The following is a 196664-nucleotide window of genomic DNA, read 5'->3' on the forward strand; positions in this document are numbered from 1 at the left end:
TCGCGGGCAAGCCCGCTCCCACAGGGATCTGCGCCAGGCGCTGATGTTGTGGGCACTACCTAACCAGTGTGGGAGCTGGCTTGCCTGCGATGGCGGTGGTTCAGTTAAACATCCAGTGACTGGCACACCGCTTTCGCGGGCAAGCCCGCTCCCACAGGGATCTGCGCCAGGCGCTGATGTTGTGGGCAATGCCTAACCAGTGTGGGGGCTGGCTTTGTTTCACATGAGGCGTGTCAGAAGCTGTAGGTACCGGTGACCACCAGGCTTCGCGGCTCCCCCGGTTGAATCTGCGCCGCACTGGTCGCCGAGGCGTAGTAGTTTTTGTCGGCGATATTGTTCAGCGCTGCCCGCACGTCCCATTCTTTCTGACGGAACCCGGCCAGCGCGTCCCAACGGCCATAACCCGGCAACACCACAGTGTTGAGGTTGTCGGCATAACGATCACCCACCAGGGTCAAACCGGTTTCCGCGTACCAGCCCATCTGGGGTTTCCAGGTGATGAACAGGCTGGCGTTGCGCTTGGCCACGTCGCTGATACGTTTGCCCTCAAAGCCATTGTTGTCCTTCTCGACCTTGGCGTCCTGCAGGCCCACGCCGCCGCGCACATACCAGTTGTCGACGATCTTGCCGGTGGCGGTCAGCTCCACGCCGCGTGAGCGTTGCTCGCCGGTGAGCAGGGTAATGGTGCGGTCCAGCGGGTCGGTGGTGCGGCGGTTGTAGAGTTCCAGTTCGTACACGGCCAGGGTGGTGCTCAGGCGCTCGTCGAACCAGTCGCTCTTCACGCCGATTTCCTTTTGCTTGGTTAGCTCCGGGCTCAGGTCGTTGGCGTTGCCGGTGGCGTTCGGCGTGATGCCGATCAGGCCGCCGCCGGCTGGCGAGAAGGTCTTGCTCCACGAGGCATAGAACGAGTGGTGCTCCAGAGGCGTCCACACCAGGCCGACGCGCGGGCTGGTGCTGTGGCTTTTCACGTTCTGTTGGATGTCGAGCAGCTTGTTGGTGGTGTCCACTTCGAAACGGTCGTAACGCAGCCCGCCCAGCAGTTGCCACTGGTCGTTCAAGCGCAGTTGGTCCTGCACATACAGGGCGCGGCTTTCGACTTCAGTGTGGTTGTTACTCGACAGTCGCATGCTGCCGGTGTGGCTCAGGCGGCGATTAGGCTGGTTGAGGTCCAGGCTCGGCACTGTCCTGCCATCCCGAGCGGAGTACAGCTTCGGATCGCGGCGCTGGCTGCCCAGCTCAATGCCGGTGAGCAAGCGGTGCTCCAGGCCAAAGGTGTCGAAACCGCCTTCCAGCTCCAGGTTGTTGAACACGTTGCGGGTGGTCAGGTCCTGCTGCCAGTGTTGGCGGGTGACGCTGTTGGTTTTCGGCTCGTAACCGGTCTGGTAGGTATTGTCGAAATCACTGTCGAGCTTGAACACGCCGAGGGTATGGCGCAGTTGCCAGTCGGCATTGAGCTCGTAGGCGAGTTTGGAACGCAGGGACTGGGACTTATCGTCGATGTAATCGCCGTGATCAAAGTAAGTGGTGCTGCGGCTCACATCCGCCGGGCGCCCGTTGACGCCCGGAATGCCACGGTCTGGGGTGCGGTTGTAGCGGCTGTATTCGTATTGCACCAGCCAGTTCAGCTCTGGAGTGAGCTGCCAGCTCATCGATGGCGCGAACAACTGGCGGTTGCCGCTGACGCCATCGCGAAAGCTGTTGTTGTCCTGGTTGCCCATGTTCAGGCGCAGGCTGATGTTGTCGGTGGGGTCGGTGCTCAGGTCGGCATACAGGCTGCGCAAATCGTTGCTGCCGCCTTGGGCTTCGATACTGGACTTTTGCCCTGGGGTTGGCATTTTGCTCACCCGGTTGACGATGCCGCCCTGGCCGCCTCGCCCGTAAAGCACCGCAGCCGGCCCCTTGAGTACTTCGATACGCTCGATGTTATGCAGGTCGCGCACGTACTGGCTGTCGTCGCGAATGCCATCCAGATAGAAGTCATTGCTGGCGTCGAAACCACGTATGCGCAGGCTGTCGAAGCGTGTATCGGCGCCGCTGCTGACGTTGGGGATACCGCTCAACGCCTGGCCCAGCTCGTTGGTGCCATAGGAGCGCAGGCTTTCGGTTTTGACTGAGTCGATCGCCTGGGGCACATAGCGAACAGCCGTCGCGGTGCGTGTGGCGGTGCTGGTCTCCTTGACCCGTGGGTCGTCTTCGTCTGCTTCCACACTGATCGAGGTTTCAGGCAAGACCGTGGCCGCACCGGCAAAACCGGCAGACAGCAGAACAGAGAGCCCAAGGGAGAGGGGCGTCAGGCGAGGGGCAGGCATGGGAGCGTATCCAAATGACGTGGCAGGAAAATTGTGCGCGAATGGTAATGCTTTGCATTTGCGCGTGTTATCTATTCCCTAACGTCCGCTCTGTCGGATTTGTTACTTAATGTGTTTCGAGGGGGATTCAAGGCGCTTTTCAGGCTTTCATCCCTGCGCCTCCGCTCGCCGCTTAGACGAATATCGCCTAAATACAGACGATTCACGAAATTGACACATAGTTCAACGCCCGCATAGGATTGCGCCCAACGCCTGTGGCTAACCACCATGACTAATCCAATAAAAAAAGGCCCGCGGCAGTTCAGTCGTCCGCGGGCCTTCTTTTTGCCGGCAAAGTCGACACCAGAAAAAGCAATAGGAGCCTGGTGTCACAGCGCGTACTCAACCCGTAATAAGGAATATAAGAAAATGTTGAAGCAACGGATGAGTCTGATCGCTCTGGGGATTTTGAGCGCATCGACAGCAATGGCAAACGACCAGGAGCAATCCAAGGGTTTCGTTGAAGACAGCCACCTGAACATCGCAGCACGTAACGCCTACATCAGCCGTGACAAAAAAAATGGCGAGAAGGACAAGGCTGAATGGGGCCAAGGCTTCATCGGCAAGTTCGAGTCCGGCTTCACCCAAGGCACCGTGGGTGTGGGTGTGGATGTGATTGGCCAATACGCTATCCGCCTGGACGGTGGTAAAGGTCGCGCTGGCGCCGGCGGCATCGACTTCTTCAAGCAGGGCAACGGCACTGTTGATGACAACGGCCAGCGAAACCCAGGCTCGGCACCACACGACCTGGCCAAAGGCGGCGCTGCCGTGAAGTTCCGCGTTTCCAACACTGTACTCAAGTACGGTGATCAGTTCCCGGCTGTGCCTGTGCTGCAGTACGACAACTCTCGCCTGTTGTCGGAAACCTACACCGGTACTTCGATCGTCTCTAAAGAGATCGCCGGTCTGCAACTGGACGCGGGTCATTTCACCAAAGAAGCGCGCAAGAGCATGGAAGGCACCGACAGCGGCCGCCTGAAAAGCATCGACTACATTGGTGGTAGCTACAAATTCACCGAAAGCCTGTCGGCTGCCCTGTACGCCTCCGACATGCAGGACGTGCTGAAGAAGCAGTACGTCAACGTCAACTACGTGCTGGCCCTGCCAGAGAAGCAGTCGCTGACGTTTGACTTCAACGGCTACAAAACCAAGCTGGACCGCAGCTTCGCCCTGGAAAACCAAGGTGATGCGGACGCTCGCGACAACAAGATCTGGAGCCTGGGCGCTACTTGGGCCGTTGGCGCGCACAGCTTCACCCTCGCTCACCAGCGCAGCACCGGTGACACCGGCTACCTGTACGGTGGCTACCGCAACGCTGGCGGCATTGGCGACGGCGGCAATACCATCTTGCTGGCCAACTCCTACTGGTCCGACTTCAACGGCAAGGACGAGCGCTCCTGGCAAGCAGGTTATGGCATCGACTTCGCCACCTTCGGCGTACCGGGCCTGACCTATAACATTGCCTACGTGCGCGGCACCAACATCGACGACGGCACTGGCCGTGGCGATGGCACCGAGCGTGAAATCTGGAACCAGTTCAAGTACGTGGTACAGAGCGGCCCAGCCAAAGACCTGAGCCTACGTGCTCGCGCCTCGTGGTTGCGCGTTTCCAACAACGCCAGCAACTACAACACAGGCGGTAACGAAATCCGTCTGTTCGCCGACTACCCGATCAACGTTTTCTAATTGATCGAATGTCGTGCCTGATGCCAGGCAATAAAAACCCCGACTGGTTCGGGGTTTTTTATTGCGCGCCGGCTAAGCGGGTGACCTGGAGGTGCACATACGCCACCCGCTTATTATTCGTTCAAGGCGCTGTTAAATAGCTGACTGTGCATAAAGTCTATGAAGACTCGCAGCCTCAGTGAAAGGTGTTTGCTGGAAGGCCATACAAGCCGAAAGACTCCGGTATGAACCGTATAGTCCGTCAGCACTTGCACCAATTCGCCGTTCTTGATGGATTGGGTCGTCATGAAATCAGGCAGGCAGGCAACGCCCAAACCTGAACGAGCCACATCGACAATCACTTCAGTCGTGTTGCACACCATTGTTTGAGGCAGCTCGAAATCCGGCTCTCCAGCCGCAACGCGTAAAGGCCAAGGTTCCACTTTTCCCGTCGAAGGAAACTTGTGCAGCAGGCATGAATGCATGGCCAGATCCGCTGGGCGTTTGGGTACTCCATACGCTGCGAGATAGGCTGCAGACGCCACAATCTGCAGCTGGAAGCCCCCCAGCCGTTTAGAAATCAGCCGCGAATCAGTGGGCTCGCCTGTGCGTAACACGGCGTCAAAACCTTCCTCGATAACGTCGACCATGCGATCAGAAAAGTCGATGTCGAGTTCTATTTCCGGGTAGGTGCGCATGAACTGAATGATTGCCGGCATGACGAGGCCGCTGACGAGAGGCAGGCTGATTCGCAATTTGCCCCTCGGTTTTTCACGTGCGTTGCTCAGCTCCATTTCTGCAGCTTCAAGCTCTGAAAGTATTCGTCGACAGCGTTCAAGAAACAGTGAGCCTTCCAGCGTCAGGGCGATGCTTCGCGTGTTGCGCTGGAAAAGACGTACCCCGAGCCTGTCCTCCAGCCGACCGATACTTTTACCGACGCCCGACGAAGAGATGCCCAATCGTTTCCCTGCCTGGGTAAAGCTTCGAGTCTCAGCCACCAATACAAATAATGAAATGCTGCCAAGCGACTCCAACGGATGGCCCTCACTGCGGACACAAGAGTCCGATATGTTCGGATTATAGGCCTGTTTTTGTTTGGAGACGCAAGCCCTAACCTTTGGATGGGCCGATCACCGCAGACAACTGTGCGCGAAGGACCGACACCTGCGCATATCAATGAAGGAACCATTCAGATGAACTCAACACACAGCGCTCAGACGGCTCCCCCGTTATTGAAGTGGCTGCAGCTTTTCGCAGCTTGCCTCACAGGCGTACTCATTCCGCTTTGCTTTACCGGGCCAGCCGTAGTGCTCTCTTCCATCAGTGCTGCCATGGGTGGATCTGCTGTAGAGCTCAGTTGGGTGGTCAACGCTTATATCCTTACTTATGGCAGCGCCATGATGGCGGCGGGGAGCCTGACGGATATCTATGGACGCAAGCGGGTATGGCTGATTGGCCTGGTCATCTTCGTGTTGTCTACCGTCGCTATTCCCTTTTCTTCGACTGTTTTGCAGATCGACATCCTGCGCCTTGTGCAGGGGTTGGGCGGAGCAGCGGCGTTCGCTGGCGCCATGTCGTCATTGGCCCAGGTGTTCCACGGCGCAGAGCGCACCAAAGTATTCAGTCTGCTCGGTACGACGTTCGGCATTGGGCTAGCCTTCGGCCCGCTGGCCGCGGGAGTATTAGTCGATTCGGCAGGTTGGAAGTGGACGTTCCATGCTACTGCATTGATAGGCATCGCGGGCTTCGTGCTCGTGTGCGTGAGTGCGACGGACTCTAAAGATCCGGCTAACAACGGTATGGATTGGCCGGGAGCTCTGAGCTTTACGGCCGCATTGACGTTGTTTACCTATGGCGTCCTTCTCGCGCCAGAGGATGGTTGGGCCAGTCCCATCGTGTTGGGCTGTGTCGCTGGCGCGATCGTTCTGTTCATGATCTTCGTGGCGATTGAGCGTCGTGTCAGTAGCCCGATGCTCGACCTTTCATTGTTCAAACAAGCCAAATTCGTAGGCGTGCAGATTCTTGCAGCCAGCCCGGCGTTCTTTTTTGTCGTGCTCATTATCATGCTGCCGGCACGATTTATCGGGGTCGATGGACTCAGTGCCCTGCAAACCGGAAAAATGATGATTGCGTTGGCTGCACCGTTGTTGTTTGTACCGTTTCTAGCGGCCCAGCTCGCGCGTCACTACACCTCAGGGATGCTCTCGGCAGTCGGGCTGGTGTTGGTGGCTGCCGGGCTGTTCTGGCTGGGTGTTGTGCTGGATAGCGGTGCCAGCAATGCAGTGATGCCCATGGCGCTGATCGGTATCGGCATTGGCCTGCCTTGGGGGTTGATGGATGGGATGGCCGTCAGCGTGGTGGAGAAAGAACGTGCGGGAATGGCGACTGGCATTTTCAACGCTGTTCGTGTGTCCGCCGACGGAATAGCGATCGCCATCGCTGGTGCGTTGCTGGCGACGTTTATTCAATGGGGGCTGTTCGACGCCGCTACCCATTTTGCTGTGGATCAGATTATGGGGGCCTCCAGCCGGGCAGCGCTCGGCGATCTGCACAGCGCAGGTAATCAGCTGCCAGGGCAGTCGGAGCTGTTGCGCCTCGAGTATGCGAAAGGGTTTCGGCACCTGCTGTTCATCCTTGGGGCTGGTAGCGTGCTGACGGCCATTGCTGTGTACGCAACACTGGGTCGAGTCAGCGCGCATGATCATCAACCGGCGGAAGCAGTCCGCCCGGTGATCGTGGGTGACGGCGAATGATTGGCCAGATGCAAACGAGCGACGATTCCAATCGAACTCACCCTGCGTTTTCACGTGTGTTTGCGCCTGGCCATCTTACGTTTGGGCTGATCGCGCCGCTGGAAGGGTATCCCGATCGCATGGCACCCACCATGCAGGATCATGTCGATCTGGCGCGCCAAGCCGACATCGCGGGTTTCTCCGCGATATGGCTGCGCGACGTGCCCTTGCTGGACCCGGAGTTCGGGGACGCGGGGCAGATGTTCGATCCGCTGGTGTACGCCGCTCACTTAGGCGTGGTTACTCAACGTATCTGCATCGGCACTGCCGGCGTGGTGTTGACGTTGCGCGATCCCTTGATGGTTGCCAAGCAAGCCGCGACCCTTGATGTGTTACTGCAGGGGCGCTTTCTGCTTGGGCTCTCAACGGGTGATCGGCCCAGCGAATACCCAGCGTTCAGCCGGGAGTTCGACAATCGTGCAGAGCGTTTCAGGGAGGGTTGCGAAGTGCTGCGTATAGCGACCCAACAGGCGTTTCCCACGTACGAGTTTTGCCACTATGGCAGGCTCGACGGCACCCTGGATTTGCTTCCAAAGCCCTGGTCTACGGCAATGCCGATGCTTGCCGTTGGCCGTTGTGGTCAAGACATGAAGTGGTTGGCGTCGAATATGGATGGATGGCTCTGGCACCAGAGTGACTTTGGCAGCCTGCCCAATTTGATTGAGCAGTGGAGGTCTTGTTCTGCGCCAGGAACGTTCAAGCCATATGGTTATGCGACATTCTTCAATCTGGAAGAAAATCCCGACGCTCCGTTGAAGGTGGGGCGAGGCATAAGCACCGGACGCAATGCGCTTATTGATTTGTGGGAGCGACAACAAGCGCAAGGTGTTTCACATGTCGCATTGAACCTGAAGCCGTTACGTCGCCCTGCCAAAGATGTCTTACAGGAGCTAGCAGAATATGTGCTGCCGCATTTTCCAGCCCAGGGAGCAAACCTTGTCTGAACAAAACGCGCCGTCAGCTCAGGACTTGTTGAATCAAAGCATGGTTGTCCCACGCAGTCCGCTACGTATGTGGCTGGCAGGTTGGATGGTGGTGTCGGTGTTTATTCTGTCCAATACCGCGACCCCGCTCTATGTCGTGTGGCAGGGGCAACTCGGGTTTGCATCTTCGACCCTCACGTTAATATTCGCGGCCTATATTCTGGGGCTATTGCTCAGTTTGCTGGTTGCCGGGCAAGTCTCTGACCGCTACGGGCGCAGGGTGGTACTCCTGCCGGGCCTGGTCTGCGCGATGTCGGCTGCATGGTTATTCAAGTCCGCCGAATCGGTGGAGAGTTTGCTGTTCGCAAGGCTGCTTACAGGTATTGCCGTAGGGATCATTGTCTCGGCGGGGATGGCAAGTGTGGTGGATCAAGGAGGTCTACCGCGGCGAAGGTTATCTTCGCTAGTGGCCTCGATGTCAATGGTGCTGGGAGCAGGTCTCGGGCCCTTGCTGGCTGGCAGCTTTGCCACGTTTGCAAGTCAGCCGATCGAAAAGGTGTTTACCTTGGAGCTAGGGATACTTGCACTCGCTTTCCTGATCGCCTGGACGATGCCAGACGAAGCCAATAAGGCCCTGCCACGAGGCCATGCGAAATGGAGGTTCCCTTCGGTCGAGCGACATCATCGCCTTCACATACTGTTAGGAATCGCGCTGTTCGGTCCTGGCATTACAGCGACCTCATTTGTCTTGTCGTTAGGGCCATCGCTATTGGCAAGTCTGCTTAACATCAAGACGCCGCTGATGGCAGGAGCCACTGCGTTTCTAATGTTCATCTCGGCTTTCGTCGTCCAGATGGCGCTGCGCCGACGCACTGTGGAACATATCTTCTATTTCAGTGCCACTGCGACCTTCTTCTCGATGCTGGGTATCTGCACTGCGATAGCAATTTCCTCTCCCGTCGTCCTGATTATCGCCGCCTTGCTAGCGGGTGCGGGTCAGGGGCTGGGGCAGTTGGGAGGATTGACGTTAATCGCGTTAAGGATATCGGACAACAAGCGAGCGCAGGCTAACGCATTGCTCAATATGGGGGGCTATGTCCCTGCAGGTCTGCTGCCTGTAGCAACAGGTTTCCTGATCGATCGAACTGACTTGGCCTTCGGCGCTTATACGCTGGCGGGTCTGCTCGCTAGCTGTGCCCTGCTCGCCGCCTGGTTTGTTGCGAGAAATAAGCAAGAAGTTCACCACTACTGACGACCTGGGAGGTCATCATGCGCACGACAAAGTCCACCCCTGTAAAACCTAATCCAATGCGTGTCAGTCGTAACAAGATGCAACTAGGGGTATTTTCTACGAACACCGAGGGCGGCTGTACGGTGACGAATGCGCCCGAGCGGATTCGCGGGGATGACTGGGCGGGCAATCTGGAAATTGCAAAAGACGCGGACCGGGCAGGGTTTGAAGCGTTCATTCCGGTAGGCCGTTGGAAAGGCTTTGGTGGTGCCAACAACACCGGTGGCGTGTGTTACGAAACTTACACTTGGGCGGCGGGCATTGCCGCATTGACCGATCAGATCGCAGTGTTCACCACCTCGCACTTACCCACTGTGCACCCTCTGTTTGCCGCCAAACAGGCGGTTACGATTGACCACATCAGCGGCGGACGATTTGGCCTGAATATTTTGTGTGGCTGGTACGGCGCTGAGATGAGGATGTTCAGCGGTCACATGATGGAACACGACAAGCGATATGACTACGCTGAGGAATGGTTGCACATCGCGCAGAACGCCTGGCAGCAGCAGACGCCTTTTGATTTCAAAGGTGAGTACTTCACGATCTGCGACGCGATCTCTCAGCCACAGCCACTCAACAAGCCTTACCTTATCAACGCTGGCGGCTCCCCACGTGGAAAAAGGTTTTGTGCAGAACATTGTGATGCGGCGTTCTTGATCATCAAGCATTTGGATGGCGAAGCGGCGGTGCGTGAACAGATCGCGTCCTACAAGGATCTGGCCAAAAATGAGTTCGGCAGAGACCTCAAGATCTGGTGCTATGGCTACGTTGTTCAAAAAGACACTCAGGAAGAAGCTGAGGCGTACCTGGATTATTACGCCAACCAAATGGGCGACGATGAAGGATGTGACATCATCACGACCGAGTTGGGCATTCAGACCGGGATTTTCACTCCCGAGGATGCGGTTCGGTTCCGTTTCCACTTCAAGGCCGGTTTTGCCGGCGTACCGTTAGTGGGCACGCCAGAACAGATTGTAGAGCTCTTCAAGAAATATTCAGACTGGGGCATTGATGGCATCGCTCTCACCTGGTTGGACTACCACCAAGGCATCAAGGACTTCGTAGCGGGCGTTCAACCGCTCATGGAAGCGGCAGGTTTGCGCGAGCCGTTCCTCAGTGATGCATCGCCCGTGCTCAACGAGGCGCGCGAAGCTGTGGAAATGGTGTGATCGCTGGCCCCCAGGCGAATGCACCTGGGGGCCCAACTCCCCTTTAGAGCTCCAACATTTTCTGCGGATTGGCAAGGGTCACTTGCACGCGGCGAGCGTTATCCAGCTCAAACGTGTCAAACCACCGCTGGCTTTGTTCGAGCCAGTCGTTGACGTCCATCTGGCTCGTTTGGCCCAAATCTGAGCTGTAGACAACATTGGGGACGGTCGATAGCACCTCGCGAAAGTCGTCTTCTTGTTGATAGCCTAAAAGATAGGTGAGTGCGGTCTGCTCAATGAATACGTTAGGAGCCGTGGCGATCTCCAAAAGCTCGTCAGCCTTCAAATCAGTCAATGGATTGGCCGGCTGGTTGAGCATCAGGCGCGGCACGCCCAATCGAACAGATTCATCTACCAGAGCACGTACCTCGCGAGCGTCAGCGTGGCCGGTAGAAATGACCAGGGGGTAATCACACGCCATCTTGAGTATGTCCAGGGCCTGGGGCGTCAAGCGCCCGGCGTCTGTTGTGACGCGCAGAGGCTTGATGGGTTTACTTACCAACAATGGATGGCTGACATTTCGCGCGAGGGTACTGGTGTGCTTTCGTCCTGTCACCGTTGGGAAGTGCACAATGAAGCGTCCCGGTTCGTCGCCGCGCATGCACAGGCTACGCTCCACCACCCTGAAGTCGACACCGCCTGCAATCTCATTCAAAACCAAGGAACCACTGACAGGGAAACCCTGTGAGCGCGCTTCCCAGGCCTGCGCGGCAGTGCAGCCCAAGTGGTTTTTCAATACCACCCGGCCGTTGGCCGCTGCGTACAGTTTTCCGGCATCTATTGCGCCATGGCGGCGAACGAACGCGTCCGGGTTCGCGTGGTAGTGCAGGTCGATAAAGTTCAGGGAATGGCTGGTGTCTTTGAGCGCGTTCATGCCGCGTGTTCCGAGCGAGGTATAAGAAAAGTGTCGATAGCGTTCACAACCGAATCGAGATCGTCAGCCAACGGCCGCATGCCTCCCGCTCTTATGCACAGTGTGCGTTGGTGGGGTCCAGAGGTGCGTACCACGTGCGGTTGGTTGACAAGTTGGGAGCGCTCGCCAAAAACGCTCAGAACCCTTCCTTGGTATGCCAGTAGACTGTGACTGAGATCGATACCGGCTAACATCCCAAAACCACCTGAGAGGCGCTGCCCCTGTATTTCAAGATCAACACTGTTTTGGGTTTCTGGACTTTGCTGGGGGTGTTTGCCTTCGGGTAGGACGAGTGCATCCAGCAGACGCTTGGCCTCTTCAACGTGGCCAAGCTGTGCAAGTTCCGCCATTCTTCCAAGCCTGGCATCCAATATAGCGTCGGCTTTGGCTGGGGAAGAGAGCAGCAACAGAGCCGCCGTTGACGCAAGCGAGGAGGTACGGACCAGTTCCAGCGCCAGCGCGCCGCCCAAGGCGACACCGACAAGCACGTCGGGTATGCCCCAGGGTTGCAGCAACTCAGCCCAACGCTCACTGAAAGTGTTCAGCGTCTCATCGCAGGCAACGGGTATCGAGAGCGAATCAAACACCACCACCCGATAGCCTGCGCTGAGAAAATGACCTGTCAGCGGCGCCATAAAGGCGCCCTCGTCCCATGTGGGCATGACGGGGGAAAGTACAAAAACGCACTGTTTTCCTTGCCCATACACTTTGAATTGCACGTCCTGGTTCATTGTTTCGCTCCTGCAGAAATAACAAAGCCTACTTTTACAAGCAGGCCGGTTGTGCCCCGTGAGTCCGTTTAGAGGGTGCGTCCAAGCTTGGCGACAGTATCGGCATAGCCCTTGAGGGTGGCCTCGACTATCGAGCGCGCCGGCTGTACGTCCTTGATCAGATCGGCCACCTCGCCTGCCCAGATCGCTTTAGTCCCTACGTCGTCTGTTGCCAGTGCCCGTTCGTACTGGGGCCGCAACTCATCAAGGGCCAGCGAGAACGCCTGCTCGTTACCAACCCACGACTCGGAAAACTGGTTCGCGATCGCCCGACCGCTGTACTCTGCGGGCCAAGATATTCCGCGCACATCATCAAAGATGCGAGTTCTGACGGTGTCGCTTGCGACGGCGTGGAGCAGCCTGTTTTTCACACGCTCAGAGGGAAGCGCTTCGTCGCAGGCCAGGAATCGCGTTCCCATCATTACCCCGTCCATTCCGAGTGCCATGGCGGCGGCCATTCCTCGGCCATCAGCTATCCCACCTGTTCCGATCAGGATTACGCTCTCGCCCACGGCATCGCGAACTGCCGGGAACAAAGGCATGGAGGATCTGCGCAAGCTGTGCCCCCCAGCTTCTGCACCCTGCACGATCAATGCATCGGCACCGGCGTCGAGAGCGTATAACGCCTGGTCAACGTCATGTACTTGCACGATGACTTTGGCGTTCGCTTGATGAATGGGCTCGATAAATGGACGAGCGTCACCAAAGGACAGCGCTACAACCTGCGGGCCGAACTCCAGTGCCAAATGCAGTAGCTCGAAACGTTTCGCCACCGTGAACATGACCAGCCCGACGCCCCAGGGCTTGTTCAAATCCTGCATGAGCGACAACTGTTGAACCATCCAGTCAGGATCTCCGTAGCTTGCTCCCACCAGGCCTAGCCCCCCTGCGTTTGAAACGGCGGCTGCCAGGTGTCCTCCTGATGCACCTCCCATCGGTGCGAGGACCAGTGGGTGCTGGATGCCCAAGAAGGTTGTCAATGCTGAACGGATTGCGGCCATAACTTCTTCCTTGATCGAATATTGAATAGGCTTGGGTATTGCGCAGCGCCAAGCGCTGCGCATGCGATTGCAGTTAGCCGACAGTTTCGCGGGCGGTGGCAGGGGTGATGTAGGTGGCGACGGTGTACAAGTGATATTCCCAGGTACCGGTTTCTTTCAAGCGCGAATAACGTGATAAAAACTCTTCGTCGATGAAAAGCGATTCGAACTGCCCACGATCGCTCCACTGAGCCTGGTTGATGACCGTCTTGCCGTCTGTGCTCTTCATCAAACGGCTCCACTGAAAGGCACTGTACGTTCGCGCAACATAGTTGACCGTGTCCTCCAGTATTTCCACTGCGAGGTCCTGCGCGCCTTCTTCAACATGCACCACATTCACGAGATAAATCGCGGTGTCATCGGAAACAGATTGAGGATCAAACAATTCCATTTTCATGATTATCTTCCAATAGTGAAAAACGCGTGTTCAAGGCATTACAGGTATGGAACCTGTGGGTTTCCCGTCCTGCCAGAGCAGTGGAGTGATGTCTTGCGCCACGACAAGGTCGTCGACGTGACCGATGATTATTTCGTGGGTTCCATGGCTCATGCGTTGGGCAACGGTGCAGAAAAGAGAAGCCTGGGCACTTGGCAGATACGGTAGGCCGTTGGAGTGTTGCCAGTCGGCTGTCTCGAACCGGGCAGGGCCGGTGACTGCGCCACCAAAAACCCTCACCAAGTCCTCTTGGCCAACCCGAAGCAAGTTCACCGAAAACCTTCCATGACCAATCAGAGGCCTGTACATGCTTGCCCCGTGATTAATGCAGACAAGGATGGAGGAAGGGTCTGTACACACCGACGTTACGGCGGTTGCAGCCATCCCAAAAGGTGCGCCCTCATGTTCAGTCGCAATAAGAGTGACCGTGGAGGTCAGGCGACGCATCGCTTTCTTGAACTCTTGAGTGACTGAACCCTTGTCTGTGAAGCAGTGCGGTTTCAACGGCGTGCTCAAGACCCTGGCGCTGGCGGATAGCTCATGCGAAAGGCTCATTGGGCTAACTCCGCTTCTACCTTCTGAGCAGCACCCAACCAAGGCTGGTCGTAGCGGTAGGTCTTGCGAGCCTCCTCTAATGAGGCCCCCGCGGTTATCGCTCCGATAATCTGGCGTTCGGTGTGTTCTACGGCACGCGCACGGCGAATAACTTCGGCCGCTATATGCTGCGCAATGACAAGGCAGCCGCTGCCATCGCAGACCAGCAGGTCTCCAGGATTGACGGTGACGCCACCGATCTCAAGCGAGACCTGCACCGCTTTGAGCTGAGTCCGGTTTTTTGCGGACTGCATGAACCGTCCGCGGCTGAACAGGGGATACCCCAGCTTGACGACGGTATCGATGTCCCTGGCCACTCCATCAATTACAGTGCCTTTTATGCCTCTGGCCACGGCGAAGTGCGTCATGATATCGCCCCATACCGTGCAGTCTTGGCGCCCCGCATTGGAGCTGACGATCACGGCTCCAGGCGGGACCTGATCAATATAATTGGCCGCATTTTTGAACCCATGAGAATCTCCGACCGGCTCATACTGCACGGTAAAAGCAATGCCCACGCAGCGACTACCAGGAACTTGGGTGGTGATGCCCAGAAGGCCGCCAGAAACGCCAAGGCTGTCCAGGGCATCGGACAGTGACGCGGTATCCAATTGTTCGCATTCGTCCAGCAATGCTTGAGAGAGTTGGACCGATTCAAAGAGCTTGGGCATGTGTTGCTCCCTGGGGTGAGGTTGGAACGCAAGGTTGGGCCCAGTTCAGCGCGGCCATGGAAACGCATTCTCCAATAATGGCTTCGCCAACCTGCGCGGTGGAGTGCGACCCCCCCATGTCATAGGTGCGCACGCTTGAACGCGCCACCCGGCTGACCGCCGCCGTCACGTATTGTGCTTCCTGCGGATAACCCAGATGCTCGAGCATCAGAGCGATGGTCATGAACATCGCGCTGGGATTGGCTTTGTTGAGCCCTGCATGGGCCGGAGCGCTGCCGTGGACCGGCTCGAAATATGCGCCCAGCTTTCCGAAGTTCCCACTCGGGGCGAAACCCAGGCCACCCATGACGCCTGCGCCGAGATCAGAAAGGATATCGCCGAACATATTCTCAGCCACTACAACGGAGAAACGCTCCGGGCGTTGCACCATCCAAAGCGCTACTGCGTCCACGTTCTCGATTACGCCCTCAATGCCAGGGTATCCCTGGGCGACACTTTCAAATACACCTCGAGTGAAAGCGCTGCTGTGACGAAGTACCATGGGTTTGTCTACGAAGGTGACCCGGTCGAATCCATGCCGGGACGCATAGTCAAATGCGTATTCGAAGATGCGCTCAAGCCCGCTGCGCGTTTGTAGGCGCACGGAAATGGTCGCGTCCTCCTGCCCTTCACGACGCCATGGCGCGCCCAATGCTTCCCGCTCTTGCAGCAAGGGCAGGAATTGATCAGGTATCCGTCCATAATCCAGACCGGCGTACAGCCCTTCAGTGTTTTCCCGGATGACGACAAAACGGAATCGATTTTCGCCCGTGATGTCAGTGACCGGCCGCACGTTTGCGTAAAGATCCAGGTTTTGCCTTAGCTGGATCACCGGGCTTACATAGCGGCGGTTCTGCCCCTGAAGATGAGGGGGCAGCTCTGCTTCTGTTTCGGCAAGGGGTTTGCTAGTGATGGCGCCTAACAAGGTGGCGTCGCACTGATTGATCTTTTCCCAGGTTTCATCCGGAACGGTATTGCCCTCCCGCTTCCAGCATTCCCAACCGATGTCCCCGAACTCGAGATCGAACGGCAGGTTCAAGGCCTTAAGGACTGGCAGTGCGGCCTCCATGACTTCGATGCCAATACCGTCACCGGGAAGCACACAAATACGCTTGCGTGTGAGGTAGTCGCTCATCCAGCTATCTCCTGTGCGGTCATGGTGTCGCGCCCGTAAACATTCGCGATGGCTCTGGGTGCAAGGCGTGCGACCTGATCCTGTTGATGCATGATTTCAAGAGCACGATACTCGGACGTCAGTTGAAAGCGCTCGACGGTTTCTCGCATGCGTTTTGTACTGTCGAACGGGAAGTTATACGCCCCCATAATGATGTCCAGCAGAGGGCTTGGGATGTTGTTGAATGGGATAGACGCCGCGGTCAGGTTCGAAAGTTCAAGAACCTTGACGAGGTCAAATCCATGATTAGTGCCAATGCGCTCGAGATAGGCGACGAGCATGCTCAAGTGCAAGTTGCCGGCCCCTTTCCCCATCCCACAGATGGACGTGTCGATGTACTCGGCGCCCGATTCGATGGCAGCGGCTGCGTTAGCCAGAGCCATTGAAAGATTGTTATGGGCGTGGAAGCCCAATGGCACTGCCAGTCGGTTGGAGAGACGACTGATCAGTCGATCAACATCGCTGGGGAGCATGTGCCCATTAGAGTCTGCGAAACAGATGATGTCTGCGCCAGCGCCCTCAGCGCGCACCGAGGTGTCAATGACGGCACTGAGCGTTTGTGCCGTCACATGGGTGACATTGGCACTAACGCTGAAACCGTAATCGCGAGCGAGTGAAAGAGTGGCAAGCCCTTCGGTCAACTGCTCTCGGCGTAAGCAGACTCGGATCATCGAGACGCCCTGCTCCTTGAGCATGGCGAAATCCTCGTTACCCACGTTTTTAGGGTGGACCATCACCGCAAGCTCGATTCGGCCACCGCCAGCCTGGCGAACGCGCTCGATAAATTCAGCATTTATATTGCTTGTCAGTCCATGCTCAACTTTGGGCGCGAACGACCCCCTGCAATAACCAACCTCACATACATTAATCCCGGCCTCTGCCAAGCTTGATGTTATTACCAGGGCCTGTTCGTCCGTGAAGTTGAAATTATTGCGATATCCTCCGTCACGCAGCGTGACGTCCACAACTTTTACTTTCCCCATGATAATTTCTCCTGCGGTTGATGGCAGTTAAGAGGTGGGCACACATTTGACCGAAGATAGTTAATCCCCCCTTTATTTTTTTTGTAGGGGGTGACCTTCGTTGGGTATATAGAGCCAGCCGAAACTCATTGCAGTTCGGTCTTGCAAGCACCTGTTGAGGTGTTCGGTATTGATCCTCGTCAATACGTGTAGTTTTGTAAACGTGCGTTAATCACCGGTGCCTGTGAATTTTTTCCCATACTGGATCAACGCCGACTGACACAGGGCGCTTGATCAGCTTGTTGCCTTTAATCATTGTCGTAGAAGCAGGCCTCAACGTAATTCATGGCGGCCTGGATTGAGGGGATCGCACGGAAGTCTTCGTGCACCCCTAGCCAGACGTCCACCATCAACGGGTCTGCGAGCTCAAGCCGGCAAAGCTGTGAGCTATGTTGCACTGCGAAGCTGGGCAGCAGCGCAATACCCACGCCGGCCTCGGCTGCCCGGACCTGCAGCTCGACCGTTTTCGCTTTGAGGACGCATGGACGATCCCCGACAATTTTTTTTAGCCAGTCATTTTGAGGAAGTGTCATGGCTTCGGCTTCGTAGCCGATGAACTCATATTGCTCGGGGGAGCGGTCTTGGAGATAGGTCTTGGCGCCATAGAATGAAAAGGAGGCCGAACCTATCCGCCGCGCGACAATGCCAATTTGGCGCGGCTTGGCGAAGCGAATGCACAGATGTGTCTGGCACTTGGACAGAGACGAATACTGGCTATCGCCTAGAAGACGCAAAACTATGTTCGGATGCGTTGACCGGAAACGTCCTAGGTTGGGGATCAGTTTCTCGGAGGTAACGGAAGGCGGGGCGCTGACCGTCACCTCGACAACTTGCTGGGTTTGCGCGGCCGCGACAGCCAGGCGTTCAATCGCCTCCGTTTGAGTCTCGATCTGTTTTCCTAGGTCTGCGAGTTTGCGCCCGACCGTTGTAAGTTCGTACAGGCGCTTTCTACGATCAACTAATTTTACGCTGAGTGATTTTTCTAGCGCCGCGATACGTCGAGACACGGTAGCATGCTCGACGCCCAAGACACGCGCCGCTCCACTCAAGGAGTTCACTTGGGAGAACGCCACGAAGTAACGAAGGTCTTCCCAGTTTAAATGTGCTGTTTGACAGGATATAGCTGGCTCTGCATTCGACGCGATTCTATTCCTGGATGCTATATTCATTTAATATTTCCTTATATCAATAGCAACGGTAAAAAAATGTCGGGCACAACCGACGGCGTAGTAATTATCCAGTCAGGCTCAATGCTGGATAAGTCCTATTTGGATCCAATGTTGAAACTGAATCGCATCGATGTTATGTGTTTGCGCAGGGTCTATGTGCGTCGCAAATGTCAGATCACAAAGGACAAAACTGTCCGATATTTTGGTGACTCGCGTTGTGTTTTTTTGGTAGGGAGAGGGCGATGCAATTGGCAGATGTGGAGCGGCGATAGGAGGTTACCGCGTCATCGGGGTGCGCTGAAGTGTAGTGCTTAATTTCCAAACCGCAGAAACCACAAAGCCCCGCATTGCGGGGCTTCTAGATATGGTGGCACCAGGAATCGAACGATTTTATAAGTTATTGAATTAGCTAATTAATACTCGAAGGCCTGTGCGATTCTACCTCTAAAACTACCTCAGGGTCCTCTTCTTGCTTGACGTGACTAACGGCGAAGGGCCGGAGTTGCCCTCACAGCGGCCGGTCATTCGTCTATCAGAGTTGGGCCGTTGATGCGTCAACTGTTAACCACGGTAGAGTTAGAGTAGGTCCATGGTGGCCATGGAGTCAGCCATGCGGTAGCCCATCGCTTTGTAACCCGCCTGGCGCTTATCCCACATCCTCATCAGCGCGACATTACCCTCGTCAACGAAGTCGATCACTCGCACGTCGGCCTTATCGGCATGTGATCGATGCAACCGCCCCGCATATTGCTGAAGGATTCCCTTCCATGAGATGGGCATTGCCAGCACCAGCGTGTCCAACGGCGGATGATCGAAGCCTTCACCTACTAGTTTTCCTGTTGCCAAAAGCACTCGTGGAGCATCAGGGGGAAGGGACTCAAGCTCATGCATACGGGAAATTCGCTGTTTCTTAGGCACTCGCCCATGAAGCGTGAAAAGGTTATGCACGCGCTGCTTCAATTCTAATTCAAGGGCATCTACATGTTCCGTCCGCTCCGTTAGCACTAGAATTTTTCTACCCTCGTTGTACGCCAGCTCAATCTCCGAGACGATTTTGGCTGTCCGCTCAGAGTCGTCGGCTAGACGCCGAAAAACGTCCTGAATCCCAAAGCTGTCGGGGACCACTATTGGTTTGGGCAGCAATCGAGGCACGACAGAGAGGTCATGGGGCGCACTCGCTGGTCGAGCAGCAGAATGTCGGATCGGTCCGCATTGCATAAAAATAATGGGCTGCTGTCCATCTCGGCGCACTGGGGTTGCTGTGAGTCCCAATACGTACCGTGCGGTCGCGCTCCTTAGTAGTGCCTCGAATGACACTGCTGATAGGTGATGACACTCATCAACGATGATCTGGCCGTAGTTTTTTACCTGATCGCTGATCTCGCCTTTTCGCGATAGCGACTGCATGACGGCAATGTCGATGATGCCTGTAAGCTTCGCTTTTCCGCCCCCAAGAGTACCAACGACACCATTCCCGACTCCCAAGAACGCCTGCAAGCGCTCTTGCCACTGCCTTAACAGTTCCGTCCGATGCACAAGCACCAACGTGTTAATGCCACGTGCGGCAATCAACGCAGCGGCACTCACCGTTTTACCGAAAGCTGTCGGTGCGCAGAGGATACCGGTGTCATGACTTAGCATTGCGCTGATAGCAGCTTCTTGGTCAGAACGCAGGGTCCCGAGAAAGCTCACGTCGATGGGGTCGCCCGCGAAGCGTTCGTCTTTAAGAATAGGGGTAACCCCGTTTTCCTCTAAAAGCTCCAGCGCAGCATCCAAACAGCCACGTGGTAACGCAATATGTTTGGGGAAGTTCTGGGCACAACCGATAATCCTTGGCTTGTTCCACACTGACATGCGCATTGCCTGAGCTTTGTAGAACTCAGGATTTTGAAAGGCAGCGAGCCGGACAAGCTGGTTTGCCAATGGCTGTGGCAATTCCGACTTTTCAAAGTAAATTAAGTTAGCCTGCGTGATGTTGACAGCAGCAGGCAACGGGCATGTCAATTTACGTGATCTCGATTCACGATTTTTCCAAGGTTCTGCATCACCTTCGTCATCGACATAGGCGACCCCTAAAGGGTCCAGATTACCCATCGCCTGGATAATAACGGGCTGGATATCTTCTGGACTCATGCGCTGAATCGATGCCAGGAAGGCCCATTGATCAGGATGAGGCTCAAGCGAATCGTCTACAAAAACGCTATTGTTTTGGGCCCTAGCCCGCTTTTGTAAAGGGAGCGCGATGAGATTTCCAAAGCCGCCTTTGGGCATATAGTCCTGGTTTGGAAACAGTCGATCATAGGAGCTGAGCGCCAACTGCCGGGTGCGCTCACAGGCATGACTGATGATTGCGGCACCGAGGCGGCGCGCATCGCAGGCAGGAACATTACGCTCAAAGAAAACCCAGGCATGAGCTCCTTGGCCTGAGCGCGATATTTCCAGCGCCATCGGCACGTTCAGCTCATGACATGACTGCGCAAAAGCCTTGGAATCATCACGCCATTCGGCCTCATCGAAGTCGACCGCCAAAAAATAACAAGTGTCATCAAAGAGTAGGGGGTAGATACCAACGACCACTTCGCCCGCCAGATGGCGATAGACCACCTCATCGGTCAGCGGAAGCAGCTGGCGGTTACCGCAGTCGCCACATTTAATTCGGGGCTTCTCACAAACGCCAGGCCTCCATTCGTTTGCGCAAGCGGGTGCGTATCCTGATTTGCCTGCCTTGCTTTCCCAGCGGATGGGATAAACGTCCGTCCTACCACGAAACAAGCTTCGGAATAGGGCAAGCTTTCCATCAGTATCGAGTTGCTGTGATTGTTCTGCTTGGACAATCGCTATCTTGACTGGCTCAGCAGGCGGGCGCCATTCGATGCCATGAGCATCCAGCAAGGCTACCAATCTTGCATTCTCAGCCTTTAGCTTCGCCACCAGACTAGTGTCTATCACCGCCTTCAGCCTCTACGTCTCAGGTGAAGCCTGTAGCCTAGAGCTACAACCCTCGGTCCATCAGTAAAACATAGAGGTTATCAAACAACAGAGGTTAGGTTCAGGGGCTCAAGAGGTCCGCCCTAATCCCAATCAAATTGTTGGCTGGATCAATCTGCCAGTTAGGGATACAGAGCGCGCAGTTGCTGGCATTCGGCTAACGTTGAAAATTCCAGGATTTTCCTAGGCGCAGAGTGATCAGGCTTGTGGTCAGCAGGTAGTAGTAGCGCGTCGATTTCGAGTTTGAGTTCATGTGGTGGTTGGGTGATCTGCTCATAGCGTTCGCACGCATAAGCCGCACGCAGTTCGTGGAAGCCTTTGAGGTTGTGCGTATGGAGGAGATCTCGGGCGGATCGGACGATCTGCCTTTGGAAGACGAGGTAGATTTCGTTCGGTGCCAGCAGGTTGCTGCTGCCGTCGGGCGAGACCTGTTCGGCGTACCTACCTGGCTTGCTGTCAACGACAGCGCTTCCCCTGATCTTTCCCAAACCTATCTGATCACTCAACCCCGCAGCTTCAGTTCCCTCACCCGTTTGATCACAAACTGTTCAAACAAATGGTGCTTGGTGACCACATCGTACATTTCATATTTTTTGAATGCTCGGATGACGGCTCCGCAGATTTCTGCCTCGTCGAGCGCTTTGTTTTTGCCATAAGCAGCAGCGAGAATGCCGTTCATATTCTGCAAATATCCCTGCATGCCAGTGTCATTCAGGATGTGGGTGAAGACTTCCCGCCACGGCCTTGTGTCTACTTCCCGTATGTCGCGGCCGATGAAGGTCCAGGTCATGTAAAACTGGCCGTCTATTTCAAAGCTTTCGAAACGGCAGTCTGTCTGAAAGGTTTCGCTGCCGACTTCGGCATTTCGTTCTGGAGGATACGGTGCCGTTTGGGATCTTCGACTGCTGAGAACTCTGGATGCGCTGTCCACTTGCACGCAAATCACTGGCTGAATAAGCGGGCGCAATATTTTATTGAATGTTGCTTCTTTGGATGCCCCGGCGAGGGTAAGGACTGAGCGCAAGTACTGCTCCACACTGGAGGCGGCTTTGAATGTTTCACGCAGCCATTCAGATGGCATCAACAGCTCTGCGGCGAAGCGATTGGCTTCGGTCTCCATTTGGTTGTAGGCAGCATCAACTTCGCGGTTCTCCAAGTGGGAGACGATTGTGCCTGTATGCCATGGGATAACTACGTGCCCGATTTCATGGGCCAGTGTAAATTTTCGACGGGTAGCAGGAGCACTCGAGTTGATCAGGATGCGAGGCTTGGTAGCAGCACCAATGCCAATGGTGATTCCGTCCACGCCGAACGGCAGTTCAAGGTACTCAAGCTCCCCATAGGTAGAGGCTAGCTGCTCTAGATCGTACGGCGGTGTCAGCTTGCGGATGGCCAGGACGCGACTGGCCATTTTCTCTTCTGGGGTCACTAGATCTTGCCCACGCTACGTAGCCAGGCTTCGACTTTGGTCGCTTCAGCGACCGATCGCGCGCGCGCAGCAATCGCAAATTTGTCTTGATCGAGTTGGTCCTTAAGAGAGGTGCCGTACTTGTGGGCAGTCAATACAAAAGGTAAGACCGACGGGGTGGTTGACCACAGTTGGTACTCTTCCCACTTCATGCCCAGATATTCATGCAATTGCATGTCGGCACCTTGACGACCCTCGTGCCAGTCCTCGACGAATTGGTCGATCTCTTCTTCCAGCACATCGCCTTTAAGGCAAAGCTCTACAAAATTCATATGAACCTCTCAGTTCGGTTTGATCCTTCGTCCGCGGACGGCAGGTTTCAAAGCAAGCCCGGTTTCAGGGCAGACCGAACCCAGGTGAAAGCCACGTCGGTCGAAGACTTCAAACTCGCCGTGAAGCGAATCCCATGAGTAGTAACGTTGCTCTACGGCATCAAAGTAATACTTACGGCCACCCTCTACATACGCGACTCTGAAACCGCTGACAATAGAAGGATCAGGCCTCGGTTTGCCGCCCATCCGACGTTCCCTTAATCCTGAAAACTGGTCTTGGCATCTTCGCCAAGGAGGGGCGGGACTATACCGTAGCTGGATTGGCATGGGCGGCAGGCTGGAGCGCGGATTCGTTTCAAGAAATCGCAAGCTGCAGGTCAGGGGGGGCAGGCGAAACGCCAAAACGAAAAAACCCGCCAGAAGGCGGGTTTTTCGCGGGTTCCAGAGATTTTGAAAGCTTTCTCTGGAACCTTGTATGGTGCCGGCACCAGGAGTCGAACCCGGGACCTACTGATTACAAGTCAGTTGCTCTACCAACTGAGCTATACCGGCGTGTTAGGGCGACGATTATAGCGATTGGAAAGGTTCTGTAAACCCCTGAATTCTGACTATTTTTGCAAAATCGAAGGTTTCTCGCGATTAGCGCGTTTCCCCCGTGTCTTCACAGGTTGAAAAGCACACGCAAAGTTCGGCTCCAGCTCGCGCAGCAGATCAAGACCAATAGGTTCCAGACCCCCTCGTAACCAGATGCCCAACGCGCTTTACCCCCTTGCCGAACACGCCAAAACAGCCCGCATAAAGCGCCCGTTATGCGCCTGGCACCAGATGCTTATGCACAATCGGTTGGTAACAGCTGTCACGAAACAGCCATTTTGTGCAGCAGTTCTCAACACGCTGCAACTGCCTGTTTTGTGTGCAGTTTATTTTGTGAACAAAAAATGACCAGATTGGCTTTTGGTGTGAAGGGCCGGTATCTACGGCCTCTGTAAAGAATTCATCAACAGAGTTATCCACAGGTCGTGTGTAGGATTTTTTGCCCTTTATTGGCGCTCGGCCAGCACCATCAAGTTGCGCGGGGTCAACGACGATTCGCAGAAGCTGCCGACCTCGACGTTGTAGCCCTGTTCCACCATAAACAGTGCCCGATCCAGCACCAACCACAGTTCCAATGGGCGTCGAAACAAGCCTCTCACGAGTTCCAGGTTGCGCACCTCGGCCAGGCGCTGCCAGCCGTGGGCCTCAAGTGCCGGCCAATCCTGTTCGCCTGTGGATAAGCCTTTGAGGCTTGCCAATTCCTGGCAATAGTCGGCAAAGGGTTTGTTCAGCCAACTGGCGGGCAGGGAGGGTGTTGGCAGGTAGTCGTCGCAGCCCCGCAGTTGCCGTTGCAGTTGGTCAAAGCCCAAGCGCCGGGCCATGGAGGTGTCTCGTTGTTGGCGTACGCGGTTGCCGGCGGTGACGGTTTCGCTCAGGGGCAGGCCCAGGTCATCAATCGACAGCTGTAGCAATGAGGCGCGCCCGGCGGCGGAAAGGGCCTGATAACTGTCGGCGGTGATGCGGTTGTAGCAGCAGGGCGCTAATGCCAGTTGTTTGCAGCCGGCGGCGCTGGCCAGTTGCAGCAGGCGCATGTGCAGGTCGCCGCAGGCGTGCAGGGCGACGGGTGTGTGTTCGGGCTGGATCGCGACATCCGCCATTACGTCTTGCAGATGATGGGTTGCGGGCAGGCCGTGGCGATCACTCAAGGCTTGGCCGGAGGCGATCAGGGCGGGGTCGTATTCCAGGCAGGTCAGATGTTGGCCGGGTTGCAGCAGGCGACGGCCTAGGTGGCCTTTGCCGGCGCACCAGTCCAGCCAGTGGGCGGGCGTTTGGGAAAAGGTCAGCGCGGCGCCGAAGGCTTCGATCTGTTGCCATTTGCGCCCGGGCACGTCGACATTCAGGCGATGGCGAGCGGGTTCAAGGGCGTGTGTGGGCAACTTATCCACAGTGCCGAGGCGCAGCGCGTCAGCGGCCAGTTGTGGAAAAGGCGCGGGCGCGGGCAGGTCGTGGGGGTGGTTGTGACTGGCTTCGGCCTCGGCCAGCGAGCGCTGGCGCAGCCATTGGGATAAGGCTGGGTGCACGGTTTCCCAGGGCAATTGCAGCTGGGTAAAGGGCCGTGGTCGCCACAGCCCTTGGTGTTCGGTCAGGAATGCATCCAGTGCCTGGAAGCGTGCCTCAACGTCCTTGGCACGCATCGACGCGCAGCCATTTTTCCAGCAGTTTGAAGCCGCGTACCAGTACGTAGGCCATCAGCAGGTAGAACAGCCCGGCGGCGAAGAAGATCTCGACCGGCAGGTAGGTGCGGGCAATGATGGTGCGCGCCATGCCGGTCAGTTCCAGCAGAGTCACGGTGCTGGCCAGGGCGCTGGCCTTGAGCATCAGGATCACTTCGTTGCTGTAGGCCGGCAGGCCGATGCGCGAGGCGCGGGGCAGGATGATGTAGAACAGCGTCTTGGGCTTGGACATGCCCAGGGCGCGCGCCGCTTCGATTTCGCCAGGCGGAATGGCCTGGATCGCACCGCGCAGGATCTCGGCAATATAGGCGGCGGTGTGCAGGGTCATGGTGGCGGTGGCGCACCAGAACGGGTCTCGCAGGTACGGCCACATGAAGCTGTTGCGCACGGCGTCGAACTGCGCCAAGCCGTAATACACCAGGAACAACTGCACCAGCAGCGGCGTGCCACGAAAGAAGAAAATGTAGCCGTAGGGCAGGGCGCTCACGTACCAGCGGCGCGAAGAGCGGGCGATGCCGAGTGGGATCGCCAGCAGCAGGCCGGCGATCACGGCGATTGCCACCAGCTCCAGGGTCAGTGTGGCGCCCTGGGCCAACTTCGGCAGCCACTTGATGATCACGGCCCAGTTCAGGCCCAGGTCAAAGTGCGATAGCCAGCTGTAGTCGCCGCTCATTGGGTGCTCCTTGCAAAGCCGCGGGCGGCGCGTTTTTCCAGGAAGTGCATGCTGGTCATCGCCAGTACGGTCAGGCCCAGGTACATGAACGCCGCGACCATGAAGAAAGTGAATGGCTGCTTGGTCACGGTCACGCCGATTTGCGCGTGGCGCATGATTTCTTCCAGGCCGATCACCGACACCAGTGCGGTGTCTTTCATCAGGATCATGAACAGGTTGCCCAGGCCCGGCAGGGCGATACGCCACATCTGCGGCATGATCAGCCGGGTGAAAATCCGAAACTTCGACAGCCCCAATGCCACACCGGCTTCGCGGTGGCCCTTGGGAATGGCGAGAATCGCGCCGCGAAACACTTCCGTTGCGTAGGCGCCGAAGCACAGGCCCAGGGCGATGACGCCGGCGGCGAAGGCACTCAGCGACAGGTCGGGGTTGCCAAAAAACTCACCCAGGGCGCGCATCAGGTTGACGGTGCCGAAGTAAATCAACAGCACCCACAGCAGCTCGGGAATACCGCGCACGATGGTCGAATAAGCGCCGCCCAGCCATTGCAGTGGCTTGTACGGGGAAGTCTTGGCCAAGGCGCCGGCAAGGCCGAGCACCAGCCCCAGGCACAGGGCCGTGAGCGCCAGTTTGACGGTCATCAGCGCGCCGGCGGCGAGGGCCGGGCCGAATCCGTAGAGATCGAAATTCATGGTGTTTTCATATCGCGGCAGGCATTGCTAAAAGCCAGCACGCTCACCAGGAGCGCGCCGGGCAGGCCGTTTCAGATCATTCGATGCTGAACGGGAAGTACTTGTCGTTGATCTTCTTGTAGGTGCCGTCTGCCTTGATCTCTGCCAGGGCTTTGTTCAGGCGCTCGCGCAGCGGGTCGCCTTTGCGTACGGCGATACCGATCTTGTCGCTTTCTACTACCGGGTCGCCTTTGAATTCATAGGCCGAACCGTCTTTGCTCTTGAGCCATTCGTACTGCACGTACTTGTCAGCCAGGATGCCGTCTAGGCGACCGGAGGTCAGGTCGAGGTAGGCGTTTTCCTGAGTGTCGTAGAGCTTGGCTTCGGTGTCCGGCAGCTTGTCTTCCAGGTAGGTACCGGCCAGCGTTGCGCGCTGTGCACCGATCACCTTGCCTTTCAGGTAAGTGGCGTCGGTCTTGAAGTCTGCCGTGGCTTTGGGCGCAATGAACTGCAGCTTGTTGGAGTAGTACGGGTCGGTGAAGTCCACTGCCTGCTTGCGCTCGTCGGTGATCGACAGCGAGGACACCAGGAAGTCGAACTTCTTGGCGTTCAGGGCCGGGATGATGCCGTCCCAGTCGGACACATACACTTCGCACTTCTCGACTTTCATCTTGGCGCACAGGGCGTCGCCGATGTCCTTGTCGAAGCCGACGACATTGCCGCTGGCGTCTTTATTGTTGAACGGCGGGTAAGCCGCTTCGATCCCCATCTTCAAGGTTTCTGCCATGGCCGTGGCGCTGAACGCCATCGAGACGGCCGCGGCCAGAAGGAATTTTTTATAGTTCTGCATGCATGTTGCTCCGTTAGCGGTTGCTGGACATGAATTGTTTGCAGCGCGCCGAAAGCGGGTTTTCAAACACCTGCTGTGGCGATCCTTGCTCTTCGACCAGGCCCTGGTGCAAAAACACCACTTCGCTGGATACCTGACGAGCAAAGCCCATTTCGTGGGTGACCAGCAGCATGGTGCGGCCTTCTTCGGCCAGTGCGCGGATCACATTAAGTACTTCCTGGACCATTTCCGGGTCAAGCGCAGAAGTCGGCTCGTCGAACAGAATGACTTTAGGCTGCATCGCCAAGGTACGCGCAATCGCCGCGCGTTGTTGTTGGCCGCCAGAGAGTTGCGCGGGGTAGGCGTGACGCTTGTCGGCAATACCGACCTTGGCCAGCAAGGCCTCGGCCACTTCTATGGCTTCAGCCTTGCTTTGGCCGAGCACGCGCCGAGGGGCCTCGATGATGTTGTCGAGGATGCTCATGTGCGGCCACAGGTTAAAGTTTTGAAACACAAACCCGATTTCGCTGCGCAGGCGGTTGATCTGCTTGCCGTCGGCGGCCATCAGTTCGCCGTTTTTCGCGGCCTTGAGCTTGAGTTCTTCGCCGGCCACCAGAATCTGGCCCTGGTGCGGGTTCTCCAGCAGGTTGATACAGCGCAGGAAGGTGGACTTGCCGGAACCTGAGGAACCCAGGATCGAGATCACATCGCCGTCGCGAGCGGTCAGCGAGATACCTTTGAGTACCTCAAGCTCACCATAGCGTTTATGCAAGTTGCGGATTTCAAGCGCGGGCGTGGCCTGGGCCATGTGCGGTCCTCATTGTGTTCGTTGCGATCTTCGCTGTTGGGCCGCCTTCCTGGCGAGGCGCCAAGCTAGCATAGCGTTTGGATGACAGCCAACAGCGCTGCGGACGGTTAACCGATGGTCTGCGGCAGGGTGTCGCATCGGCGCAGCAGTGTGTCGCGCCATCAACAACCTACAGACGTTTGACCCGGAAAGATCCACAGGCTTCGCGTAAAAAAGGGCGCGATGGTGCCAGCTTTGGCCGGGTGTTGGAAGGGTTAACCGGGCAAACGGTCCATATCAGCCCGCTTATGGGGCGTCACGTACTTTTTGTGTGTGTTTTTGGTGCGTCGGTACGTCGTGAATGTGGGTCGCACGGTAACGCTATAGCGGAATGCCATTGTTCTCAATGACTTGCGATAGGTTGCGAATTGTCCTACAGCCCCCGTCAACTGTGGCTATGAAATATTTTGGCGCAAATCTTGCGTAAAAAATAAAGAACGCCCTGTTGGATTCTTTTCACGAGAAAGGCTGCAAGCCGGGCGAACCGTTTTCGCAATTCCTCGCAAAGGTGTGTCAATGAGTAGTACGCAAAGCTCCAATGACCTCGAACAGGGGCTCAAACCGCGTCACGTCACCATGCTGTCGATTGCCGGTGTCATCGGCGCCGGTTTGTTTGTCGGCTCCGGCCATGCGATCGCTGCTGCCGGCCCGGCTGTACTGTTGGCCTATGCAGCCGCCGGCACGCTGGTGGTCTTGGTGATGCGCATGCTGGCCGAGATGGCCGTTGCGTCACCGGATACCGGTTCGTTCTCTACCTATGCCGACCGGGCCATCGGCCACTGGGCCGGTTTCACCATCGGCTGGCTGTACTGGTGGTTCTGGGTGCTGGTGATTCCGCTGGAAGCCAACGCGGCGGCGACGATCCTGCACGCCTGGTTCCCCGACGTGGCGATCTGGGTGTTCACCCTGGTGATTACCTTGTTGCTCACCGCAACCAACCTGTTCAGCGTGAAAAACTACGGTGAATTCGAGTTCTGGTTCGCGTTGATCAAGGTCGTGGCCATCGTCGGCTTTGTGATCCTCGGCCTGGCCGCGATCTTCGGCTTCTTGCCTACCAGCCAGGTCAGCGGTGTTTCGCACCTGTTCGATACCCAAGGTTTCATGCCCAACGGCATGGGCGCGGTATTGGCGGCGATCCTGACCACGATGTTCTCGTTCATGGGCACCGAGATTGTCACCATCGCCGCCGCCGAATCGAAGAACCCGGGCCAGCAAATCACCAAGGCCACCAATTCGGTGATCTGGCGGATTGGTTTGTTCTACCTGTTGTCGATCTTCATTGTGGTGTCCCTGGTGCCTTGGAACGATCCGACCCTGGCGGCCGTAGGTTCCTACCAGACCGTGCTGGAACGCATGGGCATTCCGAACGCCAAGCTGATTGTCGACCTGGTGGTGCTGGTTGCCGTGACCAGCTGCCTCAACTCGGCGCTGTACACCGCCTCGCGCATGCTGTTCTCCCTGGGCCGTCGAGGTGACGCACCGGCCGTGGCCAAGCGTACCAACAAGAGCGGCACGCCTTACTGGGCGGTGTTGCTGTCTACCGGTGCTGCGTTCCTGGCGGTATTCGCTAACTATGTCGCCCCGGCGGCGGTGTTCGAATTCCTGCTGGCCAGCTCTGGCGCCATCGCGTTGTTGGTGTACCTGGTGATTGCCGTGTCGCAGCTGCGCATGCGCCAGAAGCGTACGGCGGCGGGCGAGAAGATCGTCTTCAAGATGTGGCTGTTCCCAGGCCTGACGTACGCGGTAATGGTGTTTATCGTCGGTACGTTGACCATCATGCTGTTCCAGGAAGCGCACCGTGTCGAGATCATCGCCACCGGGGTTCTGAGCTTGCTGGTGGTATTGGCGGGGTTGGTGGTGGCGAGCCGTCGCAAGGCCCAAAGAGTGGGGGCTGCGGCGCTTAACTGACGAGATACGGTGAATAGGGCGCCACAAAACAATGTGGGAGCCGGGCTTGCCCGCGATGACGGACTGCCAGTCGATGTATTCGTCGCCTGACACTCCGCCATCGCGGGCAAGCCCGCTCCCACATTTTTATTTTGTGTCAGTCGGGGGCGTTGGCCAGGGCCTGGGACGCCGCCACGTAATCGGCCTGGAACTGCGGCGACTCAATCCACGCCAGCGCGGCGGCCTCATCATCGCTGTCCGTCGCCCACTGCCGATACTCGATCAGCGCCGCCAGGATAAAGTCGGTCGCTTCCTCTTCGCCTTCCTGCTCCAGCACCAGCGCCAGCAACGGGTGCGCCAGGAATACCGCACACAGCGCCTGCTGGCTGATCTCCCCGGCGGCACGCATTTGGACGAACAGCTCAGTCAAATCCACCGACTCAAGGTCGATGCGGCTGTCGTCGCCCGCGAAAGCATCTGGCTTGGGCGCCACGGCGCGCTGGGTGCGGTTTTGCTTGGCCTTGGCTTTTGCCCGATGGGCGCGTTTTTGCTGCTTGTTTGGCGAGGCCATGGGCTCGACGTCCTTGGGGTTTGGGTCTAGAGGGTGTATTGAAGCGCAGGTTGGGGCAAATCCCAAGGGTTTCTCGGGCGGCACGGATTGCTGTAATGCTCGACCTTCTCTGCGCGAGTACTTAGGCTGACAGTCTATTGATCCATCAGAGCCCGCCCATGACCCGCGACACCCTGGAACACCATCAAGTCCCGATCTACTTCGTTGCCGTCTTTTTGGCCGTCACGTTTGGCCTGCTCTGGCCCTTGTCGGCGCAGGGCCTCAGCCTTTGGGTGACACCTGCCATCGCCGTGCTGATGTATGCGATGTTTTTGCAAATTCCCTTTCTTGAGCTGCGCCAAGCCGTGGGCAATAAGCGTTTCATGGCGGCCTTGCTGTTGGCCAATTTCATCCTGGTGCCCTTGCTGGTGTGGGGGTTGACCCGTGGCCTGGTGGAGCGCCCGGCGTTGCTGGTGGGCGCTCTGCTGGTGTTGCTGACGCCCTGTATCGACTATGTGGTGGTGTTTACCCATATCGGCAAGGGCGATTCGCGGTCGATGCTGGCGGCAACACCGCTGCTGCTGTTGCTGCAACTGCTGTTGTTGCCGGTCTACCTGGGGCTGATGTTGGGCGAGCAATCCAGCGGGGTGGTGGCGGCGGGGCCGTTTGTAGAAGCGTTCGTGGGGCTGATTGTGGTGCCGATGCTTCTGGCGGTTGTGACCAGCGCTTTCGCGCGGCGGTCGAGCGCCATTAGCCTTTGGAACAGCGCCTGGGCCTGGTTGCCGGTGCCAGCGATGGCCTTGGTGTTGTTTGTAGTGCTGGCTTCGCACATCACGGCAGTGGTGCGGGATATCAATGTGTTACTGCCAGTCATTCCGGTCTACGTGGCCTTTGTGTTGCTGGCGCCGCTGATGGGCATTGTGGCTGCGCGGCTGTTCGCATTGCCAGCGTTGACGGCGCGGGCGGTGACCTTCAGTGCGTCGACCCGTAACTCGCTGGTGGTTTTGCCATTGGCGCTGGCCCTGCCGGAGGATGTGCGCGGCTTGGCCGCAACGGTGGTGATCCTGCAAACCCTGATCGAGTTGGTTGCCGAATTGCTCTACGTTCGCCTGATTCCGGCAGTGGTGTGGCCCACCAGTCGGTAACCGCGTGAATGTTCAGATCTGTTCAGGCGCCATTCAGGGGCGCGTTCGGCACCATACGCCAGCGCTTCCCACCTGACAGGTCACCCGATGGATCACCGCAACCGTTTTCGCCTGGAGTCACTGGGTATTTTCCTGGTCGCTCTCTTGTTATTCACAGTGGGCATTTGGGATCAGCAGCCTCAGGGTTTTGACGGGCGTTGGGCGCTGTTCATGCAGGAAATGTATCGCCATGGTGCGAGCCTTTTCCCCACCACCTACGGCCAGCCCTATGCGGATTACCCCGGCACCGCGACCTTCTTCAGTTATCTATTCGCCCGTTTGTTTGACGCGCCGAACCACTTGGCGAATGTGCTGCCCACGGCGCTCGCCTCGGCGGGGGTGATCGCGCTGATGTACCGCCTGCTGGCACCCTACAGCCGTGCCTGGGCGCTGCTGACGGTGCTGCTCACACTGCTCACCGCTCAGTTGCTCGAAAAGTCGCGCTCGGTGTGCCTGGATCAGATGGTCGCGTTGTTATGCGTGGGCAGTTTCTACCTGCTGCACACCGGCGAACGCCTCGGGTCACGGCTGAGGCCACTGGCGGTGTTCCCGTTGTTCATCCTCGGGTTTGCGATACGTGGGCCGCTGGGGTTGATTGAGGTCTGCGCGGTGGTATGTGTGTATTGGGCGTTGGGCAAGCCGGGGGAGCGTGTCCGACAGGTGCTGACCCACGGCGTTATCGGCTTGGTGCTGCTCGCCGCGTGCTGGTGGCTACTGATGAAGCTTGCGCGGTTCAGCGGTGGTGATGCCTTTGCCGATGAAGTGTTCAAGATGCAAGTCGGTGGGCGTCTGGATGAGTCGGGTGAGCCGTTCTACTTCTATTTTCAACTGAGCTTGTACCGTTACTTTCCGGTGGTGCCGCTGGCGTTTGCGACCCTGTTTGCGTTGCGCCATCGCTGGCCCGAGCGCTGGGCCAATGAGCACCTGCAATTGCTGGTGCGCCTTGGGGGCTGCGGCTTGATCATTCTGTTCGGCCTGTCGGTACCGCATTTCAAGCGTGCTTATTACATTCTGCCCATGGTGCCGATGTTCGCGGCGGTCGCTGCCTATGGGCTGCTGCATGCGCAAGGCTGGCTGGTGAGCGTGCGCCGTGGCTATGAATGGCTGGTCGCGGCGCTGCCGGCGTTGTGTGTGGTTGTGGTGTTTGTGTGTCGATACGCCTGGCACAAGCAGGGCTACTGGCCGCAGATTTCCTTGCCGTTGATGATCGGCGCGTTGGTGATGCTGCAAGTTGCGGCGTTGCTGGCCTGGCGGCGAGCGTGGCGGTTGGTGTGGCTCAGCCTGATCGCCCTGGCAGCACAATGGCTGTTGCTGGTGACGGTGATAGAGCCGGCCAAGGACCTGCAATTCGATACCCGGCGGTTTGTCAGCCAGGTGGAGGCGTTGCGCCAGGCGCAACCGGGCCCTTTGGTGTTTGTCGACCTGGCGCGAGATACCTGGGCGGTGCGCTACATGATGAACCTGGATCACGATGAACAGCCGCTGTTTGTCGGGCGTCACGAGCTTGAGAAACTGGCGGCGCTGCCCCGGCCCTCCTGGGTGATTGTGTCGCGCAAGGAGACTGCGCTGTTGAAGGGCTCGCCGGTGGAGCACTTGGCGCCGAGCTATCAGGGGCGCTTGAATGACAACCCGTTGATGGTGTTTTTGCTCAAGTAAAGAGGCCCTTTAGCGAAGGGCCTGTCGAGCAGATGATTATTTGCAGCGGAAGCTTTCAGGCATCGTGACCGTATAGTTGCGCTGCACACGGTCCTGGAAATTCAGGTTCTGCAAACCCTGCTGTACCAGAAAGGCTTCGACTTTGGCGGCTTGGCAATCGTCGTTATAGGACGACGCCCGTAGCAGGTAGACCGCACGCCTGCTCGCTTCATCGCGAGCGGTGACCCGGAAGGTGGTGAGCGTGGTGTAGCCGGTGCGCTCCGAGGTCCCTACCGGGCCGTAGGAAGTGTTTGGGGTGCTGGTGCAGGTCAGTTGGTCGGTCTTTTTCTTGTTCTTCTTGCATTGGGTGGTGGTGCTGTTTGCCACTTGCCCGTATTCGGTGGCGGTGTAGCGATACGTCACCTGCTTGCTGTCGACATCCAGGGTGACGGTCATTTTGATCGGTGCATGGTTCTTGGGCAGTGTGGTGTCGGTATAGACGTTGCGAAAGCCCTGGTCCTGCATGGCGCGAACCATGTCGCGCAGGTAGTAGCGGGCATTGAGCGAGTTTTCATCACTGCCGCCAGTGGAGGTCACCAGCACGGTTGCCTGGCGGTCAAAGTGATAGTCGGGATCAGGCGTTGCGTTGATTGCTACGTCCAACTGCGTGGCACACCCACTGAGCAGGGCGGTCAGTATTAATAGGGTGCAAAGCAAGAAGCGGGTCATGAAAAAACCTTACAACTGAGATTTGGGTAAAGGCTGAACGATTGAACCCAGAGGAAAATAACCTGCTGGGGTGATAAAAGCCTGATGGCTTCCCTCTGCCAATCGCAGGCACTAGGCCACTAAGGATACAGGGCAGCGGTCTTGGTCGTCATGGCACCCGTGGTTATTCAGCCTTCTGCGGGGCTGGCAACCATCCACCACCGTCTTCGAATTTCTCGATCAGGAAGTCCACAAAGACCCGCAACTTGGGCACGGCAAACTTGCTCGGCAAGAAAATCGCATGGATGCTGTCGCCGAAAGTGCCCTCTGCAATGTACTTGGGCAAAATCACGCTAAGGCTGCCCTTGCGCAAATCGTCGGCGATGGAGAACGTGGGCAGCAAGCCTATGCCCACACCTTCCATCACGGCCTGCCTCACAGACTCACTGCTGTTGACACAGAAACGCCCTGATACGCGCACTTCGGTCACTTCGCCGTCGCGAAGAAAACGCCAGGATGCTTCCCGCGCCAGGCCATTGATCAAGCAGTTATGTGCGGCCAAATCACCGAGAGTGGCGATGGGGGAGTGGCTGCTTAAATAACCGGGTGTTGCACATAACACGTAGTCGAGTTTGGCTAAGCGTCGGGCTATAAAACTGTCAACGGGCGTACTGGTCAGACGTATCGCAATATCGAACCCCTCTTCGACAATATCCACATAGCGGTCGCTCAAAGAGAGCGTGACGCTGATATCGGGGTAGGCGTTGAGGAATTGCCCAACCAGGTTGCTCAAGTGGAGATTGCCAAAGGCAACCGATGTGGTGACCCGAAGGTGGCCTCGGGGTGCTGATTGCAGGCTTTCGACAGAGTTGAGTAATGCGCTGGTTTCCTCGGTAATCCGAACACCGTGCTGATAGGCAAGTTCTCCCGCTTCTGTGAGCGCGAGGCTTCGCGTGGTGCGGTTTAACAACTTGGCCCCGAGCGTTTCCTCAAGCCTGCGCATTTGTTTGCTGACGGTTGAGGTGGTCGAACCGAAGAAACGGGCCGCTTTGGAGAAACTTTTCAGTTCGACAACTTTAACGAAAACAAAGACATCCGAAATATTATCTGAGAAAGATTCCATTGTTTCTCCAGAGGACACAGGCTTGTTCTTTTTGGCCGTATTGTGCGCAGCGGGTGGGTTAAATACTTTGAATTCTCTAGCGGTTAAACCTTGGAGGATTCATGAAAGCCCTGACCAGAAGTTTCAATATTGCCCTGCCCGCCACTCTACTGCCTTTGCTCTTCATCGTCATGTGGAGTTCCGGTTATGTCGTTGGCAAAGTGGCACTCCCCTTTGTCGGGCCCTACACCCTGATCTTCATTCGCTTTGCCAGTGCGGCGCTGATCCTGCTGGGCGTGGCGCTTGCGACTAAAGCCCCGTGGCCGAAAACCCGCGCTCAGTTCGGCCATCTGGTGGTGGTGGGCATCCTGATCCAGGCGCTTCAGTTTGCTGGCTTGTACATGGGGCTGGATCTGGGCGTGTCGGCTGCTGTGGCCGCGCTGATTGTCGGTACGATGCCGGTGTTTACCGCGTTGGGCGCCACCCGGTTTCTTAACGAAAAAGTCAGTCGTGTCGAGTGGCTCGGCTTGGTTGGCGGATTGTTCGGTGTGGCCCTGGTGGTCTATGAACAGCTCGGTGTAACTGCAACGGCGAGCCTGACAGGTTACTTGTGCGTAGTGCTGGCACTGGTTGGCATCACGGCCGGCAGCCTGTATCAGAAAAAATACTGCACCGGCATGGACTTGCGCACCGGCGGTTTTATCCAGTTGGCCACGGCCTCTTTCGTGATGTTCTTTCTCGCCGACCACTTTGAAAACCTCGCGGTTCAGTGGACCCCAACAATGATCTTCGCGTCCGGTTGGTTGTCACTGGTCAACTCTATTGGCGCTATCAGCATCCTCTACATCCTCATGCGCAAAGGTGAGGCGAGCAAAGTAGCAGGCCTGTTCCATCTTATTCCCGCAGTGACAGCCTTAATGGGCTTTGTATTCCTCGGTGAATCGTTCAGTGCAATTAACGCTGTAGGTTTTGCGATTACCGCACTGGCTGTTTATGCGTGCACCCATGTCAAGAAGTGAGCTCAACGTTTAACCACCCCTATCTAACGCCTCTTTATCCAGCGAACAAGGAAGTATCATGCATACCGGACAAATCCTTAAAGATGTACTCAACGCAGTACGCAGCAAAGAAGCCTTGCCGTGGGTGCCTTATACCGCCAATGGCCGAACCAAGACCGACATCGTGCATTTGTACCAAGGCCCGGAAGTGGATGGCCCATCAGCGGCCCTGGTACGTTATCAGCCGGGTGCCCGTACCCAACGCCACCTTCATCCTGGCTACGAACTGATTTTCGTGCTCGATGGCGTGCTGCATAACGATGCCGGTGCACACCCAGCCGGCACGCTTGAAGTCTGCCCGCCTGACAGTGAGCATGCGCTGTGGAGCGATGAGGGCTGCACCTTCCTGGTGGTGTGGGAAAAGCCCGTGCAGACCGTTTCCCTGGCGCAGGCGCAGGCATGATGGGCGCCCTCAATAGCGGCTTCAACGTCCAGGCGGCCCCGGGAGCTGCGCTCGCAGCGGCCTCGTTCGGCAGTGATTACGTAATGGAGCCAAAGCGCGTCATTACCGCCAGCCAGGCGGCCGCCCTGGTACCCGATAACTGCACGATTACCACTGGGGGGTTCGGCAGTTGCGGGCACCCTGACCTGCTCACCGAAGCACTGGCGGCGCGCTTTGCCGCTACCGCACAGCCATCTGACCTGACCCTGGTTTTTGCGGCCGGGCAGGGTGACAAGGCCAGCCGTGGGCTTAATCAACTGGCTGTCAAAGGCCTGCTGAAAAAGGTGATCGGAGGCTACTGGGCGCTTGCACCGTCGATAGGCCAGATGGCACTGCGTGGTGAAATCCAAGCGCACAACTGGCCTCAGGGCGTGATAAGCCACCTGTTCCGCTCAATCGCCGGGGGCAAAAGTGGGGTGCTCTCAGGGATTGGCTTGCACACCTTTATCGACCCCAGGCAGGAGGGGGGCAAAGTCGGCCCGGCTACGACTGAAGAGCTGATCTCAGTGGTAAACGTTGGGGGGCGTGAAGAACTTTTCTATCCGTCGATGCCCATCAATGTCGCCTTTTTGCGCGGAAGTCGGGCGGATGTCGACGGCAATATCAGCATGGAGGACGAAGCCAACTTTCAGGACAGCCTCGCCCAGGCGCAGGCCGTTCACAATTGCGGCGGTATCGTCATCGTGCAAGTGATGGAGTTGGTCGACCGTAACTCGCTCGATCCTCAGGCGATCCGTATTCCGGGGATCTTTGTTGATTATCTAGTTTTATCCACACCAGACACACATTGGCAAACCTACGGTGAGGTCAGAAACAACACCTATACCGGGCGGTCGCGCTCCGATACCGCAGTCACGCCGTTACCCCTGTGTGCCAAAAAAATCGTCGCGCGCCGAGCCTTGTATGAAATAGCCCGGTACAACGCGCCGATCGTTAACCTGGGCATTGGCACTCCAGAGTTCATTGCAAGGGTGGCGAGCGAGGAGCGCTGCTCCGCCCATGTGCTTACTGTCGAGTCAGGGGTTATCGGTGGCACGCCTGCTCGCGGGCTGTCATTCGGCGCTTCGAGCAACCCTCAAGCGATTCTCGATCAAGCCAGCCAGTTCGACTTCTATGACGGTGGCGGAATCGATCTGGCCTTCCTCGGATTTGGTCAGGCCGACAGCCGTGGCAATGTCAACATCAGTCGATTCGGCGGGCGGCTCAACGGTGTCGGTGGTTTTATCAACATTTCGCAAAGCGCCAAGCGCGTGGTGTTTTGCGGAACCTTCACGGCCGGTGGTTTGGAACTGGGGTTTGAAGCCGGGCAATTAATCATTGAGCGTGAAGGGGATATCACCAAGTTTATTCAAGCCGTTGAGCACATGAGCTTCAATGCCGCCCATGCGCAATCACGCAACTGCCCGATTTTGTTCATCACTGAACGGGCTGTGCTCGTATTGAAGGACGGCCGCTTGATACTCAAGGAAGTTGCGCCGGGTATCGACATCGAGCGCGATATTCTCGCTCGCAGTACGGCCGATATCATCGTGGCTGACCACGTGGAGTTGATGCCCGCGTCGATTTTTCTCCATCAGCCGCTCTCTGTCACGGACAAGTACTGGCGTTCGCGTGACTAACTCATCATTTCATTGATGGCTCTTCATTCTTCGCACTACGCGTTTTGGAAAACACCATGAAAAAAATAACAATTGCCATAGTGGGCGGTGGTTCTGTCGGCGTTGCATATTTTACGCAACTCATTGATGAAGCTGTTCGTCAGGGGCTGAGTCATCATTTGGATGTGCTGATCTTTGAGTCACAGAAAACACCTGGGCCGGGTTATGCGTACCAGGACGACTTTGAGTGCAACTTGCTCAACACGCGAGCCGACGCCATGTCTGCGGTGGCAGGCGACAAGCGGCATTTTATTCGCTGGCTGGAACAGCATGGCGCAGATCAGGCGGTAGATTTTCCACAAACAGTCATCGACGATCACGCCTTCCTGCCGCGCAGCCTGTTCGGCAGATACCTGGCACATCAGTATGAGCAGACGATGGCCTTGGCCCGCGCCCATGGCATTAAAGTCACGGCAGTGACTTCAACGGTCACAGACCTGATATCGCTCTCCGACCAGCGCCCTTGCATTGATACCGAGAGCGGCGTGGCCTACGTGGCGGATCGGGTTGTCCTCAGCATGGGAAACCTGCCATCGACGCGGTTTACTCAGCTCAATGACGTGGCTGGCTTCGTGCGCACGCCATACCCAACCCGGGACATGGTGCGCAACATACCGGCCAACGCTTCGGTGTGTGTGCTAGGGACCGGGCTGTCGGCCATTGACACTGTGCTCTCACTGACAGAAGCCGGGCACCAGGGGAAAATTGTCATGGCATCGCGCACCGGCCGTCTGCCCAGTGTGCGCGGTACCTTTAATCGGCCTCATACACTGACTCATCTGACCCGGGCCCACATCGATAACTTCTGTGATGCAAATGGTGGTCAGCTCAAGCTGCATGACGTCTTTACGATGTTGCTGCGTGAGATCGAGGAGGTTACCGGTGACGCCTTGGACTTGAAGCGCATCTTGAATTCGGGCGCCGGTGTGTTGGACTACATAACGTCTGAGATCATGCAGGCAGACAATGCCGAGCGCCTGTGGCAGTCGGTCATTTACTCGACCAACTCCATTATCGACTACGTCTGGCACCGTCTGTCCCGCGACGACAAGCAGGTATTCCAGACGACATTCGGCAGTCTCTGGTCTTCTTACCGCGTCTCGGTGCCGGTCAAAAACGCCCATAAGTTGCAGGCGTTGCTGAAGGCTGACCGCATACTGGTGCTCGGCGGCGTCAGCCAGGTCACTTACAACGAGGCTTCAAAGGTCTTTGAGACGCGCATTGACGACCGTGGCAGTGCATTTCGTACCGTCATCGAAAGTGAATATGTCATTAACGCCACCGGGTACTCCGTTCAGGTGGAACACTCTGACGTGCCGCTCGTGGTGAATTTGCTCCGTCGCAAGTTGGCCAAGCCCAATGAGTTCGGCGGCTTTGAGTTGGACTTCGAGACAGGAAGGTTGGTGGGTGCAGCCGGTGAGGCCTGGCCGCATGTCTCGGTACTTGGCAGCCTGGCCACCGGCACGTACTTCTGGACGAATGCGATGGACGTCAATGTCAGGTTGGCCCGGCGTCAGGTTGAAGATGCGCTCAGCGTATTGTCAGGCAGCATCTCTCACACGGCGTTGCCTTCGGCGCGAGTACCTCGTCGTCGCTCTGTCACTCGAAGAGGTCGCACGGCCTCCGCTTCGGCGAGCACCAGGCAGAGTAGACGCTACGGCCTGAAGGCTGCTCAGGGGAGCGCAAGCGTGCTTGGGGTACCCGTGCGAGGGGAGCTGGCATCGCCGACGACTCAGCTGGTCTGAGGGCGCTTTGAGCTTGGCCATTTAAATCAAGCCCGCGCAGATCGTTTCGGCTGCGGGACCTGAAGCCGGTTGAATCGCAGGCAATAAAAAACCCCAAGGAACTGCTTCCTTGGGGTTTTTCGGTATTTTGGTGCCCAGAGACGGAATCGAACCGCCGACACGGGGATTTTCAATCCCCTGCTCTACCGACTGAGCTATCTGGGCAACGGGGCGCATTAAACGGGTTTTTCAGGGGGTCGTCAAGCAAGTTTTCAAAAAATATTTAATTATTACCGTCGCTTACGTGCCAACCCCGGTTTTTGATCAATTATTGAGCAGGTGGGACGTAGCCTTCGGCCTGGGCGTATTCCTCGCCGGAAAAGAACTTGTCCATTTCGCCGGCCAGGTATTTACGGTCTTCGGCATTCATCATGTTCAAACGCTTTTCGTTGATCAGCAGGGTCTGGTGTTTCAACCAGTCGCCCCAGGCTTTGGCGGAGACGTGGTCGTAGATGTCCTGGCCCTTGGCACCTGGGTACGGAGGGCGTTCCAGGGCTGGCAGTTCTTCTTTGTACTTGCGGCACATGATGGTGCGGGTCATGACGAAACTCCTGCGTTCAATACATCGGCCGCGCGCTTCAGCAGTTTTTTCACCGGGGCAGCAAGGCCCAGGCGCGGCGGGGTGGCGAGGTTATACCAGAGCCAGTCGGCCTCGGCCACGTGATGGGCGGTTTCCTCGACCTGGACCAGCCAGGGTTCGATGGCCAGCTGGAAGTGGCTGAAGGTGTGGATCAGCCCCGGCAGTTCCTGATGCTTGCCCAGCGCCAGCGCGTGCTGGTTGGCGAGGTGATCCAGGTCTTGCAGGTCGTCCAGCTCCGGCAAGCTCCACAAGCCGCCCCACAAGCCCGTAGACGGGCGACGGTAAAGCAGGATGGCGCCTTCGGCGTTGGCCAGCATCGGCATCAGCGTGCGCTTTTGCGGGATGGTCTTGCGCGGCTTGGGGATCGGATAGCGCGTCTCCAGCCCGAGCATGTGGGCTTCGCAGCCTTTTTCCAGCGGACACAACAGGCAACTCGGTTTGCTGCGGGTGCACAGGGTGGCGCCCATGTCCATCATGGCCTGGGTGTAGGCGTTGACGCGGGTATGGGGCGTAAAGCGCTCTGCAGTGGCCCACAGCTGCTTGGCCACCTTGGGCTCGCCCGGGTAACCCTCTTGCGCGGTAAAGCGCGCCAGCACGCGTTTGACGTTGCCGTCGAGGATCGGTGCGCGCAGGCCCATGCTCAGGCTGGCAATCGCGCCAGCGGTGGACAGGCCGATGCCCGGCAGCTCGGTGAGCTTTTCCACGTCGCGGGGGAATTCGCCGCCGTATTCGGCCACCACGATCTTCGCGGTCTTTTGCAGGTTGCGCGCCCGGGTGTAGTAGCCCAGGCCCGTCCACAGGTGCAGCACTTCATCTTCCGGTGCGGCGGCCAGGGCTTCGACCGTCGGCAAGGACGCCATGAAGCGGTCGAAGTAGTTGAGCACGGTGCTGACCTGGGTCTGTTGCAGCATGATCTCCGACACCCACACCCGGTAAGGGGTGATGCCCTGTTGCCAAGGCAGGTCGTGGCGGCCATGGCGGTCGTACCAGTCCAGTACCGCTTGTGAAAACTGCTCGTTTCTCATCGGTTGAACAGGCCTTTCAATGCGTCTTTGAGCTTGGGGTTAACCTTGTCGAGCTTCTCTTCCAGCTTCTCGTTAAGGCGATTGCCGGCCGCCTTGAGGGCGACCTGGCCCAGGCCGTCCTTGTCCAGGCGGCAGGCCTTGGCGCCCAGCTCAAGCGGGCCACGGCAGCGCAGCGGCACTTCAATGCCCTGGAAGTTGGCGCCGACCTGGCAGGCCGGGTCCGGCATGTCGCGCTTGTCGCCTTCGACGATGATGCCCACGCGGTAGTCCATGCCCAGCACGCGCAAATCCACATCACCGTTGCCGTTGAGCGTGAGGCCCGGGATACGCACTTTCAGGTCGGGGTTGCTGGCCACGCCGTTACGGAACGTGAGGTTGCCGCGCAGTTCCTGGAAGGGCGTGTCCTTGCCGCCTGGGGTGGTGCTCAGGGTCTTGCGGTTGAGCAGGGCGATTCCGGTACACAGCTGCTGCTCGATGTTGGCATTGAGCAACACGCCGTTGTTGATCACGAGGCTGGCGGTACCGTTGAGGCTCTCGATCAGGGCTTTCTGGCTATTGCCGCGGCCGCTGAGGTTGCTGTCGAGGGTGAGCTGGCCTTTGACCGGCGGGGTTTTCCCTTGGGCCTGCAGGATGCGTTCAACAGGCACCTGCTTGATGTGGCTTTGCAGGGCCAGCACGGGTGTGTCCTGGCGTACGTCAAGTGTGCCGTTAGCCTGGAACGTGCCGTTGTAGAGACCGCCGCTGAGAGTGTCGAGCTTGAGTTGCCCGTCGATGCCGGAAGCTTTGAGCACCGCGTTCTGAATGGGCAGTTGGCTCAGGGTCAGCTCGCCAAAGGCCAGGTCTGCATTCACGTCCAGGCTGCGCAGGCGCGTCAGCGGCAGCAGTTTGTCGTTGCTCCAGGCACCTTTGGTCGGCGCCTCCGGCAATGGCGTGTTGCCGCCTGCCGCCATGGCGCCGGCTTCGCTGCTCTGTACTTCGGCCTGGCGTGCGGCGGTTGCACCTTTGGCAGCTTCGGATTTGGCCGGCAGGTAATTGTCGGCATTGAAAGTATCGCCCTTGAGCTGCACACGCAGTGACTGCTTGGCGAAATCATCCACGGCGACGCGGCCGGTGAAGGTGCTGCCATCGAGCTTCAGGTTCAGGTCTTCCAGGGCGACGCTGGTGGGCGTGCCCTTGAGGCGGCTCACCAGCTCGACCTTGCTCAGGCTACCGGGGGCCATGGCAGGCAGTGGGTGGCCGATGCTCTCAAGAAACTTGGCCAGGTCAAACTGGGCGACCGACAGGGCGCCGCTGATCTGCGGGGTCTTGTCCAGGTCATTGGCCTTCAGTTCGCCCAAGGCGCGCAGTTGGTTGGCCGCCAGTTTCAGGTTGGTCCATTCGGCGACGTTGGCCGCCAGGTCCACCAGCAATTGGCCCTGGGTGGAGAAACTCACCGTCTTGCCCTGCAACGGCTCACCAGTGGCCTCGCCACTCAAGCGCATGTCTTCGAACTGATAACGCTTGAGCGCACGCTGGATGCGCAAGTTGCCGTTCAGCTCAGTCTTGACCCGCATCAGCGGCTGGTTGCTGCCCAGGAAGGCCGTGAGTTTCAGCGGGATGCTGGCGCCTTCGTGGATAGCACCGGCACTCAGCTGGATGCTCTCGGCACTAAGCTGCTTGCCGGTCTGTTCATCGGTGTATTCGACGCGGGCATTGTTGATGGTCAGGCTGTCGATATCCAGGCGGATCGGTTGCGGCGGTTTTTCCGGCTTGGTTTCAGCCACGGGTTCGACCGGCGCGGGAGCGGGGGTGCCTGTGGTTTCGTCGGGCAGGTTCTTGCCGATGTCTTCCCAGTTGCCATGGCCCTGCTTATCGCGGTTCAGGCGCAGGTTCAGGCCTTCGACACGCACATCGCTCATCTGCACTTCGCGGCGCAGCAGTGGCAGCACGCGCACCGACAGGCCGAGCATCTGCAAGTCGGCAAACGGTTGAGTCGGTGCGGTCAGGGTCGCGACGCTGGCTTCGTGAAGCTCCAGGCCCAGCCAGGGGAACAGGCTCCAGCCGATATCGCCATTGAGCGTCAGCTCGATGTGGGCCTTGTCGCGGGCTATCTGGCGAATTTCTTCTTTGTAGTCGTTGGGATCGAAAAGGTGGGTCAGGGCAAAGCCGAGCGCCACAATGATCAGCAACAGCCCGAGAAGTACCAGACCCAGGATTTTGCCGAACGCTTTCATGGGCGAGTCCTTGTATGTCGATTTCAAAATTTAGCCGCAGAGTATAACGCCCGAAGGCCGGCGTCAGTTCACGGATCGTTACATTGTATCCACCGGCGTGGAAATGGGATTTTGACGTCAGAAAAATACAGACAATCCAAAAAAGGTAGTGGCAGTTTGATTTTTCTGTCATCCACTGGTGCTAATCTCTGCACGTTCGTCCGCCTTCTGCGACTTAAGGTCGCGCCTAAAAGGGAGTTTCACTCAACAAAACGGCCACGCTTTGCGTGCAAGGCCGAGGGAGAGAGCGCCTGACGGACGCATACCAATAACTGGGGGAAACACCAATGAGCACTAGCACTGTGGCCGGCACTGACGCCGCACAGCCTGCGTTCCTGTCCAAGGAGCGCATCATCGCCAAGCCGGGCTTCAACCGCTGGCTGGTTCCACCGGCCGCCCTGGCCATTCACCTGTGCATCGGCATGGCCTACGGCTTCTCGGTGTTCTGGCTGCCGTTGTCCAAGGCGCTGGGTATCACTGCGCCGGTGGTTTGCGCACCGGACATGGGCTTTATCGCTCAAGTCTTTTCGTCTCAATGCGACTGGCCCATCTCCATGCTGGGCTGGATCTACACCCTGTTCTTCATCTTCCTGGGCTGCTCCGCAGCGATCTGGGGCGGCTGGCTGGAACACGCCGGGCCGCGCAAGGCCGGGGTTGTCTCGGCGCTGTGCTGGTGTGGTGGCCTGCTGATCTCGGCCCTGGGTATCTATACCCACCAGATCTGGCTGATGTGGATCGGCTCCGGGGTCATTGGCGGTATTGGCCTGGGCCTGGGCTATATCTCGCCCGTTTCGACCTTGATCAAGTGGTTCCCGGACAAGCGTGGCATGGCCACCGGCATGGCGATCATGGGTTTTGGCGGCGGCGCGATGGTGGGTGCACCTTTGGCCGCGGCGCTGATGGGCCATTTCTCTTCACCGACCAGCGTCGGTGTATGGCAGAGCTTTGTGGTCATGGCGGCGATTTACTTCGTGTTCATGATCGGTGGCGCACTGCTGTATCGCGTACCCCCGACCGGCTGGAAGCCTGAGGGCTGGACCGCGCCAGCGAAGAAAGCCAGCAATGCGATGATCACTCACCGCCATGTGCATGTGAATGTTGCGTGGAAAACCCCACAGTTCCGCCTGGTATGGCTGGTGCTGTGCCTGAACGTGTCGGCCGGTATCGGCATCCTGGGCATGGCCTCGCCGCTGCTGCAGGAAGTGTTCGGCGGCAAGTTGCTGGGTGTTGATGTGCCATTTGGTCAACTGGATGCTGGTCAACTGGCCTCCATTGCAGCCATTGCCGCTGGTTTTACCGGCCTGTTGAGCTTGTTCAACATCGGTGGTCGGTTCTTCTGGGCCTCGTTCTCTGACTACCTGGGGCGTAAAAACACCTACTTCGTGTTCTTCGCCCTGGGCTTTGCCCTGTATGCGCTGATCCCGAACCTGGGGCATCTGGGCAACGTGGCGCTGTTTGTGGCCGCGTTCTGCATCATCCTGTCGATGTACGGCGGTGGTTTTGCCACGGTCCCGGCTTACCTGGCCGACTTGTTCGGGACCCAGATGGTCGGCGCGATCCACGGTCGCCTGCTGACCGCCTGGGCTGCGGCGGGCGTACTGGGCCCGGTGCTGGTGAACTACCTGCGTGAATACCAGTTGAGCATCGGCGTTGAACGCGCCGCGGCCTACGACATCACCTTGTACATCCTCGCCGGCCTGCTGGTGCTGGGCTTTATCTGCAACCTGCTGGTGCGCCCGGTGGCCGACAAGTACTTCATGACCGACGCGGAACTTGCCGCCGAACAGGCGCTGGGCCATGACAAAGGTGCCGATGCCAGCACCGTGCTGGAGTGGAAGGCCTCCGCCGCCAGCAAGCCGCTGGCGATTGCCGCGTGGCTGGTAGTGGGTATTCCGTTGGCGTGGGGTGTGTGGGTGACCCTGCAGAAGACCGCAGTACTGTTCCACTGATACCGTGGCTGATCGTTGGCTGATCGTTCCCACGCTCCCGCGCTGATCGTTCCCACGCTCCCGCGTGGGAATGCATCCCGTGACGCTCTGCGTCACCCTCTGCGCAGGGCTTGGGCCCTGCGGTGTGATCGGAACGCGGAGCGTTCCTGGCGGCATTCCCACGCGGAGCGTGGGAATGATCGCGCGCACCATGCTGGGGCGCCGAGATTAACTCGTCAGTCTTATCCCCTTCGTTGTTTCTGTTTAGCGCCCGCGCCCCTATAATGGCTGCCTTTTTCGCCCAATGATTTTGCGGAGCTGGTGATGGCCGAACGTAAGGCATCTGTCGAGCGCGACACTCTGGAAACCCAGATCAAAGCCTCGATCAACCTGGATGGCACCGGAAAGGCCCGATTTGATATCGGTGTCCCTTTTCTTGAGCACATGCTGGACCAGATCGCCCGTCACGGGCTGATCGACCTGGATATCGTCGGCAAAGGCGACCTGCACATCGACGACCACCACATGGTGGAAGACGTGGGCATTACCCTCGGCCAGGCGTTTGCCAAGGCCATCGGCGACAAAAAAGGCATCCGTCGCTACGGCCATGCCTATGTCCCGCTGGACGAAGCGCTGTCCCGTGTGGTCATCGACTTCTCCGGTCGCCCGGGTTTGCAGATGCACGTGCCTTACACCCGCGCGAACGTGGGCCGTGGCTTTGACGTCGACCTGTTCCAGGAATTCTTCCAAGGTTTCGTTAACCACGCACTGGTCAGCCTGCACATCGACAACCTGCGCGGCACCAACACTCACCACCAGATCGAAACCGTGTTCAAGGCTTTCGGCCGCGCACTGCGCATGGCTGTGGAAGTCGATGAGCGCATGGGCGGGCAAATGCCGTCGACCAAGGGCGTCCTGTAATGCAGACGGTCGCGGTTATCGATTACGGCATGGGTAACCTGCACTCGGTGGCCAAGGCCCTTGAGCATGTAGGTGCCGGCAAGGTGCTGATCACCAGCGATGCCAACGTGATTCGCGAAGCCGACCGCGTGGTGTTCCCCGGTGTTGGCGCGATTCGCGATTGCATGGCCGAGATCCGCCGCCTGGGTTTTGACAGCCTGGTGCGCGAAGTCAGCCAGGACCGCCCGTTCCTCGGCATCTGCGTGGGCATGCAAGCCTTGCTCGACAGCAGTGAAGAGAACGGCGGAGTCGACTGCATCGGCCTGTTTCCGGGCCAGGTGAAGTTCTTCGGCAAAGACCTGCATGAAGAGGGCGAGCACCTCAAAGTCCCGCACATGGGCTGGAACGAAGTGCGCCGCACCGTCGACCACCCGCTGTGGCACGACATCCCGGACATGGCGCGTTTCTACTTCGTGCACAGCTACTACATCGCCGCCGGTAACCCGCGCCAGGTGGTGGGTGGCGGGCATTACGGCGTCGACTTTGCCGCCGCGCTGGCCGATGGTTCGCGCTTTGCCGTGCAGTTTCACCCGGAGAAGAGCCATACCCATGGCCTGCAATTGCTGCAGAACTTCGCCGCGTGGGATGGTCGCTGGTAAATGGCCAGGAAACCGAAGCAGCCGATCTTGAACCTCGCGCCCGAGCAGGAGCGTGAGGCTACTGACAAGATCAAGCGATTCATGGAGGACCGCTTCGAGCTCAAGCTGGGCTCGTTCGAGGTCGCCGAGATTCTTGAGCTGTTTACCACCGAAGTGGCGCCGCATTATTACAACAGGGCGATTTTCGACACGCAGACGCTCCTTAAAGAAAGGTTCGAAAGCATCGAAAGCGACTTGTGGTCGCTTGAGAAACCCTGATTTCCCAAGCATTGCTGAATATCGAATAAGGTTTGCCAGATGCTGATTATCCCCGCTATCGATCTCAAGGACGGCGCTTGTGTACGCCTGCGCCAAGGCCGCATGGAAGATTCCACCGTGTTCTCCGATGACCCGGTGAGCATGGCTGCCAAATGGGTAGAAGGGGGCTGCCGTCGTCTGCATCTGGTGGACCTGAACGGCGCCTTCGAAGGCCAGCCGGTCAACGGCGAGGTGGTTACTGCCATCGCCAAGCGCTACCCGAACCTGCCGATCCAGATCGGCGGCGGTATCCGCTCCCTGGAAACCATCGAGCACTACGTCAAAGCGGGCGTGAGCTACGTGATCATCGGCACCAAGGCCGTGAAAGATCCAGCCTTCGTCGCCGAAGCCTGCCGCGCTTTCCCGGGCAAAGTGATCGTAGGCCTGGATGCCAAAGATGGCTTCGTCGCTACCGACGGCTGGGCTGAAATCAGCACAGTGCAGGTGATCGACCTGGCCAAGCAGTTCGAAGCCGACGGCGTGTCTGCCATTGTTTATACCGACATCGCCAAAGACGGCATGATGCAGGGCTGCAACGTACCCTTCACCGCAGCCCTGGCAGCGGCCACCAAGATTCCGGTGATCGCTTCCGGCGGCATTCATAACCTGGGTGACATCAAGTCGCTGCTGGACGCCAAGGCTCCCGGCATTATCGGCGCCATCACCGGCCGTGCGATCTATGAAGGCACTCTGGACGTCGCCGAAGCTCAGGCTTACTGCGACGCCTACAACGGCTGAGGACTGACCATGGCGCTGGCCAAACGCATCATCCCTTGCCTGGACGTCGACAACGGTCGTGTGGTCAAGGGCGTCAAGTTCGAGAACATCCGTGATGCCGGCGACCCGGTGGAAATTGCCCGTCGCTACGATGAGCAAGGTGCCGACGAGATTACCTTTCTCGACATCACCGCCAGCGTCGATGGCCGCGACACCACGCTGCATACCGTCGAGCGCATGGCCAGCCAGGTGTTTATCCCACTGACCGTGGGCGGTGGCGTGCGCACCGTGCAAGACATCCGCAACCTGCTCAATGCCGGTGCAGACAAGGTCTCGATCAACACCGCCGCCGTATTCAACCCCGAGTTTGTCGGCGAAGCCGCGCAGCACTTCGGCTCGCAATGCATCGTGGTGGCTATCGACGCCAAGAAGGTATCCGGCCCGGGCGAAACCCCGCGCTGGGAGATCTTCACCCACGGCGGGCGCAAGCCTACCGGGCTGGACGCGGTGGAGTGGGCGATGAAGATGGAAGGCCTGGGCGCCGGTGAAATCCTGCTGACCAGCATGGACCAGGACGGCATGAAAAACGGCTTCGACCTGGGCGTTACCCGCGCCATCAGCGATGCCCTGGGCATTCCGGTGATCGCATCGGGTGGCGTCGGCAACCTGCAACACCTGGCCGATGGTGTACTGGAAGGCCACGCCAGCGCGGTGCTGGCGGCGAGTATTTTCCACTTTGGCGAATACACCGTGCCCGAGGCCAAGGCCTATATGGCCGCACGCGGTATCGTCGTGCGCTAAACGCTGCTGGACACCATGGCAGGCTCGCGGCACTCTCTGCGCTTGCCATGGATTCCGGTAGCCTTCATGTTCAAACACCTGCTGCTCGCCCTCGCCAGTTCCTCCATGCTCATGGTGGCTACGGCACACGCCGAACAACCGTCTGACGCCTCCCTGGTGTTGCTGACAGAAAATTTCCCGCCCTACAACATGGCGAAAAACGGCAAGAACTTCGCAAAGGACGAGAACATCGAAGGCATCGCCGTAGACATCATGCGCGAAACCTTCAAACGTGCCGGCATTTCCTACAACCTGACCCTGCGTTTCCCTTGGGAGCGAATCTACAAACTCGCCCTGGAAAAGCCGGGTTACGGCGTGTTTGTGATGGCGCGGTTGCCAGACCGTGAAGCCTTGTTCAAATGGGTCGGCCCCATCGGCCCGGACGATTGGGTGCTATTGGCCAAGGCCGACAGCAAGATCCAACTGGAAAACCTTGAGCAGGCGCGCCGCTACAGGATCGGCGCCTACAAAGGCGACGCCATTGCCGAAAGCCTGGACAAGCAGGGGCTCAAGCCGATTGTTGCCTTGCGTGACCAGGACAATGCGCAAAAGCTCATGGAGGGCCAGATCGACCTGTGGGCCACTGGCGATCCTGCAGGACGTTACCTGGCGCGGCAAGTGGGTGTGAACGGGCTCAAGACAGTATTGCGCTTCAACAGTGCGCAGCTTTACCTGGCGTTGAACAAGGACGTGCCGGATGAGGTGGTGGCCAAGCTTCAGTCCGCGCTGGACCAGTTGCGTGAAGAAGGCCTTATCGACCAGATCATGGCCAACTACCTGTAGGAGCGAGCTTGCTCGCGAAGGACGTCAACGATGACGCGGGTATCCAGGGGGTACGCGGCGGTCTCAAGTTTTTCGCGAGCGAGCTCGCTCCTACAGGGGGGGGCGTCAGCGGTAGATGCCGTTCTTGCCATGCCCGGCCATCGCCCGGTTACTGCGCACGCTGATCATCAATTTGATATCGATCCACTCCACGCCTTGCGCCTTGAGCTTGGGCAATTCGCGCTCCAGCACCGCCAGGGTCTGCGGGTAAGGGTGCCCGATCATCACCGCCGAGCCCTGCTTGTGCGCCAGTTTGATCGCGGTTTGCAACTGCGTGGTAATCGCCGCTTCGGTGCGTTCGTCGTCGAGAAATACATCCCGCGACACATGGGCCAAACCGATCTTCTGCGCCTCGGCGGCGGCAACGGTCTGCGCGCTGGTGCGGCTGTCGACGAAGAACTTGTGGCGCCGTTGCAACTCACCCATCAGCCAAGCCATCGCCGCCGGTTGTGCGGTCATGCGGCTGCCCATGTGGTTGTTGATGCCGGCGGTGTAGGGCACTGCGTCGAACGCGGCGTCCAGGCGCTTGCCCAGTTCTTCGATCGACAGCTCAGGGTGCCAGGCGAATGGGCCGGTGGCCGGGTCCATGGGCATGTGCAGGATCACGATCTTGCCAGCCTTATGGGCCTCACGGGCGAATTCGGCGGCGTGGGGCGTGTCCGGCATGATGGCGGCGGTCACCGGGCCGGGTAGCGCGAGCACGCGGCGATCCCGAGGCAGGTTTTGCCCCAGGTCGTCGATGATCAGTGTCAGGTAGGCTTTGTGCGGTTCGCCGGCAGGGGCCGCTTGAGCGACCCCTGCCAGGCTGCACAGCACAGCGAGGATCAGGGCAAGGCGCATGATCAACGGCTGCGGGTGATGCTCAAGCCCTTGAGCAGGCTGAGTGCCTGGGCCAGTTGGTAGTCATCGTCCTGCGGCATCGGCTTGGCCTTGGCGCGGCTGCCGGTTGGCTGGTCGGCACCGCCGTTGCCATTGCCCAGGTGACCTTGCAGGTCGGCCTCTTTGTAGTATTCGCCGTCGATCTCGTTGGTGATCTTGGCGCGGCGTACTTCGATGTCCGGCACGATGCCCTGGGCCTGGATCGAGCGGCCGTTGGGCGTGTAGTACAGCGCCGTGGTGATCTTCAGCGCACGCTCGTTGTTCAGCGGCAATACGGTCTGCACCGAGCCTTTGCCGAAGCTGGTGGTGCCCATCAGCACGCCGCGCTTGAGGTCTTGCAGGGCACCGGCGACGATTTCCGAAGCCGAGGCGCTGCCACCGTTGATCAATACCGCCAGTGGCACGTTCTCGCTGAGGTCGTTGCCGGTGGCCGAGAAGCGCAACTCGGAGTTGGCGATACGGCCCTTGGTGTAGACGATCAGGCCCTTGGTGACGAAGTGGTCGACCACCTCGACCGCCGACTGCAACACGCCGCCTGGGTTGTTGCGCAGGTCAAGCACGATGCCGTTGAGCTTCTTGCCGTTGTCTTTGCGCAGTTTGGCCAGGGCCTTGGCCACTTCGTCGCCGGTCTTGACCTGGAACTGGGTGATACGGATATAACCGTAGCCCGACTCCAGCAGCTGGCTTTTCACGCTTTTGACCGTGATGGTCGCGCGGGCCAGGGTCACGTCAAACGGGTTGCCGCCGTCGCGTACCAGGGTCAGGGTGATCTTCTGGCCGAGCTTGCCGCGCATCTTGTCGACGGCTTCGGTCATGGTCTGGCCGCGGGTTGGCTGGCCGTTGATCTTCACGATCAGGTCGCCGGCCTGGATACCGGCCTTGGACGCCGGGGTGTCGTCGATAGGCGAGACCACTTTGATCTGGCCGTCTTCGGAGCCCACTTCGATGCCAAGGCCGCCGAACTCACCGCTGGTGCTTTCCTGCAACTCGGCGAAATCTTCCGGGCCCAGGTAGGCGGAGTGCGGGTCGAGGTTGCTGAGCATGCCCTTGATGGCATTTTCCAGCAGGGCCTTGTCGTCTACGGGTTCGACATACGCTGCCTTGATCCGGTCCATAACCTCGGCAAAGGTACGCAGCTCGTCCAGCGGCAATGGCGCCTTGGTCGTCGCAGCCGTGGCGGGTGCAGCCGGTGCGGCCTGGTCGGCAAAAGCCAGAGGCGCGCCGATCACCAGGGCGATCGTCAGGGCCAGCGAAGTGAGGCGGGACAAATGCAGCATGTCGAACGAACTCCTAATGTAGATGCGACCCTATCCTTGGGACCGGCACCATTGTGCAGGGTCGCTCGGGCGGCCCTGCTGACGAATAGCGAAGTACAGCGCCGGGGTGTCCTGGCCACCACTGTTACCGACAGTGGAGATGGATTCACCGGCTTTTACAACATCACCTGCCGACTTGAGTAATGTCTGATTGTGGCCGTAAAGGCTCAAATAGCCATTACCGTGGTCAAGAATCACCAGCAAGCCGGCGCCCCGCAACCAATCGGCAAACACCACGCGGCCACCATGCACGGCGTGGACCTGGCTGCCGGCAGAGGCGCTGATCATCACGCCATCCCACTTGGCGCGGGTGTCATCGCCACGGGTTTCCCCAAAGCGTGCCAGTAATCGACCATCAACCGGCCATGGAAGTTTGCCGCGTGCTGAAGCAAAAGGGCCGCCGAACGACTCGCCACTGCTGGAAACCAGCGGGCCAGGGGCTGCGCGCGCGGGTTTGCGCGGGGCCGGAGCGTCGGTGGTGGCAGCCAGTTCGGCCTCACGCTGACGCTTTTTTTCGGCTTCCTGCTGGGCGATCAGCGCTTTTTGCCGCGCTTCTTCGGCCTCGCGTGCCTGGCGGGCCAGGGTTTCTTCGATGGTCTTGAGGACTTTGGCCAGGTCGGCCTGGTCCTGCTCGCGGGCCTGGAGCTTGGCGTCGCGGGCTTTTACGTCGCTGTTGAGCTTGGCCAGGGCCTGCTGGCGTTCCTTGCGTACTTTATCGAGCTGGTCGCGCTGGGTGTCGAGGGCGGTTTTCTGGTCGAGTAGCTGGGATTGCTGGTCGGCGATTTCCTGTTCGACATTGGCCAATTGACGCAGGGTTTCGTTAAACCCCTTCAATTGCGCCAGGCGCGCCTGGCTCAGGTAATCGTAATAGGTGAGGGTACGGGCGAATTTTTCCGGATTCTGCTGGTTGAGCAGCAGCTTGAGGTACTCCTGGCGGCCGCTCTGGTACGCGGCACGGGCCTGGATCGCGATCAGACGTTGCTGTTCAACGCGTGCGCTCTGGAGTTTTTTTTTCTCAGCGTCGAGTCGCTCCAGTTCCGACTCGCTCTTCTTTAGTTCTTTTTGCAGCTCCTGGACCTGCTTCTCCAGCTTGCCCATTTCGGTTTCCGTGCCGCGCAGGTCTTTCTGCACCCCGGATTTTTCTTCCTGGAGCTTGCCGAGCAGCTTTTTCAGCTCGGTAATGTCCTGACGCGTAGCGTCCAACTGTTGTTGGGTTTGTGCGCGCTCATCGGCAAACGCCGGTTGGAGCAGGCAGACAAGAGCAAGGGTTATCAAGGCGCGAAGCATAGAGGCGGGCGACACCAGGGGAAAAGGACGGCCTAGTATGCCCGCCAAGCGCTGCAAAAAAAACGCCCAATTGGGGCTGGTGGGCAAGATAGGTGCCGAGTGGTGCTGGTATGGCAAAAAGATATCTCTCAAAGCGCCACAAACCAATGTGGGAGCGGGCAAGCCCGCTCCCACATTGGTTTGTGGCGTACTTTGGATCAGACCAGGATCGAGGTGCCGGTCATCTCCTTCGGCTGCTCCAGCCCCATCAGCTTGAGCATGGTCGGCGCCACATCCGCCAGCACGCCACCTTCACGCACTTTCAGGTCACGTTTGCCAACATAGATGAACGGCACCGGCTCGGTGGTGTGGGCGGTGTGCGCCTGGCCGGTGGATTCGTCGGACATCTGTTCGCAGTTGCCATGGTCGGCGGTGATCAGCGCTTCGCCGCCGACTTTTTCCAGCGCGTCGACAATGCGGCCAACGCACAAGTCCAGGCATTCAACTGCCTTGACCGCCGCTTCCAGGTTGCCGCTGTGGCCAACCATGTCGCCGTTGGCGTAGTTGACCACGATCACGTCATAACGCTGGTTATCAATGGCATCGACGATCTTGTCGGTGACTTCCGGCGCGCTCATTTCCGGCTGCAAGTCGTAGGTCGCGACTTTTGGTGACGGGATCAGAATGCGCTCTTCGCCGGGGAACGGCTCTTCGCGGCCACCGGAGAAGAAGAACGTCACGTGGGCGTATTTCTCGGTTTCGGCGATGCGCAGCTGGGTCTTGCCGTTCTTGGCCAGGTAGTCGCCCAGCACGTTCTCCAGGCTGCCCGGCGCGAACGCCGAAGGGGCCGGGATGTTGGCGGCGTATTGGGTGAGCATGACGAACTCGACCTTCGGCTGGCGCGCGCGTTCGAAGTCCTTGAAGCCTTCATCGACAAACACATGGCTCAGCTCACGGGCACGGTCGGCGCGGAAGTTCATGAACACCACGGCGTCGCCGTCTTCGACCTTCACCGGCTCGCCGATGGTGGTGGCCTTGACGAACTCATCGCTCTCGCCACGGGCGTAGGCTGCTTCCAGACCTTCCTGGGCGGTGGCCGCGTTGAATTCGGCCTGGCCGTCGACGATCAGGTTGTAGGCTTGAGAGACTCGGTCCCAACGGTTGTCGCGGTCCATGGCGAAGTAGCGGCCCACCAGGCTGGCGATACGGCCCTTGCCCAGAGCGGCGAAGGTGGCGTCCAGCAGTTCGATAGAGGATTGCGCGCTTTTGGGCGGCGTGTCGCGGCCGTCGAGGAAGGCGTGCAGGTAGATTTTGTCAGCGCCGCGCTTGAACGCCAGTTCGGCCATAGCGACCAGGTGATCCTGGTGGCTGTGTACACCGCCGTCCGACAACAGGCCCATGAAGTGTACGGCCTTGCCGGCGGCAACGGCTTTATCAACCGCCGCGCAGATGGTCGGGTTCTCGAAGAACTCGCCATCGCGGATCGCTTTGGTGACACGGGTGAAGTCCTGGTACACCACTCGTCCGGCGCCGAGGTTCATGTGGCCGACTTCCGAGTTGCCCATCTGGCCGTCCGGCAAGCCCACGTCCATGCCGGAACCTGAGATCAGGCCGTTAGGCACCGTGGCGGTCAGACGGTCCAGTACTGGCTTGTTGGCCGAGTAAACCGCGTTGTCGTGGTGGCTTTCACTGTGTCCGAAGCCATCGAGAATTATCAGGACCAAAGGTTTAGGCGTGGTAGTCATAGATCCTCTCGCGGCGTTAATAAAGGAAGACAATTGAAAAGGGAGTGGCAGTTTAAAGCGAAGTTCCAACCACGTCACCGCTTTACGGGGGTTGGCCCCCCCTGGCGGCTGTGTATACTTACCGCCATTTTAACGCCCTGGAACCTCCTTGATGGTTGATCACCTGATTGCATTTGCCACTGCCCACTACCTGCTTGTGGGCGCCTTCGTCATCCTGCTGGCGCTGCTGATCGCTCATGAACTGAGCCGCGGTGGTCGCAGCCTGAGCACGTCGGAGCTGACCGCGCTGGTCAACAAGGATGAGGCCGTCGTCGTCGATATTCGCCCGGCCAAGGATTATGCCGCCGGCCATATCGTTGGCGCCCTGAACATTCCTCAGGACAAGCTGATCGCGCGCTTGGCCGAGCTGGAAAAATACAAGGCCAAGACCATTATCCTGGTCGACGCCCAAGGCCAGCACTCGGGCACCCACGCCCGCGAGATGCTCAAGACCGGCTTCACCGCTGCCAAGCTGTCGGGTGGTATCAGCAGCTGGCGTGGCGATAACCTGCCGTTGGTGAAGTGATATGAGCCAGGTTGTCGTGTATTCCAGCGATTGGTGCCCTTACTGCATGCGGGCCAAGGCCTTGCTTGAGAAAAAGGGCGTTGCCTTCGAAGAGATCAAGGTCGATGGCAAGCCCCAGGTGCGCGCCGAAATGGCCCAGAAAGCCGGCCGCACGTCGGTCCCGCAGATCTGGATCGGCACCCGGCACATCGGTGGTTGCGACGACCTGTTTGCCCTGGAGCGCGCCGGTAAACTTGATGCGCTGCTGTCCGTCTGACTCCTAAACCCTTAAGAACCCCAAGATAAAGAAGGATCTGCGATGACTGATCAACAGAACACCGAAGCAGCGCAAGACCAAGGCCCACAGTTCTCGCTGCAGCGGATCTACGTGCGTGACCTGTCGTTCGAAGCGCCAAAAAGCCCGGCCATCTTCCGTCAGGAGTGGACCCCAAGCGTTGCGCTGGACCTGAACACCCGTCAGAAATCCCTGGAAGGTGACTTCCACGAAGTCGTGCTGACCTTGTCGGTCACCGTCAAGAATGGTGAAGAAGTCGCTTTCATCGCTGAAGTGCAACAGGCCGGTATCTTCCTGATCCAGGGCCTGGACGAAGCGTCCATGAGCCACACCCTGGGCGCGTTCTGCCCGAACATCCTGTTCCCGTATGCCCGTGAGACCCTGGACAGCCTGGTTACCCGTGGCTCGTTCCCGGCCCTGATGCTGGCGCCGGTGAACTTCGATGCCCTGTACGCCCAAGAGCTGCAGCGCATGCAACAAGAAGGCGCGCCGACCGTTCAGTAATGTTCTGAACGACGCCGTTCTAAAATGTGGGAGCGGGCTTGTGTGGGAGCTGGCTTGCCTGCGATAGCATCACTGCGGTGTGACTGACACACCGAGGTGCCTGCATCGCGGGCAAGCCCGGCTCCCACACAAGCCCGCTCCCACATTTGTTATGCGGTGTTATTTAAAGCCCAGTTGGCGCCAGCCTTCATAGACGGCGACGGCCACGGTGTTGGACAGGTTCAGGCTGCGGCAGCCTTCACGCATCGGCAAGCGCAGGCGATGGCCATCGGGCAACGCGTCAAGCACCTCGGCCGGCAGGCCTCGGCTCTCCGGGCCGAACAGAAACGCGTCGCCCTCGGCAAAGCTGGCATCATGAAACGGCCGCGAGCCCTTGGTGGTGAACGCGAACAGCCGTGGGTGGCCCAGGCTCTCCAGGCAACTGGCGAGGTCGGCATGGCGCTTGAGGGTGGCGTACTCGTGGTAGTCCAGCCCGGCACGGCGCAGGCGCTTGTCGTCCATGTCAAAGCCTAAAGGCTCGATCAAATGCAGGTGGCAGCCACTGTTGGCGCACAGCCTGATAACGTTGCCGGTATTCGGCGGAATTTCTGGTTGAAAAAGGATGACGTGAAACATGCACGGCTCCGAAGGCAAAGATGCGCTGCATTCTACCCCCGAAGACGACCCGAGACCGAAGCTATTGCCGAGGGTGTTGGGCTCATTGGCGATTGTCGGCTTGATGATTGGCTTGATGATCGGCCGCTTGACCACCCCCGAACCGCTTGAACTGCAACAGGTAGAACCTGCGGCGGATGGCTTGGTGGTGTGGTTCAACAACGAACCCAAGCTGCACGGCGAGCATATCGACGGCACCGTGGCGCTGCTGTTTGACGCCCAGGGCAAGGCTGCCAGCGGGCAGCTCAAGGTCAATGCCAAGGACGTGAATTGGCGCATACGCAAGACCGATGCTGGCTTGCTGCTGAACCTGGTAGCGGCCCGGCCGTTGCGTGGGGAGTGGAGCGGTGCAGAGGTTGATGGCCGCTGGCGGCTGGAGATCCATCTCCAAGAGCAATAAAAGAGGGAGTTCCCGGCCTGCCTGTACCAGGGCTCCCAAAACGGGGTGAAGCCTGAGGCTTCGGTGTTAAAGAGGGGATTCTCGGCCTGCCTGTACCAAGGTCCCCGAAACTGGGTAGTACAAGGGTTATTGCAGGGGGCGTGCCAAAACTTGCAATTGCGGCTTGAAAAAAATGCCAAAAAGCGCAAAGCCCCGGAATACGGGGCTTTGGTTGTTTCTACGGTTATGAACTTCGCAGCGAAAGCGCTCTGTGAGGTTTCGGGTCTGTGCTCAATGGCGGTTCATCGTGCATTGAAGCGGTGCACAGTCTGCTGGCATTGCACAAAACAAATGTGGGAGCTGGCTTGACTGCGATAGCGGTGTGTCAGCCCTATATCGGGTGACTGGCACACCGCCATCGCGGGCAAGCCCGGCTCCCACACTGGGCTTTCAGTGGTCTTGGGGTTCAGGCCTCATCACCCTCATCATCATCCCCACCATCCACCTTCATCCCCAATTCCTTGATCTTGCGCGTCAGGGTATTACGCCCCCAGCCCAGCAGCACGGCGGCATCGCGGCGGCGGCCGGCAGTGTGTTTCAACGCAGTCTCGATCATGATCCGCTCGAACGCCGGCACGGCGCTGTCCAGCAGGTTCGACTGGCCGCGTGCCAAGGCCTGGTCGGCCCATTGGCGCAGCGCCTGTTCCCAGTTGGTCACGGGTGCCGAGTCCTGCGGCAGGCTCAGCAGCTCCGGCGGCAGGTCGCTGATGTGTACTTCTCGCCCGGAGGCCATCACGGTGATCCAGCGGCAGGTGTTCTCCAGCTGGCGAACGTTGCCGGGCCACGGCAGGTTCTTGAGGTATTCCTCGGTCTCGCTTTTGAGCAGCTTGGGTTCCACAGCCAGCTCCAGGGCGGCGCGGCTGAGGAAGTGGCGGGCGAGGGTGGGGATGTCTTCGCGACGGTCCGACATGCGCGGGATGTGGATGCGGATCACGTTGAGGCGGTGGAACAAGTCCTCACGGAATTTACCCGCATGCACCAGGGTTTCCAGGTTCTGGTGGGTGGCCGCGATGATGCGCACATCCACCTTGACCGGCGTATGCCCGCCCACACGGTAGAATTCACCGTCAGCCAGCACGCGCAGCAAGCGAGTCTGGGTATCGGCCGGCATGTCGCCGATCTCATCGAGGAACAGTGTGCCGCCGTCCGCCTGTTCAAAGCGTCCGCGACGCAGGTTAGCCGCGCCGGTGAATGCGCCTTTTTCATGGCCGAACAGCTCGGACTCCATCAAATCCTTGGGAATCGCCGCCATGTTCAGTGCGATAAACGGCGAGGCCGCCCGTGGGCTGTGGCGGTGCAGCGCATGGGCCACCAGCTCTTTACCGGTCCCCGATTCGCCGTTGATCAGTACGGTGATGTTGGAATGGCTCAAGCGCCCGATGGCGCGAAACACTTCCTGCATCGCCGGTGCTTCCCCGATGATTTCCGGGGTGCGGGTCAGGGTTGGCGGGGCTTCCTGGTTCTGTTGTTCCTGGGCGTGCTGGTTGGCGCGCTTGACCAGCGCCACCGCCTCATCCACGTCGAATGGCTTGGGCAGGTATTCAAAGGCGCCGCCCTGATAAGACGCGACAGCGCTGTCCAGGTCCGAGTGGGCGGTCATGATGATCACCGGCAAGCGCGGATGCTGCTCGCGAATGCGCGCCAGCAAGTCCAGGCCACTGGCCCCAGGCATGCGAATATCGGAAATGATCACATCCGGCTGCTGGCGTGCCAGGCGGCTCATCACCCCATCGGCGCTGTCGAAGCTCTGGGTGGTCATGCCTTCTTGTTGCAAGGCTTTTTCGAGGACCCAGCGGATAGAACGGTCGTCGTCGACGATCCAGACAGTTTCACTACGGCTCATGTCGTGGGGGCTCCTTGTTCCAATGGCAGGAAGATCGAGAACGTGGTGTGGCCGGGGTGGCTCTCACATTCGATCAGGCCCTGGTGCTGGCTGATGATGTTCTGGGTAATGGCCAGGCCCAGCCCGGTACCGTCCGGGCGGCCGCTGACCATGGGAAAGAAGATGGTTTCCTGCAACTCCGCAGGAATGCCGGGGCCGTTGTCGATGATCTCGACCTTGGTCACCAGGCGATGGCGCACATGGCCAATGGTGAACTGGCGCAGGGCGCGGGTGCGCAGGCTGATGCGGCCCAGGCGCAGCTCGTTCTGGCTGCTGATGGCCTGCATGGCGTTGCGCACGATGTTGAGCACCGCCTGGATCATCTGTTCGCGGTCGATCAACACGTCGGGAATGCTTGGGTCGTAGTCGCGCACCAAGGTGATGCAGCCTTGGCTTTCGGCCTCGACCAGTTGGCAGACGCGCTCCAGCACCTCATGCACGTTGGTCATCGCCAGGGACGGCAGCTTGTTGGAGCCGAGCATGCGGTCCACCAGGTTACGCAGGCGGTCGGCTTCTTCGATGATGACGTTGGTGTAGTCCTTGAGGTGCTCGTCTGGCAGCTCGCGGGACAACAACTGTGCCGCGCCGCGAATACCGCCCAGCGGGTTCTTGATCTCATGGGCGAGGCCGCGCACCAGCATCTTGCTGGTTTCCTGCTTGGACAGCTGCGCTTCCTCCTTGGTGATGCGCAGCAGGCGGTCGCGGGGGTGGACTTCGAGCAGCAGCAGGGTCGCGCCATTGCTCAGGATCGGGGTCACCGCGTAGTCGACGGTCAACGTCTGCCCAGTGAGTGCGGTGAGCATCGCTTCGCGCTTGGTAAACGGATGAGCCTGCTCCACGGCCTGGCGCAACGAGCTCAAGGCTTCGGCCGACTCGGTGAACAATTCGCTGATGAACTGCCCATGGCTGCGCTGGCCGCTGATGGCCAGGAGCATCTCCGCCGCCGGGTTCATGTACTCAAGACGCAGGTCGGCATTGAGCAGGATGGTCGCGGTGGTCAGGTTGTCGAGTAACAAACGGTGCAGTGCATCGCTGATGGTCATCGGGACCTCTTTTGGAGCAAGGCGCGGGCTTGAGGCACACGCTGATACAAGGAAAATGCAAAAACCAAACCAAGGCTCCGAAAAGAAGCGCTAACCCCCTGAAATAAGGGGTTTAGGCGCGAAACTGTGGCGTTCTGCCAGCTTGAACGGGAAGTTTCGAACCAAAATGGGCTGGGCACTTGAGAAGGGTGCAGGCTATCGCACCAATATAGTGCGGTTTTGTGAAGGTTGTTCAGCAACTGAAGCTTGAAGGCAAATCGCAGTCAGTGTGGGAGCTGGCTTGCTTGCGATAGCTGTGGTGCATTCAACACCGTTATCGCAGGCAAGCCAGCTCCCACATTTTTAATTGGATTTGCAGTCCTTTTAACCTTTATAGATGCAAAGCTCGGCGGTGGCGCGGATCATCGCCAGTTGGCGCAGCGGATCATTCAGCGGTTCGTGCACGGCCTCGGCCAGCCATTGCGGGCACTGCGGGTCGGTGCGCTGTGGAGTGAAGTCGGTCAACTGCTGCAACAGCCTTTTTTGCAGCTCGTCCAATCGCGGGCGGATCTGCTGGACCAGGTCCGGGCGTGGATCGTCGGGGGCTTTGCCTTGGAACTGCCAGTCGGACAGGTGGGTGTATTGCACCAGTTTATTGGCTTCGATCTGCGCGGCGAAAAACTGCTCAGCAGCGGCCGGGTCCAGCTTGTAACCAGATGCCTGGGCCGTAACGCTGGCGATCACCTCTTGTTCGCGCTTCTTGTCCTCCACGGGCTTGTGGCTGTCCCATTTGCTCAGCGCCACCTGGTCGGCAATCTCCAGGCGTTCGGCGATGCTGTTGAGCAAGGGTTCGAGCGTAGGCGGCGCAGCGCTCGCACTGGCACTGATGAACAGCAGGGCAAATACAAGTCGATATCTCAAAGGTGATCTCCTGTGGGAGCGGGCGTGCCCGCGATGACGGTGTGTCAGTGATACAGCAGGTGGCCGGCAGTGCGCTATCGCAGGCAAGCCAGCTCCCACACGTTGATTGGGTTTGCAGAGCTGGCGTAGCGTAACGCCCAGGCAAAAAAAAGACCTCCCGAAGGAGGCCTTTTTCATCACGCTACCTTAAGCAGCGCTACCGGATCAGCAGCTGTAGTACAGCTCGTATTCCAGTGGGTGTACGAAGGTACGTACTTTGATTTCTTCTTCGCTTTTCAGGGCGATGTAAGCGTCGATGAAGTCGTCGCTGAAAACGCCGCCTTTGGTCAGGAACGCACGGCCCTTGTCCAGCTCTTCCAGGGCTTCTTTCAGGCTGCCGCACACTTGTGGGATCTCTTTGGCCTCTTCAGGCGGCAGGTCGTACAAGTTTTTGTCGGCGGCGTCGCCAGGGTGGATCTTGTTCTGGATACCGTCCAGGCCGGCCATCATCAGGGCGGCGAAGGCCAGGTAAGGGTTGGCAGCCGGGTCTGGGAAGCGCGCTTCGATACGACGGCCTTTAGGGCTGTTGACGTAAGGAATACGGATCGAGGCGGAGCGGTTGCGTGCCGAGTAGGCCAGCATCACCGGCGCTTCAAAACCTGGGACCAGACGCTTGTAGGAGTTGGTCGACGGGTTGGTGAAGCCGTTCAGCGCTTTGCCGTGCTTGATGATGCCGCCGATGAAGTACAGGGCGGTATCGGACAGGCCGGCATAGCCTTCGCCAGCGAAGGTGTTCTTGCCGTCTTTGGAAATCGATACGTGAACGTGCATGCCCGAGCCGTTATCGCCGTACAGCGGCTTAGGCATGAAGGTAGCGGTGCGGCCATAGGCATCGGCAACGTTGTGCACGCAGTATTTCAGGGTTTGAACTTCGTCAGCCTTCTTCACCAGCGTGTTGAATTTCACGCCGATTTCGTTCTGGCCGGCAGTCGCCACTTCGTGGTGGTGAACTTCAACGGTCTGGCCCATTTCTTCCAGTGCGTTGCACATGGAGGTACGGATTTCGTGGTCGAAGTCGAACGGTGGTACTGGGAAGTAGCCGCCTTTCACGCCTGGACGGTGGCCTTTGTTACCGCCTTCCACGTCCTGGTCGGACATCCACGAGCCTTGCTCGGAGAAAATCTTGAACATGGAGCCGGAGATGTCGGATTTGAACTTCACCGAGTCGAAGATGAAGAACTCTGGCTCAGGGCCGAAGAATGCGGTGTCGCCGATACCGGTGGACTTCAGGTATTCCTCGGCACGGTGGGCGATGGCGCGTGGGTCGCGGTCATAGCCTTGCATGGTCGAAGGCTCGATGATGTCGCACACCAGGATCAGGGTTGGCTCTTCGGTGAACGGGTCGAGTACGGCGGTGCTGTCGTCTGGCAGCAGGATCATGTCGGAGGCTTCGATGCCTTTCCAGCCGGCAATGGAGGAACCGTCGAACATCTTGCCGACTTCGAAGAAGTCATCTTCCAGCGCATCGCGAGCCGGCATGGTCACGTGGTGCTGAGTGCCTTTTGTGTCCGTGAAGCGCAGATCAATCCATTTAACGTCATGATCTTTGATGAGTTGAACCGACTTCGACATGGTGTCCTCCGGGTGGCTTCGGGCTTGGGGTAGTGGAGTTAGCCCTTAGAATTTGGGTGATGCCGGCGCGGATACTCCGCCAAGGCAACCTGCCTCACAAGAGAGCAAATTGCATGCCAGTGCGCCAACATGGCCGTTTTGCCTCAAAATGGCCCCTATAACGGTGCAATCGGCAAAAACGGCATAAATCGCGCACTGCAATGTAGCGTTTATTTGGGTAAATGACCCGTTTTGGTGCATTGCATGTGCAATGCATATTAACTGGTTAAACCTTGAGCGATTTCCGCTATAATCCGCGCCCCCCTTTTTCAGCAGGCCCGGCGCGCGCTGTTTCCATGAAATTAATCGTTAAAGTCTTCCCCGAGATCACCATCAAAAGCCGACCGGTACGGACGCGTTTCATCCGTCAGTTGGCCAAGAACATCCGTGCCGTGCTCCGTGACCTGGACCCGGCTGTGGTGGTGAACGGCGTGTGGGACAACCTCGAGCTGGAAACCCGCATTACCGACGCCAAAGCCTTGAAGGACATGACCGAGCGCCTGAGCTGCATGCCGGGCATCGCGCATTTCCTGCAGGTGGATGAGTACCCGCTGGGCGATTTCGACGACATCACCGAAAAGTGCAAGCAGCACTACGGCAGTGCGCTTGAAGGCAAGATTTTTTCGGTGCGTTGCAAGCGTGCCGGCAAGCACCCGTTCAGCTCCATGGACGTCGAGAAATACGTTGGCAGCAAGCTGCGTCGTGAGTGCGGCGCCGCTGGAATTTCCCTCAAAGCGCCGCAAATTGAAGTGCGCATGGAAATTCGCGACCAACGGTTGTTTGTGATCCACAGCCAGCACAACAGCATCGGCGGCTACCCGCTGGGTGCCCTGGAACAGACCCTGGTATTGATGTCCGGCGGTTTCGATTCCACGGTGGCGGCCTACCAGATCATGCGTCGCGGCCTGATGAGCCATTTCTGCTTCTTTAACCTGGGCGGGCGTGCACATGAATTGGGCGTGATGGAAGTCGCGCACTTTATCTGGAAGAAATACGGTAGCTCCCAACGCGTGCTATTTGTAAGCGTACCGTTCGAGGAAGTGCTGGGCGAAATTCTCGGCAAAGTCGATAACAGTCATATGGGCGTAGTATTGAAGCGTATGATGTTGCGCGCTGCGTCCCGAATCGCCGATCAATTGCAGATCGACGCCCTGGTGACCGGCGAAGCGATTTCTCAGGTCTCCAGCCAGACGCTGCCGAACCTGTCGATCATTGACTGCGTGACCGAGAAGCTGGTGCTACGCCCGCTGATCGCCAGCCACAAGCAGGACATCATCGACCTGGCAGAGCAAATCGGCACCGCCGACTTTGCCAAGCATATGCCTGAGTACTGCGGGGTCATTTCGGTGAACCCCAAGACCCACGCCAAGCGTCACCGCGTGGAGCATGAAGAAAAAGAATTCGACATGGCGATTCTGGAGCGTGCGCTCGAGAACGCCAAGCTGGTGCCAATCGATCGAGTGATCGACGAATTGGGCCAGGATGTGCAGATCGAAGAAGTCAGCGAAGCTCTGGCCGGCCAGATCGTCATCGACATCCGTCACCCGGATGCCGCCGAAGATGAGCCGCTGGAAATCGCTGGCATCGACGTGCAAGCGCTGCCGTTCTACGCACTGAACGCGCGTTTCAAGGAACTGGATAACAGCCGTCAGTACCTGTTGTATTGCGACAAAGGCGTGATGAGTCGCCTGCATGCCCACCATTTGCTCAGTGAGGGGCATGCCAATGTGCGCGTTTATCGACCGAGCTAAGAGCCCGGGGCTGTTTGCCTGTGGCCTGCGTCACCGGCCCCCCGACTCTGCCGTCAAGCTGTAACGGCAAGGCCTGACTCTACTGTTAATCGCTGCCACGACCTGTCAGCACACCGAATCCTCTGATCGAGATACACAAGTGATCGAAAATCTACGTAACATCGCCATCATTGCTCACGTTGACCATGGTAAAACCACCCTGGTAGACAAACTCCTGCGTCAATCCGGCACCCTGGAGCGCAACGAGCTCAACGACGAGCGCGTGATGGACTCCAACGACCAGGAAAAAGAGCGCGGTATTACCATCCTGGCAAAAAACACCGCTATCAACTGGAACGGCTACCACATCAACATCGTGGATACCCCGGGCCACGCCGACTTCGGCGGCGAAGTAGAACGCGTAATGTCGATGGTTGACTCCGTTCTGCTGCTGGTTGACGCTCAAGACGGCCCTATGCCGCAAACCCGTTTCGTGACCAAGAAGGCTTTCGAAGCCGGCCTGCGTCCGATCGTGTGCATCAACAAGGTTGACCGTCCAGGCGCGCGTCCGGACTGGGTTCTGGACCAGATCTTCGACTTGTTCGACAACCTGGGTGCTACCGAAGAACAGCTGGACTTCCAAGTCATCTACGCCTCGGCCCTGAACGGTATTGCTGGTCTTGACCACACCGACATGGCTGAAGACATGACTCCGCTGTACCAGTCGATCGTCGACAACGTACCAGCACCGAAAGTCGACCGTGAAGGCCCGTTCCAGATGCAAATCTCGGCACTGGACTACAACAGCTTCCTGGGTGTTATCGGCGTTGGCCGTATCGCTCGTGGTAGCGTCAAGCCGAACACCCCGGTTGTCGCTATCGGCGCTGACGGCAAGAAGCGTAACGGTCGTATCCTGAAGCTGATGGGTCACCACGGTCTGCACCGTGTAGACGTTGAAGAAGCTTTCGCTGGCGACATCGTATGCGTGAGCGGTATGGACTCGCTGTTCATCTCCGACACCCTGTGCCAGCCGGACAACGTCGAGGCGATGAAGCCTCTGACCGTTGACGAGCCAACCGTTTCCATGACCTTCCAGGTAAACGACTCGCCTTTCTGCGGTAAAGAAGGCAAGTTCGTGACCTCCCGTAACATCAAGGAACGTCTGGATAAGGAGCTGCTGTACAACGTTGCTCTGCGCGTTGAAGAAGGCGACTCGGCTGACAAGTTCAAGGTTTCCGGCCGTGGTGAGCTGCACCTCTCGGTACTGATCGAAACCATGCGTCGCGAAGGCTTCGAAATGGGTGTTGGTCGTCCTGAAGTGATCATCCGTCAGGTTGACGGCGTGAAGCAGGAACCGTTCGAAAACGTCACCATCGACACCCCTGAAGAATCCCAGGGCAAGGTCATGGAAGAGATGGGCCTGCGTAAGGGCGACCTGACCAACATGGTGCCGGATGGCAAAGGCCGTGTACGTCTGGAATACAACATCCCTGCTCGTGGTCTGATCGGTTTCCGTAACCAGTTCCTGACCCTGACCAACGGTGCTGGCATCCTGACCTCGATCTTCGATCGCTACGACACCATGAAGTCCGGCGACATGTCCGGCCGTCAGAACGGTGTTCTGGTATCGGTAGAAACCGGCAAGGCGCTGACCTACTCCCTGGAAACTCTCCAGGCGCGTGGCAAGCTGTTCGTTGAACACGGTCAAGAGATCTACAACGGCCAGATCGTTGGTCTGAACAGCCGTGACAACGACATGGGCGTCAACCCAACCAAAGGCAAGAAGCTCGACAACATGCGTGCTTCGGGCAAAGACGAAACCATCGCTCTGGTTCCACCTGTTCGCTTCACCCTGGAACAGGCCCTGGAATTCATCCAGGACGACGAGCTGTGCGAAGTCACGCCTAAGTCGATCCGCCTGCGTAAGAAGATCCTGGACGAAGGCGAGCGTACCCGCGCAGCCAAGAAAGCCAAGAACTGAGTTAACTCAGGCTGAATGAAAACGCCCCCGGTCGAAAGGCCGGGGGCGTTTTTTTATGCCTGCAGTCTGTGTGTTGTGATCGTTCCCACGCTCCGCGTGGGAACGCCGCGTGGGACGCTCCGCGTCCTGCTTTCAAGAGCGGACGCAGAGCGTCCACAGCTGCATTCCCACGCAGAGCGTGGGAACGATCAAAAACTTAGAACTTGTCGAGGGTCTTGAAGTTGGTCTCGCGCACCACTTCCTTGGGCTTGTACGCGCAATACCCTGGCCGCGGCCCGATTTTCGGGTGATTGCGGCAGGTATCCGGGCGCTTGTCATAAATAGTGCAAAAGCGCGTCTTACGATCCAGGTACAGGCAGTCGTTGTTGCTCATGCGCTGCAGGGTGAAAATTTCGGACTTGTTGTTGTAGCGCTCGACGATGCCTTCTTTCTGCAAACGCTTGGCGATGTTCTTCGGCGGATCGCCGCGCTCGAACTCATCGACGATGCCAATGCGGATCAGGTCCTTGATCTTCACCTCCACCGGCAGCGTGCAGCAGCTGGACACGCAGCCGCCGCACATATGGGCGGAGTATTTCTGCCAGGTCTCTAGACGGTCGAGTTCCGCGGCGGCGATCAGTTGAGGCTTCATCAAGGTTCCAAGGTGGGGCGTTATCCGGGCGCGCGATCATACCGGGATTGGTGGTTTTTTGAACAATATTTTGCAGGTTTCAGCTCAAAGGTTTGGCCAGGGCCTGATCGGGCACGACCCCTGCATCAAATTCAGCCACAGGCCAATGAGTTAAAAAACTGCCGAACCAGCACGTCTACCGTCTGTCAGACCGACTAGGCTCTAGCAACTCCTTCAATCTCGCCCGAGGTCGCACCGATGTCTCAGGAACCGCTTGCACGAGAAGCAGAGGTAGCCGCATTCCGCGATGCTGTCTTGACCAAACTCACCTACGCGGTGGGCAAGGACCCGGATCACGCCTTCGACCATGACTGGTTCGAAGCCATTGCCCTGGCCGCGCGCGACCAGATGGTCGACCACTGGATGGACCACACGCGGCGTATTTATCGCAAAGGCCAGAAGCGCGTTTATTACCTGTCCCTGGAATTTCTCATCGGCCGTCTGCTCTATGACAGCCTGAGCAACCTGGGTGTGCTGGAGATCGCGCGCGAAGCGCTGTCGGAGCTGGGCGTCGACCTGGAGCGCATCCGCCTGCTGGAGCCCGACGCGGCGCTCGGCAATGGTGGCCTGGGCCGTCTGGCGGCGTGCTTTATGGAAAGCATGTCGACCCTCGGCATTGCTGGCCACGGCTATGGCATCCGTTATGAACACGGCTTGTTCCGCCAAGCGATTGTCGACGGTTGGCAGCAGGAACAGACCGAGCGCTGGCTGGATTTCGGTAACCCTTGGGAATTCGAACGCGCCGAGGTGATTTACCCGATTGGCTTTGGCGGCAGTGTCGAAACCGTGGCGGACGCCTCCGGCAAGATGATCCAGGTATGGTCGCCCAACGAAACCGTGCGCGCCGTGGCCTATGACACGCCGGTCGTCGGTTGGCGCGGCGCCAGCGTCAACACCCTGCGCCTTTGGCGTGCGCGCGCCGTAGAAGACCTGCACCTGGAGCGCTTCAACGCCGGTGACCATTTGGGCGCTGTCGCCGAAGTGGCCCGTGCCGAAAGCATCTCCCGCGTGCTTTACCCGGCCGACAGCACCGAAGCAGGGCAGGAACTGCGCCTGCGCCAGGAATATTTCTTCGTTTCCGCGTCCCTGCAGGACTTGTTGCGTCGCCACAAAAACATGCACGGTTCGGTACTGAGCCTGGGCGAGCACGCCGCCATCCAACTCAACGACACCCACCCGTCCATCGCCGTGGCCGAGTTGATGCGCCAGCTGGTCGACCTGCATGACATTCCCTGGGAAGCCGCGTGGGATGTCACCGTCGAGACCCTTTCGTATACCAACCACACCCTGCTGCCCGAAGCGCTGGAAACCTGGCCGGTAGGTTTGATGGAGCGCATGCTGCCGCGGCACATGCAGATCATCTACCTGATCAACGCCCAGCACATTGACTCGCTGCGTGCCAAAGGCATCCACGACTTTGATGTTTTGCGCGCTGTGTCGCTGATCGAAGAAGACAACGGCCGCCGCGTGCGCATGGGCAACCTGGCGTTCCTGGGTTCCCATAGCGTCAACGGCGTGTCCGGTTTGCATACCCAGCTAATGCGCAGCACGGTGTTCTCCGAACTGCACAAGCTCTACCCCGAACGCATCAACAACAAAACCAACGGCATTACCTTCCGCCGCTGGCTGTACCAGGCCAACCCCAAGCTGACCGATATGCTAGTGGAAGCCTTGGGCCCGGGCATTCTCGATCAGCCCGAACAGCGCCTGATCGAGTTGGAACCCTTTGCCGAGAAACCGGCCTTTCGCAAAGCATTTGCTGAGCAGCGCCTGCACAGCAAGCGCGCCCTGGCGCAGATCATCCATGAGCGCCTGGGCATCGCGATCAACCCGGCGGCGATGTTCGACGTGCAGGTCAAGCGTATTCACGAATACAAGCGCCAACTGCTCAACCTGCTGCACACCGTAGCGCTGTACCAGGCGATCCGTGCCGAGCCGGGCATCGACTGGGTGCCTCGGGTCAAGATCTTTGCCGGCAAGGCGGCGGCCAGCTACCACCAAGCCAAGCTGATCATCAAGCTGACCAACGACATCGCCCGCACGGTCAACAACGACCCGACCGTGCGCGGTCTGCTCAAGGTGGTGTTCCTGCCCAACTACAACGTCAGCCTGGCGGAAAGCATCATTCCGGCAGCGGATTTGTCGGAGCAGATTTCCACCGCCGGCTTCGAAGCTTCCGGCACCAGCAACATGAAGTTCGGCCTCAACGGTGCGCTGACCATCGGCACCATGGACGGCGCCAATGTGGAGATGCACGAGCGTGTCGGCGCCGAGCACATGTTTATCTTTGGCCTCAGTGCCCAGCAGGTGGAAGCTCGCAAACACGCCGGCGAGTTCAGCGCCGGGCCGGACATCGCCGCGTCCCATCGTTTGAACGACGTGCTGCAAGCCATCCGTGGCGGGGTGTTCTCGCCGGATGACCCGGGGCGTTATGTGGGCCTGATCGATGGGCTGGTCGACTACGACCGCTTCCTGGTGTGTGCCGACTTTGACGCCTACTGGGACGCCCAGGCACGGGTCGAGGCGCATTGGCACGACTCCAAGGCCTGGTGGCGCTCGGCGGTGCTCAACACGGCGCGCATGGGCTGGTTCAGCTCTGACCGGACCATCAGGGAGTACGCCACCGAGATCTGGAAAGCCCTCGACTGACCCCTGATGCCACTGTAGGAGCGAGCTTGCTCGCGAAGAACCTCAACGATAACGCTTGCTTCCTGAATGAGCGCGGCGCGTATGAGTTTTTCGCGAGCAAGCTCGCTCCTACAGAGGTGTCGTTGCTCCGTTGCGTGAACTCTATTGGCGTTAAATCCTCTGATTAGAGGAAATCAGCCCCGACTCGCGCTAAACTGCGCGGGTTTTTAGCCCCCCATTCTCCGGAGCCGTCCATGTCCCGCGTTACCTTGAGTCGCTATTTGATCGAGCAGACCCGCAGCAACAACACGCCTGCCGATCTGCGCTTCCTTATCGAAGTGGTGGCGCGTGCTTGCAAGGAAATCAGCCACGCCGTTTCCAAAGGCGCACTGGGCGGTGTCCTGGGCAGCATGGGCACTGAAAACGTGCAGGGCGAAGTGCAGAAGAAACTGGACGTGCTGTCCAATGAAATCCTGCTCGAAGCCAACGAATGGGGCGGTCACCTGGCCGGCATGGCGTCCGAAGAAATGGACAATGCCTACCAGATCCCAGGCAAATACCCGAAGGGCGCATACCTCTTGGTATTCGACCCACTGGACGGTTCGTCCAACATCGATATCAACGCACCGGTCGGCACCATCTTCTCGGTATTGCGTTGCCCGAACGAATACCTGAGCCAGAACGAAGCCCTGAACGAAAAGGCCTTCCTGCAGCCAGGCACTGAGCAGGTTGCTGCCGGCTACGCGATCTACGGCCCACAGACCATGCTGGTGCTGACTCTGGGCGATGGCGTCAAAGGCTTCACGCTGGACCGTGAAATGGGCAGCTTCGTACTCACCCACGAAGACATTTCGATTCCTGCTTCTACCCAGGAATTTGCCATCAACATGTCCAATCAGCGCCACTGGGAAGAACCGGTGAAGCGCTACGTCAACGAGCTGATGGAAGGCGAAGAAGGCCCGTTGAAGAAGAACTTCAACATGCGCTGGGTGGCCGCGATGGTTGCCGACGTACACCGTATCCTGACCCGTGGTGGCTTGTTCATGTACCCACGCGACAGCCGCGAGCCGTCCAAGCCGGGCAAGCTGCGTCTGATGTACGAAGCCAACCCGATGTCGTTCCTGGTTGAGCAGGCAGGCGGTGCGTCCACCGACGGCCACCAGCGCATCCTCGACATCCAGCCAGAAGGCCTGCACCAGCGTGTGGCGGTATTCCTGGGTTCGAAGGAAGAAGTTGAGCGTGTAACGGCTTATCACAAGAAGTAAAATCTTGCGGTAACAAAAAAGCCCCGAAATGCGCTTAGCGCTTCGGGGCTTTTGTTTTTATTGAATAAGGTTTTTCAGCAGCAACGCCTGCAGGCTTTTCCGAGTGTCGGCGATGATGTGGACGTAAATGATCGGGTCTCGAATTTCGTAGATGATCCGATTCATGCCACAGACAACCTGTCGATATTGGCTGAGATTCAACTTCTCGATCTCTTGCGGTATCGAGCCAGCATAGGGTTGAGACTCAAGCAGCCGTATGGCCTGTTTCATCGCGTCGTAGGACTGCTGCCAAGTCGATGTCGAGAACTGCCGGATGAGGTATGACTTGATGTCTTTAAGGTCGCGTTTTGCCGAGTGAAGAATCACAACCTTGAATGTCATTGAGCGTCGTCCTTGTCCAGCTCGGCGAACACGTCCTCCATGTCTTGAAACTGCCCCAACTCAATCTGCCGGTTGCCCAAGGCCAATAGCTTTAACAAGGCCATGGTTTCTGCCTGTTCCTCAAAACTCTTCACATCCATCACCACCAGCTTCGCTTCGCCATTTTGGGTGATGACCAGGGGTTCGCGGCTTTCAGTGAGTGTTTTGACGATCTCGGCGGTATGACTTTTCAAGTAGCTGATCGGCTTTATCTGCGAAGAAAATTTCATAGTTTGGCCCTGGTTCGAGATGGGACTGATTTTAGTCTTAATTTGGTCTTTGGCAGACAGCAACTGATGAAAGGCCGTGATTTTCCATTCGAAAACACGGTTCCAGGGGGCAGTTCACATAAAAAATAAATAGCACCCTCCATCGGGAACCAGACACCCCTTTTCCCTTCTAAGCTTCTGGCAGATACCCCAGCTGCTTTGTCTCTCCAGGAGCTTTTCCATGTCTATACGCCGTCTCGCCCTGCTGGCTTTTTGCGTGCTCTTAGCCGCTTGCAGCAAGGTCACCCAAGAAAACTACCAAAAGCTCTCAGCCGGCATGGCCAAGGCCGAGGTGGAGTCGTTGCTGGGCAAGCCAACCGATTGTTCCGGCGCACTGGGCATGTCCAGCTGCACCTGGGGCGATAAAAACAGCTTTATCAGCGTGCAGTACGCCGGTGACAAAGTTCTGATGTTTTCCGGGCAAGGCCTGAAGTAAACCGGGGCGCGAGCCTGCGGGAGAAGAAGAATGATGCGTTTTGTTTTGTTCCTTTGCGCCAGCCTGTTTTTGGCGGGCTGTGCCAGCCATTCTGGCGATGATCTGCAACCCAAGACGGCGAGCAACGTCAACCTCAAGCGTTACCAGGGCACCTGGTATGAGTTGGCCCGGTTGCCGATGTACTTCCAGCGCAACTGTGCGCAATCCGAAGCCCGCTATACCTTGCTGCCTGATGGTGACATGTCGGTGTTCAACCGCTGCCTGACACCTGAATGGAAGTGGCAAGAGGCCAAAGGCACGGCGACGCCGCAGGTGCCAGGCAAGACCGACAAGCTGTGGGTGGAATTCAATAACTGGTTTACGTCACTGTTGCCGGGCGTTGCCAAGGGCGACTACTGGGTGCTGTATGTCAGCGATGACTACAAGACCGCCATCGTCGGCAGCCCGAGCCGTCGCTATATGTGGATCCTGTCGCGCACGCCAACGGTGAGTGCCGAAACCCGCGAAGACCTGCTGAGCAGGGCGCGACAGCAAGGGTACGACACCACGCGGCTGATCTGGCGTACATCGGACAAGCAGATGGCAAAGTCCTCTCAGTAATCCTGAGTACCCTCAATCCAATGTGGGAGCTGGCTTGCCTTCGATACAGGCACCTCGGTGCATCAGTTGCACCGGGTTGATGCTATCGCAGGCAAGCCAGCTCCCATAGTTGTTATGGATTGGCTGTTAGTTCAGCAAGTCCTTCAGGACCTGGGTGAATGCCCGGCGGCTGTCTTCTTCGCCAGCATGATGTCCATCTCGCACCACCCACTTGCCATTGACCAGTACATCGCGCACTTGCCGATCCCCACCGGCAAATAGCCAGCGGTTGAGAATCCCATCCTCACTGGCCGTCGCCAAGTACGGATCGCTACCGTCCAGCACAATCCAATCCGCACGCTTGCCCACTTGCAGTTGACCAATCGGCTGGCCCAGCGCTTGAGCACCACCGTCCAGCGCAGCATCGAACAGCGTGCGACCCACCATCGGTTGATCACTGCGGTACAGCCGATTACGCCGCTGATCACGCAGGCGCTGGCCGTATTCCAGCCAACGCAATTCTTCCACCACGCTCAGTGATACATGGCTGTCGGAGCCGATACCCATGCGCCCACCTTGGGCGAGGAAATCCACCGCCGGGAAAATCCCATCGCCCAGGTTGGCTTCGGTGGTCAGGCACAAACCGGCAATCGCTCGGCTGTTGGCCATGCGGGTGACTTCATCGGCATCGGCATGGGTGGCATGCACCAGGCACCAGCGCTCATCCACCTCGACATTGTCATACAGCCACTGCAACGGGCGCTTGCCGCTCCAGGCCAGGCAGTCGTCGACTTCCTTTTGCTGTTCAGCGATGTGGATATGCACCGGGCAGGCCTTGTCACTGGCGGCCAGCACGGTATGGATTTGTTCGGGGGTGACGGCGCGCAGGGAATGGAAGCACAGGCCCAGTTGCTGCGCCGGTTGTGCCGCCAGAATGGGCTGCAAGCGGGCTTGCAGGTCCAGGTAGTTTTCAGTGCTGTTGATAAACCGTCGCTGGCCTTCATTCGGCGCTTGGCCACCAAAGCCTGCGTGGGTGTAGAGCACCGGCAGCAAGGTCAGGCCGATCCCGCTGCTGGCGGCCGCCAGGCTGATCTGGCGGGACAGCTCCGTACGGTCGGCGTAGGGCTGGCCGCTGAGATCGTGATGCACATAATGAAACTCGGCCACCGAGGTGTAGCCGGCCTTGAGCATTTCGATATACAGCTGACGGGCGATGACCTGTAACTGCTCGGGGTTGATCTTGCCGACCATGCGGTACATCAAATCGCGCCAGGTCCAGAAACTGTCATTGGGGTTGCCGGCCACTTCGGCCAAGCCTGCCATGGCGCGCTGGAAGGCATGGGAGTGCAGGTTCGGCATGCCCGCCAACACCGGGCCCCTGAGCCGTTCGGCGCCTTCTGCACTGGCATTGGGCTCAACCTTTGTCAGCAGGCCATCGGCGCTGACTTCAAGACGTACATCGTTGGCCCATCCATTAGGCAGCAGTGCGCGTTCGGCAAAGAAAGCGGACATGATCAAGGCACCCCGGTCGTGTGTTTATTTGTATATACATATACAGACGTTTGCCTGCTCGGTAAACTCCGGCAATCTATGCATCTTTTTCCCCCGCAAGGATTCCCTGTGCCGACTCCGCCCGCCAACTCTTCGCTGGCTGCCCACATGGACGAAAGTCCGGCGCCCTTGTATGCCCGCGTCAAACAGATGATCAGCCAGCAGATCCTCAACGGCAACTGGCCGCCCCATTACCGCGTGCCGTCGGAAAGCGAGTTGGTCAGCCAGTTGGGCTTCAGCCGCATGACCATCAACCGTGCCCTGCGCGAGCTGACCGCCGAAGGTTTGCTGGTGCGCATGCAAGGCGTCGGTACGTTCGTGGCTGAGCCCAAAAGCCAGTCGGCCCTGTTTGAAGTGCACAACATCGCCGATGAAATCGCCTCCCGCGGGCATCGGCACACTTGCCAAGTGATCACCCTGGGCGAAGAGGCCGCCGGTTCCGAGCGCGCCGTTGCCTTGGAAATGCGTGAAGGCGGGCGCGTGTTCCACTCGTTGATCGTGCATTACGAGAACGACATTCCTGTGCAAATAGAAGACCGATTCGTCAACGCCCTGGTCGCGCCGCAATACCTGCAACAGGACTTCACCCAGCAAACCCCTTATGCCTATTTGAACCAGGTGGCGCCGTTGACTGAGGGCGAGCATGTGGTTGAGGCGATCCTCGCCGATGCCGCCGAGTGCAAGTTGTTGCAGATCGAGCCGAGCGAGCCGTGCCTGTTGATTCGCCGACGCACCTGGTCGGGTCGCCAGCCGGTGACTGCGGCGCGGTTGATCCACCCCGGTTCCCGTCACAGCCTCGAAGGACGTTTCAGCAAATGAGTACTGTGAAAGTCTGGCGCGCCGCCGACTACGTGCGCATGCCGTGGAAGAACGGCGGTGGTAGCACGGAAGAAATCGCCCGCGATGCGGGCACCGGCCTGGATGGATTTGGCTGGCGTTTGTCGATTGCCGACATTGCCGAATCGGGTGGGTTTTCCACCTTCGCCGGTTACCAGCGCGTGATCACCGTGATCAAAGGCGCCGGCATGGTGCTGACCGTGGACGGTGAGGAACAACGTGGGTTGTTACCGCTACAGCCGTTCGCGTTCAAGGGCGAAAGCCAGGTGTCATGCCGCTTGATCACGGGGCCGATTCGCGACTTCAACCTGATCTACTCGCCACAGCGTTACCATGCACGCTTGCAGTGGGTGGATGGCGTGCAGCAGTTTTTCAGCACCGCGCAGACGGTGCTGGTGTTCAGCGTGGCGGATGAAGTGAAGGTGCTGGGCGAGAAGCTCGGCCACCATGATTGCCTGCAGGTGGACGGTAACACGGGCCTGCTGGATATCGGCGTCACTGGCCGCTGCTGCATCATCGAACTGACCGCACGCGGTTAAAAACTGTGGGAGCAGGCAAGCCAGCTCCCACATTTGTTTTTTTGCATTGTTCACAAAATCTGTTTCCACTCCGCGCACCAATTTGTTACCGAACGCCCCAGCGTGACGCAAAGCCACGCTGTCGTGACAAATCCTCTTTGCTGTAAAACGCCTCCGTAAGAAATTTCATCAAGCCTCCAAGCCTTGATTATCAAGGCTTGCGCGCGCCTTGGAAAAAAATCTGCAAGGCTCATTTCAAAAGTTGGCCGCTCGATTGCATATGCTTGTACATACAAGTAAAGATGTGTGCGTAAGACCTCGCACCATCCATGTCCGCGCATCGATCGCCGAGGAGTCCTAGCTGTGACCAAGCCTACAAAATACCGTGACGTCGAAATCCGCGCCGCCCGCGGTAACAAGCTCACCGCCAAAAGCTGGCTGACCGAAGCGCCGCTGCGCATGCTGATGAACAACCTCGACCCGCAAGTGGCCGAGAACCCCAAGGAACTGGTGGTGTACGGCGGTATCGGCCGTGCGGCGCGCAACTGGGAGTGCTACGACCAGATCGTCGAGAGCCTCACTAACTTGAACGACGACGAAACCCTGCTGGTGCAATCCGGTAAGCCGGTCGGCGTGTTCAAGACCCACAGCAACGCCCCGCGCGTGCTGATTGCCAACTCCAACCTGGTGCCGCACTGGGCCAGTTGGGAGCATTTCAACGAACTGGATGCCAAGGGCCTGGCCATGTACGGCCAGATGACCGCCGGCAGCTGGATCTACATCGGCAGCCAAGGCATTGTCCAAGGCACCTACGAAACCTTCGTCGAAGCCGGCCGCCAGCACTACAACAGCGACCTGACCGGCCGTTGGGTACTCACCGCCGGCCTCGGCGGCATGGGCGGCGCGCAGCCTTTGGCCGCGACCCTGGCCGGCGCCTGCTCGCTGAACATCGAGTGCCAGCAAGTCAGCATCGACTTCCGCCTGAACAGCCGCTACGTCGACGAGCAGGCTACCGACCTCGACGACGCCCTGGCGCGCATCGCCAAATACACCAAGGAAGGCAAAGCCATCTCCATCGCGTTGCTGGGCAACGCCGCAGAGATCCTGCCAGAACTGGTCAAGCGTGGCGTGCGCCCGGACATGGTCACCGACCAGACCAGCGCCCACGACCCACTCAACGGTTACCTGCCGGCCGGCTGGACCTGGGACGAATACCGCGCTCGCGCCCAGACCGAGCCGGCCGCCGTGATCAAGGCCGCCAAGCAGTCGATGGCCGTACACGTCAAAGCCATGCTCGAATTCCAGAAGCAAGGCATCCCAACCTTCGACTACGGCAACAATATCCGCCAGATGGCTCAGGAAGAAGGCGTGGAAAACGCGTTCGACTTCCCAGGTTTCGTACCGGCCTACATCCGCCCACTGTTCTGCCGTGGCATCGGCCCGTTCCGTTGGGCGGCGCTGTCCGGCGACCCGCAAGACATCTACAAGACCGACGCCAAAGTCAAAGAACTGATCCCGGACGACGCCCACCTGCACAACTGGCTGGACATGGCTCGCGAGCGCATCAGCTTCCAGGGCCTGCCGGCACGTATCTGCTGGGTCGGCCTGGGCCAGCGTGCCAAGTTGGGCCTGGCGTTCAACGAAATGGTGCGCAGCGGCGCGCTGTCCGCGCCGGTCGTGATCGGCCGTGACCACCTGGACTCCGGCTCGGTCGCCAGCCCGAACCGCGAAACCGAAGCCATGCAGGACGGCTCCGACGCTGTGTCCGATTGGCCACTGCTCAACGCCTTGCTCAACACCGCGAGCGGCGCCACCTGGGTCTCGCTGCACCACGGTGGTGGCGTGGGCATGGGCTTCTCCCAGCACTCGGGGATGGTGATTGTCTGCGACGGTACTGACGAAGCGGCCGAGCGGATTGCCCGCGTGCTGCACAACGACCCGGCGACCGGGGTGATGCGCCATGCCGATGCCGGTTATCAGATTGCTATCGACTGCGCCAAGGAACAGGGCCTGAACCTGCCGATGATCAAGTAACGGCCGGCGCAGTACTTGTGGGAGCTGGCTTGCCTGCGATGCAGACGACGCGGTCTGGAAGTACGACCGAGGTGATGCTATCGCAGGCAAGCCAGCTCCCACAGAAGAGCAAGATGCGTACAAAACAATCCATCAGAGGTTGAACAACATGGCTGCAAACGACACCACCCCGTTGATCGAGAAACGTTCGATCGACTACATCCCGGAAGCGGAAAGACATGGTCGTCTATTCAGTCAATTCACCCTGTGGATGGGTGCCAACCTGCAGATCACTGCGATTGTCACCGGGGCGTTGGCCGTGGTGCTGGGTGGTGATGTGTTCTGGTCGTTGATCGGCCTGCTCATCGGTCAACTGATCGGCGGTGGCGTCATGGCGCTGCATGCGGCGCAAGGGCCCAAGCTTGGCCTGCCGCAGATGATTTCCAGTCGGGTGCAGTTCGGCGTTTACGGCGCGGCCATTCCGATTGTGCTGGTGTGTTTGATGTACCTGGGCTTCACCGCCACCGGTACCGTGCTGTCGGGCCAGGCGCTGGGCCAGTTGTTCGGGGTCAGCGACAGCGTCGGCATCCTGATTTTCGCCAGTGTCATCGTGCTGGTCACGGTGCTGGGTTACCGGGTGATCCACTTCATCGGCCGGGTTGCCAGCTTGATTGGCGTGGTTGCCTTTGTGTACCTGTTCAGCCGCTTGATGAGCCAGACCGACGTTGGCGCACTCCTGCAAATTCGCCACTTCAGCTGGAGCAGCTTCCTGCTGGCCGTGTCACTCGCGGCCTCCTGGCAGATCGCCTTCGGGCCGTACGTGGCGGACTACTCGCGTTACCTGCCGAGCCACACGTCATCGGTGAAGACCTTCCTCGCGGCTGGCGCAGGTTCGGTCATCGGTGCCCAAGTGGCGATGGTCCTCGGCGTGTTTGCCGCGGCCATGTCCAACGGGCAGTTTGCCGGCCACGAGGTGGCGTACATCGTTGGCTTGAGCGGCACGGGGGCTACCGCTGCGTTGCTGTACTTCAGCATCGCGTTCGGCAAGGTCACCATCTCGACGCTCAATTCCTACGGCAGCTTCATGTGCATCGCCACCATCATCAGCGGCTTTCGTGGGCGCTTGGAGGTTACGCGTCTGCAGCGTCTGGTGTTCGTGCTGATGATCGTCGGCACGGCCACGCTGATAGCGTTGCTTGGCCAGCATTCGTTCCTCGGTGCATTCAAGTCGTTCATCTTGTTCCTGCTGGCGTTCTTTACGCCCTGGAGTGCGATCAACCTGGTGGATTACTACTGCATCACCCGTGAGCGTTATGACGTGCCGGCGCTGGCCGACCCGAACGGTCGCTACGGCCGTTGGAACCTGCTGGGCATCAGCGTCTACGTATTCGGCGTGCTGGTGCAGTTGCCGTTCATCTCCACCAAGTTCTACACCGGCCCCCTGGTGGCCGCGCTGGGGGATGTGGATATCTCCTGGATCATCGGCCTGGTACTGCCGGCGGCCCTGTATTACGTGTGTGCGAAAAAATGGCACGGCACGGTACCCGATCACCTGATCCTGCCAAAAGAGCAGGGCGCTTCACCCACAACAAACGGGCTGGCTGCACAAGCCTGATGGGACGTGGACAGGGCAGGACGCCTACTGACTGCCGTAATCCATTTCATGATTGGGAGCGTCACAACAATGACTATGAATAAGACCTTGCTGGCTACTCTGTTCGCAGCTGGCGTGCTGGCAAGTGCCGGCGCCCAGGCGGCTGGTTGGTGCGAGTCGGGTAAACCGGTGAAATTCGCCGGCCTGAATTGGGAAAGCGGCATGTTGCTCACCGACATCCTGCAAACCGTGTTGGAAAAAGGCTACGACTGCAAAACCGACAGCTTGCCAGGCAATTCCATCACCATGGAAAACGCCCTGGGCAGCAACGACATCCAAGTGTTCGCCGAGGAGTGGGTAGGTCGCAGCGAGGTCTGGAACAAAGCCGAGAAGGCCGGCAAAGTCGTCGGCGTCGGTGCTCCGGTGGTCGGCGCGGTAGAAGGCTGGTACGTGCCGCGCTATGTGATCGAAGGCGATGCCAAACGCAAGCTCGAACCCAAGGCCCCGGACCTGAAAAACATCGCCGACCTGGCCAAGTACGCCTCGGTGTTCAAGGACCAGGAAGAACCGTCCAAGGGTCGTTTCTACAACTGCCCGGCCGGTTGGACCTGCGAGCTGGACAACAGCGAAATGCTCAAGAGCTACGGCCTGGAAAGCACCTACACCAACTTCCGCCCGGGCACCGGCCCGGCGCTGGATGCGGCGGTGCTGTCGAGCTACAAACGCGGCGAGCCGATCCTGTTCTACTACTGGTCACCGACGCCGCTGATGGGCCAGGTCGACCTGGTCAAGCTGGAAGAAAAGCCCGGCGTGGATAAAACCGTGAGCATCAAAGTCGGCCTGTCCAAGACTTTCCACGAGCAAGCCCCGGAACTGGTGGCCGTGCTGGAAAAGGTCAACCTGCCCATCGACCTGCTGAACCAGAACCTGGGCCGCATGGCCAAAGAACGAATCGAATCGCCGAAACTGGCGAAAATTTTCCTCAAGGAACATCCTGAAGTCTGGCACGCCTGGGTGAGCGAAGACGCAGCCAAGAAAATCGACGCGGCCTTGTAGGTCAAGGGTGCACGGCTACCCTCAAGGGTGGCCGGGCGGCTGGCCACAACCCACTGGATCGAGAGCACGATATGTTTCCTGAGAGTTTTACCTTTTCCATCGCCGACTGGGTCAACGGTTGGGTGGACGCACTGGTCACCAACTACGGCGATGTGTTCCGGCACATCTCCGACACGCTGCTGTGGGCCATCGTCAACCTGGAAGGCCTGCTGCGCGCGGCGCCCTGGTGGCTGATGTTGGCCATCGTCGGCGGTATTGCCTGGCACGCCACCCGCAAGGTGGTGACCACGGCGGTGATTGTCGGCTTGCTGTTCCTGGTGGGCGCGGTTGGCCTGTGGGACAAGCTGATGCAAACCCTGGCATTGATGATGGTGGCCACGGTGATCTCGGTGTTGATCGGCATCCCCTTGGGCATCCTGTCGGCGCGCAGTAACCGCCTGCGTTCGGTGCTGATGCCGTTGCTGGACATCATGCAAACCATGCCCAGCTTCGTGTACCTGATCCCGGTGCTGATGCTGTTCGGCCTGGGCAAGGTCCCGGCGATTTTCGCCACGGTGATCTACGCCGCGCCGCCGCTGATTCGCCTCACAGACCTGGGGATTCGCCAGGTCGATGGCGAAGTCATGGAAGCCATCAACGCCTTCGGCGCCAACCGCTGGCAGCAACTGTTCGGCGTGCAATTGCCGCTGGCGCTGCCAAGCATCATGGCCGGGATCAACCAGACCACCATGATGGCGCTGTCGATGGTGGTGATCGCCTCGATGATCGGTGCCCGTGGCTTGGGTGAAGACGTGCTCGTCGGCATCCAGACCCTCAACGTCGGCCGCGGCCTTGAAGCCGGGCTGGCGATCGTGATTCTCGCAGTGGTCATCGACCGCATTACCCAGGCTTATGGCCGCCCACGGCATGAGGCGAGCAAATGACGACTGTCAGCAAAATCGAAGTCAAAAACGTCTTCAAGATTTTCGGCGCACGCGCCAAGGATGCGCTGGCCATGGTAGGCCAGGGCAAGACCAAGGACCAGGTACTGGCCGAGACCGGTTGCGTGGTCGGCGTCAATGACCTGTCCCTGAGCATCGGCACCGGTGAGATCTTCGTGATCATGGGCTTGTCGGGTTCGGGCAAATCCACCCTGGTGCGCCACTTCAACCGGCTGATCGACCCCACCAGCGGCGCGATCCTGGTGGACGGCGAAGACATCCTGCAACTGGACATGGAAGCCCTGCGTCAATTCCGTCGGCACAAGATCAGCATGGTGTTTCAGAGCTTCGGCCTGCTGCCGCACAAGAGCGTGCTCGACAACGTTGCCTACGGCCTCAAAGTACGTGGCGAAACCAAGCAGGTCTGCGCCGAACGTGCGTTGCACTGGATCGAAACCGTGGGCCTCAAAGGCTACGAAAACAAATACCCCCACCAGCTGTCCGGCGGCATGCGCCAGCGCGTGGGCTTGGCTCGCGCCTTGGCGGCCGACACCGACATCATCCTGATGGACGAAGCCTTCAGCGCCCTCGACCCGTTGATCCGCGCCGAGATGCAAGACCAGTTGCTGGAGCTGCAAAAGACCCTGCACAAGACCATCGTGTTCATCACCCACGACCTCGACGAGGCCGTGCGCATCGGCAACCGCATTGCGATTCTCAAGGACGGCAAGCTGATTCAGGTCGGCACCCCGCGAGAGATTCTGCACTCGCCGGCGGATGAATATGTGGACCGCTTTGTTCAGCGCCGGGCGGCGGTGGTCTGATCCGGGCTGTGTTGATCGTTCCCACGCTCCGCGTGGGAACGCATTTCGTGACGCTCCGCGTCACTTGGGGGGACGCAGAGCGTCCCAGGCGGCGTACCCACGCAGAGCGTGGGAACGATCAATGCTGCCTAAGAATTGAAGAAGGTATAAAGATGTCCCAGGCAACCAAAATCATCATCGCCGACACCCCCATGCGCTGGCAGGACGTCACCGCCGTCGCCCGCCACGGCGCGGTGCTCGAACTGTCGGGCCACGCCTGGGCGCGCATCGACAATGCCCAAGCCATCGTGCAGCGCATCGTCACCAGCGGCGAGCGCGCCTATGGCGTGAACACCGGCCTGGGCGCGCTGTGCAACGTCTCGCTCAAGACCGAGCAACTGAGCCAACTGTCGCGCAACACATTGCTGAGCCACGCCTGCGGCGTCGGCCCGGTGCTCAGCGATGAGCAGACCCGCGCGATCATTTGCGCGGCGATCATCAACTACAGCCACGGCAAGTCCGGCCTGCATCCGCAGGTGGTGCACGCACTGCTGGCGCTGCTCAACCATGGCATCACCCCGCAAGTGCCGTCCCAAGGCTCGGTGGGGTACCTGACCCACATGGCCCATATCGGCGTGGCCCTGCTGGGCGTCGGCAATGTGAGCTACCGAGGCCAGATCGTCACGGCGCAACACGCGTTGCAGGCTGAAGGTTTGCAGCCGGTGGTACTCGGCGCCAAGGACGGCCTGTGTCTGGTCAATGGCACGCCGTGCATGACCGGCCTGAGCTGCCTGGCCCTGGCTGATGCGCATCACTTGCTGCAATGGGCCGACGTGATCGGTGCCATGAGCTTCGAAGCCCAGCGCGGCCAGATCGACGCCTTCGATGAAGCCATCATCGCCCTCAAGCCACACCCAGGCATGCAGCAAGTGGGTATCAACCTGCGTGCCCTGCTCGACGGCAGTGAGGTGATCGCCAGCAGCAAAGGTATTCGCACCCAGGACGCCTTGAGCATTCGCTCGATCCCGCAGATTCACGGCGCGGCCCGCGACCAGGTGGAACACGCCACGCGCCAGATCGAAACCGAACTCAACAGCGCCACCGACAACCCGCTGGTGCTGGGCACGCCGGATAATTACCGTGTGGTGTCCCAGGCCAACCCCCACGGGCAGTCCGTTGCGATGGCGGCCGACATACTCGCCATCGCCATGGCCGAGATCGGCTCGGTGGCCGAGCGCCGACTGGACCGTCTGGTCAACCCGCATGTCAGCGGCCTGCCAGCCTTTCTGGTGAGCAACCCGGGCGTCAACTCCGGAATGATGATCGTGCAATACGTCGCCGCGTCCTTGTGCGGGCAGAACCGCCAGTTGGCGCAACCTGCCGTGCTCGACAACTTCGTCACCTCGGGCCTGCAGGAAGACCACTTGAGCATGGGCACCAACGCTGCGCTCAAGCTGCACCAGGTGCTGGCCAACGTCACCCAGATTCTTGCCATCGAGTACCTGCTGGCGGCCCAGGCTTTCGAGTTTCTCAAGGGCCAGCGCTTCGGCGCCGGTACCGACCACGCCTGGCGTCTGCTGCGCGAAGTGGTCCCTGCCTATGAACAGGACCGTTGGCTGGCGCCGGATATTGCCGCCGCTGCCCAGCTGCTTAAAAACACTGCATTACCGAATTTGCACTGAACACCTAAGAACAATTCACAAGGAGTATGAATGTGACTGCGCTAAACCTGATTCCAGGCCAACTGAGCCTCGCCCAACTGCGTGCCATCTACCAGCAGCCAGTAACCCTCAGCCTGGATGACAGTGCCTCGGCCCAGATCGAAGCCAGCGTTGCCTGCGTGGAGCAGATTCTCGCCGAGAACCGCACCGCCTATGGCATCAACACCGGTTTTGGCTTGTTGGCCTCGACCCGCATCGCCAGCGAAGACCTGGAAAACCTCCAGCGTTCCCTGGTGCTGTCCCACGCCGCCGGCGTCGGTGAGCCGATCAGCGATGCGCTGGTGCGACTGGTCATGGTGCTCAAGGTCAACAGCCTGAGCCGTGGCTTCTCCGGGATTCGTCGCCAGGTGATCGACGCGCTGATCGCGCTGATTAATGCCGAGGTGTACCCGCACATTCCGCTCAAGGGTTCGGTCGGCGCCTCCGGTGACCTGGCGCCGCTGGCGCACATGTCCCTGGTACTGCTTGGCGAAGGCAAGGCGCGTTACAAGGGCGAATGGCTGGAAGCCACCGAGGCACTGAAAATCGCCGGCCTCACGCCGCTGACCCTGGCCGCCAAAGAAGGCCTGGCCCTGCTCAACGGCACCCAGGTGTCCACGGCCTACGCCCTGCGTGGCCTGTTCGAAGGCGAAGACCTGTTCGCCGGTGCCCTCGCGTGCGGCGGCCTCACCGTGGAAGCGGTACTGGGTTCGCGCTCGCCGTTCGATGCGCGTATTCATGCGGCACGTGGCCAACGTGGCCAGATCGACTCGGCAGCGGCCTATCGCGACCTGCTCGGTGAGAGCAGCCAGGTGTCCCAATCGCACCAGAACTGCGACAAGGTACAAGACCCGTACTCCCTGCGTTGCCAGCCACAGGTCATGGGCGCCTGCCTGACCCAATTGCGCCAGGCCGCCGAGGTGCTGGTGGTAGAAGCCAACGCAGTGTCGGATAACCCGCTGGTCTTTGCCGCCGAGGGTGACGTGATTTCCGGTGGCAACTTCCACGCCGAGCCGGTGGCCATGGCGGCCGACAACATGGCGCTGGCCATTGCCGAAATCGGCTCCCTGAGCGAGCGCCGTATCTCGTTGATGATGGACAAGCACATGTCGCAACTGCCGCCGTTTCTGGTGGGCAATGGCGGGGTGAACTCCGGTTTCATGATCGCCCAGGTGACCGCAGCCGCGCTCGCCAGCGAGAACAAGGCACTGGCCCATCCCCACAGCGTCGACAGCTTGCCGACCTCGGCCAACCAGGAAGACCACGTGTCCATGGCCCCGGCTGCGGGCAAGCGTCTGTGGGAAATGGCCGAGAACACCCGGGGCATCCTCGCGGTGGAATGGCTCGCGGCGTGCCAGGGCCTGGACCTGCGCGACGGCCTGAAGACCTCGCCCAAGCTGGAAAAAGCCCGTGGCATCCTGCGCGGCAAAGTGGCGTTCTATGACAAGGACCGTTTCTTCGCCCCCGACATCAACGCCGCCAGCGAACTGCTCGCCAGCCGCTGCCTGAATGAGCTGGTGCCGGCCAGGTTGCTGCCAAGCCTCTGACCGCGACTCGGTCTGTGCCTGATCATTCCCACGCTCCGCGTGGGAATGCATCCTGTGACGCTCTGCGTCACCGCTCTTAAAGCGGACGCGGAGCGTCCAGGTCGGAGTTCCCACGCCGAGCGTGGGAACGATCTTCTCCTCATAAGAATAATTAGGGACGAGAAATGCACCAGCCAGAAAAAGGTTTGAAACGCGGGCTCAACGCCCGACATATTCGCTTCATGGCCCTGGGGTCCGCGATCGGCACCGGGCTGTTTTATGGCTCCGCCTCCGCCATCCAAATGGCTGGCCCTGCCGTGCTGCTGGCCTACCTGATCGGCGGCGCTGCTGTATTCATGGTGATGCGCGCCCTCGGCGAGATGGCTGTGCACAACCCGGTGTCCGGCTCCTTCGGTCATTACGCCAGCACCTACCTGGGGCCGATGGCCGGGTTTATCCTCGGTTGGACCTACGCCTTTGAAATGATCATCGTCTGCCTCGCCGACGTCACCGCGTTCGGCATCTACATGGGCTTCTGGTTTCCCGAAGTGGCCCGTTGGGTCTGGGTGCTTGGCATCGTGTTTTTGATCGGCGGCCTGAACCTGTGCAACGTCAAAGTCTTTGGCGAGATGGAGTTCTGGCTGTCGCTGCTCAAGGTCGGCGCCATCGTGGCGATGATCCTCGGCGGTTTTGGCATCATGCTGTTCGGCATTCACTCGGCAGGCGAAACCCAGGCCAGCGGTCTGAGCAACCTGTGGGCTCACGGCGGCTTCATGCCTAACGGCATCGGCGGGTTAATTGCCTCGTTTGCGGTGGTGATGTTCGCCTTTGGCGGCATCGAAATCATCGGCATCACCGCCGGTGAAGCCAAGGACCCGCAACGCGTGATCCCCAAGGCGATCAACGCGGTGCCGCTGCGTATATTGCTGTTCTACGTGCTGACCCTGTTCGTGTTGATGGCGATCTACCCGTGGCCGCAGATCGGCAGCCAGGGCAGCCCGTTCGTGCAGATCTTCAGCAACCTGGGGATTGGCTCGGCGGCGACTATCCTTAACATCGTGGTGATCTCGGCGGCGGTGTCGGCGATCAACAGCGACATCTTCGGCGCCGGCCGCATGATGTACGGCCTGGCTCAACAAGGGCAGGCGCCCAAGGGCTTCGCGCAATTGTCCAAACAAGGCGTGCCGTGGATGACCGTGGTGGTCATGGGCGCCGCTTTGCTCGGCGGTGTGGTGCTCAACTACCTGATCCCGGAAAACGTATTCCTGCTGATCGCCTCGATTGCCACCTTCGCCACCGTGTGGGTCTGGCTGATGATCCTGTTTACCCAGGTCGCCATGCGCCGCTCCATGACCAAGGCGCAGGTCGCCGAACTGAAATTCCCGGTGCCGTTCTGGCCCTATGCGCCGGCAGCGGCCATTGTGTTCATGCTGTTTGTGTTTGGTGTACTCGGTTACTTCCCGGACACCCAGGCGGCGTTGATGGTGGGCGCCGTGTGGATCGTGCTGCTGATCATCGCCTACTGGCTGTGGGTCAAGCCTGCCGCCGGGCAAACGGCCAAGGTCGATTACGACCCGGTCTTGTCTCATCGATAACTTAGGGAGGCGTTGATGAAAACGCTTTGGCAACACTGCCACGTCGCAACCATGGCCAACGGTAAATACTCGATCATCGAGGATGCCGCCATGGTGACTGCCGGCTCGCTCATCGAGTGGGTCGGCCCCCGCAGCCAGGCGCCGACGGCGGATTACACCCAGGTGCATGACCTGCAAGGCGCGTGGGTCACCCCCGGGCTGATCGATTGCCACACCCATACGGTGTTTGGTGGCAACCGCAGCGGCGAATTCGAGCAGCGCCTTGAAGGCGTCAGCTACGCCGAGATCGCGGCCAAGGGCGGCGGCATTGCCAGCACCGTGCGCGCAACCCGTGCGGCGAGCGAAGATGAGCTGTTCTTGAGCGCCGAAAAGCGCCTGCGTAGTTTGCTGCGTGACGGCGTGACCACGGTGGAGATCAAGTCCGGCTACGGCCTGGACCTGGCCAACGAACGCAAGATGTTGCGCGTGGCCCGGCGCCTGGGTGAAGCGCTGCCGGTCAGCGTGCGCGCCACGTGCCTGGCCGCCCACGCGTTGCCGCCGGAGTACAAAGACCGTGCCGACGACTACATTGAGCACATCTGCAAGGAGATGCTGCCGGCGCTGGCAGCAGAAGGGCTGGTGGATGCGGTGGATGCCTTCTGTGAATACTTGGCCTTTTCCCCCGAACAGGTCGAGCGCGTATTCAAGGTTGCCCAACAGCTTGGCTTGCCCATGAAGCTGCACGCCGAGCAGCTCTCATCGCTGCACGGCTCCAGCCTAGCGGCGCGTTACCACGCGTTGTCGGCCGATCACCTGGAATTCATGACCGAAGAAGACGCCATCGCCATGGCCGCTGCCGGCACCGTCGCCGTGTTGCTGCCGGGCGCTTTTTACTTCCTGCGTGAAACCCAGTTGCCGCCCATGGACGCCCTGCGCAAGCACAGCGTGAAGATCGCCATCGCCAGCGACCTTAACCCCGGCACCTCGCCGGCGCTGTCGGTGCGGCTGATGCTGAACATGGCCTGCACCCTGTTTCGCATGACCCCGGAAGAAGCCCTGGCCGGCGCCACGCAACACGCGGCCACCGCTTTGGGCCTGGGCGATACCCATGGTTCGCTGGAAGTGGGCAAGGTCGCGGACTTTGTCGCCTGGCAGATCGACCGCCCCGCCGACCTGGCCTACTGGCTGGGTGGCGAACTGGATAAACGCGTCGTGCGCCACGGCGTCGACGTCACTGTTTGAGAGGATGCTGTTGTGGATAAGGTTCTGACATTCAAACAAGGCCGCGTACCGCTGCTGATCAGCATGCCCCACGCCGGCTTGCGCCTCACCCCTGCGGTCCAGGACGGGTTGATCCCCGAGGCGCAAAGCCTGCCGGACACCGACTGGCATATCCCCCTGTTGTATGACTTTGCCCAAGAGCTGGGCGCCAGCACCCTGGCAGCGGAGTACTCGCGGTTTGTCATCGACCTGAACCGGCCTTCCGACAACACGCCGCTATATGCCGGCGCTACTACCGGCCTGTACCCAGAGACGCTGTTCGACGGCGTGCCGTTGTTCCGTGCAGGGCAAACGCCCTCCGACGAAGAGCGGGCCAGCTACCTGCAAAAAATCTGGGGGCCGTACCATCGCCAACTGCAAGAAGAACTGGCGCGCCTCAAGGCCGAATTCGGTTATGCGTTACTGTTCGACGCGCACTCGATCCGCTCGTTGATCCCGCACCTGTTTGACGGCAAATTGCCGGACTTCAATTTGGGTACTTTCAACGGCGCTGCGTGCGACCCGCAGCTGGCCAGCCAGCTGGAAGCCATCTGCGCTCAGCATCCGCAATACACCCATGTGTTGAATGGGCGCTTCAAGGGCGGCCATATCACCCGTCACTACGGCAACCCGGCGCAGGATATCCATGCGGTGCAGCTGGAGTTGTGTCAGAGCACCTATATGGAGGAGTTCGAACCGTTCCGTTATCGCCCTGATCTGGCCGAGCCGACGCAGGTGGTGTTGAGGCAGTTGCTGGAAGGACTGTTGACTTGGGGGCAGAAGCACTACCGGTAATTGTTGCTGCTGCTGCAATAGCTTTCGCGAGCAAGCCCGCCACACACTTGACCGCGCGCTATCATGAGAATGCGCTCCAAATGTGGGAGCTGGCTTGCCTGCGATAACGGTGGTTCAGCAACACTTTTATCAACTGACACACCGCCATCGCAGGCAAGCCAGCTCCCACACTGTCGCCAAGACTGAAGCTTCTACCCGCGATGACTCATCCCAGGCTCGCCTGCGCCAAACCTACAACCGCATGTGCTATCGCTCCGAAGCGCCTGATCCAGCAGAAGGCTGGCCCACGGTTGTTTGCGGGCTCGCGGCCAAGTGCCAGAGGTGGATCGGCTGTATGACTATCTGCTCGGTTATCTGAGGCGCGAACTGCTGACACAGGTCTAAGTGCTCAAGGACATGCTCATTGCACAATTCGGGTTTATGATGCCAGACGGCAAAATAATAGACGTCCCCCCAGGGATGAACCCGACACCCTACGGAGCACGCAATGCAGACTTGGTACCCGCAGATCAAACCCTACGCCCGGCACGATCTGGCTGTCGATGACACCCACACCCTGTATGTCGATGAAAGTGGCTCCCCCGAAGGCTTGCCTGTCGTGTTCATCCATGGAGGTCCCGGCTCCGGTTGCGACGCCCAGAGCCGCTGCTATTTCGACCCGAACCTCTACCATATTGTCACCTTCGACCAGCGTGGCTGCGGCCGCTCTACGCCAAGGGCCAGCCTTGAGAACAACACCACCTGGGATCTGGTCGCCGACCTTGAACGCATCCGCGAGCACCTGGGCATCGACAAGTGGGTGCTGTTCGGCGGCTCCTGGGGCTCAACCCTGGCCCTGGCCTACGCGCAAACCCATCCCGAGCGTGTGCTCGGCCTGATCGTGCGCGGCATCTTCCTTGCCCGCCCCCAGGATATTCGCTGGTTCTACCAGGAGGGCGCGAGCCGTCTGTTCCCGGATTACTGGCAGGACTACGTGGCACCGATCCCGGTGGAGGAGCGCCACGATATGATTGCCGCTTACCACAAGCGGCTGACCGGCAATGACCAGATCGCCCAGATGCACGCGGCCAAAGCCTGGTCGGGCTGGGAAGGCCGCATGCTGGGCCTGTGCCCGAGCCCACAACATGTGGAGCGGTTTTCCGAGCCGCAGCGCGCCCTGTCCATCGCACGTATCGAGTGCCATTACTTCACCAACAACTCCTTCCTGGAACCCAACCAGCTGATTCGCGATATGCACAAGATCGCCCATCTGCCTGGCGTCATCATCCATGGCCGCTACGATATGATCTGCACGCTGGATAACGCCTGGGAGTTGCACCAGGCCTGGCCCAACAGCGAGTTGCAGGTGATCCGCGAGGCGGGGCATGCGGCATCCGAGCCGGGTATCACTGACGCGCTGGTACGCGCGACCGGCGAAATGGCTCGGCGCTTGCTCGACCTGCCGCCTGAAGAAGCATGAAGGGCCTGTTGCAGCGGGTGCGTGGCGCCCGGGTCGAGGTTGCGGGTGAGGTGGTAGGCTCAATCGACCAGGGTTTGCTGGTGCTGGTCGCCGTCGAGCCTTCAGATACGCCCGAAAGCGCCGACAAACTGCTGCACAAGCTGCTTAACTATCGGGTGTTCAGTGACGAGGAGGGCAAGATGAACCTCTCCCTCAAGGACATCGGCGGCGGTTTGCTGCTGGTGTCGCAGTTCACCTTGGCGGCGGATACCAAGAGCGGGCTGCGGCCCAGCTTCTCCACGGCGGCTCCACCGGCCCTGGGAGCGGCGCTTTTTGATCACTTGTTGTTACAAGCGCAACAATTGCATGGCAAGGTGGCGTCAGGGCGTTTTGGCGCTGATATGCAGGTGCACCTGGTCAATGATGGCCCTGTGACCTTCCTCTTACAGACATGAATGTATGAAAAGCGACGTTAATGCCTAAAAACGCAGGGTTTCGCTACAAATACTTCACTGTCCCTGATGCGTTGTCTCGCGGGCTACTAGATAATCGCGCGCTACGGGGATCAGCGTTGTTTGGTCCATTTTTGACTTAGGTAGAGCCTTGTCCGATGGCCTTTGGGGAATCATTTTGCCCTTGGGGAGTCGGAACATTGCTCGCCAACCTGGCATATAGATAGCTGGCCGTTGGTTTTTTGATCTGTTTTCGGCGAGGGTTGCTCGTGATTGTTAGTCCCTGTAATGCACCAAAATTGTCTGCCAAACGGTTACGAAACGCACTGGTGACGGGCTCTGCCCTGTTTTGCCTGTTCGGCGCGGGTCAACTGTGGGCGTTCAGTCTGGATGATGTGTCGGCCAAGGCGAAAGAGCTGGCCGGGCAGAAATACGAAGCTCCGCGCAGCAATTTGCCGAACGAATTCCGCGAAATGAAATTCGCTGACTACCAGAAGATTCGTTTCCGCAATGAAAAAGCCGAGTGGGCCGATCAGAACACCCCGTTCAAGCTGTCCTTCTATCACCAGGGGATGCATTTCGACACCCCGGTGAAAATCAACGAAGTCACCGCCGACAGCGTGCATGAAATCAAGTACGACCCGACGCGTTTCGATTTCGGCGATGTGAAATTTGATCCTAAAGCCACCGAACAGCTGGGTTACGCCGGTTTCCGTGTGCTTTTCCCGATCAACAAGGCCGACAAGCAAGACGAAATCATGACCATGCTCGGCGCCAGCTATTTCCGCGTCGTGGGCAAAGACCAGGTGTATGGCCTGTCTGCCCGTGGCATGGCGATCGACACTGCGTTGCCGTCTGGCGAAGAATTCCCGCGTTTCACCGAGTTCTGGATCGAGCGTCCAAAACCGGGTGACAAGCATCTGGTGATCTTTGCGCTGCTGGATTCGCCACGCGCCACTGGCGCCTACCGCCTGATCCTGCGCCCTGGCACCGATACCGTGGTGGACGTCAAATCCCAGATGTTCCTGCGTGACAAGGTCAGCAAACTGGGCGTTGCGCCGTTGACCTCGATGTTCCTGTTCGGCGCCAACCAGCCGTCCAAGGTCCTCAACTACCGTCGCGAGCTTCACGATTCCAGCGGCCTGTCGATCCACGCCGGCAATGGCGAGTGGATCTGGCGTCCACTGAACAACCCTAAACACCTATCGGTCAGCAACTTCAGCGTCGAGAACCCGCGTGGGTTCGGCCTGCTGCAACGTGGTCGCAACTTCAGCCACTACGAAGACCTGGACGACAACTACGACAAGCGCCCGAGCGCCTGGATCGAACCTGAAGGCGATTGGGGCAAAGGCTCCGTCGACCTGGTCGAGATCCCGACTGCCGATGAGACCAACGACAACATCGTGGCCTTCTGGAGCCCGGCCGAGCTGCCGGAAGTCGGCAAGCCGCTGGACGTGGCCTACCGCCTGCACTGGACATTGGACGACGCGGCTTTCCATTCGCCAGACAGTGCCTGGGTCAAGCAGACCCTGCGCTCCACCGGTGACGTGAAGCAATCCAACCTGATCCGTCAGCCCGATGGCAGCGTGGCCTACCTGGTGGACTTCGAGGGCCCGTCCCTGAAGAAACTGCTGCCGGACGCTCCGGTACGTAGCCAGGTGAGCGTGGGTGATAACGCCGAACTGGTTGAAAACAGCGTGCGTTACAACGAACACACCAAAGGCTGGCGCCTGACCCTGCGTATGAAGATCAAGGACGCAAGCAAGCCGACCGAAATGCGTGCGGCGCTGGTGCAAGATATCGTGCAGCCTGAGCCTGAGTCGGTTTCCAACCATGTGCTCAAGGCCGACAAAGTCTTGGCCAAGCAGCATGAGAAGCAGGCCAAGAAAGACGCCAAGGACAAGGAAGCCAAACAGCCTGAGGCTGCCCCAGCCACACCGGAGCCGATCAAGACCGAGCAAGTCCTGACCGAAACCTGGAGCTATCAGTTGCCTGCCGATGAGTAATTCTCAAGTCAAGCCAGAGACTCTGTCCGAGTACCTGGCGCATCTACCCATGACGGCTGAGCAGCGCGCCGAGCTGGCGGGCTGCAAGTCCTTCAGCGAGTTGCACGAACGTCTGTCGTCCAAGACCTTCGACGCACCGGCCGACGCTGCCCAAGCGTCGGTTGGCCGCCGCTTGACCCTCAACAGCGCCGAAGAGCTGCAAGACGCCGAGATGCTGGCGCTCGATGCCAGCGGTCGTGTGTGCCTCAAGGCCACGCCGCCGATCCGCCGGACCAAAGTGGTGCCCGAGCCTTGGCGTACCAACATTCTGGTGCGCGGTTGGCGCCGGATGACCGGCCGCACCAACCCGCCCAAGCCACCGAAAGACGAGCGGGTACTGCCGGCTGCGCGCTGGCGTACCGTGGGCTCGATCCGTCGTTACATCCTGTTGGTGCTGATGCTGGGCCAGACCATCGTGGCCGGCTGGTACATGAAAGGCATCATGCCGTACCAGGGCTGGTCGCTGGTCGACTTCGACGAAATTCGCAACCAGACCCTGCTGCAAACCGCTACCCAGGTACTGCCTTACGCACTGCAAACCAGCATCCTGATCATGTTCGGGATTCTGTTCTGCTGGGTGTCGGCTGGTTTCTGGACTGCGCTCATGGGCTTCCTGGAACTGCTGACTGGTCACGATAAATACCGTATCTCCGGTAAAAGTGCCGGTGACGAGCCGATTCCCAAGGATGCGCGCACCGCCCTGGTGATGCCGATCTGTAACGAAGACGTGCCGCGTGTATTCGCCGGTTTGCGTGCAACGTTCGAATCGGTGGCCGCGACCGGTGACCTGGATCGCTTCGATTTCTTCGTGCTCAGCGACAGTAACGACGCCGACATCTGCATCGCCGAACAGCAAGCCTGGCTCGACGTATGCCGCGAAGCCGGTGGTTTCGGCAAGATCTTCTATCGCCGTCGTCGCCGCCGCGTTAAGCGCAAGAGCGGCAACCTCGACGATTTCTGCCGTCGTTGGGGTGGTGACTACAAGTACATGGTCGTTCTTGATGCTGACTCTGTGATGAGCGGCGAGTGCCTGACCAGCCTGGTGCGCCTGATGGAAGCCACGCCGGATGCCGGGATTATCCAGACCGCGCCGCGTGCGTCGGGCATGGACACCCTGTATGCGCGCATGCAGCAGTTCGCTACCCGCGTATACGGCCCACTGTTTACCGCCGGCCTGCACTTCTGGCAGTTGGGTGAATCCCACTACTGGGGTCACAACGCTATTATCCGTATGAAGCCGTTTATCGAGCACTGCGCCCTGGCGCCGTTGCCCGGTAAAGGCGCGTTTGCCGGTGCGATTCTTTCCCACGACTTCGTTGAAGCCGCGCTGATGCGCCGTGCCGGCTGGGGCGTGTGGATTGCCTACGACCTGCCGGGCAGCTACGAAGAACTGCCGCCGAACCTGCTGGATGAACTCAAGCGTGACCGTCGCTGGTGCCACGGTAACCTGATGAACTTCCGCCTGTTCCTGGTTAAAGGCATGCACCCGGTGCACCGTGCGGTGTTCCTCACCGGCGTGATGTCTTACCTTTCGGCGCCGTTGTGGTTCTTCTTCCTGGTGCTGTCCACGGCCTTGCTGGCGGTGAACACGCTGATGGAACCGCAGTACTTCATGGCTCCGCGCCAGTTGTACCCGCTGTGGCCACAATGGCACCCGGACAAGGCGGTTGCGCTGTTCTCCACCACCATCGTGCTGTTGTTCCTGCCTAAACTGCTCAGCATCATCTTGATCTGGGCCAAGGGCGCCAAAGAGTTCGGTGGCAAGTTCAAGGTGACCCTGTCGATGCTGCTGGAGATGTTGTTCTCCATGCTGCTGGCGCCGGTGCGGATGATCTTCCACACCCGTTTCGTGCTCGCCGCGTTCCTCGGCTGGGCCGCTACCTGGAACTCGCCGCAACGTGATGACGACTCCACACCTTGGAGCGAGGCGGTCAAGCGCCACGGTCCGCAAACCGTGCTGGGCTTTTTGTGGGCGCTGCTGGTGGTGTGGCTGAACCCAAGCTTCCTGTGGTGGCTGGTGCCTATCGTCGGTTCGCTGATGCTGTCGATCCCGGTGTCGGTGATTTCCAGCCGGGTCAAGTTGGGCCTCAAGTCCCGGGACGAGAGCCTGTTCCTGATTCCTGAGGAATACAATCCGCCGCAAGCCCTGCTGTCGACCGAGAAGTACACCCACGAAAACCGTTGGCACGCCCTCAATGACGGCTTTGTGCGTTCGGTGGTCGACCCGCAGCAGAACGCCCTGGCCTGCGCCTTGGCGACCTCGCGGCACCGTGAGGCCGAGCCCATCGAGTACCTGCGCATGGAGCGGGTTCGCCACGCGTTGAAAGTCGGCCCGGCCGGCCTCAACAACAGCGAACGCCTGGCCTTGCTCAGCGACCCGGTGGCCCTGGCTCGCCTGCATGAGCAGGTGTGGAGCGAAGGCCATGCCGAGTGGCTCGGCGCTTGGCGTGCCTCGATCAAGGCTGATCCGCACGCGCCATTGCTGCCCCTGCAACCACAGTCGCCCCAGGCCCAACCGGCCTGATTCAGGCACCCCCGAAGGCTCACTTCGGGGGTGTTTCAAACGTTGGTCCTACAGCGTTTTTAGCCCCTTCCTTTTTATTCCTAACTCCTTGTTATTTCGAAACAAAAGACCTTTGTTCGAAGCGTATTGCCGTGCCTGCGGCTGGGTTAGGATCGCCCCCCACATTGGACTCGCCACGGGGGCATTCATGATCAAAAGGTATTGTTTGGCATTGCTGATGGGCTTTTTCCTGGGGGGACATGCAGGCCTGCTTTACGCGGGCGCGCTGGACAACGCTGTGCGCCGTGGCGTACTTAAAGTCGGCACCACCCCCAATAACGTGCCGTTCGAAATGCTCGATAAGCAGGGACGCATCGTCGGCTTTGAAATTGACTTGCTCCACGCCATGAGCCGCGCGCTGGGCGTAGAACTTGAATTGGTAGCGGTGCCCTACACAGACTTACTGCCAGGGCTATTGGCGAACAAGTTTGATCTGATTGGCAGCGGCATGACGGTCACTCAAGAGCGCAACCTCAAGCTCAACTTCAGTGACTCGTTTATCGTGGTGGGCCAGACAGTGTTGCTGCATCCGCGCCTGGGCGGGCTGGTCGCCAGTATTGAAGAACTGGACGACGCCAGTTACCGCGTTGTTGCTACCCAAGGCACCACCGGCGAAGCCGCGGCACAGCGCTTTCTCGTATCTGCGCGGCTCAGCAGTGTGGCCAACCCGGAAGAAGGCGTGCGGCAGGTGTTAGAAGGCAAGGCCGATGCTTTTATCCATGATGCCCCCTACAACCTGATCGCAATGACTCGGCCGCAGAACAGCGCGTTGTTGGCGCTGGAACAACCCTTCACCTTTGAGCCCTTGGCGTTTGGCCTGAAAAAAGGTGATTACGACAGCCTCAATTGGATCAACCACTTTCTCAACCAGATCGCCCAGGACGGCACCTACGATCGCCTGCATGACAAGTGGTTAAGGGACACGGCCTGGATCGCCGAGATCGACTGATCGTCATAACTGCTTACACATCAACCCCTGATCGAGAGGCCGCGCTGAAGCGTCTGCGCCTGCGCTTCTCCGGGCCGCTGTCAGTGTTTTCCGACACACACCGATAACATTTACCGGTGAAACCTTTGTGGCGGACAACGAGTGGGTTAGGATCGCTCCCCGAAATGGCGCAGCCCTCTCGTGCGCCCACTTTATAAGAATCGTTCAGGGGTCTTGATGATGAAAAAGTATCTTTCGATGCTGATGCTTGGCGTCACCGCGCTGGTCGCTGCCACCGTGGCACAGGCCGGCGCCATTGATGAGGCGGTCAAGCGCGGCACGTTGAAAGTCGGCATGGACCCTACCTACATGCCGTTCGAGATGACCGACAAGCGCGGTGAAATCATCGGTTTCGAAGTCGACATCCTCAAAGCCATGGCCAAGTCCATGGGCGTCAAGTTAGAGCTGGTGTCCACCGGCTACGACGGCATCATCCCGGCCTTCCTGACCGGCAAGTTCGACATGATTGGCAGCGGCATGACCCTGACCCAGGAACGCAACCTGCGCCTGAACTTCAGCGAACCCTTCATCGTGGTCGGCCAGACGCTGCTGATCCGCAAGGAACTGGAAGGCACCATCAAGTCCTACAAAGACCTGAACGACGAGAAATATCGCCTGACCTCCAAGCTCGGCACCACCGGTGAAATGGTTGCCAAAAAGCTGATCTCCAAAGCCAAGTACCACGGCTACGACAACGAGCAGGAAGGCGTGCTCGACGTGGTCAACGGCAAGGCTGACGCCTTCGTCTACGACGCGCCGTACAACGTGGTGGCCGAGAAAAAAGTCGGTAACGGCAAGCTGGTGTTCCTGGACGAACCCTTCACCTTTGAACCCCTGGCGTTCGGTTTGAAGAAAGGCGATTACGACAGCATCAACTTCATCAACAACTTCCTGCACCAGATCCGTAACGACGGCACCTACGATCGCATCCATGACAAGTGGTTCAAGAGCTCCGAGTGGCTCAAGGACATGGAATAAGGCCTGACACCGAGTTGCCTGTATCGCAGGCAAGCCAGCTCCCACATTTGACTGTATTCGCACATCAACCTGTGGGAGCGGGCTTGCCCGCGATGGCGGCCTATCAGGCGACACCTATGCGGAAAGTGAAATGAAACAGAAAAAAGCCCAATGGCCCTGGCACCTGCTGACGGTGGTCGTGCTGGTCGGCCTGGCGGGTGCCTTGTATTACGCCACCTCGTTGATGTCCTACGAGTGGCGCTGGAACCGCGTCCCACAGTACTTCGCCTATCAAGCCGAGACCTCCCAGCGCGCCGCGGATATTTCCACCGTGGTCGAACTGGTGCGCAACGGCGATACGGCCGAAGTCACCCTGCGCAACGACGCCGGGGTCGAGCAAAAGCTCACGGTTGCCGATAACAGCCTGCAAGTGGCACGCGGCGACGATGTGGCTGAAGGCGATGTGGTCGGCGTGACCCGGCAATGGGCACTGGGGCCGTTGATGTGGGGCTTGTGGACCACATTGTGGCTGTCGGTAGTGTCCGGCGTCCTGGGCTTGGCGATTGGCTTGGCGACCGGGCTGTGCCGGCTGTCGAAAAACCCCACCTTGCGCGACCTGTCGACGATCTACGTCGAGCTGGTGCGCGGTACGCCGCTGCTGGTGCAGATCTTCATTTTCTATTTCTTTATCGGCACGGTGCTCAACCTGTCCCGGGAGTTCGCCGGGATCGCCGCGCTGTCGTTGTTCACCGGTGCCTACGTGGCAGAAATTGTGCGCGCCGGCGTGCAGTCCATCACCCGAGGCCAGGATGAAGCGGCGCGCTCCCTGGGCTTGAGCGCCAGCCAGTCGATGCGCCATGTGGTATTGCCGCAGGCGTTCAAGCGCGTGTTGCCACCACTGGCCGGGCAATTTATCAGCCTGGTCAAGGACACGTCCCTGGTGTCGGTGATCGCGATTACCGAGTTACTCAAGAGCGGCCGCGAGGTGATCACCACCTCGTTCTCGCCATTTGAAATCCTGTTCTGTGTGGCGGGCTTGTACCTGCTGATCAACCTGCCGCTGTCGAAGATGGCCAGCCGGCTTGAGCGGAGGCTCGCCCAAAGTGATTGAAGTGCGCGATCTGGTAAAAGTCTTCGATACCCGTGGGCAAGTGGTGCGCGCGGTGGATCATGTCACCACTCAAGTGGCCAAGGGCGAGGTGCTGGTGGTGATCGGCCCCTCGGGCTCCGGCAAGTCCACCTTCCTGCGCTGCCTTAATGGGTTGGAGGAATTCGATTCGGGTTCGGTGAGCATCGACGGCCTGCAACTGGCCGACCCGAAGACCGACGTGAATGCCTACCGCCGAGAAGTGGGCATGGTGTTCCAGCACTTCAACCTGTTCCCCCACATGACCGTGCTGGAAAACCTGTGCCTGGCGCAAAAGGTCGTGCGCAAGCGCGGCAAGCCAGAGCGCGAGGCCAAGGCCCTGGCGCTGTTGGAAAAGGTCGGCATCGCGCAGAAGGCCCACGAGTTTCCATCGCGCCTGTCTGGCGGCCAGCAGCAGCGCGTCGCCATTGCCCGGGCCCTGGCGATGGAGCCCAAGGTGATGCTGTTTGACGAGCCCACCTCGGCCCTCGACCCGGAAATGGTCGGTGAAGTGCTGGACGTGATGAAGACCTTGGCCCTGGAAGGCATGACCATGGTGTGCGTCACCCACGAGATGGGCTTTGCCCGGGAAGTGGCAGACCGGGTGTTGTTTTTCGACCACGGCAAACTGCTGGAAGACGCCGCCCCGGTCGAATTCTTCAATGCGCCAAAAGACCCCCGCGCCCAAGCCTTCCTGCGCCAGGTCCTATGACTGTAGGAGCGAGCTTGCTCGCGAAAAACGTCAACGATAACGCCACGCACCCTGAATGAACGCGGCGGCCTTGGGTTTTTCGCGAGCAAGCTCGCTCCTACAGGGGTGGTGTTTCAGAGCTTGAATTTGGCGACCAGCGTCTGCAAATCCAGGCTCAACCGCGTCAACTGAACACTCGCCGCCGCTGTTTCCTCGCTGGCGGCGGCGGTCTGTTCCGACACGTCCCGCACCTTCAACACACTGCGATTGATTTCCTCGGCCACCGCGCTTTGCTGTTCCGCCGCGGCGGCGATCTGCGGGTTCATTTCCTGGATAACCGAGACCGTGCGGGCAATGGCGATCAGGGCGTCGCCGGCGTCGCGGGTCAGGGCGACGCTGTTGTCGGTCAGGTTGCGGCTGCTGTCCATGATGTCCGCCACCTGTTGGGTGCCGTTATGCAGGCCGAGGATCAGCCCTTCGATCTCCTCCGCCGATTCCTGGGTGCGTTGGGCCAGGCTGCGCACTTCGTCGGCGACCACCGCAAACCCTTGGCCGGCAGTGCCCGCGCGCGCCGCTTCGATGGCGGCGTTCAGGGCCAGCAGGTTGGTCTGCTGAGACACGGATTTGATCACGTCCAGCACACTGGCAATCTTCTGGCTCTCCTGTTGCAGCGCGAGCATCGCACGGCCCGACAGCGCCATTTCACTGGCCAGGTTGCCAATCTGCTCCACGGCCTGGGTGACCACCTGCTCACCAGCGCCGGCCTGCTGGTCGGCTTCATTGGCTGCCACCGAGGCGCGTTCGGCGTGGCGCGCCACTTCCTGGGCAGTGGCGAGCATTTCATTCATTGCCGTCGCCACTTGGTCGGTTTCATCTTTCTGCTCGTTGAGCCCGTTGCGGGTCTGCTCGGTGACCGTGGATAACTGCGTGGCCGCGCCGGCGATCTGCCGGGCGCTGTCACCAATACTGCTGATCAGGCTACGCAGGTTGCGGGTCATTTGCCCGATGCTTTGCTGCAACTGGCCGAGTTCGTCGCGACGGTCTACTGGCATGTCATGGCTAAGGTCGCCCTCGGCAACACGGTGGGCAGCGCTGAGGATTTCCCGCAGTGGCACCGCAATCTGCCGGGCAATCCACCAGGCGGCCAGCGCGCCGAGTGCCAGGGCCGCCACCGTCACACTGATCAGCAATGTACGGGTGTGGTCCGCCTCGTCGTTACGCTTGGCGTTCTGGCTCTGGCTCAACAGGTTACTGCTTTCACGCATGTTATTGAGTTGCTGTTCGAAGCGGTTTTGCACGGTTTCCACGTTGAGCTGGGCTTCCTTGAGCTTGGTCAGTTGCTCTCGATAATTGGCCAGGTCGGTCTTGAGCAGTGCCGAGTCGACTGGCAGCGCTGTGACTGCCGCTTGCGCGATCTCCAGGGCGTCAAGCGCCTTGCCGAGGGTCTCTGCATAAGTTGCCAGCGATTGCGCGGCCCAGGCGGGGCTCTGGGCTCGATCTTCGGCCAGCTCCATGGCTTGACGCAGTTGCTCGATGGCGTCCAGAGCCTTTTCGTCGTTCTGGTCAGGCAAGTCACTGGCAAATTGGGCGAGGGTATCGCTGGCTTGCAGGGCAATTTTCTTCAGGTCCGGGCGCAGGCGCTCGCGCTGCTCGACCAAGGGCGGAAGTTGCGCCAGAGCTGCCTTGAAGCCGTTGGCGAGGCTCATGGCGTCCTCGAGTCGCTGCACGTCAGTCGGGTCTTTCAGGCGGTTTGAAAGGGCGGCCAGGTGCTGGTCGATCCGTTCAATCTTCGCGGCCATTTTGCCCAGGCTATCGCTGTCTGTGAGGGTGCGGTACACGATGCGGTCGGCGCGCATGGCCTCGGCATCCACCGCCAGTTGCCCCAGGGTCGTCAGGCTGTCGGATCGGTAAAGCACGGCGTTCAAGGCTTGCCAGCCCGTAGCGGCAATCAGGAAGCTGAGGATCAGCACTTGGCCAAACCCCAGGGCGAGCTTGAGGCGGACGCTGGCATTGACCAGCACGCGGGTCAGCCGAGAAAACATGGTGAACCTCCGAATCAGAGAAAGCGTTTCGCGACACCTGCAACGCTAATTCGATTCGGGCCTGTGGAGGGCTGATAACTGCGTAGGAAATTTCACAAGATGCGGCGGCTTTGGTAAGCCGCCGCGTAGGGTAATTCAGACTCGGAAGCGCCCGACCAGGGTCTGCAGGTAGATCCCCAGGCGCGCCAGTTCGGCACTGGAGGACGCAGTTTCTTCGCTGGCCGACGAGGTTTGCTCGGAGATGTCGCGCACATTCAACACGCTGCGGTTGATCTCTTCAGCCACGGCGCTTTGCTGCTCGGCGGCGGTGGCAATCTGCGAGTTCATCGCCTGGATGGTCGAGACGGTGCGGGTGATATTGCCCAGCGCGTGGCCGGCGCGGCGCGTCAGCTCAACACTGCTCTCGGTCAGCCCGCGGCTGTTGTCCATGATGGTTGCCACCTGCTGGGTACCGCTTTGCAGGCCGACGATCAGCTCTTCGATCTCTTCGGTGGACTTCTGCGTGCGCTGGGCCAGGCTGCGTACTTCATCGGCCACCACGGCAAAGCCACGCCCGGCTTCACCGGCACGCGCCGCCTCGATGGCGGCGTTAAGGGCCAGCAGGTTGGTCTGTTGGGCCACGGATTTGATCACGTCGAGCACACTGCCGATCTTGTCGCTTTCGCGCTTGAGTTCACCCATGGCCACCGTGGAATTACCCACTTCGGTGGCCAGGCGCTCGATCTGGGCGATGGCTTCCCCCACCACCTGGTCGCCTTCACGGGCTTGCTGGTCGGCAGCCACGGCGGCTTCCGAGGCCTCTTCGGCGTTGCGCGCCACTTCCTGCACGGTGGCGGCCATTTCGTTCATGGCGGTGGCCACCTGGTCGGTCTCGACCTTTTGGCTGTTGACCCCGGCGCTGGTTTGTTCGGTCACGGCTGATAACTGCTCGGCGGCGCTGGCGATCTGGGTGACGCCGTCGCTGATCCCGCCGATCAACTCACGCAGGCCCACGGTCATGCTTTGCATGGCGCGCTGCAATTGGCCCAGTTCGTCCTGGCGACCCGATTCCAGGTTGTGGCTCAGGTCGCCGGAGGCTACGCGCTCGGCGACTTTGAGGGTCTGGTTCAGCGGGATGACGATCTGGCGGGTAATGGCCCAGGCCGCGAAGATGCCGACGATCAGCGCCAGCACGGTGGCAAGCAGCAACAAGTATTTGGCTTGCGCGGCATCTGCGTCACGCACGGCGGTCTGGGAGACGGTGAGCTTTTCGCTGTGGCCCAGCAGGATGTCGCCTTGGGCGATCATGGTCTTCAGCGCAGCCGCGCTGGCGATCTGGGAATCGCGATACTGGCTGACAGCGGCGCGGTAGGCTTGCAGTGATGCCCCGGCTTCTTGCAGATTGGCCTGGTATTGCGCAGGCAACTGGCCTTGCAGCTCGGTGATTTTCTTCAGGGCGTTGTCGATGGCATCCAGGGCCGGTTGCTCGGCTTCGACCTTGCCGCTGTAGGTGTAGCCGCGTACCTGAAAGCGCGATTGCTGGATCAGCTTGCTCTGCTCGACCACGCTGTTGAACTGGGCAACGCTGTCACCTTGCAGCAGGGCTTTTTCGATTTCGTTGATCTTGGCGACGGCATTGTCGGCAGTGTCGCCGAGTTTGCTGCGCGCGCCCTCACGCTTGAGACCCGCCTGGACCATGGCGGCGAAGGCCTTTTTGTATTGGTTCAAGGCTTCCTGCTGTTGCTCGACCAGGGCTTTGTCGTCAGGTTGCTCGATCAGCTCGGACGCGGTCTTCAGGCCGCTGTCGAGGTGGGCGAGCAGGCCGTCGACCTTGTCCGTGCCTTGCTCGCCACGGCGCATGTCGAAGTCCAGGCGTGCCAGGCGCAGGTCTTTGCTCAGGCCATTGAGGCTGGAAATAAAGCCCAGCTTGTCGCCGCGACTGATCACGTCCCCCAGGCCGGTCCAGCCGGTAAAGGTGATCAACAGCGTCAGGAGCAACACCAGGCCAAAGCCCACACTCAGCTTGCGGTTGACGCTTACATTCCCCAACTTCTCGGCTAACCAACGATACATGCTGCGAACTCCCCTGGAACAAGGCTTGGACTTATTCAAAGGCTATCGGCAACGCACGGGGATACTTGATCGTTCCCACGCTCTGGTGATCGTTCCCACGCTCTGGTGATCGTTCCCACGCTCTGCGTGGGAATGAATGGCGTGACGCTCTGCGTCACAAGGGCGGACGCAGAGCGTCCTGAGCGGCATTCCCACGCAGAGCGTGGGAACGATCACCCGATCACTAGAGCGTGGGAACGATCAGTCGGGGGGTTAGAACAGGCGGGCGAGCAGGGCCGTTACGGCGGTTTCGACGCGCAAAATACGCGCACCCAACTGCACCGGCTGCAAACCGGCCTTGGTCAGCAGGTCCACTTCATAGGGAATCCAGCCGCCTTCCGGGCCGATCGCCAGGGTTACCGGTTCTTCCAGGGCTCGAGGGCAGGCCGGGTAATCGCCCGGATGGCCGATCAGGCCCAGAGTGCCAGTCGCCATGGCCGGCAGCCGGTCTTCGACAAATGGCTTGAAGCGTTTCTCGATAATGATCTCGGGCAGCAGCGTGTCCCGCGCTTGCTCCAGGCCGAGGATCAGTTGCTCGCGCACCGCTTCAGGCTCCAGGAACGGGGTTTGCCAGAAGCTTTTTTCCACCCGGTAACTGTTGACCAATACCACCTTGGGCGCGCCCATGGCCGCCACTGTTTGCAGCACCCGGCGTAGCATCTTCGGGCGGGGCAGGGCCAGCAGCAAGGTCAGGGGCAGTTTGCTCGGCGGCGGTTGGTCGAAGCTCACTTGCAGTTCGGCTTCGGCGGCTTCCAGGCGCAGCAATTGGGCATTGCCCATCAGCCCGCCAATGCGGCCCACGCGCAGGGTGTCGCCGACGGCGGCGCGGTGAACCTCCTGCATATGCACCAGGCGCCGATCACGCAGCACGACGCGGTCGGCCGCGATAAAGTCGGCCTCTTCGAGCAGCAGCAGGTTCACGGCTGGGTCGCTGGCGGCTGGTCGTCGTCGACAGGCGCGTCATCCGGGTGTTCGCCACGCTTGCTGATCAAGCCGCTGAACAGGATGCCCACTTCGAACAGCATCCACATCGGCACGGCCAGCAAGGTCTGGGAGAATATGTCCGGCGGCGTGAGGATCATGCCGACCACGAAGCAGCCGATGATCACGTACGGGCGGATCTTCTTCAGGTACTTGACGTCGACCACGCCGATCCACACCAGCAACACCACCGCCACCGGGATTTCGAACGCCACACCAAAGGCGAAGAACAGCGTCATCACGAAATCGAGGTAGCTGGTGATATCAGTCATCATTTCCACACCAGCCGGGGTGGCAGCGGCGAAGAACTTGAAGATCAGCGGGAACACCAGGAAGTAGGCGAAGGCCATGCCGGTGTAGAACAGCAGGATGCTCGATACCAGCAACGGCACGGCGATGCGCTTCTCGTGCTTGTACAGGCCCGGTGCGATAAAACCCCAGATCTGATGCAGGATCACCGGGATCGCCAGGAACAGCGAGACCATCATGGTCAGCTTCAACGGCGTCAGGAACGGCGACGACACATCGGTGGCAATCATCGTCGCGCCGGCCGGCAGGTACTGGCGCAGGGGCGTCGAGACGAAGGTGTAGATCTGCTGGGTAAAGGCGAACAGCCCGGCAAAGATGATGAAGATCGCCGCCACGCAACGCAGCAGGCGGGTACGCAGCTCGGTGAGGTGCGAGACCAGCGGCATATGCTGGTCGTTTTCCGGTTTATCAGCGCTCATGGGGCTCGCGGCGGCAATGTAGGGTCATGGGGTGCGGGCGACGCAACGGGCGTCGGCGCGGGCGTCGTTGGGGCGGGCGCTGCAGGAGCAGCGTCGGCCACAGGGGCTGGCGCGATGCTGTGCTCGGCCACCGGCGTGACCGGCTTGGCCGGCTCTTGCACCGGGGACAGAATCTTGCGGGCTTCCTGCTCCAACGAGAGGATGTGTTCGTTGTGCAATTGCCGACGGATTTCGTCGGCACCGATTTCCCGTTCAACTTCCTGTTTGATCGCGTTGAAGCTGCGTTTTAGACGCCCGATCCACAAGCCGGCGGTGCGTGCGGCACCGGGCAGGCGTTCCGGCCCCAGTACCAGCAGGGCCACCAGGCCGACGAGCAGCAGTTCAGAGAAGCTGATACCAAACATTAGTCAGTGCTCACGAGTCTTTGCGGGTCGGCTCTTGGACCTTTTCAGCCTGAACGTCGAAGGTACGGCGTTCGGTGATCGGCTGGGTGGCCTGCGGGTGAACAGGCTGGGCCGGTGGCACCGGGTTGGCGCTTGGCTCGGCTGGCTTTTCATCATCGTTCATGGCTTTGCGAAAACCCTTGATCGACTCGCCCACGTCGGTGCCCAGGTTCTTGAGTTTCTTGGTACCGAACACCAATACCACCACCACCAGAATGACGATCCAGTGTTTCCAGTCAAAAATGCCCATGCTTCAAATCCTCAAGTCTTAGTTATTCAGGCGGACGGGCGCGAGGCCTTCTCGGCGTGTCCGGACAAGCCGAAGCGACGGTCCAGTTCATCCAGCACGGCCTGTGGGTGCTGCCCCAGTTGGGCGAGCATCACCAGGCTATGGAACCACAAGTCTGCGGTCTCATAGATTACATCGCTGTAATCACCGCTGATTTGCGCGTCCTTGGCCGCAATGATGGTCTCGACGGATTCTTCGCCGAGCTTTTCCAGAATCTTGTTCAGGCCCTTGTGGTACAGGCTGGCGACGTAGGAACTGTCGGCATCCGCGCCTTTGCGGTCTTCCAGCACCTGGGCCACACGGTTCAGGGTATCGCTCATGTTCAGTGTCCTGCTGGGTAGATGGCGTGCGGGTCTTTGAGCACCGGCTCCACAACCTTCCATTCGCCATTCTCGAACACGCGATAGAAGCAACTGTGGCGGCCAGTGTGGCAGGCGATGCCGCCGATCTGTTCGACCTTGAGGATCACCACGTCGGCATCGCAGTCCAGGCGCAGCTCGTGCAGGGTCTGCACATGCCCGGATTCTTCGCCCTTGCGCCACAGTTTGCCACGCGAACGTGACCAGTAGATGGCGCGCTGCTCGGCGGCGGTGAGGCTCAGGGCCTCGCGGTTCATCCAGGCCATCATCAGCACGCGCCCGGTCTTGTAGTCCTGGGCAATGGCCGGCACCAGGCCGTCACTGTCCCACTTGATCTCATCCAGCCAGTCTTTCATGTTCGGCTCCGGCAATTTGCGACAGTGTATAACCGGATTGGCTATCGACGCACGATCAGATAAACACCCACGGCGACCATAATGCCGGCTGGCCAGTGGCCCAGTTGGTTCAATGGCCCGCCGATCGCCAGCATCACCCCGCCCACCAGGTGCGCGGCGCCGAGCAGGCGCAGGAACCAATCGTCCTTGCGCTTGCGCCACGGTGGCTCTGGGTCCTTGGCGTGGGGCTGGGACATGCGCTCCAGCAGGTCGCGGGTCATGTTGGCCAGGTGCGGCAGCTGTTCGAACTGGCTGTGCAGGTTGCCCAGCATGGTTTTGGGGCTCATGCGCTCGCGCATCCAGCGTTCCAGAAAGGGTTGCGCGGTGTTCCACAAATCGAGGTCCGGGTACAGCTGGCGGCCCAGGCCTTCGATGTTCAGCAGGGTCTTTTGCAACAGCACCAGTTGCGGCTGCACTTCCATATTGAAGCGCCGCGCGGTCTGGAACAGGCGCATCAGCACCTGGCCGAAGGAAATATCTTTTAACGGTTTTTCGAAGATCGGCTCACACACCGTGCGGATCGCCGCTTCAAATTCATTGAGCTTGGTTTCCGCCGGCACCCAGCCCGAATCAATGTGCAACTGCGCCACACGACGGTAGTCGCGCTTGAAGAAGGCAAACAGGTTGCGCGCCAGGTAATCCTGGTCTTCGGGGGTGAGGCTGCCGACGATGCCGCAGTCGATGGCGATGTACTGCGGGCTCCACGGGTTGACGGTGCTGACGAAGATGTTGCCCGGGTGCATGTCGGCGTGGAAGAAACTGTCGCGGAACACCTGGGTGAAGAAAATCTCCACGCCGCGCTCGGCCAGCATCTTCATGTCGGTGCGCTGGTCGGCCAGGGTCGCAAGGTCAGTGACCTGCACGCCGTAGATGCGCTCCATCACCAGCACTTTGGGGCGGCACCAGTCCCAATACACCTGCGGCACGTACAGCAGTTGCGAGCCTTCGAAGTTGCGCCGCAATTGGCTGGCGTTGGCCGCCTCGCGCAGCAGGTCGAGTTCGTCGTAGATGGTTTTTTCGTAGTCGGCGACCACGTCCACCGGGTGCAGCAGGCGCGCATCGGCGGAGAAACGTTCGGCCGCGCGGGCGAGGACAAACAGCCACGCCAGGTCCTGGCCGATGATCGGCTTGAGGCCTGGGCGAATGACTTTCACCACCACTTCTTCGCCGGTCTTGAGTTGCGCGGCGTGCACTTGTGCCACCGACGCCGAGGCCAGGGGCTCGACGTCGAAGCGGCTGAACACCTCGCTGATCTTCTGGCCCAGCTGTTCTTCGATCAGCGCCATCGACTGCTGCGAGTCGAACGGCGGCACGCGGTCTTGCAGCAGCATCAGCTCGTCGGCGATGTCTTCGGGCAACAGGTCGCGGCGGGTGGAGAGGATCTGCCCGAACTTGATAAAGATCGGCCCCAAATCCTGCAACGCCAGGCGCAGGCTCGCACCACGGCTCAACGGCGACGGCTTGCGCGGGAACCAGCGCCATGGCAGCACATAACGCACCGCCAGCAAAAACCACGGCAAAGGCAGGGCAAACAGCAGGTCATCGAGACGGTAGCGGATTACGACGCGCTGGATACGAAACAAACGGCGGACGGCGAGCAGCTTCATGCGTTATCGCTTGGATCAAGGGAACGGCTCAAGCGCTCGAAGCGGGCCTCGAGGCGTTCCAGGTCGATTTTGGCCTTGTCGAGTTCGCGAAAGCGCGCTTGCGCTTCCCGTTGCCCGACCAGGGTGCGCGATTCTTCGCTCAGGTATTCGGCGAGGTTCTGGTTGAGGCTGGCGAACCCTTGCTGATACCAGCGCGAGCGGCTGCGCAGGTGCCCGCTGATCAACTGGGTGGCGACGGGGCCGATCCAGCGCGACAGTTCGTATTCCCAGTCCAGCTCCAGGTCTTGCAGCACGGCGGCCAGGTCCATCAGCACCGCGCTGTCGCCTTCCAGTTCCACCTCGGGGCTGTGGAGGATGGCAGTCTTGTTGCGGCTCAGCGCCAGGTGCAACAGGCTGGAGGCCGGCGCACGCAAGGTGCAATCGGCTTGGGCGGCCCATTGGGTGGCGAGCAGCAGGCCTTCATCGCTGGGCAGGATAAACAGCTGCAAGACGGGGCTGCGGCAATCGACGGCAATGACTTTGCCGGTCAGGTGCGCGAGCCGCGCCAGGGCGGTGCTGTCCAGGCGCAGGACACGGTTGAGGCCGTGCTCGACGCTGGCGAGAAGACCTTGCAGCAGCATCAGGGCTTGATGCCGCGGTGCAGGGCGACGATGCCGGACGTCATGTTGTGGTAGGTCACGCGGTCGAAACCGGCCTCCACCATCATCGACTTCAGGGTTTCCTGGTCCGGGTGCATGCGGATCGACTCGGCCAGGTAGCGGTAGCTCTCGGCATCGTTGGTGATCAACTTGCCCATCAACGGCATGAAGGCGAAGGAGTACGTGTCGTAGACCTTGGACATCAGCGCGTTGGTCGGCTTGGAGAACTCCAGCACCAACAGGCGGCCACCTGGCTTGAGCACGCGCAGCATCGAGCGGATCGCGTCCTCCTTGTGGGTCACGTTACGCAGGCCGAAGGCGATGGTCACGCAGTCGAAATGGTTGTCCGGGAACGGCAGCTTCTCAGCGTCGGCCTGGACGAATTCGATATTGCCGGCCACGCCTTTGTCGAGCAGGCGGTCGCGGCCAACCTTGAGCATCGAGCCGTTGATATCGGCCAATACCACCTGGCCGGTGGGGCCAACCAGCTTGGAGAACTTGGCCGCCAGGTCGCCTGTGCCACCGGCGATGTCCAGCACCCGGTTGCCGGTGCGTATGCCTGACAACTCGATGGTGAAGCGCTTCCACAGGCGGTGCATGCCGCCGGAGAGCACGTCGTTCATCAGGTCGTACTTGGCCGCCACGGAGTGGAACACCTCAGCGACTTTTTCCGCCTTTTGGCTTTCCGGGACGTTCTTGAAGCCGAAGTGAGTGGTGGGTTCGGCATCGCTGCCTTTGCGCTGATCAGTCATATCGCTGTCACCAAAAGAGAATGCGGGACATGATAATCCCCAAGGCCTACTTTGTCTTGGCAAGGCTGCAGGTAAGATAGGCGCTCATCGAGACCTTTTGCCGCATGGCGGGTGTTCTGAGTCGTTATAAAGAGGAGTCATTGCAATGGCCCGTATTACCGTTGAGCGTGAACACACCCTGGGAAAAGAACAGGCGCGGGCCAAGGCTGAGCTATTGGCGCGCAAACTCGAGGATAAATATGGCGTGGAGTTTTCATGGGCTGGCGACACCCTGAAGCTCAAGCGCTCCGGGGTTAAAGGCACGGTGTGGGTGGCCGATGATTCGCTGCGCATTGATGTGGAACTTGGCCTGTTGATGTCGGCCATGAGTGGCACGATCAAGTCCGAAATCGAAAAAGCCCTGGATAAGGCCCTGGCCTGATAGGGCTGTGCTTAGGGTGCTGATTCTAATTTTAAACCCTACTTTGTGCCCAAGCCCTCAACTCTTGCGGGCCGTCCGCCACCCAATCCTGTGTGAGGTGCACCATGGCCAAAGTTATTTTGAAGAAAAAAATCGACGTTCAGACCACCCCCCTGAATGAGGTTAAAAGCTATGCCCGCAAGATCTGGCTGGCGGGTCTTGGTGCCTACGCCAAGGTCGGCAGCGAGGGCGGCGAGTACTTCAAGGAACTCGTTAGAAGCGGTCAACGTGTTGAAAGTAAAGGTAAAAAAGTTGTAGTTGAACAACTTGATGCCGCCAACAGTCAGATTGACCAAGTAAAGAGTAACGTCTCCGGCGTCAAAGGCCTGGTTGAAGTTCAACTGGATAAAGTTGAAAAAGCTTTTGATACTCGTGTCGCCAGTGCCTTGAATCGGATCGGCATTGCGTCTAAACATGACGTGGAGACACTCTCTGCTAAGCTCGAAGAGCTGACGGCATTGCTCGAACGTGTCGCGCGTAAACACTAAGGAGACATCGGGATGGCTGTTAAAAAGACTACTCAGAAAGAAGGCAGCTCGTGGGTCGGGAAAGTTGAAGAATATTCCCGCAAAATCTGGCTCGCTGGTTTAGGCGTGTACTCGAAGATCGACAGTGACGGCAGCAAACTCTTCGAGACCCTGGTTAAAGACGGCGAGAAAGCCGAGAAGTTGACCAAGAGCACGGTTGGTAAAAAAGTCGACGCTGCCAAGGCGAGCGCGGGTTCCGCCAAGTCGAGCATTTCGGATACCTGGGGCAAGTTGGAAGAGACTTTCGACAAACGCCTCAACAGTGCTATTTCGCGACTGGGCGTACCGAGCAAGGCGGAGTTGAAGGCGCTGCACAGCAAGGTCGATACCTTGACCAAGCAAATCGAAAAACTCACCGGCGCCAAAGCGGCTCCCGCCAAGATCGCCGCCGCCAAGCCTGCAGCAAAACCGGCGGCCAAACCAGCAGCTAAAACCGCCGCTGCAAAACCCGCCGCCAAAACTGCCGCCAAGCCGCTGGTTAAAGCCGCCGCCAAGCCGGCTGCAAAACCCGCTGCGAAAGCGCCAGCCAAAGCCGCTGCGAAACCTGCGGCCAAGCCAGCGGCTAAAACCGCTGCGGCCAAACCGGCTACCAAGCCTGCCGCTAAGCCAGTGGCCGCTAAAGCCGCCGCGAAACCTGCAGCTAAACCGGCTGCCAAACCTGCGGCTAAAACCGCTGCTGCTAAACCTGCTGCCAAGCCCGCCGCTGCGAAACCTGCGGCCAAACCTGCCGCGGCCAAAAAGCCTGCGGTAGCGAAAAAACCGGCAGCCGCAAAGCCCGCCGCAACGGCCAAGCCAGCCACGGCGCCAGCACCGGCCGCTTCTACCGCCAATTCGGTGTCCGCACCGACGCACGCGGCTGCTACCCCGACTGCTACGCCGGCTACCCCGACGCCATCCAGTCAGTCCTGATTTCTACGGGACACAAAAAAACGCCCGGTCTGCGAAGATCGGGCGTTTTTTATGCAAGCCTGAAAAACGCCGCATGCCCCATTTTTGTAGGAGCGAGCAAGCTCGCTCCTACATGTTTAATCAACGTCATCCAGGTACTTCAAGGCGAACTTCTCGGTCGCCTGCCGCGCCGTCGGCAGCAGATGCGGCGCCACCAGCATCATGATCTGGTACACCACCACCCGCACCTCACCTTCACGGTCCAGAATCCGTTGGTAATCCAGGGAAAACAGCAACGTCAGGGTGATCTGCTCCACCAGTTGCCCCAACGCCTGGGTATCACTGACCAGTTGCCCAGCCGCCTTCAACCGCGCAAGCAATGACGCCAATGTGCGCTTGAGCGCCGTGAGCAAGTGACGGATCCCCTTGGCCAGCTTGGGCAAGCGCCCGGCCAGGTTCGACAGGTCCTGGAACAGGAAGCGGTAGTGGGCCATGCGCTCGACAATCAGGTGCAGGAACAGCCAGTAATCCTCGGCCTCCAGTTGCGCATCGGCGGGAGGGTCCAGCAGTGGCGCCAGCTCAGATTGAAAACGCTCGAACAGCCCCAGCACCAAGGGCTCCTTGCCGTGGAAGTGGTAGTAGAGGTTGCCGGGGCTGATCCCCATTTCATTGGCCACCTCCATGGTCGACACGTTTGGTTCGCCTTTGTGGTTGAACAACTGCAGGGCACATTCAAGGATACGGTCGCGGGTCTTCATCCAGTCTTCTTAAAGTTGATCGCTGAGCTCAGCGCACCCGCACGTAAGTGCCCGGCGCCGCTTCCATCGGTGGGTAATTCTGGTTGCCCAGGGCGGTGAGAGTTTCGCGTTGTACACCGGAGCGTTTTTGCACCCACTCCAGCCACTGCGGCCACCAACTGCCCTCGACGTGCTGGGCGTCGTAATACCAGGCGCGCGGGTCGCTGCTCAGCTTGGGGTTCTCGACGTAGTTGGCCTTGGGGTTGCCCGGCGGGTTGAGGATGCTCTGGATATGCCCGCTGTTGGACAGCACAAAGCGCCGCTCGCCACCCAGCAGTTGCGTGGAGCGGTACACCGCATCCCACGGGGTGATGTGATCGTTGATCCCGGCCACGCTGAAGCTGTCCACCGCGACCTTGCGCAAGTCGATGGGCGTGCCGCACACCTCCAGCCCACCGGGATGGCTCAGGGGGTTGTGCTTGAAGAAGTCCAGAAGGTCGCCGTGCAAGGCGGCGGGCAGGCGGGTGTTGTCGTTGTTCCAGTACAGGATGTCGAATGCCGGCGGTTCCTTGCCCAGCAGGTAATTGTTGATCCAGTAATTCCAGATCAGGTCGTTTGGGCGCATCCAGGCAAACACCTTGGCCATGTCGCGACCATCCAGCACGCCTTGCTGGTAGGAGCGGCGCTTGGCGGCCTCCAGGGTTTGCTCATCGGCGAATAGGGTTGCGGGGCTGTCGATCTGGCTGTCCAGCAGGCTCACCAGGTAACTGGCGCTGGAGATGCGCCGCAACTGGCGCTTGGCTTGCAGGTGGCCTTGCAGCGCGGCGATGGTCAGGCCGCCGGCGCAGGCGCCCATCAGGTTGACCTCGCGGGCGCCAGTGATGGCCCGGCACACGTTGAGCGCTTCCTCCAGCGCCGCCACGTAGGTGGACAGGCCCCATTCGCGATGCCGCACGTCCGGGTTACGCCAGCTGACCATAAAGGTCTGCAGGCCGTTTTTGAGCGCGTATTGCACAAAGCTGTTGGCCGGGCTCAGGTCGAAGATGTAGTACTTGTTGATTTGCGGCGGCACCACCAGCAGTGGCTTGGCGTACTGTTTTTCGCTCATGGGCTTGTATTGGATCAGCTCCAGCAGCTCATTGCGAAACACCACCGAACCGGGCGTGGTCGCCACGGTCTTGCCCACTTCGAAAGCGTGCTTGCTGACCTGGCGCGGCAAACCGTTGTTGTGCAGCAGGTCTTCGAACAAATTACTCACGCCACGCACTACGCTGTTGCCGCCGGAGTTGAGCAACTCCTTGATCGCCAGCGGGTTGAGCAGGGTGTTGGAAGGGGACACGGCATCGTTGAGCAGGGCGAAGGCGAACTGCGCGCGGGCGCGATCATCGTCACTGAGGGCGCTGTCATCGATCCACTGCCGTGTCTGTTTTTGCCAGCTCAGATAGGCTTGCAAGCTGCGGCGGTACAGCGGGTTGAGCTTCCAGGTGGGGTCGCTGAAGCGATGGTCCCTGGGGTTGGGTTCGTGCACGGTCTCACCCAGCAGCACGCGGCCCAGTTGGCCGCCCAGGGCCAGGGCGTGGCGGGCGGTGTGCACCGGGTTGCGCAGGCCATGCGCGGCCACGGTACGCAGGGTCGACAGCAAGTCCCGGCCACGCAGGCCGGTGATCGCATTTTGTGCGTTGATGAACGTAGCGGGGGTGGGCGCCGGGTTCGTCACGGGTCTTTCTCGCATGAGCCAACACTCCTTCGTCAAGACATCAAGCAGGCACGCCAATCCAGAACCATAGTCGGTTCCTGGCAAGTTGCGCGGTGGTGTGTTCCTTCACACCGCCGGTCGCGGATGTATCACGGCGCGCAGGCGCTCCTCTTCGAGAAACTTCATGATGATCGGCGCCACGGCTTCGGCCCGGGTGATCAGGAACAGGTGGCCGTCATCGATGATGTGCAACTGTGCATTGGGGATGCGCCAGGCGAGCAGGCGCATGTTGACCAGCGGGATCAGCGGGTCATCGTCGCCGGCCAGCACCAGGGTGGGCTGGCGGATCTTGTGCAGCCAATGAATGCTGGTCCAGCCCAACCCGGCGAACAGCTGCCAGTAGTAACCCAGCTTGCCGGCCGAGCGCACCTTGCTGGCGTGTTCGGCGGCCAGTTTGGAATCACGGCGGAACGAGCCGCCATAAATCATCGGTGCAATGCGCACCACATGGGACGGTTGGATATAACGCCTGGGGCTTGCCATCAGCCACAAGACTTTCGGTTTGCCCGGCACCATGAAGGCACCGGCCGCCGTGGCCGCCAGGATCAATTTCTTGCAGCGCTCGGGGTAGTCATAGGCGAACTGCTGGGCCAGCGCGCCGCCCCAGGACACGCCCACGGCGTTCACTTGGCCGTAGTCCAGGTAGTCGAGCATGCGTGCGGTGAGCTTGGCCAGGCCGGGGAAACGGTAGGGCCGGTTCGGCGTCGAGGAACCGCCCACGCCGGGCACGTCGAAGGCGATCACTTCCAGGTCCGGGTCCAGGGCCTGTACGAACGGAAACACCAGCTCAAGGTTGGCGCCGATGCCGTTGAAGATCAGCAGGGGCGTCAAGTGCGGCTTGCCCGGACGCACCGCCGTGCGGATGGTCTGGCCATCCAGGTCGATGGTACGGAAGATGAACGGTTGCGGCATGCTCAAGCCCTGTGAAGTGGTGCTATTGGTCTGTAGGAACTCGGTCAGTGTGCGAGCTGGCTTGCCTGCGATGGCATTCTTTCAGGCCGCGATTAGTGAGCAGGCCCATTGCTATCGCAGGCAAGCCAGCTCCCACATCTGATCTCATTTCAATCACAAGAATGCCTAGCGTTCATGTACATAGGTACCCGGCGCCGCTTCGGCGGCGGCATAGTTTTTATTGCCTAATGTCGTCGGGGCTTTTTTCAGTTTCCCCGCCCGTTCCGCCTGCCACACCTGCCAATGCAGCCACCACGAATCGGTGTGCTTGGTCGCATCTTCCTGCCACTCCAGCGCACTGCCGGCCAGGCCCTCGCTGGTCTGGTAACGCGCCTTGGGGTTGCCCGGCGGGTTGAGGATGCTCTGGATATGCCCACTGCTGGACAGCACAAACTCGACCTTGCCACCGAACAACTGCGCTGACTTGTAGCAGGACTGCCACGGCGTGATGTGGTCGTTGGTGCCGGCCAGGGAATAGATATCGGCGGTGACCTGCTTGAGGTCGATAGGCGTGCCGCACACTTCCAGAGCGTTGGGGCGTACCAGTGGGTTGTTTTTGAACAGTTCGATCAGGTCGCCATGGAACGCCGCCGGCAAGCGGGTGGTGTCGTTGTTCCAGAACAGGATGTCGAATACCGGCGGCTCGTTGCCCAGCAGGTAGTTGTTGACCCAATAGTTCCAGATCAGGTCGTTGGGGCGCATCCAGGCAAAGACCTTGGCCATGTCACGGCCTTCCAGCACGCCGGCCTGGTAAGAGTGGCGCTTGGCCGCTTCCAGCGTCTGTTCATCCACAAACAGCGCCACCTGGGTGTCCAAGGTGGTATCCAGCATGCTCACCAGCAGGGTCAGGGCGTTGACCTTCTTCTGCCCCAGCGCCGCGTAGTGGCCCAACAGCGCGGTGCAGGTGATGCCGCCGGAGCAGGCGCCGAGCATATTCACGTCTTTGCTGCCGGTAATCGCCGTGACCACATCGACCGCTTCCTTCAGCGCCTCGATATAGGTGGATAGCCCCCATTCGCGCTGGGCCTTGGTGGGGTTGCGCCAACTGACGATAAAGGTCTGCTGGCCATTACGCAGGCAGAAGCGCGCCAGGCTTTTATCCGGGCACAGGTCGAAGACGTAGAATTTGTTGATCTGCGGCGGCACCACCAGCAGCGGGCGCTCATGCACCTGCTCGGTAATGGGCTTGTACTGGATCAGCTCCAGCACGTCGTTGCGAAACACCACCGCGCCTTCGCTGGTGCCCAGGGTCTTGCCGACTTCAAAGGCGCCCATGTTGACCTGGCTGGGCATGCCGCCGTTGTGCACCATGTCCTTGGCCAGGTGAGACAAACCGTCGAGCAGGCTTTTACCGCCGGTTTCAAAGAAGCGTTTGACCGCCGCCGGGTTGGCCGCGCTGTTGGTGGGGGCCATGGCTTCGGTCATCAGGTTGATCACGAAGTGGCCCCGGCTGATGTCTTGTGCCGACAGGTTGCTGTCGTCGATCCAGTCGTGAAGTTCCTTGCGCCACGCCAGGTAAGTCTGCAAATAACGTTTGTAGAGCGGGTTCTGGCTCCAGGCCGGGTCGTTGAAGCGACGGTCGTCGCCCTCGGGCACCAGTGCGGATTTTCCGAACATCACATTCTTCAATTCAACGCCAAAGTGGGCGACGTGCTTGACGCTGTGCAACGGTTGCTTGATGGCTTGGGTCAGCACCATCTTGGCCGAGGCCAATAAGTCCTTTTTGCGTAACGCGATGATCGGGTTCAACCCCAGGGTGTTTTCCGAGGCCTGGCGTTTCAAGTCATCGTTATTCTTGTTACTCATCTACGACGCTCCATTGTCCGAAAGACGAGTACCGGCGATTGCTGCGCACCCAATTTCGATACACGACACCAGCCTGGTACTGCGACTCGGGTGACCGTTGATACCGCATCGTCAAATGCAGGGAACTTGCCAGCTCCATTGGTTACCCGAGTTTATTTTTTTTCGCAAGCGGGCCAATCGTTGGCCACGCGACAGGGCATTCAAGCAGATGAAATTAGAAAATGCGCTCTAAACAGCAAGACCCTTGGGCTAGAGCATCAGCCGCACGACCGACTCACTCGGATCGCGGGTTTTTCCAGCGGCTTTGAGCTCGGCCAGGTAGTCGGCCCACAAAGCCTCCTGACGTACGGCCAATTGATAGAGGTAGTCCCAGGTGAACAGTCCGCTGTCATGACCGTCGTCGAAGGTCAATTTCAGTGCGTACTGGCCGGCCGGTTCCAGCTTGATCAACCGGACGTTGAGCTTGCCGAATTGCAGGATGGGTTTGCCGTGGCCCTGGACCTCGGCGGAAGGTGAGTGCACCCGCAGGAATTCGGCGGGCAACTGGTAGGTTTCATCCGGCCCGTAGGTCAGGCCGAGGGTGTTGGAGGTTTTGTGCAGGTTTACTGCGGTAGGAAATTTCGACATTGGAGATAACCCTGTAGGAACCGGCTCAAAATGTGAGAGGGACCAATGTGGGAGCTGGGCTTGCCCGCGATGCAGGCACCTCGGTGTTTCAGGAACACTGAGGTGATGCTATCGCAGGCAAGCCAGCTCCCACACAAGCCACTCTCACATTGAGTGAGGCTTACAGGATATAACGAGACAAGTCTTCGTTCTGCGCCAATTCGCCCAAGTGGCTGTTGACGTAATCAGCATCGATCTTGATCGCTTCGCCATTCTGCGCACCGGCCATGTCGCCGGCACTGAAGGACACTTCCTCCAGCAGGCGCTCAAGCAAGGTATGCAGGCGACGGGCACCGATGTTCTCGGTCTTCTCGTTGACCTGCCAGGCGATCTCCGCCAGGCGCTTGATCCCGTCTGCCTGGAATTCGATACCCAGCCCTTCGGTTTTCAGCAACTCGCGGTACTGCTCGGTGAGCGAGGCATGCGGCTCGCTGAGGATGCGCTCGAAGTCGCCCGGCGTCAGCGCCTTGAGCTCCACCCGAATCGGCAAGCGGCCTTGCAGCTCGGGCACCAGGTCGCTGGGCTTGCTCAGGTGGAAAGCACCGGAGGCGATAAACAGGATGTGGTCAGTCTTGACCATGCCCAGCTTGGTGTTGACCGTGCAGCCCTCGATCAGCGGCAGCAAATCGCGCTGCACGCCTTCGCGGGACACATCCACGCCGCCTGAGTTGCCTCGCTTGGCCACTTTGTCGATCTCGTCGATAAACACGATGCCATGTTGCTCGACCGCTTCCAGGGCCTTGGCCTTGAGTTCTTCCTCATTGACCAGGCGCCCGGCTTCTTCGTCGCGCACCAGCTTGAGCGCCTCTTTCACCTTGAGCTTGCGGCTTTTCTTCTTGCCCTTGCCCATGTTGGCGAACAGGTTCTGCAACTGGCTGGTCATTTCTTCCATGCCAGGCGGGGCAGAAATATCCACGCCGGACACTTCAGCCACTTCGATCTCGATTTCCTTGTCATCCAGCTGGCCTTCACGCAGGCGCTTGCGGAACAGCTGGCGAGTGTTGGAATCGGTAGCCGGTGCGGCGTCTTCGTTGAAACCCATGCGTGCCGGTGGCAACAGGGCGTCGAGGATGCGCTCTTCAGCGGCGTCTTCGGCGCGGTGGCTGACCTTGGTCACTTCCTGTTCGCGCAGCATCTTCAGGGCGGCGTCAGCCAGGTCACGAATGATCGACTCGACATCGCGGCCCACATAGCCGACTTCGGTGAACTTGGTCGCTTCGACCTTGATGAACGGTGCATTGGCCAGTTTGGCCAGGCGCCGGGCGATCTCGGTTTTACCCACGCCGGTGGGGCCGATCATCAGGATGTTCTTGGGCGTTACTTCAACGCGCAGTTCTTCCGGCAGTTGCATCCGGCGCCAGCGGTTACGCAGCGCAATGGCAACGGCGCGCTTGGCATCGTCCTGGCCGATGATATGGCGATTGAGTTCATGGACGATTTCGCGGGGAGTCATGGACATAGTGTTTGGCGGCCTCAAGCCTGAATAAGCCCAGGGCTTACTCGGCGAGGTCCTGCTCCTCAATGGTCTGGTTGTGGTTGGTGAACACGCAGATATCGCCAGCGATACCCAGGGCGGTCTCGACGATTTCACGGGCCGACAGGTCGGTTTTCTTCAACAGCGCGCTGGCCGCAGCCTGGGCGTAGCCGCCGCCGGAACCCATGGCGATCAGGCCATGCTCGGGTTCAACCACGTCGCCGTTGCCAGTGATGATCAGGGAAGCGTCTTTGTTCGCAACCGCGAGCATGGCCTCCAGGCGGCTGAGGGAGCGGTCGGTGCGCCATTCTTTGGCTAGTTCCACAGCGGCGCGCACCAGGTGGCCCTGGTGTTTCTCAAGCTGGCCTTCGAAACGCTCGAACAGGGTAAAGGCGTCGGCGGTTGCGCCTGCGAAGCCGGCAAGCACCTGGCCGTGGTACAGGCGGCGCACTTTCTTGGCGTTGCCTTTCATCACGGTGTTGCCCAGGGAAACCTGGCCGTCGCCGCCCATGACAACTTTGCCGTGGCGACGTACTGAAACGATGGTGGTCAAGGGGAGAGTCTCCACGCAGCGGGGCGAAAATGCCCTGATGGAAACTCATATGGGGGTGGCGAGGGGGATTTCAACCGTAGGAAGGCAGGGCGGACGAGTGGTGATCGTTCCCACGCTCCGCGTGGTAATGCCGCCTTGGGCGCTCTGCGCCTGCTCTGTGACGCAAAGCGTCAAGGGGCACGTTCCCACGCGGAGCGTGGGAACGATCAGTGGGTATGCGTCAGCGGCTCTGGCGTTGTTGTAACAACAGGTTGCTAAACCCTGCGCCGGCCAATTGCTTTTGCGCCACGGTCAGCTGTTCACGGTTGCTGAACGGCCCCACCAATACGCGATACCAGGTCGCGTCCTTCACCGTGCCAGACTCCACCGATACCGACTGGCCCAACAGAATGATCTGTGCGCGTACACGGTCCGCATCCGCCTGTTTCGGGAACGAACCCGCTTGCAGGAAGAACTTGGTCACCGGCGCAGCCTTGGTGGCTGCCACGGGCGGTGCTGGCGGCGGCGTGATGCCGGCCAGCGCGGCCTGGGCGCGCGCGGTGTCGATTTTCGCCGCTTCTGCTGGGGTTACCGGCGTGGTCGGCACCTGTGGCGTCGGCAGGGTTTTTTCCGGCACGGCGTCAGGCGGCACGATCACTTCCGACTCCGGCAGCAGCGTGTAGAAGTCGTACTTGGGCTTTACCGGTGCAGTCGGGCTCGGCGCGGTCTTGTTGGCTTCGGCGATTTTCGTGGCCTTTTGCTGCTCCTGTTTGACGCGCTTGACGTCATCGCCCTGGCCGGGCTCCAGCTTCATCAGAAACACGATAAATGCGCCGACCGTAAGGCCGATGGCCATCCACAGCCAACCCGGAATCGGTTGCTTCGCCGGGGCCTGGTAGCGGCTGGCGCCGCGCTTGGGTGCAGGTTTTTTCTTGGCAGCCAACTTACATACGCTCCAGAGTTTCCAGGCCCAAGAGTTCCAGGCCTTGCTTGAGGGTGCGTCCAGCCAATGCGGCAAGGCGCAGGCGACTTTGTTTCTGGGCTTCGTCGTCGGCGGTCAGGATCGGGCAGTTCTCGTAGAAACTGGAGAACAGGCCGGCCACTTCGTACAAATAGGTGCACAGGATGTGCGGCGTGCCTTTTTCGCCAACGCTGTTGAGCACTTCGCCAAATTGCGCGAGCTTGGCCGCCAGTTCCTGTTCAAGGGCGGCGTCCAGCGCGATCTGGCCTTGGACTTCGCTGAAGTCCTTGCCCAGTTTGCGGAATACCCCGGCCACGCGGGTGTAGGCGTACAGCAGGTACGGTGCGGTGTTGCCTTCGAAATTGAGCATCAGGTCGAAGTTGAAGCTGTAGTCGCTGGTGCGGTGCTTGGACAGGTCGGCGTATTTCACCGCGCCAATGCCCACCACGCGGGCAATGTTGCGCAGGTCGGCCTCGGCCAGCTCCGGGTTCTTTTCCTTCACCAGGTTGTAGGCACGCTCCTGGGCTTCGGTCAGCAGGTCGATCAGCTTCACGGTGCCGCCGTCGCGGGTCTTGAAGGGGCGGCCATCGGCGCCGTTCATGGTGCCAAAGCCCATGTGCTCCATGTGCATCGGGTGGGTGACGAAACCAGCGCGGCGCGCCACTTCGAACACCTGCTGGAAGTGCAGGGCCTGGCGCTGGTCGACGAAGTACAGCGCACGGTCAGCCTTGAGCACGCCACTGCGGTAACGCACGGCGGCCAGGTCAGTGGTGGCGTAGAGGTAGCCGCCATCGGCCTTGACGATGATCACCGGCAGCGGCTCGCCGTCGGCGGTCTTGAATTCTTCGAGGAACACGCACTGGGCGCCGTTGCTCTCGACCAGCAGGCCCTTGGCCTTGAGGTCGTTGACCACGTTGATCAGGTCGTCGTTATAGGCGCTTTCGCCCATCACGTCGGCCATGGTCAGTTTCACGTTGAGCAGCTCGTAGATTTCCTGGCAGTGGGACAGGGAAATTTCACGGAAGCGGTTCCACAGCGCCAGGCACTCTTCGTCGCCGGCTTGCAGCTTGACCACCAGGCCCCGGGCGCGGTCGGCAAACTCTTCAGACTCGTCGAACCGCTTTTTGGCGGCACGGTAGAAGTTTTCCAGGTCGGCCAGTTCGTTGCTGGTGATCGGGTTTTCTTGCAGGTAGGCCATCAGCATGCCGAACTGGGTACCCCAGTCGCCCACGTGGTTCTGGCGGATCACGGTGTCGCCGAGAAACTCCAGCACCCGTGCCACGCCGTCGCCAATGATGGTGGAGCGCAGGTGGCCCACGTGCATTTCCTTGGCCAGGTTCGGCGCCGAAAGGTCAATGACCACGCGCTGGCTGTCGCCGGCCTTGCGAGCACCGATGCGGGCATCGGCCAGGGCGGCATCCAGGCGCAACGCCAGGGCCTGGGTGTTCTGGAAGAAGTTGATAAAACCAGGGCCGGCGATTTCGGCCTTGGTGACACTGGCGTCAGCCGGCAGGGCTGCGATGATTTTTTCGGCCAGGTCGCGCGGTTTCATGCCGGCCGGCTTGGACAGCATCATCGCGATGTTGCTGGCGAAGTCGCCATGGGTCTTGTCGCGGGTGTTCTCCACCTGGATCGCCGGCGACAGGCCTTCAGGCAACACACCTTCGTTGACGAGTTGGGTGAGGGCTTGTTGGATCAGCTGGCGAATGGTGTCTTTCATGGTGTTCTCTTTCGACCGCAAGCGGCGGCGCGCGATGCGCAGGTGGAAAAACTGGGCATTATCCGTGGCGAGGGCGGGCTTGCCAACCGTTCAGACTATATGGCGGACCTGCGGGCCTCTTCGCGGGCAAGCCCGCTCCCACATTTAAGGGTATTCACATTTCATAATGTGGGAGCTGGCTTGCCTGCGATGACGTAATTACCCTCAATACAAATCTACCGGGTCTACATCCAACGACCATCGCACCTGCCGGCCGCTGGGCAGTTGCTCCAGCTCAAGCATCCAGCGATTTAATAGCCGATGCAGCGGCGCGCGCGAGGTTGCCTGCAAGAGTAGCTGAGCGCGATAACGTCCGGCGCGCCGCTCCATGGGCGCTGGCACCGGGCCGAGTAATTCGATGCCGCTGAGGGCCAACTCGCCCAATAAACGCTCAGCGGCGCTGCAGGCCTCATCAAGAAAGCCTTCGGCCTGACCGGGCTTGTGGGCCTCGGCACGCAGCAGCGCCAGGTGCGCAAAGGGCGGCAGGCCAGCGGCGCGACGTTCGCTCAAGGCCTGTTCGGCGAAGGCAAAGTAGCCCTGTTCCGTCAGTTGAATCAGCAGCGGGTGGTCGGCCAGGTGCGTCTGGATAATCACCCTGCCTGGCTCTTCGGCCCGCCCGGCGCGCCCTGCCACCTGCACAATCAACTGCGCCATGCGTTCGCTGGCGCGAAAATCCCCGGAGAACAGCCCGCCATCGGCATCCAGGATCGACACCAGGGTCACCCGTGGGAAGTGATGCCCTTTGGCAAGCATCTGCGTGCCCACCAGAATGCACGGTTGGCCCTTGTGGATGGTGGTGAACAGTTGGTTCATAGCGTCTTTGCGCGACGTGCTGTCGCGGTCGACCCGCAGCACCGGGTAATCCGGGAACAGAATGCCCAGGCGTTCTTCGGCGCGCTCGGTGCCGGCGCCCACGGGCCGCAGGTCCACCTTGCCGCACTGCGGGCAATGGCGCGGTACCCGTTCCACATGGCCGCAGTGATGGCAGCGTAACTCGCCGTGGCGCTGGTGCACGGTCATGCGCGCATCGCAGCGCTCGCAGCCGGACATCCAGCCGCAGTCATGGCACAGCAGCGTCGGGGCAAAGCCGCGGCGGTTGAGGAATACCAATACTTGCTGGCCGGCGGCCAGGGTCTGGCCAATGGCCTGTTGCATCGGGCCGGAAATCCCGCTGTCCAGCGGGCGGCTTTTCACGTCCAGGCGCAGGAAACGCGGTTGTTTGGCGCCGCCGGCGCGCTCGTTCAGGCGCAGCAGCCCGTAACGGCCGGTGTAGGCGTTGTGCAGACTTTCCAGGGACGGCGTGGCCGAGCCCAGCACAATCGGGATGTCTTCCTGGCGGGCGCGCACCAGCGCGAGGTCGCGGGCGTGGTAGCGCAAACCTTCCTGCTGTTTATAGGAGCCATCGTGCTCCTCGTCGACGATGATCAGCCCGGGGTTTTTCATCGGCGTGAACAGTGCTGAGCGCGTGCCGATAATAATGTCGGCCTCGCCGTCCCGCGCCGCCAGCCACGACTCCAGGCGTTCACGGTCATTGACCGCTGAGTGCACCAGGGCGATCCGGGCATTGAAGCGTTGCTCGAAACGCGCCACGGTCTGCGGGCCCAGGTTGATCTCCGGGATCAGCACCAGTGCCTGCTTGCCGGCCTGCAGGGTCTCGCGGATCAGTTGCAAATAGACTTCGGTCTTGCCACTGCCGGTGACGCCGGCCAGCAGGAACGCGTGGAAACTGTCGAAACCGGCGCGAATCGCCTCATACGCGGCGCGTTGCTCGGGGTTGAGCGGCAACTCCGGCTGGGCCAGCCAATGTTCGTGGCGCGGGTCCGGGGCGTGCTTGCGGATTTCCACCTGCACCAAGCCTTTGGCCAGCAGCAGGTCAAGGCTGTCTTTGCTCAGCATCAGCTTGCTTAATAGCTGGTGGGCCACGCCGTGGGGATGCTGCGCCAAGGTGGCCAGGGCCTCACGCTGGCGCGGGGCGCGAGCGATGCGCGGGTCGTCGAGGCGTGCGCCGGGCACCATCGACCAGAAACGCTCCTGGCGCGCTTCGGCCAGTTCGCCCTGGCGCAGCAGCACAGGCAGCGCCCAGCTCAAGGTATCGCCCAGGCTGTGTTGGTAATACTGCGCGGTCCACAGGCACAGCTTGAACAGTGCGGGCGGCAGCGGCGGCGTGGCGTCGAGCAAGGCAATCGCCGGCTTGAGCTTTTCGGCAGGCACTTCGCTGTGGTCGGTGACTTCCACCAGAATACCGATCAGTTCCCTGCGCCCGAACGGCACGCGCACCCGCATGCCCGGCTGCAACTGCGCACGCGACACGCCGGGCGGGGCCCGGTAATCGAACAGGCGGCGCAGGGGCGAGGGCAGGGCTAGGCGCAAAATGGCGTCGGGCACGCGAGGAGTCTCATCTATTAAGGCAGCGGTGGCGCAGGGGCGGGAGCCTAGCAGACCGGGGTTGTCACGTCTCCAGTACTGGAACCGGATCTCCAGGACGGCTCAGCCTTCTGTGGGAGCTGGCTTGCCTGCGAAAGCGCTGGTGCAGTAACAAATGCAGTGACTGACACACCGCCTTCGCGGGTAAGCCCGGCTCCCACATTGACGGCGCAGTGCCAGGAATTTCTGATGAAAGGGAGTTTTCGGCCATCACCGTCGCTTGCGCGATTAAAAAGGTCTGGTAGAATCCGCGGCCTAATTACGTGCGGTATTCGACAATAGTGTCGAGTGGCGGCACGCTAGCCTGAGGAAGTGCCATGAAAGCCGATATCCATCCAGCGTACGAAACCATCGTAGTTACCTGCAGCTGCGGCAACAAGTTCGAAACTCGTTCGAACCTGTGCAAGCCACTGGGTACTGACGTATGCAACGAGTGCCACCCGTTCTACACCGGTAAGCAGAAAACTCTGGACACCGGCGGCCGCGTACAGCGCTTCGCAGATCGCTTTGGTGCTTTCGGCAAGAAGCCTGCTACTCCAGCAGAGTAAGGTTCAAGAGCCTTATGGGCTTTTACCCGCTGTTGAAAAAGGCGTCCCTTGTGGGCGCCTTTTTTGTGCCTGGGATTTGGTTGGCGACCGCCCAGGCCCAAGCATTCTGCCCCGCCCCGGCGGCCATCGCCCGGGTCGAGGTGCAGCGTGTGGTGGATGGCGACACGGTGCGGCTCAAGGATGGTCGCAGCGTACGCATGATCGGCCTCAACGCGCCGGAAACCGGCAAGAAGGGCCGCCCTGATGAGCCATTTGCCGTCGCCGCGCGCCAGCGTCTGCAGGCGTTGGTCAAGGCCAGTGATGGGCGCGTCGGCCTGGTGCCGGGGCGCGAAGGCAAAGACCATTACGGGCGCACCCTGGCTCACCTCTACGGCGCCAATGGCGAGAACCTGGAGGCGCAACTGCTGGCCGAGGGCTTGGGGTACCAAGTGGGCGTCGCGCCGAATGTCGACCTGGTTGCCTGCCAGCAGGCGGCCGAAAACAGCGCTCGCCAGGCACGGCTCGGCCTGTGGCGCCAATCGCCGGTGCAAAGCGTGGCCAATCTCAAGCGCTCCGGGTTTGCCCTGGTGGCTGGTCGGGTCAGCAAGGTTGAGCGCAATCGCGGCGGAATCTGGATTGAACTGCAGGGTTCACTGGTATTACGCATTGCGCCCGAGTTGATCAGCCAATTCGATACGGCCATGCTCAATGGTCTGCAAGGCCGCACCCTGGAGGCGCGTGGCTGGGTGCAGGATCGCGCCCGCCGTGGCAGCCTGAAAAAAGGCCAAGCACGCTGGCTGTTGCCAATAACCGACCCTGGCATGCTGAAATCGGCGCTTTGAATAAAAAATTGTAGACATTTTTTATTTCGATTGTGAACAGTTGAGCCCTTGTATCCCGTGGCTCTTGGCCAAAAGTCGTAGCCCAGGGCCCTTGACACCTGTGACTGCCCAGTCTTGTAGGGACTTTACGACACGCGTATCCTCGGCGGTCCGTCGACCAACAGTAAAAGCGGAATGCCGATATGTCTGATTTGAAAACTGCCGCTCTCGAATACCATGCCAATCCTCGTCCAGGAAAGCTGAGTGTAGAGCTCACCAAAGCCACTGCCACAGCCCGCGACCTGTCGCTGGCCTACAGCCCTGGTGTTGCCGAACCCGTACGTGAAATCGCCCGTGACCCAGAGCTGGCGTACAAGTACACCGGCAAAGGCAACCTGGTTGCAGTGATTTCCGATGGCACCGCGATTCTTGGCCTGGGTAACCTCGGCCCATTGGCTTCCAAGCCAGTCATGGAAGGTAAGGGCGTGCTGTTCAAGCGCTTTGCCGGCATCGACGTGTTCGACATCGAAGTCGATTCCGAAAGCCCGCAGGCGTTCATCGACACCGTCAAGCGCATTTCCATCACGTTCGGTGGCATCAACCTGGAAGACATCAAGGCACCTGAGTGCTTCGAGATTGAAAAGGCCCTGATCGAGCAGTGCGACATTCCGGTATTCCACGATGACCAGCACGGCACCGCGATCGTTACCGCAGCCGGCATGATCAACGCCCTGGAAATCGCTGGCAAAACCCTGGGCGAGGCGAAAATCGTCTGCCTGGGCGCCGGTGCCGCAGCCATTTCCTGCATGAAGCTGATCATCAGCATGGGCGCCAAGCTGGAAAACATCTACATGGTCGACAGCAAGGGCGTGATCCAGTCCGAGCGTACCGACCTGAACCAGTACAAGGCGATGTTCGCCCACCCGTCCTCCAAGCGCACCCTGGCTGACGCCCTCGACGGTGCCGACGTGTTCGTTGGCCTGTCCGGCCCGAACCTGCTGAGCGCTGAAGGCCTCAAATCCATGGCGCCGAACCCTATCGTGTTCGCCTGCTCCAACCCGGATCCGGAAATCGCTCCTGAGCTGGCCCACGCCACCCGCAGCGACGTGATCATGGCCACCGGCCGTTCGGACTACCCTAACCAGGTCAACAACGTATTGGGCTTCCCGTTCATCTTCCGTGGTGCCCTGGACGTTCGCGCCAAGCGCATCAACGAAGAAATGAAAGTGGCTGCTGCCAACGCCCTGCGTGAGCTGGCCAAGCTGCCGGTACCTCAGGACGTGTGCGACGCCTACGGTGGCGCCAAGCTGGAATTCGGTCGTGAGTACATCATTCCCAAACCAATGGACAAGCGCCTGATCACCCTGATCTCCGATGCCGTGGCCAAGGCCGCGATCGAGACTGGTGTGGCTACCCTGCCGTATCCGAAGAACTACCCGCTGCAAAGCGTGGATGATGTGTTCAACGGCTAAGCTGTTGTAGCGCACCCACAAAAAAGCCCCGGCTGAGTGATCAGTCGGGGCTTTTTTGTGGGTAGCGAGCGCCTATGGCTGATCGTTCCCACGCTCTGCGTGGGAATGCCCACCTGGACGCTCCGCGTCGGCTTTTAAGGTCGTGACGCAGAGCGTCACAGGATGCATTCCCACGCGGAGCGTGGGAACGATCGGCCGATCAGCGTGATCAGGTCAGAACAAATCGATCGGCGCGCCTTCATCCGCCGGCAGCGGGCTGCCCGGCACTACACCGTTGCCCAGTTCATTGACCGACGGCGGCGTGTCTTCACTCTTGAACAGCTCGAAGTACGCATTCGGTGTGCTTGGGGAGGCCGCACGGCCACTGATCGGGTCGATGCGCAGGCTGAGGATGCCTTCGGGCTCCGGTTGGGTGTGTAGCGGCTTGTCCTTGAGGGCGGCGCCCATGTAACTCATCCAGATCGGCAGGGCGACGGTGCCACCGAATTCGCGGCGGCCCAGGCTTTCCGGTTGGTCATAGCCGGTCCACACGGTGGTCACGTAGTCGCCGTTGTAACCGGAGAACCAGGCGTCCTTGGATTCGTTGGTAGTACCGGTCTTGCCGGCGATATCCGCACGGCCCAGGGCCAGTGCGCGGCGGCCGGTGCCCTTCTTGATCACGTCTTGCAGGATGCTGTTGAGGATATAAGTGGTACGGCCATCCACGATGCGCTCGGCAACTGCTGGCGCTTGCGGTTCAGCGGGTGCGCCGGCGTTTGCGGCCGCTGGCGTGCCTGGCGTCGGCTCGATGGTGATACCGCCGTTGCTCGGTGCTGCGAGCCCGTCGGTGGCGGCCACGCCATTGACCACATCGCCGGGTACCCGTGGCGGGTTGGCGGTGAACAGGGTGTCGCCATTGCGGCTTTCGATCTTATCGATCAGGTACGGCGCGATCTTGTAGCCGCCGTTGGCAAAGGTGCTCCAGCCGGTGGCGATTTCCATTGGCGTGAGGGTTGCGGTACCCAGGGCCAGGGACAGGTTCGGCGGCAGGTCAGACTTGGCGAAGCCAAAGCGCGTCATGTAGTCGATGGTCTTGCCTACGCCCATCGCCTGCAGCAGGCGGATCGACACCAGGTTGCGCGACTTGTACAACGCCTCGCGGATGCGGATCGGGCCGAGGAAGGTGTTGGTGTCGTTCTTCGGGCGCCAGACCTTGTCCAGGTATTCATCGACAAACACGATTGGTGCGTCGTTGACCAGGCTGGCGGCGGTGTAGCCGTTGTCCAGCGCGGCACTGTAGACAAACGGCTTGAAGCTGGAGCCTGGCTGGCGCTTGGCCTGGGTGGCGCGGTTGTAGTTGCTCTGCTCGAAGGCAAAACCGCCGACCAGCGCGCGGATTGCACCGTTCTGCGGGTCCAGGGACACCAGAGCGCCCTGGGCGAGCGGCACCTGGCTGAATTTGAGGCTGTCATCCTTCTGGCGTTGCACGCGGATCAAATCGCCCACCTGGGCCACGTCGGAGGGCTGCTTGGGCATCGGGCCCATGCTGTTGGTGTTCAGGAACGGGCGTGCCCACTTCATGCTGTCCCAGGCTACATGGGCTTCGCCAGAGCGGGTCAGCACTTGGATACCGTCTTTCGATACCTGGGTAACGATGGCCGGGTCCAGGCCGCTGATCGAACGCTGTTTGCCCAATTCGGTGGTCCAGGCACTCAGGGTCTTGCCCGGCAGGCGCGACTCGGGGCCGCGGTAGCCGTGACGCTGGTCATAAGTGATCAGGCCTTCATGTACCGAATGGTTGGCGATTTCCTGCAAATTGCTCGGCACCGTCGTGGTCACGCGGAAACCTTCGGTGTAGGCCTCGCTGCCATAACGGCCGACCATCTCGGCGCGGGCCATTTCAGCGATATAGGGTGCATTCACTTCCGGCGTCGGCACGTGATAGCTGGCATTCAGCGGTTCGGCCACGGCGCTTTCATAAGCGGCCTGGTCGATCTTGCCCAGCTTGTACATGCGGCCCAGGATCCAGTCGCGGCGTTCTTTACTGCGCGCCGGGTTGGCCAGCGGGTTGAAGCGCGACGGCGCCTTGGGCAGGCCAGCAATCATTGCCATTTGCGCCAGGCTGGCGTCACGAATTGACTTGCCGTAGTAGACCTGCGACGCGGCCTCGATGCCGTAGGCGCGGTTGCCCAAGTAGATTTTGTTGACGTACAGCTCGAGGATTTCATCCTTGGTCAGTTGGCGTTCGATCTGCAGCGCCAGCAGGATTTCGGTGGCCTTGCGGGAAAAGCTGCGCTCGCTGGTAAGGAAGAAGTTCTTCGCCACCTGCATGGTGATGGTGCTGCCGCCGGATTGAATGTGTCCGCTTTTTACCAATTGCGTGGCTGCGCGCACCAGGCTGCTGGGATCTACGCCGTAGTGGTTGGCGAAATTATCGTCTTCGGCGGACAGCAATGCGCTGATGAAATTGGGCGGAATGTCGGCAAAACGGATCGGTGTGCGGCGCATTTCGCCGAACTCCGCGATCAGTTTTTCATCGCTGCTGTAGACCCGCAAAGGAATCTGCAACTGGATACTTCTGAGGGCCTCTACGGAGGGCAAACCCGGACTAAGGTAGAGGTAGGCCCCGCTGAATACGAGCATCAGCCCGCAGACGATGGCGACAATGGAGTACCCGAAAAACTTCAGCAGACGAATCAAGGCTTTTGGATTTCCAGAGAAAAGAAAGAGTTACGCGTCGGGGCATGCATGGCAAACGATGGATCGACCCGGGCAGCAGATAAAAAGCGGGAAAAAACGCTGGGCATTAAAGCATTTTTCGGCTTGGGGCGTCATTCGCGAGCCTTGAACAAGCCGACCGAATGCAAGGTGCCTGGCAGCAATCAGGCGAGATGACAGCCGGTATGACAGGGAAAGTTTTGGGGAGTTTTATGGGAAAGGGATATTTCAGGCGAAAAGTCGACACGGTGTTGGGGGTCGATATCAATGACAGCGGTATCAAGTTGATCGAACTGGGCCGTTCATCCGGCGGTTTCAGCGTCCAGGGCTACGTCACGCAAGTTTTGCCGCCCCACGCGGTGGTCGATGGCACCCTGCTGGACCTTGAAACCGTGGGGCGGGTGCTGCAACAGGCGCGGTCGAGATTGGGGTCCTCGGCCCGATACGCTGCCGTGGCGGTTGCAGGCCCGTCGGTGATTACCCGGCTGATTGACATGGACGCCGGCCTCAGCGACGAGGAAATGGCCTGGAAGGTCCAGATGGAAGCCGACCAGTTCATCCCTTATCCATTGGATGAAGTGGCCATCGACTTTCAGGTTCAAGGGCCATCGGCTCAAGGCCCGCATTGGGTAGAGGTGATGCTGGCGGCGTGCCTGCGCGAGCAGGTCGAAGCGCGCGAGGCGGTTTTGGCCCTGGCGGGGCTGGTGCCGCGAGTGGTCGATGTAGAAGGGTTTGCATTGCAGCGCGCTTGCCTTCAGGATTTTGCCAGCTTCACGCCGGGTCATAGAGTCGATGGTGCACAATGGGCCTTGGATGCCCAAGGGATGGGAGTGGCTTGCGGGCTGGCCCTGAGGAGTTTCGCTGGATGACACGAATCAATCTTTTGCCTTGGCGCCAGGCCCTGGCGCAGCGCAGGCGCAAATACCTGTTGGTGCTATTGCTGGCGTTCGCCTGCGTGGCGCTCGCGGCATTGTGGTTGGCTGATCAAGTGATCGACCAGGCGATAGACCGGCAGGTAAGCCGCAACAGCCGCCTGGAAGAGCACATCGCCACCCAGGACTCGCGCATCAAGACCATCGACGATCTTCAGGAGCGAAGCCAGCAACTGGCCGAACGCATGAAGGTGGTGCAGGACCTGCATGATGCCCGCTCTTCCGGGGCTCGATTGTTCGAGCAATTGGCTCGTGCGGTGCCTGAAGGTGTCCATCTGCATGAGGTGGTCGCAAACGGCGACACCATCAGCATTCGCGGCACAGCTGAAAGCAACCAGGATATCGCCCGTTTGATGCAGCAGCTCAAGCCAGCCCAGGGCTCCAGTTCGACCCGCCTGCAGCGCGTGCAGGCCGAAGGTGCGCGCGGTGAAAGTGAATTCCAGCTGATGGTGCGCCAGGGGGAATCCAGCGAGGCGCAACCATGAGCCTGCCCAGGCTCGATTTTTCCATGCTCTCTGACAACGCTGCTAAATGGTCCCTGCCGGGCAAGGTGCTGCTCGGCTGTGCGCTGGCCGGCGTGGTGCTGGCGATAGGTGAAGTTTCGCATGGGGGGCCGCAGCGGGAGCGATTGCACGGGCTTGAGGCGCGGGAGCAGGCGCTGCAGCAGCAACTCACAGAAAAGACCGGCTTGGCCGCCAGCCTTGAACTGCGCACCCAGCAGGTGCGAAGCATGGAAGACAATGTTGCCAGCCTTCTCGGGCAATTGCCCGGCGAGCCCGAGGTGCCAGCCGTGCTGGAAGACCTCGCCCGGCTGGCGGCTGCCCATGGGGTGTGGGTTGAAGGCATCAGTGTGCTGGATGAAATACCTCGGCAGCTTTATATCGAACAACCCATGCAGATAAGCGCCTCCGGGGCTTACCACGACCTGGCGACGTTTGTCGGTGCCTTGGGTGGGTTGCCTCGGGTAGTTACCGTGCAGGACGTTACGCTTGGGCATCAGGGCGCCTTGCTGCGTCTGAACATGCTCGCCAAGACCTATCGTGGCACCCTGCAAAACGGCAAGGCCCGTCAGGTACTCGATCCCGGGCCGCCATTTGTCTACGCCCCGTCGTCCCTGCGCGACCCGTTCAAGCCGCCTGCCTTGCAAGCAGTCCATGTGCCTGGCCGGCCCGCTCTTGCACCGGATTTCACCCGGCCACGGGGGCTGTTGGAGGGTATGCGCCTGGAACAGTTCGAAATGGTCGGCACGCTGTCCAGGGGTATGCAGGCTTTCGCCTTGCTGCGCGCTGGAGCCAGGGTGTATCGACTGGCGGTGGGTGATTACCTGGGGCCGGATCATGGCCAGGTCACGGCCATCCAGGACGCGGCTGTCGAGCTGGTGGAGCTGTTTCCCGATGGACAGGGCGCTTGGTTGCAACGCCCGCGAACCCTTGTGCTGAACGTCAACTCATAACGGAATCAAACAATGAAAAGGACCTTCTCGTCCTTCGGTGTGGCGCTATGGATAGCGTTCACGGCACCGATGGCTGCTGCTGTGCCCAATCGCCTGGACCTGATCCAACTGCCGCCGCCCGACAGTGCCTCGTCGGTCAGCTATACAGGCGCCAAACTGACTCTGAACTTCCAGGAAATCGACCTGCGCGCGGTATTGCAGCAAATCGCCGATGTCGCCGGGCTCAACCTGGTGACCAGCGATGAGGTGCAGGGCTCGATCACCTTGCGGCTCAAGGATGTGCCCTGGGACCAGGCGCTGGACCTGGTGCTGCAAACCAAGGGGCTGGACAAGCGGGTCAAGGCGGGCGTGCTGCTGGTGGCGCCCGCCGATGAATTGGCCGCTCGCGAGCTGTTGATGCTGGAGTCGCGCAAGCAGATGGCTGAGCTGGCGCCCTTGCGGCGGGAGCTGCTGCAGGTCAATTACGCCAAGGCCGCCGACCTGGCCAAGCTGTTTCAGTCGGTGACCGGCTTTGAGGGTGCCACCGATGAGCGCGGTTCGGTGGCGGTGGATGACCGCACCAACAACATCATTGCCTACCAGACTGGCGAGCGGCTCGAAGAACTGCGGCGCATCGTGGCGCAACTGGATATCCCGGTACGCCAGGTCATGATCGAGGCGCGAATTGTGGAGGCCAATGTCGACTACGACAAAAGCCTGGGTGTGCGCTGGGGTGGGCGGCTCACACGCGGCCACGGCGGCGTTGGGGGTATTGCCAAGCCGCAGGCAGACGGCGCCGAGCCGCCGCAAAACCCGCCCAGTTCACCCTTTGTCGACTTGGGGGCGCTGGCCGGAACCTCGGGCCTGGGGATCGCCTATATCACCGACAACCTGTTGCTGGACCTTGAGCTGACTGCCATGGAGAAAACCGGCAACGGTGAGATCGTCTCGCAGCCCAAGGTCGTCACCTCCGACAAAGAGACTGCACGCATCCTCAAGGGCACCGAGATTCCTTACCAGGAATCCACCTCCCAGGGCGCCACCTCGGTGTCGTTCAAAGAGGCTTCGCTGTCGCTTGAAGTCACGCCGCAAATCACCCCCGACGACCATGTGATCATGGCGGTCAAGGTCACCAAGGATGAGCCCGACTACCTGAACCGCCTCAATGACGTGCCGCCGATCAAGAAAAACGAGGTCAACGCTAAGGTTCTGGTCAGGGATGGCGAGACCATCGTCATTGGCGGGGTTTTCTCCAATACCCAAAGCAAAGTGGTAGATAAAGTGCCATTTTTGGGCGATGTGCCGTATCTTGGCCGCCTTTTCCGGCGCGATGTGCTGGCGGAGAAAAAATCCGAGCTGCTGGTATTCCTGACTCCGCGTATCATGAATAACCAGGCGATTGCTGTGAGTCGTTGATTCTGTGCGAAATTTGATTCTTGTAGGGCCGATGGGGGCTGGAAAAAGCACCATCGGCCGTTTGCTGGCCAAAGAGCTGCGCCTGCCATTCAAAGATTCCGACAAGGAAATTGAATTGCGCACGGGTGCCAATATCCCATGGATCTTCGATAAAGAAGGCGAGCTGGGCTTTCGTGACCGCGAGCAGGCGATGATTGCCGAGCTGTGCGGCTGCGATGGCGTGGTATTGGCGACCGGCGGTGGCGCTGTCATGCGCGATGAAAACCGTCGGGCGCTGCATGCCGGTGGTCGGGTGGTGTATTTGCACGCGTCCGTCGAGCAGCAGGTGGGCCGTACCGCCCGTGATCGCAATCGCCCGTTGCTGCGCACCGCCGACCCGGCCAAAACCCTGCGGGACCTGCTGGCGCTGCGCGATCCGCTGTATCGGGAAATCGCCGATCTGGTGGTAGAAACCGATGAGCGGCCACCTCGGATGGTCGTACTCGACATCCTTGAGCGCCTGCAACGGTTGCCACCCCGTTAAAGCCTGGCCCGAAATGCGCTATTCTCGGCGGCGCGCCATCACCTTGTAAGGTATGGCGTAGAGCCACCAAGCGGTGTCGAGATATCGACAGTGCCGGTCGTCACTCCATCTTCAACGCGGGGACACATGCAGACACTTAAGGTCGATCTAGGCGAGCGCAGCTACCCGATCCACATTGGCGCAGGTCTGTTGGACCAGCCCGAACTGCTTGCGCCGCATATTGCCGGCCGGCAGGTGGCGATCATCTCCAACGAAACGGTTGCGCCGCTGTATCTTGAGCGTTTGAGCCGCAGCCTGGCGGCGTACTCGGTGATCTCCGTGGTGTTGCCTGACGGCGAAGCCCACAAAAACTGGGAAACCCTGCAACTGATCTTTGATGGCCTGCTGACCGCGCGCCATGACCGTCGAACCACCGTGGTCGCCCTGGGCGGCGGTGTGATTGGCGATATGGCCGGTTTTGCTGCGGCCTGCTACCAGCGCGGCGTGGACTTTATCCAGGTGCCGACCACCTTGCTGTCCCAAGTCGACTCGTCGGTGGGTGGCAAGACCGGTATCAACCACCCGCTGGGCAAGAACATGGTCGGCGCGTTCTATCAGCCCCAAGCTGTGCTGATCGACACCGCTACCCTCAACACCTTGCCGCCGCGCGAGTTGTCGGCGGGCCTGGCGGAAGTCATCAAGTACGGGCTGATCTGCGATGAGCCGTTCCTGACCTGGCTGGAAGAGCACATGGACGCCTTGCGCGGCCTCGACCAGGTGGCGCTCACCGAAGCGATTTCCCGCTCCTGCGCGGCCAAGGCGCTGGTGGTCAATGCCGACGAGCGCGAGTCCGGCGTGCGGGCCACGCTGAACCTGGGCCACACCTTCGGCCATGCGATCGAAACGCACATGGGCTATGGTGTGTGGTTGCATGGGGAAGCCGTAGCGGCTGGCACGGTGATGGCATTGGAGATGTCGCAGCGCCTGGGCTGGATCAGCGCCCAAGAGCGTGATCGCGGCATCCGCCTGTTCCAGCGCGCCGGCTTGCCGGTTGTTCCGCCTGCGGAGATGACCGAGGCGGATTTCCTTGAACATATGGCGATAGACAAGAAAGTGATCGACGGTCGACTTCGACTGGTACTGCTGCGCCACATGGGCGAAGCCGTGGTGACCGACGATTATCCAAAAGAGATTCTACAGGCCACGCTGGGAGCGGATTACCGCGCCCTGGCCCAGCTCAAAGGTTAATAAGACCCGATGACTAGTTTGCATGCCGACGAGGCGTTCCTCGGCCATTACCACTTGAGCCACGACCCCTTTGCTCCACGGGTGCCGGGTTTCAAATTCTTCCCCGCCCAGCGCAAACCGGTGCTTGGGCAGTTGCATCACCTCGCGCGCTACAGCCAGTTGCTGCTGGTGGTCACCGGCCCTCTGGGCAGCGGCAAGACCTTGCTGCGCCAGGCGCTGGTGGCCAGCACCAACAAACAATCGGTGCAGAGCGTGGTGGTATCGGCCCGCGGTGCCGGTGATGCGGCCGGCGTACTGCGCCAGGTGGCGCAGGCGTTGGACGTCTCCAATGCCGAGCCGAACGCGATTCTCAAGCAAGTGGTGCAGTTGGGCCTGACCGGCCAGGAAGTCTACCTGCTGGTAGACGATGCCGAGCAGCTCGACGAGTCCGCCCTCGAAGCGCTGCTGGCGCTGGCGGCGGGTACGCCGGAAGGTCGCCCGCATGTGTTCCTGTTCGGTGAGTCGTCGCTGATCGCCGATCTGGAGCAGATCAGTGGTGAGCAGGAGCTGTTCCACGTCATCGAGTTGCAGCCGTACGAAGAGGAAGAAACCCGCGAATACCTGGCACAGCGCCTTGAAGGCGCCGGGGCGGGTATCGAACTTTTCACCGCTGCGCAGATCTCTGATATTCACGAAAGCTCCGATGGCTGGCCTGGAAACATCAACCAGGTTGCCCGCGATGCCATGATCGAAGCCATGATTGCCAGCCGCTCTGCGGTCAAGCGTCCAAAGATGGGGTTCACTATGCCTAAGAAGCACGTATTGGCTATTTCCGCCGTTGTCGTGGTCGCTGTTGCCGCCGCCTGGTTGATCCCGGGCCGTAACAAAGCACCGACAACCACCGGCGCGCCAACCGAACAGGCGCAGTTGCCACTGGGCAAGCCCACGCCAAACGTCGAATTTGCCAACTCCGGCCAACCGACCAACCTGCCGATGGTCGGCCAACCTGTGATGCGCGGCCCGCTGGCCGAAGAAGCTGGCGGCATCTCCGAAGGTGACGATGGCGTGCCGGTGGAAGGCTCCAGCGCTACGCCGCCGACCGTGACCACCACCGCACCACCTGCAGGCGTACCGGCCGGTGTGCCAGCGACGCCGGTTGCTCCGGTCGCCAAGCCAGCTCCGACCCCGGCGCCGACCGTTGCCACTGCCAAGCCTGCTCCGGTTACCAAGCCTGTCGCACCGGCGCCGGCCGCCAAACCAGCACCCGCCGCCAAGCCTGCGGAAAAACCAGCCGCCACCGTTGCCAAGGCCGGCGCTGCTGGCAGCAGCTGGTACAGCAGCCAGCCTACCGGCAACTTTGTGGTACAGATCCTCGGCACCAGCTCCGAAGCCAACGCTCAGGCGTTCGTCAAAGAGCAGGGCGGCCAGTACCGTTATTTCAAGAAAGTGCTCAACGGCAAGCCTCTCTACGTGATCACCTACGGCAGCTTCCCAAGCCGCGCCGCAGCCGATTCTGCCATCAAAGCCTTGCCAGCGAAGGTTCAGGCTGGTAAACCTTGGCCTCGCACTGTTGCCAGCGTTCAACAAGAACTGGCAGCAACTCGCTGAAGATCCGGCGGCCTTACCCAGGCCGCCCTCCCGGCACCTCAAAAAAATCCGCAAGTGCGTGCTGCCCTTACAGGCCGCGCGCTTTGTGGTGTCTGCGCCACAGTAGCTTTTGAGTCGTAGCGGTCAGAATTAAAAAAGTTTTGACTAGCACAGCATATCGCTTTAAACCTTTCATAAATGCGACATAGATTTGCGACATTTCGTCGCTAAATTTGTGAGCGTCTGTGTCGGTGTGTACAATGACCTCCCTTTTGCCCCCGCTAAGCCGGCGTACGTTCGGCGTGGAAGGTAACCGGTTGAATTGAAAAGAAATTTGCCTCGGTAAAAGAGGCAGCCTGGTGAGAAAGTGTCTATGAAAGCAGGTCTGTACCAACCCGATGAATTCAAGGATAACTGCGGTTTCGGCCTGATAGCCCACATGCAGGGCGAACCCAGTCATACCCTTTTGCAAACGGCCATCGAGGCCCTGACCTGCATGACCCACCGCGGTGGGATCAACGCCGACGGCAAGACCGGTGACGGCTGTGGCTTGCTGATTCAAAAGCCCGACCAGTTCCTGCGCGCTGTCGCTAAAGAGCAATTTGCGGTTGAACTGCCCAAGCAGTACGCCGTGGGTATGGTGTTTTTCAACCAGGACCCGGTAAAAGCCGAAGCCGCTCGCGAGAACATGAACCGCGAGATCGCCGCCGCCGGCCTGCAGATCGTCGGCTGGCGCAAAGTGCCCATCGACACCAGCGTGCTCGGCCGCCTGGCCCTGGAGCGCCTGCCGCAGATCGAACAAGTGTTCATCGCAGGCGATGGCCTGAGCGACCAGGACATGGCGATCAAGCTGTTCACGTCCCGTCGTCGTTCGTCGGTGCTCAACGCCGCCGACACCGACCACTACATCTGCAGCTTTTCCCACAAGACCATCATTTATAAAGGCCTGATGATGCCGGCGGACCTCACCGCCTTCTATCCAGACCTGAGCGATGAGCGCCTGCAAACCGCGATCTGCGTGTTCCACCAGCGCTTCTCCACCAACACCTTGCCGAAATGGCCGCTGGCCCAGCCATTCCGCTTCCTCGCCCACAACGGCGAGATCAATACCATCACCGGCAACCGCAACTGGGCCCAGGCCCGGCGCACCAAGTTCGCCAACGACTTGATGGACCTCGAAGAGCTCGGCCCGCTGGTCAACCGCGTGGGTTCCGACTCCTCCAGCATGGACAACATGCTTGAGCTGATGGTTACCGGCGGCATCGACCTGTTCCGTGGCGTGCGCATGATCATTCCGCCTGCGTGGCAGAACGTCGAGACCATGGACCCGGACCTGCGTGCGTTCTACGAGTACAACTCGATGCACATGGAGCCGTGGGACGGCCCGGCCGGCGTGGTCATGACCGACGGCCGCTACGCGGTGTGCCTGCTCGACCGTAACGGCCTGCGCCCGGCGCGTTGGGTGACCACCACCAACGGTTTCATCACCCTCGCCTCGGAAATCGGCGTGTGGGACTACAAGCCGGAAGACGTGATCGCCAAAGGCCGTGTCGGCCCTGGCCAGATCCTGGCCGTGGACACCGAAACCGGGCAGATCCTCGACACCGACGCCATCGACAACCGTTTGAAGTCGCGTCACCCGTACAAGCAATGGCTGCGCAAGAACGCCCTGCGCATCCAGGCGACCATGGAAGACAACGACCACGGTTCGGCTTTCTATGACGTCGACCAGCTCAAGCAATACATGAAGATGTACCAGGTCACGTTCGAGGAGCGCGACCAGGTGCTGCGCCCCCTCGGTGAGCAAGGCTACGAAGCCGTCGGCTCCATGGGCGACGACACGCCAATGGCCGTGCTGTCCCAGCGCGTGCGCACGCCGTACGATTATTTCCGCCAGCAGTTCGCTCAGGTGACCAACCCACCGATCGACCCGCTGCGTGAAGCCATCGTGATGTCCCTGGAAGTGTGCCTCGGCGCCGAGCGCAACATCTTCCAGGAATCGCCTGAGCATGCCTCCCGCGTGATCCTCAGCTCGCCGGTCATTTCCCCGGCCAAGTGGCGTTCGCTGATGACCCTGGAGCGTCCAGGCTTCGACCGCCAGATCATCGACCTGAACTACGACGAGAGCCTGGGCCTTGAAGCCGCGGTGCGTAACGTTGCTGACCAGGTTGAAGAAGCTGTGCGTGCCGGTCGTACCCAGATCGTACTCACCGACCGCCACATCGCGCCGGGCAAGTTGCCGATCCATGCGTCCCTGGCGACCGGTGCGGTGCACCACCGCCTGACCGAAAAAGGCCTGCGCTGCGACTCCAACATCCTCGTGGAAACCGCCACCGCCCGCGACCCGCATCACTTTGCGGTGCTGATCGGTTTCGGCGCTTCGGCGGTGTATCCGTTCCTGGCGTACGAAGTGCTGGGTGACCTGATCCGTACCGGTGAAGTGCTGGGCGACCTCTACGAGGTGTTCAAGAACTACCGCAAGGGCATCACCAAGGGCCTGCTGAAGATCCTGTCGAAGATGGGCATCTCCACCGTCACCTCGTACCGCGGCGCGCAGTTGTTCGAAGCCATCGGCTTGTCCGAAGAAGTCTGCGAGCTGAGTTTCCGTGGCGTGCCGAGCCGCATCAAGGGCGCGCGTTTCGTCGACATCGAAGCCGAACAGAAAGCCCTGGCCGCCGAAGCCTGGAGCGCGCGCAAGCCAATTCAGCAAGGTGGCCTGCTCAAGTTCGTGCACGGTGGTGAATACCACGCCTACAACCCGGACGTGGTCAACACCCTGCAAGCCGCTGTGCAGCAGGGCGACTACGCCAAGTTCAAGGAATACACGAGCCTGGTGGATAACCGCCCGGTGTCGATGATCCGCGACCTGTTCAAGGTGAAGACCCTGGACACGCCGATGGACATCAGCCAGGTCGAGCCGCTGGAGTCGATCCTCAAGCGCTTTGACTCCGCTGGTATTTCCCTGGGTGCCTTGTCGCCGGAAGCTCACGAAGCCCTCGCCGAAGCCATGAACCGCCTGGGGGCGCGTTCCAACTCCGGCGAAGGCGGTGAAGACCCGGCGCGCTACGGCACGCTCAAAAGCTCGAAAATCAAGCAGGTGGCCACCGGCCGTTTCGGCGTGACCCCGGAGTACCTGGTGAATGCCGAGGTGCTGCAGATCAAGGTGGCCCAAGGCGCCAAGCCGGGTGAGGGTGGTCAACTGCCAGGCGGCAAGGTCAACGGCCTGATCGCCAAGCTGCGTTACGCCGTACCGGGCGTGACCCTGATTTCGCCACCGCCGCACCACGACATCTACTCGATTGAAGACTTGTCGCAGCTGATCTTCGACCTCAAACAAGTCAACCCGCAGGCCCTGGTCTCGGTGAAACTGGTGGCAGAAGCCGGCGTCGGCACCATTGCCGCCGGTGTGGCCAAGGCCTATGCCGACCTGATCACCATCTCCGGCTACGATGGCGGCACCGGCGCTTCGCCGCTGACCTCGATCAAGTACGCTGGCGCACCCTGGGAACTCGGCCTGGCCGAAACCCACCAGACCCTGCGCGGCAACGATCTGCGCGGCAAGGTGCGAGTACAGACCGACGGCGGCCTGAAAACCGGCCTCGATGTGATCAAGGCCGCGATCCTCGGCGCCGAAAGCTTCGGCTTCGGCACTGCGCCCATGATCGCCCTGGGCTGCAAATACCTGCGTATCTGCCACCTGAACAACTGCGCTACCGGCGTAGCGACTCAGAACGAAAAACTGCGCAAGGATCACTACATCGGCACCGTCGACATGGTGGTGAATTTCTTCACCTACGTCGCCGAAGAAACCCGTGAGTGGCTGGCCAAGCTGGGCGTACGTTCGCTGGAAGAGCTGATCGGTCGCACCGACCTGTTGGACATCCTCGAAGGCCAGACCGCCAAGCAACAACATCTGGACCTCACGCCGCTGTTGGGCAGCGATCACATCCCGGCAGACAAGCCACAATTCTGCCAGGTGGACCGCAACCCACCGTTCGACAAAGGCCTGCTGGCCGAGAAAATGGTCGAAATGGCCGGCTCCTCGATCAACGACGCCAGCGGTGGCGAATTCGCGCTGGATATCTGCAACTGCGACCGTTCCATCGGCGCACGCATCTCCGGCGAAATCGCGCGCAAGCACGGCAACCAGGGCATGGCGAAAGCGCCGATTACCTTCCGCTTCAAGGGCACTGCGGGCCAGAGCTTCGGCGTGTGGAACGCCGGTGGCCTGCACATGTACCTGGAAGGCGACGCCAACGACTACGTGGGCAAGGGCATGACCGGCGGCAAGCTGGTCATCGTCCCGCCGGCTGGCAGCGTGTACAAGACCCAGGACAGTGCCATCATCGGCAACACCTGCTTGTACGGCGCCACCGGTGGCAAGCTGTTTGCCGCAGGTACTGCCGGTGAGCGTTTCGCCGTGCGTAACTCCGGTGCCCACACCGTGGTGGAAGGCACTGGCGATCACTGCTGCGAGTACATGACCGGAGGCTTTGTCGCAGTACTGGGCAAGACCGGTTACAACTTCGGTTCGGGCATGACCGGCGGTTTCGCCTACGTGCTCGACCAGGACAACACCTTCGTCGACAAGGTCAACCACGAGTTGGTCGAGATCCAGCGCATCAGCGGCGAAGCCATGGAATCCTACCGGAACCACTTGCAGCACGTGCTGGACGAGTACGTCGAGGAAACCGGCAGCGAATGGGGTCGCAACCTCGCCGAAAACCTCGATGATTACCTGCGTCGTTTCTGGCTGGTCAAGCCCAAGGCTGCCAACCTGAAATCGTTGCTTTCCAGCATCCGTGCCAACCCGCAGTGATATGCGTCTGAACAGTTTGATGAGGTTTTAACATGGCTGAACGTCTGAATAACGACTTCCAGTTCATCGATGTCGGGCGCAAAGATCCGAAGAAGAAACTGTTGCGTCAACGCAAGAAAGAGTTCGTGGAGATCTACGAACCCTTCAAACCCCAACACTCGGCCGACCAGGCCCACCGCTGCCTGGGGTGCGGTAACCCGTATTGCGAATGGAAGTGCCCGGTGCACAACTTCATTCCCAACTGGCTCAAACTGGTGGCCGAGGGCAACATCCTCGCCGCCGCCGAGTTGTCGCACCAGACCAACACCCTGCCGGAAGTCTGCGGCCGGGTGTGCCCGCAAGACCGCTTGTGTGAAGGGGCCTGCACCCTCAACGACGGTTTCGGCGCGGTAACCATCGGCTCGGTGGAGAAGTACATCACCGATACGGCGTTCGCCATGGGCTGGCGCCCGGACATGTCCAAGGTCAAGCCGACTGGCAAGCGCGTCGCGATCATCGGCGCAGGCCCGTCGGGCCTTGGGTGTGCTGACGTGTTGGTGCGTGGCGGCGTGACCCCGGTGGTGTTCGACAAGAACCCGGAAATCGGTGGCCTGCTGACCTTCGGTATCCCCGAGTTCAAGCTGGAAAAAACCGTATTGAGCCACCGTCGTGAAGTGTTCACCGGCATGGGTATCGAGTTCCGCCTCAATACTGAGATCGGCAAAGACATCACCATGGAGCAACTGCTCGCCGAATACGATGCGGTGTTCATGGGCATGGGCACCTACACCTACATGAAGGGCGGCTTTGCCGGTGAGGACTTGCCGGGCGTGTATGACGCGCTCGACTTCCTGATCGCCAACGTCAACCGCAACCTGGGCTTTGAAAAGTCGCCGGAAGACTTCGTCGACATGAAGGGCAAGAAGGTCGTGGTGCTGGGCGGTGGCGACACCGCGATGGACTGCAACCGCACCTCGATCCGCCAGGGCGCCAAGTCGGTGACCTGTGCTTATCGCCGTGACGAAGCCAACATGCCCGGCTCGCGCAAAGAGGTGAAGAACGCCAAGGAAGAAGGCGTGAAATTCCTCTACAACCGCCAGCCGATCGCTATTGTCGGTGAAGACCGTGTGGAAGGTGTGAAGGTGGTCGAGACCCGTCTCGGCGAACCGGATGCCCGTGGGCGTCGCAGCCCCGAGCCGATCCCGGGTTCCGAAGAGATCATCCCGGCCGACGCCGTGGTCATCGCCTTCGGCTTCCGCCCAAGCCCGGCGCCGTGGTTTGAGCAGTTCGAAATCCAGACCGACAGCCAGGGCCGCGTTGTAGCCCCGGAACAAGGCCAGTACAAGCACCAGACCAGCAACCCGAAAATCTTCGCCGGTGGCGACATGGTGCGCGGGTCGGACCTAGTGGTCACCGCGATCTTCGAAGGCCGTAACGCCGCCGAAGGCATCCTGGACTACCTGCAAGTCTGATGATCGTTCCCACGCTCCGCGTGGGAATGCCGCCAGGGACGCTCCGCGTCCCGAACAGCATGACGCGGAGCGTCACAGGAGGCGTTAACGATCCTGCGGCGGCATTGCCGCGACAAATTGACCCGATAGACAAAAGGCACGGTGCATTCCGTGCCTTTTGCGTCGCGCTCTGAGAAAATGCCCGCACTTTTTTTGCGGATGCCGACATGACTGCCCTCAAGAACGACCGTTTCCTTCGTGCCCTGCTCAAGCAACCCGTAGACGTCACCCCGGTGTGGATGATGCGTCAAGCCGGTCGCTACCTGCCGGAATACCGCGCCAGTCGCGCCAATGCGGGCGATTTCATGAGCCTGTGCATGAACCCGGAGTTCGCCTGCGAAGTCACGATGCAGCCGCTGGACCGCTACCCACAACTGGACGCGGCCATCCTCTTCTCCGATATCCTCACCATCCCCGACGCCATGGGCCAAGGCCTGTACTTCGAAACCGGCGAAGGCCCGCGTTTCAAGAAGGTCGTCAGCACCCTGGCCGATATCGAAGCCCTGCCGATCCCTGATCCACACAAAGACCTGGGCTACGTGATGGACGCCGTGAGCACCATCCGCCGCGAGCTCAACGGCCGCGTGCCGCTGATCGGCTTCTCCGGCAGCCCATGGACCCTGGCCACCTACATGGTCGAAGGCGGCTCGTCGAAAGACTTCCGCAAGACCAAGGCCATGCTCTACGACAACCCGCAAGCCATGCACCTGTTGCTGGACAAGCTGGCGCAGTCGGTCACGTCCTACCTCAACGGCCAGATCATGGCCGGTGCGCAAGCGGTGCAGATCTTCGATACCTGGGGCGGCAACCTGTCGGCGGCGGCGTACCAGGAATTCTCCCTGGCCTACATGCGCAAGATCGTCAGCGGCCTGATCCGTGAACACGAAGGCCGCAAGGTGCCGGTGATCATGTTCACCAAAGGCGGCGGCCTGTGGCTGGAAAGCATCGCCGACGCGGGCGCGGATGCACTGGGCCTGGATTGGACCTGTGACCTCGGCGAAGCGCGCCGTCGCGTCGGCAACCAGGTGGCCCTGCAAGGCAACATGGACCCGACCGTGCTGTACGCCAAGCCAGAAGCGATCCGCGCCGAAGTACGGCGCATCCTGGCTAGCTACGGCAAAGGCAGTGGCCACGTGTTCAACCTTGGCCACGGTATCACCCCGGAAGTGAACCCGGAGCACGCGGGTGCGTTCTTGCGCGCAGTGCACGAACTGTCGGCGCAGTACCACGAGTAAAACGCAAAACAAACTGTGGGAGCTGGCTTGCCTGCGATGGCGGCGGCGAATTCAACACCGCCATCGCAGGCAGCCAGCTCCCACATAAAGCCAATCGCGTCAGGTCTGCATATTCCCCAGTGGCGGCAACTTCGCCAGCTTCAACGCCACCAGCAACGCGCCGATCAGTAGCGCGATAATGAATCCGCCAATCCCGTTCCACCCGGCAAAATGCCAGAAGAACCCTCCCGCCGTCCCGGCAATGCTCGACCCCACGTAGTAGCAGAACAAGTAGAGCGACGACGCCTGCCCCTTGGCTTTCACCGCACGGCGGCCGATCCAGCTGCTGGCGACCGAGTGGGCGCCGAAGAACCCGAAGGTGAACACCAGCATGCCTGGCACCACCAGCCACAACGGGGTGAACAGTGTCAGGGCGATGCCGGCGAGCATCAGCACGATGGTAGCCCACAGCACCCGACGGCGACCGAGGCGGTCGGCCAGGGAGCCGATCTTGGCCGAGCTGTAGATGCCCGAGAGGTACACCACTGACAGCAGGCCGACCACCGCCTGGCTCAGATCGTAGGGGGAGGCGAGCAGGCGATAGCCGATGTAGTTGAACATCGTCACGAAGGCGCCCATCAGCAGGAAGGCTTCAAGGAACAGCCACGGCAGGCCGGCGTCCTTGAAGTGCATGACGAAGCCGTCCACCAGGCTGCGCGGCTTGAGGCTGCTGGCGCGGAAGTTGCGCGATTCGGGGAGGATCTTCCAGAACACTGTGGCAGCGATCAACGCCAGGGCACCGATGATCAGCATTGCGGTGTGCCAACTGACGAAGTCGATCAATACGCCGATGATCAGGCGCCCGCTCATGCCGCCAATCGCATTGCCGCCGATATACAGGCCCATGGCCAGGCCGATGTGCTGCGGGTGGATCTCTTCGCTGAGGTAGGTCATGGCCACGGCGGCCAGGCCGCTCAAGGACAGGCCCACCAGTGCGCGCATCAACAGGATGCCCTCCCAGCTCGGCATCAAGCCGCTGGCGATGGTGGCCAGCGCCGCACAGAACAACGCGGCAACCATCACCGGCTTGCGCCCCAGCCTGTCGGATATCGGCCCGGTGATCAGCAGGCCGCAGGCGAGCATCGCGGTGGCGACGGACAGAATCAGGCTGCTTTGCGCCGCATTGATGGAAAATTCATGGGACAGCGCCGGCATCATCGGCTGCACGCAATACAACAAGGCAAACGTGGCGAAGCCGCCGGAGAACAGCGCCAGCACCGTGCGCATGAACATCGGCGTGCCTTTTTCGATGTACGCGTCATTAAGCTGCGCCACCACCTCATCGAGGGCTGAGGGCGGGGTGTGTTGGGCAAGTGGAGCAACAGCAGGATTCACGGGGGACCTCGGGGAGGAAAGTCTGCCAGGACTGACAATGCAAAAAAGAATATAGCTGGCTAATGATGCTTTCCAATATATTGTTCGACCTGTTTGATAGTTTTTACGACCTAATGAGGTTTGCATGGAATTCCGCCATTTGCGCTACTTCATCGCCGTTGCCGAAGAACTGCACTTCGGCCGCGCCGCGCAGGTGCTGGGCATCTCGCAGCCACCCCTGAGCCAGCAGATCCAGGCGCTGGAACACGAGCTGGGCGCACGCTTGTTCGAGCGCACCAATCGTCGGGTCGAGCTGAGCGAGGCAGGGCGCTTGTTCTTGCAAGAGGCACGCTTGGTACTGGCCCAGGTCGACAAGGCGGCAGATGTGGCGCGGCGTGCGCAGTTGGGCGAGCTGGGTGAGTTGAAGATCGGCTTCACCTCGTCTGCGCCGTTCAACGCGAGCATTCCCCGGGCGATCTTTGCCTTCCGCCAGGCATTCCCGGCGGTGCATCTGAACTTGCAAGAAATGAGTAGCACCCAAGTGGCCGAGTCGCTGGTGGATGAGTCGATTCAGGTGGGGCTGATGCGGCCTTTGCCCTTGCCCGACTCACTGAGCGTGGTCGAGTTGATGCGCGAACCCTTGGTAGCGGTACTGAGCGCCGGCCACCCGTTGGCCCAAGGCAGCGAGCGCGGCTTGCACCTGGAGCAATTGGCCGAGGAGCCTTTTGTGTTCTTCCCGCGCAGTTACGGCAGCGGCCTGTACGCACAATTGCTCAACCTGGCTCGCGACGCCGGGTTCAGCCCGCACTTTGCCCAGGAAGCGGGGGAAGCGATGACCATCATCGGGCTGGTGGCAGCGGGGTTGGGGGTGTCGGTGCTGCCGGCGTCCTACCAGCGCATCCGCATTGATGGCGTGGTCTATCGCACCTTGCTCGACCCGCAGGCGGTGACGGCGGTGTGGCTGGTGCAGCGTAAGGGCGCGCAAACGCCGATGGCGAAAGGGTTTGTGGAGTTGTTGACGCGTAAGGCCGCTCAATAACCTGTGGCGAGGGAGCAAGCTCCCTCGCCACAGGGGGGTCAGTTTTGGGGCGAAGTATTTGCTTCATTCACGCTGTAAGTACGCAGCCCCGCCAGAATATCCCGATCCAGCATGCTCACCCAACGGTTGTAGTTGCGATGGATCTTGCCGTCCTTGTAGCCCAGGTCGCGGCTGTCGCGGTAGGTGATGGCGTAGCTGTTGCGGGTGTAGCGGATGTCGATGGCGGCGTAGAACTGGCCGCGCACGGTGATCTCGGCCTGCACCAGTTGCGGGCTCAGGCGTTGCACCGTCCACTCGCGTTTTTGCAGGGCGGCGACGATCACCTGTTTCATTTTTTCTTCGCTGACCTGGCTTGTGGCCGGCAAATCGTGCTGGGTGTTGAGCACGGGTTTGCTGGTGCAGCCAGCCGTGGTCAGCAGGGCCAGGGTGATCAGGGTAGCGCGTAGCAGGGAAGACATTCCGTTTTCTCCAGTCGATTAAAAAGTCAGCTCCAGCGGCGGAAGATCAACGAGGTGTTGACGCCGCCGAAGGCAAAGTTGTTGTTCATCACGTAGTCGTTGTGCATCTGGCGAAAGCCACCTTGCAGGTAGTCCAGCTCGCCGCATTGCGGGTCGACCGCGTCCAGGTTGAAGGTGTGCACGTACTGGTCGCGGTTCATCATCTCGATGCTGAACCACGACTCCAACGCCCCGCACGCACCCAGGGTGTGCCCCAGGAAACTTTTCTGCGAACTGATCGGCATGCGGCTGCCAAACAGGCTGCTGGTGGCCAGGGTTTCGGCGATGTCGCCCTGATCGGTGGCCGTGCCGTGGCCGTTCACGTAGCCGATGGCGGACGGTTCAAGACCTGCGTCTTCCAGGGCCAGCTCCATGGCGCGGCGCATGGTTTTCTGTTCCGGGCGGGTGGTGTGCTGGCCGTCGGCGTTGCTGCCGAAGCCGACCAGCTCCGCATGAATATGCGCGCCTCGCGCGAGTGCGTGCTCCAACTCTTCGAGCACCAACATGCCGCCACCTTCACCGATCACCAGGCCGTCGCGGCCGCTGTCGTAGGGGCGCGGGCTGGTTTGCGGCGCATCGTTTTTCAGGCTGGTGGCGTACAACGCATCGAACACCATGGCTTCGGTGGGGCACAGTTCTTCCGCGCCGCCTGCGAGCATCAACGGCAGACGCCCGAACTTGATCGCCTCATAGGCGTAGCCAATGCCCTGGCTGCCGCTGGTGCAGGCGCTGGAGGTGGGAATCAGCCGGCCGGTGAGGCCAAAAAAGATGCTGATATTCGCCGCCGTGGTGTGCGGCATCATGCGCACATAAGAGTTGGCATTGAGCCCCTCGGCCACCGAGTTGAGCAGCATATTACCGAACGCCTTGATCTCATCGGTGCTGCCGGTGGACGAACCACAGGCCACGCCCATGCGCCCGTCCTTGATCGACTCGTCACCGAGCAAGCCGGCGTCCTGCAAGGCCTGCTCTGCTGCCCACACCGCCAGGCGCGAGACGCGGCCCATGCTGCGCAGCTGCTTGCGCGTCCAGTGCGCGGGCACGACGAAATCGTCGATAGGGCCGGCCAGGCGCGTGTTCAACTCGGTGAAACGGTCCCACTCATCCATGCGCCGGATGCCGCTGCGGTTGGCGCGAAAGTTCGCGGCGATGGTGTCCCAGTCGCTGCCCAGGGAGGTCACGCCGGCCATGCCGGTGACGACAACGCGCTTCATCAGCACAGGCCCCCGTTCACGGCCAGCACCTGGCGCGTGATGTAGCCGGCTTCGGCCGACATGAGGAAGTTCACGGCGCCAGCGACTTCTTCCGGCGTGCCCATGCGTTGGGCCGGGATCATTTTCATCAGTTCTTCTACCGGCACGTTTTCATCCAGCATCGCGGTGTCGATCAGGCCCGGCGCCACGCAGTTGACGGTGATCTTGCGCTTGCCCAATTCGATGGCCAGCGCCTTGGCTGCGCCGATCAAGCCGGCTTTGGACGCGCTGTAGTTGACCTGGCCGCGGTTGCCGATCAAGCCGGACACCGAGGTGATGCACACGATACGCCCGGCGGCGCGGCGCCGGATCATCGGCATCATCACCGGGTGCAGCACGTTGTAGAAACCATCCAGGTTGGTGCGCATCACCACATCCCAATCGTCTTCCGACAGGGCAGGAAAGGCGCCGTCGCGGGTCAGGCCGGCATTGAGCACCACGCCGTAATAGGCGCCATGCTGCTCCACATCGGTTTCAAGGATCTCTTTGCACGCAGCGCGATCCGCCACGTCGAACTGCAGCACGCGGGCCTTGCGCCCCAGGGCTTGGACCTCGAGCTGTACCGCGTCGGCTTCGGCACGGCCGCTGCGGCAATGCAACACGATGTCATGGCCGGCCTGGGCCAGGCGCAGGGCAATGGCGCGGCCGATGCCACGGCTGGAGCCGGTGACCAGTACGGATTCAGTCATGGCGTTTCGTCCTTCGATTCAGCTAAATAGTTGGCCGCCTGGGGCGGTCGAAATACGTTCAAGCGCGCGCTGGCCTGGATGCCGTCGCCGGTGAGGTGGCATTCGAACACACCCATGCCGTTGTCGTCTTCCAGGGAGCGCAGGCCGTGGATGTTCAGTTCGGCGCCGGCCGCAAAGTGCTCCACGTTGCACTCGAACTTACGTGTGCCCAACAGGAAGCCCAGCTCCACGGCCTTGCCTTGCTGGCGTGCATGGCAACCGGCATAGGCGGCGACGCTTTGCGCCATCAGCTCGATGCCGACCCAGGCCGGCAAGCTGCCGTCTGCACGATTGAACAGGCCGCCGGGCTTGACGGTGACGCGGGTGTGAATCTGCTCTTCATCGAACGACAGCACCTGGTCGATCAGGATCATGTCGCCCGCGTGGGGCAGCAGTTCGGCGAGTGGCCAATCGATCATGGGGCCTCTGCGATTATCAGGCTGACATTGTTACCGCCGAAGGCAAACGAGTTGCTCATCAGGCAGGGTTTTTTCAAGGTGTCGCCACTGCGCACCCATTGCAACGCGGGCATAGCCGGGTCGGGGTGGCCGTCCCATACATGCGGTGGCAGCAGGCGATGGGTCAGGCTCAGCCAGCAGAACGCGGCTTCCAGGGCCCCGGCCGCGCCGAGGGTGTGGCCGGTCATGGGCTTGGTCGACGAGCAGGCGACGCCGCCGGGAAACAGGCTGGCGACTGCCAGGCTTTCCATGGCGTCGTTATGTTGGGTCGCGGTGCCGTGCAGGTTCAGGTAGCCGATCTGCTCGGGCGAAAGTTTTGCACTGGCCAGGGCCTTGCGCATGGCCAGCAACGCGCCCTTGCCGCCGGGCTCGGGCGCGGAGATATGGTGCGCGTCGCAACTGGCACCGCTGCCCAGCAGGGCAACCGGTGCCGGCTCGCGGCTCATCAGGAACAGCACCGCCGCTTCACCGATATTGATGCCGTTGCGGTTCACCGAGAACGGATTACAGCGCTCCGCAGACACGGCTTCCAGCGCGGTAAACCCGTTCAGCGTCAGCTTGCACAGGCTGTCCACACCGCCGCAGATCACCGCTTCGCACACCCCCAGGTCCAACAGGCGCTGGGCACTCATCAATGCACGGGCGCTGGAGGTGCAGGCGGTGGAAATCACATAGGCCGGGCCGCTCACGTTCAACCAGTCGGCGAGGAAGTTGGCCGGGGCGCTGAGTTCCTGTTGCTGGTAATCGTAGTCAGCGGGGAACTGCGTGTTTTGCAGGTAATGGGCAATGCCACGGCTGGCTTCGTCAATGCCCGAGGTGCTGGTGCCGAGCACAACCCCGACCCGGCCAGGGCCGTAGGTCTGGATGGCCTGACGAATCTCATCCTCGATCTGCAGCGCCGCTTCCAGCAGCAACTGGTTATTGCGGCTGCTTTGCTCGGCCAGTTCCGGGGGCAGGCTCGCCAGTTCACCCTGTACGGCGGCCACCGGCACTACGCGCTCCGGCACCCAGCCGCCTTCGGCGCGCATGCCTGAGCAGTCGCCGGCAAACAGGTTGCGGCTGACTTGCGCCTGGCCACGGCCAAGGGCGCAGATCACGCCTAGGGCATTGAGGTAGACGGTCATCGGCTCACACCCAGCGGGCTGATGCGATAACTCAGCGGCGGGTCGGCCATGTTCACGCTGAACACCTCGGAAGACTGATAAACAATCTGCCAGTGGCCCGGCAGCGTGCGCGTCAGGTCCATCGCCTGAGCGTGCGGATACAACGCGGGCACATCACCAGCCGGGGTCAGGGCAAACAGCAGCGCGGCAAACAACTCCCGTGCCTGGGGATTGGGCGGCAGCAACCCGTCGGCCTGCCACTGCCCATCAAGCAGTTTTTGCCGGGCCTGGGGAATGCCCAGCGGGTCCATCATCGACCAGCGAATCGCGCGGCCTTCGCGCTGGATCACCAGCAGCCAGTCCTGGCTCTGGCCGTCCGCCAGGCGCTGCACATGCAGTTGCATCGGCAAGGCCAGGGCCGGGGTTTTTTCCGGCAACGGTGCCTGGCTGGCGCAGGCGCCGAGCAGCAGCAGGCAACTTATCAACAGCAGGCGCATCATGGGGCCGCATTCTCCACAGGTTTACGCGCTACGCAGTTGACCAGGGTTTCCTCGCGCTGGCCCACGGGTGGTGCCTTGCGCAGGCCCCAGCGTTCCAGCAGGCCGAAGTCACTGGAACGGCTCCACCACAAGTAAGGGTACGAAATGTTCTGTGCAGCGAACTCAAAGCCCTGCTCGCGCAGCATCTCCAAGTACTCTTCGGCGCTCTTTTGCACATGCATCGGGTGGCGGAACAGCCAGCGAATCACCCAGGTGTCGATGTAGGCTTCGGTGGATTCGGCAAACAGCAGATAGCCGCCCGGCTTGAGCACCCGATAGAACTCCTTGAGTGCGCGATGTTGTTCCACCAGATGATGGAAGGTCTGGTGGCAGAACAGGATATCGACGCTGGCATCCGGCACGTTGAGGGTCGCGCAGTCGCTGCCGATCAGTTCGACGTCCAGCCCCAGGCGCGCAGCTTCTTCGCGGCTCAGTGCCAGGCTGTGGGGGTCGGCATCCAGGCCGATCAGGCGCGAAGGTGCGAACACCTGATGCAGCAACTGGAAGGATTTGCCCTGGCCGCAACCAGCATCCAACAACACCGGCGCCACCGGTAGCGGCTCGCTGAACAGGCTGCGCAGGTCATTGATCGCCACGCGCAACACGTGATGCTGCCAGGTATGGCTGCGCAGGAACCAGAAACCGAACTTGGTTTCTTCGACGTAGTTTTGACTCAGGTAGTTTTTTTCAACGCCAGGGCTGCTCATACCGCTTCACTCGCACAAATATCCGACAACATCCGCAAGCGCCGCTTCGGCTCGCTGACAAACGGGTTGCGTTCATCCCAGGCGTAACCGGCCAGGATCGAGCTGATCATGCGGCGAATCTCCGGTGAACTGCCAGGATGGAAAATCACGTCCTGGAACGTGCCCGCATACCAGCCTTCGACGTAGCAACGGAAGGTATCGACACCGCGCTTGAGCGGCTCGGCAAACTCGGTTTGCCAGTCCACCGTTTCGCCGCTCAATTGGCGGTGCAGCACACCCGCGGCCATGCTCGCCGAACGCATGGCAATGGTCACGCCGGAAGAGAACACCGGGTCGAGGAATTCCGCCGCGTTGCCCAGCAGCGCAAAACCTGGGCCGTGCAGGGTTTTGACGTTGGCCGCGTAGCCGCCGATCGTGCGCGCCGGGGTGTCCCACACGGCATTTTGCAGCACGCCGGACAGGCTTGGGGTTTGCTCGATAAAGCCATGCAGGCAGGCGTCGAGGTCGCTGTCGGCGCCCTCGAAATGCTCTTTGGCCGCGACCACGCCCACCGAGCAACGGCCGTTACTGAACGGGATGGTCCAGAACCAGATATCGCGCTTGGTCGGGTGAGTGGTCACCAGGATTTTGCTGCGGTCAAAGCCTGGGTGTTCGATACGGTCTTCGACGTGGGTGAATACGGCCTGGCGCAGCGGGAAATTCGACGGTGCTTCCAGGTCCAGCAGGCGTGGCAACACACGGCCATAGCCACTGGCATCGAGCACGAACCTGGCCTTGAGGTGGTACTCGCTGCCATTCTGGCGGCGCACATGCAAATACCGGCTCTCGGCAGAAAAATCCACGCCGACAATGGTTTGGCCATAGCGGATTTCCACGCCTTGCAGCGCCGCCTGGTCGGCCAGCAATTTGTCGAACTCGCCGCGCTGCACCTGGAAGGTGGTGGGCTTGCCGTTGCTGAAGGTGTCGCTGAAATCAAAGGCACTGTAGCGCTCGCCCCAAGCGAATGCGGCGCCGGTTTTTACCTGGAAGCCTGCCGCTTGCACAGCGTCGAGCATGCCGGCTTCTTCGATAAAGTCGATGCAGTGCGACAGCAGGCTTTCGCCAATCGAGAAGCGCGGGAAATGCTCGCGCTCGATGATCAATACATCATGCCCTTTGCGCTTTAACAGCGCGGCCGCGATGGCACCGGAAGGCCCGGCACCGATCACCACCACCTGGCGACGTTCCATTTCAACTGTGGGCACGAGGGCTCCTTGCCGCATGGGCGCTAATCACATTCATAAGGCGTGTTTCTGCCTGCCGGCCCAGGGCGCCAGCATAAAGCTGAACGCCAGGCCCAGGCTGACCGACAAGCCGAAATTGCTCACGGCCGGTGTACTGGAGACCGCCAGCAGGCCGAACGACAACCAGGTCGTCAGCGCCGCCAGCAGTGTTCCCAACAGGCTGACGGCAGGGCCGCCGATCTGCTCGCGCATCAAAATCGCATAGTCAACGCTGATGGCCGTGACCAGCAACAGGCCAAACAGACTGAACAGGGTCAGTGGCTGGCCCAGCCAACCGAGGCTGGCCAGGCTGCACAACGCGGCCAGCAGCGGCAGGGCGACGATACGCAAGGCGCCGCCAACGCCGAAGGGCGCAATCAGCAATAGCACGATCAGCACGCAAGACAGCAACTTCAATTCGGCAGCGCTGATCTGCGTGTCGGCAAACACCCGGTTCAAGTCACCCAGGCGATCCACCAACTGCACGCCGGGCAAGTCCAGCGCCTGCACCCGTAGCAACGCCGGGTTGTTCAAGCCTTGCAGGCTGACCATGGCCGCCACGCCGCCGTTCACCGGGCCGAGCCACAGCGTGCGCCAGGGCTCGGCCAGCGGGCCTCGCAGTGCGGCGTCGATGTCTGCGGTGGGCAGCGCCTGCAACTGCGCCACTTCGGCTTGCAGGGCAGTGAGGGGCACGCCGAGGTCCAGTAGCGGTTGCCAGTATGGCGCCAGGTTGCTCAGCGCCTCGCGCAGCTGTTGTTGTTCGTCGGGGAGGTTGACCAGTTGATTGAGCGCCAGGTAGCCCTGAAGCTTGTCCATCTGCACCAACTGGTCCAAGCGTTTGCCCAGGGCGGCCTGGCGTTCCAGCAACTGCTGCTGATTGTCCGCTCGCACCAGGAAAAACTGGCTGGTGGGCTGGAACCCGGTGATGCGCGCCACGGCCTGAGCTTCTTGCAGCAACTGCGGCGGCGCGCCGATCCATTGGCGGATATCGTTTTTAGTGTTCAGTTGCCACAGGCCGGCCGCGCAGAACAGCAGCACCCACACCAGCAGTACCGAACTGGGCACGCGTTTGAGCAGGGCCGTACGCATCTGCCACAGGCCTTGTGCAACACGCAGCGGCCATTGCGCCGGGCGCAGTTCCACGCCCTTGAGCAGCGCGGGCAACAGGCACACGGCGCACAGATAGGCACCGACCAGGCCGGCAGCCGAGAACACCGCAATCTGGGTCAGCGCCGGGAATGGCGTCCAGGCCAGCGCCAGGTAGCCGATAGCGCTGGTGGCCAGGCTCAGGCTCAGCCCTGGCAGGGTCAGGCGCAATGCCGGCCAGCTGCGCCACGGCTGCAGGCTCCAGCTTTTGGACAGGTAATGCAGCGGGTAATCCACCGCCACGCCGATCAGGCTGGAACCCAGCACCAGAGTCATCACATGCATATGCCCAAACAACGCCACGCACGCCACCGCGCCAAACAGCATGCCCACCAGCACCGGCACGAACGCCAGCAACACCCGCCAGCGCCGGAACGCCAGCAACAGCAATAACAGAATGCCCAAGGTGGCGCCGCCGCCGACCCAGGTCATTTCCCGCGTGGCCTGCTGTTGCCCGTTGGCCGCGTAGAGCAAACCGCTGGCGGCGAGCAGTTGCGCGCCATGTGCGCCGGCTTGCTCGCGGCTGGCCTTCAGCAAGTCTGCCACTTGCAGCGGCAGCTTCATGTCGAAGGCGTTGCCGGTGGTGCGCGCCCGCAGCAGCACCCAACTCTTGCCGTCGGCATCGGCGATCAAGGCGCCGCTGCCGATGTCCATTTGCACCGCGCCGTGTTGCGGTTGGCTGTTCTGGATGCGCCCTGTCAGGCCGAGCCAATCGTCCTGGCTGGGCACCAGGCTGAAACCTGTGAAGGGGTCGAACAGCGATTGCACGCGTTGCTGGATGAACGCCTCAGGCTGTTGGATCAGTTGCTCGCGGTCTTTGGCTGAGAGCATCGACAAGCGCCCGCGCAGCAGTTGTTCGCGCAACGCTGGCAAGTCGGCTTGCAGGTTCCACTGCACCTTTTCAAACAGGCCGCTGGCCTGCCAGCGCTCACCCAGTTGCTGCGCCACGGCCACCGCTTGCTGACGGTCGGCATGCCCCACCAGTACCAGCATTTCGCGGTTGAGCGGCTCTTGCATGCGTTGTTCGGCTTGCAGCTCCAGGGCGTCTGGCGTGCTGCCGGGCACCAGCTCCATCAGGTTGGCCGACAACGGCGCGCCATCACGCCACTGCCAGCCGGCCAGGGCCAGCACGGCCACCAGCAGGGTCAGGAACAGGCGCGGCAGCAGGCGTTCACTGGGCAAAGTCGTGTTGCTCCGCATCGCTCAACGGCTGGTCGGCGGTACTGTCCTGCATGCGCAGCAGCGTGCTGTCGCCTTGGGTTTCCAGCAGTTCAATGCTGTGCACCAGCGCGCCGCCGTCGATAGTGATCTGGGTGAACACTTGCTTGAGCAGCAGCGAGCGTGGGGTCAGCGTGAGCTTCCACTGTTGGGCCTCACCTTGCAGTTGCAGGTCGAAGTCGCGTTGCAGGCCACTGCTGTCACCCTGCAGTACCGCCAGGAACAAACGATTCTGTTCGGCGCCGGCACTCTTGTTTGGCAGCAGTTGCCAGCCATTGGCGTCGCGGCGGGCAATGCCTTGAGCTGTAATGCGGTAGTCCTGTTGCAGCGGGGTTTTCAACAGCCACAGCAGGCCGTGATCCTTGGCGAGCACGAAGGTGCCTTTGCTCACTAGCGGCTGGGGCAGGGCGCGCAGGTGTTTTTCCTGGGTGAAGTGGCCGTGGATCACGGAGGGTTTGCCAAGCTGATCGCTCAACTGCTGCAGCTCAAAGGCGTGGGCACTGAAGCTCAACAACAACGCCGCCACTGTAGGAGCGAGCTTGCTCGCGAAAAACCTGAGGGCGCCACGGGGTGTCAGGTGGCCCGCGTTATCGTTGGCGATCTTCGCGAGCAAGCTCGCTCCTACAGGGGGGCTCATTTCAGGGCTCTCTCTACGGCGTCGGTGAAGACTTTGGGCGAGGCCAGTTGCATTTCGCGGCTGGCGATGTCCACCGCTACTTGCACGGTGCTGGCGCGGGTCAAGCGCTCGCCGCTGGCCCGGTCGGTAATCAGGTAGTTCACCTTCAAGCGGTTCTCCCATTCCACCAGGCTGGCGCGCACGTTGATCGTTTGACCGAAGGTCGCGCCGCGCACATAGCGTAGCTGCATGTCGATCACCGGCCACGCGTAGCCGGCTTCGAGCATCGCCGTGTAGTTATGGCCGATCTTGTCCAGCAACGCACAGCGCGCCACTTCCAGGTACTTCACGTAATGCCCGTGCCACACCACGTTCATGGTGTCGATGTCGAAAAACGGCACGAGGATTTCAGTGTCGCTGTGCAACACGCCCGGGCTACGCATGCAGCCTCCAGTGTTGCGCGGCGATGCGTTGCAGGCACAGGCGCAGTTCGCCTTCCAGGGCGCGGTCTTCGATGACCGGCGCAAAGTCCTGGGCCAGCTCTGCATGCATCGCGGCCAGCGCCGGCGGCAGTGGCCGGGCATCCCCGGCCTGGGCGCGCAGCCACACGCCCTGGTTGGCGGCGAGCAGGGTCGCGGCGGCGACCTGTTCGGTCAACTCCAGCACGCGGATCGCATCGCGGGCAGCGATGGTGCCCATGCTCACCTTGTCCTGGTTGTGGCACTCGGTAGAGCGTGAGAACACGCTGGCCGGCATGGTGTTTTTCAGTGCTTCGGCGGTCCAGGCGCTGGTGCCGATCTGCACGGCCTTGAAGCCATGGTTGATCATTGCACGATCAGCCGGGGCGCCCGACAGGTTGCTCGGCAGGCCATGGTTGTAGCGCACATCCACCAACAGTGCGAGCTGGCGGTCGAGCAGGTCGGCAACGTTGGCGACCAGGGTCTTGAGGCTGTCCATGGCGAAGGCGATATGCCCGCCGTAGAAGTGCCCGCCATGCAGCACGCGTTCTTCTTCGGCGTCGATGATCGGGTTGTCGTTGGCGCTGTTCAGTTCGATCTCGATGAACGAGCGCAGCCAGTTCAGGCTGTCCGCCAATACGCCGAGCACGTGGGGCGCGCAGCGCAACGAATAACGGTCTTGCAGGCGATGCAGGGGGGCGGTGGGCGCGTCGATGGCCAGATCCTTGCGCAGCCACGCGGCGACTTGCATCTGCCCAGGGTGTGGTTTGGCGGCGAACAGGCGCTCGTCGAAGTGTTCGGGGTTGCCTTGCAGGGCCACCACATTGAGCGCGGTGATGCGCGTGGCCAGTTGCAACAGGTAGTCGGCGCGGGCAAAGGCCAGGCAGGCCAGGCCAGTCATCACGGCGGTGCCGTTCATCAGTGCCAGGGCTTCCTTGGGCCGCAGTACCAGCGGCTCCCAGCCCAGTTCACGGTGTACGTCGGCTGCCGGGCGGCGTTCGCCGCGGAACAGCACTTCACGTTCGCCAGACAAGGTCGCGGCCACGTAGGACAGCGGCGTCAGATCACCGCTGGCGCCCACCGAGCCTTCTTCCGGGATCAGTGGCAATACATCGTTTTCGAGGAAGGCATGCAGGCGTTCCAGCAGCTCCACGCGAACACCCGACACGCCATGGCACAGCGACTGCAAACGCGCCGCCAACACGGCGCGGGTGGCTTGGGCGTCGAGCAACTTGCCCAGGCCGCAACCGTGAAAGGTGTACAGGTGACGCGGCAACGCTTCGACGTGCTCCAGCGGCACTGCCACCACACAGGAGTCGCCGTAGCCGGTGGTCACGCCGTAGATCACGCCCTCCTTGTCCAGCAGCGAGTCGAGGAACTGCGCGCCCTTGGCGATGCGCTGGCGGTACGCGGCATCGTCCTGCAGACGAGTGGGCACCTGGCGGTTGGCCAGGGCCAGCACGTCTTCGATGCGCAGGGGGCGTTCACCAAAGGTGATGGGCTCAAGAGGCGTGGTCATCGGTCTTCCAGAAAGGGTAAAAGTTGAACCATTGTTGGGGCGCTTGCAGGCAGAACTGGCCCAGGCGTGCGGCGTAGCGGGCGGTCCACAGGGCGATAACCTGCTCGCGGGTGCTGCGCTTCCATTCGATCAAATCGGCAAAGGGCTCGATGGTCAGGCGATAGCGACCCTGGTGCTTGAGGCACATCAGCAGATTGACCGGGCACTTGAGTAAGCCCGCCAGCAGCCATGGGCCTTGGGGGAATGCCGCCGTATGGCCGAGGAAGTCCACGCGCACCGTGCGCCCGCCGTGCAGCGGGATACGGTCGCCGGCAATCGCCAGCCACTCGCCATCGTCCAGGCGCTGGCTGAGCAGCAGCATAGTGGCCGGGTCCAGTTCGCTGACCTGGATCAGGCGTAAATGGGTCGCGCCAGCCTCGCCCAGCAGGCGGTTGAAACGCTCGGCGTGCTTGGTGTGCACCAGTACATTCATGGTGACCTGCTCACCAATCTCCGCCAGGGCGCGGCACACTTCCAGGTTGCCCAGGTGCGCACCCACCAGCATCTGCCCGCGCTCGCCGCGCAGTTGGCTGCGCAACTGCGCTGGGTCATTGATCTCGATTTGCTCCAGGCGCAGCTTGCCGTTCCACACGTCGAGCTTGTCCAGCAGCGAGTCGGCGAAGGCCATGAACTGGGCAAAGACGGTGCGGTGGCTCGGCAGCAGGTCGTCGCGCCCGCTCCACTGCGCCAGGCGCTGCTGGTATTGCCAGGCGCTGTGGCGTGCGGTGCGGCCGAACAGGAAGAAGTAAAACACGATGCTGTAGAGCAACGGGCTCAACAGGCGACGGCCGAGGACTTTTACCGCGACCGCGGTGAACTTCATCAGCCAGAAGCTGCCGCGTTCTTCGCGGTCGGCCCAGTGCTTGGTGCTGTCGTTCATGCTTGCCACCGTCGCCACAGGATCATCGGCGCGCGCACGAGCATGCCGAAGAACAACCGCGTGTGCATGGCGCTGATGCGCAGGTTGTCGCGCAACAAGCGAAAGTGCGACAGGCCGTCGGCGGGGTAGTGCACCTGGGTGGGCAGCCAGCGCATGGGCTGGTTGCGCCAGGCCAGGCGCACCAGGATGTCCGAGTCGAAATCCATGTGCGTGCCGATGTAGGCCGAGTCCATCAGCGCCAGGGTCGGCGCCAGCGGGTACACGCGAAAGCCGCACATCGAGTCGCGAATCTCAAGCGACAGGGTGTTGATCCACACCCAAACGTGGGTCAGGTAACGTGCGTACAGGCGACCCTTGGGCACGCTGTCGTCGTATTCGGGGTAGCCGCAGATGACGGCGTCGGGGTGCTGGCGTGAGGTGTGGATAAAGGTCTCGACTTCGCGCAGGTCGTGCTGGCCATCGGCGTCCACTTGCAGGGCGTGGGTGTAGCCCAGGCGCGCTGCCTCGCGGAAACCGGCCATCACGGCGCCGCCCTTGCCCTGGTTGCTGGGCAGGGTCAGCAGGGTGACGTTGTCCAGCCTCGCCAACTGCGCCAGCACGGCTGCGCACGCGGCGCTGCTGCCATCGTCGACCAAGAGGCAGGGCAGGCCGCTTTTCAGCACACTGTGGACCACGGCTGGCACGGCGGCTTCGTGGTTGTACACCGGGATTAAAGCGCAGGGGTTATGCATGATGGGGGGCACCCGATACACCGGGCCGCCTGCATCGCAGGCAAGCCAGCTCCCACATTGGACTTGCTGTGCTCATGAGATTGTTGGCCGACACCGATCCAGTGTGGGAGCGGGCTTGCCCGCGATTGAGCACGAAGTACTCACCCGGCTTATGCATGCGCGGCCTCCAGCACTATCCGCCCGCTTGAGCAGGCAGCAACCCCATTGCGATAGGCGAAGTACAGCTTGCTACGCTCCCGATCAAAGCGCAGGTGCAGTTCGATGTGATCGCCCGGGCGCACCAGTTGCTGGAACTTGAGCACTTCCATGCCGGCGAACCGGGTTGGCAGGTCGAGCAATTGCTGGCCCAGGTTGAACGCCCATTCCACCTGCACCACCCCTGGCAGTACCGGGGTGACCGGGAAGTGCCCGCTGAAATAGGCTAGGTCCGGTGGGATGCTCAGTTGCAAGGTCCATTCACCTTCGGTTTCGACTTGCGCCAACACCTCAGGCCCTTTCGGGCGAGGCGCCAGCAACAAGGCTTCGATATCGGCCTGGGGCAGCTTGCCCTGGCTGTTCAGCGGCAATTGGCGCAGCACACGCCAGCGGCGCGGCAAGGCCAGGGCTTCGCAATGTTGGCTCAAGTGCTGGCGCAGGGTTTGGGTGAGGGTGCGGCGCCCCTGGTTGCGCAGGGCATGCAGCCCCGCGTCGCTGAGCACCACCACGGCGCCCAGGGACGCGCGGTTTTCCTGCACCACGCCCAGGCGGGTGTCGGCCACCCATTCATGGGCGATCAGCGCTTGCTCCAACATCGGCAGGGAGATGCGTTTTTCTTCCAGCTTGACGATACGGTCCAGGCGGCCCAGCAGTTCAAACCGGCCATCGGCATGGATGCGTGCGGCGTCGGCGGTTTGTTCGATATGCCCTGCGGGCAGGTACTTTGAGGCGATGCGTAAAGCGCCCTCGGCATCCTGGCTCAGTCGCACATCTGCAAACGGCTGCCAGGGCTGCGCGCCCTGGCGCCAGGCGATGCCGCCGGTTTCCGAGCTGCCGAGGATTTCTGTCGGCCATTGCTGCAAGCGGTCATAGAGGCTGCCGGCCGCATCAATCGGCAGCGCGCCACCGGAGGAAAATACCCGTGCAACCTGGCTCAGTGCCGGCCAGTCAAGGTTGTCGCCCATGCGCTTGAGCAGCGCCGGGCTGGCAACCCAGGCAAATTGCGGGTGCTCACGGCTGGCGCGCTGCATGTCTTCGGGGAACGCCAGTTGCTTGCGCACGAAAGTGCGACCGGCGCACAGCGGCCACAACACGCGAAACAGCAAACCGTAGATGTGTTGGGTGGCGACGCTGCCGATGATGCACGCGCCTTTGAGGTCTGCGCCCCACAGCGCTTCCAAGGCCTCTACTTCATTGGCCAGCTGGCGCAGGGACTTGTCGATGCGCTTGGGCTCGCCGCTGGAGCCGGAGGTGCACAGGCTCAGTTGGCAGCTGTCCAAGTCGAGGGCGGCGGCGCTCAAGGGCGCTTGATACAGCGCGTCCAGGTCGCTGGCGTCCACCAGCCAGGCATCCACGGCAGCGGCCCAGCGTTGGCGGGTCTGGGGTTGCAGGTCGGCGGGCAGCAGCACGCTCGCACCGGCCCGCCAGGCGGCCAGCAGCGCAATCGCCAGCAGCCCGGCGTCTTCCAGGTGCACGGCCAGGCGCCGGATGCCCTGGGCCTGCAAGCCTGCGGCGAGGCTCAAGGAGCGCTCGCACAATTGCGCGTGATTCATGGCGGGCTCGGTAGTCACCCCACGATCCCGCAGTGGCTCAAGCAGCAAGTGCTCAAGTTTCAACCCTTTCATACGCGGCCTCGAACCCTTTGTCGTACCAGCCATTCCACGGCAAACAACAGCCCCATCAGCCCGTAGGCGATCAGGCCGTTGTACAACGTCCACCAGCTCAGCGGCGCCCACAGGGTGAGCGCGGCGGCGAGCAGGCCATTACAGAGAAAAAACACACTCCACACCAGGGTGACCCGGCGGGTATACACCACCGCGTGGGGCGGCAGGTGCGGGTCGGTCATGCGCGCCAGGCGCTCGACCATCGGCGGGCCGTATTTCAGGCTCAGGCCGAACAGCGCCAGCATGAACCCGCTGACCAGGCTCGGGTACCAGCGCAGCCACTGCGGGTTATCGAACCAGGCCAGCGCCAGGCAAAACACGATCACCACCACCGCCATCCAACGGCTGCCCGGGCGCTGCGCAGCGGTGAGCGCGCGCAACAGCCACAGGCTGCCCAGCAATAAGCCGAACTGCCAGGGTGCAAAGTGCTCGGTGCCGTAATACACCGCGAAGGGGTACAGCAGCCCCGCCAATAACAGGCCAAGGCCGATCAGCCGGCTCATGCGGCGGGCTGGACCAGACGGTACACCGCCTCTACCACGTCGTTCACCGTGCGTACCGCCTTGAATTCTTCGGCGGCAATTTTCTTGCCGGTCTGACGCTTGATGTGGTCGATCAGGTCCACGGCGTCGATGCTGTCGATTTCCAGGTCCTGGTACAGGTTGGCGTCCAAGGTGACGCGTTCCGGGGGCAGTTCAAACAGTTCCACCAAGGCGTCGCGCAGGGTGTTGAAAATATCGTCACGAGTTTGCATGGTACGGTCTCAAGCTGCCTGTCGGGCCGTGACGAACGCCGCAAGGCTGGCCACGTTGGTGAAGTGATTGCGGGTGTCCTTGGCGTCGGCATCAATTTTGATGCCGTAGGTTTTCTGGATCGCCAGGCCCAATTCCAGGGCATCGACCGAGTCCAGGCCCAGGCCTTCGCCAAACAGCGTCTGCTCGCTGCCAATGTCGTCGACGCTGATGTCTTCCAGGCCCAGGGCCTCGATGATCAGCGTCTTTATGTCGTGCTCAAGGCGGTGTTGGTCGCTCATCTTCGGCGAGCTCCTTAATGAAATAGTGATGCAGGTGATCGTTGAGCTTGCGTGAAGCCTGGGGCGCGGGCCCGACTGCGGCAAACGCTTGTGGCTCTATATCGGCGCCCACGCGCAAACTGAAGTGAAATCGACGGTGGGGGATGCGATACCAGGGTTCGGCCTTGGTCAGGGTGGTGGGGCTGACCTTGATCACCACTGGCGTGATGATTGTCGCACCACGCAGCGCAATGGCCGCACCGCCGCGATGAAAGGCCGGCGCCGCGCCCGGCGTGGTGCGGGTGCCTTCGGGAAAGATGATCAGCGTCTGGCCGGCGCGCAGGGCGTCGGCTGCGGCATCGAGCATGTCGGCACTGCCGTCATTGCTGATATAGCCGGCATCGCGCACCGGGCTGCGGGTGAACGGGTTCTGGAACAGGCTCTGCTTGACCACGCAGTTGGTCTGGCGCATCAGGCCGATCAGGAACACCACGTCGATCAGCGACGGGTGGTTGGCGACGATCATCTGGCCAGGGCGGCCAAGCTTTTCGGCACCCTCGACGCTGTACGTGAGAATGCCCAGGCCCTTCATCAGGCGAATGAAAAACCAGAACAGGCAACTGATGGTGTGGCGTGCGCGCCGTTGATGCTGGCTGGCGTCGCCCGGCAGGCAACTGAGCAACGGAAAGACCAGCAAACGCAGGCACAGCCCGCCGATGCCAAACAGGCAAAAGCTGAGGGCCGTGGCGAACAGGCGCCAATAATAGGCCTGCCGTGGCTTGTGGGTCAGGGCTTGCGTTGCCAGTTCCATACTCGGTTCTTCCAGGCATGTTGGCAGGCGCCCTGTTCGGTCAGCAGGGTGCGCAGCAGGTTCAGGGCGTGGGGCCACTGGGTTTGAGTGAGTTGGACAGTGCCGGTGGTGAGTTCCAGTTGCCACTCGTCGCCCGGCGTGAGCAACAGGCCGAGGGCGTAGGGGAAGGGTACATCCGTGATCCAGCTGGCATAGGCTTGGGGCGGTTGTTCTTCGGTGATCACCAGCAACACGGCGGGTGCGCCTTCGTTGAGCAACGCGGCGGCTTCGAGCAGGCCGTGTTCGAGGCCATCGCCGGCGGCGGCGAGGGCGGTCATCTCGCTGGTTTCATTACGCAGGATCGACCACAGGCCGATCACCGCGTTATGCACCGACAGGCTGAACTGAGTGGGCGACAGCGGCTGCTCGTTGGCCAGGTCGCTGAGGATGTCCAGGGTGCGCGGGGTTTCGCCGTGGCGGGAAATGAACACCAGCGGCAGGTCTTCAAGGCCCTCGGCCAGCGGCCAGCTGACGCTGAACGCCATGCGCGCCAGCCGGCTCAAGCGGCGGCGCTGCATAGCTGGCAAAAATGACACATCGGGGGACGCTTCGCTGGCAGGCAGCAACACCGGGTCCCGGCACCAGGCGTGCCAGTCGTCCGCACTCTCAAGGCCAGGAGCCCAGGCGCGCCATTGGGCGATGTTGAAGTTGATCACTGAGAAGTTATCCCGCCCCTGCGGGCTTCCATGTGCGGCCAATGGCCCCGGATTCCGGGACAGGGAGCAATGGCCGAATGGCGCGCATTATCCCGGTGCCGTGGAGTTCTAGCAAATAGTGGTGAAAATTTGTTCACTATTGATCACAAATTAAGTTGGAAGAACTTACAGATTCTTGGTCATGGCTGATCGACTGTGGAATAGGCGCACTCCTATTTGTTTGTTAGCCAGATGCGGCGCCCTGATGAACGAGGTAGCTAATGGGCGCTTTTGCGCTCTACACTCGGGCATTCATTGATACACGGAGGTTTTTCCATGCGGCGCGTGGTGTTCAATCAAAAAGGCGGTGTGGGCAAGTCCAGCATCGCCTGCAACCTGGCGGCGGTCAGCGCCAGCGAAGGTTATCGAACCCTGTTGGTGGACCTCGATGCACAGGCCAACTCCACTCAGTACCTCACCGGGCTGACGGGTGACGACATCCCCATGGGGATCGCGGATTTTTTCAAGCAAACCCTGTCTACGGGGCCGTTTTCGAAGAAGAACAGGGTGGATATCTACGAAACACCCTTCGACAACCTGCACGTGATCACCGCCACCCCGGAACTGGCCGACCTGCAGCCCAAGCTTGAGGCCAAGCACAAGATCAACAAGCTGCGAAAGCTGCTGGATGAATTGAGCGAGGATTACGACCGGATTTACCTGGATACGCCGCCAGCGCTGAATTTTTATGCGGTTTCGGCGCTGATTGCCGCTGATCGTGTGCTTATTCCATTCGATTGCGACAGCTTTTCGCGCCAGGCGTTGTATGGCCTGCTAGCAGAGATCGAAGAACTGAAGGACGACCATAACGAAGGCCTGGAAGTGGAAGGCATTGTGGTCAACCAATTTCAGGCTCGTGCGAGTTTGCCGCAGCAGATTCTCGATGAGTTGATTGCCGAAGGGCTGCCGGTACTGCCGGTGTACCTTGCAAGCTCTGTGCGTATGCGTGAGTCGCACCAGGAGAGCAAGCCGCTGATTCATCTGGACCCTCGGCATAAGCTGACGCAGCAGTTTGTGGAGCTGCATAACTTGCTGGAAAATGCCTGACCCCACAGGCAACATCGAACACTGTGGGAGCCGGGCTTGCCCGCGATGAGGGCGGCACATTGAGTCAATGTGTCGCCTGGAACACCGTTATCGCAGGCAAGCCAGCTCCCACAGTTTGGATTGCATTTCGGCAGGTGAGTTGGATTTGTCCCACAGGGTCTGTAGGAAGGGTCTGGCAATTGGGCTTGTGCCTTGTAACCTTGCCTACAGCTACGCCAGAATCCGCCGGCTTGTGCGTCTGGATGGGCGTCTCTAAGGTTTGCCGGTCGCTGAATGTTCAGTGATCGGGTTTAGTAGCCCGTGGTGAGACGTACGGCAAATCGTCGATCAGGATCTTCCTGGATTCGATGGTGGCTGTACGGAGGGCGCTTTCGAGCGCGCCGGTTGCGTCTCCCCGGTCTACTAACCTGCGTACAGCTGCCACCCTCCGTTTAGTAGCGGGCTGGTTGCGGCTCCCCAACCCGGAGACGATCCATGGCTAACCTCTATACCGTGTCACCCAACCTCCCCACCGAAACCCTCGTGCTCAACAGCTACGAAACCTTCTCCTCGGTGCACACCTTGCTGCTTAACCTGTCCAACGACCTCACCGGCGAACACCGCGACGTAGTGCTGGCCATCCACCAGTTAAGCGAACTGGGCGTCATGCTGGTCAGCCAGATGATGGACCGCGAAGCCCCGCTGACCTAACGCATGAAATGCATCTAATGTGGGAGCTGGCTTGCCTGCGATGGCATCACCTCGGTATCCCAGGCAGACCGAGTCGCCTGCATCGCAGGCAAGCCAGCTCCCACATTGACCGAGTTGATGGAGGGGGATGTTTACACCCCCTGGCTGCTCAACCAACTCATCAACTGCGGCAACGGGAATGCCCCACTCTGGCGCGCCACTTCGCGGCCGTTCTTGAACAGAATCAAACTGGGAATCGAGCGAATCCCCAACTGCGCCGACAGGTGCTGGTTAGCTTCACTGTCCAGCTTCGCCAGCCGGCACTTGCCTTCCAACTGCCCGGCGGCCTGTTCGAATACCGGCGCAAACGACTTGCACGGCCCGCACCAGTCGGCCCACACATCGACCAAAAGCGGCAGGTCGCCCTTGATCTGGCTGGCATAGTCACCCTGTTTCAAATCAAAGGGTTTGCTCAGCAACACCGACTGCTTGCAACGCCCACACTTGGGCGCGTCACCCAGGCGTTCGCCGGGGATGCGGTTGAGGCCGTTGCAATGTGGGCAGGGGATTACAAGAGGTGCGGACATCGGAGACTCCTGGGTTTGGCCAGTTGGGTATTTGGTGTCGAGACAGAGGTTTATCAAGGATATAGATACTTATCCGCTCACATTTTCGTTCTCGCCAGCGTGAGCGGTGTGGCTAGGCTTTTTGTTGTGCGCCACCGGTCTGTTTGCGGCTATAGCAAATTGCGATAGCTCGAATTCAGGTTTAACCTCCATAGCAAGATGCGATAAGGACGTTGCATGCGAGTCATCAGTGAAAGCAGGATCTGGGAAGCAAAAGGAAAATGGCCGCGCTCTGCAACGGCTCTGGATCAGTGGTATCGCGTGATCAAGCGCAACGCCCCCAAGGACTTTGCCGCAATGAAAGCCATGTTTCCCGCCACCGACAAGGTAGGTGAATTTCATGTATTTGATATTGGCGGTAACAAGCTGAGGTTGATTGCGTCGGTGCAGTATCGAATGCAGCGCGTTTACATCAAACACCTGCTTGACCACCGTAATTATGAGAAAAACAAATGGAAGGAAAAAATCAGATGAGCGCACTTATGCGAGTGGCGGCAGAGCACTGGCAGTTCGTTTCGCCTGTGCTGCGCAAGCCGGAAAACGACGCAGACTACGACGCACTGGTGTGCGGCTTGGACGAGCTATTGAGTCTGGTGGGTGAAGACGAGGACAGCCCACTGATGAGCCTGGTCGACATTCTGAGCGACTGGATCGAAGCTTATGATCGTGAGCATCGCCCAATGCCAGTCGCCAGCGGGGTCGATGTGCTGCGCTACATGATGCGTGAGCACAACCTCACCCAGAGCGACCTCCCGGGCGTTGGGGCGCAATCAGTCGTCTCAGAGATATTGAGCGGAAAGCGCCAGCTCAACGTGCGCCAGATTCGTTGGCTGGCCGAGCGTTTCGGGGTGTCGGTGGAGACCTTTATCTAAGGGGTCACGACGAACAACTAATCTCCAAATGCTTGCCCCAATCCGGCGGCCGCTGCGCGTACTGCTCCATCCCCGCCTGTTCCTCAAACGGTTTGGACAGCACCTCGTGCAGCCGCCGAATTTCGCTGTAGTCCCCAGCCTCGGCGGCAGCAATGGCGTTTTGGGCCAGATAGTTGCGCAGGATGTACAGCGGGTTCACCGCATGCATCCGCTCACGGCGCTGTTCCTGGGTGTAATCCCCATCCCGTGCAACACGGGCCTTGTACCGCTCGGCCCAGGCATCAAACCCGGCCATGTCGACAAAGTCATCACGCAACCGCGCCACGGCTAACGTCGCCGATTCGTCGCCCAGGCGGCGGAAAAACAGCGTGTAGTCCACACCGCTGTTTTGCATCAGCTTGAGCAAACCCTCCACCAGCGTCTGGTCGTCTTCTTCGGCGGTGGTTAGCCCCAGCCGGCGGCGCATCAGGTCCAGGTAGTGCGCTTGATACAGCGGCAGGTACAGGCCGAGGGCTTCTTTCAGTGCGTCAACGCTGATGAACGGCGTGAGCGCCTGGGCCAAGGCGCTGAGGTTCCACTGCCCGATCGGCACCTGGTTGCTGAAGGAGTAGCGGCCTTCATGGTCGGAATGGTTGCAGATGAAGTGCGCGTCAAAATCATCGAGAAACGCGAAGGGCCCGAAGTCGAAGGTAATGCCCAGGATCGACATGTTGTCGGTGTTCATCACGCCGTGGCAAAAACCATAAGCCTGCCATTTGGCGATCATTTCGGCGTTGCGCTCGACGATTTCACGGAACATCGCCAGGTAAGGTTCGGGCTGCTCGCGGCACTCGGGGTAATGCAGGTTCAGCACGTGTTCGGCCAGTTCGGCCTGCTGCTCGGGTTTCTTGGTGTAGTAGAAGTATTCGAAGTGCCCGAAGCGGATGTGGCTGTGGGCCAGGCGCAAAACCATTGCGCCGCGTTCCTGTTTCTCGCGCCATACCGGCGTGCTGGAGCCGATCACGCACAGGGCGCGGCTGGTGGGGATGCCCAGCGCATGCAGGGCTTCGGAGGCGAGGAATTCACGAATCGAAGAGCGCAACACCGCCCGTCCGTCGCCCATGCGCGAGTAAGGCGTCATCCCGGCACCCTTGAGGTGTAAATCCCAATGCTCGCCGGCCTCGTTATAGACCTCGCCCAGCAGCAACCCGCGGCCATCGCCCAGTTGCGGCGTGTAGCCGCCGAACTGATGCCCGGAATACACCATCGCACGCGGCTCTGCCTCGGCCCACAGCTTGTGGCCGCCGAACAGCTCGGCAAACACCGGCGTTTGGGCCACGGCCGGGTCGAGGTCAAGCAGGGCCATGGCCGCCTTGCTCGCGACGACCAGGCGCGGCTCGTCGAGGGGCTCGGGCAATACGTGGGTCGAGAATGCGTCGCCCAGGCGTGCGAAGCGGTTGTCGAAGGTCAGTTCGTCGAGGGCTTTCACCGGCCATCTCCAGCAGAATGTCCGAGCATTCTGCTGGGGATAGGGCATTTAGTCGAGTTTGCTGGGTGGCGGCTCCGGCGCATCCGCCACTTTGCCTGCCGGAGGCTCCGGGGCGTCGGGCTTGTCGAGCGGCTCGGCAATGGTCTTGCGCTCGTCTTCGGCCGGCACCAATTTGTATTCCTGGCCGTGAAGGTTCTTCAGGTAGATCTCCATCTGCCGGAACGAGATGTTGATGTGCTGTTTCTTGAACTCACGATTGATGTAGCGGTTGACCTCGTCCAGCACCGGGTTACGGTCGCCCAGATCGCGAACATGCATGCGCAGTTCGTGGTCGAGGGTGCTTTCGCCGAAGTTGAGGAAGTACACGTGGGGTTCCGGCTCTTTGAGTACCCGTGGGTTTTCTCGCGCCGCCTTGAGTAGCAATTCCTTCACCAGGTCCAGGTCGGAGCCGTAGTCCACGCCCAGTTTCAGGGTGACGCGGGTGATGGTGTCGGTCAGCGACCAGTTGATCAGTTGCCCGGTGATGAAGGTTTTGTTGGGGACGATGATGTCCTTGTTGTCGAAGTCGGTGATGGTGGTGGCGCGAATGCGGATCTTGCTCACCGTACCCGACAGGTTGCCGATGGTGATGGTGTCGCCAATGCGCACCGGGCGTTCGAACAAAATCATGATGCCGGAGATGAAGTTGGCGAAGATCTCCTGCATGCCGAAACCCAGGCCCACCGACAGCGCGGCAACCAGCCATTGCAGCTTGTCCCAGCTCACGCCGAGGGTGGAGAGCGTGGTGACAAAGCCCACGCCGGCAATGATGTAGGACAGCAACGTAGTGGTGGCGTAGGCGCTGCCTTGGGCCAGGTCGAGCTTGGACAGCACCAGGACTTCGAGCAGGCCGGGCAAGTTGCGCGCCAGGGCGAAGGTGATGCCGATGATGATCGACGCGCCCAGCAGGTCGCCGATGCTGATGGGCACCATGCTGATATTCGTACCCGTGCCGCTGGTGTATTCGTACAGGGTGACGTTGTCCAGGTAGGAAAATACCGAGATCAGGTCCGACCACACCCAGTACAGCGCCGCGATAAAGCCGCCGAGCAGGGCCAGGCGGATCAGGCGCATGGACTGTTCGTTGACCTGCTCGATGTCCAGGGTCGGCTCTTCGATCACCGCTTCGCCGTCACCGGCCTCCTTGGCAGCCTGGCGTTTGGCCAGGGCGCGGGCGTAGGCCAGGCGCCGTGCGGCAACACCCAGGCCGCGTACAAAGGTGGCTTCGATCACCAGCCAGAACATCAGTAGGTACAGGGTGTTGATCAGCCGGTCGCTGAGTTTCAGCGCGGTGTAGTAATAGCCAAAGCACACGGCAATAAACAGCGCGATGGGCAAGGCGGTGAACACCACCCCGATAGCTTTGCGAAACAGCGAGGCCTTTTCGTGGGTTGGGCTGTTGAGCAGCAGGCGGCCCAGCAGCCAGGCCATCAGCCCGTAGCAGGTCAGTACCACGGCGATGCCCAGCACGTCGTCAGCCAGCGCGGCCGGTTGATGTTCGGCAATCGCGACCACGGCCACCAGCGCCAGTACCACCAGCCCGAGCTTGCGTATCCAGCCTTGCAGGAATTCGACCTGCGGCCTCTCCCAGCGAAAGTGCAGCTCCGCCACGCCGCCCGGCGCGAGGATGCGGTAGGCGGTGTAGAACACCAGCCAGGCCTGGGCGATCTGCAACAAGGCCGCGCCCAGGTTGGCGTTCTGCCCGCGGGCGTCGATCTGCAACGCATAGCCGCACAGCGCCAGGCCCAGGGCCACGGGCATCGCCAGCAGGATGTTGATCAGGATGGCCTGCGGCGTATGCCACTGGCTGTCGCGCTTGAAGTGGCCGATGTCCTGGTGAACCTTTTTCAGGCGCACATACAGCGCATTGCGCCGCCACAGCAGCGCGCCGATCAGCAACAGCAACGGCAGGAACAGCAGCGGGCGTTGGGTCAGGCCGTCATACAGCTCGCTGACGCTGGACGCCCAGGGCAGGGTAGTGACCTGTTTGCTCAAGTGCGCCGGTACGGTTTCCAGCCATTCGGTGTCCAGCGGCTTGTTGCTGGGGATCCAGAACATTTGCTCGTCGAGCGTGGCGCGCAGGGTGCTGGCGGTGCTGAGCAGTTGTTTCTGGTTCAGTTGCAGGGTGATGGATTCGTTGAGCAGTGCGCTCAGTTCGCGGCTCAGGCGTTCCAGCAGGTCGCTGCGGGTGATCGCCACTTCCAGCAGGGTGCGGCGCAGTTGCGGGGTGACTTCATCTGGCGGCTGGTTGGCCAGCAGGTTGTCCACATAGGCGCTGGGAGAGGTGATCAGCTCACGCTGTTGGTTGACCTCGAACTGGTACAGGCGAATGTTGGCGATGTCGTCGGCCAGGTCTTTGTCCACGGTCAGACGCGGCAGGGCCTGCTTTTGTTTATAGAGAATCTTGGACAGCAGCAGGCTGCCCTTGAGCACGTTGATTTGCTCGTCCAGGGCCGAATCGCTTTGGGTCACGGTGTCCAGTTGCTGCTTGGTCTGCAGGTTTTTCTGGGTCAGGTCGTTGAGGCGGTCGGTGCTTTTGAGCAGGTAGTCGGACAGCTTGAGATTGTCTGCGCTTTCCTTGGCCAGGATGCTACTGCCGCCGGCTTTCTGCGCTTCGATGGACTGTTGGGTCACCGTCTGCTGGGACTGGGCCAGGCGTTTCTGGTTGATCAGGGTTTGCAGGTCCTGGATTTCTTGCTCCAGGCGTGCGGTTTTTTCCTGGATCAGGTCGTGCTGGCTGTTGCCCAGGTCTTGCAGCTGGCTGTTGCCGGCCAATTCCTGGCGGCGCAGGGGAATCAAGGCATTCAGGGCCGCCAGTTCGGCGTTGAGCTGGTTGCGCTGGTCGCTGCTGAGGGGCTTGCCGTTGTCTTTGCCGAGCTTGAGCGTCGCGTTGATTTGCTGGATGCGCGTCTGGCTGCTGCTGATTTCGGTCTGGGCGCGCTCGGGGCGGGTCTGGGCGGCGATGGTCAGGCTGTTGGCGTCGGCCAGCTCTTTTTGCAGGTCGCCTTGCTGGGTGCTGCGTTGCACCAATAACTGCTCAAGCTGCGGCACCGGCAGGCTGGCGTAGCGTTGGGCCACTGGGATAATTTTGGTGGCCTTGAGGCGCGCCAGCTCACGCTGGTTCTCATTGGTCTGGCGCGGGGCCTCTTCCAGTTGGCGCTTGAGGTCGGCCAGGCGCTGCTCGTAGTCCTGCTGATTGCCCAGGTAGGTCAGGGTCTGTTGCAGGGTCGCCTGCAGCGCCTTCATGTCGGCGTCAGGCAGCTTGCGGTCGGGCAGTTTATCCAGGCTTTGCTGGACGGCTTCGGCGCTGGGCGGGTCGGCGGCGTATACGCTGCCAACACAAAGGGTCAGGCCCAGCAGGGCAGTGGCGAGAAAAGTACGCAGGGTTGGCATAGAGACCGGTCTTGCAAAGTGAAGAATCGGGGCGTCGTTGTCCCGCAGTTTAGAGGAAGAGTCCGGGGCCCGGGCGACTTCCTTCGGGGAATCTGACGCCGACTTTGCCAATCTTGTTCCCGTCCATGACCGCGACGGTCCAGATGGTGTTGTTCCACTCCACCTGGTCGCCGACTACCGGTGCACCGCCCACCTTCTGGGTGATGAAACGGCTCAGCGGCATGTCCGGGTCGATACCCTCAAGCTTGAGCCCGTACAAGGCGGAAACCGCGCCCAGCTGGGCGTCGCCTTCGAGGACGAAGTCGCCGAAGAAGCGCAAATCGAGGCCCCGTTGCGGTGCCTGGCTGAACAGTTTGCCCAGAGCCGGCAGGTTGTGTTCGTGGCCGATCACACAGAGCAAATCGTCGACTTCCAGCACCGTACTACCCGACGGATGGAGCAGTTGCTGGCCACGAAACAGCGCGGCGATGCGCGTGCCTTCGGGCATTTTCAGCTCGCGCAGGGCCGCGCCGATGCACCATTTTTCCGCGCCCAGGCGGTAGACGAAGAGCTCCCACTCGCTGGTGACGTGCACTTCGAGGGCCGCCCGGGAGATCGGCGCCGGGTCTGGCGGTACGGTGACTTTGAGCAGCTTGGCCACCCACGGCAGGCTGGTGCCCTGCACCAACAACGAGACCAGCACGATAAAGAACGCCAGGTTGAAGTACAGCTGCGCATGGGGCAGGCCGGCCATCAGCGGGAACACCGCGAGGATGATCGGTACCGCGCCGCGCAGGCCGACCCAGGCGATGAAGGCCTTTTCGCGCCCGTGGAACGCCTTGAATGGCAGCAGGCCAACCATCACCGACAGTGGCCGGGCAAACAGGATCATCCACAGCGCCAGGCCCAGGGCGGGCACGGCGATGGGCAGCAGGTCATGGGGCGTGACCAGCAGGCCCAGCACCAAGAACATACCGATCTGCGCCAGCCAGGCCATGCCGTCGAGCATATGCAAAATGCCATGGCGGCTGCGCACCGGGCGGTTGCCGATCACCAGCCCGCAAAGGTACACGGCGAGGAAGCCGCTGCCGTGCAGGGCGTTGGTCAGGGCGAATACGAACAGGCCACCGGCGATCACCAGGATCGGGTACAGGCCGTTGGCCAGGTTGATGCGGTTGACCAGTTGCAGCATCAGCCAGCCACCGCCCAGGCCTACCAGGCCGCCGATGCCGAATTCGCGGATCAGGTGGGTGAGCAGGCTCCAGTGCAGGCCGGTCTGGCCGCTGGCGAGCATGTCGATCAGGGTGACGGTGAGGAACACCGCCATCGGGTCGTTGCTGCCGGATTCGATTTCCAGGCTGGCGCTGACCCGCTCGTTGAGGCCCTTGCCGCCCAGCAGCGAGAACACCGCCGCGGCGTCCGTGGAGCCGACGATGGCGCCGATCAGCAAGCCTTGAATGATATTGAGGTTAAACAGCCAGGCCGCGGCCATGCCCGTGAGGCCGGTGGTAATCAACACCCCCACCGTGGCCAGGGACAACGCCGGCCACAGCGCCACGCGGAAACTCGCCACCCGGGTGCGCAAACCGCCGTCGAGCAGGATCACGGCGAGGGCGAGGTTGCCCACCAGGTAGGCGGTGGGGTAGTTATCGAAAATGATGCCACCGCCATCGACCCCGGCGGTCATGCCCACGGCCAGGATAATCACCAGGATGGGGATGCCCAGGCGTGAAGAAAGCGAACTCACCAGAATGCTCGCAGTCACCAGCAACGCGCCGATCAAGAACAGGCTGTTGATGGTCGTCGCATTCAAAGGCAGTACTCCAGTGCAGGGGAAGACAGGGCGCAAACTGACCATGCAGTCTGCGTGCCAGGGATTCTAACCTGTTGAATTGCTGCGCTGTCAAAAAGCTTTTTCTGATTCGCGCACAAGTAAATGTGGCAGAGGGCTTGCCTCTGTAGGAGCGAGCTTGCTCGCGAAAAACTCCCAGGCGCCACGTTCATTCAGCAAGCGCGCGTTATCGTTGGCGTTTTTCGCGAGCAAGCTCGCTCCTACAAGGGTGGGGCGGATTTTAGGGCTAGAGGCGGAAGCGGCCGACCATCCCATTCAAATCCACCGCTAACCGCGACAACTCACCGCTCGCCGCGCTGGTCTGGCTGGCACCGGTGGCCGATTGCACCGACAGGTCACGGATGTTCACCAGGTTGCGGTCCACTTCCCGCGCCACCTGGGCCTGTTCTTCCGCCGCGCTGGCGATCACCAGGTTGCGCTCGTTGATCTCCACAATCGCCGTGTTGATGGTGTCCAGCGACAGGCCCGCGCCGCGGGCGATATTCAGTGTCGATTCGGCGCGCTCGGTGCTGTTGCGCATCGAGTCCACCGCGTGTTCGGTGCCTGTCTGGATGCTGCCGATCATGCGCTCGATTTCGCTGGTGGACTGCTGGGTGCGATGGGCCAACGCGCGCACTTCATCGGCCACCACGGCGAAACCACGTCCGGCTTCCCCGGCTCGGGCTGCTTCGATCGCCGCGTTCAGGGCCAGCAGGTTGGTCTGGTCGGCCAGGCCACGGATCACGTCCAGCACTTTGCCGATATCCCGCGACTCATTGGCCAGGTCGCCAATCAGGGACGCGGTGGCCTGCACGTCGGTACTCATGCGTTCGATGGCGCTGACGGTTTCCTGCACCAGGTCACGGCCGTCGCCGGCAGAGGTGGTGGCGTTGCGCGAGGCTTCGGAGGTGCTCACCGCATTGCGTGCGACTTCTTCCACCGCGCTGGTCATCTCGTTGACGGCCGTGGCGGCCTGTTCGATTTCGTTGTTTTGCTGGGTCAGGCCACGGGCGCTTTCGTCGGTGACGGCGTTCAGCTCTTCGGCGGCGGATGCCAACTGGGTGGCGGAGCCGGCGATGCGTTGCAGGGTGTCGCGCAGTTTGTGCTGCATCTTGGCCATGGCCGCCAGCAGGCGCCCGGCCTCATCGTTGCCGTCCACGGTGATCGGGCGCGTCAGGTTGCCTTCGGCCACTTCTTCGGCGGCTTCCAGCGCCTGGGCGATGGGCAGGGTGATGCTGCGGGTCAGCAACCAGGCGAACAGCAAGGTCAGCGCCGTGGCAACCACCAGCAGGCCTACCACCAGGTCAAAGGCCATGTCGTATTGGTCTTTGGCGCGCTGGTTGGTGGCGTTGGCGTCGTTGTTATTGATGTCCAGCAAGCGGGTCAATACGGCGTTGACCTGCTCGGAGTTGTCCAGCAACTCGGTGTTGAGCAGGGTGCGCAGCTCGTTGACCTGATTGGCGCGAGACAGGCTCTTCATGCGCTCTTCAATCTGACGGTACTGGCCCAACAGGCGCACGTACTCGTTGTAGGCGTTGCGCTCTTCGGTGCTGGAGATCAGTTTTTCATAGACGCCCTGGGCTGTACGAATCTGCTGATTGCGCAGTTCAAAGGCTTCGAGGGTCTTTTGCTGTACGTCCGGCTCGCGGTTGGTCAGCAAGCGGTACGACAGCACGCGCAGGCGCAGGGTCAGTTGGGTGAATTCATCCAGGGCGCGAATGCTGGGCACGCTGGCCGAGGTGATGTCTTCGGTGGCTGCACGAATTTTGCTCATTTGGTTCAGGGCGAACACACCGAGCAACAACATCAAGGCGCCAATAAACGCGAAGCCGAGGAAGGCCCTCGGGGCGATATTCATATTACGAAGAGACATGCTGGAGTCCTGGGGGAGGCGCTATCCATGCGGCCATGAGACGAGGTGTGCCCGCCTTATCGGCCCTGCGACTAAAGTCTTAAGGGGGCGCGCGCTTTTGTCGCATCGGACCAGGGGTTGGATGAGTTCAGGAACCAGATCGGGTAAATGCAGTCACTAAGGCTCGAAAGTGCGGCCCGGCCTTGCAACATCGGGCTGCGCGGCCAGGGATAACCCTGGCATCCGAGGTGAATTTTCTTTATCGTCACCGCCCTTTTTAAACGCCCGAGAAATCAAAATGTTAGAAGCATCCCTCAGCCAATTGGAACAACTGGTCAGCGACCTCGTACAGCAGAATCAAGAACTGCTGGGCAGCAACGAATCCCTCAAGGCCGAGCTGGCCCGCGCCAAAGACGAAAACGACAGCCTGCAACTGAACCTGATGGAACAGGAAGAAAAGCACGGCGCCACGGCCGCCCGCATCCAGGCGCTGGTTGAGCGTGTGAGTGCAGGGCCTGTCAGCGCATGAGTGAGCGCATAAAGGTCGTTTCGATTCTCGGAGAGGATTACTCGATCAAGGCACCGGCCGGCGAAGATCAGACCCTGATGCATGCCGTGACTATGCTCAAGGCCTCCCTGGCCGTTACCAAGAAAAAGTACCCGACCCTGATTGGTGACAAGCTATTGGTATTGGCCGCGCTGAACCTGTGCGCCGAGCAGATTGAAATGCAACAGGCTCACCAGCAGGAACTCGACCGTTACCAAGAGCAAGTCAGCGCCACGGTCGATGTGATCTCCAAGGTGATCGGTCAGCCCTGAGGGCTAGAACCACTCGTCTTGCATGCCCAGGCACGTATCGTCGCGTGCCTCCAGAATCGCCAGTTCATGATGGCAGCTCGGTACTTCCCAGGTCAGGAAGTACCGGGCGGCCTGGAGCTTGCCCTTATAAAAGGCCGCATCAGCCGCGTCACCCTTGGCCAGCCCTTCTTCGGCGCGGATCGCCTGTTCCAGCCAGCGCCAGCCGATCACCGTGTGCCCGAACACTTTCAAGTACAGCGCCGAGTTCGCCAGGCTGCTGTTGACCTTGCCTTGGGCGAGATCGGTGAGCAGGCCAATCGTGACGCTTTGCAGCCGGTTTACCAGTTGCTCCAGGGGCTCTCGCAATGCCGTGAGTGAAGGGTGCCTTTGCGCCCGGGCTCCGGTTTCGGCGATCAGGCGAATCAGTTGCTTCAAGCCGGCACCACCGTTCTGCGCCAATTTGCGCCCGAGCAGGTCCAGGGACTGGATGCCGTGGGTGCCCTCATGGATGGGGTTCAGGCGGTTGTCGCGGTAGTACTGTTCCACCGGGTATTCGCGGGTGTAGCCGTGGCCGCCAAGAATCTGGATCGCCAGCTCGTTGGCCTTGAGGCAGAACTCCGACGGCCAGGATTTGACGATGGGGGTGAGCAGGTCGAGCAGTTCGTGGGCGTGCTTGCGCTCGGTGTCGGTGGCCAGGGTGGTGGTGTCGTCGAACAGCCGGGCTGCGTAGAGGCCCAGGTCAAAGGCGCCTTCTACATAGGCTTTCTGGGTCAGCAACATGCGCTTGATGTCGGCGTGCTGGATGATCGCCACCGGTGCGGTGCTCGGGTCTTTGCTATCAGGCAGGCGCCCCTGGGGCCGTTCGCGGGCGTAGTCCAGAGAGTAAAGGTAGCCGGCGTAACCGAGCATCACCGCGCCCATACCCACGCCGATGCGTGCCTCGTTCATCATCTGGAACATGCAGCTCAAGCCCTGGTGCGGTTTGCCCACCAGGTAGCCGACACAGTTGCCGTTATCGCCGAAGTTTAGTGCTGTGGACGTGGTGCCGCGCCAGCCCATCTTGTGGAACAGCCCCGCCAGTAGCACATCGTTGCGAGCGCCCAGGCTGCCGTCATCGTTGACCAGGAACTTGGGCACGATAAACAGCGAAATGCCCTTCACGCCAGCGGGAGCGTCCGGCAACTTGGCCAGCACCATGTGCACGATGTTTTCCGACAGCGAATGGTCGCCACCGGAGATAAAGATTTTGTTGCCCTTGAGCCGATAACTGCCGCCAGCCGCAGGTTCCGCACGGGTCCGAATGTCCGACAGGGAAGAACCGGCATGGGGCTCGGTCAGGGCCATGGTGCCGAAGAAGCGCCCGTCGATCATCGGCTGCAGGAAGCGCTGTTTCTGCTCCTCGGTGCCGAAGCTCTCAATGAGGTTGGCGGCACCCATGGTCAGGAACGGGTAGGACGTCGACGCGGCGTTGGCCGCTTGGAAATGCGCGAAACAGGCCTGGGACAACAGCGTCGGCAGTTGCATGCCACCTGCTTCAAAGCTGCGTGCTGCGTTGAGGAAGCCGGCTTCAAGGAAGGCGTCCACGGCGGGTTTGACCTCCGGGATCAGGATCGCCTGGCCGTTCTCATAGCGCGGTTCGTTTTCGTCGTTCTTGCGGTTGTGAGGGGCGAAGTACTTTTCTGCGATGTTGCGCGCCGTGCTGATCGCGGCATCGAAGGTTTCGCGGTTGTGTTCGGCAAACCGCTCGCGCTGGGTCAGGCCCTCGGCATCGAGGACTTCATACAGCTCGAAAGCCAGATTGCGGGAACTGAGCAGCGTCTCGGACATGGCGGCGTACCTTTGAAGGAATTGGCCTGAGTCTAAGTGCGCGAATGGAGGGTGGGTAGCAAGATTGATCTAAGTGATAGAAGGGCAAAACGCTGGCACAACGTGGAGCGCGATCAGTGTGGGAGCTGGCTTGCCTGCGATGAGGCCGTCCTTAAGCTGCATTCCCACGCGGAGCGTGGGAATGATCAGCCGCGTTGTGTCAGTTAGCCGATGGTCATCAGGCTGGCGTTACCACCCGCTGCAGCGGTGTTAACGCTCAACGCACGCTCGATCACCAGACGCTCCAGCGCAATCGCCGTTTCGCCTTGCGACATACCATGTACCCCAACAATCGCCCCACCGCGCTGCGCCACTTGCTGGCACACCGCACGCAGTTGGTCGGAATCACCGTGATGCAGCACGGCGTCAAACACCACGTCGTCCTTGGTCCAGTCGGCCACGCGCTTGATCTTTGCCTGAATCTCTTTCGGCAGGCGTGGGAACAAGGCCTTGGTCAGCTCGGTTTCCGGCCATACCGCCGAACCACCGACGGCCAATACCGCAGCCAGTTGGGTCAGCAGGTCGCCTTCCACTTCGGCCAGGCACAGTACGTGCTCGCGCGGTAGGATGGCGTAGCTGTTGCGCTCGCCGGTCGGGCCGGCCAGTTGGCGGGTGATACCGCTTTGCGACTGGGCGGCGAACTGCGTGCACAGGGCGCTCAGTTCACTGAACTTATTGCTGTCGGCCCAGGTTTTCAGGGCGGTCAGCGATTGGCTCATGGCATCACGCAGGCGCACGTCCGGCGCGGCCAACTTGTCGCCTCGTACGAAGGATTGCTCGATTGCATCGGTAGGACGAGTCGACAGCAAACGGTACAGGTACAGCGGGCCTCCGGCTTTCGGGCCAGTACCCGACAGGCCTTCGCCGCCGAACGGTTGCACGCCGACCACGGCACCCACAATGTTGCGGTTGACGTAGACGTTACCGGCGTTGACGTTGTCGATCACCTTGGCGATGGTTTCGTCGATGCGGGTGTGCACGCCCAGGGTCAGACCATAGCCGGAAGCGTTGATCTGGCCGATGAGCTGGTCGATCTCTTTACGCTTGTAGCGCACCACGTGCAGTACCGGGCCGAAGATCTCGCGTTGCAGTTCGTCGAAGCTTTCCAGCTCGATCAGGGTCGGCATCACGAAGGTGCCGCGCTTGATCTCTTCACCGTCGGCAATCGCCACTTGGTAAACGTTGCGGCCTTTGTCGCGCATGGCCTGGATGTGTTTCTCGATACCAGCCTTGGCCTCGGCGTCGATCACCGGGCCGATGTCCACCGACAGGCGTTCCGGGTTACCCAGGCGGCATTCAGCCATGGCGCCCTTGAGCATTTCGACTACACGGTCTGCCGAATCTTCCTGCAGGCACAGTACGCGCAGGGCCGAGCAACGTTGACCGGCGCTGTCGAAGGCCGACGACACGACGTCGATCACCACTTGTTCGGTCAGCGCCGAGGAGTCCACGATCATCGCGTTCTGGCCACCGGTTTCGGCGATCAGTGGAATCGGGCGACCCTGGGCATCCAGGCGACCGGCGACATTGCGTTGCAGCAGGCGCGCCACTTCGGTGGAGCCGGTGAACATCACACCTTTGACGCGATCATCACCCACCAGGCGGGCACCGACGCTTTCGCCCTGGCCTGGCAGCAATTGCAGCACACCTTCCGGAATGCCAGCTTCAAGCAGGATGCGTACGGCTTGGGCAGCCACCAGCGGCGTCTGCTCGGCAGGCTTGGCCAGCACCGGGTTACCGGCAGCCAGTGCAGCAGCCACCTGGCCGCTGAAGATGGCGAGTGGGAAGTTCCATGGGCTGATGCACACCACCGGGCCCAATGGGCGGTGGGCGTCATTGGTAAAGTCGTTGCGCGCCTGCACCGCGTAGTAACGCAGGAAGTCCACGGCTTCACGCACTTCGGCGATGGCGTTGGCGAAGGTCTTGCCGGCTTCACGGGCCAGTAAGCCCATCAGCGGCTGGATCTCGCCTTCCATCAGATCGGCGGCGCGTTCCAGAATGGCGGCGCGTTCGGCGGGCGGGGTGGCCTGCCAGATCGGCGCGGCGCTGATGGCGCACTGGATGGCGTTGTCGACGTCTTCGACGGTGGCTTCCTGTACCTGGCCGACCACATCACGCAGGTCGGACGGGTTCAGCACCGGTTGGGCTGCTTCATTGCTGGCGGCGCAACCGAGCATCGGCGCGGCCTTCCAGTTGTTGTGAGCAGTGGCGAGCAGGGCGCAGGACAACGAGGCCAGGCGGTGTTCGTTGGCCAGGTCGATACCGGCCGAGTTGGCGCGGTCGCTGCCGTATAGGTCACGCGGCAACGGAATGCGCGGGTGCGGCAGGCCGAAACCGCCTTCCTGGGTTGCCATTTGCTCGATGCTGGCTACCGGGTCGGCTACCAATTCCTGGATCGAGATGGACTGGTCAGCGATACGGTTGACGAACGAGGTGTTGGCGCCGTTTTCCAGCAGGCGGCGTACCAGATAAGCCAACAGTGTTTCGTGGGTACCGACCGGCGCGTACACACGGCACGGACGGTTCAGCTTGCCTTCGGAAACCTTGCCTACAACCTGTTCGTACAGCGGTTCACCCATGCCGTGCAGGCACTGGAACTCGTACTGGCCGGGGTAATAGTTCTGACCGGCGATGTGGTAGATAGCCGACAGGGTGTGGGCGTTGTGTGTGGCGAACTGCGGGTAGATGACTTCCGGCACCGACAGCAGTTTGCGTGCGCAGGCAATGTAGGAAACGTCGGTGTACACCTTGCGGGTGTAGACCGGGTAGCCTTCCAGGCCTTCGACCTGGGCGCGCTTGATTTCGCTGTCCCAGTACGCGCCCTTTACCAGGCGGATCATCAGGCGATGGCGGCTGCGGCGGGCCAGGTCGATGACGTAGTCGATCACATACGGGCAACGCTTCTGGTACGCCTGGATCACAAAGCCGATGCCGTTCCAGCCGGTCAGTTGCGGCTCGAAGCACAGGCGCTCGAGCAGGTCCAGGGACAGCTCCAGGCGGTCGGCTTCTTCGGCGTCGATGTTCAGGCCGATGTCGTACTGCTTGGCCAGCAAGGTCAGCGACAGCAGGCGCGGGTACAGCTCGTCCATCACACGCTCGTACTGTGCACGGCTGTAGCGTGGGTGCAGGGCGGAGAGTTTGATGGAGATGCCCGGGCCTTCATAGATCCCACGGCCATGGGAGGCTTTGCCGATGGAATGAATGGCTTGTTCGTACGAGGCCAGGTACTTCTGGGCGTCGTGTTCGGTGAGCGCGGCTTCACCGAGCATGTCGTAGGAATAGCGGAAGCCCTTGGCTTCGAATTTGCTCGCATTGGCCAGGGCTTCGGCGATGGTTTCGCCGGTGACGAACTGCTCGCCCATCAGGCGCATGGCCATGTCGACGCCCTTGCGGATCATCGGCTCGCCGCTCTTGCCGATGATGCGGCTTAAGGACGAGGTCAGGCCTGCTTCGTTGTGGGTCGATACCAGCTTGCCAGTCAGCAGCAGGCCCCAGGTAGCGGCGTTGACGAACAGCGATGGGCTGTTGCCCAGGTGTGGCTGCCAGTTGCCGGTGCTGATCTTGTCGCGGATCAGCGCATCGCGGGTGCCTTTGTCCGGGATACGCAGCAGCGCTTCGGCCAGGCACATCAGCGCCACGCCTTCCTGGGACGACAGGGAGAATTCTTGCAGCAGGCCCTGAACAATACCGGCACGGCCGCCGGCACTCTTCTGATTGCGCAGTTTTTCGGCAATGCTCGCGGCCAGCTTGTTGGTGGCTTCGGCCATCGGTGCCGGCAGGCGCGCCTGTTCGATCAGCATCGGCACCACTTCCGGCTCGGGGCGGCGGTAAGCGGCGGTGATTGCGGCACGCAATACCGATTGCGGCAGGATGCTCTCGGCGAACTCAAGGAAGCACTGGTGGGCGTGGTCGGCCTGGACCTCGCCGGCATCATCGGCCTCCTTGCTGCTCAAGCCATTGAGCTCGGACAGGGTTGCACCACCCTCGAGTTTCTCCAGGTAATTGAAAATCGCCTGCTTGATCAGCCAGTGCGGCGTGCGATCAATGGAGGTCGCGGCGGCCTTCAGGCGTTCGCGGGTCGGGTCGTCGAGTTTGACCCCAAGGGTGGTCGTTGCCATTTTTTTATCCTCATGGGTGCCACTACCGAGTGGCATCTGCTGGCGGCAAGATTAGCTTTGCCCATCTCGAGGTGCAACCGGGTGCAACCCTTTTGTTGGTTAAATGTTCGACGCTTGATCGGAAAAAAATAAACACACGACGGAATCCGCTCCGCGCTGGTGCATTTGCTTCTGAGATCGGCTGTTCTTGCTCCGAAAGGGAGCAAAAAAAGCGCGTTTGTCCTAAAACATACTTGGGTGCAACTTAATCGGCAGAAACTGGTTGCACCTTATTTGCTTTGTTGAATAGCATTCGCGCACCAAGGTGCAACCAACCCTCAGGGTGGGTTCATCGGCTGGCGGCTTTCCTGGGGAAACGCCAGTCATAAATGCGCGGCATGCAGGTTCGTCTATCCGGTTATCCACGGGTGGCCGTCCCCATGACCGTCGCTACATAAAAACAAAGCCAGGGCGTCACTCCTATGAGCGTTAGTAATCCAACCCTGATCACGTTCGTGATCTACATCGCAGCAATGGTGCTGATCGGCCTGATGGCCTATCGCTCCACCAACAACCTTTCCGATTACATCCTGGGCGGCCGCAGCCTCGGTAGCGTGGTGACAGCTCTGTCCGCCGGTGCTTCCGACATGAGCGGCTGGCTGTTGATGGGCTTGCCGGGCGCGATCTACATGTCCGGTCTGTCGGAAAGCTGGATTGCCATCGGCCTGATCGTCGGTGCTTACCTCAACTGGTTGTTCGTGGCCGGCCGCCTGCGGGTGCAGACCGAACACAACGGCGACGCCCTGACCCTGCCGGATTACTTCTCCAGCCGCTTCGAAGATAAAAGCGGCCTGCTGCGGATCATCTCCGCCGTGGTGATCCTGGTGTTCTTCACCATCTACTGTGCTTCCGGCATCGTTGCCGGCGCCCGCCTGTTCGAAAGCACCTTCGGCATGTCCTACGAGACCGCGCTGTGGGCCGGTGCTGCGGCGACCATTGCCTACACCTTCATCGGTGGTTTCCTGGCAGTCAGCTGGACCGACACCGTACAAGCCACGCTGATGATCTTCGCGCTGATCCTCACGCCGATCATCGTGCTGCTGGCCACCGGCGGGGTAGACACCACCTTCCTGGCCATTGAAGCCAAGGACCCGACCAGCTTCGACATGCTGAAAAACACCACCTTCATCGGCATCATCTCGCTGATGGGCTGGGGTCTGGGCTACTTCGGCCAGCCGCACATCCTCGCACGTTTCATGGCGGCGGACTCGGTGAAGTCGATCGCCAAGGCGCGTCGTATTTCCATGACCTGGATGATCCTGTGCCTGGGCGGCACCGTGGCAGTGGGCTTCTTCGGTATCGCTTACTTCTCGGCGCACCCGGAAGTGGCAGGCCCGGTGACTGAAAACCCAGAGCGTGTGTTTATCGAACTGGCCAAGATCCTGTTCAACCCATGGGTTGCCGGTGTATTGCTGTCGGCCATTCTGGCTGCTGTGATGAGTACCCTGAGCTGCCAATTGCTGGTGTGCTCCAGCGCCCTGACCGAAGACTTCTACAAGGCGTTCCTGCGCAAGGGCGCGTCCCAGCGTGAACTGGTATGGGTCGGTCGCCTGATGGTGCTGGTCGTGGCCTTGATCGCCATCGCCATGGCCGCCAACCCGGAAAACCGCGTACTGGGCCTGGTCAGCTACGCCTGGGCCGGTTTCGGTGCAGCCTTCGGCCCTGTGGTACTGATCTCGGTAATCTGGAAACACATGACCCGCAACGGCGCACTGGCCGGCATCCTGGTCGGCGCGATCACCGTAATCGTGTGGAAGCACTTCGAATTGCTGGGCCTGTACGAAATCATCCCAGGCTTCATCTTCGCCAGCCTGGCGATCTACTTCGTGAGCAAGATGGGCGCACCGACGGTGGGTATGGTCGAGCGTTTTGATGCTGCGGAAAAAGATTACAACTTGAACAAGTAATTCGTTGGGCGTTTAACGCCTATCAAGTTGGAAAGAAAGCGGCCCGCGTCCTTTGGATGGTGGGCCGTTTTTTATTGCCACTTCAGTCGAAATCAGCATCCTTGGGGTTCGGTAAAGTCGGTACGACCTAGATCAGTGAAAGCCCGGTCCGCTCGATGAAAAAGCGCTGGGGCAATTCAAACGCTGCCCCATATTTTTGGTTAAGTACCAAAAAGTGTTGCTTAGACAGTCAGTCCACTTGCACGCTATCCGCATGGCTCGCCACCCCATGACAACCGCATTCCAGCCGATGCCCATCCAGGACGACGCTCAGACCGTTCATACGTCGATGAGGGTGGGCCTCTATAAACGCATAGATGCCTTGGTGCAGTGGGCAGCTGGCTTTATCACCGAGTACGGCTACGGTTTTGCCGTTGATCTGATGAGTACCGGCAAGCTGGCACTCGATGACTTTACCGCCACTACTGGTGGCATCACCTAAACACACAGGTCGTTTCATTGCTTGACTCCCGGCGCACCAAAACTGAAGGGATCTGCCCAGCGGGTTTTCGCGTTTTGGGTTTTAGTGGCTTCGTCGGGTGGGCGGACCATTTGTACGGTGGTGCTGCCATCGCTGCCGTTGTAGACCACGGCGCTGGTGCCACCGTCGAGGTAGCTGGCCATGCTGGCGAGGTTGATAGCGACCAATGCGCTGCTGACGCCGGTATTGCCCAGGCGTCGGCCCAGGTCGTAGCCCTCTTCGACATTGCCCAGTTCGATACCGGTGCCGTCGGTGTTGAGCCCGTGCAGGGCGTTGTTGAGGGCAATCAGGCCGTCGATGTTGTCGGTGCTGTCGTAGAACACGCGTACTGGGGCGGTGCCTTCGGGCAAGGTGTTCAGAGCTTTAAGCCAGGCGCCTTGTAGCGCCTTGACCTGTAACGCAGGCTTGAGCTTCTTGCCGGTTTCGTCGGTCATCGCTACTTTTATCGGACGGTGCAAGTAACCGAGCATGGGCGCGGCATCGAACTCCTTGATTTGATGCTCGGCCCAACGCACGGGTAGCCAGGGTGTGGGCTTGAAATGACCGGGGCCGCGATTGCTGAGGGTTTGCCAGAGTTCGGGGAGTTGGGCGTGCCAGTAGGTGCTGGACATGGTGCCGGGGCCGTTGGGGGCTTCGAATCCTTCGGCACGTTTTTCTGCTTCATAGACATCATCAAAGGCATAGGTGTGCTTCCAATAAAACGCCCATAACTTGCCCATATCGGTGCGCTTATTCTGGTTGTCCTCTTCCTCGTTGGTGGCGAACGGGCGCAGATATTGATCAACCCGATCCGAACGCGAGACCAACAGACCAGTCATGGCTTCATAGACTTGGGGCACCGCGTAGCCATCCTGCATGCCTGGTGTCCCGGTAACCCGAAGACCATTGCGCGTCGTATCGCCATCTTCGCTAACGATCAATGCCTCTGGTACTTCTGGGTTGTCATCAAAAAACTGAAACAGCTTTTCGATCATGGGTTGAGCGTGAGTAGTGTTGTCCGCGTCTTGCCAGAGAAACAGCGTCACGCCGAGCGTGGCGGCATTTCGGCCACTCCAAATATTGCTCGCAGAGCCAGTGCTATTGAAGCGTTTGGGAGGGCCCAAGGCAAAGGTCGGCAAGGGCCAGTAGGCCACGGCATCGCGGGCGGAATGGTGAAACGATGCGCCGGTATTGATCACAGCAATATCACGTCGGGTACTCGCAGAGTAAGGATAATCCTCGGCCTTCTGGGAATAGATAGAGCTGAAGTTGTCGTTCTTTTTCTTGATCAAATTCCAAATGCGGGTCTGATGCCAAACACCCACCGCCAACCCCGCCGCCCTGATTTCCAGCGCATAGGTCCGTTCACGTTCGGCAATTTGCTCAGCGGTCAGTGGCGCAGGTTGTGCAACGACATCAGCGCCGCCATTGGCCCACTGCATCAAGGCCTTGCCGCCCCACACCGCGCCATACAGCAACACCACCACTCCAAAAATGGCAGCAAGCCCAGCGAGAGTGGGCAGCCCAACGGATTTCATCGTCATCTCTTCAATCTCTATGTATTTCATCACTTCGGAGGTCACGAACGTCAGCCAACCGAGCACCAGTATGAATCCGATCCAGAGGAAAGCCGTTAAGCGCGGTCGGCTGCTCATGATTGACCTCCTGTGTGGCCGGGTCTTCTAATCATGGGCGGGGGTGTCATTGGCACCATTTCAGGAGAGGGAAATATCCCTTTGTCGTAATACTTGTAGTTGGCTGTAACCAATGCACGTGCCTCCGCGCTTAACTTTGGCCATCCGGGCATTTGTGTAACTTCGTTTTCGAATGTTTTTTCATCCATCCGCCAATCTGCCATCGCAATCAGCACCTCCCGAATCTGCGGATCGTCCAAACATTTACCCTGACCCACCGCCACATCCATCGCTGTCACCCACCGATGGTTTTCCGGGCTGCGCAACACCGCCGAGTGATAGCTGTTGTTGTCCCATTCCTCTGGGTCTACCGCTAAGCGTGCGCGGATCTCGTTGGGGGTTTCTTCCCGCTCAATCAAAAAGTGGCCGACCGCTCCGAGCATTGGGTTGCCCGACATCCTCTGGCGCAGCACACGTGTCTGGTCGTCCGGGTGTTTATCCTCGTTCCAGGCAATCAACGCCTGATCAAGGTCCACCCGCTGTGGGCTTTGGCGCACTTCAATCCATTTGAACTTGGCGGTTTTATTGCCTAGCGCATTGTTCTGCGACACCGCATCCGGCGCGTCGATACCTGGCTGGGTCGGGCTGCCGGTGACAGCTTCACCACTGAACATTTGCGGAGCATGGGGCGGGATCAGGGCTTCGCCGTTGACATAAACGGTATCGCCAATGCCGGTGTTTTTTTGAAACAGCGCTGGGACAGGACGATGTTCGGCGGCGCGGCGCTCGCCTCTAACCCGTAACGGCACGAGCGCCGGCTCCGCGCCCACGTAGATCGGCTGTTGATTGCGATGCCGTTTGCTCCACAACCGCTGATAGAAACCCGAAGGCATGGCGGCCATCGCGGGTGTGCCATCGGGTAAGTGCGGCGGCACGCCGAAGGTGCCGATGCCGCTCACATCGCGAAGGCCCACGGTGGAGTCGTCATGACTGAAATACAGGTAAACCTTGCCGCGATTGTCACGCTCGGGAAACACCACAGTGCTGTCATCCGGCCCCAGGCGTTGGCCTTGCTGCGGCGACCAATTCGGGCCGGTGCGACCGCCATAACCGGGTTGCCCGTATTGCATCGCCATAAGGGGCGGTGCTGGATGAGGTGTGGCGGTTATGGCCTGCACGATATCGATCAGAGTGCCGAGGGTATCGGAGCCTTTCGGGGTCTTATTCGGCAACAGTGAATACGGCGAGGCGACCATGATCGCGCAGTCGGCGCAACGTTGGCCTCGATCCACCAGTAATGCCTGCGCAAGCAGGGTGATCAGCGTGCCCTGGCTGTGGCCCATGATGGTGATGGTTTCATCGGGGGCAAGACGGCGCGCTTCACTGATCAACATGGCCAGGCGATGGGCAGCCAGGATGAAATAACGACGTTGGGGGTTAGCACCCATGAACAGTGGGGTTTTCAAACTAAGATTGGCCGCGTGCCGGGTAATTTTGTTGAACCCCTCGCCGAACATTTCCAGCAGGTTGTTGGTGGCATTGGCGAAGAACCCACCGCCCTTGGCGAAGTGACGGTCCAGGCGGTTGTCGAAATTGTCCTGGTACTGGGTGCGCAGCTTGGTGGGGTCGCCGTTCTTGTCGCGTTTGATTTCGTCGGGCGCGGCGCGATAGCCCCAATAGAACGGGATGAAACAGCTGCGGGTGGTTTTATCGGTGGTACGTTTGTAGAGGTAAGTGTCGGGGTCGTCGAGCATGCGTTGTTCGACACTGTTTAAGTCCTCTACCGGAATCGCCTTTGCCGCCGCAAAGTCAGCGCCATAACTTCCCGCGCACAAGTCCGGTCGATGCAGCCGCTCGTTCAGGCCCTGAAGCAGTCCCGTTTCCACCGACTCGTACGAAGCGCCAGGATCGTTAACACCATGCAAGAAAATCACGATGCCGGGCATGTCGCGTGGGATGGCGATCAGTCGATCACCCGGTCGATTGGGGACAAGTCGGCTACGGTGCTCGGCGATGACACTGTAGTTGGGGTCGCTCATGCCTTAGCTCCTTTGGCTATTTGTTTGATTTACTACCGTGCTGCGTGTGTCAGGCCACGTTGTTCACTGGGCTAGAGCAACGGCTTCAACACATTCACATTCGCCAACTGCATGGATTCCCGCTGAATCTGTTCCGTGCCGCCGTCACTTCCAGTGATGCCTTGCACCACGCTGCCATCCTCCAGCGCGACGTTGTAAGCCTGCGATAACGCAGCCGCCTTTGCGTCACCCTCGAAGTGCAAAACGTGACGCTGATCGGCTCCGTCACGCCCAAACGCCGGCATCGGTACGCGGTCAGTCTTGGGGCCCACCCAGTCATGGTTCGCCGCATGCACGATGGCACTGCCCGACGTACCGATTTCGATGCCGCCGCCAATCTTGATGTAACTACCGTCATCGGCGACCAGGCGAATGGTCGGCGCCGTGAGGACGATTTCACCTTCAGCCGCCGAGGCGTGCAGGTTCTTTTGTGCGTTGAGGGCGATGTTGTCGCTTTGGGCCTGCACCAGTACTTTGCCGCGATTGGCGATGGTGCTGATGCCAGCGTCTTGGGCAAATGCAGAGATACCGTTGCCTGCATGCAGGCGCATGGCCGCGCCGCTGGTCATTTGCAGGTGGTCCTGCGCGGTGGTGTCGTGGTTGCCTCCGGCGTAATGGGCTTGGGAGGCCGGGGTAGCACTGACAATGCCAGCCTCGCTGGTGAGGGCGATCAGTGGTTCACCGCTGGTTGAGCTATCTGCAGCGGGCCACTGATTCAGGGTTTGGTGCAGGGCTTCGAGACCGGCGTGATCGAGCGACTGGGCACCTTGTGCGGCGGCGGTTTCACCCAATGCTTTAAACAGGTCGGCGCACTGGTTGAGCAGTTCCAACAGGCTTTCACGGCCCAATTGCGGGTCTTGCGCCTGGTGCTTGGCGTAGGTGGTGAGCAGCAAGCCTTGTGCGGCACGTAAGGCTATTGCGGCATTGGTGCGAAGCTCTGCACCGTTGCCCAGCGGCTGGGCCTTGCCTTCGCTGCGCGGTGTCGTCAGTTTGCCCAGGTTCAATGCGGTGTCCTGATGATGGCTCGCGAGTCGAGTGCGCAGCTCACCTGCGGTGTCATCAAACAACAACTCGTTGTAACCGCCACCCTTGTGCTCTTTTGTCTTGATTCCGCTCAGGGCATTGTTGCTCGGCAACTGCTTCAGCCCTGCCACCTCGCTGAAGCGTGGCGAGTGGTGGGAGCTGTTGTAGACGGTGCCGGTGATCAACGGCTGGTTGATGTCCCCGGCGATAAAACTCACGACCACTTCCTGCCCGATACGCGGCATGAACTGATGGCCAAAGCCTTCCCCTGCGCTGGGGTGGGAGACCCGCAGCCACGCGGTGTCTTGCGCTGGCTGCCTTGCGCCGTTGCGTTGATCGGCCTGTTGGCGCTGCCAATGAAAGCGCACTTTCACTCGCGCCCACTCATCGGTATGCACCTCACCCAAGGCACTATCGCCGACCACGATAGCGGTCAGAGGCCCGGCAACCACTGGGCATGGCGTCAAGCATTGAGGGCGATAAAGAATATGGCGACGGATACTGGTGAAGGTGTTGCTGTAGTCCGCTTCAGCTTCGGTCAGGTAGTTGTTATGCCCCTGGTGCTGCACGTTCAACAGCAGAAACTCATCAATCGTGGCCCCTGGCGCGCGTGGATCATTGCGGCCAGGTGTCCATGCGGGGTCATGTCGGGGATGCTGCGTCAGCGTAAAGGTGTAGCCCGGCACCATCGCTCGGCAGTTGCTGGCCCCGCGAAAGGTTTTGCTCAACGCATATAAGGCATCCCGGCGCCAACCGACACGATTGGTCGCGTCAGCACGGCTACCCGGGTTGTGTTGGCCTAAAAATTCGTACCGCTCAAGTTGAGCAGAGTCGCTGGCAGCATCCTGCAAACCTGTATCGACGTGCTCCCATGGCTCTGCCTGCTTGTAATCGAACGAGGGAACACTGAGGGCGTCGGATTGCTGCTGGCGTTGGGCAGCCCATTCGCTGATGGAGTCGGCATTGGTCGGGATCGAAGGCTGGTGGTATTGAATGACCGGTTGGTGCTCCAGCGGCGAGAGCCTGTCTGAATCATTTCGCACTACCAATGTGTGGTTGTGTGCGGCGTGTTCGAAGTAGAACAGCAAGCCCTCTTGCTCAAGCAGACGGCGTGCAAAGTGTTCGTCTGTTTCATTGAACTGAGTGATGCAACTGTGGGTTCTGAGGGGCGCGCCCTGTGCAAGATCGAATCGGAACTTGGCCAACGCGCCGTAATGAGCGAAGACCGTGTGCAACACGTCGACAACCGTGCACTCTTGGAAGATGCGAGAGTCGACGCGCTGGCTTAGATACCAGAACCATGGGCTCAACGTCGCCGAGTAATAGCTCAAGCCGCCATCATTATTCAGGTGGTTGAAGGCCGTGATGTGGCCGTGAATGCAACGGTGAGCGCCATTGGCCAATTCGATTTCAAGCAGCGTGGGTTGGCCGACCACGGTCTTGAGTTCGATCAGGGGATCGCGGCTAAGCAACGCTAAGTCAAAGCTGAAAGGTTGGGATATCGCTTCATGGCCACTGAAACTGTCAAGCAACAGTTCGTGATCAGATTCTGTTTGCACCGTTAATTTGATCAATCGGTGTTTTTGTGATGAGAGCAGTGATGCGGGATCGATGGGCATGCAGGCCTCTTGTTCCGGAGGGCGGCGGACTTCGAGGGGATTCAGGTTCGCCTAATAGCGAGAATTTGAGCATGGGAGGAAAATAAGGGCGTGTCGGATGGCGGCCTCGTTTGAGTAGGAATACTCTGAAAGCGATCAATTCGTCATCAGGTTGCCCGCCCTCAAAAGACCCGACGCTAGGGTTAAAAACCTGCGCGTATGGTTATTTCCGAACGCTATTGGGTATGGCTCACGGCGTAGGGTATTTCTTATTTAGATGTCGACCACTCAACGCGACAATGTGTTGGTGCAGACTCTGCTACCCACCCTTCGCAGAGAAACACCGGATGTTCGCTCCTGCCAACCAACCTGCATTTACTTTGGCCCTGGACGGGGCGCCCAGTGACTTCAAGGTGTTCGCGTTCAGCGGCACCGAGGCCATCAGCCAGCCCTATCGTTTTGAACTTGAGCTGCTCAGCGAGCAGCCGGATGTCGATCTGGAGGCCTTGCTGCATCGGCAGGTGTACTTGGGCTTCGACGATCAGGGGCATGGCGTTCATGGCCTGGTGTATCGGGTTGCCCAGGGCGACTCGGGGCGGCGCTTGACGCGTTACCAGCTCAGTCTTGCGCCGCATCTGGCGTACCTGGCGCACAGCAGCCATCAGCGTATTTTTCAGCATAAGACGGTGCCGCAGATTGTTGCTCAGGTGTTGGCCGGGCAGGGGATTCACAGTGATCGCTTTGAGTTCCGGTTGAGCGGTGATTACCCGGAGCGTGAATATTGCGTGCAGTTCGGCGAGAGCGACCTGGCGTTCATTCAGCGCCTGTGTGCCGAACTGGGGATTCACTATCACTTCCAGCATTCCCCCGAAGGGCATCTGCTGGTGTTTGGCGATGACCAGACGGTGTTTGCCCAGATGGATCAGCCCACGCCTTACCGGCCAGGTTCGGGAATGGTGGCCGATACCCCCGCGATCAAGCGCTTCACCTTGCAATTGGCGACCCGGACCACGGCGCTGAACCTGCGCGATTACGACTTTCGAAAACCCCATGTCGAGTTGGAGGGCACGGCTGCCGACGAGTCATTGCCCAAGCTTGAAGCGCAGCACTACCCTGGCAACTTTTCCGACCGAGCCCAGGGCAGATGCCTAGCCCAGCGTGGCCTGGAGCGGCACCGCAGCGACTATCGCAGCGCCCATGGCCAGGGCGATGAGCCGGCGTTGGCCAGTGGCCGGTTTTTGCAGTTGCGTGAGCACCCCCGCGAGGACTGGAATGACTTGTGGCTGGTGACGCAGGTGCGCCATGAAGGCAAGCAGCCCCAGGTGCTGGAGGAGGCGGTCACCGAGGAGGAGGGAGGGGAACTGCGCCAGGGCTATCGCAACGCATTTGTCGCCGCGCCATGGGATGCGGTGTTTCGTCCGCCCTTGCCGGAGCAGCCGCGCCCGACGGTATCGGGGTATCAAAGCGCGGTGGTCACCGGCCCGGTTGACAGTGAGGTCCACTGTGACGAGTACGGCCGGGTCAAGGTGCAACTGGCCTGGGATCGTGTCGGTGAGCACAACGACCATTCCAGCTGCTGGCTGCGGGTGGCCAGTGGTTGGGCCCATGACCGTTATGGTGTGGTGCTGATCCCCAGGGTCGGCATGGAAGTGCTGGTGGGGTTCGTCAATGGCGATATGGACATGCCGCTGGTAGTGGGGTGCCTGCCCAACACCGCCACGCCAGTGCCCCTCGACCTGCCGGCGGACAAGACCCGTAGCATCTGGCGTAGCCAGAGCAGCCCTGGCGGTGGCGGCTACAACGAACTGCGTATTGAGGACCGTAAGGGCGCCGAGGAAATCTACCTGCGCGCCCAGCGGGACTGGACCCAGCATGTGCTGCATGACCAACAGGTACAGGTCGATAACCAGCGTCGCGTGCAGGTGGGCGGCGAGTCGCGCCATGAGTTGCAGGGCCAGGAGCAGCGCATCACCCACGGCAACCGTTTGACCGAGCTCAAGCAGGATGACCATCTGGTGGTCGGCGGTTCCCAGCACATGCGGGCCGGGCAGACCATTGCGCTGGGCGCCGGGCAAAGCATCCTCATTGATGCGGGTGCCAGCGTGACGATCCAGGCGGGCGGGCAGTCGATCACGTTGTCAGCGGGCGGGATATTCAGCAGTGTGCCGATCCAGCTCGGCAGCGCGCCGGCCCCGATGCCGGCGCCGTTGATGCCTGGATTGAACGAGACTTTATTGGCGGTAGTGCCCGCGCCGTTAAGCCGTGCGCAAGTGGTCAGCCTCAAACGCAGCGCGCCGTTCTGTGAAGAATGCGAGCGCTGCAAGAACGGCCAGTGTGACATCGGCGCCCCTGTACGGAGTGCGTCCTGATGCCCGCGCCCTTGACGCCCATTGCCTGGCTGGCGCACTACCCGTTGCAGCCAGATGAACAGCTGTACGCCCTGCTGGGCAATGCCAGCAACGCCAAGCCGCTTGCCGCCTGGCAAGCCACGGCCGCTGCAAAGATGCCGCGACCGATCTGGGCGGGCACGGCCTACGCTGACTGGGATGAGGTCATGCCCTGCGTGGGCATCGTTGAGCCGGGCAGTGCCTTTCTCGATTGGATAGCCACCACCCAAGCGACGGATTGGGGCTGGCTGGCGGTCTCATCCAGCCCGCTGGAGGTGGTGATCGAGCATTTGCAGGGCTTGACCCAGGTGTACCTGCCGGAAAACCAGCCGGTGTTTTTGCGTTTCTGGGACGGCGCGCACCTTTTGCCGATGTTGCAGTCATTAGGCGACGAGGCGGCGCGCGTGTTGCCGGTGTTTCAGCGCTACCTGGTCAACGGCCAGCCGCTGTCCGTGGCGACCGGGTCAGTCGCTGCGGCCCCAGCCAGCCCCTGGTGGCAGGTTCCGGCGTGCTTGCTGACGCACATGGCCCAGCAGTCACCGCAGGTGCTTGTCGACAACCTGCTGCAATGGCTCCAGGAGCAGCGTCCTGACCTCTACACCGCGTTTACCCCAGCCACCTTGCAGCACAAGGTCGCCTACTTCACACGCAGGCCGCAAATCAGCCATGGCGCATTGGCTGATTACCTTGCCTCGCAACTCAGTTAAGCCCCTGGTGATAGCGTGACATCCGTGCCGCCTGCCGTGCGGCCCTGCACCTTTGCGTCGGTAGAAGGTAAACTTCGCCCCCTGCGCAGGAGCAACCATGAATTATCGTCACGCCTTTCACGCCGGCAACCATGCCGATGTCTTCAAACACCTGACCTTGACCCGCCTCATCGCCCTGATGTCGCGCAAGGAGCAGCCGTTCGCCTACCTCGACACTCACGCCGGCATTGGCTTGTACGACCTGCAGGGCGACCAGGCCAACCGCACCGGTGAATACCTGGAAGGCATCGCCCGCCTGTGGGGCGCAAGCGACCTGCCGCCGCTCACCGCCGACTACATGCGCGTGCTGCACGAGATGAACCCGGATGGCCAGTTGCGCTACTACCCCGGCTCGCCGGAACTGGCGCGCCGCCTCACGCGGCCCCAGGACCGTGTGCTGCTCAATGAGAAGCACCCGGAAGATGGCGTGCTGCTCAAGGACAACATGAAGGGTGATCGCCGCGTCAAAGTGCACCTGGGCGAAGGCTGGCATGTGCCACGGGCCTTGCTGCCGGTGCCGGAAAAGCGCGCGCTGATGCTGATCGACCCGCCGTTTGAAAAACTCGACGAAATGCAGCGTTGCGCGGCGTCCCTCAAGGAGGCGGTAAGCCGTATGCGCCAGACGGTGGCGGCGATCTGGTACCCGGTGAAAGACCAGCGCATGTTGCGCCGTTTCTACCAGGACCTGGCCGGCACTGGCGCGCCGAAGCTGCTGCGTGTGGAGTTACTGGTGCATCCGCTGGACACGCCCAATACCCTCACCGGCTCGGGCCTGGCGATTGCCAACCCGCCGTGGGGCTTGGAGGAGGAACTGCGTGAGTTGTTGCCGTGGCTGTCCAAGCAACTGGGCCAGACCCAGGGTGGCTGGCAGATGGATTGGCTCATCGCCGAATAACCGCCTTTCCGGCCAAACACAAACCAATGTGGGGGGGGCTTGCCCCCGATAGCGGAGTATCAGCCATTACATCCGTAACTGACACTCCGCTATCGGGGCATAGGTATCTACACAATTTCGGGTACGACGCTGGACCTGTGGCGAGGGAGCTTGCTCGAGTGGCGGCCTGACGGCCGACGCATCTCTACCTGACACCCCAAGATCTAAATGTGGGAGCTGGCTTGCCTGCGAAGACGGCCTGACGGTCGACACAGTTGGATCGTGTACATATCCATTCCTGCGGTAACGGCCACTTAGGGTTCCGCCCTGACGGCG

168 protein-coding genes, 2 tRNA genes and 3 pseudogenes are annotated in these 196664 nt (G+C 60.3%); 77 read left to right on the forward strand and 96 right to left on the reverse strand.

The window, feature by feature from the left end:
• Positions 1–233 precede the first annotated feature (233 nt).
• Positions 234–2309 carry a TonB-dependent siderophore receptor gene (locus tag QK296_RS03570; RefSeq protein ID WP_003187726.1) on the reverse strand — a complete coding sequence of 692 codons (2076 nt, stop codon included), beginning with the start codon at positions 2307–2309 and terminating at the stop codon, positions 234–236.
• A gap of 408 nt (positions 2310–2717) precedes the next feature.
• Here QK296_RS03570 and QK296_RS03575 point away from each other — a divergent pair, with 408 nt between their 5' ends.
• A complete protein-coding gene (locus QK296_RS03575) occupies positions 2718–4034 on the forward strand; it encodes an OprD family porin (protein WP_003187728.1) in 1317 nt (438 codons plus the stop codon).
• Between the two features lie 113 nt (positions 4035–4147).
• Here the strand turns inward: QK296_RS03575 and QK296_RS03580 are convergent, their stop codons facing one another.
• Complete coding sequence (locus QK296_RS03580) at positions 4148–5047, reverse strand: LysR substrate-binding domain-containing protein (RefSeq protein ID WP_003187729.1); 900 nt, start codon at positions 5045–5047, stop codon at positions 4148–4150.
• 159 nt (positions 5048–5206) lie between these two features.
• On the opposite strand from QK296_RS03580, the gene QK296_RS03585 reads away from it, so the two are divergent.
• From QK296_RS03585 to QK296_RS03600, 4 genes are read left to right on the forward strand one after another with little or no spacing between them, the layout of a single operon-like run.
• On the forward strand, positions 5207–6766 hold the full coding sequence (locus tag QK296_RS03585) for an MFS transporter (RefSeq protein WP_003187730.1): 1560 nt from the start codon (positions 5207–5209) through the stop codon (positions 6764–6766).
• A complete protein-coding gene (locus QK296_RS03590; protein WP_094774391.1) occupies positions 6763–7749 on the forward strand; it encodes an LLM class oxidoreductase in 987 nt (328 codons plus the stop codon). Before QK296_RS03585 ends, QK296_RS03590 begins: the two co-directional genes overlap by 4 nt.
• Positions 7742–8980, forward strand: coding sequence for an MFS transporter (locus QK296_RS03595; protein WP_240520833.1), 1239 nt, complete (start codon positions 7742–7744; stop codon positions 8978–8980). The genes QK296_RS03590 and QK296_RS03595 overlap by 8 nt, the downstream gene beginning before the upstream one ends.
• A gap of 17 nt (positions 8981–8997) precedes the next feature.
• Positions 8998–10188: an LLM class flavin-dependent oxidoreductase gene (locus QK296_RS03600; RefSeq protein ID WP_003187734.1), complete on the forward strand. Its 1191-nt coding sequence runs from the start codon at positions 8998–9000 to the stop codon at positions 10186–10188.
• Positions 10189–10231: 43 nt separating this feature from the next.
• Here QK296_RS03600 and QK296_RS03605 read toward each other — a convergent pair whose 3' ends face one another.
• The 20 genes and pseudogenes from QK296_RS03605 to QK296_RS03700 all read right to left on the reverse strand — a co-directional run bounded on the left by QK296_RS03605 (position 10232) and on the right by QK296_RS03700 (position 28031).
• The gene (locus QK296_RS03605) at positions 10232–11101 is read right to left on the reverse strand and encodes a DUF6282 family protein (RefSeq protein ID WP_120247836.1); all 870 of its coding nucleotides are present in this window, start codon (positions 11099–11101) and stop codon (positions 10232–10234) included.
• Positions 11098–11871: a hypothetical protein gene (locus QK296_RS03610; RefSeq protein WP_282390610.1), complete on the reverse strand. Its 774-nt coding sequence runs from the start codon at positions 11869–11871 to the stop codon at positions 11098–11100. Before QK296_RS03610 ends, QK296_RS03605 begins: the two co-directional genes overlap by 4 nt.
• 68 nt (positions 11872–11939) lie before the next feature.
• On the reverse strand, positions 11940–12911 hold the full coding sequence (locus QK296_RS03615; protein WP_003187738.1) for a nitronate monooxygenase: 972 nt from the start codon (positions 12909–12911) through the stop codon (positions 11940–11942).
• A gap of 73 nt (positions 12912–12984) precedes the next feature.
• Positions 12985–13347: a hypothetical protein gene (locus QK296_RS03620; RefSeq protein WP_003187739.1), complete on the reverse strand. Its 363-nt coding sequence runs from the start codon at positions 13345–13347 to the stop codon at positions 12985–12987.
• A 30-nt stretch (positions 13348–13377) separates the two neighbouring features.
• Positions 13378–13941 (reverse strand): flavin reductase family protein, encoded by a 564-nt coding sequence (locus tag QK296_RS03625; RefSeq protein ID WP_282390611.1) that lies wholly within the window; start codon positions 13939–13941, stop codon positions 13378–13380.
• Complete coding sequence (locus QK296_RS03630) at positions 13938–14651, reverse strand: RraA family protein (RefSeq protein ID WP_003187741.1); 714 nt, start codon at positions 14649–14651, stop codon at positions 13938–13940. Before QK296_RS03630 ends, QK296_RS03625 begins: the two co-directional genes overlap by 4 nt.
• The gene (locus tag QK296_RS03635; RefSeq protein ID WP_281911235.1) at positions 14635–15825 is read right to left on the reverse strand and encodes an isocitrate/isopropylmalate dehydrogenase family protein; all 1191 of its coding nucleotides are present in this window, start codon (positions 15823–15825) and stop codon (positions 14635–14637) included. The genes QK296_RS03630 and QK296_RS03635 overlap by 17 nt, the downstream gene beginning before the upstream one ends.
• Entirely contained in the window at positions 15822–16847 is a 1026-nt protein-coding gene (locus tag QK296_RS03640; protein WP_282390612.1) for a nucleoid-structuring protein H-NS, read from the reverse strand. The genes QK296_RS03635 and QK296_RS03640 overlap by 4 nt, the downstream gene beginning before the upstream one ends.
• Positions 16848–17134: 287 nt before the next feature.
• Entirely contained in the window at positions 17135–18055 is a 921-nt protein-coding gene (locus tag QK296_RS03645) for a LysR family transcriptional regulator (protein ID WP_087149706.1), read from the reverse strand.
• Positions 18056–18631: 576 nt separating this feature from the next.
• Positions 18632–21004: a DEAD/DEAH box helicase gene (locus QK296_RS03650; protein WP_032900352.1), complete on the reverse strand. Its 2373-nt coding sequence runs from the start codon at positions 21002–21004 to the stop codon at positions 18632–18634.
• Positions 21005–21303: 299 nt separating this feature from the next.
• Positions 21304–21486 (reverse strand): annotated as a pseudogene (locus tag QK296_RS03655) (integrase); the annotation flags it as partial.
• Between the two features lie 59 nt (positions 21487–21545).
• Positions 21546–22454, reverse strand: a complete 909-nt coding sequence (locus QK296_RS03660; protein WP_003187750.1) for an ImmA/IrrE family metallo-endopeptidase — start codon at positions 22452–22454, stop codon at positions 21546–21548.
• A 17-nt stretch (positions 22455–22471) separates the two neighbouring features.
• Entirely contained in the window at positions 22472–22783 is a 312-nt protein-coding gene (locus tag QK296_RS03665; protein ID WP_003187751.1) for a hypothetical protein, read from the reverse strand.
• Positions 22784–22792: 9 nt separating this feature from the next.
• Positions 22793–23029: a colicin E3/pyocin S6 family cytotoxin gene (locus QK296_RS03670; RefSeq protein ID WP_018606357.1), complete on the reverse strand. Its 237-nt coding sequence runs from the start codon at positions 23027–23029 to the stop codon at positions 22793–22795.
• Positions 23030–23259: 230 nt separating this feature from the next.
• A tRNA-Thr gene (locus QK296_RS03675) sits at positions 23260–23335 on the reverse strand.
• Positions 23336–23823: 488 nt separating this feature from the next.
• Positions 23824–25011, reverse strand: coding sequence for a methyltransferase (locus tag QK296_RS03680; protein WP_282390613.1), 1188 nt, complete (start codon positions 25009–25011; stop codon positions 23824–23826).
• Positions 24992–25681, reverse strand: a complete 690-nt coding sequence (locus QK296_RS03685; RefSeq protein WP_032803763.1) for an ABC transporter permease — start codon at positions 25679–25681, stop codon at positions 24992–24994. The genes QK296_RS03680 and QK296_RS03685 overlap by 20 nt, the downstream gene beginning before the upstream one ends.
• A gap of 38 nt (positions 25682–25719) precedes the next feature.
• Complete coding sequence (locus tag QK296_RS03690; protein ID WP_005783890.1) at positions 25720–26415, reverse strand: ABC transporter permease; 696 nt, start codon at positions 26413–26415, stop codon at positions 25720–25722.
• Positions 26416–26491: 76 nt separating this feature from the next.
• Positions 26492–27244, reverse strand: a complete 753-nt coding sequence (locus tag QK296_RS03695) for an ABC transporter substrate-binding protein (RefSeq protein ID WP_034117273.1) — start codon at positions 27242–27244, stop codon at positions 26492–26494.
• 13 nt (positions 27245–27257) lie between these two features.
• Positions 27258–28031, reverse strand: a complete 774-nt coding sequence (locus QK296_RS03700) for an ABC transporter ATP-binding protein (protein WP_003187760.1) — start codon at positions 28029–28031, stop codon at positions 27258–27260.
• A gap of 555 nt (positions 28032–28586) precedes the next feature.
• Between QK296_RS03700 and gabP the strand changes: the two genes are divergently transcribed.
• On the forward strand, positions 28587–29978 hold the full coding sequence (gabP, locus tag QK296_RS03705; RefSeq protein ID WP_003187762.1) for a GABA permease: 1392 nt from the start codon (positions 28587–28589) through the stop codon (positions 29976–29978).
• Between the two features lie 136 nt (positions 29979–30114).
• Here the strand turns inward: gabP and QK296_RS03710 are convergent, their stop codons facing one another.
• Positions 30115–30528 (reverse strand): hypothetical protein, encoded by a 414-nt coding sequence (locus QK296_RS03710; protein WP_169913079.1) that lies wholly within the window; start codon positions 30526–30528, stop codon positions 30115–30117.
• A gap of 158 nt (positions 30529–30686) precedes the next feature.
• Between QK296_RS03710 and QK296_RS03715 the strand changes: the two genes are divergently transcribed.
• A complete protein-coding gene (locus tag QK296_RS03715; RefSeq protein ID WP_047712363.1) occupies positions 30687–31652 on the forward strand; it encodes an arsenic resistance protein in 966 nt (321 codons plus the stop codon).
• Between the two features lie 87 nt (positions 31653–31739).
• On the forward strand, positions 31740–33347 hold the full coding sequence (locus QK296_RS03720; RefSeq protein ID WP_282390614.1) for a hypothetical protein: 1608 nt from the start codon (positions 31740–31742) through the stop codon (positions 33345–33347).
• A gap of 36 nt (positions 33348–33383) precedes the next feature.
• Here the strand turns inward: QK296_RS03720 and QK296_RS03725 are convergent, their stop codons facing one another.
• Positions 33384–34055: a hypothetical protein gene (locus tag QK296_RS03725; protein ID WP_003187766.1), complete on the reverse strand. Its 672-nt coding sequence runs from the start codon at positions 34053–34055 to the stop codon at positions 33384–33386.
• Between the two features lie 163 nt (positions 34056–34218).
• Complete coding sequence (locus QK296_RS03730; RefSeq protein WP_003187767.1) at positions 34219–35157, reverse strand: LysR family transcriptional regulator; 939 nt, start codon at positions 35155–35157, stop codon at positions 34219–34221.
• Positions 35158–35258: 101 nt separating this feature from the next.
• On the opposite strand from QK296_RS03730, the gene QK296_RS03735 reads away from it, so the two are divergent.
• From QK296_RS03735 to QK296_RS03750, 4 genes are read left to right on the forward strand one after another with little or no spacing between them, the layout of a single operon-like run.
• The gene (locus tag QK296_RS03735) at positions 35259–36155 is read left to right on the forward strand and encodes an EamA family transporter (protein WP_169856523.1); all 897 of its coding nucleotides are present in this window, start codon (positions 35259–35261) and stop codon (positions 36153–36155) included.
• 58 nt (positions 36156–36213) lie between these two features.
• Positions 36214–36597 carry a cupin domain-containing protein gene (locus QK296_RS03740; protein ID WP_032894038.1) on the forward strand — a complete coding sequence of 128 codons (384 nt, stop codon included), beginning with the start codon at positions 36214–36216 and terminating at the stop codon, positions 36595–36597.
• Positions 36597–38255: a CoA-transferase gene (locus QK296_RS03745; protein WP_240520832.1), complete on the forward strand. Its 1659-nt coding sequence runs from the start codon at positions 36597–36599 to the stop codon at positions 38253–38255. Before QK296_RS03740 ends, QK296_RS03745 begins: the two co-directional genes overlap by 1 nt.
• A 56-nt stretch (positions 38256–38311) precedes the next feature.
• The gene (locus tag QK296_RS03750) at positions 38312–40039 is read left to right on the forward strand and encodes an FAD/NAD(P)-binding protein (RefSeq protein WP_282390615.1); all 1728 of its coding nucleotides are present in this window, start codon (positions 38312–38314) and stop codon (positions 40037–40039) included.
• Positions 40040–40167: 128 nt separating this feature from the next.
• Here the strand turns inward: QK296_RS03750 and QK296_RS03755 are convergent.
• From QK296_RS03755 to QK296_RS03770, 4 genes are all read right to left on the reverse strand, one after another.
• Positions 40168–40243: transfer RNA gene (locus QK296_RS03755), tRNA-Phe, on the reverse strand.
• A gap of 103 nt (positions 40244–40346) precedes the next feature.
• Complete coding sequence (locus QK296_RS03760) at positions 40347–40619, reverse strand: oxidative damage protection protein (RefSeq protein WP_003187776.1); 273 nt, start codon at positions 40617–40619, stop codon at positions 40347–40349.
• Positions 40616–41683, reverse strand: coding sequence for an A/G-specific adenine glycosylase (gene mutY / locus QK296_RS03765; protein ID WP_094774383.1), 1068 nt, complete (start codon positions 41681–41683; stop codon positions 40616–40618). The genes QK296_RS03760 and mutY overlap by 4 nt, the downstream gene beginning before the upstream one ends.
• A complete protein-coding gene (locus tag QK296_RS03770; RefSeq protein ID WP_094774382.1) occupies positions 41680–43896 on the reverse strand; it encodes an AsmA family protein in 2217 nt (738 codons plus the stop codon). Before QK296_RS03770 ends, mutY begins: the two co-directional genes overlap by 4 nt.
• Before the next feature lie 326 nt (positions 43897–44222).
• Here QK296_RS03770 and QK296_RS03775 point away from each other — a divergent pair, with 326 nt between their 5' ends.
• The 7 genes from QK296_RS03775 to QK296_RS03805 all read left to right on the forward strand — a co-directional run bounded on the left by QK296_RS03775 (position 44223) and on the right by QK296_RS03805 (position 50059).
• Complete coding sequence (locus QK296_RS03775; RefSeq protein ID WP_137204940.1) at positions 44223–45884, forward strand: OFA family MFS transporter; 1662 nt, start codon at positions 44223–44225, stop codon at positions 45882–45884.
• Positions 45885–46187: 303 nt separating this feature from the next.
• Entirely contained in the window at positions 46188–46784 is a 597-nt protein-coding gene (hisB, locus tag QK296_RS03780) for an imidazoleglycerol-phosphate dehydratase HisB (RefSeq protein WP_003187781.1), read from the forward strand.
• A complete protein-coding gene (gene hisH, locus QK296_RS03785) occupies positions 46784–47422 on the forward strand; it encodes an imidazole glycerol phosphate synthase subunit HisH (RefSeq protein WP_003187782.1) in 639 nt (212 codons plus the stop codon). The genes hisB and hisH overlap by 1 nt, the downstream gene beginning before the upstream one ends.
• Positions 47423–47680, forward strand: coding sequence for a DUF2164 domain-containing protein (locus tag QK296_RS03790; protein ID WP_032900357.1), 258 nt, complete (start codon positions 47423–47425; stop codon positions 47678–47680). It begins immediately after the preceding gene.
• Between the two features lie 39 nt (positions 47681–47719).
• Complete coding sequence (hisA, locus tag QK296_RS03795) at positions 47720–48457, forward strand: 1-(5-phosphoribosyl)-5-[(5-phosphoribosylamino)methylideneamino]imidazole-4-carboxamide isomerase (RefSeq protein ID WP_003187784.1); 738 nt, start codon at positions 47720–47722, stop codon at positions 48455–48457.
• 9 nt (positions 48458–48466) lie between these two features.
• Positions 48467–49237 (forward strand): imidazole glycerol phosphate synthase subunit HisF, encoded by a 771-nt coding sequence (hisF, locus tag QK296_RS03800; RefSeq protein ID WP_003187786.1) that lies wholly within the window; start codon positions 48467–48469, stop codon positions 49235–49237.
• 66 nt (positions 49238–49303) lie between these two features.
• Complete coding sequence (locus QK296_RS03805; protein WP_120247895.1) at positions 49304–50059, forward strand: ABC transporter substrate-binding protein; 756 nt, start codon at positions 49304–49306, stop codon at positions 50057–50059.
• A gap of 105 nt (positions 50060–50164) precedes the next feature.
• On the opposite strand, the gene QK296_RS03810 is transcribed toward QK296_RS03805, so the two are convergent.
• The 4 genes from QK296_RS03810 to gpmI all read right to left on the reverse strand — a co-directional run bounded on the left by QK296_RS03810 (position 50165) and on the right by gpmI (position 55304).
• The gene (locus QK296_RS03810; RefSeq protein ID WP_003187789.1) at positions 50165–50938 is read right to left on the reverse strand and encodes a divergent polysaccharide deacetylase family protein; all 774 of its coding nucleotides are present in this window, start codon (positions 50936–50938) and stop codon (positions 50165–50167) included.
• A 2-nt stretch (positions 50939–50940) separates the two neighbouring features.
• Entirely contained in the window at positions 50941–52254 is a 1314-nt protein-coding gene (locus QK296_RS03815) for a S41 family peptidase (protein ID WP_003187790.1), read from the reverse strand.
• 30 nt (positions 52255–52284) lie between these two features.
• The gene (locus QK296_RS03820) at positions 52285–53580 is read right to left on the reverse strand and encodes a murein hydrolase activator EnvC (RefSeq protein WP_003187792.1); all 1296 of its coding nucleotides are present in this window, start codon (positions 53578–53580) and stop codon (positions 52285–52287) included.
• Positions 53581–53777: 197 nt separating this feature from the next.
• Complete coding sequence (gpmI, locus tag QK296_RS03825) at positions 53778–55304, reverse strand: 2,3-bisphosphoglycerate-independent phosphoglycerate mutase (RefSeq protein WP_003187794.1); 1527 nt, start codon at positions 55302–55304, stop codon at positions 53778–53780.
• A 151-nt stretch (positions 55305–55455) separates the two neighbouring features.
• Here gpmI and QK296_RS03830 point away from each other — a divergent pair, with 151 nt between their 5' ends.
• From QK296_RS03830 to secB, 3 genes are read left to right on the forward strand one after another with little or no spacing between them, the layout of a single operon-like run.
• The gene (locus tag QK296_RS03830; RefSeq protein WP_003187796.1) at positions 55456–55869 is read left to right on the forward strand and encodes a rhodanese-like domain-containing protein; all 414 of its coding nucleotides are present in this window, start codon (positions 55456–55458) and stop codon (positions 55867–55869) included.
• A gap of 1 nt (position 55870) precedes the next feature.
• Positions 55871–56125: a glutaredoxin 3 gene (gene grxC, locus QK296_RS03835; RefSeq protein WP_003187797.1), complete on the forward strand. Its 255-nt coding sequence runs from the start codon at positions 55871–55873 to the stop codon at positions 56123–56125.
• A 42-nt stretch (positions 56126–56167) separates the two neighbouring features.
• Complete coding sequence (gene secB / locus QK296_RS03840) at positions 56168–56647, forward strand: protein-export chaperone SecB (protein WP_003187799.1); 480 nt, start codon at positions 56168–56170, stop codon at positions 56645–56647.
• Between the two features lie 159 nt (positions 56648–56806).
• On the opposite strand, the gene QK296_RS03845 is transcribed toward secB, so the two are convergent.
• Entirely contained in the window at positions 56807–57262 is a 456-nt protein-coding gene (locus QK296_RS03845; RefSeq protein WP_003171120.1) for a tRNA (cytidine(34)-2'-O)-methyltransferase, read from the reverse strand.
• On the opposite strand from QK296_RS03845, the gene QK296_RS03850 reads away from it, so the two are divergent.
• Positions 57261–57701, forward strand: a complete 441-nt coding sequence (locus tag QK296_RS03850; RefSeq protein ID WP_003187800.1) for a hypothetical protein — start codon at positions 57261–57263, stop codon at positions 57699–57701. The two genes, QK296_RS03845 and QK296_RS03850, sit on opposite strands and share 2 nt — an antisense overlap.
• A gap of 445 nt (positions 57702–58146) precedes the next feature.
• Here QK296_RS03850 and ntrC read toward each other — a convergent pair whose 3' ends face one another.
• From ntrC to glnA, 4 genes are all read right to left on the reverse strand, one after another.
• Positions 58147–59583: a nitrogen regulation protein NR(I) gene (gene ntrC / locus QK296_RS03855; RefSeq protein ID WP_003187806.1), complete on the reverse strand. Its 1437-nt coding sequence runs from the start codon at positions 59581–59583 to the stop codon at positions 58147–58149.
• Complete coding sequence (gene glnL / locus QK296_RS03860; protein WP_014716523.1) at positions 59580–60665, reverse strand: nitrogen regulation protein NR(II); 1086 nt, start codon at positions 60663–60665, stop codon at positions 59580–59582. The genes ntrC and glnL overlap by 4 nt, the downstream gene beginning before the upstream one ends.
• A gap of 363 nt (positions 60666–61028) precedes the next feature.
• A complete protein-coding gene (locus QK296_RS03865; protein WP_282390616.1) occupies positions 61029–61565 on the reverse strand; it encodes a chorismate mutase in 537 nt (178 codons plus the stop codon).
• 204 nt (positions 61566–61769) lie between these two features.
• Positions 61770–63176: a type I glutamate--ammonia ligase gene (glnA, locus tag QK296_RS03870; protein ID WP_003187811.1), complete on the reverse strand. Its 1407-nt coding sequence runs from the start codon at positions 63174–63176 to the stop codon at positions 61770–61772.
• A 335-nt stretch (positions 63177–63511) separates the two neighbouring features.
• Between glnA and thiI the strand changes: the two genes are divergently transcribed.
• The gene (gene thiI / locus QK296_RS03875; protein ID WP_034134693.1) at positions 63512–64966 is read left to right on the forward strand and encodes a tRNA uracil 4-sulfurtransferase ThiI; all 1455 of its coding nucleotides are present in this window, start codon (positions 63512–63514) and stop codon (positions 64964–64966) included.
• A 139-nt stretch (positions 64967–65105) separates the two neighbouring features.
• Complete coding sequence (gene typA, locus QK296_RS03880) at positions 65106–66926, forward strand: translational GTPase TypA (RefSeq protein WP_003187814.1); 1821 nt, start codon at positions 65106–65108, stop codon at positions 66924–66926.
• A gap of 196 nt (positions 66927–67122) precedes the next feature.
• Here the strand turns inward: typA and QK296_RS03885 are convergent, their stop codons facing one another.
• Complete coding sequence (locus tag QK296_RS03885) at positions 67123–67557, reverse strand: YkgJ family cysteine cluster protein (RefSeq protein WP_003187815.1); 435 nt, start codon at positions 67555–67557, stop codon at positions 67123–67125.
• Positions 67558–67794: 237 nt separating this feature from the next.
• Here QK296_RS03885 and QK296_RS03890 point away from each other — a divergent pair, with 237 nt between their 5' ends.
• Together QK296_RS03890 and QK296_RS03895 are read left to right on the forward strand one after the other, a co-directional pair.
• Positions 67795–70245, forward strand: coding sequence for a glycogen/starch/alpha-glucan phosphorylase (locus tag QK296_RS03890; protein WP_003187817.1), 2451 nt, complete (start codon positions 67795–67797; stop codon positions 70243–70245).
• A 233-nt stretch (positions 70246–70478) separates the two neighbouring features.
• Complete coding sequence (locus QK296_RS03895; RefSeq protein ID WP_003187818.1) at positions 70479–71489, forward strand: class 1 fructose-bisphosphatase; 1011 nt, start codon at positions 70479–70481, stop codon at positions 71487–71489.
• Positions 71490–71546: 57 nt separating this feature from the next.
• On the opposite strand, the gene QK296_RS03900 is transcribed toward QK296_RS03895, so the two are convergent.
• Both QK296_RS03900 and QK296_RS03905 read right to left on the reverse strand, forming a co-directional pair.
• The gene (locus QK296_RS03900; protein ID WP_003187821.1) at positions 71547–71870 is read right to left on the reverse strand and encodes a type II toxin-antitoxin system RelE/ParE family toxin; all 324 of its coding nucleotides are present in this window, start codon (positions 71868–71870) and stop codon (positions 71547–71549) included.
• A complete protein-coding gene (locus QK296_RS03905) occupies positions 71867–72139 on the reverse strand; it encodes a type II toxin-antitoxin system Phd/YefM family antitoxin (RefSeq protein WP_003171142.1) in 273 nt (90 codons plus the stop codon). Before QK296_RS03905 ends, QK296_RS03900 begins: the two co-directional genes overlap by 4 nt.
• A 220-nt stretch (positions 72140–72359) precedes the next feature.
• Here QK296_RS03905 and QK296_RS03910 point away from each other — a divergent pair, with 220 nt between their 5' ends.
• Both QK296_RS03910 and QK296_RS03915 read left to right on the forward strand, forming a co-directional pair.
• Entirely contained in the window at positions 72360–72614 is a 255-nt protein-coding gene (locus tag QK296_RS03910; RefSeq protein ID WP_003187823.1) for a hypothetical protein, read from the forward strand.
• A 30-nt stretch (positions 72615–72644) separates the two neighbouring features.
• Positions 72645–73214 (forward strand): lipocalin family protein, encoded by a 570-nt coding sequence (locus QK296_RS03915; RefSeq protein WP_003187825.1) that lies wholly within the window; start codon positions 72645–72647, stop codon positions 73212–73214.
• A 126-nt stretch (positions 73215–73340) separates the two neighbouring features.
• Here the strand turns inward: QK296_RS03915 and QK296_RS03920 are convergent, their stop codons facing one another.
• Positions 73341–74705 carry a formimidoylglutamate deiminase gene (locus tag QK296_RS03920; RefSeq protein WP_003187828.1) on the reverse strand — a complete coding sequence of 455 codons (1365 nt, stop codon included), beginning with the start codon at positions 74703–74705 and terminating at the stop codon, positions 73341–73343.
• A gap of 78 nt (positions 74706–74783) precedes the next feature.
• Between QK296_RS03920 and hutC the strand changes: the two genes are divergently transcribed.
• From hutC to QK296_RS04025, 21 genes and pseudogenes are all read left to right on the forward strand, one after another.
• The gene (gene hutC, locus QK296_RS03925) at positions 74784–75563 is read left to right on the forward strand and encodes a histidine utilization repressor (protein ID WP_153474487.1); all 780 of its coding nucleotides are present in this window, start codon (positions 74784–74786) and stop codon (positions 75561–75563) included.
• Positions 75560–76120, forward strand: coding sequence for a HutD family protein (locus tag QK296_RS03930; protein ID WP_057709568.1), 561 nt, complete (start codon positions 75560–75562; stop codon positions 76118–76120). Before hutC ends, QK296_RS03930 begins: the two co-directional genes overlap by 4 nt.
• A gap of 342 nt (positions 76121–76462) precedes the next feature.
• Positions 76463–78133: a urocanate hydratase gene (gene hutU, locus QK296_RS03935; protein ID WP_282390618.1), complete on the forward strand. Its 1671-nt coding sequence runs from the start codon at positions 76463–76465 to the stop codon at positions 78131–78133.
• Positions 78134–78281: 148 nt separating this feature from the next.
• Complete coding sequence (locus QK296_RS03940; protein WP_014716534.1) at positions 78282–79727, forward strand: cytosine permease; 1446 nt, start codon at positions 78282–78284, stop codon at positions 79725–79727.
• Between the two features lie 69 nt (positions 79728–79796).
• Positions 79797–80762 carry an ABC transporter substrate-binding protein gene (locus QK296_RS03945; RefSeq protein WP_161904189.1) on the forward strand — a complete coding sequence of 322 codons (966 nt, stop codon included), beginning with the start codon at positions 79797–79799 and terminating at the stop codon, positions 80760–80762.
• A 71-nt stretch (positions 80763–80833) separates the two neighbouring features.
• Positions 80834–81685: a proline/glycine betaine ABC transporter permease gene (locus tag QK296_RS03950; RefSeq protein WP_003187838.1), complete on the forward strand. Its 852-nt coding sequence runs from the start codon at positions 80834–80836 to the stop codon at positions 81683–81685.
• Positions 81682–82506, forward strand: coding sequence for a glycine betaine/L-proline ABC transporter ATP-binding protein (locus tag QK296_RS03955; protein ID WP_014716537.1), 825 nt, complete (start codon positions 81682–81684; stop codon positions 82504–82506). Before QK296_RS03950 ends, QK296_RS03955 begins: the two co-directional genes overlap by 4 nt.
• A 152-nt stretch (positions 82507–82658) precedes the next feature.
• Complete coding sequence (hutH, locus tag QK296_RS03960) at positions 82659–84167, forward strand: histidine ammonia-lyase (protein WP_282390619.1); 1509 nt, start codon at positions 82659–82661, stop codon at positions 84165–84167.
• 26 nt (positions 84168–84193) lie between these two features.
• The gene (gene hutH / locus QK296_RS03965; protein ID WP_087149707.1) at positions 84194–85732 is read left to right on the forward strand and encodes a histidine ammonia-lyase; all 1539 of its coding nucleotides are present in this window, start codon (positions 84194–84196) and stop codon (positions 85730–85732) included.
• A 164-nt stretch (positions 85733–85896) separates the two neighbouring features.
• Entirely contained in the window at positions 85897–87306 is a 1410-nt protein-coding gene (locus QK296_RS03970) for an amino acid permease (protein WP_014716540.1), read from the forward strand.
• A gap of 15 nt (positions 87307–87321) precedes the next feature.
• Entirely contained in the window at positions 87322–88527 is a 1206-nt protein-coding gene (gene hutI / locus QK296_RS03975) for an imidazolonepropionase (protein WP_282390620.1), read from the forward strand.
• A 12-nt stretch (positions 88528–88539) separates the two neighbouring features.
• Positions 88540–89340, forward strand: coding sequence for an N-formylglutamate deformylase (hutG, locus tag QK296_RS03980; protein ID WP_094774375.1), 801 nt, complete (start codon positions 88540–88542; stop codon positions 89338–89340).
• A 273-nt stretch (positions 89341–89613) separates the two neighbouring features.
• Positions 89614–89724, forward strand: a pseudogene (locus QK296_RS03985) (alpha/beta hydrolase); the annotation flags it as partial.
• Positions 89725–89827: 103 nt separating this feature from the next.
• Positions 89828–90799 carry a prolyl aminopeptidase gene (gene pip, locus QK296_RS03990; protein ID WP_014716544.1) on the forward strand — a complete coding sequence of 324 codons (972 nt, stop codon included), beginning with the start codon at positions 89828–89830 and terminating at the stop codon, positions 90797–90799.
• Complete coding sequence (dtd, locus tag QK296_RS03995) at positions 90796–91233, forward strand: D-aminoacyl-tRNA deacylase (RefSeq protein ID WP_003187854.1); 438 nt, start codon at positions 90796–90798, stop codon at positions 91231–91233. The genes pip and dtd overlap by 4 nt, the downstream gene beginning before the upstream one ends.
• 266 nt (positions 91234–91499) lie before the next feature.
• Positions 91500–93236, forward strand: coding sequence for a glucan biosynthesis protein G (locus tag QK296_RS04000; protein WP_003187856.1), 1737 nt, complete (start codon positions 91500–91502; stop codon positions 93234–93236).
• Positions 93229–95807: pseudogene (mdoH, locus tag QK296_RS04005) on the forward strand (glucans biosynthesis glucosyltransferase MdoH); the annotation flags it as partial. The gene QK296_RS04000 and the pseudogene mdoH, both read left to right, overlap by 8 nt.
• 179 nt (positions 95808–95986) lie before the next feature.
• Positions 95987–96787, forward strand: coding sequence for a transporter substrate-binding domain-containing protein (locus QK296_RS04010; RefSeq protein WP_034134698.1), 801 nt, complete (start codon positions 95987–95989; stop codon positions 96785–96787).
• 219 nt (positions 96788–97006) lie between these two features.
• The gene (locus QK296_RS04015; RefSeq protein ID WP_032893985.1) at positions 97007–97804 is read left to right on the forward strand and encodes a transporter substrate-binding domain-containing protein; all 798 of its coding nucleotides are present in this window, start codon (positions 97007–97009) and stop codon (positions 97802–97804) included.
• 130 nt (positions 97805–97934) lie between these two features.
• Positions 97935–98894 (forward strand): amino acid ABC transporter permease, encoded by a 960-nt coding sequence (locus tag QK296_RS04020; RefSeq protein ID WP_003187864.1) that lies wholly within the window; start codon positions 97935–97937, stop codon positions 98892–98894.
• Positions 98887–99621, forward strand: coding sequence for an amino acid ABC transporter ATP-binding protein (locus tag QK296_RS04025; protein ID WP_003187866.1), 735 nt, complete (start codon positions 98887–98889; stop codon positions 99619–99621). Before QK296_RS04020 ends, QK296_RS04025 begins: the two co-directional genes overlap by 8 nt.
• 113 nt (positions 99622–99734) lie before the next feature.
• On the opposite strand, the gene QK296_RS04030 is transcribed toward QK296_RS04025, so the two are convergent.
• From QK296_RS04030 to ubiE, 11 genes are all read right to left on the reverse strand, one after another.
• Positions 99735–101642, reverse strand: coding sequence for a methyl-accepting chemotaxis protein (locus tag QK296_RS04030; RefSeq protein ID WP_282390621.1), 1908 nt, complete (start codon positions 101640–101642; stop codon positions 99735–99737).
• A 135-nt stretch (positions 101643–101777) separates the two neighbouring features.
• Positions 101778–103694: a methyl-accepting chemotaxis protein gene (locus QK296_RS04035; protein ID WP_094774373.1), complete on the reverse strand. Its 1917-nt coding sequence runs from the start codon at positions 103692–103694 to the stop codon at positions 101778–101780.
• Positions 103695–103946: 252 nt separating this feature from the next.
• Positions 103947–104654, reverse strand: coding sequence for a 16S rRNA (uracil(1498)-N(3))-methyltransferase (locus QK296_RS04040; RefSeq protein ID WP_282390622.1), 708 nt, complete (start codon positions 104652–104654; stop codon positions 103947–103949).
• Positions 104651–105442 carry a twin-arginine translocase subunit TatC gene (gene tatC / locus QK296_RS04045; protein WP_003187874.1) on the reverse strand — a complete coding sequence of 264 codons (792 nt, stop codon included), beginning with the start codon at positions 105440–105442 and terminating at the stop codon, positions 104651–104653. Before tatC ends, QK296_RS04040 begins: the two co-directional genes overlap by 4 nt.
• Positions 105439–105846 carry a Sec-independent protein translocase protein TatB gene (tatB, locus tag QK296_RS04050; RefSeq protein WP_003187876.1) on the reverse strand — a complete coding sequence of 136 codons (408 nt, stop codon included), beginning with the start codon at positions 105844–105846 and terminating at the stop codon, positions 105439–105441. Before tatB ends, tatC begins: the two co-directional genes overlap by 4 nt.
• Before the next feature lie 10 nt (positions 105847–105856).
• Complete coding sequence (locus QK296_RS04055) at positions 105857–106135, reverse strand: twin-arginine translocase TatA/TatE family subunit (protein ID WP_003187877.1); 279 nt, start codon at positions 106133–106135, stop codon at positions 105857–105859.
• A 26-nt stretch (positions 106136–106161) separates the two neighbouring features.
• Positions 106162–106494 (reverse strand): phosphoribosyl-ATP diphosphatase, encoded by a 333-nt coding sequence (locus QK296_RS04060; RefSeq protein ID WP_003187881.1) that lies wholly within the window; start codon positions 106492–106494, stop codon positions 106162–106164.
• Positions 106495–106496: 2 nt separating this feature from the next.
• The gene (gene hisI, locus QK296_RS04065) at positions 106497–106889 is read right to left on the reverse strand and encodes a phosphoribosyl-AMP cyclohydrolase (RefSeq protein WP_003187884.1); all 393 of its coding nucleotides are present in this window, start codon (positions 106887–106889) and stop codon (positions 106497–106499) included.
• A gap of 41 nt (positions 106890–106930) precedes the next feature.
• Complete coding sequence (gene ubiB, locus QK296_RS04070; protein ID WP_003187885.1) at positions 106931–108535, reverse strand: ubiquinone biosynthesis regulatory protein kinase UbiB; 1605 nt, start codon at positions 108533–108535, stop codon at positions 106931–106933.
• On the reverse strand, positions 108532–109155 hold the full coding sequence (locus QK296_RS04075; RefSeq protein WP_003187886.1) for an SCP2 domain-containing protein: 624 nt from the start codon (positions 109153–109155) through the stop codon (positions 108532–108534). The genes ubiB and QK296_RS04075 overlap by 4 nt, the downstream gene beginning before the upstream one ends.
• Positions 109155–109925, reverse strand: coding sequence for a bifunctional demethylmenaquinone methyltransferase/2-methoxy-6-polyprenyl-1,4-benzoquinol methylase UbiE (gene ubiE, locus QK296_RS04080; RefSeq protein ID WP_282390623.1), 771 nt, complete (start codon positions 109923–109925; stop codon positions 109155–109157). The genes QK296_RS04075 and ubiE overlap by 1 nt, the downstream gene beginning before the upstream one ends.
• Positions 109926–110070: 145 nt before the next feature.
• On the opposite strand from ubiE, the gene QK296_RS04085 reads away from it, so the two are divergent.
• The 3 genes from QK296_RS04085 to QK296_RS04095 all read left to right on the forward strand — a co-directional run bounded on the left by QK296_RS04085 (position 110071) and on the right by QK296_RS04095 (position 111821).
• A complete protein-coding gene (locus tag QK296_RS04085; protein WP_003187887.1) occupies positions 110071–110346 on the forward strand; it encodes a polyhydroxyalkanoic acid system family protein in 276 nt (91 codons plus the stop codon).
• 104 nt (positions 110347–110450) lie between these two features.
• A complete protein-coding gene (locus tag QK296_RS04090) occupies positions 110451–110873 on the forward strand; it encodes a phasin family protein (protein ID WP_034134703.1) in 423 nt (140 codons plus the stop codon).
• Between the two features lie 12 nt (positions 110874–110885).
• The gene (locus QK296_RS04095; RefSeq protein WP_034134704.1) at positions 110886–111821 is read left to right on the forward strand and encodes a phasin family protein; all 936 of its coding nucleotides are present in this window, start codon (positions 110886–110888) and stop codon (positions 111819–111821) included.
• 116 nt (positions 111822–111937) lie between these two features.
• On the opposite strand, the gene QK296_RS04100 is transcribed toward QK296_RS04095, so the two are convergent.
• The 10 genes from QK296_RS04100 to QK296_RS04145 all read right to left on the reverse strand — a co-directional run bounded on the left by QK296_RS04100 (position 111938) and on the right by QK296_RS04145 (position 124827).
• Positions 111938–112558, reverse strand: coding sequence for a TetR/AcrR family transcriptional regulator (locus tag QK296_RS04100; protein ID WP_003187893.1), 621 nt, complete (start codon positions 112556–112558; stop codon positions 111938–111940).
• Positions 112559–112586: 28 nt separating this feature from the next.
• Positions 112587–114269 (reverse strand): class II poly(R)-hydroxyalkanoic acid synthase, encoded by a 1683-nt coding sequence (gene phaC, locus QK296_RS04105; RefSeq protein ID WP_047712391.1) that lies wholly within the window; start codon positions 114267–114269, stop codon positions 112587–112589.
• Between the two features lie 90 nt (positions 114270–114359).
• Positions 114360–115205, reverse strand: coding sequence for a poly(3-hydroxyalkanoate) depolymerase (gene phaZ, locus QK296_RS04110; RefSeq protein ID WP_003187895.1), 846 nt, complete (start codon positions 115203–115205; stop codon positions 114360–114362).
• A 165-nt stretch (positions 115206–115370) separates the two neighbouring features.
• On the reverse strand, positions 115371–117050 hold the full coding sequence (gene phaC / locus QK296_RS04115; RefSeq protein ID WP_282390624.1) for a class II poly(R)-hydroxyalkanoic acid synthase: 1680 nt from the start codon (positions 117048–117050) through the stop codon (positions 115371–115373).
• A 249-nt stretch (positions 117051–117299) separates the two neighbouring features.
• Positions 117300–117677, reverse strand: coding sequence for a DUF971 domain-containing protein (locus QK296_RS04120; RefSeq protein WP_003187897.1), 378 nt, complete (start codon positions 117675–117677; stop codon positions 117300–117302).
• Between the two features lie 160 nt (positions 117678–117837).
• Positions 117838–119175 carry an ATP-dependent protease ATPase subunit HslU gene (gene hslU / locus QK296_RS04125; RefSeq protein ID WP_003187898.1) on the reverse strand — a complete coding sequence of 446 codons (1338 nt, stop codon included), beginning with the start codon at positions 119173–119175 and terminating at the stop codon, positions 117838–117840.
• 37 nt (positions 119176–119212) lie between these two features.
• Positions 119213–119743 (reverse strand): ATP-dependent protease subunit HslV, encoded by a 531-nt coding sequence (gene hslV, locus QK296_RS04130; protein ID WP_003171209.1) that lies wholly within the window; start codon positions 119741–119743, stop codon positions 119213–119215.
• Positions 119744–119963: 220 nt separating this feature from the next.
• Entirely contained in the window at positions 119964–120665 is a 702-nt protein-coding gene (locus QK296_RS04135) for an SPOR domain-containing protein (RefSeq protein ID WP_003187899.1), read from the reverse strand.
• Position 120666: 1 nt separating this feature from the next.
• Positions 120667–122403 carry an arginine--tRNA ligase gene (gene argS / locus QK296_RS04140; RefSeq protein ID WP_003187901.1) on the reverse strand — a complete coding sequence of 579 codons (1737 nt, stop codon included), beginning with the start codon at positions 122401–122403 and terminating at the stop codon, positions 120667–120669.
• Positions 122404–122607: 204 nt separating this feature from the next.
• Entirely contained in the window at positions 122608–124827 is a 2220-nt protein-coding gene (locus QK296_RS04145; RefSeq protein ID WP_003187902.1) for a primosomal protein N', read from the reverse strand.
• Positions 124828–125183: 356 nt separating this feature from the next.
• Here QK296_RS04145 and rpmE point away from each other — a divergent pair, with 356 nt between their 5' ends.
• The 3 genes from rpmE to QK296_RS04160 all read left to right on the forward strand — a co-directional run bounded on the left by rpmE (position 125184) and on the right by QK296_RS04160 (position 127686).
• Positions 125184–125414, forward strand: coding sequence for a 50S ribosomal protein L31 (gene rpmE, locus QK296_RS04150; RefSeq protein ID WP_003187904.1), 231 nt, complete (start codon positions 125184–125186; stop codon positions 125412–125414).
• A 14-nt stretch (positions 125415–125428) separates the two neighbouring features.
• Positions 125429–126235 carry a thermonuclease family protein gene (locus tag QK296_RS04155; protein WP_003187905.1) on the forward strand — a complete coding sequence of 269 codons (807 nt, stop codon included), beginning with the start codon at positions 125429–125431 and terminating at the stop codon, positions 126233–126235.
• A gap of 182 nt (positions 126236–126417) precedes the next feature.
• The gene (locus QK296_RS04160; protein ID WP_003187906.1) at positions 126418–127686 is read left to right on the forward strand and encodes a malic enzyme-like NAD(P)-binding protein; all 1269 of its coding nucleotides are present in this window, start codon (positions 126418–126420) and stop codon (positions 127684–127686) included.
• A gap of 213 nt (positions 127687–127899) precedes the next feature.
• Here QK296_RS04160 and QK296_RS04165 read toward each other — a convergent pair whose 3' ends face one another.
• Positions 127900–130365 (reverse strand): penicillin-binding protein 1A, encoded by a 2466-nt coding sequence (locus QK296_RS04165; RefSeq protein ID WP_003187907.1) that lies wholly within the window; start codon positions 130363–130365, stop codon positions 127900–127902.
• Between the two features lie 230 nt (positions 130366–130595).
• Here QK296_RS04165 and pilM point away from each other — a divergent pair, with 230 nt between their 5' ends.
• From pilM to hemE, 10 genes are all read left to right on the forward strand, one after another.
• A complete protein-coding gene (gene pilM / locus QK296_RS04170; RefSeq protein ID WP_282390625.1) occupies positions 130596–131252 on the forward strand; it encodes a type IV pilus assembly protein PilM in 657 nt (218 codons plus the stop codon).
• Positions 131249–131800, forward strand: coding sequence for a PilN domain-containing protein (locus tag QK296_RS04175; RefSeq protein WP_003187909.1), 552 nt, complete (start codon positions 131249–131251; stop codon positions 131798–131800). The genes pilM and QK296_RS04175 overlap by 4 nt, the downstream gene beginning before the upstream one ends.
• Positions 131797–132768: a pilus assembly protein PilP gene (locus tag QK296_RS04180; RefSeq protein ID WP_034134709.1), complete on the forward strand. Its 972-nt coding sequence runs from the start codon at positions 131797–131799 to the stop codon at positions 132766–132768. The genes QK296_RS04175 and QK296_RS04180 overlap by 4 nt, the downstream gene beginning before the upstream one ends.
• 69 nt (positions 132769–132837) lie before the next feature.
• On the forward strand, positions 132838–134163 hold the full coding sequence (locus tag QK296_RS04185; RefSeq protein ID WP_032900361.1) for a type IV pilus secretin PilQ family protein: 1326 nt from the start codon (positions 132838–132840) through the stop codon (positions 134161–134163).
• Between the two features lie 4 nt (positions 134164–134167).
• Entirely contained in the window at positions 134168–134686 is a 519-nt protein-coding gene (gene aroK, locus QK296_RS04190; RefSeq protein WP_003187914.1) for a shikimate kinase AroK, read from the forward strand.
• Between the two features lie 126 nt (positions 134687–134812).
• Positions 134813–135913, forward strand: a complete 1101-nt coding sequence (gene aroB, locus QK296_RS04195) for a 3-dehydroquinate synthase (RefSeq protein ID WP_032893944.1) — start codon at positions 134813–134815, stop codon at positions 135911–135913.
• Between the two features lie 9 nt (positions 135914–135922).
• Complete coding sequence (locus tag QK296_RS04200; RefSeq protein WP_057709582.1) at positions 135923–137500, forward strand: AAA family ATPase; 1578 nt, start codon at positions 135923–135925, stop codon at positions 137498–137500.
• Between the two features lie 352 nt (positions 137501–137852).
• Positions 137853–142298 carry a glutamate synthase large subunit gene (gltB, locus tag QK296_RS04205; RefSeq protein ID WP_282390626.1) on the forward strand — a complete coding sequence of 1482 codons (4446 nt, stop codon included), beginning with the start codon at positions 137853–137855 and terminating at the stop codon, positions 142296–142298.
• Positions 142299–142330: 32 nt separating this feature from the next.
• Positions 142331–143749, forward strand: coding sequence for an FAD-dependent oxidoreductase (locus QK296_RS04210; protein WP_282390627.1), 1419 nt, complete (start codon positions 142331–142333; stop codon positions 143747–143749).
• 206 nt (positions 143750–143955) lie between these two features.
• On the forward strand, positions 143956–145023 hold the full coding sequence (hemE, locus tag QK296_RS04215; RefSeq protein WP_282390628.1) for a uroporphyrinogen decarboxylase: 1068 nt from the start codon (positions 143956–143958) through the stop codon (positions 145021–145023).
• Positions 145024–145122: 99 nt separating this feature from the next.
• Here hemE and QK296_RS04220 read toward each other — a convergent pair whose 3' ends face one another.
• Positions 145123–146397, reverse strand: a complete 1275-nt coding sequence (locus QK296_RS04220) for an MFS transporter (RefSeq protein ID WP_169913036.1) — start codon at positions 146395–146397, stop codon at positions 145123–145125.
• A gap of 124 nt (positions 146398–146521) precedes the next feature.
• On the opposite strand from QK296_RS04220, the gene QK296_RS04225 reads away from it, so the two are divergent.
• Positions 146522–147415 carry a LysR family transcriptional regulator gene (locus tag QK296_RS04225; RefSeq protein WP_034134713.1) on the forward strand — a complete coding sequence of 298 codons (894 nt, stop codon included), beginning with the start codon at positions 146522–146524 and terminating at the stop codon, positions 147413–147415.
• A gap of 38 nt (positions 147416–147453) precedes the next feature.
• Here the strand turns inward: QK296_RS04225 and QK296_RS04230 are convergent, their stop codons facing one another.
• The 20 genes from QK296_RS04230 to QK296_RS04325 form a co-directional block, all read right to left on the reverse strand.
• Positions 147454–147873 (reverse strand): hypothetical protein, encoded by a 420-nt coding sequence (locus QK296_RS04230; protein ID WP_282390629.1) that lies wholly within the window; start codon positions 147871–147873, stop codon positions 147454–147456.
• A gap of 26 nt (positions 147874–147899) precedes the next feature.
• A complete protein-coding gene (locus QK296_RS04235) occupies positions 147900–149126 on the reverse strand; it encodes a beta-ketoacyl-ACP synthase (protein WP_032893933.1) in 1227 nt (408 codons plus the stop codon).
• Complete coding sequence (fabG, locus tag QK296_RS04240; protein WP_169913034.1) at positions 149126–149854, reverse strand: 3-oxoacyl-ACP reductase FabG; 729 nt, start codon at positions 149852–149854, stop codon at positions 149126–149128. Before fabG ends, QK296_RS04235 begins: the two co-directional genes overlap by 1 nt.
• Complete coding sequence (locus tag QK296_RS04245; protein ID WP_003187930.1) at positions 149851–150312, reverse strand: hotdog family protein; 462 nt, start codon at positions 150310–150312, stop codon at positions 149851–149853. The genes fabG and QK296_RS04245 overlap by 4 nt, the downstream gene beginning before the upstream one ends.
• Positions 150309–151475 carry a beta-ketoacyl-[acyl-carrier-protein] synthase family protein gene (locus QK296_RS04250; RefSeq protein WP_282390630.1) on the reverse strand — a complete coding sequence of 389 codons (1167 nt, stop codon included), beginning with the start codon at positions 151473–151475 and terminating at the stop codon, positions 150309–150311. Before QK296_RS04250 ends, QK296_RS04245 begins: the two co-directional genes overlap by 4 nt.
• Entirely contained in the window at positions 151472–151954 is a 483-nt protein-coding gene (locus QK296_RS04255; protein ID WP_282390631.1) for a hypothetical protein, read from the reverse strand. The genes QK296_RS04250 and QK296_RS04255 overlap by 4 nt, the downstream gene beginning before the upstream one ends.
• The gene (locus QK296_RS04260; RefSeq protein WP_034134715.1) at positions 151951–152700 is read right to left on the reverse strand and encodes a class I SAM-dependent methyltransferase; all 750 of its coding nucleotides are present in this window, start codon (positions 152698–152700) and stop codon (positions 151951–151953) included. Before QK296_RS04260 ends, QK296_RS04255 begins: the two co-directional genes overlap by 4 nt.
• A complete protein-coding gene (locus QK296_RS04265; protein ID WP_282390632.1) occupies positions 152697–153944 on the reverse strand; it encodes an NAD(P)/FAD-dependent oxidoreductase in 1248 nt (415 codons plus the stop codon). Before QK296_RS04265 ends, QK296_RS04260 begins: the two co-directional genes overlap by 4 nt.
• A gap of 33 nt (positions 153945–153977) precedes the next feature.
• Positions 153978–156308 carry an MMPL family transporter gene (locus tag QK296_RS04270; RefSeq protein WP_282390633.1) on the reverse strand — a complete coding sequence of 777 codons (2331 nt, stop codon included), beginning with the start codon at positions 156306–156308 and terminating at the stop codon, positions 153978–153980.
• Positions 156280–156963, reverse strand: coding sequence for an outer membrane lipoprotein carrier protein LolA (locus QK296_RS04275; RefSeq protein ID WP_169856557.1), 684 nt, complete (start codon positions 156961–156963; stop codon positions 156280–156282). The genes QK296_RS04270 and QK296_RS04275 overlap by 29 nt, the downstream gene beginning before the upstream one ends.
• Positions 156960–157385, reverse strand: a complete 426-nt coding sequence (locus QK296_RS04280; RefSeq protein WP_169856558.1) for an acyl-CoA thioesterase — start codon at positions 157383–157385, stop codon at positions 156960–156962. The genes QK296_RS04275 and QK296_RS04280 overlap by 4 nt, the downstream gene beginning before the upstream one ends.
• Positions 157378–158919: an aromatic amino acid ammonia-lyase gene (locus QK296_RS04285; RefSeq protein WP_057709590.1), complete on the reverse strand. Its 1542-nt coding sequence runs from the start codon at positions 158917–158919 to the stop codon at positions 157378–157380. Before QK296_RS04285 ends, QK296_RS04280 begins: the two co-directional genes overlap by 8 nt.
• Positions 158903–159838, reverse strand: coding sequence for a glycosyl transferase (locus tag QK296_RS04290; protein WP_003187943.1), 936 nt, complete (start codon positions 159836–159838; stop codon positions 158903–158905). The genes QK296_RS04285 and QK296_RS04290 overlap by 17 nt, the downstream gene beginning before the upstream one ends.
• Positions 159835–160569, reverse strand: coding sequence for a glycosyltransferase family 2 protein (locus QK296_RS04295; RefSeq protein ID WP_034134722.1), 735 nt, complete (start codon positions 160567–160569; stop codon positions 159835–159837). Before QK296_RS04295 ends, QK296_RS04290 begins: the two co-directional genes overlap by 4 nt.
• Before the next feature lie 149 nt (positions 160570–160718).
• Positions 160719–162389: an AMP-binding protein gene (locus QK296_RS04300; RefSeq protein WP_282390634.1), complete on the reverse strand. Its 1671-nt coding sequence runs from the start codon at positions 162387–162389 to the stop codon at positions 160719–160721.
• Positions 162386–162931 (reverse strand): membrane protein, encoded by a 546-nt coding sequence (locus QK296_RS04305; protein WP_003187947.1) that lies wholly within the window; start codon positions 162929–162931, stop codon positions 162386–162388. Before QK296_RS04305 ends, QK296_RS04300 begins: the two co-directional genes overlap by 4 nt.
• Positions 162928–163182 carry an acyl carrier protein gene (locus tag QK296_RS04310; RefSeq protein WP_003187949.1) on the reverse strand — a complete coding sequence of 85 codons (255 nt, stop codon included), beginning with the start codon at positions 163180–163182 and terminating at the stop codon, positions 162928–162930. The genes QK296_RS04305 and QK296_RS04310 overlap by 4 nt, the downstream gene beginning before the upstream one ends.
• 9 nt (positions 163183–163191) lie before the next feature.
• Positions 163192–163461 carry a phosphopantetheine-binding protein gene (locus tag QK296_RS04315; protein WP_282390635.1) on the reverse strand — a complete coding sequence of 90 codons (270 nt, stop codon included), beginning with the start codon at positions 163459–163461 and terminating at the stop codon, positions 163192–163194.
• Positions 163439–164251: a lysophospholipid acyltransferase family protein gene (locus tag QK296_RS04320; RefSeq protein ID WP_003187953.1), complete on the reverse strand. Its 813-nt coding sequence runs from the start codon at positions 164249–164251 to the stop codon at positions 163439–163441. The genes QK296_RS04315 and QK296_RS04320 overlap by 23 nt, the downstream gene beginning before the upstream one ends.
• Positions 164227–164946 carry a beta-ketoacyl synthase chain length factor gene (locus QK296_RS04325; protein ID WP_282390636.1) on the reverse strand — a complete coding sequence of 240 codons (720 nt, stop codon included), beginning with the start codon at positions 164944–164946 and terminating at the stop codon, positions 164227–164229. The genes QK296_RS04320 and QK296_RS04325 overlap by 25 nt, the downstream gene beginning before the upstream one ends.
• A gap of 315 nt (positions 164947–165261) precedes the next feature.
• Here QK296_RS04325 and QK296_RS04330 point away from each other — a divergent pair, with 315 nt between their 5' ends.
• Both QK296_RS04330 and QK296_RS04335 read left to right on the forward strand, forming a co-directional pair.
• Positions 165262–166032 carry a ParA family protein gene (locus tag QK296_RS04330; protein ID WP_003187956.1) on the forward strand — a complete coding sequence of 257 codons (771 nt, stop codon included), beginning with the start codon at positions 165262–165264 and terminating at the stop codon, positions 166030–166032.
• Positions 166033–166506: 474 nt separating this feature from the next.
• Positions 166507–166722, forward strand: a complete 216-nt coding sequence (locus tag QK296_RS04335) for a DUF6124 family protein (RefSeq protein WP_003187957.1) — start codon at positions 166507–166509, stop codon at positions 166720–166722.
• Between the two features lie 131 nt (positions 166723–166853).
• Here QK296_RS04335 and trxC read toward each other — a convergent pair whose 3' ends face one another.
• Entirely contained in the window at positions 166854–167288 is a 435-nt protein-coding gene (gene trxC / locus QK296_RS04340; RefSeq protein WP_003187959.1) for a thioredoxin TrxC, read from the reverse strand.
• Between the two features lie 216 nt (positions 167289–167504).
• On the opposite strand from trxC, the gene QK296_RS04345 reads away from it, so the two are divergent.
• Both QK296_RS04345 and QK296_RS04350 read left to right on the forward strand, forming a co-directional pair.
• Positions 167505–167801, forward strand: coding sequence for a type II toxin-antitoxin system HigB family toxin (locus QK296_RS04345; protein WP_137204959.1), 297 nt, complete (start codon positions 167505–167507; stop codon positions 167799–167801).
• Positions 167798–168199, forward strand: a complete 402-nt coding sequence (locus QK296_RS04350; RefSeq protein WP_003187963.1) for a transcriptional regulator — start codon at positions 167798–167800, stop codon at positions 168197–168199. Before QK296_RS04345 ends, QK296_RS04350 begins: the two co-directional genes overlap by 4 nt.
• 4 nt (positions 168200–168203) lie before the next feature.
• On the opposite strand, the gene selO is transcribed toward QK296_RS04350, so the two are convergent.
• The 4 genes from selO to QK296_RS04370 form a co-directional block, all read right to left on the reverse strand.
• Positions 168204–169667: a protein adenylyltransferase SelO gene (selO, locus tag QK296_RS04355; RefSeq protein WP_003187965.1), complete on the reverse strand. Its 1464-nt coding sequence runs from the start codon at positions 169665–169667 to the stop codon at positions 168204–168206.
• 48 nt (positions 169668–169715) lie between these two features.
• The gene (gene mscK / locus QK296_RS04360) at positions 169716–173099 is read right to left on the reverse strand and encodes a mechanosensitive channel MscK (RefSeq protein ID WP_003187966.1); all 3384 of its coding nucleotides are present in this window, start codon (positions 173097–173099) and stop codon (positions 169716–169718) included.
• A 49-nt stretch (positions 173100–173148) separates the two neighbouring features.
• Positions 173149–174891 (reverse strand): potassium/proton antiporter, encoded by a 1743-nt coding sequence (locus QK296_RS04365; protein ID WP_282390637.1) that lies wholly within the window; start codon positions 174889–174891, stop codon positions 173149–173151.
• A 265-nt stretch (positions 174892–175156) separates the two neighbouring features.
• Positions 175157–176782: a methyl-accepting chemotaxis protein gene (locus QK296_RS04370; protein ID WP_169856562.1), complete on the reverse strand. Its 1626-nt coding sequence runs from the start codon at positions 176780–176782 to the stop codon at positions 175157–175159.
• Positions 176783–177059: 277 nt separating this feature from the next.
• Between QK296_RS04370 and QK296_RS04375 the strand changes: the two genes are divergently transcribed.
• Positions 177060–177290 carry a hypothetical protein gene (locus QK296_RS04375; protein ID WP_003187970.1) on the forward strand — a complete coding sequence of 77 codons (231 nt, stop codon included), beginning with the start codon at positions 177060–177062 and terminating at the stop codon, positions 177288–177290.
• Positions 177287–177580 carry a cell division protein ZapA gene (locus QK296_RS04380; protein ID WP_282390638.1) on the forward strand — a complete coding sequence of 98 codons (294 nt, stop codon included), beginning with the start codon at positions 177287–177289 and terminating at the stop codon, positions 177578–177580. The genes QK296_RS04375 and QK296_RS04380 overlap by 4 nt, the downstream gene beginning before the upstream one ends.
• A gap of 3 nt (positions 177581–177583) precedes the next feature.
• On the opposite strand, the gene QK296_RS04385 is transcribed toward QK296_RS04380, so the two are convergent.
• Together QK296_RS04385 and putA are read right to left on the reverse strand one after the other, a co-directional pair.
• Positions 177584–179386 carry an acyl-CoA dehydrogenase gene (locus QK296_RS04385; protein WP_169856563.1) on the reverse strand — a complete coding sequence of 601 codons (1803 nt, stop codon included), beginning with the start codon at positions 179384–179386 and terminating at the stop codon, positions 177584–177586.
• 203 nt (positions 179387–179589) lie between these two features.
• Positions 179590–183543, reverse strand: a complete 3954-nt coding sequence (gene putA, locus QK296_RS04390) for a trifunctional transcriptional regulator/proline dehydrogenase/L-glutamate gamma-semialdehyde dehydrogenase (RefSeq protein WP_003187973.1) — start codon at positions 183541–183543, stop codon at positions 179590–179592.
• A 461-nt stretch (positions 183544–184004) separates the two neighbouring features.
• On the opposite strand from putA, the gene putP reads away from it, so the two are divergent.
• Entirely contained in the window at positions 184005–185489 is a 1485-nt protein-coding gene (putP, locus tag QK296_RS04395) for a sodium/proline symporter PutP (RefSeq protein WP_034134730.1), read from the forward strand.
• Between the two features lie 229 nt (positions 185490–185718).
• On the opposite strand, the gene QK296_RS04400 is transcribed toward putP, so the two are convergent.
• The 4 genes from QK296_RS04400 to tssI form a co-directional block, all read right to left on the reverse strand.
• The gene (locus QK296_RS04400; RefSeq protein WP_169856564.1) at positions 185719–185988 is read right to left on the reverse strand and encodes a PAAR domain-containing protein; all 270 of its coding nucleotides are present in this window, start codon (positions 185986–185988) and stop codon (positions 185719–185721) included.
• Positions 185985–187643 (reverse strand): DUF2875 family protein, encoded by a 1659-nt coding sequence (locus tag QK296_RS04405; RefSeq protein ID WP_169856565.1) that lies wholly within the window; start codon positions 187641–187643, stop codon positions 185985–185987. Before QK296_RS04405 ends, QK296_RS04400 begins: the two co-directional genes overlap by 4 nt.
• Positions 187640–189661, reverse strand: coding sequence for a DUF3274 domain-containing protein (locus QK296_RS04410; RefSeq protein ID WP_169856566.1), 2022 nt, complete (start codon positions 189659–189661; stop codon positions 187640–187642). Before QK296_RS04410 ends, QK296_RS04405 begins: the two co-directional genes overlap by 4 nt.
• A gap of 71 nt (positions 189662–189732) precedes the next feature.
• Positions 189733–192342: a type VI secretion system Vgr family protein gene (gene tssI / locus QK296_RS04415; RefSeq protein ID WP_282390639.1), complete on the reverse strand. Its 2610-nt coding sequence runs from the start codon at positions 192340–192342 to the stop codon at positions 189733–189735.
• A gap of 326 nt (positions 192343–192668) precedes the next feature.
• Between tssI and QK296_RS04420 the strand changes: the two genes are divergently transcribed.
• From QK296_RS04420 to rlmJ, 3 genes are all read left to right on the forward strand, one after another.
• Positions 192669–194690, forward strand: coding sequence for a type VI secretion system tip protein VgrG (locus QK296_RS04420; protein WP_169856944.1), 2022 nt, complete (start codon positions 192669–192671; stop codon positions 194688–194690).
• Positions 194690–195415, forward strand: coding sequence for a DUF4123 domain-containing protein (locus QK296_RS04425; protein ID WP_169856945.1), 726 nt, complete (start codon positions 194690–194692; stop codon positions 195413–195415). The genes QK296_RS04420 and QK296_RS04425 overlap by 1 nt, the downstream gene beginning before the upstream one ends.
• Before the next feature lie 97 nt (positions 195416–195512).
• Entirely contained in the window at positions 195513–196349 is an 837-nt protein-coding gene (gene rlmJ / locus QK296_RS04430) for a 23S rRNA (adenine(2030)-N(6))-methyltransferase RlmJ (RefSeq protein WP_032893901.1), read from the forward strand.
• The last annotated feature ends 315 nt before the right edge of the window (positions 196350–196664 follow it).

It is taken from the genome of Pseudomonas sp. AL10, assembly GCF_029960685.1.
Taxonomy (GTDB): Bacteria; Pseudomonadota; Gammaproteobacteria; order Pseudomonadales; family Pseudomonadaceae; genus Aquipseudomonas; species Aquipseudomonas lactis.

Excerpts from the sequence above, each read along its gene's own strand:
- hutH (WP_282390619.1), top strand. The coding sequence starts at position 82,659 with ATGTCCCAGGCAACCAAAATCATCATCGCCGACACCCCCATGCGCTGG.
- QK296_RS04120 (WP_003187897.1), bottom strand. The coding sequence starts at position 117,677 with ATGTCGAAATTTCCTACCGCAGTAAACCTGCACAAAACCTCCAACACC.
- QK296_RS03760 (WP_003187776.1), bottom strand. The coding sequence starts at position 40,619 with ATGACCCGCACCATCATGTGCCGCAAGTACAAAGAAGAACTGCCAGCC.
- QK296_RS03605 (WP_120247836.1), bottom strand. The coding sequence starts at position 11,101 with ATGAACGCGCTCAAAGACACCAGCCATTCCCTGAACTTTATCGACCTG.
- QK296_RS04100 (WP_003187893.1), bottom strand. The coding sequence starts at position 112,558 with ATGAAGACCCGCGACCGTATCCTTGAATGTGCCCTGCAGTTGTTCAAC.
- pip (WP_014716544.1), top strand. The coding sequence starts at position 89,828 with ATGCAGACTTGGTACCCGCAGATCAAACCCTACGCCCGGCACGATCTG.
- QK296_RS03645 (WP_087149706.1), bottom strand. The coding sequence starts at position 18,055 with ATGAATATAGCATCCAGGAATAGAATCGCGTCGAATGCAGAGCCAGCT.
- QK296_RS03570 (WP_003187726.1), bottom strand. The coding sequence starts at position 2,309 with ATGCCTGCCCCTCGCCTGACGCCCCTCTCCCTTGGGCTCTCTGTTCTG.
- QK296_RS04225 (WP_034134713.1), top strand. The coding sequence starts at position 146,522 with ATGGAATTCCGCCATTTGCGCTACTTCATCGCCGTTGCCGAAGAACTG.
- QK296_RS03600 (WP_003187734.1), top strand. The coding sequence starts at position 8,998 with ATGCGCACGACAAAGTCCACCCCTGTAAAACCTAATCCAATGCGTGTC.
- phaC (WP_282390624.1), bottom strand. The coding sequence starts at position 117,050 with ATGAGTAACAAGAATAACGATGACTTGAAACGCCAGGCCTCGGAAAAC.
- putP (WP_034134730.1), top strand. The coding sequence starts at position 184,005 with ATGAGCGTTAGTAATCCAACCCTGATCACGTTCGTGATCTACATCGCA.
- QK296_RS04295 (WP_034134722.1), bottom strand. The coding sequence starts at position 160,569 with ATGCATAACCCCTGCGCTTTAATCCCGGTGTACAACCACGAAGCCGCC.
- QK296_RS04255 (WP_282390631.1), bottom strand. The coding sequence starts at position 151,954 with ATGATGCGCCTGCTGTTGATAAGTTGCCTGCTGCTGCTCGGCGCCTGC.
- argS (WP_003187901.1), bottom strand. The coding sequence starts at position 122,403 with ATGAAAGACACCATTCGCCAGCTGATCCAACAAGCCCTCACCCAACTC.
- QK296_RS03930 (WP_057709568.1), top strand. The coding sequence starts at position 75,560 with ATGAGTACTGTGAAAGTCTGGCGCGCCGCCGACTACGTGCGCATGCCG.
- QK296_RS04230 (WP_282390629.1), bottom strand. The coding sequence starts at position 147,873 with ATGTCTTCCCTGCTACGCGCTACCCTGATCACCCTGGCCCTGCTGACC.
- QK296_RS03680 (WP_282390613.1), bottom strand. The coding sequence starts at position 25,011 with ATGCGTGCCAAGGACGTTGAGGCACGCTTCCAGGCACTGGATGCATTC.
- QK296_RS03590 (WP_094774391.1), top strand. The coding sequence starts at position 6,763 with ATGATTGGCCAGATGCAAACGAGCGACGATTCCAATCGAACTCACCCT.
- pilM (WP_282390625.1), top strand. The coding sequence starts at position 130,596 with ATGGGAAAGGGATATTTCAGGCGAAAAGTCGACACGGTGTTGGGGGTC.
- aroB (WP_032893944.1), top strand. The coding sequence starts at position 134,813 with ATGCAGACACTTAAGGTCGATCTAGGCGAGCGCAGCTACCCGATCCAC.
- QK296_RS03940 (WP_014716534.1), top strand. The coding sequence starts at position 78,282 with ATGGCTGCAAACGACACCACCCCGTTGATCGAGAAACGTTCGATCGAC.
- QK296_RS03610 (WP_282390610.1), bottom strand. The coding sequence starts at position 11,871 with ATGAACCAGGACGTGCAATTCAAAGTGTATGGGCAAGGAAAACAGTGC.
- phaC (WP_047712391.1), bottom strand. The coding sequence starts at position 114,269 with ATGCGAGAAAGACCCGTGACGAACCCGGCGCCCACCCCCGCTACGTTC.
- QK296_RS04180 (WP_034134709.1), top strand. The coding sequence starts at position 131,797 with ATGAGCCTGCCCAGGCTCGATTTTTCCATGCTCTCTGACAACGCTGCT.
- QK296_RS03720 (WP_282390614.1), top strand. The coding sequence starts at position 31,740 with ATGGATCACCGCAACCGTTTTCGCCTGGAGTCACTGGGTATTTTCCTG.
- fabG (WP_169913034.1), bottom strand. The coding sequence starts at position 149,854 with ATGACTGAATCCGTACTGGTCACCGGCTCCAGCCGTGGCATCGGCCGC.
- QK296_RS03805 (WP_120247895.1), top strand. The coding sequence starts at position 49,304 with ATGTTCAAACACCTGCTGCTCGCCCTCGCCAGTTCCTCCATGCTCATG.
- QK296_RS04405 (WP_169856565.1), bottom strand. The coding sequence starts at position 187,643 with ATGAGCAGCCGACCGCGCTTAACGGCTTTCCTCTGGATCGGATTCATA.
- QK296_RS03915 (WP_003187825.1), top strand. The coding sequence starts at position 72,645 with ATGATGCGTTTTGTTTTGTTCCTTTGCGCCAGCCTGTTTTTGGCGGGC.
- hisH (WP_003187782.1), top strand. The coding sequence starts at position 46,784 with ATGCAGACGGTCGCGGTTATCGATTACGGCATGGGTAACCTGCACTCG.
- QK296_RS04245 (WP_003187930.1), bottom strand. The coding sequence starts at position 150,312 with ATGATCGATTGGCCACTCGCCGAACTGCTGCCCCACGCGGGCGACATG.
- gltB (WP_282390626.1), top strand. The coding sequence starts at position 137,853 with ATGAAAGCAGGTCTGTACCAACCCGATGAATTCAAGGATAACTGCGGT.
- gpmI (WP_003187794.1), bottom strand. The coding sequence starts at position 55,304 with ATGACTACCACGCCTAAACCTTTGGTCCTGATAATTCTCGATGGCTTC.
- QK296_RS04315 (WP_282390635.1), bottom strand. The coding sequence starts at position 163,461 with ATGAGCGACCAACACCGCCTTGAGCACGACATAAAGACGCTGATCATC.
- QK296_RS04020 (WP_003187864.1), top strand. The coding sequence starts at position 97,935 with ATGAAACAGAAAAAAGCCCAATGGCCCTGGCACCTGCTGACGGTGGTC.
- QK296_RS04155 (WP_003187905.1), top strand. The coding sequence starts at position 125,429 with ATGGGCTTTTACCCGCTGTTGAAAAAGGCGTCCCTTGTGGGCGCCTTT.
- QK296_RS03955 (WP_014716537.1), top strand. The coding sequence starts at position 81,682 with ATGACGACTGTCAGCAAAATCGAAGTCAAAAACGTCTTCAAGATTTTC.
- rlmJ (WP_032893901.1), top strand. The coding sequence starts at position 195,513 with ATGAATTATCGTCACGCCTTTCACGCCGGCAACCATGCCGATGTCTTC.
- QK296_RS04385 (WP_169856563.1), bottom strand. The coding sequence starts at position 179,386 with ATGTCCGAGACGCTGCTCAGTTCCCGCAATCTGGCTTTCGAGCTGTAT.
- QK296_RS03635 (WP_281911235.1), bottom strand. The coding sequence starts at position 15,825 with ATGAGCGACTACCTCACACGCAAGCGTATTTGTGTGCTTCCCGGTGAC.
- hutH (WP_087149707.1), top strand. The coding sequence starts at position 84,194 with ATGAATGTGACTGCGCTAAACCTGATTCCAGGCCAACTGAGCCTCGCC.
- QK296_RS04285 (WP_057709590.1), bottom strand. The coding sequence starts at position 158,919 with ATGACCACGCCTCTTGAGCCCATCACCTTTGGTGAACGCCCCCTGCGC.
- QK296_RS03945 (WP_161904189.1), top strand. The coding sequence starts at position 79,797 with ATGACTATGAATAAGACCTTGCTGGCTACTCTGTTCGCAGCTGGCGTG.
- thiI (WP_034134693.1), top strand. The coding sequence starts at position 63,512 with ATGAAATTAATCGTTAAAGTCTTCCCCGAGATCACCATCAAAAGCCGA.
- QK296_RS03830 (WP_003187796.1), top strand. The coding sequence starts at position 55,456 with ATGGTTGATCACCTGATTGCATTTGCCACTGCCCACTACCTGCTTGTG.
- QK296_RS03660 (WP_003187750.1), bottom strand. The coding sequence starts at position 22,454 with ATGGCCAGTCGCGTCCTGGCCATCCGCAAGCTGACACCGCCGTACGAT.
- ubiB (WP_003187885.1), bottom strand. The coding sequence starts at position 108,535 with ATGAAGCTGCTCGCCGTCCGCCGTTTGTTTCGTATCCAGCGCGTCGTA.
- trxC (WP_003187959.1), bottom strand. The coding sequence starts at position 167,288 with ATGTCCGCACCTCTTGTAATCCCCTGCCCACATTGCAACGGCCTCAAC.
- hemE (WP_282390628.1), top strand. The coding sequence starts at position 143,956 with ATGACTGCCCTCAAGAACGACCGTTTCCTTCGTGCCCTGCTCAAGCAA.
- QK296_RS03845 (WP_003171120.1), bottom strand. The coding sequence starts at position 57,262 with ATGTTTCACGTCATCCTTTTTCAACCAGAAATTCCGCCGAATACCGGC.
- QK296_RS04175 (WP_003187909.1), top strand. The coding sequence starts at position 131,249 with ATGACACGAATCAATCTTTTGCCTTGGCGCCAGGCCCTGGCGCAGCGC.
- QK296_RS03670 (WP_018606357.1), bottom strand. The coding sequence starts at position 23,029 with ATGGGCGGCAAACCGAGGCCTGATCCTTCTATTGTCAGCGGTTTCAGA.
- QK296_RS04010 (WP_034134698.1), top strand. The coding sequence starts at position 95,987 with ATGATCAAAAGGTATTGTTTGGCATTGCTGATGGGCTTTTTCCTGGGG.
- hisB (WP_003187781.1), top strand. The coding sequence starts at position 46,188 with ATGGCCGAACGTAAGGCATCTGTCGAGCGCGACACTCTGGAAACCCAG.
- QK296_RS04290 (WP_003187943.1), bottom strand. The coding sequence starts at position 159,838 with ATGAACGACAGCACCAAGCACTGGGCCGACCGCGAAGAACGCGGCAGC.
- QK296_RS03890 (WP_003187817.1), top strand. The coding sequence starts at position 67,795 with ATGTCTCAGGAACCGCTTGCACGAGAAGCAGAGGTAGCCGCATTCCGC.
- QK296_RS04300 (WP_282390634.1), bottom strand. The coding sequence starts at position 162,389 with ATGAAAGGGTTGAAACTTGAGCACTTGCTGCTTGAGCCACTGCGGGAT.
- gabP (WP_003187762.1), top strand. The coding sequence starts at position 28,587 with ATGAGTAGTACGCAAAGCTCCAATGACCTCGAACAGGGGCTCAAACCG.
- QK296_RS04015 (WP_032893985.1), top strand. The coding sequence starts at position 97,007 with ATGAAAAAGTATCTTTCGATGCTGATGCTTGGCGTCACCGCGCTGGTC.
- QK296_RS03710 (WP_169913079.1), bottom strand. The coding sequence starts at position 30,528 with ATGGCCTCGCCAAACAAGCAGCAAAAACGCGCCCATCGGGCAAAAGCC.
- grxC (WP_003187797.1), top strand. The coding sequence starts at position 55,871 with ATGAGCCAGGTTGTCGTGTATTCCAGCGATTGGTGCCCTTACTGCATG.
- QK296_RS03585 (WP_003187730.1), top strand. The coding sequence starts at position 5,207 with ATGAACTCAACACACAGCGCTCAGACGGCTCCCCCGTTATTGAAGTGG.
- QK296_RS04330 (WP_003187956.1), top strand. The coding sequence starts at position 165,262 with ATGCGGCGCGTGGTGTTCAATCAAAAAGGCGGTGTGGGCAAGTCCAGC.
- QK296_RS04200 (WP_057709582.1), top strand. The coding sequence starts at position 135,923 with ATGACTAGTTTGCATGCCGACGAGGCGTTCCTCGGCCATTACCACTTG.
- mutY (WP_094774383.1), bottom strand. The coding sequence starts at position 41,683 with ATGAGAAACGAGCAGTTTTCACAAGCGGTACTGGACTGGTACGACCGC.
- QK296_RS03615 (WP_003187738.1), bottom strand. The coding sequence starts at position 12,911 with ATGGCCGCAATCCGTTCAGCATTGACAACCTTCTTGGGCATCCAGCAC.
- rpmE (WP_003187904.1), top strand. The coding sequence starts at position 125,184 with ATGAAAGCCGATATCCATCCAGCGTACGAAACCATCGTAGTTACCTGC.
- QK296_RS03700 (WP_003187760.1), bottom strand. The coding sequence starts at position 28,031 with ATGGCCCAGGCCACGCCCGCGCTTGAAATCCGCAACTTGCATAAACGC.
- QK296_RS03950 (WP_003187838.1), top strand. The coding sequence starts at position 80,834 with ATGTTTCCTGAGAGTTTTACCTTTTCCATCGCCGACTGGGTCAACGGT.
- QK296_RS03690 (WP_005783890.1), bottom strand. The coding sequence starts at position 26,415 with ATGAATTTCGATCTCTACGGATTCGGCCCGGCCCTCGCCGCCGGCGCG.
- tatB (WP_003187876.1), bottom strand. The coding sequence starts at position 105,846 with ATGTTTGGTATCAGCTTCTCTGAACTGCTGCTCGTCGGCCTGGTGGCC.
- QK296_RS03735 (WP_169856523.1), top strand. The coding sequence starts at position 35,259 with ATGAAAGCCCTGACCAGAAGTTTCAATATTGCCCTGCCCGCCACTCTA.
- QK296_RS04270 (WP_282390633.1), bottom strand. The coding sequence starts at position 156,308 with ATGCGGAGCAACACGACTTTGCCCAGTGAACGCCTGCTGCCGCGCCTG.
- tssI (WP_282390639.1), bottom strand. The coding sequence starts at position 192,342 with ATGCCCATCGATCCCGCATCACTGCTCTCATCACAAAAACACCGATTG.
- QK296_RS04030 (WP_282390621.1), bottom strand. The coding sequence starts at position 101,642 with ATGTTTTCTCGGCTGACCCGCGTGCTGGTCAATGCCAGCGTCCGCCTC.
- hslU (WP_003187898.1), bottom strand. The coding sequence starts at position 119,175 with ATGTCCATGACTCCCCGCGAAATCGTCCATGAACTCAATCGCCATATC.
- QK296_RS03695 (WP_034117273.1), bottom strand. The coding sequence starts at position 27,244 with ATGCAGAACTATAAAAAATTCCTTCTGGCCGCGGCCGTCTCGATGGCG.
- ntrC (WP_003187806.1), bottom strand. The coding sequence starts at position 59,583 with ATGAGCCGTAGTGAAACTGTCTGGATCGTCGACGACGACCGTTCTATC.
- hisA (WP_003187784.1), top strand. The coding sequence starts at position 47,720 with ATGCTGATTATCCCCGCTATCGATCTCAAGGACGGCGCTTGTGTACGC.
- QK296_RS03790 (WP_032900357.1), top strand. The coding sequence starts at position 47,423 with ATGGCCAGGAAACCGAAGCAGCCGATCTTGAACCTCGCGCCCGAGCAG.
- QK296_RS04370 (WP_169856562.1), bottom strand. The coding sequence starts at position 176,782 with ATGTCTCTTCGTAATATGAATATCGCCCCGAGGGCCTTCCTCGGCTTC.
- QK296_RS04400 (WP_169856564.1), bottom strand. The coding sequence starts at position 185,988 with ATGAAACGACCTGTGTGTTTAGGTGATGCCACCAGTAGTGGCGGTAAA.
- QK296_RS03775 (WP_137204940.1), top strand. The coding sequence starts at position 44,223 with ATGAGCACTAGCACTGTGGCCGGCACTGACGCCGCACAGCCTGCGTTC.
- QK296_RS04425 (WP_169856945.1), top strand. The coding sequence starts at position 194,690 with ATGCCCGCGCCCTTGACGCCCATTGCCTGGCTGGCGCACTACCCGTTG.
- QK296_RS04420 (WP_169856944.1), top strand. The coding sequence starts at position 192,669 with ATGTTCGCTCCTGCCAACCAACCTGCATTTACTTTGGCCCTGGACGGG.
- QK296_RS04235 (WP_032893933.1), bottom strand. The coding sequence starts at position 149,126 with ATGAAGCGCGTTGTCGTCACCGGCATGGCCGGCGTGACCTCCCTGGGC.
- QK296_RS04345 (WP_137204959.1), top strand. The coding sequence starts at position 167,505 with ATGCGAGTCATCAGTGAAAGCAGGATCTGGGAAGCAAAAGGAAAATGG.
- QK296_RS03850 (WP_003187800.1), top strand. The coding sequence starts at position 57,261 with ATGCACGGCTCCGAAGGCAAAGATGCGCTGCATTCTACCCCCGAAGAC.
- QK296_RS03725 (WP_003187766.1), bottom strand. The coding sequence starts at position 34,055 with ATGACCCGCTTCTTGCTTTGCACCCTATTAATACTGACCGCCCTGCTC.
- QK296_RS03910 (WP_003187823.1), top strand. The coding sequence starts at position 72,360 with ATGTCTATACGCCGTCTCGCCCTGCTGGCTTTTTGCGTGCTCTTAGCC.
- QK296_RS04335 (WP_003187957.1), top strand. The coding sequence starts at position 166,507 with ATGGCTAACCTCTATACCGTGTCACCCAACCTCCCCACCGAAACCCTC.
- QK296_RS03820 (WP_003187792.1), bottom strand. The coding sequence starts at position 53,580 with ATGCTTCGCGCCTTGATAACCCTTGCTCTTGTCTGCCTGCTCCAACCG.
- QK296_RS04280 (WP_169856558.1), bottom strand. The coding sequence starts at position 157,385 with ATGCGTAGCCCGGGCGTGTTGCACAGCGACACTGAAATCCTCGTGCCG.
- QK296_RS04095 (WP_034134704.1), top strand. The coding sequence starts at position 110,886 with ATGGCTGTTAAAAAGACTACTCAGAAAGAAGGCAGCTCGTGGGTCGGG.
- QK296_RS04380 (WP_282390638.1), top strand. The coding sequence starts at position 177,287 with ATGAGTGAGCGCATAAAGGTCGTTTCGATTCTCGGAGAGGATTACTCG.
- phaZ (WP_003187895.1), bottom strand. The coding sequence starts at position 115,205 with ATGCCGCAACCGTTCATCTTCCGTACCATCGACCTGGATGGCCAGACC.
- QK296_RS04320 (WP_003187953.1), bottom strand. The coding sequence starts at position 164,251 with ATGGAACTGGCAACGCAAGCCCTGACCCACAAGCCACGGCAGGCCTAT.
- QK296_RS04210 (WP_282390627.1), top strand. The coding sequence starts at position 142,331 with ATGGCTGAACGTCTGAATAACGACTTCCAGTTCATCGATGTCGGGCGC.
- QK296_RS04410 (WP_169856566.1), bottom strand. The coding sequence starts at position 189,661 with ATGAGCGACCCCAACTACAGTGTCATCGCCGAGCACCGTAGCCGACTT.
- QK296_RS03730 (WP_003187767.1), bottom strand. The coding sequence starts at position 35,157 with ATGGAATCTTTCTCAGATAATATTTCGGATGTCTTTGTTTTCGTTAAA.
- QK296_RS03750 (WP_282390615.1), top strand. The coding sequence starts at position 38,312 with ATGAAAAAAATAACAATTGCCATAGTGGGCGGTGGTTCTGTCGGCGTT.
- QK296_RS03665 (WP_003187751.1), bottom strand. The coding sequence starts at position 22,783 with ATGAATTTTGTAGAGCTTTGCCTTAAAGGCGATGTGCTGGAAGAAGAG.
- QK296_RS04250 (WP_282390630.1), bottom strand. The coding sequence starts at position 151,475 with ATGACCGTCTACCTCAATGCCCTAGGCGTGATCTGCGCCCTTGGCCGT.
- ubiE (WP_282390623.1), bottom strand. The coding sequence starts at position 109,925 with ATGACTGATCAGCGCAAAGGCAGCGATGCCGAACCCACCACTCACTTC.
- QK296_RS04260 (WP_034134715.1), bottom strand. The coding sequence starts at position 152,700 with ATGAGCAGCCCTGGCGTTGAAAAAAACTACCTGAGTCAAAACTACGTC.
- QK296_RS04375 (WP_003187970.1), top strand. The coding sequence starts at position 177,060 with ATGTTAGAAGCATCCCTCAGCCAATTGGAACAACTGGTCAGCGACCTC.
- mscK (WP_003187966.1), bottom strand. The coding sequence starts at position 173,099 with ATGCCAACCCTGCGTACTTTTCTCGCCACTGCCCTGCTGGGCCTGACC.
- QK296_RS04160 (WP_003187906.1), top strand. The coding sequence starts at position 126,418 with ATGTCTGATTTGAAAACTGCCGCTCTCGAATACCATGCCAATCCTCGT.
- QK296_RS04310 (WP_003187949.1), bottom strand. The coding sequence starts at position 163,182 with ATGCAAACTCGTGACGATATTTTCAACACCCTGCGCGACGCCTTGGTG.
- QK296_RS04305 (WP_003187947.1), bottom strand. The coding sequence starts at position 162,931 with ATGAGCCGGCTGATCGGCCTTGGCCTGTTATTGGCGGGGCTGCTGTAC.
- tatC (WP_003187874.1), bottom strand. The coding sequence starts at position 105,442 with ATGAGCGCTGATAAACCGGAAAACGACCAGCATATGCCGCTGGTCTCG.
- QK296_RS03620 (WP_003187739.1), bottom strand. The coding sequence starts at position 13,347 with ATGAAAATGGAATTGTTTGATCCTCAATCTGTTTCCGATGACACCGCG.
- putA (WP_003187973.1), bottom strand. The coding sequence starts at position 183,543 with ATGGCAACGACCACCCTTGGGGTCAAACTCGACGACCCGACCCGCGAA.
- QK296_RS03575 (WP_003187728.1), top strand. The coding sequence starts at position 2,718 with ATGTTGAAGCAACGGATGAGTCTGATCGCTCTGGGGATTTTGAGCGCA.
- QK296_RS04275 (WP_169856557.1), bottom strand. The coding sequence starts at position 156,963 with ATGAGCCCCCCTGTAGGAGCGAGCTTGCTCGCGAAGATCGCCAACGAT.
- QK296_RS03885 (WP_003187815.1), bottom strand. The coding sequence starts at position 67,557 with ATGAAGCCTCAACTGATCGCCGCCGCGGAACTCGACCGTCTAGAGACC.
- QK296_RS03640 (WP_282390612.1), bottom strand. The coding sequence starts at position 16,847 with ATGGGGAAAGTAAAAGTTGTGGACGTCACGCTGCGTGACGGAGGATAT.
- hutC (WP_153474487.1), top strand. The coding sequence starts at position 74,784 with ATGCATCTTTTTCCCCCGCAAGGATTCCCTGTGCCGACTCCGCCCGCC.
- QK296_RS04075 (WP_003187886.1), bottom strand. The coding sequence starts at position 109,155 with ATGCTGCTGCAAGGTCTTCTCGCCAGCGTCGAGCACGGCCTCAACCGT.
- QK296_RS03745 (WP_240520832.1), top strand. The coding sequence starts at position 36,597 with ATGGGCGCCCTCAATAGCGGCTTCAACGTCCAGGCGGCCCCGGGAGCT.
- QK296_RS03715 (WP_047712363.1), top strand. The coding sequence starts at position 30,687 with ATGACCCGCGACACCCTGGAACACCATCAAGTCCCGATCTACTTCGTT.
- glnA (WP_003187811.1), bottom strand. The coding sequence starts at position 63,176 with ATGTCGAAGTCGGTTCAACTCATCAAAGATCATGACGTTAAATGGATT.
- hisI (WP_003187884.1), bottom strand. The coding sequence starts at position 106,889 with ATGAAAGACTGGCTGGATGAGATCAAGTGGGACAGTGACGGCCTGGTG.
- QK296_RS03815 (WP_003187790.1), bottom strand. The coding sequence starts at position 52,254 with ATGCTGCATTTGTCCCGCCTCACTTCGCTGGCCCTGACGATCGCCCTG.
- QK296_RS03740 (WP_032894038.1), top strand. The coding sequence starts at position 36,214 with ATGCATACCGGACAAATCCTTAAAGATGTACTCAACGCAGTACGCAGC.
- dtd (WP_003187854.1), top strand. The coding sequence starts at position 90,796 with ATGAAGGGCCTGTTGCAGCGGGTGCGTGGCGCCCGGGTCGAGGTTGCG.
- QK296_RS03625 (WP_282390611.1), bottom strand. The coding sequence starts at position 13,941 with ATGAGCCTTTCGCATGAGCTATCCGCCAGCGCCAGGGTCTTGAGCACG.
- hisF (WP_003187786.1), top strand. The coding sequence starts at position 48,467 with ATGGCGCTGGCCAAACGCATCATCCCTTGCCTGGACGTCGACAACGGT.
- QK296_RS03905 (WP_003171142.1), bottom strand. The coding sequence starts at position 72,139 with ATGAAATTTTCTTCGCAGATAAAGCCGATCAGCTACTTGAAAAGTCAT.
- hutI (WP_282390620.1), top strand. The coding sequence starts at position 87,322 with ATGAAAACGCTTTGGCAACACTGCCACGTCGCAACCATGGCCAACGGT.
- QK296_RS04060 (WP_003187881.1), bottom strand. The coding sequence starts at position 106,494 with ATGAGCGATACCCTGAACCGTGTGGCCCAGGTGCTGGAAGACCGCAAA.
- QK296_RS03970 (WP_014716540.1), top strand. The coding sequence starts at position 85,897 with ATGCACCAGCCAGAAAAAGGTTTGAAACGCGGGCTCAACGCCCGACAT.
- QK296_RS04185 (WP_032900361.1), top strand. The coding sequence starts at position 132,838 with ATGGCTGCTGCTGTGCCCAATCGCCTGGACCTGATCCAACTGCCGCCG.
- QK296_RS03770 (WP_094774382.1), bottom strand. The coding sequence starts at position 43,896 with ATGAAAGCGTTCGGCAAAATCCTGGGTCTGGTACTTCTCGGGCTGTTG.
- QK296_RS03810 (WP_003187789.1), bottom strand. The coding sequence starts at position 50,938 with ATGCGCCTTGCCCTGATCCTCGCTGTGCTGTGCAGCCTGGCAGGGGTC.
- QK296_RS04035 (WP_094774373.1), bottom strand. The coding sequence starts at position 103,694 with ATGTATCGTTGGTTAGCCGAGAAGTTGGGGAATGTAAGCGTCAACCGC.
- QK296_RS04055 (WP_003187877.1), bottom strand. The coding sequence starts at position 106,135 with ATGGGCATTTTTGACTGGAAACACTGGATCGTCATTCTGGTGGTGGTG.
- QK296_RS04085 (WP_003187887.1), top strand. The coding sequence starts at position 110,071 with ATGGCCCGTATTACCGTTGAGCGTGAACACACCCTGGGAAAAGAACAG.
- secB (WP_003187799.1), top strand. The coding sequence starts at position 56,168 with ATGACTGATCAACAGAACACCGAAGCAGCGCAAGACCAAGGCCCACAG.
- QK296_RS03920 (WP_003187828.1), bottom strand. The coding sequence starts at position 74,705 with ATGTCCGCTTTCTTTGCCGAACGCGCACTGCTGCCTAATGGATGGGCC.
- QK296_RS04090 (WP_034134703.1), top strand. The coding sequence starts at position 110,451 with ATGGCCAAAGTTATTTTGAAGAAAAAAATCGACGTTCAGACCACCCCC.
- QK296_RS03900 (WP_003187821.1), bottom strand. The coding sequence starts at position 71,870 with ATGACATTCAAGGTTGTGATTCTTCACTCGGCAAAACGCGACCTTAAA.
- QK296_RS03630 (WP_003187741.1), bottom strand. The coding sequence starts at position 14,651 with ATGCCCAAGCTCTTTGAATCGGTCCAACTCTCTCAAGCATTGCTGGAC.
- QK296_RS04350 (WP_003187963.1), top strand. The coding sequence starts at position 167,798 with ATGAGCGCACTTATGCGAGTGGCGGCAGAGCACTGGCAGTTCGTTTCG.
- QK296_RS03895 (WP_003187818.1), top strand. The coding sequence starts at position 70,479 with ATGTCCCGCGTTACCTTGAGTCGCTATTTGATCGAGCAGACCCGCAGC.
- glnL (WP_014716523.1), bottom strand. The coding sequence starts at position 60,665 with ATGACCATCAGCGATGCACTGCACCGTTTGTTACTCGACAACCTGACC.